General features: G+C 64.4%; 213 protein-coding genes, 2 tRNA genes and 1 pseudogene (2 of these 216 running past the window's edge). 68 read left to right on the forward strand and 148 right to left on the reverse strand.

Features of this window, described 5'->3' with window-relative positions; genetic code table 11:
- The 17 genes from queC to FW760_RS11660 all read right to left on the reverse strand — a co-directional run.
- Positions 1–94, reverse strand: partial view of a 7-cyano-7-deazaguanine synthase QueC gene (gene queC / locus FW760_RS11580; RefSeq protein ID WP_058541509.1) — the start only. Its footprint begins 581 nt before the window's first position; the window shows 94 of its 675 coding nt (coding positions 1–94); it begins with the start codon at positions 92–94; its stop codon lies beyond the left edge, outside the window.
- Positions 95–109: 15 nt separating this feature from the next.
- Positions 110–757 (reverse strand): 7-carboxy-7-deazaguanine synthase QueE, encoded by a 648-nt coding sequence (gene queE / locus FW760_RS11585; protein WP_043864236.1) that lies wholly within the window; start codon positions 755–757, stop codon positions 110–112.
- A 158-nt stretch (positions 758–915) separates the two neighbouring features.
- A complete protein-coding gene (gene ybgF / locus FW760_RS11590) occupies positions 916–1,728 on the reverse strand; it encodes a tol-pal system protein YbgF (RefSeq protein ID WP_446443792.1) in 813 nt (270 codons plus the stop codon).
- Positions 1,729–1,734: 6 nt separating this feature from the next.
- Positions 1,735–2,232 (reverse strand): peptidoglycan-associated lipoprotein Pal, encoded by a 498-nt coding sequence (pal, locus tag FW760_RS11595; protein WP_042121796.1) that lies wholly within the window; start codon positions 2,230–2,232, stop codon positions 1,735–1,737.
- 52 nt (positions 2,233–2,284) lie between these two features.
- Positions 2,285–3,535 carry a Tol-Pal system beta propeller repeat protein TolB gene (tolB, locus tag FW760_RS11600; RefSeq protein WP_213085823.1) on the reverse strand — a complete coding sequence of 417 codons (1,251 nt, stop codon included), beginning with the start codon at positions 3,533–3,535 and terminating at the stop codon, positions 2,285–2,287.
- A 47-nt stretch (positions 3,536–3,582) separates the two neighbouring features.
- A complete protein-coding gene (gene tolA, locus FW760_RS11605; protein ID WP_043864239.1) occupies positions 3,583–4,668 on the reverse strand; it encodes a cell envelope integrity protein TolA in 1,086 nt (361 codons plus the stop codon).
- Positions 4,668–5,120 (reverse strand): protein TolR, encoded by a 453-nt coding sequence (gene tolR / locus FW760_RS11610; RefSeq protein WP_043864240.1) that lies wholly within the window; start codon positions 5,118–5,120, stop codon positions 4,668–4,670. The genes tolA and tolR overlap by 1 nt, the downstream gene beginning before the upstream one ends.
- A gap of 14 nt (positions 5,121–5,134) precedes the next feature.
- Positions 5,135–5,830: a protein TolQ gene (gene tolQ, locus FW760_RS11615; RefSeq protein ID WP_043864241.1), complete on the reverse strand. Its 696-nt coding sequence runs from the start codon at positions 5,828–5,830 to the stop codon at positions 5,135–5,137.
- A gap of 2 nt (positions 5,831–5,832) precedes the next feature.
- A complete protein-coding gene (gene ybgC, locus FW760_RS11620) occupies positions 5,833–6,288 on the reverse strand; it encodes a tol-pal system-associated acyl-CoA thioesterase (RefSeq protein WP_043864242.1) in 456 nt (151 codons plus the stop codon).
- Positions 6,289–6,413: 125 nt separating this feature from the next.
- On the reverse strand, positions 6,414–7,469 hold the full coding sequence (gene ruvB / locus FW760_RS11625) for a Holliday junction branch migration DNA helicase RuvB (protein WP_043864243.1): 1,056 nt from the start codon (positions 7,467–7,469) through the stop codon (positions 6,414–6,416).
- Positions 7,470–8,078, reverse strand: a complete 609-nt coding sequence (gene ruvA, locus FW760_RS11630; RefSeq protein ID WP_043864300.1) for a Holliday junction branch migration protein RuvA — start codon at positions 8,076–8,078, stop codon at positions 7,470–7,472.
- A gap of 108 nt (positions 8,079–8,186) precedes the next feature.
- Entirely contained in the window at positions 8,187–8,711 is a 525-nt protein-coding gene (gene ruvC / locus FW760_RS11635) for a crossover junction endodeoxyribonuclease RuvC (RefSeq protein WP_043864244.1), read from the reverse strand.
- A 116-nt stretch (positions 8,712–8,827) separates the two neighbouring features.
- Positions 8,828–9,574, reverse strand: a complete 747-nt coding sequence (locus FW760_RS11640) for a YebC/PmpR family DNA-binding transcriptional regulator (protein WP_043864245.1) — start codon at positions 9,572–9,574, stop codon at positions 8,828–8,830.
- 121 nt (positions 9,575–9,695) lie between these two features.
- Positions 9,696–11,471, reverse strand: coding sequence for an aspartate--tRNA ligase (aspS, locus tag FW760_RS11645; RefSeq protein ID WP_043864301.1), 1,776 nt, complete (start codon positions 11,469–11,471; stop codon positions 9,696–9,698).
- Positions 11,472–11,567: 96 nt separating this feature from the next.
- The gene (locus tag FW760_RS11650) at positions 11,568–11,789 is read right to left on the reverse strand and encodes an FmdB family zinc ribbon protein (RefSeq protein ID WP_043864246.1); all 222 of its coding nucleotides are present in this window, start codon (positions 11,787–11,789) and stop codon (positions 11,568–11,570) included.
- 110 nt (positions 11,790–11,899) lie between these two features.
- Positions 11,900–12,229: a ribbon-helix-helix domain-containing protein gene (locus tag FW760_RS11655; RefSeq protein ID WP_054914974.1), complete on the reverse strand. Its 330-nt coding sequence runs from the start codon at positions 12,227–12,229 to the stop codon at positions 11,900–11,902.
- Positions 12,230–12,504: 275 nt separating this feature from the next.
- Positions 12,505–12,975 carry a Dps family protein gene (locus FW760_RS11660; protein WP_043864248.1) on the reverse strand — a complete coding sequence of 157 codons (471 nt, stop codon included), beginning with the start codon at positions 12,973–12,975 and terminating at the stop codon, positions 12,505–12,507.
- 303 nt (positions 12,976–13,278) lie between these two features.
- Here FW760_RS11660 and FW760_RS11665 point away from each other — a divergent pair, with 303 nt between their 5' ends.
- Positions 13,279–13,866, forward strand: a complete 588-nt coding sequence (locus FW760_RS11665) for a cold-shock protein (RefSeq protein ID WP_043864302.1) — start codon at positions 13,279–13,281, stop codon at positions 13,864–13,866.
- Positions 13,867–13,988: 122 nt separating this feature from the next.
- On the opposite strand, the gene FW760_RS11670 is transcribed toward FW760_RS11665, so the two are convergent.
- Both FW760_RS11670 and FW760_RS11675 read right to left on the reverse strand, forming a co-directional pair.
- Positions 13,989–14,195, reverse strand: a complete 207-nt coding sequence (locus tag FW760_RS11670; protein WP_043864249.1) for a SlyX family protein — start codon at positions 14,193–14,195, stop codon at positions 13,989–13,991.
- A gap of 3 nt (positions 14,196–14,198) precedes the next feature.
- On the reverse strand, positions 14,199–14,624 hold the full coding sequence (locus FW760_RS11675) for an HIT domain-containing protein (protein WP_078480040.1): 426 nt from the start codon (positions 14,622–14,624) through the stop codon (positions 14,199–14,201).
- A 771-nt stretch (positions 14,625–15,395) separates the two neighbouring features.
- On the opposite strand from FW760_RS11675, the gene FW760_RS11680 reads away from it, so the two are divergent.
- The 3 genes from FW760_RS11680 to FW760_RS11690 all read left to right on the forward strand — a co-directional run bounded on the left by FW760_RS11680 (position 15,396) and on the right by FW760_RS11690 (position 19,520).
- Positions 15,396–16,670, forward strand: a complete 1,275-nt coding sequence (locus FW760_RS11680; RefSeq protein WP_043864251.1) for an OprD family porin — start codon at positions 15,396–15,398, stop codon at positions 16,668–16,670.
- Positions 16,671–16,836: 166 nt separating this feature from the next.
- On the forward strand, positions 16,837–18,552 hold the full coding sequence (locus FW760_RS11685; protein ID WP_043864252.1) for a proline--tRNA ligase: 1,716 nt from the start codon (positions 16,837–16,839) through the stop codon (positions 18,550–18,552).
- A gap of 20 nt (positions 18,553–18,572) precedes the next feature.
- Complete coding sequence (locus tag FW760_RS11690) at positions 18,573–19,520, forward strand: lipoprotein (protein ID WP_043864253.1); 948 nt, start codon at positions 18,573–18,575, stop codon at positions 19,518–19,520.
- 45 nt (positions 19,521–19,565) lie between these two features.
- On the opposite strand, the gene dinB is transcribed toward FW760_RS11690, so the two are convergent.
- Complete coding sequence (gene dinB, locus FW760_RS11695; RefSeq protein WP_043864254.1) at positions 19,566–20,630, reverse strand: DNA polymerase IV; 1,065 nt, start codon at positions 20,628–20,630, stop codon at positions 19,566–19,568.
- Between the two features lie 220 nt (positions 20,631–20,850).
- Here dinB and FW760_RS11700 point away from each other — a divergent pair.
- The 4 genes from FW760_RS11700 (at position 20,851) to FW760_RS11715 (ending at position 25,295) form a co-directional block, all read left to right on the forward strand.
- Positions 20,851–20,927 (forward strand) — tRNA-Met (locus FW760_RS11700).
- Positions 20,928–21,059: 132 nt separating this feature from the next.
- A tRNA-Met gene (locus FW760_RS11705) sits at positions 21,060–21,136 on the forward strand.
- Between the two features lie 224 nt (positions 21,137–21,360).
- On the forward strand, positions 21,361–24,003 hold the full coding sequence (gene mprF, locus FW760_RS11710) for a bifunctional lysylphosphatidylglycerol flippase/synthetase MprF (protein ID WP_058541507.1): 2,643 nt from the start codon (positions 21,361–21,363) through the stop codon (positions 24,001–24,003).
- Positions 24,003–25,295 (forward strand): virulence factor family protein, encoded by a 1,293-nt coding sequence (locus FW760_RS11715; protein WP_043864256.1) that lies wholly within the window; start codon positions 24,003–24,005, stop codon positions 25,293–25,295. Before mprF ends, FW760_RS11715 begins: the two co-directional genes overlap by 1 nt.
- 74 nt (positions 25,296–25,369) lie before the next feature.
- Here the strand turns inward: FW760_RS11715 and FW760_RS11720 are convergent, their stop codons facing one another.
- A complete protein-coding gene (locus tag FW760_RS11720) occupies positions 25,370–27,268 on the reverse strand; it encodes a potassium transporter Kup (protein WP_058541506.1) in 1,899 nt (632 codons plus the stop codon).
- A gap of 267 nt (positions 27,269–27,535) precedes the next feature.
- Here FW760_RS11720 and rimO point away from each other — a divergent pair, with 267 nt between their 5' ends.
- The 5 genes from rimO to tsaA all read left to right on the forward strand — a co-directional run bounded on the left by rimO (position 27,536) and on the right by tsaA (position 31,477).
- Positions 27,536–28,873, forward strand: a complete 1,338-nt coding sequence (gene rimO, locus FW760_RS11725; RefSeq protein ID WP_058541505.1) for a 30S ribosomal protein S12 methylthiotransferase RimO — start codon at positions 27,536–27,538, stop codon at positions 28,871–28,873.
- Positions 28,874–28,962: 89 nt separating this feature from the next.
- Positions 28,963–29,430: an acetyltransferase gene (locus FW760_RS11730; RefSeq protein WP_116053099.1), complete on the forward strand. Its 468-nt coding sequence runs from the start codon at positions 28,963–28,965 to the stop codon at positions 29,428–29,430.
- Positions 29,431–29,560: 130 nt separating this feature from the next.
- Positions 29,561–30,271, forward strand: a complete 711-nt coding sequence (locus FW760_RS11735) for an rRNA pseudouridine synthase (RefSeq protein ID WP_058541555.1) — start codon at positions 29,561–29,563, stop codon at positions 30,269–30,271.
- 41 nt (positions 30,272–30,312) lie between these two features.
- Positions 30,313–30,774 (forward strand): DUF1456 family protein, encoded by a 462-nt coding sequence (locus tag FW760_RS11740; protein WP_043864260.1) that lies wholly within the window; start codon positions 30,313–30,315, stop codon positions 30,772–30,774.
- 7 nt (positions 30,775–30,781) lie between these two features.
- On the forward strand, positions 30,782–31,477 hold the full coding sequence (gene tsaA / locus FW760_RS11745) for a tRNA (N6-threonylcarbamoyladenosine(37)-N6)-methyltransferase TrmO (RefSeq protein ID WP_116053096.1): 696 nt from the start codon (positions 30,782–30,784) through the stop codon (positions 31,475–31,477).
- Positions 31,478–31,588: 111 nt separating this feature from the next.
- Here tsaA and fpr read toward each other — a convergent pair whose 3' ends face one another.
- On the reverse strand, positions 31,589–32,368 hold the full coding sequence (fpr, locus tag FW760_RS11750) for a ferredoxin-NADP reductase (RefSeq protein ID WP_043864261.1): 780 nt from the start codon (positions 32,366–32,368) through the stop codon (positions 31,589–31,591).
- A 121-nt stretch (positions 32,369–32,489) separates the two neighbouring features.
- Here fpr and FW760_RS11755 point away from each other — a divergent pair, with 121 nt between their 5' ends.
- Positions 32,490–33,416 (forward strand): LysR family transcriptional regulator, encoded by a 927-nt coding sequence (locus FW760_RS11755; protein WP_043864262.1) that lies wholly within the window; start codon positions 32,490–32,492, stop codon positions 33,414–33,416.
- On the opposite strand, the gene FW760_RS11760 is transcribed toward FW760_RS11755, so the two are convergent.
- The 3 genes from FW760_RS11760 to FW760_RS11770 all read right to left on the reverse strand — a co-directional run bounded on the left by FW760_RS11760 (position 33,413) and on the right by FW760_RS11770 (position 35,478).
- Positions 33,413–33,775 (reverse strand): diacylglycerol kinase, encoded by a 363-nt coding sequence (locus tag FW760_RS11760; RefSeq protein WP_054914977.1) that lies wholly within the window; start codon positions 33,773–33,775, stop codon positions 33,413–33,415. The genes FW760_RS11755 and FW760_RS11760 overlap by 4 nt on opposite strands.
- A gap of 77 nt (positions 33,776–33,852) precedes the next feature.
- Positions 33,853–34,503, reverse strand: coding sequence for a response regulator transcription factor ErdR (gene erdR, locus FW760_RS11765; protein WP_043864264.1), 651 nt, complete (start codon positions 34,501–34,503; stop codon positions 33,853–33,855).
- 264 nt (positions 34,504–34,767) lie between these two features.
- Positions 34,768–35,478, reverse strand: a complete 711-nt coding sequence (locus FW760_RS11770) for a tRNA-uridine aminocarboxypropyltransferase (protein WP_043864265.1) — start codon at positions 35,476–35,478, stop codon at positions 34,768–34,770.
- A 246-nt stretch (positions 35,479–35,724) separates the two neighbouring features.
- Between FW760_RS11770 and FW760_RS11775 the strand changes: the two genes are divergently transcribed.
- Together FW760_RS11775 and FW760_RS11780 are read left to right on the forward strand one after the other, a co-directional pair.
- A complete protein-coding gene (locus FW760_RS11775; protein ID WP_043864266.1) occupies positions 35,725–36,144 on the forward strand; it encodes a quorum-sensing-regulated virulence factor family protein in 420 nt (139 codons plus the stop codon).
- A gap of 345 nt (positions 36,145–36,489) precedes the next feature.
- A complete protein-coding gene (locus tag FW760_RS11780; RefSeq protein WP_043864267.1) occupies positions 36,490–37,608 on the forward strand; it encodes an LOG family protein in 1,119 nt (372 codons plus the stop codon).
- Positions 37,609–37,661: 53 nt separating this feature from the next.
- Here FW760_RS11780 and recX read toward each other — a convergent pair whose 3' ends face one another.
- The 24 genes from recX to FW760_RS11900 all read right to left on the reverse strand — a co-directional run bounded on the left by recX (position 37,662) and on the right by FW760_RS11900 (position 55,381).
- Complete coding sequence (gene recX / locus FW760_RS11785) at positions 37,662–38,129, reverse strand: recombination regulator RecX (RefSeq protein ID WP_116053094.1); 468 nt, start codon at positions 38,127–38,129, stop codon at positions 37,662–37,664.
- 14 nt (positions 38,130–38,143) lie between these two features.
- Positions 38,144–39,226 carry a recombinase RecA gene (gene recA, locus FW760_RS11790; protein ID WP_043864269.1) on the reverse strand — a complete coding sequence of 361 codons (1,083 nt, stop codon included), beginning with the start codon at positions 39,224–39,226 and terminating at the stop codon, positions 38,144–38,146.
- A 106-nt stretch (positions 39,227–39,332) separates the two neighbouring features.
- Positions 39,333–39,815 (reverse strand): CinA family protein, encoded by a 483-nt coding sequence (locus FW760_RS11795; RefSeq protein ID WP_116053091.1) that lies wholly within the window; start codon positions 39,813–39,815, stop codon positions 39,333–39,335.
- A gap of 59 nt (positions 39,816–39,874) precedes the next feature.
- The gene (locus tag FW760_RS11800) at positions 39,875–40,369 is read right to left on the reverse strand and encodes a lysis system i-spanin subunit Rz (protein ID WP_116053089.1); all 495 of its coding nucleotides are present in this window, start codon (positions 40,367–40,369) and stop codon (positions 39,875–39,877) included.
- Complete coding sequence (locus FW760_RS11805) at positions 40,366–40,917, reverse strand: glycoside hydrolase family 19 protein (RefSeq protein ID WP_054914982.1); 552 nt, start codon at positions 40,915–40,917, stop codon at positions 40,366–40,368. The genes FW760_RS11800 and FW760_RS11805 overlap by 4 nt, the downstream gene beginning before the upstream one ends.
- Before the next feature lie 26 nt (positions 40,918–40,943).
- Complete coding sequence (locus FW760_RS11810) at positions 40,944–41,987, reverse strand: phage late control D family protein (protein WP_116053086.1); 1,044 nt, start codon at positions 41,985–41,987, stop codon at positions 40,944–40,946.
- A 63-nt stretch (positions 41,988–42,050) separates the two neighbouring features.
- Positions 42,051–42,257: a tail protein X gene (locus tag FW760_RS11815; RefSeq protein WP_078480052.1), complete on the reverse strand. Its 207-nt coding sequence runs from the start codon at positions 42,255–42,257 to the stop codon at positions 42,051–42,053.
- The gene (locus FW760_RS11820; RefSeq protein WP_116053083.1) at positions 42,232–43,077 is read right to left on the reverse strand and encodes a phage tail protein; all 846 of its coding nucleotides are present in this window, start codon (positions 43,075–43,077) and stop codon (positions 42,232–42,234) included. Before FW760_RS11820 ends, FW760_RS11815 begins: the two co-directional genes overlap by 26 nt.
- Before the next feature lie 9 nt (positions 43,078–43,086).
- Complete coding sequence (locus FW760_RS11825; protein WP_116053081.1) at positions 43,087–44,469, reverse strand: hypothetical protein; 1,383 nt, start codon at positions 44,467–44,469, stop codon at positions 43,087–43,089.
- A gap of 140 nt (positions 44,470–44,609) precedes the next feature.
- The gene (locus FW760_RS11830) at positions 44,610–44,909 is read right to left on the reverse strand and encodes a phage tail assembly protein (protein WP_043864277.1); all 300 of its coding nucleotides are present in this window, start codon (positions 44,907–44,909) and stop codon (positions 44,610–44,612) included.
- 9 nt (positions 44,910–44,918) lie between these two features.
- Positions 44,919–45,428, reverse strand: coding sequence for a phage major tail tube protein (locus FW760_RS11835; protein ID WP_043864278.1), 510 nt, complete (start codon positions 45,426–45,428; stop codon positions 44,919–44,921).
- A 12-nt stretch (positions 45,429–45,440) separates the two neighbouring features.
- Entirely contained in the window at positions 45,441–46,607 is a 1,167-nt protein-coding gene (locus FW760_RS11840; protein ID WP_043864279.1) for a phage tail sheath subtilisin-like domain-containing protein, read from the reverse strand.
- 109 nt (positions 46,608–46,716) lie between these two features.
- Positions 46,717–47,049: a hypothetical protein gene (locus FW760_RS11845; RefSeq protein ID WP_088514470.1), complete on the reverse strand. Its 333-nt coding sequence runs from the start codon at positions 47,047–47,049 to the stop codon at positions 46,717–46,719.
- Positions 47,050–47,059: 10 nt separating this feature from the next.
- On the reverse strand, positions 47,060–47,251 hold the full coding sequence (locus tag FW760_RS11850; protein ID WP_411269346.1) for a Com family DNA-binding transcriptional regulator: 192 nt from the start codon (positions 47,249–47,251) through the stop codon (positions 47,060–47,062).
- A gap of 61 nt (positions 47,252–47,312) precedes the next feature.
- Entirely contained in the window at positions 47,313–47,705 is a 393-nt protein-coding gene (locus FW760_RS11855; RefSeq protein ID WP_082405719.1) for a phage tail assembly chaperone, read from the reverse strand.
- A 1-nt stretch (position 47,706) separates the two neighbouring features.
- On the reverse strand, positions 47,707–49,605 hold the full coding sequence (locus tag FW760_RS11860) for a phage tail protein (protein WP_353229224.1): 1,899 nt from the start codon (positions 49,603–49,605) through the stop codon (positions 47,707–47,709).
- Positions 49,605–50,207, reverse strand: a complete 603-nt coding sequence (locus FW760_RS11865) for a phage tail protein I (protein ID WP_054914988.1) — start codon at positions 50,205–50,207, stop codon at positions 49,605–49,607. Before FW760_RS11865 ends, FW760_RS11860 begins: the two co-directional genes overlap by 1 nt.
- Position 50,208: 1 nt before the next feature.
- Entirely contained in the window at positions 50,209–51,090 is an 882-nt protein-coding gene (locus FW760_RS11870) for a baseplate assembly protein (RefSeq protein ID WP_116053076.1), read from the reverse strand.
- Positions 51,087–51,413, reverse strand: a complete 327-nt coding sequence (locus FW760_RS11875; protein WP_043864285.1) for a GPW/gp25 family protein — start codon at positions 51,411–51,413, stop codon at positions 51,087–51,089. Before FW760_RS11875 ends, FW760_RS11870 begins: the two co-directional genes overlap by 4 nt.
- Positions 51,414–51,493: 80 nt before the next feature.
- On the reverse strand, positions 51,494–52,054 hold the full coding sequence (locus FW760_RS11880; protein WP_043864286.1) for a phage baseplate assembly protein V: 561 nt from the start codon (positions 52,052–52,054) through the stop codon (positions 51,494–51,496).
- On the reverse strand, positions 52,051–52,569 hold the full coding sequence (locus FW760_RS11885; RefSeq protein ID WP_116053073.1) for a hypothetical protein: 519 nt from the start codon (positions 52,567–52,569) through the stop codon (positions 52,051–52,053). The genes FW760_RS11880 and FW760_RS11885 overlap by 4 nt, the downstream gene beginning before the upstream one ends.
- A gap of 73 nt (positions 52,570–52,642) precedes the next feature.
- Entirely contained in the window at positions 52,643–53,644 is a 1,002-nt protein-coding gene (locus FW760_RS11890) for a hypothetical protein (protein WP_446443793.1), read from the reverse strand.
- Between the two features lie 76 nt (positions 53,645–53,720).
- Entirely contained in the window at positions 53,721–54,104 is a 384-nt protein-coding gene (locus tag FW760_RS11895; RefSeq protein ID WP_116053069.1) for a phage holin family protein, read from the reverse strand.
- Between the two features lie 542 nt (positions 54,105–54,646).
- A complete protein-coding gene (locus FW760_RS11900; protein ID WP_078480062.1) occupies positions 54,647–55,381 on the reverse strand; it encodes a LexA family transcriptional regulator in 735 nt (244 codons plus the stop codon).
- 169 nt (positions 55,382–55,550) lie between these two features.
- Between FW760_RS11900 and mutS the strand changes: the two genes are divergently transcribed.
- Entirely contained in the window at positions 55,551–58,118 is a 2,568-nt protein-coding gene (gene mutS, locus FW760_RS11905) for a DNA mismatch repair protein MutS (protein WP_054914991.1), read from the forward strand.
- Between the two features lie 139 nt (positions 58,119–58,257).
- Complete coding sequence (gene fdxA, locus FW760_RS11910) at positions 58,258–58,581, forward strand: ferredoxin FdxA (protein ID WP_043863281.1); 324 nt, start codon at positions 58,258–58,260, stop codon at positions 58,579–58,581.
- A 536-nt stretch (positions 58,582–59,117) separates the two neighbouring features.
- On the opposite strand, the gene rpoS is transcribed toward fdxA, so the two are convergent.
- The 8 genes from rpoS to FW760_RS11950 form a co-directional block, all read right to left on the reverse strand.
- On the reverse strand, positions 59,118–60,125 hold the full coding sequence (rpoS, locus tag FW760_RS11915; RefSeq protein ID WP_054914992.1) for an RNA polymerase sigma factor RpoS: 1,008 nt from the start codon (positions 60,123–60,125) through the stop codon (positions 59,118–59,120).
- 108 nt (positions 60,126–60,233) lie between these two features.
- Positions 60,234–61,094, reverse strand: a complete 861-nt coding sequence (locus FW760_RS11920) for a peptidoglycan DD-metalloendopeptidase family protein (protein WP_043863279.1) — start codon at positions 61,092–61,094, stop codon at positions 60,234–60,236.
- A gap of 173 nt (positions 61,095–61,267) precedes the next feature.
- Positions 61,268–61,945 (reverse strand): protein-L-isoaspartate(D-aspartate) O-methyltransferase, encoded by a 678-nt coding sequence (locus FW760_RS11925; protein WP_162484879.1) that lies wholly within the window; start codon positions 61,943–61,945, stop codon positions 61,268–61,270.
- Positions 61,945–62,694 carry a 5'/3'-nucleotidase SurE gene (gene surE / locus FW760_RS11930; protein ID WP_116053067.1) on the reverse strand — a complete coding sequence of 250 codons (750 nt, stop codon included), beginning with the start codon at positions 62,692–62,694 and terminating at the stop codon, positions 61,945–61,947. Before surE ends, FW760_RS11925 begins: the two co-directional genes overlap by 1 nt.
- A complete protein-coding gene (truD, locus tag FW760_RS11935; RefSeq protein WP_043863277.1) occupies positions 62,682–63,740 on the reverse strand; it encodes a tRNA pseudouridine(13) synthase TruD in 1,059 nt (352 codons plus the stop codon). The genes surE and truD overlap by 13 nt, the downstream gene beginning before the upstream one ends.
- Positions 63,737–64,210, reverse strand: a complete 474-nt coding sequence (ispF, locus tag FW760_RS11940) for a 2-C-methyl-D-erythritol 2,4-cyclodiphosphate synthase (RefSeq protein ID WP_043863276.1) — start codon at positions 64,208–64,210, stop codon at positions 63,737–63,739. Before ispF ends, truD begins: the two co-directional genes overlap by 4 nt.
- 76 nt (positions 64,211–64,286) lie before the next feature.
- Positions 64,287–65,135, reverse strand: coding sequence for an S-formylglutathione hydrolase (fghA, locus tag FW760_RS11945; RefSeq protein ID WP_043863275.1), 849 nt, complete (start codon positions 65,133–65,135; stop codon positions 64,287–64,289).
- An 8-nt stretch (positions 65,136–65,143) separates the two neighbouring features.
- Entirely contained in the window at positions 65,144–66,256 is a 1,113-nt protein-coding gene (locus FW760_RS11950; protein WP_043863274.1) for an S-(hydroxymethyl)glutathione dehydrogenase/class III alcohol dehydrogenase, read from the reverse strand.
- A 104-nt stretch (positions 66,257–66,360) separates the two neighbouring features.
- On the opposite strand from FW760_RS11950, the gene FW760_RS11955 reads away from it, so the two are divergent.
- A complete protein-coding gene (locus tag FW760_RS11955) occupies positions 66,361–67,257 on the forward strand; it encodes a LysR substrate-binding domain-containing protein (protein ID WP_054914995.1) in 897 nt (298 codons plus the stop codon).
- Positions 67,258–67,351: 94 nt separating this feature from the next.
- On the opposite strand, the gene ispD is transcribed toward FW760_RS11955, so the two are convergent.
- From ispD to rpsB, 23 genes are all read right to left on the reverse strand, one after another.
- On the reverse strand, positions 67,352–68,062 hold the full coding sequence (ispD, locus tag FW760_RS11960) for a 2-C-methyl-D-erythritol 4-phosphate cytidylyltransferase (RefSeq protein WP_043863272.1): 711 nt from the start codon (positions 68,060–68,062) through the stop codon (positions 67,352–67,354).
- Positions 68,059–68,337 carry a cell division protein FtsB gene (gene ftsB, locus FW760_RS11965; RefSeq protein WP_043863271.1) on the reverse strand — a complete coding sequence of 93 codons (279 nt, stop codon included), beginning with the start codon at positions 68,335–68,337 and terminating at the stop codon, positions 68,059–68,061. Before ftsB ends, ispD begins: the two co-directional genes overlap by 4 nt.
- A 160-nt stretch (positions 68,338–68,497) precedes the next feature.
- Complete coding sequence (eno, locus tag FW760_RS11970) at positions 68,498–69,787, reverse strand: phosphopyruvate hydratase (RefSeq protein WP_043863270.1); 1,290 nt, start codon at positions 69,785–69,787, stop codon at positions 68,498–68,500.
- A gap of 155 nt (positions 69,788–69,942) precedes the next feature.
- Entirely contained in the window at positions 69,943–70,788 is an 846-nt protein-coding gene (kdsA, locus tag FW760_RS11975; protein ID WP_043863269.1) for a 3-deoxy-8-phosphooctulonate synthase, read from the reverse strand.
- Between the two features lie 3 nt (positions 70,789–70,791).
- Positions 70,792–72,420 (reverse strand): CTP synthase, encoded by a 1,629-nt coding sequence (locus FW760_RS11980; RefSeq protein ID WP_043863268.1) that lies wholly within the window; start codon positions 72,418–72,420, stop codon positions 70,792–70,794.
- Positions 72,421–72,691: 271 nt separating this feature from the next.
- Entirely contained in the window at positions 72,692–73,975 is a 1,284-nt protein-coding gene (gene tilS / locus FW760_RS11985) for a tRNA lysidine(34) synthetase TilS (RefSeq protein ID WP_116053066.1), read from the reverse strand.
- A gap of 63 nt (positions 73,976–74,038) precedes the next feature.
- Positions 74,039–74,986: an acetyl-CoA carboxylase carboxyltransferase subunit alpha gene (locus FW760_RS11990; RefSeq protein WP_043863266.1), complete on the reverse strand. Its 948-nt coding sequence runs from the start codon at positions 74,984–74,986 to the stop codon at positions 74,039–74,041.
- A gap of 106 nt (positions 74,987–75,092) precedes the next feature.
- Entirely contained in the window at positions 75,093–78,614 is a 3,522-nt protein-coding gene (gene dnaE / locus FW760_RS11995; protein ID WP_058541490.1) for a DNA polymerase III subunit alpha, read from the reverse strand.
- 102 nt (positions 78,615–78,716) lie between these two features.
- Positions 78,717–79,346, reverse strand: a complete 630-nt coding sequence (rnhB, locus tag FW760_RS12000) for a ribonuclease HII (RefSeq protein WP_054914999.1) — start codon at positions 79,344–79,346, stop codon at positions 78,717–78,719.
- Positions 79,347–80,474 (reverse strand): lipid-A-disaccharide synthase, encoded by a 1,128-nt coding sequence (lpxB, locus tag FW760_RS12005; protein WP_104571828.1) that lies wholly within the window; start codon positions 80,472–80,474, stop codon positions 79,347–79,349.
- A 1-nt stretch (position 80,475) separates the two neighbouring features.
- A complete protein-coding gene (gene lpxA / locus FW760_RS12010; RefSeq protein WP_088514540.1) occupies positions 80,476–81,252 on the reverse strand; it encodes an acyl-ACP--UDP-N-acetylglucosamine O-acyltransferase in 777 nt (258 codons plus the stop codon).
- Positions 81,249–81,689 carry a 3-hydroxyacyl-ACP dehydratase FabZ gene (gene fabZ / locus FW760_RS12015; RefSeq protein WP_038613986.1) on the reverse strand — a complete coding sequence of 147 codons (441 nt, stop codon included), beginning with the start codon at positions 81,687–81,689 and terminating at the stop codon, positions 81,249–81,251. The genes lpxA and fabZ overlap by 4 nt, the downstream gene beginning before the upstream one ends.
- A gap of 112 nt (positions 81,690–81,801) precedes the next feature.
- Positions 81,802–82,857: a UDP-3-O-(3-hydroxymyristoyl)glucosamine N-acyltransferase gene (gene lpxD / locus FW760_RS12020; protein ID WP_043863261.1), complete on the reverse strand. Its 1,056-nt coding sequence runs from the start codon at positions 82,855–82,857 to the stop codon at positions 81,802–81,804.
- A 2-nt stretch (positions 82,858–82,859) separates the two neighbouring features.
- Positions 82,860–83,363 (reverse strand): OmpH family outer membrane protein, encoded by a 504-nt coding sequence (locus FW760_RS12025; protein WP_043863260.1) that lies wholly within the window; start codon positions 83,361–83,363, stop codon positions 82,860–82,862.
- A 45-nt stretch (positions 83,364–83,408) separates the two neighbouring features.
- Positions 83,409–85,757, reverse strand: a complete 2,349-nt coding sequence (gene bamA / locus FW760_RS12030; protein ID WP_043863259.1) for an outer membrane protein assembly factor BamA — start codon at positions 85,755–85,757, stop codon at positions 83,409–83,411.
- Between the two features lie 74 nt (positions 85,758–85,831).
- Positions 85,832–87,184, reverse strand: a complete 1,353-nt coding sequence (rseP, locus tag FW760_RS12035) for an RIP metalloprotease RseP (RefSeq protein ID WP_116053064.1) — start codon at positions 87,182–87,184, stop codon at positions 85,832–85,834.
- A 57-nt stretch (positions 87,185–87,241) separates the two neighbouring features.
- Positions 87,242–88,432, reverse strand: coding sequence for a 1-deoxy-D-xylulose-5-phosphate reductoisomerase (gene ispC, locus FW760_RS12040; RefSeq protein ID WP_116053061.1), 1,191 nt, complete (start codon positions 88,430–88,432; stop codon positions 87,242–87,244).
- On the reverse strand, positions 88,429–89,244 hold the full coding sequence (locus FW760_RS12045; protein ID WP_054915002.1) for a phosphatidate cytidylyltransferase: 816 nt from the start codon (positions 89,242–89,244) through the stop codon (positions 88,429–88,431). The genes ispC and FW760_RS12045 overlap by 4 nt, the downstream gene beginning before the upstream one ends.
- Positions 89,244–89,999, reverse strand: a complete 756-nt coding sequence (gene uppS, locus FW760_RS12050; protein ID WP_043863255.1) for a polyprenyl diphosphate synthase — start codon at positions 89,997–89,999, stop codon at positions 89,244–89,246. Before uppS ends, FW760_RS12045 begins: the two co-directional genes overlap by 1 nt.
- Before the next feature lie 18 nt (positions 90,000–90,017).
- Positions 90,018–90,575, reverse strand: a complete 558-nt coding sequence (gene frr / locus FW760_RS12055) for a ribosome recycling factor (protein ID WP_043863254.1) — start codon at positions 90,573–90,575, stop codon at positions 90,018–90,020.
- Positions 90,572–91,315 carry a UMP kinase gene (gene pyrH / locus FW760_RS12060; RefSeq protein ID WP_038614006.1) on the reverse strand — a complete coding sequence of 248 codons (744 nt, stop codon included), beginning with the start codon at positions 91,313–91,315 and terminating at the stop codon, positions 90,572–90,574. The genes frr and pyrH overlap by 4 nt, the downstream gene beginning before the upstream one ends.
- A gap of 182 nt (positions 91,316–91,497) precedes the next feature.
- The gene (gene tsf / locus FW760_RS12065; RefSeq protein ID WP_043863253.1) at positions 91,498–92,361 is read right to left on the reverse strand and encodes a translation elongation factor Ts; all 864 of its coding nucleotides are present in this window, start codon (positions 92,359–92,361) and stop codon (positions 91,498–91,500) included.
- A gap of 193 nt (positions 92,362–92,554) precedes the next feature.
- A complete protein-coding gene (gene rpsB, locus FW760_RS12070; protein WP_043863252.1) occupies positions 92,555–93,295 on the reverse strand; it encodes a 30S ribosomal protein S2 in 741 nt (246 codons plus the stop codon).
- A 345-nt stretch (positions 93,296–93,640) separates the two neighbouring features.
- Between rpsB and map the strand changes: the two genes are divergently transcribed.
- The 4 genes from map to FW760_RS12090 all read left to right on the forward strand — a co-directional run bounded on the left by map (position 93,641) and on the right by FW760_RS12090 (position 99,201).
- Complete coding sequence (map, locus tag FW760_RS12075; protein WP_043863251.1) at positions 93,641–94,423, forward strand: type I methionyl aminopeptidase; 783 nt, start codon at positions 93,641–93,643, stop codon at positions 94,421–94,423.
- A 20-nt stretch (positions 94,424–94,443) separates the two neighbouring features.
- Positions 94,444–97,146, forward strand: coding sequence for a [protein-PII] uridylyltransferase (locus tag FW760_RS12080; RefSeq protein WP_043863250.1), 2,703 nt, complete (start codon positions 94,444–94,446; stop codon positions 97,144–97,146).
- Positions 97,147–97,169: 23 nt separating this feature from the next.
- Positions 97,170–98,363 (forward strand): succinyldiaminopimelate transaminase, encoded by a 1,194-nt coding sequence (gene dapC, locus FW760_RS12085; RefSeq protein WP_043863249.1) that lies wholly within the window; start codon positions 97,170–97,172, stop codon positions 98,361–98,363.
- A 94-nt stretch (positions 98,364–98,457) separates the two neighbouring features.
- Positions 98,458–99,201 (forward strand): M12 family metallopeptidase, encoded by a 744-nt coding sequence (locus tag FW760_RS12090; RefSeq protein ID WP_116053058.1) that lies wholly within the window; start codon positions 98,458–98,460, stop codon positions 99,199–99,201.
- A gap of 109 nt (positions 99,202–99,310) precedes the next feature.
- Here FW760_RS12090 and FW760_RS12095 read toward each other — a convergent pair whose 3' ends face one another.
- Complete coding sequence (locus FW760_RS12095) at positions 99,311–100,957, reverse strand: Na+/H+ antiporter (RefSeq protein ID WP_043863248.1); 1,647 nt, start codon at positions 100,955–100,957, stop codon at positions 99,311–99,313.
- Positions 100,958–101,115: 158 nt separating this feature from the next.
- Here FW760_RS12095 and pncA point away from each other — a divergent pair, with 158 nt between their 5' ends.
- The 5 genes from pncA to FW760_RS12120 all read left to right on the forward strand — a co-directional run bounded on the left by pncA (position 101,116) and on the right by FW760_RS12120 (position 104,962).
- The gene (pncA, locus tag FW760_RS12100; RefSeq protein WP_116053055.1) at positions 101,116–101,805 is read left to right on the forward strand and encodes a bifunctional nicotinamidase/pyrazinamidase; all 690 of its coding nucleotides are present in this window, start codon (positions 101,116–101,118) and stop codon (positions 101,803–101,805) included.
- A gap of 68 nt (positions 101,806–101,873) precedes the next feature.
- Positions 101,874–102,221, forward strand: coding sequence for an ArsC family reductase (locus FW760_RS12105; RefSeq protein ID WP_043863246.1), 348 nt, complete (start codon positions 101,874–101,876; stop codon positions 102,219–102,221).
- Positions 102,222–102,260: 39 nt separating this feature from the next.
- Complete coding sequence (gene dapD, locus FW760_RS12110; protein ID WP_043863245.1) at positions 102,261–103,295, forward strand: 2,3,4,5-tetrahydropyridine-2,6-dicarboxylate N-succinyltransferase; 1,035 nt, start codon at positions 102,261–102,263, stop codon at positions 103,293–103,295.
- 54 nt (positions 103,296–103,349) lie between these two features.
- The gene (locus FW760_RS12115; protein ID WP_054915006.1) at positions 103,350–104,555 is read left to right on the forward strand and encodes a cysteine desulfurase; all 1,206 of its coding nucleotides are present in this window, start codon (positions 103,350–103,352) and stop codon (positions 104,553–104,555) included.
- Complete coding sequence (locus FW760_RS12120) at positions 104,552–104,962, forward strand: SufE family protein (RefSeq protein WP_446443794.1); 411 nt, start codon at positions 104,552–104,554, stop codon at positions 104,960–104,962. Before FW760_RS12115 ends, FW760_RS12120 begins: the two co-directional genes overlap by 4 nt.
- On the opposite strand, the gene tcdA is transcribed toward FW760_RS12120, so the two are convergent.
- Positions 104,941–105,765: a tRNA cyclic N6-threonylcarbamoyladenosine(37) synthase TcdA gene (tcdA, locus tag FW760_RS12125; protein ID WP_058541484.1), complete on the reverse strand. Its 825-nt coding sequence runs from the start codon at positions 105,763–105,765 to the stop codon at positions 104,941–104,943. The two genes, FW760_RS12120 and tcdA, sit on opposite strands and share 22 nt — an antisense overlap.
- 289 nt (positions 105,766–106,054) lie before the next feature.
- Between tcdA and FW760_RS12130 the strand changes: the two genes are divergently transcribed.
- The 4 genes from FW760_RS12130 to FW760_RS12145 all read left to right on the forward strand — a co-directional run bounded on the left by FW760_RS12130 (position 106,055) and on the right by FW760_RS12145 (position 111,184).
- Positions 106,055–108,646, forward strand: coding sequence for a glycosyltransferase (locus tag FW760_RS12130; protein WP_043863241.1), 2,592 nt, complete (start codon positions 106,055–106,057; stop codon positions 108,644–108,646).
- Positions 108,647–108,823: 177 nt separating this feature from the next.
- Positions 108,824–109,975: a succinyl-diaminopimelate desuccinylase gene (gene dapE / locus FW760_RS12135; protein WP_043863240.1), complete on the forward strand. Its 1,152-nt coding sequence runs from the start codon at positions 108,824–108,826 to the stop codon at positions 109,973–109,975.
- Entirely contained in the window at positions 109,975–110,787 is an 813-nt protein-coding gene (locus FW760_RS12140) for a putative RNA methyltransferase (protein WP_054915009.1), read from the forward strand. Before dapE ends, FW760_RS12140 begins: the two co-directional genes overlap by 1 nt.
- A gap of 19 nt (positions 110,788–110,806) precedes the next feature.
- On the forward strand, positions 110,807–111,184 hold the full coding sequence (locus FW760_RS12145; protein ID WP_043863238.1) for a hypothetical protein: 378 nt from the start codon (positions 110,807–110,809) through the stop codon (positions 111,182–111,184).
- Between the two features lie 108 nt (positions 111,185–111,292).
- On the opposite strand, the gene FW760_RS12150 is transcribed toward FW760_RS12145, so the two are convergent.
- Positions 111,293–111,502: a cold-shock protein gene (locus FW760_RS12150; protein ID WP_038996759.1), complete on the reverse strand. Its 210-nt coding sequence runs from the start codon at positions 111,500–111,502 to the stop codon at positions 111,293–111,295.
- Between the two features lie 222 nt (positions 111,503–111,724).
- Between FW760_RS12150 and plsB the strand changes: the two genes are divergently transcribed.
- The 3 genes from plsB to FW760_RS12165 are packed head-to-tail and all read left to right on the forward strand — an operon-like array spanning position 111,725 to position 115,354.
- Positions 111,725–114,220 (forward strand): glycerol-3-phosphate 1-O-acyltransferase PlsB, encoded by a 2,496-nt coding sequence (gene plsB / locus FW760_RS12155; protein WP_446443795.1) that lies wholly within the window; start codon positions 111,725–111,727, stop codon positions 114,218–114,220.
- 13 nt (positions 114,221–114,233) lie between these two features.
- Entirely contained in the window at positions 114,234–114,632 is a 399-nt protein-coding gene (locus tag FW760_RS12160; RefSeq protein ID WP_043863236.1) for a YbaY family lipoprotein, read from the forward strand.
- A gap of 32 nt (positions 114,633–114,664) precedes the next feature.
- Positions 114,665–115,354 (forward strand): DUF4197 domain-containing protein, encoded by a 690-nt coding sequence (locus tag FW760_RS12165; RefSeq protein WP_043863235.1) that lies wholly within the window; start codon positions 114,665–114,667, stop codon positions 115,352–115,354.
- Between the two features lie 78 nt (positions 115,355–115,432).
- Here the strand turns inward: FW760_RS12165 and FW760_RS12170 are convergent, their stop codons facing one another.
- Together FW760_RS12170 and FW760_RS12175 are read right to left on the reverse strand one after the other, a co-directional pair.
- Positions 115,433–118,498: an efflux RND transporter permease subunit gene (locus FW760_RS12170; protein ID WP_043863234.1), complete on the reverse strand. Its 3,066-nt coding sequence runs from the start codon at positions 118,496–118,498 to the stop codon at positions 115,433–115,435.
- Positions 118,499–118,504: 6 nt separating this feature from the next.
- Positions 118,505–119,605 (reverse strand): efflux RND transporter periplasmic adaptor subunit, encoded by a 1,101-nt coding sequence (locus tag FW760_RS12175; RefSeq protein WP_446443796.1) that lies wholly within the window; start codon positions 119,603–119,605, stop codon positions 118,505–118,507.
- Between the two features lie 280 nt (positions 119,606–119,885).
- Between FW760_RS12175 and FW760_RS12180 the strand changes: the two genes are divergently transcribed.
- On the forward strand, positions 119,886–120,512 hold the full coding sequence (locus tag FW760_RS12180; protein WP_446443797.1) for a TetR/AcrR family transcriptional regulator: 627 nt from the start codon (positions 119,886–119,888) through the stop codon (positions 120,510–120,512).
- Here the strand turns inward: FW760_RS12180 and FW760_RS12185 are convergent, their stop codons facing one another.
- Positions 120,513–121,292, reverse strand: coding sequence for a class I SAM-dependent methyltransferase (locus FW760_RS12185; RefSeq protein WP_274096536.1), 780 nt, complete (start codon positions 121,290–121,292; stop codon positions 120,513–120,515).
- 99 nt (positions 121,293–121,391) lie between these two features.
- On the opposite strand from FW760_RS12185, the gene FW760_RS12190 reads away from it, so the two are divergent.
- On the forward strand, positions 121,392–122,012 hold the full coding sequence (locus FW760_RS12190; RefSeq protein WP_043863230.1) for a hypothetical protein: 621 nt from the start codon (positions 121,392–121,394) through the stop codon (positions 122,010–122,012).
- On the opposite strand, the gene FW760_RS12195 is transcribed toward FW760_RS12190, so the two are convergent.
- From FW760_RS12195 to ppc, 7 genes are all read right to left on the reverse strand, one after another.
- Positions 122,009–122,698: an extensin-like domain-containing protein gene (locus tag FW760_RS12195; protein WP_058541477.1), complete on the reverse strand. Its 690-nt coding sequence runs from the start codon at positions 122,696–122,698 to the stop codon at positions 122,009–122,011. The genes FW760_RS12190 and FW760_RS12195 overlap by 4 nt on opposite strands.
- A gap of 6 nt (positions 122,699–122,704) precedes the next feature.
- Positions 122,705–123,535, reverse strand: coding sequence for an isocitrate lyase/PEP mutase family protein (locus FW760_RS12200; RefSeq protein ID WP_446443798.1), 831 nt, complete (start codon positions 123,533–123,535; stop codon positions 122,705–122,707).
- A gap of 33 nt (positions 123,536–123,568) precedes the next feature.
- Positions 123,569–124,432, reverse strand: a complete 864-nt coding sequence (locus FW760_RS12205; protein ID WP_213607016.1) for a DUF72 domain-containing protein — start codon at positions 124,430–124,432, stop codon at positions 123,569–123,571.
- 3 nt (positions 124,433–124,435) lie between these two features.
- Positions 124,436–124,729 (reverse strand): hypothetical protein, encoded by a 294-nt coding sequence (locus FW760_RS12210; RefSeq protein ID WP_043863226.1) that lies wholly within the window; start codon positions 124,727–124,729, stop codon positions 124,436–124,438.
- Positions 124,730–124,856: 127 nt separating this feature from the next.
- Positions 124,857–125,531, reverse strand: coding sequence for a tRNA (adenosine(37)-N6)-threonylcarbamoyltransferase complex dimerization subunit type 1 TsaB (tsaB, locus tag FW760_RS12215; protein WP_043863225.1), 675 nt, complete (start codon positions 125,529–125,531; stop codon positions 124,857–124,859).
- 88 nt (positions 125,532–125,619) lie between these two features.
- Positions 125,620–126,270 (reverse strand): adenylate kinase, encoded by a 651-nt coding sequence (adk, locus tag FW760_RS12220; protein WP_043863224.1) that lies wholly within the window; start codon positions 126,268–126,270, stop codon positions 125,620–125,622.
- Between the two features lie 267 nt (positions 126,271–126,537).
- Positions 126,538–129,165: a phosphoenolpyruvate carboxylase gene (ppc, locus tag FW760_RS12225; protein WP_043863223.1), complete on the reverse strand. Its 2,628-nt coding sequence runs from the start codon at positions 129,163–129,165 to the stop codon at positions 126,538–126,540.
- 144 nt (positions 129,166–129,309) lie between these two features.
- Between ppc and FW760_RS12230 the strand changes: the two genes are divergently transcribed.
- From FW760_RS12230 to FW760_RS12245, 4 genes are all read left to right on the forward strand, one after another.
- A complete protein-coding gene (locus tag FW760_RS12230; protein ID WP_043863222.1) occupies positions 129,310–129,654 on the forward strand; it encodes a hypothetical protein in 345 nt (114 codons plus the stop codon).
- Positions 129,655–130,027: 373 nt separating this feature from the next.
- A complete protein-coding gene (locus FW760_RS12235) occupies positions 130,028–130,441 on the forward strand; it encodes a DUF4398 domain-containing protein (protein ID WP_043863221.1) in 414 nt (137 codons plus the stop codon).
- Between the two features lie 52 nt (positions 130,442–130,493).
- On the forward strand, positions 130,494–131,282 hold the full coding sequence (locus FW760_RS12240) for an OmpA family protein (RefSeq protein ID WP_043863220.1): 789 nt from the start codon (positions 130,494–130,496) through the stop codon (positions 131,280–131,282).
- 138 nt (positions 131,283–131,420) lie between these two features.
- Positions 131,421–135,998: an NEL-type E3 ubiquitin ligase domain-containing protein gene (locus FW760_RS12245; RefSeq protein WP_446443799.1), complete on the forward strand. Its 4,578-nt coding sequence runs from the start codon at positions 131,421–131,423 to the stop codon at positions 135,996–135,998.
- A 48-nt stretch (positions 135,999–136,046) separates the two neighbouring features.
- On the opposite strand, the gene FW760_RS12250 is transcribed toward FW760_RS12245, so the two are convergent.
- The 15 genes and pseudogenes from FW760_RS12250 to FW760_RS12320 all read right to left on the reverse strand — a co-directional run bounded on the left by FW760_RS12250 (position 136,047) and on the right by FW760_RS12320 (position 152,090).
- Entirely contained in the window at positions 136,047–136,376 is a 330-nt protein-coding gene (locus FW760_RS12250; RefSeq protein WP_043863218.1) for a hypothetical protein, read from the reverse strand.
- Positions 136,373–137,290 carry an alpha/beta hydrolase gene (locus FW760_RS12255; RefSeq protein WP_446443800.1) on the reverse strand — a complete coding sequence of 306 codons (918 nt, stop codon included), beginning with the start codon at positions 137,288–137,290 and terminating at the stop codon, positions 136,373–136,375. Before FW760_RS12255 ends, FW760_RS12250 begins: the two co-directional genes overlap by 4 nt.
- Positions 137,262–138,539, reverse strand: coding sequence for a flavohemoglobin expression-modulating QEGLA motif protein (locus FW760_RS12260; RefSeq protein ID WP_043863216.1), 1,278 nt, complete (start codon positions 138,537–138,539; stop codon positions 137,262–137,264). The genes FW760_RS12255 and FW760_RS12260 overlap by 29 nt, the downstream gene beginning before the upstream one ends.
- A 24-nt stretch (positions 138,540–138,563) precedes the next feature.
- On the reverse strand, positions 138,564–139,109 hold the full coding sequence (locus FW760_RS12265) for a hypothetical protein (protein ID WP_446443801.1): 546 nt from the start codon (positions 139,107–139,109) through the stop codon (positions 138,564–138,566).
- 27 nt (positions 139,110–139,136) lie between these two features.
- Positions 139,137–139,841 (reverse strand): TetR/AcrR family transcriptional regulator, encoded by a 705-nt coding sequence (locus FW760_RS12270; RefSeq protein ID WP_043863214.1) that lies wholly within the window; start codon positions 139,839–139,841, stop codon positions 139,137–139,139.
- A 100-nt stretch (positions 139,842–139,941) separates the two neighbouring features.
- Positions 139,942–141,444, reverse strand: coding sequence for a lysine--tRNA ligase (lysS, locus tag FW760_RS12275; protein WP_043863213.1), 1,503 nt, complete (start codon positions 141,442–141,444; stop codon positions 139,942–139,944).
- Positions 141,445–141,515: 71 nt separating this feature from the next.
- Positions 141,516–142,611, reverse strand: a protein-coding gene (gene prfB / locus FW760_RS12280; RefSeq protein WP_100633065.1) for a peptide chain release factor 2 whose coding sequence is annotated in 2 segments (ribosomal slippage) — positions 141,516–142,538 and positions 142,540–142,611 — 1,095 coding nt in all. Because the reading frame shifts where the segments join, the coding sequence is not laid out codon by codon here.
- 138 nt (positions 142,612–142,749) lie between these two features.
- Positions 142,750–143,791: pseudogene (locus tag FW760_RS12285) on the reverse strand (diguanylate cyclase); the annotation flags it as partial.
- Between the two features lie 48 nt (positions 143,792–143,839).
- Complete coding sequence (cheB, locus tag FW760_RS12290; RefSeq protein ID WP_043863210.1) at positions 143,840–144,853, reverse strand: chemotaxis response regulator protein-glutamate methylesterase; 1,014 nt, start codon at positions 144,851–144,853, stop codon at positions 143,840–143,842.
- The gene (locus FW760_RS12295; RefSeq protein WP_100633064.1) at positions 144,850–147,165 is read right to left on the reverse strand and encodes a hybrid sensor histidine kinase/response regulator; all 2,316 of its coding nucleotides are present in this window, start codon (positions 147,163–147,165) and stop codon (positions 144,850–144,852) included. Before FW760_RS12295 ends, cheB begins: the two co-directional genes overlap by 4 nt.
- On the reverse strand, positions 147,162–147,830 hold the full coding sequence (locus FW760_RS12300) for a chemotaxis protein CheW (protein WP_196932095.1): 669 nt from the start codon (positions 147,828–147,830) through the stop codon (positions 147,162–147,164). Before FW760_RS12300 ends, FW760_RS12295 begins: the two co-directional genes overlap by 4 nt.
- Positions 147,827–149,092 (reverse strand): CheR family methyltransferase, encoded by a 1,266-nt coding sequence (locus tag FW760_RS12305; protein ID WP_446443802.1) that lies wholly within the window; start codon positions 149,090–149,092, stop codon positions 147,827–147,829. Before FW760_RS12305 ends, FW760_RS12300 begins: the two co-directional genes overlap by 4 nt.
- On the reverse strand, positions 149,089–149,604 hold the full coding sequence (locus FW760_RS12310; protein WP_043863206.1) for a chemotaxis protein CheW: 516 nt from the start codon (positions 149,602–149,604) through the stop codon (positions 149,089–149,091). Before FW760_RS12310 ends, FW760_RS12305 begins: the two co-directional genes overlap by 4 nt.
- 7 nt (positions 149,605–149,611) lie before the next feature.
- The gene (locus FW760_RS12315; RefSeq protein ID WP_213086040.1) at positions 149,612–151,189 is read right to left on the reverse strand and encodes a methyl-accepting chemotaxis protein; all 1,578 of its coding nucleotides are present in this window, start codon (positions 151,187–151,189) and stop codon (positions 149,612–149,614) included.
- 181 nt (positions 151,190–151,370) lie between these two features.
- Entirely contained in the window at positions 151,371–152,090 is a 720-nt protein-coding gene (locus tag FW760_RS12320) for a tellurite resistance TerB family protein (RefSeq protein WP_054915019.1), read from the reverse strand.
- A 175-nt stretch (positions 152,091–152,265) separates the two neighbouring features.
- On the opposite strand from FW760_RS12320, the gene ydcS reads away from it, so the two are divergent.
- The 5 genes from ydcS to FW760_RS12345 all read left to right on the forward strand — a co-directional run bounded on the left by ydcS (position 152,266) and on the right by FW760_RS12345 (position 157,723).
- Positions 152,266–153,417: a putative ABC transporter substrate-binding protein YdcS gene (gene ydcS, locus FW760_RS12325; protein WP_253086888.1), complete on the forward strand. Its 1,152-nt coding sequence runs from the start codon at positions 152,266–152,268 to the stop codon at positions 153,415–153,417.
- Positions 153,418–153,527: 110 nt separating this feature from the next.
- Complete coding sequence (locus tag FW760_RS12330) at positions 153,528–154,568, forward strand: ABC transporter ATP-binding protein (RefSeq protein ID WP_446443803.1); 1,041 nt, start codon at positions 153,528–153,530, stop codon at positions 154,566–154,568.
- Between the two features lies 1 nt (position 154,569).
- On the forward strand, positions 154,570–155,475 hold the full coding sequence (locus FW760_RS12335; RefSeq protein ID WP_446443804.1) for an ABC transporter permease: 906 nt from the start codon (positions 154,570–154,572) through the stop codon (positions 155,473–155,475).
- Positions 155,465–156,274, forward strand: a complete 810-nt coding sequence (locus FW760_RS12340) for an ABC transporter permease (protein WP_043863200.1) — start codon at positions 155,465–155,467, stop codon at positions 156,272–156,274. Before FW760_RS12335 ends, FW760_RS12340 begins: the two co-directional genes overlap by 11 nt.
- Before the next feature lie 24 nt (positions 156,275–156,298).
- A complete protein-coding gene (locus tag FW760_RS12345; RefSeq protein WP_258662239.1) occupies positions 156,299–157,723 on the forward strand; it encodes a gamma-aminobutyraldehyde dehydrogenase in 1,425 nt (474 codons plus the stop codon).
- Between the two features lie 65 nt (positions 157,724–157,788).
- On the opposite strand, the gene FW760_RS12350 is transcribed toward FW760_RS12345, so the two are convergent.
- The 3 genes from FW760_RS12350 to FW760_RS12360 all read right to left on the reverse strand — a co-directional run bounded on the left by FW760_RS12350 (position 157,789) and on the right by FW760_RS12360 (position 161,300).
- Complete coding sequence (locus FW760_RS12350) at positions 157,789–158,895, reverse strand: NADH:flavin oxidoreductase/NADH oxidase (RefSeq protein WP_043863198.1); 1,107 nt, start codon at positions 158,893–158,895, stop codon at positions 157,789–157,791.
- Between the two features lie 107 nt (positions 158,896–159,002).
- Positions 159,003–160,712, reverse strand: a complete 1,710-nt coding sequence (recJ, locus tag FW760_RS12355) for a single-stranded-DNA-specific exonuclease RecJ (protein WP_088514561.1) — start codon at positions 160,710–160,712, stop codon at positions 159,003–159,005.
- A gap of 45 nt (positions 160,713–160,757) precedes the next feature.
- Positions 160,758–161,300, reverse strand: coding sequence for a YaeQ family protein (locus FW760_RS12360; protein WP_054915026.1), 543 nt, complete (start codon positions 161,298–161,300; stop codon positions 160,758–160,760).
- Positions 161,301–161,453: 153 nt separating this feature from the next.
- Here FW760_RS12360 and FW760_RS12365 point away from each other — a divergent pair, with 153 nt between their 5' ends.
- On the forward strand, positions 161,454–162,653 hold the full coding sequence (locus FW760_RS12365; RefSeq protein ID WP_043863195.1) for a CaiB/BaiF CoA transferase family protein: 1,200 nt from the start codon (positions 161,454–161,456) through the stop codon (positions 162,651–162,653).
- 8 nt (positions 162,654–162,661) lie between these two features.
- Positions 162,662–163,519, forward strand: a complete 858-nt coding sequence (locus tag FW760_RS12370) for a TIGR02285 family protein (protein ID WP_043863194.1) — start codon at positions 162,662–162,664, stop codon at positions 163,517–163,519.
- Positions 163,520–163,690: 171 nt separating this feature from the next.
- Here FW760_RS12370 and FW760_RS12375 read toward each other — a convergent pair whose 3' ends face one another.
- The 6 genes from FW760_RS12375 to xerD all read right to left on the reverse strand — a co-directional run bounded on the left by FW760_RS12375 (position 163,691) and on the right by xerD (position 169,330).
- Positions 163,691–163,978 (reverse strand): DUF3509 domain-containing protein, encoded by a 288-nt coding sequence (locus FW760_RS12375; protein ID WP_054915027.1) that lies wholly within the window; start codon positions 163,976–163,978, stop codon positions 163,691–163,693.
- A 117-nt stretch (positions 163,979–164,095) separates the two neighbouring features.
- Positions 164,096–164,494, reverse strand: a complete 399-nt coding sequence (locus FW760_RS12380; RefSeq protein WP_052504291.1) for a response regulator — start codon at positions 164,492–164,494, stop codon at positions 164,096–164,098.
- A 227-nt stretch (positions 164,495–164,721) separates the two neighbouring features.
- Positions 164,722–166,131 carry a threonine synthase gene (gene thrC, locus FW760_RS12385; protein ID WP_043863192.1) on the reverse strand — a complete coding sequence of 470 codons (1,410 nt, stop codon included), beginning with the start codon at positions 166,129–166,131 and terminating at the stop codon, positions 164,722–164,724.
- Positions 166,132–166,158: 27 nt separating this feature from the next.
- Positions 166,159–167,463 (reverse strand): homoserine dehydrogenase, encoded by a 1,305-nt coding sequence (locus FW760_RS12390; protein WP_043863191.1) that lies wholly within the window; start codon positions 167,461–167,463, stop codon positions 166,159–166,161.
- 81 nt (positions 167,464–167,544) lie between these two features.
- The gene (dsbC, locus tag FW760_RS12395; RefSeq protein WP_043863190.1) at positions 167,545–168,282 is read right to left on the reverse strand and encodes a bifunctional protein-disulfide isomerase/oxidoreductase DsbC; all 738 of its coding nucleotides are present in this window, start codon (positions 168,280–168,282) and stop codon (positions 167,545–167,547) included.
- A gap of 151 nt (positions 168,283–168,433) precedes the next feature.
- Positions 168,434–169,330, reverse strand: coding sequence for a site-specific tyrosine recombinase XerD (gene xerD / locus FW760_RS12400; protein ID WP_054915031.1), 897 nt, complete (start codon positions 169,328–169,330; stop codon positions 168,434–168,436).
- A gap of 68 nt (positions 169,331–169,398) precedes the next feature.
- Here xerD and FW760_RS12405 point away from each other — a divergent pair, with 68 nt between their 5' ends.
- A complete protein-coding gene (locus FW760_RS12405; protein ID WP_446443805.1) occupies positions 169,399–171,201 on the forward strand; it encodes a cation:proton antiporter in 1,803 nt (600 codons plus the stop codon).
- Positions 171,202–171,222: 21 nt separating this feature from the next.
- On the opposite strand, the gene FW760_RS12410 is transcribed toward FW760_RS12405, so the two are convergent.
- From FW760_RS12410 to ffh, 6 genes are all read right to left on the reverse strand, one after another.
- Positions 171,223–171,630, reverse strand: coding sequence for an acyl-CoA thioesterase (locus FW760_RS12410; RefSeq protein ID WP_043863187.1), 408 nt, complete (start codon positions 171,628–171,630; stop codon positions 171,223–171,225).
- A 96-nt stretch (positions 171,631–171,726) separates the two neighbouring features.
- Positions 171,727–172,077, reverse strand: coding sequence for a 50S ribosomal protein L19 (gene rplS, locus FW760_RS12415; RefSeq protein ID WP_043863186.1), 351 nt, complete (start codon positions 172,075–172,077; stop codon positions 171,727–171,729).
- 42 nt (positions 172,078–172,119) lie between these two features.
- Entirely contained in the window at positions 172,120–172,872 is a 753-nt protein-coding gene (gene trmD / locus FW760_RS12420) for a tRNA (guanosine(37)-N1)-methyltransferase TrmD (protein WP_043863185.1), read from the reverse strand.
- Between the two features lie 3 nt (positions 172,873–172,875).
- Positions 172,876–173,412, reverse strand: coding sequence for a ribosome maturation factor RimM (gene rimM, locus FW760_RS12425; protein WP_043863184.1), 537 nt, complete (start codon positions 173,410–173,412; stop codon positions 172,876–172,878).
- A 5-nt stretch (positions 173,413–173,417) separates the two neighbouring features.
- Entirely contained in the window at positions 173,418–173,669 is a 252-nt protein-coding gene (gene rpsP, locus FW760_RS12430; protein WP_028942918.1) for a 30S ribosomal protein S16, read from the reverse strand.
- A gap of 238 nt (positions 173,670–173,907) precedes the next feature.
- On the reverse strand, positions 173,908–175,284 hold the full coding sequence (gene ffh / locus FW760_RS12435; RefSeq protein ID WP_043863183.1) for a signal recognition particle protein: 1,377 nt from the start codon (positions 175,282–175,284) through the stop codon (positions 173,908–173,910).
- A gap of 196 nt (positions 175,285–175,480) precedes the next feature.
- Between ffh and FW760_RS12440 the strand changes: the two genes are divergently transcribed.
- From FW760_RS12440 to FW760_RS12450, 3 genes are all read left to right on the forward strand, one after another.
- Positions 175,481–176,293: a cytochrome C assembly family protein gene (locus FW760_RS12440; RefSeq protein WP_043863182.1), complete on the forward strand. Its 813-nt coding sequence runs from the start codon at positions 175,481–175,483 to the stop codon at positions 176,291–176,293.
- A 10-nt stretch (positions 176,294–176,303) separates the two neighbouring features.
- On the forward strand, positions 176,304–177,503 hold the full coding sequence (locus FW760_RS12445; RefSeq protein WP_088514564.1) for a transporter associated domain-containing protein: 1,200 nt from the start codon (positions 176,304–176,306) through the stop codon (positions 177,501–177,503).
- Between the two features lie 73 nt (positions 177,504–177,576).
- Positions 177,577–178,887, forward strand: a complete 1,311-nt coding sequence (locus tag FW760_RS12450) for an MFS transporter (protein ID WP_043863180.1) — start codon at positions 177,577–177,579, stop codon at positions 178,885–178,887.
- A gap of 101 nt (positions 178,888–178,988) precedes the next feature.
- On the opposite strand, the gene purT is transcribed toward FW760_RS12450, so the two are convergent.
- From purT to FW760_RS12475, 5 genes are all read right to left on the reverse strand, one after another.
- Positions 178,989–180,170: a formate-dependent phosphoribosylglycinamide formyltransferase gene (gene purT / locus FW760_RS12455; protein ID WP_446443806.1), complete on the reverse strand. Its 1,182-nt coding sequence runs from the start codon at positions 180,168–180,170 to the stop codon at positions 178,989–178,991.
- Between the two features lie 71 nt (positions 180,171–180,241).
- Positions 180,242–180,709 carry a VUT family protein gene (locus FW760_RS12460; RefSeq protein WP_043863178.1) on the reverse strand — a complete coding sequence of 156 codons (468 nt, stop codon included), beginning with the start codon at positions 180,707–180,709 and terminating at the stop codon, positions 180,242–180,244.
- 62 nt (positions 180,710–180,771) lie between these two features.
- Positions 180,772–180,984, reverse strand: a complete 213-nt coding sequence (locus FW760_RS12465; protein ID WP_043863177.1) for a DUF1289 domain-containing protein — start codon at positions 180,982–180,984, stop codon at positions 180,772–180,774.
- Entirely contained in the window at positions 180,984–181,508 is a 525-nt protein-coding gene (locus FW760_RS12470; RefSeq protein ID WP_054915036.1) for a gamma carbonic anhydrase family protein, read from the reverse strand. The genes FW760_RS12465 and FW760_RS12470 overlap by 1 nt, the downstream gene beginning before the upstream one ends.
- A gap of 40 nt (positions 181,509–181,548) precedes the next feature.
- Positions 181,549–182,148, reverse strand: a complete 600-nt coding sequence (locus tag FW760_RS12475) for a CoA pyrophosphatase (RefSeq protein WP_043863175.1) — start codon at positions 182,146–182,148, stop codon at positions 181,549–181,551.
- Between the two features lie 131 nt (positions 182,149–182,279).
- Here FW760_RS12475 and FW760_RS12480 point away from each other — a divergent pair, with 131 nt between their 5' ends.
- From FW760_RS12480 to FW760_RS12490, 3 genes are all read left to right on the forward strand, one after another.
- Positions 182,280–182,828 (forward strand): NUDIX hydrolase, encoded by a 549-nt coding sequence (locus tag FW760_RS12480; RefSeq protein WP_446443807.1) that lies wholly within the window; start codon positions 182,280–182,282, stop codon positions 182,826–182,828.
- Between the two features lie 34 nt (positions 182,829–182,862).
- Positions 182,863–183,420, forward strand: a complete 558-nt coding sequence (locus FW760_RS12485; protein ID WP_054915039.1) for a L,D-transpeptidase family protein — start codon at positions 182,863–182,865, stop codon at positions 183,418–183,420.
- A gap of 123 nt (positions 183,421–183,543) precedes the next feature.
- Positions 183,544–185,583: a PhoX family protein gene (locus FW760_RS12490; RefSeq protein ID WP_446443808.1), complete on the forward strand. Its 2,040-nt coding sequence runs from the start codon at positions 183,544–183,546 to the stop codon at positions 185,581–185,583.
- A gap of 46 nt (positions 185,584–185,629) precedes the next feature.
- On the opposite strand, the gene FW760_RS12495 is transcribed toward FW760_RS12490, so the two are convergent.
- Positions 185,630–185,941 (reverse strand): Nif3-like dinuclear metal center hexameric protein, encoded by a 312-nt coding sequence (locus tag FW760_RS12495; protein ID WP_054915053.1) that lies wholly within the window; start codon positions 185,939–185,941, stop codon positions 185,630–185,632.
- Positions 185,942–185,943: 2 nt separating this feature from the next.
- Positions 185,944–189,843 carry a phosphoribosylformylglycinamidine synthase gene (gene purL, locus FW760_RS12500; protein WP_043860639.1) on the reverse strand — a complete coding sequence of 1,300 codons (3,900 nt, stop codon included), beginning with the start codon at positions 189,841–189,843 and terminating at the stop codon, positions 185,944–185,946.
- 236 nt (positions 189,844–190,079) lie between these two features.
- Here purL and mltF point away from each other — a divergent pair, with 236 nt between their 5' ends.
- A complete protein-coding gene (gene mltF, locus FW760_RS12505) occupies positions 190,080–191,540 on the forward strand; it encodes a membrane-bound lytic murein transglycosylase MltF (protein ID WP_043860640.1) in 1,461 nt (486 codons plus the stop codon).
- Positions 191,541–191,624: 84 nt separating this feature from the next.
- Here mltF and tadA read toward each other — a convergent pair whose 3' ends face one another.
- Positions 191,625–192,107 carry a tRNA adenosine(34) deaminase TadA gene (tadA, locus tag FW760_RS12510; RefSeq protein ID WP_054915054.1) on the reverse strand — a complete coding sequence of 161 codons (483 nt, stop codon included), beginning with the start codon at positions 192,105–192,107 and terminating at the stop codon, positions 191,625–191,627.
- Positions 192,107–193,489: a multicopper oxidase family protein gene (locus FW760_RS12515; protein ID WP_043860642.1), complete on the reverse strand. Its 1,383-nt coding sequence runs from the start codon at positions 193,487–193,489 to the stop codon at positions 192,107–192,109. The genes tadA and FW760_RS12515 overlap by 1 nt, the downstream gene beginning before the upstream one ends.
- 215 nt (positions 193,490–193,704) lie before the next feature.
- Between FW760_RS12515 and FW760_RS12520 the strand changes: the two genes are divergently transcribed.
- From FW760_RS12520 to FW760_RS12530, 3 genes are all read left to right on the forward strand, one after another.
- Positions 193,705–194,433 carry a dermonecrotic toxin domain-containing protein gene (locus FW760_RS12520; RefSeq protein WP_446443809.1) on the forward strand — a complete coding sequence of 243 codons (729 nt, stop codon included), beginning with the start codon at positions 193,705–193,707 and terminating at the stop codon, positions 194,431–194,433.
- 1 nt (position 194,434) lies between these two features.
- Positions 194,435–196,606 (forward strand): membrane-targeted effector domain-containing toxin, encoded by a 2,172-nt coding sequence (locus FW760_RS12525; protein WP_446443810.1) that lies wholly within the window; start codon positions 194,435–194,437, stop codon positions 196,604–196,606.
- A gap of 131 nt (positions 196,607–196,737) precedes the next feature.
- Positions 196,738–199,668 carry a dermonecrotic toxin domain-containing protein gene (locus tag FW760_RS12530; RefSeq protein ID WP_446443811.1) on the forward strand — a complete coding sequence of 977 codons (2,931 nt, stop codon included), beginning with the start codon at positions 196,738–196,740 and terminating at the stop codon, positions 199,666–199,668.
- Between the two features lie 95 nt (positions 199,669–199,763).
- On the opposite strand, the gene FW760_RS12535 is transcribed toward FW760_RS12530, so the two are convergent.
- The 5 genes from FW760_RS12535 to FW760_RS12555 all read right to left on the reverse strand — a co-directional run bounded on the left by FW760_RS12535 (position 199,764) and on the right by FW760_RS12555 (position 206,486).
- Entirely contained in the window at positions 199,764–201,188 is a 1,425-nt protein-coding gene (locus tag FW760_RS12535) for a gamma-aminobutyraldehyde dehydrogenase (RefSeq protein WP_054915058.1), read from the reverse strand.
- A 122-nt stretch (positions 201,189–201,310) separates the two neighbouring features.
- Complete coding sequence (locus FW760_RS12540) at positions 201,311–202,642, reverse strand: APC family permease (protein ID WP_043860646.1); 1,332 nt, start codon at positions 202,640–202,642, stop codon at positions 201,311–201,313.
- 10 nt (positions 202,643–202,652) lie between these two features.
- Positions 202,653–203,810, reverse strand: coding sequence for an iron-containing alcohol dehydrogenase (locus tag FW760_RS12545; protein ID WP_043860647.1), 1,158 nt, complete (start codon positions 203,808–203,810; stop codon positions 202,653–202,655).
- Positions 203,811–204,079: 269 nt separating this feature from the next.
- Positions 204,080–205,537 (reverse strand): gamma-aminobutyraldehyde dehydrogenase, encoded by a 1,458-nt coding sequence (locus FW760_RS12550; RefSeq protein ID WP_446443812.1) that lies wholly within the window; start codon positions 205,535–205,537, stop codon positions 204,080–204,082.
- 34 nt (positions 205,538–205,571) lie between these two features.
- Positions 205,572–206,486 (reverse strand): LysR family transcriptional regulator, encoded by a 915-nt coding sequence (locus tag FW760_RS12555; protein WP_058541552.1) that lies wholly within the window; start codon positions 206,484–206,486, stop codon positions 205,572–205,574.
- A 198-nt stretch (positions 206,487–206,684) separates the two neighbouring features.
- On the opposite strand from FW760_RS12555, the gene FW760_RS12560 reads away from it, so the two are divergent.
- Positions 206,685–207,233, forward strand: a complete 549-nt coding sequence (locus FW760_RS12560; RefSeq protein WP_100633051.1) for an NAD(P)H-dependent oxidoreductase — start codon at positions 206,685–206,687, stop codon at positions 207,231–207,233.
- Between the two features lie 2 nt (positions 207,234–207,235).
- On the opposite strand, the gene FW760_RS12565 is transcribed toward FW760_RS12560, so the two are convergent.
- From FW760_RS12565 to FW760_RS12595, 7 genes are all read right to left on the reverse strand, one after another.
- On the reverse strand, positions 207,236–207,589 hold the full coding sequence (locus tag FW760_RS12565; protein WP_043860650.1) for a winged helix-turn-helix transcriptional regulator: 354 nt from the start codon (positions 207,587–207,589) through the stop codon (positions 207,236–207,238).
- Positions 207,590–207,693: 104 nt separating this feature from the next.
- Positions 207,694–208,092: a heme-binding protein gene (locus FW760_RS12570; RefSeq protein ID WP_116052997.1), complete on the reverse strand. Its 399-nt coding sequence runs from the start codon at positions 208,090–208,092 to the stop codon at positions 207,694–207,696.
- A gap of 81 nt (positions 208,093–208,173) precedes the next feature.
- Positions 208,174–208,902, reverse strand: a complete 729-nt coding sequence (locus FW760_RS12575; RefSeq protein WP_054915062.1) for an amino acid ABC transporter ATP-binding protein — start codon at positions 208,900–208,902, stop codon at positions 208,174–208,176.
- Complete coding sequence (locus FW760_RS12580; RefSeq protein ID WP_054915063.1) at positions 208,899–209,561, reverse strand: amino acid ABC transporter permease; 663 nt, start codon at positions 209,559–209,561, stop codon at positions 208,899–208,901. The genes FW760_RS12575 and FW760_RS12580 overlap by 4 nt, the downstream gene beginning before the upstream one ends.
- Positions 209,562–209,613: 52 nt before the next feature.
- A complete protein-coding gene (locus FW760_RS12585; RefSeq protein ID WP_054915064.1) occupies positions 209,614–210,378 on the reverse strand; it encodes an ABC transporter substrate-binding protein in 765 nt (254 codons plus the stop codon).
- A 31-nt stretch (positions 210,379–210,409) separates the two neighbouring features.
- Entirely contained in the window at positions 210,410–210,766 is a 357-nt protein-coding gene (locus FW760_RS12590) for a RidA family protein (protein WP_058541450.1), read from the reverse strand.
- Positions 210,767–210,791: 25 nt separating this feature from the next.
- On the reverse strand, positions 210,792–212,048 hold the full coding sequence (locus FW760_RS12595) for an FAD-dependent oxidoreductase (RefSeq protein ID WP_116052995.1): 1,257 nt from the start codon (positions 212,046–212,048) through the stop codon (positions 210,792–210,794).
- A 233-nt stretch (positions 212,049–212,281) separates the two neighbouring features.
- On the opposite strand from FW760_RS12595, the gene FW760_RS12600 reads away from it, so the two are divergent.
- The gene (locus tag FW760_RS12600) at positions 212,282–213,121 is read left to right on the forward strand and encodes an IclR family transcriptional regulator (protein WP_116052992.1); all 840 of its coding nucleotides are present in this window, start codon (positions 212,282–212,284) and stop codon (positions 213,119–213,121) included.
- Between the two features lie 105 nt (positions 213,122–213,226).
- Here the strand turns inward: FW760_RS12600 and guaA are convergent, their stop codons facing one another.
- From guaA to FW760_RS12620, 4 genes are all read right to left on the reverse strand, one after another.
- Entirely contained in the window at positions 213,227–214,804 is a 1,578-nt protein-coding gene (gene guaA, locus FW760_RS12605) for a glutamine-hydrolyzing GMP synthase (RefSeq protein ID WP_043860651.1), read from the reverse strand.
- A 79-nt stretch (positions 214,805–214,883) separates the two neighbouring features.
- Positions 214,884–216,353, reverse strand: coding sequence for an IMP dehydrogenase (guaB, locus tag FW760_RS12610; RefSeq protein WP_043860652.1), 1,470 nt, complete (start codon positions 216,351–216,353; stop codon positions 214,884–214,886).
- An 84-nt stretch (positions 216,354–216,437) separates the two neighbouring features.
- Complete coding sequence (locus FW760_RS12615; RefSeq protein ID WP_353229607.1) at positions 216,438–216,995, reverse strand: sugar ABC transporter ATPase; 558 nt, start codon at positions 216,993–216,995, stop codon at positions 216,438–216,440.
- A gap of 17 nt (positions 216,996–217,012) precedes the next feature.
- Complete coding sequence (locus tag FW760_RS12620; RefSeq protein ID WP_370408961.1) at positions 217,013–217,795, reverse strand: sulfite exporter TauE/SafE family protein; 783 nt, start codon at positions 217,793–217,795, stop codon at positions 217,013–217,015.
- A 112-nt stretch (positions 217,796–217,907) separates the two neighbouring features.
- Between FW760_RS12620 and FW760_RS12625 the strand changes: the two genes are divergently transcribed.
- The 7 genes from FW760_RS12625 to FW760_RS12655 all read left to right on the forward strand — a co-directional run.
- A complete protein-coding gene (locus tag FW760_RS12625; protein WP_088514574.1) occupies positions 217,908–218,789 on the forward strand; it encodes a LysR family transcriptional regulator in 882 nt (293 codons plus the stop codon).
- Positions 218,790–218,856: 67 nt separating this feature from the next.
- Positions 218,857–220,236 carry an exodeoxyribonuclease VII large subunit gene (xseA, locus tag FW760_RS12630; protein WP_054915069.1) on the forward strand — a complete coding sequence of 460 codons (1,380 nt, stop codon included), beginning with the start codon at positions 218,857–218,859 and terminating at the stop codon, positions 220,234–220,236.
- A gap of 3 nt (positions 220,237–220,239) precedes the next feature.
- Positions 220,240–221,064 (forward strand): M23 family metallopeptidase, encoded by an 825-nt coding sequence (locus FW760_RS12635; RefSeq protein ID WP_116052986.1) that lies wholly within the window; start codon positions 220,240–220,242, stop codon positions 221,062–221,064.
- Positions 221,065–221,374: 310 nt separating this feature from the next.
- Positions 221,375–223,048, forward strand: a complete 1,674-nt coding sequence (gene leuA, locus FW760_RS12640) for a 2-isopropylmalate synthase (protein ID WP_043860402.1) — start codon at positions 221,375–221,377, stop codon at positions 223,046–223,048.
- A gap of 146 nt (positions 223,049–223,194) precedes the next feature.
- Entirely contained in the window at positions 223,195–224,334 is a 1,140-nt protein-coding gene (locus FW760_RS12645) for a hypothetical protein (protein WP_043860401.1), read from the forward strand.
- A complete protein-coding gene (locus FW760_RS12650; RefSeq protein ID WP_116052983.1) occupies positions 224,334–225,770 on the forward strand; it encodes a DUF6384 family protein in 1,437 nt (478 codons plus the stop codon). Before FW760_RS12645 ends, FW760_RS12650 begins: the two co-directional genes overlap by 1 nt.
- A gap of 4 nt (positions 225,771–225,774) precedes the next feature.
- On the forward strand, positions 225,775–225,899 hold the start of the coding sequence (locus tag FW760_RS12655; protein ID WP_054915073.1) for a hypothetical protein. 1,246 nt of this gene lie beyond the right edge of the window; 125 of the gene's 1,371 nt are visible here — the first part of the coding sequence; its start codon is at positions 225,775–225,777; the stop codon falls past the right edge of the window.

The raw sequence follows: 225,899 nt of genomic DNA on the forward strand, positions 1-225,899 counted from the left end.
TATAGCAGCTGTAGCCTTCGGCCTTGGCCATCGCGACCACCGTGGCCGAGTCCAGGCCACCAGACAGCAGGATTACCGCACGTTTCTCAGTCATGACATCACTCCCCAATCAGCGTCCCGGCTCGTCGTTCCACAATTGCTTGTGCAACTGCAGTTGAAAACGAACCGGCAAATTATCGGCCACGATCCAGTCGGCCAGGTCGCTGGCCTTGACCTGATGGTGGCTCGGCGAAAACAGCACCTCCCCGGCACGCTTCTCCAGACCATACTGGATCAGCTTGGATACCGCCCAGTCATAGTCTTCACGGGAACAGATGACGAACTTGACCTGATCGTTCGGGGTCAGCAGCTCGATATTCTCGTAGAGGTTGCGGTGCATCTCTTCGGAGCCCGGCGTCTTGAGGTCCACCACCCGGCTGACGCGCTGGTCGACCTTCGAGATGTCCAGTGCTCCGCTGGTTTCCAGCGACACCTCATAGCCGGCGTCGCACAATTGCTTGAGCAAGGGGATGGCGTTGGGTTGGGCCAATGGCTCACCGCCAGTGACGCACACGTAACGCGGGCGAAAACCAGCCACCTGCTCGAGAATCGAGTCGAGGCTGCGCACGGTGCCACCACTGAAGGCATAGGCACTGTCACAATACTGGCAACGCAAAGGGCAGCCGGTGAGACGTACAAATACCGTGGGCAGCCCAGCGGTACGCGTTTCACCCTGCAACGAGTAAAAAACTTCGGTAATTCGTAATGTGTCTTGCATAGTCGCCACGGGCGTAACAGCTAAACAGGCTGTCCGCCTCCGTCAGGCACTGCAGCGAACCCGGCATCGCGTAGTTCGCAGCAGCGTGTGTCAATAAAAGGGCATCGATTCTAACGAAAAAACCCGCGACTAGCGCGGGTTTCTTCCAGGCGGGCAGTTCAGAGCTTCTGCAGGTCGCGCTGGGCCAACTGTGCGGCGGAGGTACCCGGGTACTGGGTGACCACCTGCTGCAGAATACCCTTGACCCGGTCGGTGTGACCCAGGCGGCGCTCGACATCGGCCAGCTTGTACAGCGAGTCCGGCACCTTGCTGTGCTTCGGATACAGCTGGCTGACCTTGGCAAACGCCTGGCCAGCGCCCTGCAGGTCGCCCTTGGCAAGATTCACTTCACCCAGCCAGTACTGGGCATTGCCGGCGTACTGACTGTTGGGGTACTTGCGCAGGAAGGCATTGAATGCCTGGCTGGCCTTGTCGAAATCCTTGGCCTTGATCAGGTCGAAAGCAGCGTCGTAATAGAGCTTTTCTTTCGCCGGGTCGCCAGGTTCGCTATTGGCCGCAGAGGCGGTGGCCGCGCCTGCAGCGGCACCGGCGGCTACATCACCACCGGTGGAAGAATTCTCGGGAGTTGCAGCGGGTGCACCGCCGGCTCCGATACGCCGATCCAGGTCCTGGTAACGCTCCAGGCCTTCCTGTTTCAGGCGGGCTACATCGTTTTGCAGTTCTTCGATCACGCCTTGCTGACGCGAAATCTGATCCTGCATCTGCTGCAATTGCATGAACAGCTGACCCTGCGCCGAGGCAGGGGCCGAAACCCCTCCCCCGGCGTAGGCGCCGCTCGTACCATAACCCGCTGGCGGATAACTGCTTGCGCCGTTATAGCCAGCGTTGTCATCAACAACAGGAACCTCGGCCCAGGCCACGAGTGGCAGGGCGAGAGCCAGGACGGTTACAGCACGGCGGCACGTTCGCATATCGAATTACTTACGCAGTTCGACGCGACGGTTCTGAGCCCAGGATTGCTCGTCGTTACCGGTAGCAACTGGACGCTCTTCGCCGTAGGAAACCAGTTCCAGTTGGGCTGGGGAAACGCCTTGCAGTACCAGGTAGCGCTGTACGGCTTTAGCACGACGCTCGCCCAGGGCCATGTTGTATTCGCGAGTACCACGCTCGTCGGTGTTGCCTTCCAGGACGACGCGAGCGCCATTGCCTTTCAGGTCTTTGGCGTGAACGTCCAGAGCGCGCATGGCTTCTGGCTTCAGGTCCGAGCTGTCGTATTCGAAGTAGAAGGTGGTGATTGCGCGCAGAGCGGCTTCTTCGCTCAGGGAACCGTCAACAGCACCGGTGTTAGCGCCGTAACCAGCGTTTGGATCAACAGCGCCTTCACCAGCGTTGTCGCCGCCCTTGGAGGAGCAACCTACAGCTACAGCCATGGCCAGAGCCAGCGCAGCAAACTTACCAAACTTCAGCATTTCCATCGTGAAACTCCTAATGAACCCCAATGTGTTAAGTGTTACGTAAAGCGCCGCGTCAGTTCAGGTAAGGGGACCAGGACGGTTCTCTGACTTCGCCTTGAGCGGTAGGAAGCGGGAGCCTCACGCGTCCGTTGAGAGAGACGAGCATCAAGACTCCCCGGCCCTGCTGGCGGGTGGCGTAGATTAGCATGGTGCCGTTGGGCGCAACAGTGGGTGACTCATCAAGACTTGTTTCAGAGAGGATTTTTACACTTCCTCGCTGCAAATCCTGCGCGGCCACCTTGAAGTTGGTGAAACCTTGCTGGCGATGAATCATTACCAGGGTCTTTTCATCCGCCGACAGTTTAGGGTTGGCGTTGTAGTTACCCACGAAAGTTACACGCTCGGCACCACCACCCGAAACGTTGGTTTTGTAGATCTGCGGCTTGCCGCCACGATCCGACGTGAAATAGATGGTCGAACCATCCTTGCCCCAGAACGGCTCGGTGTTGATACCCGGGCCGGCCGTGACACGCGACATCTGGCGCGAAGCCATGTTCATCACATAGATGTCAGGGTTGCCGTCCTTGGACAGCACGAACGCCAGGCGCGAACCATCGGGCGACCAGGCTGGTGCACCGTTGAGGCCTTCGAAGTTGGTGATCTGCTCACGACGGCCAGTGTCGATGTGCTGTACGAAGATACGCGGACGACGCTGTTCGAACGACACATAGGCAATGCGCTTGCCGTCTGGCGCGAAGCGCGGCGACAGGATCGGCTCGCGCGACTGCAGCAGGGTCACGGCGCGGGCGCCGTCGTAGTCCGAACGCTGCAACGTGTAACGAGTGTTGTCCTTGGAGAAGCGTTCGGCGGTGACGTACAGCATGCGCGTGGAGAACGCACCCTTGATGCCGGTGAGCTTCTCGAACGACTGGTCGGCAATGTAGTGCGACATGTCACGCAGCTGGTCGGTAGTGCCCGAGACGCTGCCGGTCAGCACTTGCTGCTCGGTGGCGACGTTGAACAGCGCATATTGCACCTGCAGGCGACCGCCCGCTGGCACGATGCTGCCTACCATCACGTACTGGGCGCCCAGGGCCTTCCAGTCGCGGAAGATGACTTCGCTGGCCTGGCTAGGCTGGCTGATCATGTTCTGGCGCGGAATCGGCGCGTAGTAGCCGGAGTTGCGCAGGTCATTGCCAATGATATCGGCCATGTCCTCGGGCAGCACACTGCCACCCTGCAGGGCGAACGGCACGACCGCGATCGGCGTGGCACGGTCACTGCCGCTGGTGACCAGGATGTTCTTTTCTTCTGCAACGGCCATCCCTGCTGCGCAGCAGAGAACGACCAGCAGTCCTCTAAGAAGGTTAATCACAAGGCTAGATCCTCAGGTGTGAATGTCATCTTGAATGAACGATAGGGATTGAATTCGCTCGGTTTCAAGCCCTGCATTTCGGTCAGGCGGCCAATGTTCTTGACCGCTGCTACCGCAGAAGCATCGAACGGACCATCACCACTGGAGCGTGCAACGCTCACCGTGGTCACGGTGCCATCGGGCAACATGCCAATCTGCAGGACCACCGTCATGTTCTTGCGTGCAGAAGGTGGGCGCGCCCAGCCTTCGGCTGCGCGGGCACGTATCAGGTCGTCGAAGTCGCCGGCCACCTGGTCACCCTGCTCGTCGGCCAGCGCCTGCTGCCGTTCGGTGGAGTCGGACAACAGCTCGGCCAGGGCCTGGGCTTTCTTGTCTTCCGCCGCCTTGCGCGCCGCTTCTGCTGACTTCTTCTTGGCCGCATCGGCTGCGGCTTTCTTCTTGGCATCCTCGGCGGCCTTTTTCTTGGCCTCTTCGGCTGCCGCTTTTTTCTTCGCATCCTCGGCTGCCTTTTTCTTGGCATCCTCGGCGGCTTTCTTCTTGGCGTCTTCAGCGGCCTGCTTCTTGGCCTCTTCTGCTGCCTGTTTCTTGGCCTCTTCCTCGGCTTTCTTCTTGGCGAGGTCGGCCTGCTGTTTCTCTTCGACCTTCTTGGCTTCCTCGGCTTTCTTGGCCGCGTCCGCTTTTTTGGCCTCGTCGGCTTTCTTGGCCTCGTCGGCCTTCTTGGCTTCGGCCGCCTCGCGGGCTTCTTCGGCCTTTTGAGCCGCCTCTTCTTTCTTTTGTTCCGCAGCCTTCACCGCTTCCTGCTTCTGCTGCTCGACCTTCTTCTGTTCCATCTGCTCGACTTCGGTCTGGCGCGCAGCGGTTTTCTTCGCTTCACCCGCAATCTTCTGATTGGTCTGGGTGGTGGCCTGACTTTTGGACTTCAGCTGGTACAGGGTCGCCTGGACAATAGGCTTGGCCGGCGGCAGTTCCGGGGTCATGGCAAAGCTGACGAACAGCATGCCGAACACCAGAACGTGCAGCGCGATGGCCCAGACGCTGGGCCAGAAATAGCTTTCCGAGGCGGATGGCTCTCGCTGTTGCATCAGGGCGCCTCGGTAATCAGGCCAACGTTACCGACACCGGCCTTCTGCAACCCGCCCATGGCGCCCATCACCGCGCCATAGTCGACGGCCTTGTCGCCACGGATGAACACCTGGGTCTGTTTGCCCTGGTCACGTCCGGCCGCGATGATCTTGGTCACCGCGTCGGTCATTTGCGGCAAGGTCATGGCCTTGTCCATCTGCTTTTCGGTGTCGACTTCGCTGCCAAGGTTCCAGAAATAGGTCTTGTCGGCCTTGATCGAAATGGTAAGGATCTGGACGTTGTTGTCCTGCGGCAAGGCTTCGCTGGAAACCTTGGGCAGGTCGACCTTCACGCCCTGGTTGAGCATCGGTGCGGTCACCATGAAGATGACCAGCAGTACCAACATCACATCGATGTAGGGCACCACGTTCATCTCCGCGACCGGCTTGCGTTTGTGTCGAACTCGAGCCATGGGCTTTTACCTGATCACTCTTCGCTGGTGTGCACTTTACGGTGCAGGATGGCCTGGAACTCGTCGGCGAACGTGTAGTAGCGGCCGATCAAGACTTCACTGCGTGCAGCGAAACGGTTGTAGGCAATAACTGCCGGGATTGCGGCGAACAGGCCGATCGCGGTGGCGATCAGTGCCTCGGCGATACCCGGAGCCACAGTGGCCAGGGTCGCCTGCTGGGCCGAAGCCAGGCCGCGGAAGGAGTTCATGATGCCCCATACGGTACCGAACAGACCGATGTACGGGCTGGTGGAACCGACGGTGGCGAGGAACGGCAGGCTCTGTTCGAGCTTCTCTTCTTCACGCGAGATGGCCACGCGCATGGCCCGGCCAACGCCTTCCATCACGGCGTCAGGGTCGACACCCGGTTGCTGGCGCAGGCGCGAGAACTCCTTGAAGCCGGCACGGAAGACCTGCTCCACACCCGAGTCCGGGTCCGGGTTGCTGCCGGCCTGGCGGTACAGCTTGGACAGGTCGATACCCGACCAGAAGCGCTCCTCGAAGCTTTCCAGCGCACGACGACCGGCACGCAGCATGGTGCTGCGCTGAAAAATCATGATCCACGAGGTCACCGATGCGGCCACCAGAATCAGCATGACCAGCTGCACCACGATGCTGGCATTACTGACCAGGCTCCACATGGAGGTATGGTCGACGACGTTAGCTTCCACGCTTAATCTCCTGCAATTGTTTGGTTACCCGCACCATCCGCCGCCACAAAGGCTGCACGCAGCTCGGAAGGAATGGCCCGGGGTTTGAACGTATCGGCGCGCACACAGGCCACCAGGAACTGCCCCTCGCAGAGCAGCGTTGCATCACGCTCGCGCCAGACCTGCTGCACGAAGCGCAGGCTGGCACGATTCAATTCAAGCACTTGTGCGGTGACCCGCAATTCATCGTCCAGGCGGGCCGGCGCGTGGTAGCGCGCCTCGCTGGAATGAACGACGAACAAGGTGTTCTGTTCTGCCATCGCAGACTGGGCAAAGCCCAGCTCGCGCAACCGCTCGGTGCGGGCACGCTCCATGAATTTCAGATAATTGACGTAATACACCACGCCGCCCGCATCGGTGTCCTCGTAATAGACGCGACAGCGATGTGCGAACGACTCAACCCCATTTTGCGCGCGCATACTCTAGTGCTAACTCCTCAGCTTGCCAATCCGCCCCACCAACTGTTTTTAACGGATTATGTCGTATTGCCAGCGCGACTCATGCGTGTCCGCCGATAGGACCACGAAAACGCCGGATAAGTCTGTCATTCATCGGCCAGGTCGGAAAAACCCTCGCCGTTGACCGACTCGCCCATGCGGCCCGGAATGTTCAGGCCAAAGTGCAGGTAGGCGTGCCGGGTCACCACGCGCCCACGGGGTGTGCGCATGATGTAGCCCTGCTGGATCAGGTAGGGCTCCAGCACGTCCTCGATGGTGTGACGTTCTTCGCTGATCGCCGCTGCCAGGCTGTCAACACCCACCGGGCCACCGTCGAACTTCTCGATCATGGTCAGCAGCAGGCGCCGGTCCTGGTGATCGAAACCACGCTCGTCCACGTCCAGCAGGTTCAGCGCCAGGTCGGCGATGGCCTTGGTGATGTCACCTTTGCCACGCACCTCGGCGTAGTCGCGTACACGACGCAGCAGGCGGTTGGCGATACGCGGGGTGCCACGGGCGCGCCGGGCGATCTCGAAGGCGCCCTCGTCCTCGATCGGCAGGCCAAGAATCCCGCCCGAGCGGCTGACGATGGTGGCCAGGTCTGCGGTGTTGTAGAACTCCAGGCGCTGCACGATACCGAAACGGTCGCGCAGCGGATTGGTCAGCATGCCGGCGCGGGTGGTTGCCCCGACCAGGGTGAACGGCGGCAAATCGAGCTTGATCGAACGTGCGGCCGGCCCCTCGCCGATCATGATGTCCAGCTGGAAGTCTTCCATGGCCGGGTACAGCACTTCCTCGACGATCGGCGAAAGCCGGTGAATCTCGTCGATGAACAGTACATCGTGGGGTTCCAGGTTGGTCAGCAGCGCCGCCAGATCGCCCGGGCGCTCGAGGATCGGCCCGGAGGTGCTCTTGATCGAAACGCCCATCTCCTGCGCGATGATGTTGGCCAGGGTGGTCTTGCCCAGGCCCGGCGGGCCGAAGATCAGCGTATGGTCCAGCGACTCGCTGCGCCCACGTGCCGCCTGGATGAACAGCGCCATCTGCTCGCGCACCACTGGCTGCCCGATGTACTCGTCCAGGCGCAATGGCCGGATCGCCCGGTCCTGGACCTCTTCGCGGTCGCGCCCGGTAGCGGCTATGAGTCGGTCGGCTTCGATCACTTAAATCATCCCCTTGAGACTGCGCCGGATCAGCTCTTCGCTGCTCAGGCCCTTGGCATCGATGGCCGCCACGGCGCGGCTGGCTTCCTGCGGCTTGTAGCCCAGCGAGATCAGCGCGCTGACCGCATCGGTTTCGGCAGTGGAGGCACTTGCCACCGGCTGCGGGCCGTCGGACACCAAGGTAAACAGGCTTGGCGCGGTTTCCCAGGCCTTGAAGCGGTCCTTGAGTTCGACCAGCAGGCGCTCGGCGGTCTTCTTGCCCACCCCCGGCACCTTGACCAGCGCCGAGGTGTCCTGGGCCTGCACGCAGCGTATCAGGTCGTCGACCTCCAGGCCCGACATCAATGCCAGGGCCAGCTTGGGCCCTACGCCGTTGAGGCGGATCAGCTCGCGGAACAGCTCGCGCTCGCGCTTTTCGTGAAAGCCATACAGCAGGTGCGCGTCTTCACGTACCACCAGGTGGGTGTGCAGCGTCACTGCCTCGCCAACCTTGGGTAGGCGATACAGGGTGGTCATCGGCACCTCGAGCTCGTAGCCCAGGCCGTTGACATCGACAATCAGGTGCGGCGGCTGCTTTTCAGCCAGGGTACCGCGCAAACGTCCAATCACGTTCAGGTCCTTTATCCAGGGCGCCGGGGCGATCAAGCCCGCCATCAGCCGCCATGATTGCAAGCCGGCGGTGGCCGGCAAGCGAAATTGTGTTAACCGATGATGCTATCAGAGCCTTAGGCGGCCACTGCGGCTGCGTGCAGCGCCCAGCCCGTGCGGCACCAGGCTGGAACGGGTATGGGCATGGCACAGGGCGATGGCCAGGGCATCGGAGGCGTCTATCTGCGGCTTCTGGGTGAGCTTGAGCAGGTGCATGACCATCATCTGCACCTGTTCCTTGTTGGCCCCGCCGGTACCGGCGACCGCCTGCTTGACCTGGGTGGCACTGTACTCGGCGATCTCCAGGCCCTCTTCGACCCCGGCGACGATGGCGGCGCCGCGCGCCTGGCCGAGCTTGAGCGCCGAGTCGGCGTTGCGCGCCATGAACACCCGCTCGATACCCATGGTGACCGGCCCGTGCAACTGGATGATTTCGCGCACGCTGCGGTATACCACCTGCAGGCGCTCGGGCAGCTCGCCGCTGCCGGTACGGATGCAACCGGAGGCCACGTACTCGCACCCGCGCGCCGTGTGGCGCACCACACCATAGCCGGTAATCCGCGAGCCGGGGTCAATACCAAGAATCAGAGTCATATCGCCTGCGCAACCAGTGGCGCACCGGGGCGCCATTAAAAAGACAGAAGCCGGACCCGTCACGGGCACAAGGTGCCTGCGGACGAATCCGGCCTCGAGTACGCCAGAACTGAACCTTAGCCGAGTTGTTCCATGACTTCGTCAGGAATTTCGGCGTTGGAATACACATTCTGCACATCGTCCAGGTCTTCAAGCATGTCGATCAGCTTGAGCACCTTCTGTGCACCCTCCAGGTCGAGTTCGGCGCTGGTGGTCGGCTGCATGACGATTTCCGCATCCGCAGCCTTGAAGCCGGCAGCCTCCAGGGCAGTACGCACCGCGTAGAAGCTGGCAAACGAGGTGAACACGTCGAACGAGCCATCTTCGTTGCTGACCACGTCGTCGGCATCGGCCTCCATCGCCGCTTCCATCAGCGCGTCTTCATCGACACCGGCGGCAAAGCTGATCTGCCCCTTGCGCTCGAACAGATAGGCCACCGAGCCATCGGTGCCCAGGTTGCCACCGCACTTGCTGAAGGCATGGCGCACGGCCGCGGCGGTGCGGTTGCGGTTGTCGGTCATGGCCTCGACCATGATCGCCACGCCGCCCGGGCCGTAGCCTTCGTAGCTGAGCTCTTCGACATTGTCGGCTTCGGTTGCGCCTGCACCACGGGCCACGGCGCGATCGATGATGTCGCGGCTCATGTTCGCGCCCAAGGCCTTGTCCAGCGCCAGGCGCAGGCGCGGGTTGGAATTCGGGTCGCCACCGCCCTGCTTGGCGGCGACGGTCAGCTCACGAATCCACTTGGTGAAGATCTTGCCTCTCTTGGCATCCTGGCGCTCTTTGCGGTGCTTGATGTTCGCCCACTTGGAATGACCCGCCATAACTGACTCCAGAAATCCTTGAAACAAAACCACGCCCCCGCCCGGAAAAACCTGGCGTGGGCAATCAATTCGGTATGCCGTAACGCAAAGGCGCATCCAAGTGGATGCGCCCCGGGCCCGCTTACTCAGCCTTGGGCTGTTCGCGCAGACGGATGTGCAGCTCACGCAGTGCCTTGGCATCGACCAGGCCTGGGGCCTGGGTCATGACGCACGCAGCGCTCTGGGTTTTCGGGAAGGCGATCACTTCACGAATCGACTGGGCGCCGGTCATCAGCATCACCAGGCGATCCAGACCGAAGGCCAGGCCACCGTGCGGCGGTGCACCGAACTTCAGCGCGTCGAGCAGGAAGCCGAACTTCTCTTCCTGTTCCGCCGCCTCGATGCCCAACAGGCGGAACACGGCCTGCTGCATCTCTTTGCGGTGGATACGGATCGAACCGCCACCCAGCTCGGTGCCGTTGAGCACCATGTCATAGGCACGCGACAGCGCGGTGGCCGGGTTGGCCTCCAGCTCTTCAGGGGAGCATTTTGGCGCGGTGAACGGGTGGTGCAGCGCCGTGAAGCTGCCGTCGTCGTTCTCTTCGAACATCGGGAAGTCGACAACCCACATCGGTGCCCATTCGCAGGTCAGCAGGTTGAAGTCGTTGCCGACCTTGATGCGCAGCGCGCCCAGGGCTTCGCTGACGATCTTGGACTTGTCGGCACCGAAGAACACGATGTCGCCATCGACCGCGCCCACGCGATCGAGGATCACGTTCAGGTTGGCCTCGGGGATGTTCTTGACGATTGGCGACTGCAGGCCCTCGACGCCCTTGGCGCGCTCGTTGACCTTGATGTACGCCAGGCCCTTGGCACCGTAGATGCCGACGAACTTGGTGTACTCGTCGATACGGCTGCGCGGCATGCTCGCCCCGCCCGGTACACGCAGTGCGGCAACGCGGCATTTCGGGTCGTTGGCCGGGCCGCTGAACACCTTGAAGTCGACCGCTTGCAGCTGGTCGGCCACATCCACCAGTTCCAGCGGGTTGCGCAGGTCAGGCTTGTCCGAACCGTAGCGGCGCATGGCCTCTTCGAAGGTCATGTGCGGGAATTCGCCGAACTCCAGGTCGAGGACTTCCTTGAACAGTTTGCGGATCATGCTTTCGGTCAGGCCCATGATCTCGGTCTCGTCCAGGAAGCTGGTCTCGATGTCGATCTGGGTGAATTCCGGCTGGCGGTCGGCGCGCAGGTCTTCGTCGCGGAAGCACTTGGCGATCTGGTAGTAGCGATCGAAACCGGCCACCATCAGCAGTTGCTTGAACAGCTGCGGCGATTGCGGCAGGGCAAAGAAGCTGCCGGCGTGGGTACGGCTTGGCACCAGGTAGTCACGCGCGCCTTCCGGGGTAGCGCGGGTCAGGATCGGCGTCTCGACGTCGAGGAAGCCGTTTTCGTCGAGGAAGCGACGGATGCTGGTGGTGATGCGCGAGCGCAGACGCAGCTTCTCGGCCATCTCCGGACGACGCAGGTCGATGAAGCGATAGCGCAGGCGGGTCTCTTCACCCACGTCGGAGTACTCGTTGAGCGGGAACGGCGGGGTTTCCGCTTCGTTCAGCACTTCGAGCTCGTAGCCCAGCACTTCGATGGCGCCCGAGGCCATGTTGGCGTTGACTGCGCCTGCAGGGCGCGGACGCACCTTGCCGGTGATTTTCACCACGTACTCGCTGCGCACGCGGTCGGCGGCGGCAAAGCTTTCTGCGCGGTCCGGGTCGAACACGACCTGAGCCATGCCTTCGCGATCACGGATGTCGAGGAAGATCACCCCGCCGTGGTCGCGACGACGATGGACCCAGCCGCAAAGGGTAATTTCCTGACCTTCCAGGCTCTCGTTCAGTTGGCCGCAATAGTGGCTGCGCATCATGATGGTGGTTTCGCTTCTCGTCATTCGTGAATTCGGGTGTGGACCTTGCCGGCCCCAGGGGGCCCATAGTGCAAGACCCTGGCAGTACAGTTCAACTCAGTCGGCCTTGTCGGCGCCCGCCAGGTTCTTTTTGGTGCCGGTCTTGAAGTCGGTTTCATACCAGCCGGTGCCGCCCAGGCGGAAGCCCGGGGCAGAAATCAGCTTCTTCAGGGCAGGTGCCTGGCAGGCCGGGCAATCGGTCAGCGGCGCTGCGCTGATCTTCTGCAGAACTTCCATCTGGTGGCTGCAGGAACCGCATTGATAGTCGTACAGGGGCATTGGCGTATCTCGTTGACCACTGCGCGGGCCGCGCCACGCAGCAAAAAGCGGGATTATATATGGTTAACCGGGGCTGTGCAGCCCGCCCGCCGTGCCAGCGCACGAATGGTTCAGGGCTTGGCGCCGCCCCCCAGCACGTAGACCACGCAGATCACCCGCACCAGGCCGCTGAAATTCTTGACGCCGCCGTGGCGAAGGTGGACTTCGCGGTCCACATGGGACAGCACCGCATTGACCGTACACCGGTTGGCGGCGGCAATGCGCTCGAGGATTTTCCAGTAGACCTCTTCCAGGCGCAAGCAGGTGGCGAAGCCGTTGAGTCGCACCGAACGCGACAGCGGGCGCGCCAGGCCCATATTGAAATCTGCCTGAAAAGGATCACCAGGGGCCATACGAAGTTGCTCGGCGGTGCATGCACGTTCATTCACGACTCGCGACATATTCATCCCACGCATTGACTGACAGGAAGTTCATCACCTGGATACTTGCTATCCAGGTACCTGCCTATGAAGCGCTGTTCATCGTATTGCAACCAGCAGACCGCGAGCCTGCGCAGCGTAGGAATAACCTTTTAGTTGAGTTCATGTACCACACCTGCTGAAACTGTTCCACGCCGGCCGCAGCACGCAGGAAGTACCCATTAAAAAAGCCCGATTCCTCTAAAGAAAAATCGGGCTTGCGTCTTTCAACAGGCGCCTTTACAGGCGCCGAACACTCACTTGGCCAACAGCGAGCGCAGCATCCAGGCAGTCTTTTCATGGGCCTGCATGCGCTGGGTCAACAGGTCGGCGGTCGGCTCGTCGCTGACCTTGTCCAGCAACGGGAACAGGCTGCGCGCGGTCCGCACCACGGCTTCCTGGCCATCGACCAGTTGCTTGATCATCTCTTCAGCCGCCGGAACACCTGGCTCCTCCTTGATCGAGGACAACTTGGCGTAGGTGGAATAAGTACCCGGCGCCGGGAAGCCCAGTGCACGAATTCGCTCGGCGATGGCATCGACTGCCAGGGCCAGTTCGTTGTACTGGCCTTCGAACATCAAGTGCAGTGTATTGAACATCGGCCCGGTCACGTTCCAGTGGAAGTTATGGGTCTTCAAGTACAGTACATATGTATCCGATAACAGATGCGACAAGCCGTCAACAATGGACTTGCGATCTTCTTCACTGATACCAATATCAATTGCCATGTACATTTCCTTCCTGTGATGTCAGTTCAACATGCTGGAAGCACTGTACCAAGAGTTGCGCGTGCCTGCAGCTCCGATTGCCGGTCTGGCGTGCGACACAGGGCTGCAGCCGCGCGGCCCGTTTGGCCCGCTGATTTGAGAAGCACCCGGCTTTGCTGTTAAATAGGCACTGTGCCGTCATTGCGCATTTTTTGTGCAATGGCGCATAGGCTGCAGCCACGCTTTGGCGCCTCATCGGTAACCGCGCACCGTGGGTTCAGCTCTTCCTGTGATATGCCTGAATAAAATGTGAGCCAAACCACCATGTTCAAGATCGTTCACCTGTTGACGGGCGCAGCTGCCTTGCTGCTGTCCCTGATTCCTAGCCTGAGGGGCGAAGCTGTCCCTTTCCTGCAACAACCCGATGCCATCTACCTGGCGCTGTTCGGGCTGCTCAACCTGATCCTGGTGCCTGTGCTGCCAATGCACTACCGCGGCGCGCGCCAGTACCTGCAACACACTGCCAGCGCGCTGCTGGTGCTTGCAGTGGTATTGCAAGCGGTCACTGTGCTGCTGCGCCCGGAGCTGGGCAATGTCGCGGCCATGGTCTGCGCCCTGCTGGCCGTGCTGCTGCATCTGGTGGCGGGCCTGGCCAAGGTTGGCCGTGCGCGCAGCCAGGCACCTGCCTACGACATGAGCAACCGCGACACGGGCACCGTGAAGTGGTTCAACACGTCCAAGGGCTTTGGATTCATTTCGCGGGATTCCGGCGATGACATCTTCGTGCACTTCCGGGCCATTCGTGGCGAGGGTCACCGGGTGCTGGTGGAGGGTCAGCGTGTGGAGTTTTCGGTGATGAACCGGGACAAGGGCCTGCAGGCCGAGGATGTGATTGCGGCACCGCGTCGCTGATCCTCGCGTGAAGAACCGCGACGGCCACTCGGCCGATCGCGGTTTTTTTACGCCTACTCACCCGCCCTGTTCTGCTGTCGATCTGCACTGAGCCTTTAGGCCCGCTGCGCGGGGCGCATGCATCAATAGTGCGGGGGCGGCGCTTCTTCCTCGTTGGACTCGTACTGCCCCACCATCTCCTCATAACGCTTGAGCAGCGCGCCCATCTGCAGCTGCAGCCGCTCAACCACCCGCTGCTGCTCCACCAGCACATCGTTCAGCGCCAGCAGCGTATCGTCCTGAAATGCCAGACGACTCTCCAACTCGGTTACCCGTGCTTCCAGGGTCATGATTCAAGCCTCGATCGGTTGAAGATAATCACCAAGCTCACGCTCGACGATGCGGCGCACATGAGCCAGCGCCTCGGCTGTATAAACCAGCGCCGGCACGCGCCCCCACACCGGGCCAGGCCATGCCACATCGCTCTGGCGTCGCACGATCACATGCATGTGCAACTGGCTCACGACGTTGCCCAGGGTCGCGACATTCATCTTGTCGGCATCGAACAGCCCGTCGAGCAACTTGGCCAGCAACGTGGTCTCTTGCCAGAGTTGCTGCTGCGCCTCTTCATCAAGTTCGAATACTTCGCTGACAGCAGGACGCCGCGGCACCAGAATGAACCACGGATAGTTAGCATCCTTACTAAGTAACAAGCGACAAAGAGGAAAGTCCCCCAACGCAATCGTGTCTTGTTGCAAACGTGAATCAAGAGCAAACACAGAACAATCTCCTCGCACCTTTCAATCCCGATACCTGCACCCGGCAGGTGATTGACGCAAGGATACTCCCGATTGGAGTCACAGGCATGAGTACATGGCGCTCCTTCCCGGGGCAGGCAGACCACACTGCACGCAGGAGGTCCGCTCACGCCGGTAACAAAACGCTACTTTTCGCACCAAAATAGCGCCTCGCGAACACAATCAGCACCGCCTCCTACCGAAAACTACTCACTTGTCCTACAAGCCGGTAACGTTTTGACTTCAAAGTCGATTTTTTGCTTATTCCGCGACGGCATCGACCCTCAAACCAAAAGATCTGTACACCCCCGGTTTTCGGGCACCACGCGCCCTTCGGCCGACGAAATGTGAAAATTTCATCAACACACAGCGCAATTGAGCACGCTTGTTGCATTCATCTCTGCCCAACGTCGGCATGGCGCCTGCATAAGCAAGCCAAGTGCGACAAATAACAACAGCTGCAAGGGCAACCAGGGAGTTTTGGCATCAAAGGCTTGGCGTGATTGCGCTGCCTTTGCTGCTCTGCGAAACAGCGCTGTAGTTGAACGCACCGGTCATGCCGGGGCGTAATTTGCGACAGGGATTTAACCGTTTGCGACGGGACCATAAAGTTAATGAAAGGTTCCTTTCGCAAGTATCGCCAACGACAGTCAGCGTGATATACATTTCGCCGACTCAAAAAAGAAAGAGCCGCCCCATAAAAAAACCAGGGGGCAAGGCCGTAATCTTCCAAAACCAAAGGAGCAAATCACGATGCGCGTGATGAAGTGGAGCATAATCGCCCTGGCCGTAGCGGCAGGCACCTCGCAGCTGGCCATGGCGTCTTCTCAGGATGAATCCAAGGGGTTTGTAGAAGACAGCAGCTTGAACGTCAAACTTCGCAACCTGTACTTCAGCCGTGACTACCGCAACGTCCCCAACACCGAGCAGAGCCGCGCTGCAGAGTGGGGCCAAGGCTTCATCGGCACCTTCGAGTCGGGCTTCACCCAAGGCACCATCGGCGTCGGCGTCGACGCAATCGGCATGCTGGGTCTGAAACTGGACGGCGGCAAGGGCACTGCCGGCACCGGCCTGTTCCCGACCGGCTCCGACGAACGCTCGCAGGACGACTACTCCAAAGGCGGCGCAGCCATCAAGTTCCGGATTTCCGACACCGTCCTGAAAGTGGGTGACCAGTTCACCTCGCTGCCAGTGCTGGCCACCGACGACAGCCGCTTGCTGCCTGAAATGGCCCAGGGCGCGTTGATCACCAGCAACGAAATCAAGGGGCTGACGCTCAACGCCGGTCGCTTCACCAGCATCACCGCACAAGACCAGACCAACCGTGACGGCGGCATCCACCTGACCAAGGCCGACGTACTGGGCGGCACCTACGCGTTCAGCGACGAGCTCAGCACCAGCCTCTACTACTCCAAGGTCGAAGACTACTGGCGCAAATACTACGCCAACGTGAACTGGAGCCTGCCGATCAACGACGAGCAGGGCCTGGTGTTCGACTTCAACTTCTACAACACCAAGAGCACCGGCGCCGCGCTGGAAAAAGCCTACGACGGCGACAAGATCGACAGCCGTGCATTCAGCCTGTCCGCCGCCTACACCATCGGCGCGCACACCTTCACCCTGGCGCACCAGCGCATCAGCGGCGACGGCGGCTACGCCTACGGCGTCGACGGCGGCGGTACCGTGTTCCTGGCCAACTCGGTGGCACGTTCGGACTTCAACTCCGAAGACGAGAAATCCTGGCAGGCTCGCTACGACATCAACATGGCCACCTTCGGCGTACCGGGCCTGAGCTTCATGACCCGCTACATCCGTGGTACCGATGCCAACGTTTCCTCCGGCAACAACGGCAAAGAGTGGGAACGCGACATCGAAGCCAAGTACGTACTGCAGGAAGGCCCGGCCAAAGACCTGAGCTTCCGCGTTCGCCAGGCCACCTACCGCTCCAGCGATGCGGTGTACAACAACTCGTCGCCTTCGATCGACGAACTGCGCCTGATCGTCGAGTACCCGCTGAGCATCCTGTAAGCCTTCCGGCTCACGGACCCCAGCTCGAAAAAGCCCGGCCCTGCCGGGCTTTTTCTTTTGTGTTGATGCACTTGGCGCAGTTTCCCGCGCCACCATCCTATACGTCACCGAATCGCCCCCGTACAATGCGGGGTCATTTCAGTTAAGCAACCGACAACGGCCTACCATGCGCACCAGTCAATATTTGCTCGCCACACAGAAAGAAACCCCTTCCGACGCGGTCGTCATCAGCCACCAGCTCATGCTGCGTGCCGGCATGATCCGCAAGCTCGCATCCGGCCTTTATACCTGGCTGCCGATGGGCCTTCGCGTGATGCGCAAGGTCGAAGCCGTGGTACGCGAGGAAATGAACGCCGCAGGCGCCCTGGAAGTGCTGATGCCGGCCATTCAGCCCGCTGAACTGTGGCAGGAGTCCGGCCGCTGGGAGCAGTACGGCCCCGAGCTGCTGCGCCTGAAGGACCGTCATGGTCGCGAGTTCTGCGTGGGGCCTACCCACGAAGAGGTCATCACCGACCTCGCGCGCAACGAGCTGAGCAGCTATAAACAGCTGCCACTGAACATGTACCAGATCCAGACCAAGTTCCGCGACGAGATCCGTCCGCGCTTCGGCCTGATGCGCGGTCGCGAGTTCATCATGAAGGATGCCTACTCCTTCCATGCCGACCAGGCGTCCCTGCAGCAAACCTACGACCGCATGCACCAGGCGTACTGCAATGTGTTCACCCGCCTGGGCCTGGATTTCCGCCCCGTGCAGGCCGACACCGGCTCGATCGGTGGCAGCTGGTCCCACGAATTCCACGTGCTGGCCGAGTCCGGTGAAGACGACGTGATCTTCAGCGACAGCTCCGACTACGCCGCCAACATCGAGAAGGCCGAAGCAATCCCGCGGGAAACCGTGCGCCCTGCCCCCACCGAGGAGCTGCGCCTGGTCGATACCCCGGACGCGAAAACCATCGCCGCCCTGGTCGAAAACTACGGCGTGCCGATCGAGCGCACCGTCAAGACCCTGATCGTGCATGCCGCCGAAGAAGGCAAGCTGATTGCCCTGATCGTCCGTGGCGACCACGAACTCAACGAAATCAAGGCTGCCAACCTGCCACAGGTGGCCAGCCCGCTGGTGATGGCCAGCGACGCCGAACTGCGCGACGCCATCGGCGCCGGCGCCGGCTCCCTGGGCCCGCTGAACCTGCCGCTGCCGTGCATCATCGACCGTTCCGTGGCCTTCATGAGCGACTTCGGCATCGGTGCCAACATCGACGACAAGCACTACTTCGGCGTGAACTGGGAGCGCGACCTGCCCGTACCGGAAATCGCCGACCTGCGCAACGTGGTAGCCGGCGACCCGAGCCCGGACGGCAAGGGTACGCTGATGATCAAGCGCGGCATCGAAGTCGGGCACATCTTCCAGCTGGGCACCAAGTACAGCGAAGCACTCAAGTGCCAGGTGCTGGGCGAGAACGGCAAGCCGGTGACCCTGGCCATGGGCTGCTACGGCATTGGTGTTTCGCGCGTGGTCGCCGCTGCCATCGAGCAGAACTACGACGACAAGGGCATCATCTGGAGCGATAGCCTCGCGCCATTCCAGATCGCCCTGGTACCGCTGCGCTACGAAACCGCTGAAGTGCGCGAAGCCACCGACAAGCTCTACGCCGAGCTGACAGCCGCCGGTTTCGAAGTGCTGCTGGACGACCGTGACAAGAAAACCAGCCCGGGGATCAAGTTCGCCGACATGGAACTGATCGGCATCCCGCACCGCATCGTGGTCAGCGACCGGGGCCTGGCCGAAGGCAACCTGGAATACAAGTACCGCAAGGACAGCGAGGCCCAGGCCTTGCCCGTGGCCGAGGTGCTGTCGTTCCTGCAAGCCCGTATTCGTCGCTGATAGCCAACACAAGAGTAGCCATGTTCAAGCGAATCACCTTCGGAGGCGCCGCCCTGTGCGGCGCCGTGCTGCTCAGCGGCTGCGCCAACCAGATGTCCCAGCGCAGCGAGCATGAGGAGCGGATCGAGCGCAAGCTGCTCGAGCACAGCCTGCAGATCGATGTCGGAGAGCCCAAGGTACTCGAGCTGCCGCAACGGCGCGTGCGCGTTCACGAACAGAAGAACTTCGAAGTCACCGAATTCGAAGTGACCCGTCGTTATGATCGCTACACGCCCTACCAACCCTGGCGCGAAATCTACGAGATCCCGCTGGGCGCAGTGGCCGTGGTTGCCGGTATCGGCGCCAATGTGGTCAACGTGTTCGCACTGGGCAACCTGCCCGACAGCGTGACCCATGACTGGCTCAGCTATGGCGTGGCCGGGCTCAACCCGTTCATGAACGTGCAGTCCAACGGCCGCGCACAACAGAACCTGGCCAGTATCAGCGAAGTGCAGAAGGACAAACGCCAGGAGTACACCAGCCTGCCGTGGGGCGAACGCCCGGTCGAGGTCAAGGCTGGCAAGCTCACCCACGAGCTGACCACCGACCGCAATGGTGTGTTGCGCCTGAACCTGCTCGACAGCCCGTTCACCGAACAGAACCTGACCCAGGTGGGCACCTTGCACCTGGCCGTGGCCGATGAAGAAAACAACGTGCGTGCCGACGCCAGCCTGCTGCTCAGCCCAACGCTGCGCGGCAAACTGGTCGAAGCCCATGAGCTGATCTACGACGACCTTGAAGACGACGAGGTGAGCGAGTGGGTGCACCGGGTCAAGCGCTTGTCCGAACTCGGCCTGGAAGAGGAAGCCAGCGAGCTGGAACAGAGCCTGATCGAGCTGACCCGCAATGATCCGGAGCTGCAACAGGAGTTTCTCAAGGCGCTGACCAGGGATGCCGGCCGCCTGGTGGCAGACCCCGGCGCGAAGTAGCTCCAGCCCCATGAACGCCAGGCATCGACCACGATGCCTGGCGTTTCACTCGGGCGTGAACAGCTCCAGCTGAACATGCGCCCCGCGCAAGTCGTGCAACCGCACGCCAATTCCCAGCAACCTGACCGGCTTGGCGCCGCGCGCGAAAGCCTGGCTGAGCAGTTGCCGGTAGCTTTCAAGATCACGCCCCGCCCCCGCCTGCTCCAGGGTGGTCTGGGTGAAGTCATGGAACTTGACCTTGACGAACGGCTTGCCCGGCCGGTAACTGTCGTCGATCCGGGCCATGCGACCGCCCAGCGATTCCAGCAGTTCAGGCAGTTTTTCAAGGCAGCTGGCCAGGTCCGGCAGGTCGCTGTCGTAGGTGTTCTCAACGCTCACCGACTGGCGCCGGCTGTCGTTGTGCACCACCCGCTCGTCAATGCCGCGCGCCAGCCCGTAAAGACGCTCGCCGAAACTGCCGAACTCGCGGACCAGGGCCAGGCGGTCCCACTCGCGCAGATCCTTGCAATCGACAATGCCCAGGCGCCCCAGCTTGTCAGCCGTGACCTTGCCAACCCCATGCAGCTTGGTCACTGGCAAGCAGGCGACGAAGTCTTGCACCTGTGCCGGGGTAATCACGAACAAGCCGTTGGGTTTGCGCCAGTCACTGGCAATCTTGGCCAGGAACTTGTTGGGCGCCACCCCCGCCGATACCGTGATGTGCAGGCGCTGGGACACCCGCCGGCGAATGTCGTCGGCAATGCGCGTGGCACTGCCGGAAAACTTCGGGCTGTCGGATACGTCCAGATAGGCTTCATCCAGCGACAATGGCTCGATCAGCTCGGTGTACTCGCGGAAGATGTTGTGAATCTCCCGCGAGGCTTCCTTATAGGCATCCATGCGCGGCTTGACGATGGTCAGGTCGGGGCACAGCTTCAACGCGTGGTGCGACGACATCGCAGAGCGTACGCCAAAGGCCCGCGCTTCGTAGTTGCAGGTAGCAATCACCCCGCGCCGGTCGGCCGAGCCACCCACGGCCAGAGGCTTGCCGGCCAGCCGCGGGTCGTCGCGCATCTCGATGGCTGCGTAGAAACAGTCGCAATCGATGTGGATGATCTTGCGTTGGGACATGGATGACCGTTAACACCGTTGATTCGTACGCGCAGTATCTCACTCGTCACCACCGGCTGCACCCTGCACCCTGCACCCGTCACCCCGGGCAAATGCCCTGCAGCCCCCGCCTTAGCGCGCCCGCAGCCAGATCACAAACGCTAAGCAATTGAACAAAAAAGGATTTCTGGATTTTAGCGGTTGACACGTTCTGAGATATCTGTAGAATCCACTCCACAGACGCGGGATGGAGCAGTCTGGTAGCTCGTCGGGCTCATAACCCGAAGGTCGTCGGTTCAAATCCGGCTCCCGCAACCATACATCAGAGAAGGCCACTTGAAAAAGTGGCCTTTTTTGTTGGGCGCTGTTTGGCCCATAGCAGGTTTTTGTTGTAAATCAACAATTAAGCATTGACAGCATCTCCATACGCTGTAGAATCCGCCCCACAGACGCGGGATGGAGCAGTCTGGTAGCTCGTCGGGCTCATAACCCGAAGGTCGTCGGTTCAAATCCGGCTCCCGCAACCAAACAACAGAAAAGGCCACTTTGAAAAAAGTGGCCTTTTTTGCGTCTGGCGAAAAATACCTTCCCCTCCTCTCCATGCCCTTGCGGCAGCATGAAACTTCTTTAACTATCCTGATGGGCGCGGATCGGCATGATCGCGAGTAAGATTCAGACATTATTTTTCCATAGGGATTGGTAACTTGGTCGGATACATCGTCCAGTCGCGCGCAATCCAAAAAGGTGATTGATGCGCCCACAAACGCCCGAAGCAGAAACCCCCGTTAGCGCCGCCCAGCCCATCGCCCCGCATCGCCTGCGCTGGCTGGAACTGCTCAGCCGGTATCGTCAGCCGATCGGCCTGGCGGTCACCCTGCTACTGTTCGGCATCGCCCTGATTGCCTGTCGCCATCTGCTCAGCGAGCTGGATATCTATGCCCTGCACGACTCGCTGCTGAGTGTGCCCAAGCCCGCCCTGGCCGGTGCACTGCTGGCCACGGTCGCAGGCTTTGTCATCCTGCTGGGCTATGAATGGTCAGCCAGCCGTTATGCCGGGGTCCGGCTGCCTTCAGCCACCCTGGCCATGGGCGGCTTCTGTGCATTCGCCATCGGCAACGCGATCGGGTTGTCGCTGCTGTCCGGCGGCTCGGTGCGTTACCGGTTGTACGCCCGCCACGGCATAGGCGGTGCCGAAGTGGCCCGCATGACGCTGTTTGCCAGCCTGTCGCTGGGCTGCGCGCTGCCGCCGCTGGCAGCGCTGGCCACCCTGAGCAACCTGCCCGCCGCGGCCATGGCGCTGCGCACGCCGGCCCCGGTACTGGCAGCCATCGCCGTCGCGGTACTGGGCCTGAGCATGGCCCTGGCCTACGGGCTGTACCGGCGTCGACTGCCGGAACAGCCGCTGGCCGACAACCTGCTGGTACGCATACGCCGACGCACACTGCGCCTGCCGGGCGCGCGCCTGACCTTGCTGCAGCTGCTGATCACCGCACTGGACGTGGCCGCCGCCGCCACGGTGCTGTACCTGCTGCTGCCCGAGGCTCCGCCCTTCGGTGCGTTCCTGCTGGTGTACCTGCTGGCCCTGGCTGCCGGTGTGCTCAGCCACGTGCCCGGCGGGGTCGGGGTCTTTGAGGCCATCCTGCTGGCCGCCTTCGCCGACCAGCTGGGGGCTGCGCCACTTGCCGCTGCGCTGCTGCTGTACCGCCTGATCTATGTCGTGCTGCCGCTGCTGGTGGCCTGCGTGGTCCTGCTGGCCAGTGAAGCCAAGCGCTTTCTGTTCGCGCGCCAGGCCATGAAGGTGGCCTCCGGGCTTGCCGCACCGGTACTGGCGATTCTGGTGTTCCTGTCGGGCGTGGTGCTGTTGTTCTCCGGGGCCACGCCCGAAATCGACACGCGCCTGGAGCACCTGGGTTTCCTGGTGCCGCACCGCTTGATCGATGCCTCGCACTTCGGCGCCAGCCTGATCGGCGTGCTGTGCCTGCTGCTGGCCCAGGGCCTGCGGCGGCGCCTGTCGGCAGCCTGGATACTCACCACCGTGCTGCTGCTGGTCGGCGCCCTGCTGTCGCTGCTCAAGGGCTTCGACTGGGAAGAGGCCAGCCTGCTGACGCTTACCGCCTGCCTGCTGGCAGTGTTCCGCGGTTCATTCTACCGGCCCAGTCGACTGCTCGAGCTGCCCTTCTCGCCGGTCTACGTGGTGGCCAGTGCCTGTGTGATCGGCGCGTCGGTGTGGCTGCTGCTGTTCGCCTACCAGGACGTGCCCTACAGCCACCAGCTGTGGTGGCAGTTCACCCTGGACGCCGATGCCCCGCGCGGGCTGCGCTCATTGCTCGGTAGCGCGGTACTGCTGGTGATCGTTGCACTGACCTGGCTGCTGCGTACCGCACGCCCGACCATCCACCTGCCTACAGGTGACGAGCTGCAACGGGCCAACCGCATCCTGCAGAGCTCCGACCAGCCCGATGGCGGCCTGGCGCTGACCGGCGACAAGGCGTTGCTGTTCCACCCTCAGGATGACGCCTTCCTGATGTACGCCCGCCGCGGGCGCAGCCTGGTGGCGCTGTACGACCCGATCGGCCCGGCCCAGCGCCGCGCCGAGATGATCTGGCAGTTTCGCGACCTGTGCGATATCCATCACGCTCGACCGGTGTTCTACCAGGTGCGTGCCGAGAACCTGCCCTTCTATATGGACATCGGCCTGACCGCGATCAAGCTGGGCGAAGAGGCCCGCGTGGACCTGCTGCGCTTCGACCTCGACGCCAAGGGCAAGGAGATGAAAGACCTGCGCTATACCTGGAACCGCGGCGGGCGCGACGGCCTGAGCCTGGAGATCCACGAGCCCGGGCAAGCCCCGCTCGAGGAATTGAAGGTGATTTCCGATGCCTGGCTCGAAGGCAAGAACGTGCGCGAAAAAGGCTTTTCGCTGGGCCGCTTCAGCGCAGAGTACCTGCAGCACTTCCGCATCGCGCTGATTCGCTTCCAGGGCCAGCCGGTGGCCTTTGCCAACCTGCTCGAAACCCACAGCCGCGAGCTGGCCAGCCTGGACCTGATGCGCGCGCACCCGCAAGCACCAAAGCTGACCATGGAGTTTCTGATGATCGGCCTGATCCAACACTACAAGACGCATGGATATGCGCGCTTCAGCCTCGGCATGGTGCCGTTGTCCGGGCTGCAGCCGCGTCGCGGCGCACCTCTGACCCAGCGCCTGGGCTCGATGGTGTTCCAGCGCGGCGAGCAACTGTACAACTTCCAGGGCCTGCGCCGCTTCAAAGACAAGTTCCAGCCTGACTGGGAACCCCGTTACATGGCCGTACCCGCCGGGCTCGATCCCCTGGTGGCCCTGGCCGATACCGCCGCCCTGATTGCAGGCGGCCTGACCGGATTGGTGAAACGCTGATGATTCGACGCTACTGGCTTCATGTACTGGCCGCCCTGGTGCTGGCCCTGCTCGCGGCGGCCCTGGGCTTCTGGCTGTGGGCCCGCCCTGCCCCGCAACCGCACCTTGAACATTTGACCCTGGCCGATGGCAGCAGCCTGGTGCGGGTTACCCCAAGCACGCGAGGCAAGGACCTGGTGGCCGTGGCCGTGCCGCAGGACCAGGCCCTGAGCGACAAGCAACTGATCGACCTGAGCCAGAGTGCCCGCGCCCAGCTGGTACAGGTGATCCTGCCGCCGAGCGACTGCAACCTGCAGCAGCAGGCGCTGCAGCAGGCCTTGCAACAGTTGCAGGGCACGCCGACGCTGGTTGCCGGCATCGGCCCGGGAGCCGGGCTGGCCTGGAGCTGGCTGGCCGGGCAGACCAACGACAAGGCCCAGGCCATCTCCGTGGGGTTCAGCATCGAGCAGCCCGGCTGCAGCGCCGCGCTGCCCAAGTCGGCCGCCCATGGTCACTGGAACGTGGCCTGGAACGACAACCCGGATGACGCCAGCGCCGCCTTCGTGCGCGACCAGGCCAATGCACAGACCAGCATCAGCGATTACGACATCCACCTGCCCCAGGTGCTCAAGGCCCAACTGACCCAGGCCCTGCTGGGCGTGGATGGCAATGCACTGAGCATTCCGGTGGTGGAAGTGCCGGCCGGCCAGACCACCGACACCGTGACGCTGTTCCTGTCCGGCGATGGCGGCTGGCGCGACCTTGACCGCGACGTGGCGGGCGAGATGGCCAAGCTGGGCTACCCGGTGGTGGGCATCGATACCCTGCGCTACTACTGGCAGCACAAGACACCGGAGCAGAGCGCAGTCGACCTGTCCGAGCTGATGCAGCACTACCGCCAGAAGTGGGGCACCAAACGCTTCGTACTGACCGGCTATTCATTCGGTGCCGACGTGCTGCCGGCGATCTACAACCGCTTGCCACCCGAAGACCAGAAGCGCATCGATGCGGTGATTCTGCTGGCGTTCGCGCGCAGTGGCAGTTTCGAGATCGAGGTCGAGGGCTGGCTGGGCAATGCCGGCAAAGAGGCGCCAACCGGGCCTGAGATGGCCAGGATGCCGCCGAGCAAGGTGCTGTGCATCTATGGTGAAGAAGAGGCCGATGAAAGCGGCTGCACCGACCATACCGCCGTGGGTGAGCGCGTGAAGCTGCCCGGCGGGCACCACTTCGACGAAAACTACCCGGCCCTGGCCAAGCGCCTGATCAGCGAGATCGAAACGCGCCAGGGGAAGTCCAGCGTCGCTGAACAGTAGAAGCCTCGCCGGCAAGGCCGGCTCCTGCAACGGATCGCATCCTGCAGGAGCCGCCTTGGCGGCGAAAGCTCCCGCTAGATCTCCACCTGCGTACCCAGCTCGATCACCCGGTTCAATGGCAGGTTGAAGAACCTCAGGTTGCCGTTGGCATTCTTCAGCAGGAAGGCAAACAGCACCCCACGCCAGCGCGACATGCCCACCAGCTTGGATGCGATCACCGTCTCGCGGCTGAGGAAGTAGGTGGTGCGCATGGGGCTGAAATCCAGCTCGTCCAGGTGACACAGCTTCAACGCCGCCGGCACGTCCGGCTCGTCCATGAAGCCGAAATGCAGGATCACCCGGTAGAACCCCTCGCCATACCCCTCCACCTCGAAACGCCGCTGTGGCGGTACCCGCGGTGAATCCTCGTTGACCACGGTGAGCAACACCACCTGGCGGTGCAGCACCTGGTTGTGCAGCATGTTGTGCAGCAGCGCATGGGGCACCGCGTCCGAACGCGCGGTCAGAAACACCGCCGTACCTTCCACACGGTGCGGCGGCTGCACGCGGATGCTGGCGATGAACACCGGCAATGGCAACGCGCCCTCATCCAGGCGCTCCACCAGGATCTGCTTGCCGCGCTTCCAGGTGGTCATCAGGATGAACAGCGCAATCCCTGCCAGCACCGGAAATGCCCCACCCTGCAGCACCTTGGGCACGTTGGCGGCAAAGAACAGCCCGTCGACGAACAGAAAGCCCAGCAGTACCGGTACCGCCAGCAGCGGTGGCCACTTCCACAGCAGCAACATCACCGCCGACACCAGGATGGTGGTGATCAGCATGGTCCCGGTTACCGCAACGCCATAGGCCGACGCCAGCGCGCCGGAGGACTCGAAGCCCAGCACCAGCAGGATCACCCCGACCATCAGCGACCAGTTGACCGCCCCGATGTAGATCTGCCCCTGCTCGTCGCTGGAGGTGTGCTGGATCTGCATGCGCGGCACATAACCAAGCTGGATGGCCTGGCGGGTGAGGGAGAAGGCCCCGGAAATCACCGCCTGGGAAGCGATCACGGTGGCCAGGGTGGCCAGCCCGACCAGCGGCACCAGCGCCCAGCCGGGGGCCAGCAGGTAGAACGGGTTGCGTGCCGCTTCGGGGTTCTCCAGCAGCAATGCGCCCTGACCGAAATAGTTGAGCACCAGCGCCGGCAGCACCAGCGCGAACCAGGCCCGCGCGATCGGCTTGCGGCCAAAATGCCCCATGTCGGCGTACAAGGCCTCGGCCCCGGTCAGCGCCAGCACCACGGCGCCCAGAATCGCCACGCCCATGCCGGGGTGGACGATGAAGAAGCGCACGGCCCAGATCGGGTTGAGCGCCTGCAGCACTTCGGGGCGCTGGATGATGCCGTGCACGCCCAGGGCCGCCAGCACCACGAACCAGGCCACCATCACCGGCCCGAACAGAATGCCGATGCGCGCGGTACCGTGCTTCTGGATCAGAAACAGCGCCACCAGCACGACCAGCGCCACCGGTATCACCCAGTGATCGATGCCATCGAACGCCAGTTGCATGCCTTCGACCGCCGACAGCACCGAAATCGCCGGGGTGATCATGCTGTCGCCATAGAACAGCGCCGCACCGAACAAGCCGAACACCACCAGCAGCGCACGCAACCTGGGATAAGGTGCAGCCGCTCGTCGGGCCAGCGCGGTCAGGGCCATGATGCCACCCTCCCCCTGGTTGTCCGCGCGCAGGATGAACAGCACGTACTTGATCGACACCACCCAGATCAGCGACCACAGGATCAACGCCAGGATGCCCAGCACACCATCATGGTTGACCGGCACCCCATAGCCGCCGGAGAAGACTTCCTTGAGGGTATACAAGGGGCTGGTACCGATATCGCCGTATACCACCCCGACTGCCGCCACCAGCAGGCTCAGCGGCTTTGCCGCCGTATGCCCGGCATTGGCCTGACTGCTTGCCTGAACCATCAACCACTCCCGCAACCAAGACCCAGAGGCCGGCGAAATTCGCGCCAGGCGCTATCATTTTTGCAACCCGTCGCAGCGTGCCGAACGCAGCGCTGAACGACGCGGGAGCGATGGCGCGAAGCATAGCGCAGCGTTCGTCGCATTTCTGCTAGTCAAGCGCGTTGTGCCTCGCTAGAATTGCGCACTTTTTGATCAGAGGCGCCCCAAAGCGCCCGTCAGGGCTGCCACCTTCGCGTGCCAAGCAGCCCCTCTACACCGAGGTTAACCATGTCCACCACCGCCACGCCCACCACGCCAAAGGTCGGCTTCGTTTCCCTGGGTTGCCCCAAAGCCCTGGTCGATTCCGAGCGCATCCTGACCCAGCTGCGCATGGAAGGCTATGAAGTCGTGCCCACCTACGAGGATGCCGACGTGGTGGTGGTCAACACCTGTGGCTTCATCGACTCGGCCAAGGCCGAATCGCTGGAAGTGATCGGCGAGGCCATCAAGGAAAACGGCAAGGTCATCGTTACCGGCTGCATGGGTGTCGACGCCAACAACATTCGCGACGTGCACCCCAGCGTGTTGTCGGTGTCCGGGCCGCAGCAGTACGAGCAGGTGGTCAACGCCGTGCACGAAGTGGTGCCACCACGTCAGGACCACAATCCGCTGATCGATCTGGTGCCGCCCCAGGGTGTCAAGTTGACCCCGCGTCACTACGCCTACCTGAAGATTTCCGAAGGCTGCAACCACACCTGCAGCTTCTGCATCATTCCGTCGATGCGTGGCAAGCTGGTCAGCCGCCCGGTGGGCGAGGTGCTGAGCGAGGCCGAGCGCCTGGTCAAGGCCGGCGTCAAGGAGCTGCTGGTGATCTCCCAGGACACCAGCGCCTACGGCGTCGACGTCAAGTACAAGACCGACTTCTGGAACGGCCGGCCGGTCAAGACGCGCATGCTCGAGCTGTGCGAAGCGCTCAGCAGCCTGGGCGTGTGGGTGCGCCTGCACTATGTGTACCCGTACCCGAACGTCGATGACGTGATCCCGCTGATGGCCGCCGGCAAGCTGCTGCCGTACCTGGACATCCCGTTCCAGCACGCCAGCCCCAAGGTGCTCAAGTCGATGAAGCGCCCTGCCTTCGAAGACAAGACCCTGGCACGCATCAAGAAATGGCGCGAACAGTGCCCGGAGCTGATCATCCGCTCCACCTTCATCGTCGGCTTCCCCGGCGAGACCGAGGAAGACTTCCAGTACCTGCTCGACTGGCTCACCGAAGCCCAGCTCGACCGCGTCGGCTGCTTCCAGTACTCGCCCGTCGAAGGCGCACCGGCCAACGACCTGGACCTGCCCGTGGTTCCTGATGACGTCAAGCAGGACCGCTGGGATCGCTTCATGGCCCACCAGCAGGCCATCAGCAGCGCACGCCTGCAACTGCGCATCGGCAAGCGCATCGAAGTGCTGATCGACGAAGTGGAGGAGCAGGGCTCGGTGGGCCGCAGCTTCTTCGACGCCCCGGAGATCGACGGCAATGTGTTCATCGACGGCGACCACGGCTTCAAGCCGGGGGACAAGGTCTGGTGCGTCGTCACCGATGCCGACGAATACGACCTGTGGGCCGAGCCTGTCTGACGCTTTGCGGCCTGGAAAAGCCCTGCCATCATGGCGGGGCTTTTTATTGGACTATCGTGTCCAGTACGGACACCCCAGGAGACCCTGCGATGCGCGCGCATTTCACCGTGCAAACCCCTAGCCCCCACGACTACCCTCGCCTGCTGCAGGTATGGGAAGCCTCGGTACGTGCCACCCACGATTTTCTCCCCGACAGCTACATCGTGCTGCTGCGTGAACTGGTGCCCAAGTACCTGGATGCAGTGATGCTGATCTGCTGCAAGGACAGCCAGCAACGCATCACCGGCTTTGCCGGTGTAGCGGCCGGGCGTGTCGAAATGCTGTTCGTCGACCCGCAGTATCGCGGTCAGGGCATCGGCAAGCAGTTGCTGCGGCATGCCATCAATGAGCTGAACGCCGATGAGCTCGACGTCAACGAGCAGAATCCCCAGGCCATCGGCTTCTATGCCAGCCAAGGCTTCGAAATCATCGGGCGCTCGGAAAAGGACGGCATGGGCAAACCCTACCCCCTGCTTCACCTCAGGCTAGGTCGTACACAGTCTGCGAGCACGGGCTGAAGGACGCTGTAAGGCCGATCCGAAAATCATCCCCTCACGGCATTAATAGCCGCCCGGCACGAATGTAGCCGGGCCTTCGCCCGCCCGGGCGGTTACAATGGGCGCCTTTCCCTGTGCCACGGCCGCCGTCATGTCTGAACCCATTCGTCTTTCCAAACGCCTTATCGAACTGGTCGGCTGCTCCCGACGGGAGGCCGAACTCTATATCGAAGGCGGTTGGGTGACCGTTGACGGCAACGTCGTCGACGAGCCACAGCTCAAGGTCGACGGCCAGGTCGTCGCCCTGCTGCCGGGCGCCAAGGCCGAAGCCCTGGAACCGGTAACCCTGCTGCTGCACCAGGCCGCCGACCAGGAAAGCGAAAGCGCTCGCCTGAGCATGACCCCGGCCACCTTGTCCGAGGCCCACGCCGAAGGGCATCGCCCGCTCAAGGGCCACTTTGCCCGGCTGACCTGCGTCGCCGAGCTGCAACAGGGCGCCAGCGGCCTGCAGGTGTACAGCCAGGACTGGCGTGCCGTGCGCAAGGTCACCTCGGACCTGGCCAAGCTGGAGCAGGAGTATGTGGTCGAGGTCAGCGGCGAGATGGTTGCCCATGGCCTCGAACGCCTTAACCGCGGTTTCACCTGGAAGGGCCAGGAACTGCCCCGCATCAAGGCCAGCTGGCAGAACGAGACGCGCCTGCGCATGGTGCTGAAAAACCCGGCGCCGGGGCTGATCGAGCTGCTGTGCCGCAGTGTCGGTGTCAGCGTGGTCAGCATGCGCCGTATCCGCCTGGGCGGCGTGGCCATGAGCAAGCTGCCGCTGGGCCAGTGGCGCTACCTGTCCAGCAAAGAAAAATTCTAGGCCTCGCCACTCGGGCGTTGCCACTTGATCAGGATTGTCCAATGATTCACAACGATGTGCTGCGCAGCCTGCGCTACATGCTGGATATCAGCGATGCCAAACTGGCAGAGATCACCCGCATCAACGGTTTTGACGTCAGCGATGCCGACATTGCCAGCTACCTGAAAAAAGACGAGGAAGAAGGCTTCGTGCGCTGCCCGGACGAGGTCATCGCGCATTTTCTCGATGGCCTGGTGGTGTTCAAGCGTGGTCGTGACGAGAGCCGCCCGCCTCTGCCGGTCGAACTGCCGGTCACCAACAACATCATCCTGAAAAAACTGCGGGTGGCCTTCGAGCTCAAGGAAGACGACCTGCATGCCATTCTCAAGGCGGCGGATTTTTCGGTATCCAAGCCTGAACTCAGCGCCCTGTTCCGCAAGGTCGGCAACAGCAACTACCGCCCCTGTGGCGACCAGTTGCTGCGCAACTTCCTCAAGGGCCTGACCCTGCGAGTGCGTGGCTGATTCGATCATGGCCTACAGTGTCGAGCCGGTCGGCTACGTGCGCTCCTGCTTCAAGGAGAAGTTCGCCATCCCGCGCCAGCCGCAGCTGGCTCCGGCTGCGCGCGGGGTGCTGGAGCTGGTATCGCCTTTCGATCAGGGGGAAGCGGTTGCCGGGCTAGAGCAGGTCAGCCACGTGTGGCTGCTGTTCCTGTTTCATCAGGCCCTGGAAGAGAAGCCGCGCCTGAAGGTGCGCCCGCCGCGCCTGGGCGGCAACACGTCGATGGGCGTGTTCGCCACCCGCGCCACCCACCGGCCAAACGGCATCGGGCAGTCGGTGGTGAAGCTGGAGGGCGTCGAGGCCGGGCGACTGCTGCTGTCGGGCGTCGACCTGCTGGACGGCACGCCGGTCATCGATATCAAGCCCTATGTACCCTATGCCGACAGCGTAGCCGGGGCGGTCAATCACATGGCCAGCGCCCCGCCTGCGCCGATCACGGTGCAATGGAGCGACTCGGCACTGCAGCAGGCCCATGCGCATGCGCTGCGTCTCGCAGAGCCGTTGGTGGAGCTGATAGAACAATGCCTGGCACAGGATCCACGCCCGGCCTATCAGGTGCCCCCGGTCGAGCGCGTGTACGGGGTCAGGTTCTGGGATGTGCAGGTACGCTGGCACTACCCTCAGCTGGATACGATCCGGGTGCTGGAGGTGGTGCGCGAGGCGTAGGGCCGGCGCCCGCAAGGTCGCAGGAACGCCGCGCCGGCGAATGCCGCACCACAAATCCAGGGCAAAAAAAAACGCAGACCACGGTCTGCGTTTTTTACTGGTACTGCCTGCTTACTTCTCGACGAACGCACGCTCGATCAGATAGTCACCTGGCTCGCGCATGCGCGCGGAGACTTTCAGGCCGAAGCTGTTCAGGACTTCGCTGGTTTCATCCAGCATGCTCGGGCTACCGCAGATCATCGCACGATCGTCCTGCGGGTTGATCGGCGGCAGGCCGATGTCGCTGAACAGTTTGCCGCTGCGCATCAGGTCAGTCAGGCGTCCCTGGTTCTCGAACGGCTCGCGGGTGACGGTGGGGTAGTAGATCAGTTTTTCACGCAGCGCCTCACCGAAGAACTCGTTCTGCGGCAGGTGCTCGGTAATGAACTCGCGATAGGCCACTTCGTTGACGTAGCGCACACCGTGGACCAGGATCACTTTCTCGAAGCGCTCGTAGGTTTCCGGGTCCTGGATGACGCTCATGAACGGTGCCAGGCCAGTGCCGGTGCTCAGCAGGTACAGGTGCTTGCCCGGGTTCAGGTCATCCAGCACCAGGGTGCCGGTAGGCTTCTTGCTGATGATGATCTCGTCGCCTTCCTTCAGGTGCTGCAACTGCGAGGTCAGCGGGCCGTCCGGCACCTTGATGCTGAAGAACTCCAGATGCTCTTCCCAGTTAGGGCTGGCGATCGAATAGGCGCGCATGAGCGGGCGGCCGTTAGGCTGTTGCAGGCCGATCATCACGAACTGACCGTTCTCGAAGCGCAGGCCCGGGTCGCGGGTGCACTTGAAGCTGAACAGGGTGTCGTTCCAGTGATGAACACTGAGGACACGTTCGTGGTTCATGTTGCTCATGTACGGGGGCTCCTGAAAAATAACGCAGCGCTGACCGTGAGCGCGATTGCGCGATAGTTTAGTGCGAGCGACAATATCTGTTAAATGAATTATCAAGATATGTCTTATCGGTTATATAGATATGCGATTTACACTGCGTCAACTTCAGGTCTTCGTGGCCGTCGCGCAACACCAGAGCGTCTCCCGTGCGGCCGGGATACTGGCGCTGTCGCAGTCGGCTGCGAGCACCTCCATCACCGAGCTTGAACGGCAATCCAGCTGTCAGCTGTTCGATCGTGCCGGCAAGCGCCTGAGCCTCAATGCACTGGGGCACCAGTTACTGCCCCAGGCCGTGGCCCTGCTCGACCAGGCCAAGGAAATCGAGGACCTGCTCAACGGCAAGTCCGGCTTCGGCTCTCTGGCAGTGGGCGCCACACTGACCATCGGCAACTACCTGGCCACCTTGCTGATCGGCAGCTTCATGCAGGTTCACCCGGAAAGCCAGGTCAAGCTGCATGTACAGAACACCGCCCATATCGTGCATCAGGTCGCGCACTATGAAATTGATCTGGGTCTTATAGAAGGCGATTGCAACCACCCCGACCTGGAGGTTCAGCCCTGGGTCGAGGACGAACTGGTGGTGTTCTGCGCGCCGCAGCACCCCTTGGCACTCAAGGGTCGTGCCAGCCTTGAGGAACTGACCCATGAAGCCTGGATTCTGCGCGAGCAGGGTTCAGGCACGCGCCTGACCTTTGACCAGGCGATGCGCCACCATCGCTCGACACTCAACATCCGCCTGGAGCTGGAACATACCGAAGCGATCAAGCGCGCGGTGGAATCAGGGCTCGGGATCGGCTGCATTTCACGTCTGGCGCTGCGCGATGCGTTTCGTCGCGGCAGCCTGGTGGCGGTGGAAACCCCCGACCTGGACCTGGCGCGGCAGTTCTACTTCATCTGGCACAAGCAGAAGTACCAGACCTCGGCGATGCGCGAGTTTCTGGAGTTGTGCCGCAACTTTACCGCCGGGGTACGACGCAGCGACGAAATCGTGCTGCCGCACATTGCCTAGAGCAGAATCACCGCCCACACCACCGCCACGATGCTCAACGCCACGAACTGGGCAGCACTGCCCATGTCCTTGGCGTTCTTGGACAACGGGTGGCGGTCCAGGGAAATACGATCGATCGCGGCTTCCACGGCAGAGTTGAGCAGCTCGACGATCAGCCCCAGCAGGCACACCGCGATCAGGATCGCGCGTTCGGCACGGCTTACATCCAGCCAGAAGGCGACCGGGATCAGCACCACGTTGAGCAGCACCAACTGACGAAACGCCGCTTCGCCGGTAAAGGCGGCGCGCAGGCCGTCGAACGAATAGCCGGCGGCGTTGAACACTCGTTTAAGGCCGGTCTGGCCCTTGAAAGGCGACATAGAAAGCCACTTGAACCCAATGAGGAGCGATGCAGGCTAGTGCACGCCGAGTCAAAAAAGCGTGAAGGCCAGTGGCCTTAACTCGTTGAAACCGATTCCAATTGTTGCAGCAACAACGCGGCCTGGGTGCGCGTACGCACGCCCAGCTTGCGGAAGATCGCGGTGACGTGGGCCTTGATCGTGGCCTCCGACACACTCAGCTCATAGGCAATCTGCTTGTTCAGCAAGCCTTCGCACACCATGGTCAACACGCGGAATTGCTGTGGGGTAAGGCTGGCCAGGCCCTCGCTGGCGGCCTTGGCTTCAGCGGACACATCGATCTTCTCGAAGGCTTGCGGCGGCCACCAGACATCGCCATCGAGCACTTTCTTGACCGCATCCTGAATCTGCTCCAGCGGGCTGGATTTTGGGATAAAGCCACTGGCACCGAATTCTCGGGACTTTACCACCACGGCCGCCTCTTCCTGGGCCGAGACCATCACCACCGGGATTTGCGGATACTGACCGCGCAGCAGCACCAGCCCCGAGAAACCATAGGCACCGGGCATGTTCAGGTCCAGCAGCACCAGGTCCCAGTCGTTTTTCTCGGCCAGGCGGGTTTCCAGTTCGGCGATGCTTGCCACCTCAACCAGTCGAACGTCCGGACCAAGGCCCAGGGTAACGGCCTGGCGCAGCGCACTGCGAAACAGCGGGTGGTCATCGGCAATCAGGATTTCGTATGTGGCCATCGATCTAATGATCCTGTTCTGTGCAGGCGCAGCCAGCGTGGGGGCGCCTGGCGGGGCAGCTCAAGGGCATCGGGCGGCAGTGCCGGAAGCCAAAAAGGCACGTCGGGGCCAGGAAAACAGCATTCAAGCCTTCGTCGTGCCCGAATCGGCGCCAAGGATGCCGAGCCCGGACCGGGTGGTCAAGTTCAAAGCCCGGTGGTTGTCTCGTAGCCCATGGCGCCAGTGCACACATTATGAAGCAAAGTGGCGTACTTGCCCCTTGAACTATAGGAAGGGCCGCAGTTTTTGGTGCACGGCATCGTCTTCATCCAGCACAAGCCTGTTCTTGGCGCCCAGATAATGGGTGCTGAATACGTCCAGATAGGCATCCAGTGCCTGCGAGGCCTGCTGATCATCGGCCAGTTCCAGACACATGGCTGCCACTTCAGCGGTACAGAAATGGTCGTCGCGCCGCGAGCGGCGCAATGTGTAGCGCGAGATCTGTTCAGGCTGCAGATTGAGCACCGGGAACCGTTCCAGATACGGGCTTTTGCGAAACATCTTGCGGGCTTCGGGCCACGTGGCATCCAGCAGAATGAACAGCGGGCGCTTGCCCGACGCTGGGGCGACGCTGCTGACCACTCGCTCCGGCGCCACGAACTCACCCGGGAAAACGATGTAGGGCTGCCACTGTGGATCATCGAGCAACGCTTGCAACTGTGCATCCACCGCCTTGCGTTCCCAGGCAAACGCCGTGGTGTCACCGATCACGTCGGCAATCAGCCAGCCCGTGTTCGTAGGCTTGAGTGGTTCGGTGTCATGCATGAGCAGGCAAATGCCCGAGTGCGCCTGCACCCGCGGGCGCCAGGCACACAGACAGTACTCGGGGATTACCCGGCAGCCGGGACAGCGTGGCGCACGCGAGCCGCGCGCGACGAAGGGTTTGACACTGCGCGCCAGGCGCTCGGCGCGCAGGCGCGAGACGGCATGGCTCATGACAGGGCGCAACGGTGGCAATGGGGATGGCAATAAAGGCAGGGCACGACGCAGGCTCAGCGAGACTAAAACCCCGGCAGTTTACCAGAGCCCGCCTCCACTGGCCGTATTTGCCGTGCAGCGTTGCGCGCTACTCCCTTATAATCTCCAGCCTGTACAGACCTGCCAGTACTGCCATCGCGCCTGTGACGGAACACTGCGCGCAATGACCGGTCAAATCGCCAGTTATCGAACCAGGAGAGATTCATGCTGCGTTTCATTGCCCCATCCTTGAGCCTGTTGCTTGCCCTGCCGTTGGGCGCGCATGCCGTCTCCAAGCAAGAGTACGCCCTGAACCAGAAGCTTCAAGAAGTCGCCAAGGAAAGCAGCGTGGGTACCCCTCGGGCAATCAACGAAGACATCCTCGATCAGGGCTACACTGTCGAAGGCAACCAGTTGATCAACCACCTCAGCGTTCGCGCCGGCCATGCACAAAAAATGCAGCAAAACCCGGAAGTCATGCGCGGCCAACTGGGAGACAGCGTGTGCCGTAACACCGGCTTTCGCCAGTTGATGGACCGCGGTGCCGTGCTGACCTACCGTTTCACCGAGTACAAGACCAACCGCCCGGTGATCGACCAGTCGTTCAACAAGGCCAGTTGCGTTTCCGGGCAGAAGAAGAAGTAACCAGCGTTCTCTGTTGCGCCGCTGCTCGCCATCGGCGCGCAGCTCAGCGATCAAGGCCTGAATGTGACGCGTACTCTACGCACAGTCACCACAGGCCTTGCCACTTCAGGCCCCGGTTGTTGGCCTGTACTGCGCAGTTTGGGCCCGGCTTGTCCGCCCGGCTCCCACCTGAACATCACGCACAGCCCATTGCCTGCCGCGTCCTCGCGAGCCCACGATCGACACCGGCATAACCCTGCGACAAGGTCTAGATTTATAGCCAGGACCTTTCACTTTGCGGACAAGCAGAGGGGCCTGACCGATGTGCGGCCAGGCCGAAGGTTTTGCTGCAAAAGGAGAAGTTGAATGCCGTACCAGACCAACGAATTGCTAGCCAACCATTTCAAGAACAATGCAATCGACCTGACCCACCTCGAACAACAGCTCAACCTGGTCGCCCCCAACAGCCCCAACCTGCCACTGTACCGGGACATGATGCTGACCGTGTTGCGCATGGCGCACGATGACAGCGACCGCTGGAGCGCCAAGATCACCCTGCAGGCACTGCGCGAACTCGACCACGCCTTCCGTGTGCTGCACCAGTACAAGGGGCGACGCAAGGTCACCGTGTTCGGCTCGGCACGCACCCCGGTCGAACACCCCATGTATGCCCTGGCCCGCGAGCTCGGTGCGACCCTGGCGCGCTCGGACCTGATGGTGATCACCGGGGCCGGGGGCGGCATCATGGCTGCGGCTCACGAAGGCGCAGGCGTCGACAACTGCCTGGGCTTCAACATCACCCTGCCCTTCGAGCAGCACGCCAATGCCACGGTGGATGGAACGGACAAGTTGCTGCCGTTCCACTTCTTTTTCATTCGCAAGCTGTTCTTCGTCAAGGAAGCTGACGCGCTGGTACTGTGCCCGGGTGGTTTCGGCACCCTGGACGAGGCCCTGGAAGTGCTGACCCTGATCCAGACCGGCAAGAGTCCGCTGGTACCGGTGGTACTGCTCGACTCACCGGGGGGGACCTTCTGGCAGGATGCACTGGACTTCATTACCCGCCAGCTCGAAGGCAATCGCTACATCCTGCCGAACGATCTGAAGCTGGTGCGCCTGGTGAACAACGCCGACGATGCGGTAGCGGAAATCAACCAGTTCTACAGCAACTACCACTCCAGCCGCTGGCTGAAGAACCAGTTCGTGATTCGCACACACCACCCGCTCAGCGAAGCGGCCCTGCTCGACATCCAGCAGTCCTTCGCCGACCTGCGCCTGAGTGGCGACTTCCATCAGCACGCCTATGCAGGCGAGGAGCATGACGAGGCACAGTTCAGCCACTTGTCACGCCTGGCTTTTGCCTTCAATGGACGCGATCAGGGCCGCCTGAGAGAGCTGGTGGACTTCATCAACCGCTCGGAAAACTGGGCAAAGCCTCAGCACAATGAAGCCCCCCAACGGGCACGTGAACCCCTCAAGGTCACCTGAACAGCCACACCGTGAACATGCCTGGCCTACCCCCTTTCGGGGTCGGCCATCGCTCAATCGTCCAGGCTGCGACCACTCAGCACACGACCGACCATCTCCATGGAAAAACCACGGTAGACCAGAAAACGGGTTTGCTGTGCGCGACTGCGCGGATCGGAGGGCAGTTGCCCGGAAAACTTGCGTTGCCATACATCGATCAGCAGGCTTTGCCAGTCGATGCCGCACTCACGCAAGGCCTGTTCGATATCACTACGCTGCAAACCGCGCTGACTGAGCTCTTCACGGATACGCGCAGGGCCATAGCCCGAACGGGAGCGGTAACTGATGAAACTTTCGAGATAGCGTGCTTCGCTGAGCAGGCCCTCTTCCGTCAGACGGTCGAGTTCCTGGTCGATCAATTCGGGCTCAGCGCCGCGCTGACGCAACTTGCGCGTCAGCTCGACACGACCATGCTCGCGTCGCGCGAGCAGGTCCATAGCTGTCCGCCTTACGGCGACGGGGGTATCGAGTACGACGGACATGGTCTATCTGCAAATCAGAAGTTGGCGTCGGCGTCAGCGTCGACCAGATCATCTTCAGGTTCTGCAGCAGCCGTTTTACCAGCAGCCGCAGCAGCTGCAGCTTCAACACCACCGGTCAGCAGCTTGTCGCGGATCTGCTTCTCGAGGGTCGCGGCGATTTCCGGGTTCTCTGCCAGGAACTTGGCGGAGTTGGCTTTACCCTGACCGATCTTGCTGCCCTGGTAGCTGTACCAGGCACCGGCTTTTTCGAGGAAGCCGTGCAGCACGCCCAGGTCGATGATCTCACCGTTGCGGTAGATGCCCTTGCCATACAGAATCTGGAACTCGGCCTGGCGGAACGGCGGCGCCACCTTGTTCTTGACGATCTTGACGCGGGTTTCGCTGCCGACCACTTCGTCGCCTTCCTTCACCGCGCCGGTACGGCGGATGTCCAGACGTACCGAAGCGTAGAACTTCAGCGCGTTACCACCTGTGGTGGTTTCCGGGCTGCCGAACATCACGCCGATTTTCATGCGGATCTGGTTGATGAAGATCACCAGGCAGTTGGCGTTCTTGATGTTGCCGGTAATCTTGCGCAGTGCCTGGGACATCAGGCGAGCCTGCAGGCCCACGTGCATGTCGCCCATTTCGCCTTCGATCTCGGCCTTGGGTACCAGGGCCGCCACGGAGTCGACGATGATCACGTCGACAGCGTTGGAGCGCACCAGCATGTCGGTGATTTCCAGGGCCTGCTCACCGGTGTCCGGCTGCGAGACCAGCAGGTCGTCGACATTGACGCCCAGCTTGCCGGCGTACTCGGGGTCGAGGGCGTGCTCGGCGTCGACGAATGCGCAGGTGGCGCCGGCTTTTTGTGCCTGGGCGATCACCGACAGGGTCAGCGTGGTCTTACCCGACGACTCAGGACCGTAGATTTCGACGATACGGCCCTTTGGCAGGCCGCCGATGCCCAGAGCAATGTCCAGACCCAGCGAGCCGGTCGAGATTGCCGGAATCGCCTGGCGATCGTGATCGCCCATGCGCATGACCGCGCCTTTACCGAATTGACGTTCGATCTGACCCAGGGCCGCAGCCAAGGCACGCTTCTTGTTGTCGTCCATTGAAGTCCTCACGTAATCATCGATAGGGCCTGACGGCCACAACACCTGTATAAGTAGCCAGTATTATTCCACAGGGTTTTCTTTCCGCCTACCCCCGATTTGCGATTTACTCTGCGCCAAGCTGTAACAAGCCCTCTAGGGCGGCGATTACCGTTTGTCGGCGCACCGCATCGCGGTCGCCATCGAAGTGCCGGCGCTCGCTGGCCACATGCGCACCGTCGCCCCAGGCCAGCCATACAGTGCCCACCGGTTTGGCCGGCGAGCCGCCATCGGGCCCTGCCACACCGCTGACCGCCACGGCAAAGCGTGCCCCGCTGGCAGCCTGGGCGCCGCGCACCATGGCCTCGACCACTTCCTGGCTGACCGCACCAACCTGCTGGAACAGTGCCTGGTCTACCCCCAGCTGGCGAGTCTTCTGGGCGTTGGAGTAGGTCACGTAGCCCGCTTCGAACCAGGCCGAACTGCCAGGAATACGCGTGATGGCCTCGGCGATACCGCCGCCGGTGCAGGACTCGGCCGTGGTGACTTGGGCATTGTAACGGCGCAGGTGTTCCCCCAGCCGGGCAGAAAGTGCGGTGATCGGGTCCATGGCGGGCTCCTTGAAGGTCTGGCGCCTACCCTACACCAGCTATCGGCGTGGCTGAACACTCAAGGTGTGAGCGCGCGTATGTAACCCTGGCAGGCGCGCAGGGCGATCAGTCCGGCGTCACCGGCATCGGTGATGGCGATAATTCGTCGAGCATGCGCCGGGTCAAGTCGGGCGCGTGGGGCGCCATGATCCAGGCTGCCGGCGCCGGGGGCGGCAGGCAGGTCGGGGGTGGCGTCGCGGTCGAGAAGGACCGACAACCGCAGATCAGCAGTAGCCAGCCGATCACGCAAGCGTGCCTGAGCCTGTTGTGCATCGAGAAGCTCCTGATAATGGGTGTTGTCGTTCAAATCCAGCTGGCGCTCCAGCACATGGCGTTGCTGGCGTTCGCCCTTCAGCTCGGCGGCAGCACGCTCGGCCAGTTGCTGGCGTTCGAATGCCCAGGCCTGTTGCTGCTGCGCCAGCTGGCGGCCCAGGCGCCAGCCCTGGACCTGCCAGGTCAATGCGCAGGCCAGCACCACCAGGCTCAGCAGCACGCCGGCGTGCAAGCGGTTCAACACAGCACCTCGCGGGCGCGGGCCCAGAGTTTGAGGCGATCCTCCAGGCCATTGAGGCCACCGTTGATATGCCGCGTGATGCGGTTGAACTCACCGCGGTCGGCCAGCGCGTTAAGCCCGCGCGAGTGCCAGAACCAGGCAGCCGACTCGGCGGCCCAACGCGGTTGCTCGAGCAACTGCGGCAACTCCAGCAGACGCTCGTCGCCAAACAGCGCCATGCTGCAGGCGCGGTAGTTGTTGCGCCCTGTAACCTGGATCAGCCCCCGGCCGCAGTACCGCTGACCGTCGCCGTCCGCCTCCGGCGTGTTGCCCAGGCGCAGGGCCAGGGCGCCGGTGTCGTAACGGGACAGGTAGCGATCGCTGCCCAGCTCCTTCACGTAACGCAGGTGGCCCGACTCGTGGCCGATCTGCGCGAGGAAGGCAGCAATGCGCCGGGGGTTGTCGATTTCCCAACGGGCCATGGCAGTGTTCAGGGCGGGTACAAAAATGCCGGCATTGGCGCCGGCACCGGGAAGAATCTGCATCAAGTTCTGCTGAGTGATGACCATCATCATTCTCCAAAATGCATAGGGGTTTAGGCCTGTCCGGCCTTGAGCGAACGACCGGCATTACCCGGCCCGCCCTTGGCCCTGGCCTTGCCTTGCTTGCCGCCATTGCACTCGACCGTGGTGCTCCACCCGGACGCGCTGAACACCTGCTCGATCGACTCGATCAGGTACTCGCCATCGAGGCCGGGCTTGAAGCCCTGGGCATCGAGGGTGCGTTCGACGAACAGGTCGGTGCGGCCCGGCATTTCCAGGCGCAGGCTGGCGGTGCTGCGGTTGAGCGCCGCCAGGCGGGCCTTGGCGGCCTGCTCGGCAGCGCTACGGTTGGGGTACAGGTGGCGGTCGGTGTGCACAGGCGACAGGCCGTCGGGCGCGTCGTCGTTGGGCAGGTCGACCACGCTCTGCTGGCCGCTCTTGCTGTCCAGATGACGGGTTTGCACGGCCTTGTGGGTGCCTTTGTCGGTCATGCGAAACTGCCAGCTGCGCACGTCGCCACGGCTGATTCTGACGTTACCAAGGGCCTTGCCGCTGGCGCTCTTGCCGGCCTGGCGCGGCATCACCAGCAGCGCGCCGTTCGCTACCTTGGCGGTGCAGTCGAACAGGCGCCCCAGACGGGTGATGAAGTTGAAGTCCGACTCGTTGAACTGGTCAATGCGCGGTATGCGCAGCGTCACCGGGCACGCTGGCTGCCAGCCATTGCGCGCGGCGATGTCGCGCACGATCTGCTGCAGGGTGACGTTCTCCCAGCTGCCGCTGCGGGTGGTCTTGCCGCTGCCGCGCATGTCGCTGGCCTTGCCTCGGATCACGATGCTGTCAGGCGGCCCGGACAGCTCCACCTCATCCACGGCGTAGCGCCCCAGGCGGGTCAATGCCTGGCCGGCGTAGCCCAGATGCACCTCGATGAAGGCACCGCGTGCCGGCAATGCCACCTCGCCGTCGCGATCGTCGATACGCAGTTCGAACTCGTCCGAGTCCATGCCCGGCTTGTCGGTGGTACGCAGCGACAGCAGGCGATCATTGATCAGCGCGGTGATGTCCTTGCCATCGGCCACGATGCGAAACACAGGTTGCATGGTTGCTGCTCCAGAAGGGCCTGCCCGCGCACGCAGCGCTGGCAGGCAGGGGGGCGCGCCAGCTCAGTCCCATAACTGCACCAGGGCCTGGCGGGCGGGCGTCAACGCGGGCAGCCTGATGAGCACCCCGGCACCAAACGGCTGCGCCTGGTCGGCCAGGCCCTGGTTGGCATCGAGTACCGCTTCGACGCTGCCGTTGAGGTGCCCGTAGTAGTGCTGGCAGAGGCTGTCGAGCAGATCGCCGTCAGAGGTTCTGCAGATCGTCGCCATAGCTCACGAACTCCAATGAAAAGCCTTGTTTGCGAGGAATGCCGCCAGCCACCAGGCTGCTCTGGTCCTCCTCGATGCTGGTCAGGCACCAGTTGCCCAGTACCTCGCCGTAGCCGGTGGTCAGGCTCAGTGGCTGCAATTGCCGACCGATGCTGCGCAGCGCCTGCAACTGGCCGAGCCCGCTTTTGGCACCGGGAAAGATCGTGCCCTTGAGGGTGATGCGCTCTTCGCCCAGCCCCACCGCCTGCTGCGCCGGGTGGCGGCTCAGGCGCTCCTGGCCCGCCCAGCGAAAGCCGCTCTGGCGACGCAGTTCATCGAAGGTCGCGGTGTCGAGGTTGAAGTAGTAAGGCTGCGCCTGCGCCTGCAACGACTGCAGAATGAGCAGGTGCGGGAACGGCTTGACCACCTCGGCTGCCGGCGTGACCGACGGCGCGAAACTGCCGGTGGGCAGCAACGTGCCCAGCGGCGGGCTGATGCGACCCGCCACCTTGTTGATGGCTGCGGCAGCCTTGGCCGCCTTCTGCTCGAAGATGACGATGCGCTCCTGCACCAGCGCGACCTTGGCCACGGCGCGGCTGTAACGGCCCAGCACCTTGTCGACGCCCCGCTGCGCCCGGTTGATGGCGCGCATCGTGCGTTGCAGCCTGGCGCCGATCAGCGGCCCGACGTAGGGGATGTCCTCGAGCGCGGCAGCGGCTTCGGCGATATCGCTGATGGCGCCGGTCATGGGCTCCAGCATCTCGTCGGCACTGCGCCGGCCCGCCTCCCCCGCTGCGATCAGCGCCCGCAGGGCCGAGTGCAACTGGTCCATGTAGGTCATGGCAGCTCCTTATACAAATGTGGGGTCGGCCAGTTGCCGCATCGAAGCCTGACGGGTCAGTTCGAGGAACTGACGTCGAATGATGGGCTCGATGTTCATCGCCAACTGGTCCGGGTCGGTGACACTGCCCTGCACGGTGATGGGCATGTTCGGGGCGAAGGTGATCTGTTGGGCAATCGGCTGCGGCGCAGGGCTGATCGAAGGTGGCGCAGGCGGCAACGACAGAATTGTCATGGGCTCGCCAGCGCCGGGATTCATCGAACGAGCGACATCGCCCAGCGACTTGGACAAGTGAGTGGGTTCGCCAGCAGGAGGCTTGGCAGCATCGTCGTCTGCAAACCACTTCTTGGCTAACGAGGAGCCCCACTCGCTGAACACAATACCCCCGATTACCGAACCGATCGCAGGACCGATGACAGGAACGAAAGCGCCCAGTGCAGCCCCGGCCAGTGCGCCACCAAAACCGCCCACTGCCCCACCATATCCCTCGGCCTTCTGCTCGGTGGTTTCTGCAGTGAGGAAGGTCTTGCCGAACTTGTAGATGGCCTCGACGGCTGCGGGCGCTCGAGCGGCCTTGATCGCCGGAACAGCCTTGCCGAGGTAACCTTTGATGCTTTCCCAGCGCCCAACCGGAGCAGATGAAGGTCGGCGCCTGGAGGGGCTGTTCTTTCTTCCCCCTCTACCCCTTCTCGAAGTTATCGCGCCGCAGCAAAAGTCCTGGGCATTGACGACAAACACGCGTTGCGGCGCCCTTGCGCCTTTGGGAGCGTCGCCACCCAGCACGCCAGCCTTCCGTAGCCCTGCCCTGAAATCACTGGCAACAGCGATGATACCTATGGGCTGCGGCCCCTTTGCCGGGGGCCCGGTATCATCGCTCCCCGCCATCCTACTGCTGAGCGGGTCGGATACTCGACCCGCCGCAGGTGTCCCATCGGTTGGCAGAGATGCAGGCGCTGCAGTCTCCAGTGAAGCAGCCGCAGCTGCCCCTGCGGGTGCCTGCGGTGCCGCTTGCGATCTGATGTTTACGGATACCCTGGCGGGCTTCGATTGCGAAAGCCGGCGCGCAACATCGGCGACCTGGAAACTGATCACCTGCAAGTGCCCGTCGATGCTCTTCAACAATGTCAGCCTGTGCCGGGAGCCCTGTGTTTCAGCAGCCTGTACGGCGCCCCCGGTCTTTGCTTGAGTTCTCGCGCCTGGTGGGTCACCAGGAGCGCTGTCGAGCATCCCGTTGCCCAGCGTCTCGAGCCCGAGCGGGTACAGGTCGCCCTTGCCTTCGCTGCTCAATTGCCTGAGTTGCCGGATCCGCGCCTCAAGCAGCTTGAATGATGCGCCGATCGTCGAACTGACCGAGGCGCCGATAACCAGTTTCAACGCTAACGCGTTTGCCATACGGTCCCCCTGTGCGTGCAAAACCGGCTCACTCCGTGAGCCACCAGACCATGTCGTTGAACGACATGGTCATGATCTCGGTGGCAGAAAAATTCAGCTCACGGGCAAGCCGCCTGGCGGCCACCTTCTGAAGGGAGGGGTCAAAGCTCGTCGTCTTGCACCAGGCGAAAATAGCCCGCCTGCAGGCGGCCATAGTCCTTGAGCGCGAGGCCCTCCAGGTCCTTGATGCCCACCTCGGCGAGGGAGGCGAACAGGTTCAGCTCACGCTGCTCGTCGTCGCCGCTGCCGGCCGACTGAGCCGCACGAATGTCGCGTACCGTAGGCGAGCGCAACGACAGGCTGTCGACCTTGATGCCATTGGCTTCGCTCGGCCGGGTCAGCGCCACCACCACGCCGTCGGCGCTCAGCTTCATCCAGCTGGGGATCTTTGCTTGGGTCATGAGAAGTCCTTACAGGCCCAGGGCCGAACGTTGTGCCGCGAGCTGGTCGACGCCGTCGATCACGCGCTTCATGCCGATGGGGTCGATCTCGTAGATCAGGCGTCCGCCGACTTCCAGCTTGTAGTAGGTGACGGCGACGGTGTGCTTGACCTCGGCCTTGTCACCGGCCTTCCAATCGCCCATGTCGACTTCCTTGAGCGCGCCGCGCAGGGTCACGATCACCGGGGTGACAGCGCCCTTGAGGCCCTTGAAGGCACCGCGGAAGGTGCCGTTGAACGCAGAACCATCGGCCAGGCCGAAGAACTTCAGCGACTCACGGCGCACGCCGGTAGTGGTGAAGCCGGCTTCCTGCTTCTCCATGCCCATGTCCATCTCGATGGGCATGTCCATGCCGCCCACCCGGTGCTCTTCCATTTTCAGGGTGAGCTTGGGCAGGGTCAGGCTGGTGACATCGCCCTGGAAGCTGGTGCCATCGACGAACAGGTTCAGGTTCGCCAGGGTTTCGGGAATCATTGCCATTGCTAGTGCTCCTTAAGCTGCGTTATCGAGAACTTCGGTCAGCCACTGGTTGGTGACCTCGACGCGGAAGTTGGGGTTTTCGGCCGGTGGTACGTCGGTGAAGCGGATGTTCCAGTACACCTTGCCCTGCTCCAGCTGGCTGGCACTGTTGAGTTCCGGGTCGGCGAACACTTCGAAGTTGATGATCGCGCCCTGGGCCTTGAGGTCGCGCATGAACGCCTGCAGGCCTTCGGTCACGTCCTTGACGTAGGTGGCGGTGATCGAGCGGTCGACTGCCCATTTGTGCCCGTAGAGAATCGCGTCCATCACGATGTCCATGGTGCGCACGCGGGTAACGAAGGCCCACTTCGGGTCGCTGCTCAGGGTGCGGTTGCCCCACAGGCGATAGCCGTCATCGCGGATGATGGTGGTGATGTTGGCGTTGTTGAGCAGGTTGGCGCGGCAGGTCTCGTCGCCATCGAGGAACTCGATGGGGCGGGTGGTGCCGGTGATGCCGACGAACTCCTTGTTCGAGGGCGAGGCCCAGAAGCCGTACTCGTTGTCGGTCCAGGCGAACAGGCCGGCGACCCAGGCCGAGGCCGCTGCATCGACGGTGGCGCTGGTGGTGGTGTCCCAGTACTGCACGCCCGGGTCGACCAGGAAGGCGCGCTTGGCGCCGAAGTTTTCGGCGTAGGCCAGGGCGGCCTCGTCGGTGGTGGCCGGGCCGTCGATGATGGCCAGGCCGCGCAGCTTGTCGGCCAGGGCCACCAGGGCGGTGGCGACGGCTTGTGTTGCGCTGTGCTTTGGAGTGACCAGCAGGCGCGGCTGGGCGTTGAAACGGCTCTTGCCGTCGAGCAGCGCTTGCAGGCCGGTACGCTTGCCGTCGGCCAGCACGCTGCCGATGATGGCCGAGGTCTGCTCGGCGGCGTCGGCCACCTTGGCCACGCCGCAGGCGACGATGACCGCCTTGGCGCGCTGGTAGATGGCCTGGCAGGCACGGGTGATGGCCGCGTCGGCGCCGAAGGCGGCGATGGCTTCACGCTCGCTGGTGATCAGCACCAGGTCGTTGAACTTGGCGCTGGCGGTCGGGCCTTCGGTGAAGGTGTCCACCAGGCCGATGATCGAGGACGACGGCAACGCGATGGTGCGTGCGCCGGTGTCGACGTTGGTGACGGTGACGCCGTGAAAGAAACCACTCATGGGTAAACTCCGGGTATGAAAAAGGCCCTGCAATGCAGGGCCTTGTAAGGTTGGATCGGCAACTATCGGGGCGAACCGCCCGTTGCAGGTACAGGTGCGGTGGCCAAAATCAGGCGAGGAAGTCCCAGGTCAGCGAGATCGCGGCGACAGAGTTGTTCGAGACGGTCCACAGCCCGTAGCCAGCAGGGATAAGCAGTGGGTAGGGTTGGGTGTACTGCCAGTTGTTGCTACTGGCTACTCCGCCCATGATAGCGTGCACCGTCATGTCACCCAGACGAGCAGGTGCCTTGGGACCGCTGTACAGGTTGATGATGCCGCCGCCGGTGCAAATGGTGGCGGTGCGCAGATAGACGCCTTCCTTGTTTTCTTCCGGGCTGAAGACTTGAGTCACCGTGGTCGGGTGAGCGTTGAAGAAATGCTTGCCTACTTTTACTGGTTCCATGATTTGTTACCTATCGAGTCGAATGCTGGGTAGCGGAACATTCCGCGTTCATGTCGCTCACAGGCGATGGTTCGAGGCTCGTGGCCTTCATATGATTCAACGTTCCGCAGCGGGAACATTTGATCTGGAGTTCTGTGAACTCGCCCATACGGGCAAGCAGTCGTTTGCATCTGCCGCATCTGCAATCTTTCAACATCTGCAAAGCCTTGTGATTTTCTGCTGAAGGGTCTTGAAGAATGAAAAAGCCCCGACAGTGCGGGGCTTCAGGGGGTGATGCTCTCCAACCAGAGCGGCGGTACCGGCCGGTGCTCAGAAACTGGGAACAGCTCCGACTGGGGCCAGTCGCGCAGGGCCTGGCGGTACTGCAGCAGATCGGCGAACTGCCCCGCCTGCAGCGTCGTGGTCAACTGCATGTCTTGTTCGTCGCGGTGTCGATTTACCAGCCATTCAGTACCGCTAACCTGGGCATCCCGCCATTCACGCTCAGCGGCGATCCGGTCGCCCTCGGGCGCAGGCTCAAAGCCCTTGTCTCCCAGCCGGAAACCCGGAACAACATCGGCCGCGCACGGCAGCCAATTAAGTGCGGGATGGAACCGGCCAACCGGGTCAATTGGGGTCACCTCGATAACCTTGTCGCCTACAACCAATGCCCACATATCACGCCACCTCGATCAGCACTTCACCCGGTGCACCCGCGCCAGAGCCCCGTGCGCCTGACGTTCCTGCACCACCTACACCACCACCACCAGGGCCGACGCCGGGATCACCGACTTGCCAATTGAAAGCCTTACTGCACCCGCCATGGCCGCCACCGTGTCCAAGAGAGGACGCCGTGCCACAACCAGACGCTGATACCGGGTACACGATTTGACCTGTTGTGCTGCCGGTAATCCCGCCACTGGGCGATGAACCACCGCTGCCGCCGGTCGAGCTGATCAGCTCACCGAACGACGAAGCCCCGCCAGCCCCACCGGCAAGCGAGGCGCCGGCAGGACGGGCAGCACCGCCGGCCCCGACGGTAACGGTTACCGATACGACGCCGCTCAGATCCAGCACCGATGAGCCCATGCCACCCCCGCCGCCACCACCACCGGCTACGCCATTACCTTCTACGTGCCCGCCGCCACCACCGCCGGCGGTCACCTTCACCCGAGCCCGGCGACGCCCCGAACGAAACAGTGGCGGCACCGTGTAAGTAAAAATTCCAGGGGTCGAGTACTTCGTGATCACCGTTTCGATACTTGGCGGCAACTGGGCCTGCCCAACACACCACCATCGGCCTACCGAATCGTTACGCAGGCAGAGGTAATCCCCGGCAAACAGCAGCTCGGTGGAGGCCTGGCCGGAGGTCGATCCCGTGGTATCGAGCAAAATCTTGTCCGTGCCACTGGCCGCAATTACCAGGGCGTTGGTCGTCAGGTCGACACGGCGCAGGATCACGTCCATCACACCCAGGGCGGGGGTAACCGCCGGCAAAGTAATCGTGCGCGTGCCAGCACTGGCATCGAGCAGCACCAGCCCCCGGTGCGAGCTGGTCAAGGTCTTGTCGATGCTGAAGCTGTACACACCAGCAGACCCGGCCTTCTGCTCCAGAAGAGCATCGATCTGCGCCATCGTGTACGCATCGGTGATGTCGTAGCCGGCCAATGTGGTTGGATTGGTCGCGGCAATGACACGGCCGTAGGCATCCACCTTGACGCTGCGATAGGTACCGGCGGCGACCCCGCTGCGCCCGAAGGCCATTTCGAAGGCCAGCGCAGTGACGCCCAGGGTAATGGGTGCATCCGTGGTCAGTTGCCAGGCGCTGTCACCGTTGGCCGCGCCCCGCTCCACCAGCACCAGCAGGCCGGGCGTGACCTTGGCGCTGCTGTCCGCATCCGGGCAACGTGTCCACGCTCCACTGGCAACCAGATACAGGCCGTTGTCCTTGGCAGCGGCCTGATTCTTCACCAGCACGCGCGCGCCCGCCTGTAGCGCAACACCATCCATCGTCTGCAACCCGCTCAAGGTGACCGCGGCGGTGGTCGCAGCCAGCACCGAGTGCTTGAAGTCGCGCTTGGCCAGTTCCTCGGTCACGAACTCGCGGGTCGCCAGCACTACACCCGGATCGATCTTGAGTTGCACATTGCTGGCGCTGCTGACCACCAGGTTCATGCGCACCACCTGGGTACGGCCCGAGCCCTGGTTGAGCAGCGGCTTGTAGGTAGGCGCACAGTTGGCCACCGCCACCAGGTCGCCGTCGGCGTCGTACAGCCCCACCTCGCGAATCCAGCGACCACCGATCTCGGCCGGAATCACCTGCTCGGCGACGATGACCGCACTGTCCTTTTCGTCGACCTTGAGCTGGTTCAGCGGCGCCCGCCGCCACTCGTTGAGCAGGCTGGTCCAGCTCGCGTCGGGCATTGGCAGCGGCGGGTTGTCCAGCCCTGCCGGACTGGCGTCACCGACGGCCATGTGTGTGATTTTCCAAGGAATGCCCAGGGCATCCGCATTGGCCTGTTTCGCGGCCCCCACCTTGGTCAGGATCGCGTAGAACTGGGAGTTCTGATCAACCATTAGTAAATGTCCAGATAGTCAATGGTGTGTTCTCGCCCACCACGCCCGATGGCCCCCATGACCGTGAGGTCGGCCGGCGCAGGCGGGTAGATGTCAAGTTCGTCGCCGTCTTGCAGCGCGGCGCCGAGGTAAAGCGACCCGGCGGTTTCCAGGCTGATGACCAGGCCGCTCAGGTGTCGGCTGACGGGCCTGGCGTCGTCGATCAGCCAGGTCAGTTCCTGGTACGTCTGTTCGCTGATCCCCGCCTCGGACACGCCGATCTTCAGCGCGAACGTGCCGGGCACCGCCGGGGGCGTGGCCTTGAACCACTCGATCACTTCGATCAAATAACCAAACGGCTCCACCACGCGGCGCAATGCGCCGATCGTGCCCTTGTGGGCATGCACGTAGAACGAGGAGCGAATCACCGAGCGCTTGATCGCCTCAGGCCAGGTGTCGTCCCAACGGTCCACCGACCAGGCCCAGGCCAGCTGGTACAACAGGTTCGCCGGGCAGGTATCGGGGTTGTACAGGGTGCGCAGGGTGACCTTGAGGTCTTCGCTGGAGGCCGCCTCGACGGCCCGTTCCAGCGGCGTGCTGTTGAGCGGCAGGAGGCTGTGCATGTCAGCCCCCCCGCGTCAGTTCGAACCCGGTGCACCAGGCCGCCTGCGCCTTGCTCGGTCGGATGTCGGTCCAGTTGCGCAGCTCCACCCGGCTCACACCGGCGATGTGCAGTTGCGCATCGATGGCCGAGCGCGAGACCTCCACGCCAAGACGTCGTCGGGGGTTGACCCAGGCCTGCAGGCGCCGCTGGCACTCGGCCAGGGTCGCTTCGTTCTCCGGCCCCGTCCCGGCCATGTAGAGCACGGCATCGATGCGATAAGGAATCACCTCGGCACTGCGCACTTCCAGGCGGTCCGCCACCGGGCGTACATCGTCGTCGTTGAGGTAGGCGGCCACTTCGGCCAGCAACTGCGCACTGGCGATGCCGTTCTCCTCCAGGCTCAGCACCGTCACCTCCACCACTGCCGGTGACGGGCTTTCTGCAGAGGCATCGGCCACCTGCCCCGAGGCATTGCGTGCATGCAGGATGTAGCTGTTGCGCGGGCCGGCGGTGGTCAGGCCCTCGTACACCAGTTGCACCCGCTCGCGCAGTGCATCGTCTTCCTCAAGCACTTCGAGGGTCGGTGGCACACTGTTCGCGTCTTCGGCCTGTACCACCAGCCGCTTGAGCTGCACGTTGGCTGCCAGCTGGTCCAGGTCGCTGCCCTGGGCATAGGCCAGCAGCAGCGCCTTGGCGGCATCGTTGAGCCGCGCCCGATTGAGCAGCTTGCGGTACGCGCCCACCTCCAGCAGTTTGGTCACCGGGTCGCTTTCCAGCAGCGCGTCCCAGTTCTCGCCCATGTGCGACCGAAAGGCCGCCAGGTCATCCTGGAAGATGTCCTCGAAGTCGAGGTCTTCCAGCACCTGCGGCGCGGGCAGCGCCGACAGTTCCACGTTGCTCATGCCGTTATCTCCAGCAGTTGGCTGTCACCCAGGTACTGCCCGCTCAGCTGCAGGCTGATCTGCCCGCCCACTACCGCCACCACGCGCACCCGCTGCAATTTCAGGCGTGGTTCCCAGCGGGTCAGGGCGCGGGCGACCTCGGCCTGCACCGCACTCTTCCAGCCCTCGTTGACTGGCAGGTCGACGAAACGGCGCAGCTTGCTGCCGTAGTCGGGGCGCATGCGCCGGCTGCCCAGCGGGGTGGTGAGGATGTCTTCGATGGACTGGCGCAGGTGCCCGATGCCGGACAGCGTCTGCCCGCCGTGGCGGCTCATGCCGATCATCGCGGTACCTCCCTGGCCTGAATGCATTCACTAGCCATGTTGTCTCCAGGCATAAAAAAGCCCGCGTCGGCGGGCGGGGTTCAGTGCTTGTGATTGGCGGTGTTGCCGCCGGTGTCGATGATCTTGCCGGCCCCCAGAATGTCACCGGTCACGCGCAGGCCACCGTTGATGCTCACCTCACCGGTCAGGGCAATGTTGGCGGCGTTCAGGGTGATTGCGTTGTCGGTGACCAGCAGCGAGCTGCCGGCCACCTTGAGGCTGACGGTGCCACCGGGCAGCTCGATGCTGTAGCTGCGGGCCTGCCAGTCGTAGACCAGCGAGCCACCGTCATCGAAGCGCCATACCTCGACGTGCTCGCGGTTGTCGGGTGGCGCGCCGGCATTGCCGTACAGGCCCGGTACGAAGGTACCCTGCGCCGGCTCACCGCTGGGGCTGAGCAGTGCGCCCTGCTCGTTCAGGCTCGGCGCACGCCAGTGGCGGGCCTTGCCTGCCGCGTGGCTGTGCCAGCGCACCCAGGCGCTGGTCCAGCCGGCGCCATCGGAGACCCGTACCCGCGCTGCTGCCAGGTCGATGCCGACCACCCGACATGGAATGACCAACGCCGCCAGCATTCGGTCATGCATGGAGCTGGCGTAACTCATGCCATGTCCTCCGGTGCCTGGTAGCTGTCCTTGTGCGCGGGCCCTGTGTCCGGGCTGAAGGCGAACAGTAGCGAACCGGGTGGCTGGTCTGGCCAGGGCCACTGCAGGTCGCCAAGGTAAACGGGCTGCTGCCATTGCACCCGCCATTCCAGGGTGCCGGGTATTTCGGCAGGTATGGCCGTCTGCGCCTTCACATTGAGGGTCGCCGCGACGAAATCCACGCCCCAGAACTGCTTGTGCAGCACAAGCGTTGATTTCGCCGCCAATGTGGCGGCTTGCAGGGCGGCGTGTTGCTGCTGTGCATCCACCAGGATGCGTGCCTCGAAACGCGCCAGGATGCAAAAGCGTCCATCGCCGGGGTCAACGCTTGCCTCCATAGCGGTGATGGTGTGACACAGTGCCGGTTGCGGAGTGTGCTCGTTGACTGCGCTGAACGCTTCAACCGTCGCGAAATCAGGTACACCCGCCTGGAATGTTGCGGTAATGGCCTGGCTCAATAGCTTGAGTTCGTTCACAAGCCCTCCTTTCGTGTCTTCTTCGGCAAGCCGCCCACTGCGGTTGCAGCGGGCGTTGCGTTCACTGCGGCGACTACGGCTCGAACCAGCCGGTCGGCGCAATCCGGCCCTCGGAGCGCTTGGCTGCCAGCGTGCCGGCATTCTTGAAGTTGAAGGTCTGCGGGTACAGGAACGCCAGCGATACGCCACCGAACACGAAGCTGCGCGAGCCGCTGTTGTCCTTCAGGTCGTAGTTGGTACGTACATCGTGGTTTCCGCTGTCGGGCGAGAAGTACTCGGCGTAGTCACCGGTGGCAGAGGTGCTCATGACGCACCTGGAGTCCATTCGAACGCCGGTAGCCAAGGGTGCGATATACCCGGAGCAGTCCATCAAGGTGCCGACAGGGCCTGGACTTGCACCGGGCGTTTCAGGTCGTAGCAGGTAAATGCCTCTGGACACCACCTCGGTGCCGGTGTCGTAGATGTTGCGCACCTCATGGGTGTCCAGATAGAACGACGCCAGGTAGCAGAAATGTGCGAACCCGGGGGGCGCGGGCAACAAAAATGCGCCGAAGGACAGCGCCCCTATGTTGTTGAGCGTAAGGGTGGTTGCAGTGTTAGCGACGACGGTCGCTACCCGGCCGGACCACTGCCCGCCCTCACTGATGACCAGGCACTGCACACCGGCAAGATTGTTGTCGGCCATCCAGTCGTAGCTTTTTTCAGCGATATCGTGGGTACCCTCGCCGGCCTTGTTCAGCGTGATCACGTTGCCGCTGATACTGCCCACGCGCAGGAACGGCATGGTTTTCACCACGGCACTGGCGTCACCTTCATTGGCACAGGCAAAGGCGGCGTACCAGCTCTCTTTGCAGTTGCTGCGTTCGGCACCGAGACCGGCTGGCGCCACGCTGGCGACCTTGTCAGCCATCGCGAAGGTCGGAACCATGCCCCGTGTGTATTGGCCGCGAAAGCGAAAACCGCCCATCGCAACAAAACTCCTGCTCAGCCTGACCGACGTGGCAGAGCCGTAGATCACCGCGTCGCGCGGCCCCTGGGCCAGGGTTAGGCCGACATTGCCGGCATTCTCGTACAAGCGGGTGTTATCAGACATAGGTTTCTCCGGACATGAAAAAGCCGCTGCAAGCGGCTTTCGATAGTGTTTGCGACGATCATTGCTCCTGGTCGCGCTCACGCAGGTCGCACTGCAGTGGCGCATCCGATGCCAGGGGCGGCACGCCCTGTGCCACACCCAGCCGCTTCGCAGCCCAGCGCTCGTAAAGCCCGATGGCCACGTCGGCGCCCGCCATGGCGGTCAGGCAACCAAAGGCTGCGGCGCTCCAGATCGACAGCCCGCTGGCATACAGCAGCATCACGGTCGATACGCCGCAGACCATGCAGGCCCCGGAGCGCAGCAGCAGTCGCCTGAACAGGCCCCAGCCGCGGGCGCCCTCCTTGTCTGCGCGCCACATCTCGCCAGACAGACCGCCCAGCAATGCCAGGACGATCACCAGCCAGATCGGCATTTCCAGCAACGTCTGTTGCTCGTTTGTCATGCTCGTGCTCCCTTGTTGAACAGCCGATCACTCGGCATTCCAAAAAGCCCGGTCGCCCAGGCTTTTCAGTAATGCGTTGTCGGACCGCCGGCCACTGCTGGTGCGCCGTGCGATCCCGCCTCAAATTGTTCCTCCGACCGCGGCCGCCTGCCCGCCGGATAACTGCTTACGGTGCTTTACGCTGCACACCCGGGTCAGTTGCCAACCCTCTGAACAGTTCAGGCCTGTTCATCGCTGCCTTTGCCACTGCCGGTGTCTGACCGGCTTGAGACAAAGGTTATGCATCAATGCATATGCAGTCAATGCATTTTTGGAAATATTTATGCACGCAGTTTTGCACTAACGCATGAAAGCCTTGCCCTGCTTGCGCTGCAGTGCTGTCTTGAGGGGTAGATTTTTTGCAGGAACCGGCCTTGCCGGTGAAGGATTCGGTGGGATTGCCGCAAATATTTGGTGCGATCATTCGCCGGCAAGGCCGTCCCCTGCAGGCATTTGCAGGCACAAAAAAACCCGCCGAGGCGGGTTTGATGTAGCGTCAGAACCTAGCGGGCGTACATGCCCCACCAGAACACATGCCCGAGGATGCTGATCTGCTCCTCCTGCATCTGCTGGAAGGTGTAGTCCTCGTCCGGGTGCTCGTCGCGGTTGAAGCTGCGCAGGCGGATACCCGTGGGCAGGCGATACAGCTGTTTCACGCGCAACTGGCCATTGTGGTTGATGGCATACAGGTCGCCGTCGACAATGTCGCCGATGCCGCTCTTGCCCGCATTCACCCCCACCGTGGCGCCATCACGCAGCACCGGCAGCATGCTGTTGCCGCGCACCGTCACGCACTTGGCCTGGTCGAACTGCACGCCGTTGTGACGCAGGCTGCGCTTGCCGAAGCGCAGGCTGGCCTTCTCGCTTTCCTCGATGACGAATCGTCCTGATCCTGCTGCCAACTCGACCTCACGAAGAAACGGAATGGACACTTCGTCGTCCTCGACGGGGGTGTCGTCATCCCACAGGCTGATGTCCTGCAGCTGCACGTCGGCGCGCGGCGCGTTCGCCGGGCGGGTATCGCCCAGGTCGGCACGGCCGCGCAACTGATCGGTGCTCACGCCGAAGTACTCGGCGATCTTCGACACATGCTTGTCGGAAGGATCGACGATCTTCTCGCTGAGAATCCGCGACAGGGTGGATTGGGGCACGCCGGTGCGACGGTGAAGCTCCGTGGGGGAGATCCCGTGGCGGTCGAGCAATGCTCTCAAGACGGTAGCTACGTTGCGTTTTTGCATAACGTGCATAGTAACCATCTCGTGCACAAATGCAAATTCAAATATGCATTAACACAATGCCAGGGGCAAAAGGTCGCTGCGCAGCGTTAGGCCCGGCAACGGGGAAAAAATCCCTGTACCATTGCCCGCTGCCTTTGGTCTAAACGACACTGCGAGCCAAGTTTCTGTAATGAGCGATCTTTCCGCACACACCCCGATGATGCAGCAGTACTGGAAGCTGAAGAACCAGCACCCGGACCAGCTGATGTTCTACCGCATGGGCGATTTCTACGAGATCTTCTACGAAGACGCGAAGAAGGCCGCCAAACTGCTGGATATCACCCTGACCGCCCGCGGGCAGTCGGCGGGCCAGTCGATCCCCATGTGCGGTATCCCCTACCACGCCGCCGAAGGCTACCTGGCCAAGCTGGTGAAGCTGGGCGAATCGGTGGTGATCTGCGAGCAGATCGGCGACCCGGCCACCAGCAAGGGCCCGGTGGAACGCCAGGTGGTGCGCATTATCACCCCAGGCACGGTCAGCGACGAAGCCCTGCTCGACGAGCGCCGCGACAACCTGATCGCCGCCGTACTGGGTGACGAACGCCTGTTCGGCCTGGCCGTGCTGGATATCACCAGCGGCAACTTCACCGTGCAGGAGTTCAAGGGCTGGGAAAACCTGCTGGCCGAGCTCGAGCGGGTCAACCCCGTGGAGCTGCTGATCCCCGACGACTGGCCCCAGGGCCTGCCCGCCGAGAAGCGCCGTGGCTCGCGCCGCCGCGCACCATGGGACTTCGACCGTGACTCGGCGCGCAAGAGCCTGTGCCAGCAGTTCGCAACCCAGGACCTCAAGGGCTTCGGCTGCGAGAAGCTGACCCTGGCCATCGGCGCCGCCGGCTGCCTGCTCGCCTACGCCAAGGAAACCCAGCGCACCGCCCTGCCGCACCTGCGCAGCCTCAAGCACGAGCGGCTGGACGACACCGTGGTGCTCGACGGCGCCAGCCGGCGCAACCTGGAGCTGGACGTCAACCTGGCCGGGGGCCGCGACAACACCCTGCAATCGGTGATCGACCGCTGTCAGACCGCCATGGGCAGCCGCCTGCTGACCCGCTGGCTGAACCGGCCGCTGCGTGACCTGAAGGTGCTGCAGGCCCGCCAGAGCTCGATTCGCTGCCTGCTCGACGGCTACCGCTTCGAGAAGCTGCAACCGCAACTGAAGGACATCGGCGATATCGAGCGGATTCTCGCCCGTATCGGCCTGCGCAATGCTCGCCCACGGGACCTGGCGCGCCTGCGCGACGCGCTTGGCGCGCTGCCTGAACTGCAGAACGCCATGGCCGAGCTGGAGGCACCGCACCTGGCGCGCCTGGCGGCCATCGCCGGTACCTACCCGGAACTGGCCGACCTGCTGCAGAAGGCGATCATCGACAACCCGCCTGCGGTGATCCGTGATGGCGGCGTGCTCAAGGTCGGCTATGACGCCGAGCTCGACGACCTGCTGTCGATGAGCGAGAACGCCGGGCAGTTCCTGATCGACCTCGAAGCCCGCGAAAAGGCCCGCACGGGCCTTGCCAACCTCAAGGTCGGCTACAACCGCGTGCATGGCTACTTCATCGAGCTGCCGAGCAAGCAGGCCGAACAGGCGCCGGCCGACTACATCCGCCGCCAGACCCTCAAGGGCGCCGAGCGCTTCATCACCCCAGAGCTCAAGACGTTCGAAGACAAGGCGCTGTCGGCCAAGAGCCGCGCCCTGGCGCGCGAGAAGATGCTCTACGATGCGTTGCTCGAAACCCTGATCGGCCACCTGGCCCCGCTGCAGGACACCGCCGCGGCGCTGGCCGAACTGGATGTGGTCAGCAACCTGGCCGAGCGTGCGCTGAACCTTGACCTCAACTGCCCGACATTCGTCGACGAACCGTGCATGCGCATCAGTCAGGGTCGCCACCCGGTGGTCGAGCAGGTGTTGACCACGCCGTTCGTGGCCAACGACCTGGGCCTGGACGACAACACGCGCATGCTGGTGATCACCGGCCCGAACATGGGTGGTAAGTCCACCTATATGCGCCAGACCGCACTGATCGTGCTGCTGGCGCATATCGGCAGCTTCGTGCCGGCCGCCAGCTGCGAGCTGTCGCTGGTGGACCGCATCTTCACCCGTATCGGTTCCAGCGACGACCTGGCCGGTGGGCGCTCTACCTTCATGGTGGAGATGAGCGAAACCGCCAACATCCTGCACAACGCCACCGAACGCAGCCTGGTGCTGATGGACGAAGTGGGCCGCGGCACCAGTACCTTCGACGGCCTCTCGCTGGCCTGGGCCGCCGCCGAGCGCCTGGCCCAGCTGCGCGCCTACACGCTGTTCGCCACGCACTACTTCGAACTGACCGTGCTGCCCGAAAGCGAGCCGCTGGTGGCCAACGTGCACCTGAACGCTACCGAGCACAACGAACGCATCGTGTTCCTGCACCATGTGCTGCCAGGGCCTGCCAGCCAGAGCTACGGCCTGGCAGTGGCACAACTGGCAGGCGTGCCGGCACCGGTGATCCAGCGAGCCCGCGAGCACCTGGGCCGCCTGGAAACCAACAGCCTGCCCCACGAAACCGCGCCAGCAAGCCCGGGAGCGCCCAGCACGCCGCACCAGAGCGACCTGTTCGCCAGCCTGCCGCATCCGGTGATCGAGAAGATCGGCAAGCTCGACGTGGACAACCTGACGCCACGCCAAGCTATCGAAATGCTCTATACACTAAAGACTCTGTTATAACGCCCCATCGCACAAACTGATAGAATCCCGCGCGGTTCGGCGGGGCAGCGAGTTATTAGCCTGGCTCGCTGCCGACCTACCGAACCGAGCGGCCCTGTCTGGAAGGGAACGCTGCCGTCGCCTGAGGAGAAAATTAGAAATGACCTTCGTCGTCACCGACAACTGCATCAAGTGCAAGTACACCGACTGTGTAGAAGTCTGTCCGGTGGACTGCTTCTACGAAGGCCCGAACTTCCTGGTCATTCACCCGGATGAGTGCATCGACTGTGCACTGTGCGAGCCTGAGTGCCCCGCCGTTGCGATCTTCTCGGAAGATGAAGTGCCGGCCGGCATGGAAAACTTCATCGAGCTCAACGCCGAGCTGGCCGAAATCTGGCCGAACATCACCGAGAAGAAGGATTCGATGCCAGACGCTGCAGAGTGGGATGGCAAGCCGGGCAAGATTGCAGATCTGGAGCGTTGATCGACGCCGGATCAATGAAAAAGGCCCTTCGGGGCCTTTTTTTATGTTCGCTGCAGGGCCGGCCACTTTTTCGCAGGCAAAAAAAAGGGGCGGTATGACCCGCCCACATTTTTTTCCGTAGTCCCTGTATTCCCTATCATCATCCTGATGAATCGCATCCCGCGATGTCCTTGGCGCTCATCCTTGAGAACCTGTGTCAGTCCGTAGACACAGTTCAGATACTATCCCCTGCAGCCGGCAGAGCAACTGGTAAAAGCTCTCAAAAAAAGTCTGGAAGGTGACGCCACCTCACAATAAACTCTTTCAATATCAATTAGTTAGATAAAATACCACGTCAAAACCGACTGGAATTTACACCCGCTTGATGTAAAGGCTTACGGATCTTGTAAGCGATAACCTACAAATCCAATAACAATACGCAACCGGGAAAGGTTGCCGCCCTGGTATCGGTGTTTCTGCGCGTGTCTGAGCGCTTAAGACAGCCACGAACAAAAACGCCTCGACTGGGTCGAGGCGCCTTTTCACAGCCGTCGCAGTTACTGGAACAGCGACTCGCTGGACAGACCGTTCTTCTCCAGGATCTCCCGCAGCCGCTTGAGGCCCTCCACCTGGATCTGACGTACCCGCTCCCGGGTAAGACCAATCTCCAGGCCGACATCCTCCAGGGTGCTGCTCTCATGCCCGCGCAGGCCAAAGCGGCGAATCACCACCTCACGCTGCTTGTCGGTCAGTTCGCTCAGCCACAGGTCGATGCTCTGGGACAGGTCGTCGTCCTGCAACAGCTCGCAGGGGTCGGTCGGACGATCGTCCGTGAGGGTATCGAGCAGGGTCTTGTCCGAGTCCGGGCCCAGTGAAACGTCCACCGAAGACACGCGCTCGTTCAGGCCGAGCATGCGCTTGACCTCGCCTACGGGTTTTTCCAGCAGGTTGGCGATCTCTTCCGGTGACGGCTCGTGATCGAGTTTCTGGGTCAGCTCGCGTGCTGCACGCAGGTAGACGTTCAGTTCCTTGACCACATGGATCGGCAGGCGAATGGTGCGCGTCTGGTTCATGATGGCGCGTTCGATGGTCTGCCGGATCCACCAGGTGGCGTAGGTCGAGAAACGGAACCCACGCTCGGGGTCGAACTTCTCGACTGCGCGAATCAGGCCCAGGTTGCCCTCTTCGATCAGGTCGAGCAGCGATAGCCCGCGGTTGACGTAGCGGCGCGCAATCTTCACCACCAGGCGCAGGTTGCTTTCGATCATGCGTTTGCGCCCGGCAGGGTCGCCACTTTGCGACAGACGCGCAAAATGAACTTCTTCTTCCGGGGAAAGCAGGGGCGAAAAGCCGATTTCGTTGAGGTAGAGCTGAGTTGCATCAAGTGCTCGAGTGTAATCGATGTACTTGTGCTGTTTGAGCGGTGAGCCTTGTTTGGCCCGGGTCCGAACCGGAGATACAGCAGGTTCGTCTGACACCACATCCGTTTCCAAAACGATGCCGGTTTCCATAAGGAGCACCTCATCGTCGATGTCAAACTCCGGCACTTCTTTACTGAGAGCCATTGTTATAGTCCTTTGCTGAGTTCGAACTCAGACTCAAGCGGCGCCTTTATCCTTGGCAACGCTGAGCCTGTCCCCACTACGCGAAGGAACAGGCCGGGTACATGCTTATCAACGACGTGGCAGGAATTGCAACGGATCTACAGGTTTGCCCTGGCGGCGAATCTCGAAGTGAAGCTTCACCCGGTCGGTGCCCGTGGACCCCATTTCGGCAATTGTCTGCCCAACCTTGACCTGCTGTCCCTCCCGAACCAACAGCCTGCGGTTGTGACCGTAGGCACTGACGTAGGTATCGCTGTGCTTGATGATTACCAGTTCACCGTAGCCCCGCAAGCCACTTCCGGCGTACACAACGGAACCATCCGACGCAGCAAAAACAGGCTGTCCCAAATCACCGGCGATATCAATGCCTTTATTCAAACTACCGTTTGAAGCGAATTTTCCAATCAGCACACCGTTGGCCGGCCATGCCCAGCCACCGGCCGAACGCTCCGAAGCCGGCACCTGGACAGGGGTGGTGGCGACGACGGGCGGCGCGCTGGTACCGCCTGGAGACGTGGTTTTTGCCGGTGCCGGGGTACCTGCCGGACGACGGGTGACCGTGGTCTTGCTGGAGGGCGAGGTGGAGGTGACGACCCGCGAGCCGCTGCTGGTAGCCGTGCCGGAGCCGAAGCGGATCGCCTGGCCGGGCCGGATGGTATAAGGCGCCGGGATACCGTTGCGCGCAGCGAGCTCCTTGTAGTCCCAGCCGTAGCGAAAGGCAATCGAGAACAGCGTATCGCCCGGGCGAACCACGTACTGCCCCGTAGTGACCACCGGGCGCTTGGGCGCGGCGCTGTTGCGGTCGACCACCCGCACGCTGCTCGAAGATGAACTGGAACACCCTGAAACCAGGGTTCCCAAGGCGAGTGCAATCACCAGAAGCTTTAAGCTCGATAGACCCATGCGCTGCCGAATGACTGTGTGACTCACCCGCCGCTCCCTTATGTGGTGACCGATGTAGGAATGCAATATTGTTGCAATTATAACCGAGCGCACAGGCAATGCAGATCAACTGCTTGCCAGGTTGTGCGATCGTTCAAGAAACCGCACGCCCCATAGACCCGGCAATGCACCGGGAATTCGACGCCCGCGAAAAAATCGACTCAGCTCAATGTGCCATTGAGCAACGGCACGAAGCGTACGTCGCACAGTTTGCGCCGCGAGAAGCCCTGTTCTTCGCGCACGATCAACAGCAATTGCTGTGTCTCGCCACTGGCGCCCACCGGTATCACCATGCGCCCGCCCGGTGCCAGCTGGTCGAGCAAGGCCTGGGGCACTTCGGGTGCGCCGGCGGTGACGATGATGCCATTGTAGGGGGCCAGTGCCGGCCATCCCTCGAAACCGTCGCCCCAGCGGAACACCTGGTTGCGCAGGTTCAACTCGACCAGCCGTTCCTTGGCGCGGTCCTGCAGGGGTTTGATGCGCTCTACCGAGAACACCCGCTCCACCAGCCTGGACAGCACTGCTGTCTGGTAGCCAGACCCGGTGCCGATCTCCAGCACCTTGTCCAGCGGACCGTCCTCCAGCAGCACCTCGCTCATGTACGCGACCATGAACGGCTGCGAGATGGTCTGGTTGTTGCCGATGGGCAGGGCGGTATCTTCATACGCACGGTGCGACAGCGCCTCGTCGACGAACATGTGCCGCGGGATGTTGCGCAAGGCCTCTAGCACCCGCTGGTCCTTGATGCCTTCCTCGATCAAACGCTGGATCAGCCGTTCACGGGTTCGCTGCGAAGTAAAACCGATACCATGGCGCATCAGATCCTCCGGCTCTCGCATCAGAGCAGCCCCTCCAGCCAACCCTCGAGACGGTCGAAGGCATCGTTGAAGGTGCGGTCAAGCTGTAGCGGGGTGATCGAGACATAGCCCTGCATCACCGCGTGAAAATCGGTACCCGGGCCGCCATCCTCGGCGTCGCCGGCCACCGCGATCCAGTAGCCTTCCTTGCCGCGCGGGTTGACCACCTTGGTCGGCGCCGCCGCACGTGCACGATGCCCCAGGCGTGTCAGCTGGATGCCACGGATGTGCTCCAGCGGCAGGTTGGGAATGTTCACATTGAGTACGGTGCGCGGTGGCAGCTCAAGGCTTTCATGCGCCTCGACCAGCTTGCGCGCGAAATAGGCGGCAGTGGGCAGGTTGTCCGGCAGGCGCGAGAGCAGCGAGAAGGCAAACGAGGTGCCCCCCAGGAATCGACCTTCCAGCGCCGCGGCGACCGTGCCCGAGTACAGCACGTCATCGCCCAGGTTGGCGCCCAGGTTGATACCCGAGACGACCATGTCCGGCGGATGCTCCAGCAGCCCGTTCAGGCCCAGGTGCACGCAATCGGTCGGTGTGCCGTTGAGGCTGATGTAGCCGTTGGCCAGGGTCTGCGGATGCAGCGGGCGGTCGAGCGTCAGCGAACTGCTGGCGCCGCTCTTGTCCTGGTCCGGGGCAATCACCACGCACTCGGCATAATCCGCCAGCGCAGCATGCAGCGCGGCGAGACCGGGTGCGGTGACCCCGTCGTCGTTCGAAATCAGAATACGCATGGGCTGTCCGTCTGCCCTGCCGGCACCAGATCGACGAGTTCGCGCACCACCACGGTGGCGAAGCATCCGGCCGGAAGGACGAATTCCAGTTGCAGGATATCAGGCTCGGGATAATGCCACGTCAAGCCGCCAATGGGCAGCCGCAGAATGCGCCGTTCCTGTTTGAGGTTGGCATTGCCCAGCCATTGGCACAGGGCTGCCTCCTGTTCGGCCACGCGTTGCTCGATCGCACCGCCTGCCCCACTGGTGGCCGGCAGGCCCTCGCCCCACAGCGGCCCGGTAGGGTGCAGGTCGAGTATTGCCAGGCGCGGATCGCTGCACTCGGCCTCGCCCGCCGCGAAAAAGCTGCGGCTGTCGGTGAACGCCAGCAGGTCGCCGACCTGAGCCTGTTGCCAGCTGCCATCGGCAACCCGCTCGGCCAGCACCCGGTTGAACAGGTAGCTGCGTGCGCTGGACAGCAGCCGCGAGCGCACATTGCGCTGCTCGGGCAGGGCCTTGCGCTCGGCCCACTGGCGCGCATCGTGCACGTTGCCGCCCGCAAAGCCGAAGCGCTGGCTGCCGAAGTAGTTGGGCACGCCTTGTATGCGCAATTGCTCGAGGCGCGCGTCCAGGGCCTGGTGATCGGCGCTGAGCGCTGTGAGGCGCAGGGTGAAGCCGTTGGCCGAGTGCGCGCCACGCTGGAGTTTGCGCGAGTGGCGGGTGTGTCTGAGGATGCTCAGGGTTTCGTTTTCAGCCGCGCTCAGGTCAGGGTCGGCCTTGCCCGGCAGGTGCAGGCTGAACCATTGGCGAGTCAGCGCCTGACGGTCCTTGAGGCCGGCATAGCTCACGGTGCGCAGCGGTACGCCGGCGGCGCGGGCCAGGCGGCGGGCGGCCTCCTCGGTATTGAGGTCGCGTTTCTCGACCCACAGCCACAAGTGCTCGCCTTCACCCGACAGGGGAATGTCGAGCACTTCATCGACCTGGAAATCTTCGGCCGTGGCCTTGAGGATGGCGCTGCCCAGCGCCGGCCCGGCTGCCTGCGGGCCGAGCAGTTCGAGTTCGGTCATGCGCGCAGCAACAACGCGACGGCGTGAACGGCGATGCCTTCTTCACGGCCGGTGAAGCCGAGCTTCTCTTCGGTGGTGGCCTTGACGTTGACCTGGTCGAGCTCGACCTGCAGGTCCTGGGCGATCAGGGTACGCATGGTTTCGATGTGCGCGGCCATCCGGGGTGCCTGGGCCACGATGGTGGCGTCGACGTTGCCCACCTTCCAGCCCTTGGCATGGATGATCGACAGGATGTGGCGCAGCAGCACGCGGCTGTCGGCGCCCTTGAACTGCGGGTCGGTATCGGGGAAATGCTTGCCGATGTCACCCAGCGCGGCGGCGCCCAGCAGTGCATCGCTCAGCGCGTGCAGCAGCACATCGCCGTCGGAATGGGCCAGCAGGCCGAACTTGTGCGCAATGCGCACCCCACCCAAGGTGATGAAATCGCCTTCCGCGAAGCGGTGCACATCGTAGCCGTGGCCAATACGCATAAAAAAACGCCCTGATTGAGTCAGGGCGTGATTCTACCTGCTTTGCCGGGGGTTTGGCTTATTTGTAGGACTAGCCCTACGCCCGCCCCAATGCCGCCGCATGGTGGCGCAGGTGGTCATCGATGAAGCTGGCGATGAAGTAGTAGCTGTGGTCGTAGCCAGGCTGCAGGCGCAACGTCAGCGGGTAGCCAGCCGCCTGCGCGGCCTGGGCCAGCACTTCGGGCTTGAGCTGGGTTTGCAGGAAGTCGTCGCGATCGCCCTGGTCGACCAGCAGCGGCAGCGTTTCCTGCGCCTGCGCGATCAGCACGCTGGCATCCCATTCGCGCCAGCGTGAACGCTCCTCGCCCAGGTAGCGACTGAACGCCTTCTGGCCCCAGGGGCAGTCCATCGGGTTGCCGATGGGCGAGAACGCCGACACCGACACATAGCGCCCGGGGTTGCGCAAGGCGCACACCAGCGCGCCGTGCCCACCCATGGAGTGACCGCTGATGCTGCGCGCAGCGGAGGCCGGGAAATGCGCCTCCACCAGTGCCGGCAGCTCATCCACCACATAGTCGTGCATGCGGTAGTGCTCGGCCCACGGCTGTTCGGTGGCATTGAGGTAGAACCCCGCGCCCAGGCCGAAGTCCCAGGCGCCGTCCGGGTCGTCCGGTACCTGTGGCCCGCGCGGGCTGGTGTCCGGCGCCACGATGATCAGGCCGAGCTCGGCGGCAAGCTTGTGCGCGCCGGCCTTCTGCATGAAGTTCTCGTCGGTGCAGGTCAGCCCGCTCAGCCAGTACAGCACCGGCAGCTTGCCGCCCTGCTCCGCCTGCGGCGGCAGGTACACGGCAAACACCATGTCGCACCCCAGCACGCTGGAGCGGTGCCGGTAGCGCTTGTGCCAGCCGCCGAAGCTCTTCTGGCAGGAGATGTTTTCCAGGCTCATGGCAGACCTCAGAAGTGGATGACGCTGCGGATGCTCTTGCCTTCATGCATCAGGTCGAAGGCCTTGTTGATGTCTTCCAGGCCCATGGTGTGGGTAATGAAGGTGTCCAGCGGGATCTCGCCCTGTTCGGCCATGTCCACATAGCTTGGCAGCTCGGTGCGACCACGCACGCCACCGAATGCCGAGCCGCGCCAGACGCGGCCGGTGACCAGCTGGAACGGACGCGTTGCGATCTCCTGGCCGGCACCGGCGACGCCGATGATCACCGACTCGCCCCAGCCCTTGTGGCAGCACTCCAGGGCCGCACGCATCAGTTGCACGTTGCCGATGCACTCGAACGAGAAGTCCACGCCGCCATCGGTCAGGTCCACGATCACTTCCTGGATCGGGCGATCGTAGTCCTTGGGGTTGATGCAGTCGGTGGCACCCAGCTGGCGTGCGATCTCGAACTTGGCCGGGTTGATGTCGATGGCGATGATGCGGCTGGCCTTGGCCTTGACCGCACCGATCACGGCCGACAGGCCGATGCCGCCCAGGCCGAAGATGGCCACGGTGTCACCCGGCTTGACCTTGGCGGTATTGAGTACCGCACCGATACCGGTGGTCACGCCGCAACCAAGCAGGCACACCTTCTCCAGCGGTGCCTCTTTCTGGATCTTGGCCACGGAAATTTCCGGCAGCACGGTGTATTCGGAAAAGGTCGAGGTGCCCATGTAGTGGAACAGCGGCTGACCCTTGTAGGCAAAACGGGTGGTGCCGTCGGGCATCAGGCCCTTGCCCTGGGTCGCGCGGATGGCCTGGCACAGGTTGGTCTTGCCCGACTTGCAGAACTTGCACTGGCGACATTCCGGGGTGTAGAGCGGGATCACGTGATCGCCCACCGCCACCGAGGTCACGCCCTCACCGATGGCCTCGACGATGGCGCCGCCTTCATGGCCCAGGATGGACGGGAAGATGCCTTCCGGGTCGGCGCCCGACAGCGTGTAGGCGTCGGTGTGGCAGACGCCGCTGGCGACCACGCGCAACAGCACTTCGCCGGCCTTGGGCATGGCCACGTCGACTTCGACGATCTCCAGCGGTTTCTTGGCTTCGAAGGCAACGGCAGCACGGGACTTGATCATCAAGGTTCTCCACAGGTTTCAGTTCAGGTGTGAAGTGTAATTCATCGTCTTTTGATTAATAATCGAGCCAAACACAAAACATTATTGCCATGCAGGGATAATCGATGAACAGCCGCTGGGAAGGGATCGACGAATTCGTCGCGGTGGCCGAATCGGGCCAGTTCACCGCAGCAGCCGAGCGCCTGGGGGTATCGTCGTCGCACGTGAGCCGTGCGGTGGCGCGCCTGGAAGATCGCCTGCAGACGCGCCTTTTGTACCGCAGCACGCGCAAGGTGACCTTGAGTGAGGCCGGGCAGACCTTTCTTCAGCACTGCCAGCGCCTGCAGGATGGCCGCGAAGAGGCCCTGCGCGCCATAGGCGACCTGACCAGCGAGCCCAAGGGGCTGCTGCGCATGACCTGTGCGGTGGCCTATGGCGAGCGCTTCATCGTGCCGCTGGTCACCCGCTTCATGGCGCAGTACCCGCAGTTGCGGGTGGACATCGAGCTGACCAACCGCACCCTCGACCTGCTGCACGAAGGCATGGACATGGCGATTCGCCTGGGTCGGTTGCAGGAGTCACGCCTGGTGGCGGCACGCCTGGCCCCACGGCGCATGTACCTGTGCGCCTCGCCAGCGTACCTGGAGCGCTATGGGCGGCCCCACAGCGTGTCGGAGCTGGCGCGGCACAACTGCCTGATCGGCAGCACGGATATCTGGGCCTTGCAGCAGGAGGGCCGGGAAATCAGTCAGCGGGTGCAGGGCAACTGGCGCTGCAACAGCGGGCAGGCGGTGCTGGATGCGGCGCTGCAGGGGATGGGGCTGTGCCAGTTGCCGGACTACTACGTGCTGGAGCATCTGGGCAGTGGCGCGTTGGTGTCGCTGCTTGAAGCGCATCAGCCGCCGAATACGGCGGTGTGGGCGTTGTACCCGCAACAGCGGCACCTGTCGCCGAAGGTGCGCAAGCTGGTGGATTATCTACGGGAGAAGTTGGGACAGCTGCCTGAGTACCGCAGCGTGTAGAAAACGTCGCGGGCTCCCACAGGCAGTTCACCAGCCCTTGAACGTACTGCAGTCCCTTGTGGGGGCTGGCTTGCCAGCGAATGGGCCACCGCGGTCAATTGCCGCGATTGGCCCAGCGCTGTCTCAGCCACTCCAGGTCTTCCGGCCGCGTCACCTTGATATTGTCGTTGCGCCCTTCGACCAGGCGCGGCGCCTGCCCCGACCATTCGATGGCCGACGCCTCGTCGGTGATCGCCACGTCCGCCACCAGGCTGTCTGCCAGCGCACGGTGCAATGCCCCCAGGCGGAACATCTGCGGGGTGTACGCCTGCCACACCGTGCTGCGGTCGATGGTGGCGCTTACCCGCCCGTTGGCATCGGCACGCTTGAGCGTGTCGCGCGCCGGCACCGCCAGCAGCCCGCCCACCGGGTCATTCGCCAGCTCGCCCAGCAGGCGGTCAAGGTCGTCGCGCGCCAGGTTCGGCCGCGCCGCATCGTGCACCAGCACCCAGTCGTTGTCGGCCGCGCCCTGGGCGTGCAGCAGCAGCAAGGCATTGAGCACCGAATCGGCACGCTCGCGCCCACCTGCCGCACGCTGGATGCGCGTATCGCTGGCGCAGGCCAGGCCCGGCCAGTAAGGGTCGTCGGCAGCAATGCTGACCACCACGCCCTTGAGGCATGGATGGTCGAGAAAACAGTCGAGGCTATGCTCGAGAATCGTCCGCCCGCCCAGTTGCAGGTACTGCTTGGGACGGTCGGCCGCCATGCGGGCACCAACACCCGCGGCAGGAATCACTGCCCAGAAGGCAGGCAGGAACGCCGTCATTGGGCCAACTGGTAGAGGGTTTCACCCTCCTTGACCATACCCAGCTCATGACGAGCGCGTTCTTCGACGGTTTCCATACCTTTCTTCAACTCCAGCACTTCGGCATCAAGCACGCGATTACGCTCCAGCAGACGCTCGTTTTCAGCGTGCTGGTCGGCGATCTGCTGCTTGAGGTCGGCAACCTGGGCCAGGCTGCCGTTGCCCACCCACAGACGGTACTGCAGGCCACCCAGCAACAGGAGCAAGACGAGGAACAACCAATAGGGACTACGCATCAGGGTATCCACTGGAAAAAGGCCGCCCGTGCACAAGGGGCTGATGGCACGAAGCCTGACCGAAGCCAGGCTTTGTGGGGAAAGCACTTGCTGCACAGGGTTGCTGAAAGATTAGCTGCGTCTTTCAGCCTCACACTGCGGCCTTTTTACCATCTCTGGCTTAGCCGCGAAACTCGCCGCGACCACGGTACACAGCCTTGCTGCCCAGTTGCTCTTCGATACGCAGCAATTGGTTGTACTTGGAGACGCGGTCGGAGCGGCACAGCGAACCGGTCTTGATCTGGCCGGCAGCGGTACCCACGGCCAGGTCGGCAATGGTCGAATCTTCGGTTTCGCCCGAACGGTGCGAGATCACCGCGGTGTAACCGGCGGCCTTGGCCATCTGGATGGCTTCCAGGGTTTCGGTCAGGGTGCCGATCTGGTTGAACTTGATCAGGATCGAGTTGGCGATCTTCTTGTCGATGCCTTCCTTCAGGATCTTGGTGTTGGTCACGAACAGGTCGTCACCGACCAGTTGCACCTTGTCGCCGATCTTGTCGGTCAGGATCTTCCAGCCAGCCCAGTCGGACTCGTCCAGGCCGTCTTCGATCGAGATGATCGGGAAACGCTCGGTCAGGCCCTTGAGGTAGTCGGCAAAACCGGCTGCGTCGAACGACTTGCCTTCACCGGACAGGTTGTACTTGCCGTCCTCGTAGAACTCGCTGGCCGCACAGTCCAGCGCCAGGGTCACGTCGGTGCCCAGGGTGTAGCCGGCGTTGGCGATGGCTTCGGCGATGGCCGACAGCGCGTCTTCGTTGGAAGCCAGGTTAGGTGCGAAACCACCCTCGTCACCCACGGCGGTGTTCAGGCCACGGGCCTTCAGTACTGCCTTGAGGTGGTGGAAGATCTCGGTGCCCATGCGCAGCGCGTCGGAGAAGGTCTTGGCGCCGACCGGCTGCACCATGAACTCCTGGATGTCGACGTTGTTGTCGGCGTGCTCGCCGCCGTTGATGATGTTCATCATCGGGACCGGCATCGAGTACTGGCCAGGGGTGCCATTGAGGTTTGCGATGTGCGCGTACAGCGGCAGGTCCTGGTCCTGTGCAGCGGCCTTGGCGGCAGCCAGGGACACGGCGAGGATGGCGTTGGCGCCCAGGTTGCCTTTGTTTTCAGTACCGTCGAGCTTGATCATCGCCAGGTCGAGCGCTTTCTGCTCGACCGGGTCCTTGCCCAGCAGCAGGTCGCGGATCGGGCCGTTGATGTTGGCGACGGCCTTCAGTACGCCCTTGCCCATGTAACGGCTCTTGTCGCCATCACGCAGCTCCAGCGCTTCGCGCGAGCCAGTGGAAGCACCCGACGGCGCACAGGCGCTGCCGATGATGCCGTTGTCGAGCAGTACGTCCGCTTCGACGGTAGGGTTACCGCGCGAATCGAGAACTTCACGACCTTTGATGTCGACGATTTTTGCCATTGTTGTAAGCACTCCAGAATTGACGAAAACAACGCAGCTGAGAAAAAAACCGGGTCCGTCACAGGCGGTCGGCGCACGGGCAGGCCTGACGAGGACAAGCCCCTGACCCGGGGGTCAGGGGATGAACGGGCGGTACTTTACCGGAGAATCGAGGTTTACGCGGTTTCTACCGTCGGAAAACTCTTGACCAGTTCGTCCAGTTGCTTGAGCTGGGCCAGGAATGGCTCCAGTTTGTCCAGGCGCAGGGCGCACGGGCCGTCGCACTTGGCATTGTCAGGGTCCGGGTGGGCCTCGAGGAACAGGCCCGCCAGCCCCTGACTGAGGCCGGCCTTGGCCAGGTCGGTGACCTGGGCACGGCGGCCACCTGCGGAATCGGCGCGACCACCCGGCATCTGCAGGGCATGGGTCACGTCGAAGAACACCGGGTACTCGAACTGCTTCATGATGCCGAAGCCGAGCATGTCCACCACCAGGTTGTTGTAGCCGAAGCTCGAACCACGCTCGCAGAGGATCAGTTGGTCGTTGCCGGCCTCTTCGCACTTGCTCAGGATGTGCTTCATCTCCTGGGGTGCGAGGAACTGCGCCTTCTTGATGTTGATCACCGCGCCGGTTTTGGCCATCGCGACCACCAGGTCGGTCTGGCGCGACAGGAAGGCCGGCAGCTGGATGATGTCGCACACGTCAGCCACGGCCTGCGCCTGGTGCGGCTCGTGCACGTCGGTGATCACCGGCACGTTGAAGGTGCGCTTGATCTCTTCGAAGATCTTCATCCCCTCTTCCAGGCCAGGGCCGCGGTAGGAGTTGATCGACGAACGGTTGGCCTTGTCGAAGCTGGCCTTGAACACGTAGGGGATACCGAGCTTCTCGGTAACCCGCACGTACTCTTCGCAGACCTTCAGGGCCAGGTCACGGGATTCCAGCACGTTCATGCCGCCGAACAGGACGAACGGCTTGTCGTTGGCGATCTCGATGTTACCGACGCGAATGATCTTCTGGGTCATGGATCAGGCCTTGTTCTTTTGAGCCAATGCAGCTTTGACGAAGCCGCTGAACAGCGGGTGGCCGTCACGCGGGGTAGAGGTGAACTCCGGGTGGAACTGGCAGGCCACGAACCACGGATGGTCCTTGGACTCGACCACTTCGACCAGTGCGCCGTCGCCGGAACGACCCGAGACCACCAGGCCCGCCTCGATCAGTTGCGGCAGCAGGTTGTTGTTGACCTCGTAGCGGTGACGGTGACGCTCGACGATCACGTCCTTGGCGTAGCAGTCGTGCACCTTGGAGCCGCTTTGCAGCTGGCACTCCTGGGCGCCCAGACGCATGGTGCCGCCAAGGTCCGAGGCTTCGGTACGGGTCTCGACCGCGCCGGTGGCATCTTCCCACTCGGTGATCAGGCCCACCACCGGGTGACCGCTGGCGCGGTCGAACTCGGTGGAGTTGGCGTCCTTCCAGCCCATCACGTTGCGGGCGAATTCGATGACCGCCACCTGCATGCCCAGGCAGATACCCAGGTAAGGCACCTTGTTCTCGCGAGCGTATTGAACGGCAGTGATCTTGCCTTCCACGCCGCGCAGGCCGAAACCGCCCGGTACCAGGATGGCGTCCACGCCTTCGAGCAGGCCGGTGCCCTGGTTCTCGATGTCTTCGGAGTCGATGTAGCGCAGGTTGACCTTGGTGCGGTTGCTGATGCCGGCATGGCTCATCGCTTCGATCAGCGACTTGTAGGCATCGAGCAGCTCCATGTACTTGCCGACCATGGCGATGGTGACTTCGTGCTCGGGGTTGAGCTTGGCATCGACCACCGCGTCCCACTCGGACAGGTCGGCGCTGCCGCACTGCAGGCCGAAACGCTCGACGACGAAGTCGTCCAGGCCCTGGGAGTGCAGGATGCCCGGGATCTTGTAGATGGTGTCGGCGTCTTCCAGCGCGATCACCGCACGTTCTTCAACGTTGGTGAACTGCGCGATCTTGCGGCGCGACGAGCTGTCGATCGGGTGATCGGAACGGCACACCAGCACGTCCGGCTGCAGGCCGATGGAGCGCAGCTCCTTGACCGAGTGCTGGGTAGGCTTGGTCTTGGTCTCGCCGGCGGTGGCGATGTACGGCACCAGGGTCAGGTGCATCAGCATCGCGCGCTTGGCGCCCACTTCGAAGCGCAACTGGCGGATGGCCTCGAGGAACGGTTGCGACTCGATGTCACCCACGGTACCGCCGATCTCGACCATGGCCACGTCGGCATCGCCGGCGCCCTTGATGATGCGGCGCTTGATTTCGTCGGTGATGTGCGGGATCACCTGGATGGTGGCACCCAGGTAGTCACCACGGCGCTCCTTGCGCAGCACGTGCTCGTACACGCGGCCGGTGGTGAAGTTGTTGTTCTGGGTCATGGTCGTGCGGATGAACCGCTCGTAGTGGCCCAGGTCCAGGTCGGTCTCGGCGCCGTCGTGGGTGACGAACACTTCACCGTGCTGGAACGGGCTCATGGTGCCCGGGTCGACGTTGATGTACGGGTCCAGCTTGAGCATGGTGACCTTGAGCCCCCGCGCCTCCAGGATGGCCGCCAATGAAGCCGAGGCAATGCCTTTCCCCAATGAAGAAACAACACCGCCCGTGACGAATATGTAGCGCGTCATGAAAAACCCTAGAAGTCTGCGTTAAAGCGGTCAGTGCCGCCGGGGAAAGCGAAGGAAGGCCGAAGCCCCCGATCACCTGCGTCAATCACAGTGCATCTTAAAAAACTGCCGCGCCTGGTCAGACCGGGGGTTGAAAACCCGGTAAGGAGCTCGCTAAACATTTTTAGAATCGCCCAGCAAAAAACTGCTTGGTAATCGGCAACTGCCGTGATTCAGATGAAGTCACAGAAGTTGTATCAAGAAGGGAGCGTAGTCTACCGGAATGTCCCTTTCATCTCAAACCTTGCGCGCTTGTCGGTACGCACCAGTGCAGTTGCCCGTCGGCAAGCCCCAGCCCCGGCAGGTTGGCCACCGCCAGCAACTGCCCGTCGCGGTACAGCAGCGGCACGCGCTGGCGGGCGAACAAGGGTAGCTGGCGCTCGTTGAGCAACCGCTTGAGGTCGCGATGGCCCCGGCCCTCGACCGCCATCCTCTCGCCGCCCTGCCGATAGCGCACCTGCAGTGGGCCCTGCGGCAACCTGCCGCTGAGTGTCAACTGGCCATTGCCGGGCAGTGCAAGCGGCTGGCGCGGGTCGAGCCAAGGCCCCGGCTGCGCCGGCGGCGTGAGCCAGTGCGCATCCAGCCAGTAGATACGCAGGCCACTGCGGTGCAGCTCGCCATCGGCCAGGCGCCATACAGGACGCCCTTCGCCGCCGGCATCGCGCACGTCTTCCCAACCCGACCAGTGGCGGGTGTCCGGCAGGCGCGTGCGCGCCGCCAGCCAGTACTGCAGGGCGTTGCGCTGGCGTGCCGGGGACAGTTGGCGCAGCACCTCCAGATCCAGCGACGGGCAGCCCAACCAGGCGAAGGCATCAGGGGTCGAGGCTTGTGCGAGGTCCTGCTGCGCCACTTCATCGAGCAGGCCCTGCGCCTCGGCCAGGTGCGCGGCGCTGCGCGCCAGGCTGCGCGACGCCTGGGGCCAGCGTCGGGTCAGCGCCGGCAGAACCTGGTGGCGCAGGTAGTTGCGCGAGAACTGGGTGTCATCGTTGCTGGGGTCTTCTATCCAGTGCAGGCCATGCGCGGTGGCGTAGGCCAGCAGTTCATCACGCGGGGTATCCAGCAAGGGTCGCAGCAGGCTGCCCTGCCCCAGCGCCCGCTGCGCCGGCATCCCCGACAGGCCACGCAGGCCGGCCCCGCGCAACAGCCGAAACAGCAGCGTCTCGGCCTGGTCGTCGCGGTGCTGGCCGGTCAGCAGCAGTTCGCCCGGGCGCAGGGCCTGGGCGAAGGCTGCATAGCGCGCGTCCCGGGCGCCCTGCTCCAGGCTGGCGCCTGGGGCGACGTGCACATGGATGATGTCCAGCGGTACGCCCAGGCTGTCGCACAGGCGCTGGCAGTGGGCCGGCCACGCATCGGCAGCGGCTTGCAGACCGTGGTGGACATGGAGGGCACGAAGGGGCGCAGCCGGCTGTTGGGCCAGCAGGTGCAGCAGGACGGTGGAGTCGAGGCCGCCAGAGAGGGCGATGCACCAGCCGGTAGCTTGGTGCCAGGGGGACAGGGTGTTGCGCAGGTCGATCATCGGTGGCCCTTCGCCGGCAAAGCCGGCTCCTACAGAAGCGAAAGGGCCACCGATGAGTTCAGATCAGAGCCCGTAGCTCATCAGGCGATCATAACGGCGCTTGAGCAGCGCGTCGTTGTCGAACGCCTTGAGCATGTCCAACTGCTCGATCAGCGAAGCGCGGATGTTGGCCGAGGCTGCCGCCGGGTCACGGTGTGCGCCGCCCAGTGGTTCGCCGATCACCTTGTCAACGATACCCAGGCCCTTGAGGCGCTCGGCCGTGATGCCCATCGCTTCGGCTGCGTCAGCAGCCTTCTCGGCAGTCTTCCACAGGATCGAGGCGCAGCCTTCCGGCGAAATCACCGCGTAGGTGGAGTACTGCAGCATGTTCAGCTGGTCGCAAACGCCGATGGCCAGTGCACCGCCCGAACCGCCTTCGCCGATCACGGTGGCGATGATCGGCGTTTTCAGGCGAGCCATCACGCGCAGGTTCCAGGCAATCGCTTCGCTCTGGTTGCGCTCTTCGGCGTCGATGCCGGGGTAGGCGCCCGGGGTGTCGATGAAGGTCAGGATCGGCATCTTGAAGCGTTCGGCCATTTCCATCAGGCGGCACGCCTTGCGGTAGCCTTCAGGGCGTGGCATGCCGAAGTTGCGGCGTACCTTCTCGCGCACTTCACGGCCTTTCTGATGACCGATCACCATCACCGGCTGGTCGTCCAGGCGGGCTATGCCACCAACGATCGCGGCGTCGTCGGAGAAGTGGCGGTCGCCATGCAGCTCGTCGAACTCGGTGAAGATGTGGTCGATGTAGTCCAGGGTGTACGGACGACGCGGGTGACGCGCCAGGCGCGCGATCTGCCAGCTGGTCAGGTTGCCGAAAATGCTCTCGGTCAGCGTGCTGCTCTTGTCTTGCAGACGGGCGATTTCATCGCCGATGTTCAGCGAGTTGTCATTGCCGACCAGGCGCAGCTCTTCGATCTTGGCTTGCAGGTCAGCAATCGGCTGTTCGAAATCCAGAAAATTCGGGTTCATAGGCATCCGTCTTGGGTCGACGGCCAGGCGGCCGGCCGGTTGATCCGTTTGGCGCCCTACCTTAAGGGATCAGGCGCATTCAGGTCGAGATTAAAAATTCATCAATTCATCGATATTGCAGGAAGACGTTCTCACGCCCGAACTGGTCACGCAGGGCCTGAATCAGTCCGTCCGCGGGGTCGATGCGCCAACCTTCGCCAAACTGCAGCAGGGCGCGCGCATCGTTGCCGGTGTATTCCATGCTGATCGGGCACGCGCCGCGATGGCGCTTGAACAGCTCGCCCAGCCACGCCAGGCGGTCGCCCTTGAGGGCGTCGGCATGGATCTTCAGGCGCAGGCTTTCGGCCAGGTTGGTACGTGCATCTTCCATGCTCATCACGCGCTTGACCCGCAGGCGCAGGCCACCGGAGAAGTCGTCATTGCTGACCTCCCCTTCGACCACCACCATCGCGTCGGTCTGCAGCAACGGCTGCGCGGCCATGAACGCATCGGCAAACAGCGACGCCTCGATGCGCCCGGATCGGTCGTCGAGGGTCACGAAGCCCATCTTGTCGCCCTTCTTGTTCTTCATCACGCGCAGCGCAATGATCATGCCGGCCACGGTCTGGGTATCGCGGGCCGGCTTGAGGTCGATGATGCGCTGACGGGCGAAACGGCGGATCTCGCCTTCGTACTCGTCGATCGGGTGGCCGGTCAGGTACAGGCCCAGGGTGTCCTTCTCGCCGCGCAGGCGTTCCTTGAGGGTCAGCTCGCGGGCGTTACGGTGGTTGGCATAGACGTCGGCGTCGGCCTCCACGAACAACCCGCCGAACAGGTCCGAGTGCCCGCTGTCGTGGGTGCGTGCGGTCTGTTCGGCCGACTTGATCGCCTCTTCCATCGCCCCCAGCAGCACCGCGCGGTTACGGTCGATGTTGGCCTGGTAGGCCTTGATTTCGTCGTGGAAGAACGGCCCCAGGCGATCCAGTGCACCGCTGCGGATCAATGCATCGAGGGTGCGCTTGTTGATGCGCTTGAGGTCGACCCGCTCGCAGAAGTCGAACAGGTCCTTGAACGGCCCGCTGCTGCGCGCCTCGACGATCGCGTCGACAGGGCCCTCGCCCACGCCCTTGATCGCGCCCAGGCCATACACGATGCGGCCGTCGTCGTTGACCGTGAACTTGAAGTCGGAGGTGTTCACATCCGGTGCATCGAGGCGCAGCTTCATGCTGCGCACTTCCTCGATCAGGGTCACCACCTTGTCGGTGTTGTGCATATCCGCCGACAGTACCGCAGCCATGAACGCGGCCGGGTGATGGGTCTTGAGCCAGGCGGTCTGGTACGACACCAGGCCGTAGGCGGCGGAGTGGGACTTGTTGAAACCGTAACCGGCGAACTTTTCCACCAGGTCGAAGATGTTGCCCGCCAGGTCCGGGTCGATGTTGTTGGTGGCGCAGCCTTCGATGAAACCGCCACGCTGCTTGGCCATTTCCTCGGGCTTCTTCTTGCCCATCGCCCGGCGCAGCATGTCCGCACCGCCGAGGGTGTAGCCGGCCATCACCTGGGCGATCTGCATCACCTGTTCCTGGTACAGGATGATGCCGTAGGTCGGCGCCAGTACCGGCTTGAGGCCTTCGTACTGGTAGTCGGAGTGCGGGTAGGCCAGCTCGGCGCGGCCGTGCTTGCGGTTGATGAAGTCGTCCACCATGCCCGATTGCAGCGGGCCCGGGCGGAACAGTGCCACCAGTGCGATAAGGTCTTCCAGGCAGTCGGGCTTGAGCTTCTTGATCAGCTCCTTCATGCCGCGCGACTCGAGCTGGAATACCGCAGTGGTCTCGGCCTTCTGCAGCAGGTCGTAGGTCTTCTTGTCGTCCAGCGGGATGAAGTCGATGTTCAGGTCCGGCAGGCCGGCCTTGGCCTGCTCGCGGTTGATCGTCTCCATCGCCCACTTGATGATAGTCAGGGTACGCAGGCCGAGGAAGTCGAACTTCACCAGGCCGGCCGCCTCCACGTCATCCTTGTCGAACTGGGTTACCAGGCCGCCGCCCTCTTCGTCACAGGCAATCGGCGAGAAGTCGGTGAGTTTGGTCGGCGCGATGACCACGCCACCGGCGTGCTTGCCGGTGCCCCGGGTAACGCCCTCGAGCTTGAGGGCCATGTCCCAGATTTCCTTGGCATCCTCGTCGGTCTTGAGGAAGTCGCGCAGCATTTCCTCCTGCTCGTAGGCCTTCTCCAGGGTCATGCCGACTTCGAACGGAATCATCTTCGACAGGCGGTCGGCCAGGCCGTAGGACTTGCCCTGCACCCGCGCCACGTCACGCACCACCGCCTTGGCCGCCATGGTGCCGAAGGTGATGATCTGGCTCACCGCATTGCGCCCGTAGGCGTCGGCCACGTACTCGATCACGCGGTCGCGACCGTCCATGCAGAAGTCGACGTCGAAGTCGGGCATCGAGACCCGTTCAGGATTGAGGAAACGTTCGAACAGCAGGTCGTAGGCCAGCGGGTCGAGGTCGGTGATCTTCAGCACGTAGGCCACCAGCGAGCCGGCACCCGACCCCCGGCCCGGACCTACCGGCACGCCGTTGTTCTTGGCCCACTTGATGAAGTCCATAACGATCAGGAAGTAACCGGGGAAGCCCATCTGAATGATGATGTCCAGCTCGAACTTCAGCCGGTCGAGGTAGACCTGGCGCTTCTCTTCATAGTTGGGCGTGGTGTCCTTGGGCCATAGCACCGCCAGGCGCTCTTCCAGGCCTTCATGGGACACATGGCGCAGGTATTCGTCGATGCCCATGCCGTTGGGCGTGGGGAAGTCGGGCAGGAAGTGCTTGCCCAGCTGCACCTCGATGTTGCAGCGCTTGGCGATCTCGACCGTGTTGGCCAGGGCGTCGGGCAGGTCGCTGAACAGCTCGGCCATTTCTTCCGGGCTTTTCAGGTACTGCTGGTCGCTGTAGTTGCGCGAACGCCGCGGATCGTCCAGGGCACGGCCTTCGCCGATGCACACACGGGTTTCGTGGGCGTCGTAGTCGGTCTGCTTGATGAAGCGCACGTCGTTGGTGGCCACCAGCGGCGCGCCCAGGCGGTCGGCAAGGGCCACGGCGGCGTGCAGATACTCTTCGTCGCCGCTGCGGTTGGTGCGCTGCACCTCGACATAGAAGCGATCGGGGAACATCGCCATCCAGTCGCGCAGCAGGGCCTCGGCTTCCTGCGGGTTGTTGCCCAGCAGTGCCATGCCGATATCGCCTTCCCTGGCCGCCGACAAGGCGATCAGACCCTCGCTGGCCGGGGCGATCCACTCGCGCTCGATGACCACCACGCCATTGCGCTGGCCGTCCATCCAGCCACGGGAGATCAGCTCGGTGAGGTTGCGGTAGCCCTTGGCGTTCATCGCCAACAGGCAGATGCGCGACAGCGGCAGGTCGGGGTCGGCGTTGGACAGCCACAGGTCGGCCCCACAGATCGGCTTGATCCCGCTGCCCATGGCGGTCTTGTAGAACTTGACCAGCGAGCACATGTTGCTCTGGTCGGTGACGGCCACCGCCGGCATGTTCATCCCGGCCAGGGCCTTGACCAGCGGCTTGATCCGCACCAGGCCATCGACCAGCGAGAATTCGGTGTGCAGGCGAAGATGAACGAAAGAAGCCGACATGATGATCCTATAGCAGCACAAAACAACAAGGCCCGGATTGTACCGGGCCTCGATCAAAACTACAGCCTGCGCGGGAGTGGTCAGGCTGAACGGGGGTTGCCTCTACACCGGCAACAGGCCGTTGGCCTGCAGGCCACGGGCCTCGAATGCAGCCCGTACCGGGGCGAACGAGCGCCGGTGAATCGGCGTGGGGCCAAGCCGGGCCAGAGCTTCAAGGTGCAGCGGGGTCGGGTAGCCCTTGTGCCCGCCGATGCCGTAGCCAGGGTAGATCAGCTCGAAGGCAGCCATTTCCCGGTCACGGGTCACCTTGGCCAGGATAGAGGCCGCAGCGATGGCCGGCACCTGGCTGTCACCCTTGACCACCGGCGCCGATGGCACGTTGAGCTTGGGGCAACGGTTGCCATCGATCAGTGCCAGCTTGGGCGTGATGTGCAGGCCTTCGACCGCGCGCTGCATGGCCAGCATGGTGGCATGCAGAATGTTCAGCTGGTCGATCTCGTCGACCTCGGCGCGGGCGATGTGAAAGCTCAGGGCCTTCTCGCAGATCTCGTCGAAGAGCTTTTCGCGGCGCGCCTCGGTGAGTTTTTTCGAATCGTTCAGGCCCAGGATCGGCCGGCTCGGGTCGAGGATCACGGCAGCGGTCACCACCGCGCCACACAGCGGGCCGCGGCCGACTTCGTCAACCCCGGCGACCAGGTCTTCGACCAGGTTGAAATCCAGTCCGATTTGCATTTATCGATGTTCCAGCAAGGCCAGTACCGCGTCGGCTGCCTGGTTGGAGGCATCGCGGCGCAGGGTACGGTGAATCTGATCGAAGCTCTCGGTCTGCTGCTCGCCACCATTCACCAGTGGTGCCAGGGTCTGCGCCAGGGCCTCGCTGGTGGCGGCCTCCTGCAGCAGTTCGGGCACCAGCAGGCGCTGGGCCAGCAGGTTGGGCAGCGATACATAAGGGCTTTTGACCAGGCGCTTGAGAATCCAGTAGGTCACCGGGGCCACGCGGTACGCCACCACCATGGGTCGCTTGAACAACAGCGCCTCCAGGGTAGCGGTGCCCGAGGCGATCAATACCGCATCGCAGGCCGCCAGGGCCTGGTGCGACTGGCCGTCGAGAAGGGTCAGTGGCAGGTCGCGGCCTTCGAGCATCTGTTCGAGCTGGGCACGGCGCACCGGGTTGGCGCAGGGCGAGACGAAGCGCACCCCCGGCACCAGCTCGCGAAGCCGCTGTGCGGTATCCAGAAACAGTGCACCCAGGCGCCCTACTTCGCCGCCACGGCTGCCTGGCATCAGGGCCACCAAGGGTCCGTCGGGCAGGCCCAGCGCTTCACGCGCTGCAGTGCGGTCGGCCTGCAGCGGGATGGTATCGGCCAGCGGGTGGCCGACGAAACGCACCGGCACGCCCTGCTCTTCATAGAACCGCGCCTCGAACGGAAACAGCGTGAGCATCAGGTCGCAGCCTTCGCGGATCTTCAGCACACGCTTCTGCCGCCAGGCCCAAACAGAAGGGCTGACGTAGTGCACGGTCTTGATGCCGGCCTGGCGCAGTTTCAGTTCGATGTTGAGGGTGAAGTCGGGGGCATCGATACCGATGAACACGTCCGGCTTCTGCTCGATCAGCGTCTGGATCAGCAGCTTGCGGCGCTTGAGCAGCTCGCGCAGGCGACCCAGCACTTCGACCAGGCCCATGACGGCCAGGCGCTCCATGGGAAAGTAGGAACTCAGCCCCTCGGCTTCCATCAATGGGCCGCCGACGCCGATAAAGCGTACCTGCGGATGGCGGGCCTTGAGTGCACGCATCAGGCCGGCGCCAAGAATATCGCCGCTGGCTTCGCCTGCCACCAGCGCTACACAGAGTGGCGCCATGTCAGCGGGTGATGCCGCGGGCGGAGTTCTGGATCGACTTGACGAACAGGTCGACCTCGGGGAACTGCTGGGCGGGCTCGGCCAGTTCGGCGATGGCCTGGTCGACCGTCAGGTTCTGGCGATACACCACCTTGTAGGCGCGGCGCAGGGCATGGATAGCTTCATCGCTGAAACCGCGACGGCGCATGCCTTCGAAGTTCATGCTGCGCGCCTCGGCCGGGTTGCCGAACACGGTGACGAAGGCCGGCACATCCTTGCCGATGGCGGTACCCATGCCGGAAAAGCTGTGGGCGCCGATATGGCAGAACTGGTGCACCAGGGTAAACCCGGACAGTATCGCCCAGTCGCCCACATGCACATGCCCGGCCAGCGCGGTGTTGTTGACCAGGATGCAGTGGTTGCCGATCACGCTGTCGTGCCCGATATGGGCATAGGCCATGACCAGGTTGTGATCACCCAGGGTGGTTTCGCTACGGTCCTGCACGGTGCCACGGTGAATGGTCACGCCTTCGCGGATCACGTTGTGGTCGCCGATCACCAGGCGCGTCGGTTCACCCTTGTACTTGAGGTCAGGGGTGTCTTCGCCGACAGAGGAGAACTGGTAGATGCGGTTGTGCTTGCCGATGCGGGTCGGCCCTTTGAGAATCACATGCGGACCAATCACGGTCCCTTCCCCGATCTCGACCCCGGCACCGACGATCGACCATGGGCCGACCTCGACGCCGTCGGCAATCTTTGCCGATGGATCGATGATTGCCCGAGGGTCAATCAAACTCATAGTTTGCGTTCCGCGCAGATGATCTCGGCCGAGCATACCGGCTTGCCGTCCACCGACGCCTGGCACTCGAACTTCCAGATCTGGCGCTTGCAGCTGATGAACTTGGCTTCGAGGATCAGTTGATCACCCGGCAGCACCGGCTGGCGAAAGCGCAACTTGTCGGAACCGACGAAGTAGTACAGGGTACCGTCCGCGGGTTTGACGTCCAGCATCTTGAAACCGAGGATGCCGGCTGCCTGGGCCATCGCTTCGATGATCAGCACGCCGGGCATGATCGGGTGCGCCGGGAAGTGACCGTTGAAGAAAGGCTCGTTGATGCTGACATTCTTGTAGGCACGAATGCGCTGGGCCTCTACGTCCAAGTCCACCACCCGGTCCACCAGCAGGAACGGGTAACGGTGAGGCAAATATTCGCGAATCTCGTTGATGTCCATCATTTCGGGGGGAAGCCTGTAGTAAAGATAGGGAGCGCGCACGTTCGAGCGGCGCTCCTTTAGCAAATCAAGGAGCGCAGTCTAGCGGCTGGGCGCTCTTGATCAGGAAATGGTATCAGCCTTCTGATGAAGCTTTGTCGCCCGAGGTCACGGCCTCGAGTCGCTTTTCCACTTGTTGAAGACGTTTGGCCATCTCATCCAGCTGGCGAATGCGCGCGGCACTCTTGCGCCACTCACCCAGCGGCTGCATGGCCGTACCGGACGAATAGGCACCTGGCTCGGTGATGGAACGGGTGACCATGGTCATCCCGGAGACGAACACCCCATCACACACATCAATATGCCCGACCATGCCGACACCGCCGGCGATGGTGCAATGCTTGCCGATCTTGGTGCTGCCGGAAATACCGACACACGCGGCCATTGCCGTGTGGTCGCCGACCTGTACGTTATGGGCGATCTGGATCTGGTTGTCGAGTTTCACGCCATTGCCGATACGGGTATCGGCCAGTGCACCGCGGTCGATGGCGGTGTTCACGCCGATCTCGACATCGTCGCCGATGCTCACGCCGCCGATCTGGGCAATCTTCTGCCATACGCCCTTTTCATTGGCGAAACCGAAACCTTCACCCCCCAGCACGGCGCCGGACTGGATCACCACACGCTTGCCGATATGCACATCGTGGTACAGCGTGACGCGCGGGGCCAGCCAGCCGCCTTCGCCGATCACGCTGCGCGCACCGATGAAGCAGTGGGCACCGATGGTCACGCCAGGGCCGATCTGCACCCCGCTCTCGATCACTGCACAGGCACCGATGCTGGCGCTGGCATCGACCTGTGCGTCTGCAGCCACCACGGCGCTGGGATGAACTCCCGCCACAGCCCTGGGCTTTGGATCGAACAGGTGGGAAACACGTGCGTAGGCCAGGTAGGGATCTGCAACGATCAGCGCGTGACCGGCAAAGCCCTCGGCATCGGCAGCCTTGAGCAGGACCGCAGCGGCCTTGCTCTCAGGCAGGAATTTGCGGTACTGCGGGTTGGCCAGGAAACTCAGTTGTCCCGGGCCAGCCTCGTGCAGGGTCGCAAGGCCAGTGATGTCGAGCTCCGCCGGGCCACTGAGGGTGGCCCCGAGGAACTCGGCCAGCTGGCCGAGTTTCATGGTCGCAGTCATGTTCAACGGGACTGGTTCATGCGCTCGATGACCTGGCGGGTGATGTCGTACTGAGGCTTGACATCAATGACCGCGCCACGCTCGAGTACCAGGTCGAAAGCACCCTTCTTGATCACTTCCTCCACTGCGCCGTCGAGCTTGGGCTTGAGCTGCTTGAGCATCTCGCGGTCGGCAACGGCCTTGGCTTCGTTCAGCTCCTTGGACTGGAACTGGAAGTCACGGGCCTTCTGCTTGAATTCAAGCTCCAGACGCTCGCGCTCGCCCTGGGCCATCTTGTCGCCACCCTTGACCAGACGGTCCTGGATGCCCTTGGCGCTGCTTTCCAGGTTTTTCAGCTTGGTCAGTTGCGGGCCGAATTTCTTCTCCGCATCGACCGCGTACTTCTTGGCCGCGTCCGATTCCAGCAGCGCCATCTGATAGTTCAGGACGGCAATTTTCATCTCGGCAAATGCCGGGGTCGCGATCAGGGTCGCAGCCAGTACAGCCAGTTGAGTCAACTTACGCACGATGCACTCCTACAGAATCCGTTGTCGTTTACGCGGGGCAGACCCTTAGAAGGTCTGGCCCAGAGAGAATTGGAACACCTGGGTATCGGCATCGTCCGGCTTCTTGACCGGCATCGCCAGGCTGAAGCTCAACGGGCCCAGTGCAGTAATCCAGGTCACGCCCAGGCCGACCGAGCTGGCCAGGCCGCTGAGGCCGACCTTCTCGCAATCCGGCTTGGAGCCGCAGTTGGTGTCGAACACGTTACCCACGTCCCAGAAAACCGAGGTGCGCAGCGAACGCTGGTCCTTGACGAACGGCAGTGGGAACAGCAGTTCCACGCCGCCCTGCACCAGCACGTTGCCGCCGAACGGCAGTGGATCCTGGTCCGGGTCACGCGCAGTGCCAGGGTTGTTGCCTTTACTCGGGGTACTGCGCGGGCCCAGGCTGCTGTCCTTGAAGCCACGCACGGAGTTGAAGCCACCGGCGTAGTAGTTCTCGTAGAACGGCAGGCCCGAGGTGCCGCCGAAGCCGTCGCCGTAGCCCAGCTCGGTGTGCAGACGCAGGGTGTAGTCGTTGTTGATCGGCTTGAACAGCTGGCCACGGTAGTCAAGCTTGAAGAACGACAGGTCGCTGCCCGGGGTGGTCGCCTCGAGCACCAGGCTCTGGGAGTGACCACGGGTAGCCAGCACGCCCTTGTTCAGGGTGGACTCCGACCAGCCGGCCGATGCCTTGAAGTTCAGGTAGTTGTCGCCTTCCTTTTTGACGAAATCGAAGATCTCGTCAACGGTGTAGCGACCGGTCTTGATCTTGTCCTGCTGGGCGGTGAGGCCGAAGGTCAGGCGCGAAGTCTCGCTGATCGGGTAGCCGACGCTGACGCCCGCACCCAGGCTGTCCACCGCATAGCTGGCCACGTCGACGTCGAGGTCGTCGTAGTCGGTGGTGCGGTAGAAGGCGTTGTAGCCAAGGCTCACGCCATCGGCAGTCCAGTAGGGGTCCACGAAGCCGAAGTTGTAGCGGCTCTGGTATTCGGAACGGGTCAGGCCGATGGAGACCTTGTTACCGGTACCCAGGAAGTTGTTCTGGCTGATCGAACCACCCAGGATCAGGCCGGCGCTCTGCGCGAAACCGACGCTGGCGGTGATCGAACCCGATGCCTGCTCTTCGACGCTGTAGTTCACGTCGACCTGGTCGTCGGTGCCCGGTACGGCCGGGGTCTCGACGTTGGCTTCCTTGAAGAAGCCCAGGCGCTCGAGGCGGGTCTTGGACTGGTCGATCAGGTAGGTCGATGCCCAGCCACCTTCCATCTGGCGCATCTCGCGGCGCAGCACTTCGTCCTCGGACTTGGTGTTGCCACGGAAGTTGATGCGGTTGACGTAGGCACGCTTGCCCGGGTCGACGACGAAGGTGATGTCGACGGTGTGGTCGTCATCGTGAGGCTGCGGCACGCCGTTGACGTTGGCGAAGGTATAGCCTTCGTTGCCCAGGCGGCGGGTGATCAGCTCGGAGGTGGTGGTCATCACCTTGCGCGAGAACACCTGGCCAGGCTGCACCAGCATCAGTGCCTTGACCTGGTCTTCCGGCACCTTCAGGTCGCCGGACAGCTTGACGTCACGAACGGTGTACTTCTCGCCCTCGTTGACGTTCACGGTGATGTAGACGTGCTTCTTGTCCGGGGTGATCGACACCTGGGTGGAGGCGATGTCCATGTTGATGTAGCCGCGGTCCAGGTAGTAGGAACGCAGGCGCTCGAGGTCACCGGACAGTTTTTCGCGGGCATACTTGTCGTCGTTCTTGAAGAACGACAGCCAGTTGGTGGTCTTGAGTTCGAACAGGCTGGCCAGCTCGTCGTCGCTGAACTTGGTGTTGCCCACCACGTTGATGTGCTGGATGGCAGCGACGGTGCCTTCGTTGATCTTTATTTTCAGACCTACGCGGTTGCGCGGCTGCGGCACCACCTCGGCGTCGACCTCGGCCGAGTAGCGGCCCTGGGCCACGTACTGGCGCTGCAGCTCGTTGCGCACACCTTCGAGGGTGGCACGCTGGAAGATTTCACCTTCGGCCAGACCCGACTGCTTCAGACCCTTCATCAGGTCTTCGGTGCTGATGGCCTTGTTGCCTTCGATCTCGATGCTCGAGACGGAAGGACGCTCGACCACGGTGATGATCAGGACGTTGCCGTCGCGACCCAGTTGGATGTCCTGGAAGAAGCCGGTCTTGAACAGCGCACGGGTGGAATCCACCAGGCGCCGATCATCGGCCTCGTCCCCAACGTTCAATGGCAAGGCGCCGAACACGCTGCCCGCGGAAACCCGCTGCAGACCATTGACACGAATATCGGAGATGGTGAAGGACTCGGCGTGAACTTCAGCGATCATCAGTACGGCGAGAACCGCAGTTAGCAGCAGACGTTTCATGAAGTCCTTTCTTATTCCAACTGGCAATAAACGACCCACCGCGGGACGCGACAGGTTCGCAATTGAGCGAAGCGTTACAGTCGACCCAAATCGTTGATCAGGGCAAGCAACATCACCCCGACTACCAAACTGATACCGATCTGGACCCCCCAACCTTGCACCCGATCCGAAAGCGGACGACCACGCGCCCATTCGATCAGGTAAAACAGCAAATGCCCCCCATCCAGTACAGGAATGGGCAGCAAATTAAGAACCCCCAGGCTAATGCTCAGGTAGGCGAGGAAATTCAGGAAATCCCCAACGCCGGACTGGGCCGAAGCGCCCGCCACTTTAGCAATGGTTATCGGTCCGCTCAAGTTTTTTACCGAGAGCTCGCCGAACAGCATTTTCTTCAGCGAATCGAGGGTCAGCACGCTCATGTTCCAGGCGCGCGAAACACCCTCGCCCAGGCCCTGCAGCGGGCCATAACTGACCTCGCGCAACATGGCCGCAGGCCACTCCACCGGCGCCACGCCCGCCCCCAGGTAACCACTGGCATTCTGGCCTTCGCCACGGCTGGCGAGGGTTACCGGCAACTCCAGCGTCGCCCCGTCACGCGCCACGCTCAGCACGATGCGGCTGCCGGCACGGCCGCGCACGGTGTCCACCACCTGCTGCCAATCGTCAAGCGCCTTGCCATCGAGTGCCAGCAGGCGGTCGCCGGTTTTCAGACCGGCGGCCTGGGCCGGCCCCTTGGGATCAAGTTCGGCCAGCACCGGCACCAGCGCCGGGCGCCATGGGCGGATGCCCAGGGAGCGGATCGGGTCGGGCTCGTCGGCACCCTTGAGCCAGGCATCGAGCTTGAGCACATGGCTGCTGTCGGTGCTGGCACCCTCTTCACGCACGCTGACCTGCAGCGCACCGCTTTCACCCAGCCGGCGCACCAGCTGCAGGTTGACCGCTGCCCAGCCGTTGGTCGGCTTGCCGTCGACCGCGACGATCTCCTGGCCGGCGCTAAGGCCTGCGGCGGCCGCCAGGCTGCCAGCCTCGACCGCGCCGATGACCGGCCGCGCCTGCTGGCTGCCAAGCATGGCCAATGCCCAGAAGAACACGATGGCCAGCAGAAAGTTGGCGATGGGGCCGGCCGCGACGATAGCGATGCGCTGGCGCACGCTCTTGCAGTTGAACGATTGCTCCAACTGGTCGACAGGCACTTCGCCTTCGCGCTCGTCGAGCATCTTCACGTAGCCGCCCAGGGGAATGGCGGCCACCACGAACTCGGTGCCATGGCGGTCATGCCAGCGTACCAGCGGCATGCCGAACCCTACGGAAAACCGCAAAACCTTGACGCCGCAGCGCCGCGCCACCCAGAAGTGACCGAACTCGTGAAAGGTGACCAGCACGCCCAATGCGACCAGGGTGCCGATAATCATGTAGAGCGCACTCATGTCTTTCTCCGAATAGCGTTCAGCGGGAGCGGGCGCAACCCGTGGCGACGTCGCACCTCAGACCCCGTGACGATCCAACCAGTGCCCGGCCAGGCTGCGTGCACGCTGGTCGGCTGCAAACACCGCCTCCAGCGTCGGCACGGCAACGACCGCTTCCTGGTTGAGCACGTGCTCGATGATACTCGGGATCTGCGGGAAGCGGATGCGCCGCTGAAGAAATGCCTCGACGGCCACTTCATTGGCCGCATTGAGCATCGCAGGGGCACTGTTGCCGGCGTCCGCCGCTTCACGCGCCAGGCGCAGACACGGAAAGCGCTGCTCGTCCGGCGCCTGGAAATCCAGGCGGGCAACGGCGAACAGGTCCAGCGGCGCCACACCCGAGTCGATGCGCTGCGGCCAGGCCAGGGCGCTGGCGATCGGCGTGCGCATGTCGGGGTTGCCCAACTGTGCCAGCACCGAACCATCGACGTAGTCGACCAGCGAGTGAATCACGCTTTGCGGGTGGACCACCACCTCGACCTGGGCAGGCCTGGCATCGAACAGCCAGCACGCCTCGATCAGCTCCAGGCCCTTGTTCATCATGCTGGCCGAGTCGACGGAGATCTTGCGCCCCATGGACCAGTTCGGGTGCGCACAGGCCTGCTCCGGGGTGACGTGCTCCAGCTCGGCCTGCGGCGTTTCACGAAACGGACCACCGGAGGCGGTCAGCAGGATGCGCCGCACACCCACCTGGGCCAGGCCGCGGGCATAGTCCCCAGGCAGGCACTGGAAGATCGCGTTGTGCTCGCTGTCGATCGGCAGCAGTACCGCACCACTGCGCTGCACGGCCTGCATGAACAGGGCGCCGGACATCACCAGCGCCTCCTTGTTGGCCAGCAGCACCTTCTTGCCCGCCTCCACTGCGGCCAGGGTCGGACGCAGCCCCGCCGCACCGACGATGGCCGCCATCACCGCATCCACCTGCGGGTCGGCCGCCACCTGGCACAGGCCCTGCTCGCCCACCAGCACCTCGGTACTCGACCCCGCAGCACGCAGGTCGGCCTGCAACTGCTGCGCGGCCTCATCGCCCGGCACCACGGCATACACCGGAGCATGGCGCAGGCACAGGGCCAGCAGCTCGCCCAGACGCGAATAGCCGCTCAGGGCATAGGCCTGGTAGCGCTCGGGGTGACGGGCAATCACGTCCAGTGTGCTCAAGCCAATGGAACCTGTGGCGCCCAGCACCGTGATCCGTTGCGGGCGGCTCACAGCGCGCCCCAGTTGGCGGCCCACAGCAGCACGGCAAATAGCGGGATGGCAGCCGTGAGGCTGTCGATGCGATCCAGTACCCCACCATGCCCCGGCAGCAGGTTGCTGCTGTCCTTGATTCCGGAACGGCGCTTGAACATGCTTTCGGTCAGGTCGCCGACCACCGACACCAATACCACGACGGCGGCACCGAACAGACCGAGGATCAGCTCGCCGGCGCTCCACTCGCGGGTCACGCCCACCACCGCCGTGATCACCAGGCTCAGCGCCAGGCCACCGTAGACACCTTCCCAGCTCTTGCCGGGGCTGACCTGCGGCGCCAGCTTGCGCTTGCCAAAGGCCCGGCCCGAGAAGTAGGCGCCGATATCGGCACCCCATACCAGGACCATCACCGCCATGATCAGCCAGTTGCCCAGGGGCCAGTGCTTGATCAGCACCAGGCCTTGCCAGGCCGGCAACAGCACCAGCAGGCCGATCAGCAGGCGGCAGGCCACACTGGCCCACAGCTCGCTGGTACGCGGGTAGGTCAGCACCAGCCAGGTGGCCAGCGCCCACCACAGCACCGAAACGCCCAGCACCCAGGGTGCCAGCTCCGGCATCAGGTGCAGCAGCATCAGCAGGCCGGCGACCACCACGGCATAGGCAACGCGCAGGCCCTGGGCGATCAGCCCGGCCAGGCGGGCCCATTCCCAGGCCCCGAGGGTGACCACCAGGCCGATGAACAAGGCAAAGTTCGCCCCGTCGAGCAGGAAAAACCCGCACAGGGCAATCGGCAACAGAATCAGCGCAGTGATGATGCGTTGTTTAAGCATTAAGCACGGGCTCCAGCCTCGACCTGCTCGCTGGTTTTACCGAAGCGGCGCTGGCGCGAAGCGAAATCGGCCAATGCAGTGCGCATGGCCTCGTGTTTGAAGTCCGGCCAGAACAGGTCGGAGAAATACAGCTCGGCGTACGCCAGCTGCCACAGCAGGAAGTTGCTGATGCGGTGCTCGCCACCGGTGCGGATGCACAGGTCGGGCAACGGCAGATCGCCTGTCGCCAGGCACGGCTGCAGCAACTCGGGGGTGATGTCTTCCGGGCGCAGATGCCCGGCCTGCACTTCACGCGCCAGGCGCTGGGCGGCCTGGGCGATATCCCACTGACCACCGTAGTTGGCGGCGATCTGCAGGATGAAGCGATTGCTGCCTGCGGTCAGCGCCTCGGCCTCGCGCATGGCGGCCTGCAACTCAGGGTGAAAGCGCGAGCGATCACCGATGATGCGCAGGCTGATGTTGTTCTCGTTGAGCCGCCTGGCCTCGCGGCGCAGCGCCGAGAAGAACAGCTCCATCAGCGCACCGACCTCGTCGGCCGGGCGCTGCCAGTTCTCGCTGGAGAACGCGAACAGGGTCAGGACCTCGACCTTGGCCTCGGCGCACACCTCGATGACCGCGCGCACCGCATCCACGCCTGCCTTGTGCCCGGCAACGCCGGGCAACAGGCGCTTCTTCGCCCAGCGATTATTTCCATCCATGATGATCGCGACATGGCGCGGCACCGATGGAGGCACACCCTGCTTGGTCTTTTCCATTGAAAAAAGTCCCGGCCCTTAAACGGCCATCAGGTCCTTTTCTTTCTCTTCGGTGGCCTTGGTGATCTGGGCCTCGGTATCTTTGGTCAGCTTGTCGATATCAGCGATGGCGCGACGCTCTTCGTCTTCACTGATTTCCTTGTCCTTGACCAGCTTCTTCAGCTCACCCAGAGCATCGCGGCGAATGTTGCGCACAGCAACACGCGCGTCTTCGGCCGCACTGCGCGCCTGCTTGGTGAAGCCCTTGCGGGTTTCTTCGGTCAGGGCTGGCATGCTGATCAGCAGCAGCTCACCCAGGTTGGTCGGATTGAGATTCAAGCCGGCGCTCTGGATGGCCTTGTCGACGGCAGCGAGCATGTTGCGCTCGAACGCCACCACCTGCAGGGTGCGCGAATCTTTCACGGTGACGTTGGCCACGCCGCTGATCGGGGTGTCGGTACCGTAGTAAGGCACCATCACGCTTGCCAGGATGCTGGGGTGTGCCTTGCCGGTACGAATCTGGCCGAACGCATAAGCCAGAGACTCCAGGGATTTCTGCATACGCGCTTGGGCGTCTTTCTTGATTTCGTTGATCATTTTTGAACTTCCTCGATCAGGGTCCCTTCAGCGCCACCATGCACGATGTTCAGCAGGGCGCCAGGCTTGTTCATGTTGAAGACGCGCAACGGCATCTTGTGGTCTCGGCACAGACAGATAGCTGTCAGGTCCATCACGCCCAGCTTGCGATCCAGCACTTCATCGTAGGTAAGATGATCGAACTTCTCGGCATGCGGGTCTTTGAATGGGTCTGCAGTGTATACACCATCGACCTTGGTTGCCTTCAATACCACGTCGGCATCGATTTCGATGGCGCGCAGGCAGGCGGCGGAGTCGGTGGTGAAGAACGGGTTGCCGGTACCGGCCGCGAAAATTACCACTTCTTTCGAGTTCAGGTGGCGCATGGCCTTGCGGCGATCGTAGTGATCGGTCACGCCTACCATGGAGATCGCCGACATGACGATGGCGGTGATGTTGGCGCGCTCCAGCGCATCGCGCATGGCCAGCGCATTCATTACCGTGGCCAGCATGCCCATGTGGTCGCCGGTAACGCGATCCATGCCCGCTGCGCTGAGCGCCGCGCCACGGAACAGGTTGCCGCCACCGATCACCAGGCCGACCTGCACACCGATACCGACCAGCTGGCCGACTTCCAGCGCCATGCGATCCAGCACCTTGGGGTCGATGCCGAACTCTTCCGAGCCCATCAGGGCCTCGCCGCTAAGCTTGAGTAGAATGCGTTTATAGCGAGCTTGATAACCACTGCCCTGCTGAGCCATTGCGAATCTCTCCTGCGGCGTTTTGAAAAAAAATCTGGGCGGGCTGTTTTCAGCCTGCTAACTGTAGCGTGGCGCAGCGACTGCGCCAGCGAAAGGGCGGCGTTGTAAACCGCCCCCGCTTTGACAAAGAGGCTGCGCGCGTGAGCGGGCAGCCTCTTTGGGGCGACAGAGGTGACTCTGTCTTACTGCTTGGCAGCAGCCAGCTGTGCAGCAACTTCTTCAGCGAAGTTGTCGACTGGCTTCTCGATGCCTTCGCCTACCTTGAAGTAGGTGAAGGAAACGATTTCGGCACCGGCTTTCTTGGCCAGCTCGCCGACCTTGATTTCCGGGTTCATGACGAAGGCTTGCTCGACCAGGCTGGCTTCGGCCAGGAACTTCGAGATACGGCCTTTGACCATGTTCTCGACGATGTTCTCAGGCTTGCCTTTGATCTTCTCTTCGTTCAGCTGCAGGAACACGGCTTTTTCGCGCTCGATCGCTTCAGCCGAAACTTCCGACGGCAGCAGGAACTCAGGGTTGCTTGCCGCCACGTGCATGGCGATCTCTTTGGCCAGTTGGACGTCGCCGCCCTTCAGGACCACTGCAACACCGATCTTGTTGCCGTGCAGGTAGGTACCGACAACGTCACCTTCAACGCGCACCAGGCGACGGATGTTGACGTTTTCGCCAACCTTGGCCACCAGGGCTTCACGAGCAGCTTCACGCGCAGCGATCAGCGGCGCAGCGTCGGTCAGTTTTTCAGCGAAGGCTTGCTCGACGCTTTCGGCGACGAAGGCCTTGAAGTCGTCTTGCAGGGCCAGGAAGTCGGTCTGCGAGTTCACTTCCAGCAGGACAGCGGACTTGTCGTCGGCCTTGATGGCGATGGCGCCTTCAGCGGCAACGTTGCCAGCTTTCTTGGCTGCCTTGATGGCACCCGAAGCACGCATGTCGTCAATGGCTTTTTCGATGTCGCCGCCAGCCTTTTCCAGGGCTTTCTTGCAATCCATCATGCCTTCGCCGGTACGCTCGCGCAGTTCTTTTACCAGCGCTGCAGTAATTGCTGCCATTTCAAATTCCTCTTGGATAGGTTTTCAACCATTCCACCCGATACCTGACGGGCGTTCAATTCTGGAAATCCACTGCCAGAGCACATGCAGTTCGCAATGATGCAACGGCGACGCTGACAAGAGGATTTCAAGGTGGCAAAAAGGGGGCCAAGCCCCCTTTTTGCGTGCCGAGTCGACGCTAAGCGTCAGCTACTCAGGCTTCGGCAGCCGGTGCAGCTGCTTCTTCTGCGAACACTTCGGTGCCGCCGGCAACGTTGTTGCGACCACGGATAACGGCGTCAGCCATCGAACCCATGTACAGCTGGATGGCGCGAATGGCGTCATCGTTGCCTGGGATGATGTAGTCAACGCCTTCCGGGCTGCTGTTGGTATCGACAACGCCGATGACCGGGATACCCAGCTTGTTGGCTTCGGTGATAGCGATGCGCTCGTGGTCAACGTCGATCACGAACAGGGCATCAGGCAGGCCGCCCATGTCCTTGATACCACCCAGGCTGCGGTCCAGTTTTTCCAGATCGCGGGTGCGCATCAGCGCTTCTTTCTTGGTCAGCTTGGTGAAGGTACCATCTTCGGCCTGGGTTTCCAGGTCGCGCAGACGCTTGATCGAAGCACGGATGGTCTTGTAGTTGGTCAGCATGCCGCCCAACCAGCGGTGATCGACGTACGGCGAACCGCAACGTGCTGCTTCTTCAGCAACGATCTTGCCAGCGGAACGCTTGGTGCCGACGAACAGAATCTTGTTTTTGCCCTGGGCCAGGCGCTCTACGAAGGTCAGTGCCTCGTTGAACATCGGCAGGGTTTTTTCAAGGTTGATGATGTGGATCTTGTTGCGCGCGCCGAAAATGTACTTGCCCATTTTCGGATTCCAGTAACGGGTTTGGTGACCGAAGTGCACACCGGCCTTCAGCATATCGCGCATGTTGACTTGGGACATGATAGTTCCTTGATAAGTCGGGTTGGGCCTCCACGTATCCCAATGACCAACCCCGAAACCGAAGTCAGGGGCACCCAGGCCATCGTGTCGACACGTGTGTGGGTTTGAGCAGACGGGGCTATCCCCGAAAGCGGCGCATTTTATACCACACAAGTGAGCCGAGCGAAACCGAAAAAACAGACGACACCCGAGGGTTGCACCCGCCCTGCTCACGCAGCGACCGATGCAATCAACATAAATAGTAGGCAATGCCCCGCAGCCCAGGCCCCAGCCCGCCGCCTCGCTCTGTTAGAATCACGCCTTTCCCGTTTCATTTGCGCCTGCGCGCGCCGTAGAGAGCCTGCAATGACCGTCACTATCAAAACCGCCGAAGACATCGAAAAGATGCGCGTCGCCGGCCGCCTGGCCGCCGAAGTCCTGGAGATGATCGAAGAACACGTCAAGCCCGGTGTCACCACCGAGGAACTCGACCGCCTGTGCCACGACTACATCGTCAACGTGCAGCAGGCCATCCCCGCGCCCCTGAACTACAAGGGCTTCCCCAAGTCGATCTGCACCTCGGTCAACCACGTGGTATGCCACGGGATCCCGGGCGACAAGCCGCTCAAGGATGGCGACACGCTGAACATCGACGTGACCGTGATCAAGGACGGCTACCACGGCGACACCAGCCGCATGTTCCACGTCGGCACCGTGCCGGTATGGGCCGAGCGCCTGTCCCAGGTCACCCAGGAGTGCATGTACAAGGCCATCGAGCTGGTCAAGCCGGGCTGCCGCCTGGGCGACATCGGCGAAGTGATCCAGAAGCACGCCGAAAAGAACGGCTTCTCGGTGGTGCGCGAGTTCTGCGGCCACGGCATCGGCAAGGTGTTCCATGAAGAGCCGCAGATCCTGCATTACGGCCGCGCCGGTACCGGCATGGAACTCAAGGAAGGCATGACCTTCACCATCGAGCCGATGATCAACCAGGGCAAGGCCGACACCAAGGTGCTGGGCGACGGCTGGACCGCCATCACCAAGGACCGCAAGCTCTCGGCGCAGTGGGAACACACCCTGGTGGTCACCGCCACCGGCTACGAGATCTTCACCCTGCGCAAGGACGACACGATCCCGCGCACTTCGGCCTGACCCTCACAGGAACGTCATCGATGCCCCAGGTGGACCCCGAGCTGTTCGACCGCGGCCAGTTCCAGGCGGAACTGGCCCTCAAGGCCAGCCCCATAGCGGCCTTCAAGAAAGCCATCCGCCAGGCCGGCGAGGTGCTCGACGGGCGCTTTCGCAGCGGCCGCGAGATCCGCCGACTGATCGAGGACCGCGCCTGGTTCGTCGACAACATCCTGCAACAGGCATGGAACCAGTTCAGCTGGAGCGAAGCCGCCGACATCGCCCTGATCGCCACCGGCGGCTACGGGCGCGGCGAGCTGCACCCCTACTCCGACATCGACCTGCTGATCCTGCTCGATGACGCCGACCACGAGGTGTTTCGCGACTCGATCGAGCGCTTTCTCACCCTGCTCTGGGACATCGGCCTGGAAGTCGGCCAGAGCGTGCGCTCGGTGGACGAATGCGCCGAACAGGCGCGCGCCGACCTCACGGTGGTCACCAACCTGATGGAAAGCCGCACCATCTGCGGCCCCGAACACCTGCGCCAGCGCATGCTCGAGGTCACCAGCACGGCGCACATGTGGCCGAGCAAGGAATTCTTCCTGGCCAAGCGCGCCGAGCAGAAGGCGCGCCACCACAAGTACAACGACACCGAGTACAACCTGGAACCCAACGTCAAGGGCTCCCCCGGTGGCCTGCGCGACATCCAGACCGTGCTCTGGGTAGCGCGCCGCCAGTACGGCACGCTCAACCTGCATGCGCTGGCCGGCGAAGGCTTCCTGCTGGAGAGCGAGAACAACCTGCTGGCCTCGTCCCAGGAGTTTCTGTGGAAGGTGCGCTACGCCCTGCACATGCTCGCCGGGCGCGCCGAAGACCGCCTGCTGTTCGACCACCAGCGCAGCATCGCCGCGTTGCTGGGCTTTACCGACGACAACCCCAAGCGCGCCATCGAACAGTTCATGCAGCAGTACTACCGGGTGGTGATGAGCATCGCCGAGCTCAGCGACCTGATCATCCAGCACTTCGAGGAAGTCATCCTCGCCGATGACAGCGCCAGCAGCACCCAGCCGCTGAACCCGCGCTTCCAGCTGCATGACGGCTACATCGAGGCGGTGCGCAGCAACGTGTTCAAGCGCACCCCGTTCGCCATGCTCGAGATCTTCGTGCTGATGGCTCAGCACCCCGAAATCAAGGGCGTGCGTGCCGACACCATCCGCCTGCTGCGCGAGCACCGGCACCTGATCGACGACGAGTTCCGCAACGATATCCGCAACACCAGCCTGTTCATCGAGCTGTTCAAGTGCGAGATCGGCATCCACCGCAACCTGCGCCGCATGAACCGCTACGGCATCCTGGGGCGCTACCTGCCCGAGTTCGGCCTGATCGTGGGGCAGATGCAGCACGATCTGTTCCACATCTATACGGTCGATGCGCACACCCTGAACCTGATCAAGCACCTGCGCAAACTGCAGTACACCCCCGTGTCCGAGAAATTCCCGCTGGCCAGCAAGCTCATGGGGCGCCTGCCCAAGCCCGAGTTGATCTACCTCGCCGGCCTGTACCACGACATCGGCAAGGGGCGTCAGGGCGACCATTCCGAGATCGGTGCGGTGGACGCCCAGGCATTCTGCAGCCGCCACCAGCTGCCCGCCTGGGACAGCCGGTTGATCGTGTGGCTGGTGCAGAACCACCTGGTGATGTCGACCACTGCCCAGCGCAAGGACCTCTCCGACCCGCAGGTGATCCACGACTTCGCCCAGCTGGTCGGCGACCTGGTGCACCTGGACTACCTCTATGTGCTCACCGTGGCCGACATCAACGCCACCAACCCGAGCCTGTGGAACTCCTGGCGCGCCAGCCTGCTGCGCCAGCTCTACACCGAAACCAAGCGGGCCCTGCGCCGCGGCCTGGAAAACCCGCTGGAACGCGAAGAGCAGATCCGCCAGACCCAGAGCGCAGCTCTGGACATCCTGGTACGCGAAGGCACCGACCCGGACGACGTCGAACAACTGTGGTCGCAACTGGGCGATGACTACTTCCTGCGCCACACCGCCGCGGACGTGGCCTGGCACTCCGATGCGATCCTGCAGCAGCCGGCCGACGGCGGCCCGCTGGTGCTGATCAAGGAGACCACCCAGCGCGAGTTCGAGGGCGGTACGCAGATTTTCATCTATGCCCCCGACCAGCACGACTTCTTCGCCGTGACCGTGGCCGCGATGGACCAGCTCAACCTGAACATCCACGACGCACGCATCATCACCTCCAGCAGCCAGTTCACCCTCGACACCTACATCGTGCTCGACAACGACGGCGGCTCGATCGGCGACAACCCGCAGCGCGTCAAGGAAATCCGTGAAGGCCTCACCGAAGCCCTGCGCAACCCCGACGACTACCCCACCATCATCCAGCGTCGGGTACCGCGCCAGCTCAAGCACTTCACCTTCGCGCCCCAGGTGACCATCCTCAACGATGCCCAGCGCCCGGTGACCATCCTCGAGCTCAGCGCCCCGGACCGCCCGGGCCTGCTGGCACGCATCGGCAAGATCTTCCTGGAGTTCGACCTGTCGCTGCAGAACGCCAAGATCGCCACCCTGGGCGAGCGGGTGGAAGACGTGTTCTTCATTACCGACGCCGACAACCAGCCGCTGTCCGACCCTGAACTGTGCCGCCGCCTGCAGGCCGAGATCGTCGAGCAGTTGCGCGTCGACCAGGCCACCGGCGTCGAGATGACCCGCCTCACCCTTTGACCGATTGACGAGACCCAGCGCCAATGAACAACGCTTTGAACCAGCTTCAGCCCTACCCGTTCGAGAAACTGCGTGCCCTGCTCGATGGCGTGACGCCGGCCGCAGACAAGCGCGCCATCGCCCTGTCGATCGGCGAGCCCAAGCACGCCTCGCCGGCATTCGTGGCCAAGGCGCTGGCCGACAACCTCGACAAGATGGCGGTGTACCCCACCACCCTGGGCCTGCCCGCGCTACGCGAAAGCATCGTGCACTGGTGCGAGCGCCGCTTCGGTGTACCGGCCGGCTGGCTGAGTGCCGCACAGCACGTGCTGCCCGTCAACGGCACCCGCGAGGCGCTGTTCGCCTTCACCCAGGCGGTGGTCAGCCGTGGTGAGGACGCGCTGATCGTCAGCCCCAACCCGTTCTACCAGATCTACGAAGGTGCCGCGTTGCTCGCCGGCGCCCAGCCGCACTACCTGCCGTGCCTGGACAGCAACGGCTTCAACCCGGACTTCGACGCGGTGCCAGCCGAGATCTGGCAGCGTTGCCAGATCCTGTTCCTGTGCTCGCCAGGCAACCCGACTGGCGCACTGGTGCCGCTGGACACCCTGAAAAAACTCATCGCACTGGCCGACGAGCACGACTTCGTGATTGCCGCCGACGAGTGCTACAGCGAGCTGTACTTCGACGAGCAGGCCCCGCCACCCGGCCTGCTCAGCGCCTGCGTGGAACTTGGCCGCAGCGACTTCAAGCGCTGCGTGGTGTTCCACAGCCTGTCCAAGCGCTCCAACCTGCCAGGCCTGCGTTCGGGCTTCGTGGCCGGCGATGCCGAGATTCTCAAGGCCTTTTTGCTCTACCGCACCTATCACGGTTGCGCGATGCCGGTACAGACCCAGCTGGCGAGCATCGCCGCCTGGAACGACGAGGCGCATGTCCTGGAGAACCGCGACCTGTATCGCGAGAAGTTCGACGCCGTGCTGCAGGTGCTGGCCCCGGTAATGGATGTACAGAAGCCCGACGGCGGTTTCTACCTGTGGCCGAAGGTCCCCGGCGATGACGCGCAGTTCTGCCGCGACCTGTTCGAACAGCAGCACGTGACCGTGGTGCCGGGCTCGTACCTGTCTCGCGAGGTGGAGGGATTCAATCCGGGGGCCGGACGCGTGCGCCTGGCGCTGGTGGCCCCGCTTGCCGAATGTGTCGAGGCGGCCCAGCGCATCCGCGCATTCGTCGAAGGCTGAGCCGGTACGCCTGGTCGGCCGACCGATAGATAAGTAACGCCCAAAGCCCGGTCGGCCCGCCAATCATGGAGCTCCACTCAACAGGAGCTCCAGCATGGACATACCAACCTTGTGCAAGGTCACCCAGGTGGCCGATCAGCAGCAATCCTACGAAACAGCTTTGAAAGAAAACCCGCTCAACGCCCCGCAGCCCTCGCGCTCGGGTCGTCAGAAACGCGGCGTTGCCTACCACAGCCGCCTGTGGGCGCCGGGCCGCACCCTGCTCATCGCCTTCGCGGCCGACATACCGGAACAGACGCAACAGAGCATCTTCGAGGTTGCCTGCCAATGGCTGGCGTACGCCAACCTCAAGTTCCAGCGCACCGCCGACTGGGCCGAAGCACAGATCAGGATCGAGATGAAGCCAAGCGGCACGGGGATCAACCATTCACTGGTCGGGACCGACGCCTTGCTCCGCGAAGACAGCACCATGACCCTCAGCGACTGGCCTGGCGATGAGCAGTTCCAGCGCAGCGTGCTGCATGAGTTCGGGCACGCGCTGGGCCTGGACCATGAACATCAGCACCCGGATGCGGACATCCAGTGGAACCTGGCCAAGCTGCTGGAATACGCCGAACAGGTCGGCATGCCCATGGAAGAGATTGCTGAAAACTTCCTGAACAGGATCGAGCGCACGCAGGCATTGCACAACGCCTACGACCCGGGTTCGGTCATGCACTACCCGATTCCGGCCACCTTCACCCTGAACAATGTGGCCTTCACCGGCTCGGCGCAGCTCAGTGACGGCGACAAGGCGCTGGCGGGCAAGGCCTACCCCTTCACCCCGGTACACCCGTGAAGTGCACCCCGCCCAGCCCGGCAGCGAGCGGGACCTGGGCGCCAGCGTGCGCCTGACCTGTCCGCGCGACTGCCCCCCAGCGCGGGGCCGCCATGCGACCCCGAGCACTTCACTTGACCGGCCCCAGGTTGGCCTCGCTCATGTCCAGCTCACCCAGCACCTGGCGTACCACGTCATCACCGATCTGGTGCTGGCGGTGCAGGCTGTACAGCTCCAGGCGCTGCGCCCGCAGCGCCCGCAGGCGCAGGCGTCGCTCCAGCTGATCCATCTGCGCGGCCAGCGCCTGGGCCTCGGCACTGTCGTTGAACACGTCCAGTTGCTGCCGGTACTCGGCCATCAGGCGCGCCTTCAACTCGGCGGCCAGTGCGGCCTGGGAGGCATCCTGGGGCGCGCCGGGCTCCACCAGTTCCTCGGCCTCCAACGCATGGATCGCCGCCTCGGCGGTGCGCCGCCAGGCCTCGCGTGCCTCCTGGCGCAGGGTATCGTCGGGGCTCTTCTCCACCCCGCGCAGCAGCAACGGCAAGGCAATGCAGGCCGATACCAGCGATAGCAGAATCACCCCTGCGGCAATGAAGATCAGCAGGTCGCGTTCGGGGAACGCCTTGCCCGCGCCGATCAGCAGCGGCACCGACATCACGCCCGCCAGGGTCACCGCCCCGCGCACGCCGCCCACGGTCAGCAGCCAGCACGAACGCGCGTTGGGCACCAGCACCAGGTCTTCCTTGCCGCGCCAGCGCCGGATCACCCCGATCAGGCGCCAGATGCTCTGCACCCAGATGAACCGCAGCGCCAGCAACACCAGGAAGATCGCCACCACATCCAGGCAGCGGTACAGCAGGGTTGGCCACAGCGATGCCTCATGACTGGTCACCGCCTTGGCGATATCGGGCAGTTGCAGGCCCAGCAGCAGGAAGATCAGGCCGTTGAAGGCGAACTCCAGCAGCGACCACACACTGCGGTTGAGCAGGCGCGTGCTGGTCTGGCGCGGCAGCAGGTCAAGCCAGCTCTGCATCATGCCCGCCGCCACCGCCGAGAGAATGCCCGAGGCACCCAGGCGCTCGGCCAGCACATAGGCGGCGAACGGCAGCAACAGCATGAACACCACGTGGGTGGCCGGGTCGTCCCAGCCGCGCGCGATCATCCACACCCGCAGGCGCCCCACCAACCAGCTCAGCGCCACGCCGATGGCCAGGCCACCCACGGCCACCAGCACGAAGGTCACACTGGCCTCGGCCAGCGAGAACACCCCGGTGATCGCCGCCACCAGCGCAAACTTGAACGTCACCAGGCCCGAGGCATCGTTCATCAGCGCCTCACCCTGCAGCATGTGCATCAACGGGGTGGGCAGGCGATCCTGGCTGATTGCCGACACCGCCACCGCGTCGGTGGGCGACAGCACAGCGGCCAGGGCAAAGGCCACCGGCAGCGGTATGCTCGGCAGGATCCAGTGGATGAAATAGCCGGCCCCCACCACCGTGAACAGCACCAGCCCCACCGCCAGGGTCAGGATCGGCCCGCGCAGGCGCCAGAACTCGCGCTTGGGCATGCGCCAGCCATCGGAGAACAGCAACGGGGGCAAGAACAGGAACAGAAACAGCTCAGGGTCCAGGGCCACGTGCAGGCCCAGGGTCGGCCAGGCCAGCAGCGCACCGGCACCAATCTGCACCAGCGGCAGTGGCAGCGGGATCAATCGCCCCACCAGTTTCGAGACACTGACCAGCATCAGCAGGATGAGAACGGTATAGGCTGACTGCATACGGCGTGTTTTTCCTGTTCAGTTTCAAATACGCTCAACGGCCAGGGTTATGCCATTGAAACAACATGTTACCGGGATCTGCATGAACACAACCGCTCCACCTAAGTCGCAGACCCGCCGGCAATCTGTAACACAATGCTACAAAAGAGGAGCCTCGCATGATCACCCCCGCGTCGACCCTATTGACCCACGACAGCCCCAACCGTGCGCTGCTGGTCATCGATGTGCAAAACGATTTCATCCCCGGCGGCGCCCTGGCGGTGCCCGGTGGCGACGAGATCGTGCCGCTGGTCAACCAGCTCGGCCGCCAGTTCGAGCGCGTGGTGCTGGCCCAGGACTGGCACCCGGCCGGGCACGCCTCGTTCGCCTCGAGCCACCCGGGCAAGAATCCGTTCGAGGTCATCGAACTGTCATACGGGCCGCAGACACTCTGGCCCGACCACTGCATTCAAGGGAGCCCCGGCGCACAGTTTCACCCGGACCTGAACATCGCCCACGCACAGCTGATCGTGCGCAAGGGCGGCAACCGCCAGGTCGACAGCTACTCGGCGTTCACCGAAGCCGACCAGACCACCCCCACCGGCCTGGCCGGCAACCTGCGCGAGCGCGGCATCGACACGCTGTTCCTGTGCGGCCTGGCCCTGGACTTCTGCGTGGCCTGGACGGCACTGCACGCACGCCGCGAAGGGTTCGCCACCTATGTGGTGCTGGACGCCTGCCGCGCCATCGATACCGCAGGCTCCTGCGCGGCGGCGATGGCACAGATGCAGGCTGCCGGGGTGCAGTTCATTCAGGCGCGGCAACTGGGCGGCGCCAGCCGTGGCGCCCTGCCCGATGTTGTCGCATAATCCAGCCCACCCATTCTTCGAGGAGTTTCGGGGCGGCTGCGGGAACGCCCGCGCGCCCTTAACGTTCAATGGCTTATATTCTCTTCGGCATCAAAGCCTGTGACACGATGAAGAAAGCCCGTACCTGGCTTGAAGAACACCACATCCAGTACGACTTTCACGACTACAAGACCCAGGGTATAGACCGGGACCACCTGAACCGCTGGTGCGACGAGCACGGCTGGCAGGTGGTACTCAACCGCGCAGGCACCACCTTCCGCAAGCTCGATGACGCGCAGAAGGCCGACCTCGACCAGGCCAAGGCCGTCGAGCTGATGCTGGCACAACCCTCGATGATCAAGCGCCCGGTGCTCGACCTGGGCGGCAAGACCCTGGTCGGTTTCAAACCGGACCTGTACGCGGCAGCCCTGCGCTGAACCGCGACGCCTTCACTCAATTTCGCAAGAGGTAACCGCATGTCCACTTCACTGTTCAGCCTGGCCTTCGGCGTCGGCACTCAAAACCGTCAAGGCGCCTGGCTGGAAGTCTTCTACGCACAGCCACTGCTCGCCCCGAGCGCCGAGCTGGTCGCAGCCGTCGCCCCGATCCTGGGCTATGAAGGCGGCAACCAGGCCATCGCGTTCAGCAACGCCCAGGCCGCGCAACTGGCTGAAGCCGTCAAGGGCGTCGACGCCGCCCAGGCTGCACTGCTGACCCGCCTGGCCGAAAGCAACAAGCCGCTGGTGGCCACGCTGCTGGCCGAAGACGCCACCCTGAGCTCCACCCCTGAGGCCTACCTCAAGCTGCACCTGCTGTCGCACCGCCTGGTCAAGCCCCACGGCCTGAGCCTGGCCGGCATCTTCCCGCTGCTGCCGAACGTGGCCTGGACCAGCCAGGGCGCCATCGACCTGGCCGAACTGGCCGAGCAGCAACTCGAAGCCCGCCTCAAGGGCGAGCTGCTGGAAGTGTTCTCGGTCGACAAGTTCCCGAAAATGACCGACTACGTGGTGCCGAGCGGCGTGCGTATCGCCGACAGCGCCCGCGTGCGCCTGGGTGCCTATATCGGCGAAGGCACCACCATCATGCACGAAGGCTTCGTCAACTTTAACGCCGGCACCGAAGGCCCGGGCATGATCGAAGGCCGCGTTTCGGCGGGCGTGTTCGTCGGCAAGGGTTCGGACCTGGGCGGCGGCTGCTCCACCATGGGCACCCTGTCGGGCGGCGGCAACATCGTCATCAAGGTCGGCGAAGGCTGCCTGATCGGCGCCAACGCCGGTATCGGCATCCCGCTGGGCGACCGCAACACCGTCGAAGCCGGCCTGTACATCACCGCCGGCACCAAGGTGAACCTGCTCGACGAGAACAACGAGCTGGTCAAGGTGGTCAAGGCCCGCGACCTGGCTGGCCAGACCGACCTGCTGTTCCGCCGCAATTCGCTAAACGGCGCGGTCGAGTGCAAGACCCACAAGTCGGCCATCGAGCTGAACGAAGCGCTGCACGCCCACAACTAAGTGGTACGATCGGGTCTGGCCCTCTGCCAGACCCGATATCAGGCCCTACACATCATGTTCCAGCCCTCTCCCTGGCGCGCAGACTTCCCTGCCATCGCCGCCCTGCAACGCCAGCACCAGACCTACCTGGACAGCGCTGCCACCACGCAGAAACCCCAGCACCTGCTCGACGCCCTGAGCCACTACTACACCCAGGGTGCGGCCAACGTGCACAGGGCCCAGCACCTGCCCGGCGCACTTGCCACCCAGGCCTTCGAGGCCAGCCGCGAAAAAGTCGCCGCCTGGCTCAATGCCGCCGATGCGCAGCAGATCGTGTTCACCCATGGCGCCACCTCGGCGCTCAACCTGCTGGCCTATGGCCTGGAATGGCGCCTGGAGGCGGGCGACGAGATCGCCGTCAGCGCCCTGGAGCACCACGCCAACCTGCTGCCCTGGCAGCAGTTGGCCCAGCGCCGCGGCCTCAGGCTGGTGATCCTGCCGCTCGACGCCAACGGGCATATCGACCTGGAGGCGGCCCTGCAACTGATCGGCCCGCGTACCCGCGTGCTGGCGGTGAGCCAGTTGTCGAATGTGCTCGGCACCTGGCAGCCGCTGCAACCGTTGCTCGACCACGCCCGCGCCCAGGGCGCCCTCAGCGTGGTCGATGGCGCCCAGGGCGTGGTGCACGGGCGTCACGATGTACAGCAACTGGGCTGCGACTTCTATGTGTTTTCCAGTCACAAGCTGTATGGCCCGGACGGCCTTGGCGTGCTCTATGGGCGCCGCGAGGCGTTGGGCCTGCTGCGTCACTGGCAGTTCGGCGGCGAGATGGTGCAACTGGCCGGCTACCAGCAGTCGAGCTTTCGCCCCGCCCCGCTGGGTTTCGAGGCCGGCACGCCGCCGATCGCCAGCGTGATCGGGCTGGGTGCCAGCCTGGATTACCTGGCCAGCCTCGACGCTACCAGCGTGGTCGAACATGAAGCCGCCCTGCACCGCCATCTGCTGCGCGGCCTCAACGATCGTGAAGGGGTGCGGATACTGGGCGCGCCGCAACTGGCCCTGGCCAGCTTCGTGGTCGAGGGCGTGCACAATGCCGACCTTGCGCACCTGCTGACCGAACAGGGCATCGCCGTGCGCGCCGGCCATCACTGCGCCATGCCGCTGGTCAACAGCCTGGGCCTGGACGGCGCGATCCGCGTGTCGCTGGCGCTGTACAACGATTCCCACGACCTGGAGCGCTTCTTCAGCGCCCTGGACCAGGCCCTGGAGCTGCTGCGATGAGCCTGCCCGACGCCGCCCGCGAGGCGCTGGATGTATTCGAACAGGCTGCCGGCTGGGAGCAGCGCGCCCGCCTGCTGATGCAATGGGGCGAGCGCCTGGCCCCCCTGGACGCGACGCAGCAGTGCGAGGCCAACCGCGTGCACGGTTGCGAAAGTCAGGTGTGGCTGGTGGCCGAACAAACCGACGGTCGCTGGCACTTCAAGGCCGCCAGCGATGCGCGGCTGCTGCGCGGCCTGCTGGCGCTGCTGCTGGTGCGGGCCGAAGGCTTGACCGGCAGCCAGCTGCAGCAGCTGGACCTGCCCGCCTGGTTCACCGCCCTGGGCCTTGGCCGACAGCTCTCGCCGTCCCGCAGCAACGGCCTGAACGCCGTGCTGCAGCGCATGGCTCAGCTCGCCGCCGGCGCCTGAGCCGCTACGCGATCGGCCGGGCGGCGCTTGCCACCCACCAGTTTCTCCACGGCCTTGCTGGCAGCGACCATGCCGAAGGTCGCCGTCACCATCATCACCGCGCCGAAACCGCCCGAGCAGTCGAGCTTGACCCCGTCCCCGACGAAGCTCTTCTGCAGGCAGATACCGCCATCGGGCAGCGGATAGCGCAACTGCTCGGTGGAGAACACGCACGGCACCCCGTAGTTGCGGCTCACGTTGCGCGAAAACCCGTGGTCGCGGCGCAGCGTCGAACGCACCTTGGAGGCCAGCGGGTCGTTGACCGTGCGGTTGAGATCGGCCACCTGGATCTGCGTGGGGTCGAGCTGCCCGCCCGCACCGCCGGTGCAGATCACCTGGATCTTGCGCCGCTTGCACCAGGCAATCAGCGCAGCCTTGGCCATCACGCTGTCGATGCAGTCGATCACGCAGTCGATATGATCGGTGATGGTCTGGGCCAGGTTGTCGCGGGTGACGAAGTCCACCACCGCGTGCACCTTGCAGTCCGGGTTGATTGCGCGCAGGCGCTCGGCCATCACCTCGACCTTGGGCTTGCCCACGTTGCCCTGCAGCGCATGCAACTGGCGATTGGTGTTGCTCACGCACACGTCATCCAGGTCGAACAGCGAAATTTCGCCAACGCCGCTGCGGGCCATGGCCTCGGCCGCCCACGAGCCGACACCGCCGATGCCGACGATCGCCACATGCGCCTCGCGCAGGCGTTGCAAGCCCTGCTGGCCATACAACCGGGCAACACCGGCAAAGCGTGGATCTTCTGTACTCATGGCCCAACCCTGAAAAAACCGGCGCGCATTATAGGCCCCACAACGCAGGATGACAGCCCGCAACCGACGCACTGATTGCCATGAATTGGTAAACCTGGCGCCAACCCTGCTTTAATGACCGGTGCAAACCCTGCTTTGGACGGCCATTGTACGGGCTTCAGAACTTCAGCATCTGAGGAAAATCCAAGCGCTACATGCACCCGTTTCCTATACCACGCTACCTGCCTGGTGCGTAGGATCCGTGCCCGCCGGCGCTTGCCCGTTCCACTTTTCGGAACCCGAAATATCTATGTCATCGCGTAAATTTGGTATCAACCTGGTGGTCGTCATGGCGATTGCCGCGCTATTCACCGGGTTCTGGGCACTGATCAACCGCCCGGTGTCCGCCCCCGACTGGCCGGAGCAGATCTCCGGCTTCTCGTATTCGCCTTTTCGCCTGGGCGAAAGCCCGCAAAAGGGCCAGTACCCGACCGAAGCCGAGCTGCGCGAAGACCTCGAGCAACTGAGCAAGCTGACCGACAGCATCCGCATCTATACGGTGGAAGGCACCCAGGCGCTGATCCCGCGTCTGGCCGAAGAGTTCGGCCTGCGCGTGACCCTGGGTGTGTGGATCAGCCCCGACCTGGAACGCAACGAGCGCGAAATCGAGACCGCCATCCAGTTGGCCAACACCTCGCGCAGCGTGGTGCGGGTGATGGTCGGCAACGAGGCGCTGTTTCGCGAAGAGGTCACCCCCCAGGCCCTGATGGACTACATGGACCGCGTGCGCGCCGCAGTGAAGGTGCCGGTCACCACCAGCGAACAGTGGCACATCTGGAAGGAAAACCCCGAGCTTGCCGGGCACGCCGACCTGATCGCCGCGCACATCCTGCCCTACTGGGAATTCATCCCGGTGAGCCAGGCCGAGCAGTTCGTGCTCGACCGCGCCCGCGAGCTCAAGCAACTGTTCCCGCGCAAGCCGCTGCTGCTGTCCGAGGTCGGCTGGCCCAGCAATGGCCGCATGCGCGGCGGTGCCGACGCCACCCAGGCGGATCAGGCCATCTACCTGCGCAGCCTGGTCAACCTGCTCAACCGCCAGGGCTACAACTACTTCGTGATCGAAGCCTACGACCAGCCCTGGAAAGCCAGTGACGAAGGTTCGGTGGGCGCCTACTGGGGCGTGTTCAATGCCGCGCGCCAGCAGAAATTCAACTTCGAGGGCCCGGTGGTGGCCATTCCGCAGTGGCGCGTGCTGGCCGTGGGCTCGGTGGTGCTGGCGATGCTGTCGCTGACCCTGCTGCTGATCGACGGTTCGGCGCTGCGCCAGCGCGGGCGCACCTTCCTGACCTTCATCGCGTTCCTGTGCGGCTCGGTGCTGGTATGGATCGGCTATGACTACAGCCAGCAGTACAGCACCTGGTTCAGCCTCACCGTGGGTTTCCTGCTGGCGCTCGGCGCGCTGGGGGTGTTCATCGTGCTGCTGACCGAGGCCCATGAACTGGCCGAGGCGGTATGGACGCACAAGCGCCGCCGGCTGTTCCTGCCGGTGGAGGCCGACAGCGCCTATCGGCCCAAGGTGTCGGTGCATGTGCCGTGCTACAACGAGCCCCCGGAGATGGTCAAGCAGACCCTCGATGCCCTCGCGGCGCTGGACTACCCGGACTTCGAAGTGCTGATCATCGACAACAACACCAAGGACCCGGCCGTGTGGGAGCCGCTCAAGGCCCACTGCGAGCTGCTGGGCGAGCGCTTCAAGTTCTTCCATGTGGCACCGCTGGCCGGCTTCAAGGGTGGCGCCCTGAACTACCTGATCCCGCACACCGCCAAGGACGCCGAAGTGATCGCGGTGATCGACTCGGACTATTGTGTCGACCGCAACTGGCTCAAGCACATGGTGCCGCACTTTGCCGACCCCAAGATCGCCGTGGTGCAATCGCCGCAGGACTACCGCGACCAGAACGAAAGCACCTTCAAGAAGCTCTGCTACGCCGAGTACAAGGGCTTCTTCCATATCGGCATGGTCACCCGCAACGACCGTGACGCAATCATCCAGCACGGCACCATGACCATGACCCGGCGCTCGGTGCTCGAAGAGCTCGGCTGGGCCGACTGGTGCATCTGCGAAGATGCAGAACTGGGCCTGCGCGTGTTCGAGAAGGGTTACTCGGCAGCCTATTCCCACGAGAGCTACGGCAAGGGCCTGATGCCCGACACCTTCATCGACTTCAAGAAGCAGCGCTTTCGCTGGGCCTACGGCGCGATCCAGATCATCAAGCGCCACACCTCCAGCCTGCTGCGCGGCAAGGACACCCAGCTGACCCGCGGCCAGCGCTACCACTTCCTGGCCGGCTGGCTGCCGTGGATCGCCGACGGCATGAACATCTTCTTCACCGTGGGTGCGCTGCTGTGGTCGGCGGCCATGATCATCGTGCCGCAGCGGGTCGACCCGCCGCTGCTGATCTTCGCGATCCCGCCGCTGGCGCTGTTCGTGTTCAAGGTGGGCAAGATCGTGTTCCTGTACCGCCGCGCGGTAGGGGTCAACCTCAAGGACGCGTTCTCGGCGGCGCTGGCGGGGCTGGCGTTGTCGCACACCATTGCCAAGGCGGTACTGTACGGGTTCTTCACCAGCAGCATTCCGTTCTTCCGCACGCCGAAGAACGCCGACAGCCACGGGCTGCTGGTGGCACTGGCAGAGGCCCGCGAGGAGCTGTTCATCATGCTGCTGCTGTGGGGCGCGGCGCTGGGCATCTACCTGGTGCAGGGCCTGCCGAGCAACGACATGCGCTTCTGGGTGACCATGCTGCTGGTGCAATCGCTGCCGTACCTGGCGGCGCTGATCATGGCCATGCTGTCGTCGCTGCCCAAGCCCGCGGATGTCACGCAGCCCGCACCTGCCGCCTGATAAACCGCCATCGCGGGTCAAGCCCGCTCCCACAGGGATTGCGCAGTACCTTGTGGGAGCGGGCTTGACCCGCGATAGGCCCGCACAGACAGCACAGATCCACAGTCCCTTCCCCGCACTTTTGCTATAAGATAACGCCCCTTCTTTTTGCCCCAGCCTTGCACCCCGGAGTCCTTCATGACGGCCCCAGCCGACCTCTCGCCTACCCTTGAACTGGCCTGCGACCTGATCCGTCGTCCCTCGGTGACCCCGCTGGACTTCGACTGCCAGAAACAGATGATGCAGCGCCTGGGCGATGCCGGCTTCATGCTCGAACCGATGCGCATCGAAGACGTCGACAATTTCTGGGCCACCCACGGCAGCGACGACGGCCCGGTACTGTGCTTCGCCGGCCACACCGACGTGGTGCCCACCGGCCCGGTGCAGGCCTGGGCCAACGACCCGTTCGACGCCCTGATCGACGCCGACGGCATGCTCTGCGGGCGCGGCGCGGCCGACATGAAGGGCAGCCTGGCCGCCATGATCGTGGCCACCGAGCGCTTCGTCGCCGACTACCCGAACCACAAGGGCAAGGTCGCCTACCTGATCACCAGCGACGAGGAAGGCCCGGCCCATCACGGCACCAAGGCCGTGGTCGAACGCCTGGCGGCGCGCAACGAACGCCTGGACTGGTGCATCGTCGGCGAGCCGTCGAGCACCACCCTGGTCGGTGACGTGGTCAAGAACGGCCGTCGCGGCTCGCTTGGCGCCAGGCTCACCGTGCGTGGCGTGCAGGGCCACGTGGCCTACCCGCACCTGGCGAAGAACCCGATCCACCTGGCCGCCCCGGCCTTGGCCGAACTGGCCGCCGAGCACTGGGACGAGGGCAACGATTTCTTTCCCCCCACCAGCTTCCAGATCTCCAACCTCAACTCGGGGACCGGCGCCACCAACGTGGTGCCAGGCGAGCTGACCGCACTGTTCAACTTCCGCTTCTCCACCGAGTCGACCGTCGAAGGGCTGCAGGCCCGCGTGGCGGCGATCCTCGACAAGCACGGCCTGGACTGGCAGGTGGACTGGGCGCTGTCGGGCCTGCCGTTCCTCACCGAACCGGGCGACCTGCTCGACGCGGTGTCGGCCAGCATCAAGGCCGTGACCGGCCGCGACACCCAGGCCTCCACCAGCGGCGGCACCTCCGACGGGCGCTTCATCGCCACCCTGGGCACCCAGGTGGTCGAACTGGGCCCGGTCAACGCCACCATTCACCAGGTCAACGAGCGGGTCCTGGCCAGCGACCTGGACGTGCTGACCGAGATCTACTACCAGACCCTGACCCGGTTGCTCGTCTGATGCTCATCTGCCCCATCTGCAGCGCCGCGCTCGGCGCCCTGGACAACGGTGTCGGCTGCCCTGCCGGGCACCGCTTCGACCGGGCGCGCCAGGGCTACCTGAACCTGTTGCCGGTGCAGCACAAGAACAGCCGTGACCCTGGCGACAACCAGGCCATGGTCGAGGCACGTCGCGACTTCCTCAATGCCGGGCACTACGCCCCGGTGGCACGGCGCCTGGCCGAGCTTGCGGCCGAGCGCGCCCCCGCGCGCTGGCTGGACATCGGTTGCGGCGAAGGCTACTACACCGCGCAGCTGGCCGACGCCCTGCCCCAGGCCGACGGCTATGCCCTGGACATCTCCCGCGAGGCGGTCAAGCGTGCGTGCCGGCGCAACCCGGCACTCACCTGGCTGGTGGCGAGCATGGCCCGGGTGCCACTGGCCGATGCCAGCTGCCAGTTCCTGGCCAGCGTGTTCAGCCCGCTGGACTGGCAGGAAGCCAGGCGCCTGCTCAGCCCCGGCGGCGGCCTGATGCGCGTCGGCCCCACCCGCGGCCACCTGATGGAGCTGCGCGAACGGCTGTACGATGAAGTGCGCGACTATGCCGACGACAAGCACCTGGCCCTGGTGCCCGAGGGCATGCACCACGCCCACGGCGAAGTGCTGGAGTTTCGCCTGAGCCTGGCGGCCCCGGCCGACCGCGCCAACCTGCTGGCCATGACCCCCCATGGCTGGCGCGCCAGCGCAGAAAGACGCGCGGCCGTCATCGATCACCCCGAGCCCTTAGAGGTGACGGTATCGATGCGTTACGATTACTTTGTGCGCCAAGACTGAGCCGCACCCGGAGAGCCCCATGCGCCAACCCGATATCGAGATTTACCTGAAGGACGCCGACGTCGATCACAAGCAGATCGCCGCCTGGCTGGGCCAGGCCCTCGGCCCGTGCAGCGACTGGCAGCAGAAGGGCCAGACCTACAAGTGCAAGGCCGGTAACGTACCTGTTACCTGGCTGCCCAAGGCTGTGGGCAAATGGAACAGCCTGTACCTGGAAAGCGACCAGACCCCGTGGGAGGACGACATCGCCTGCGCCCGCGCCGCATTCGCCGCACTCAATGTTGAAGTACGGTGCGCGCCGGGTAGCTGGGTGGAAGAGGAAGGTGAAGAAGACGCCGACCGCTGGATCCGCATCAGCGCCGATGGCGAGGAAGAGATCACCTGGCGTACCAGTTGAGCCGTTGACCGGCTTTGCTTAGGCGCCAGCCTTGCTGGCGAAGCCCGGCATCGCCGGGCCAAGGGGCTGCTGCGCAGCCCATCGCCAGCAAGGCTGGCGCCTGCCGCTTTACAGCCCCACTACGTCTTCGGCCTGCAGGCCTTTCTGGCCCTGGGTCAGGTTGTACTCGACCTGTTGCCCTTCCAGCAGGGTGCGATGCCCTTCACCGCGGATCGCGCGGTAATGCACGAACACATCCGCACCGCCCTCACGCTGAATGAAGCCATATCCCTTGGCGTCATTGAACCACTTCACACTTCCAGTCTCACGAGACGACATCTGAACTACTCCGGATTTTTATTTTGGAATCGCCTTGTCGGCAGGGCCTCACCAGGCCCCACCTACGCCGCTTGCGGATTTGTCCTGCAAGTGGCGGACCGACTATAACGCAGCCATTCAACAATTTTCATGACCGGGGCGCTTTTTGCTGAACTTGCGCGGATACGGCACACTAACCTACTGAGCATCTGCTCGAATCCCATTACCCAGGGCACCTACCGAATGACCCGTTCCCCCTTGCGCCGCCTGATCTTCGGCGCCCTGCGCCGACTGCTGTACCTGTGGGTGCGCTCCGAAACCATCAACCAGTCATCCTTCTCGCTGAACCTGGACCGCAGCCGTCCGGTGTTCTACGTGCTGCAATCACCCGCGCTCACCGATCTGGCCGTGCTCGACCGCGAATGCACCAAAGCCGGGCTTCCGCGCCCGGTGCTGCCCGTGGCGGTAGGCCCGATGATGGAACCGGCGGCGTTCTTCTACCTGACCCCCGAACCCGACTGGCTGGGCCGCCACGACAAGCGCGGCGCACCGCCGACGCTGACGCGCCTGGTCAACCTGGTCAGCCAGCACGCCGAACAGGACGCGCAGATCATTCCGGTCAGCGTGTTCTGGGGCCAGTCGCCGGCCAGCGAATCGAGCCCGTGGAAGCTGCTGTTCGCCGACAGCTGGGCCGTCACCGGGCGCCTGCGCCGGCTGCTCACCGTGCTGATCCTGGGGCGCAAGACCCGCGTGCAGTTTTCCGCGCCGATCCATCTGCGTGAGCTGGTCGAGCACAACAAGGGCCACGAACGCACCGTGCGCATGGCCCAGCGCCTGCTGCGGGTGCATTTTCGCAACCTCAAGACCGCCGTCATCGGCCCCGACATCTCGCACCGGCGCAACCTGGTCAAGGGCCTGATCCACGACCCGCTGGTACGCCAGGCCATCAGCGACGAGGCCCAGCGCGAGAACATCCCGCTGGCCAAGGCCGAGGCTCAGGCCCTGCGTTATGGCAACGAGATCGCCTCGGACTACACCTATACCGCCATCCGCTTCCTCGAAGTGGTGCTGAGCTGGTTCTGGAACAAGATCTACGACGGCATCAAGGTCAACCATATCGAACAGGTGCAAGGCATCGCGCCGGGGCACGAGGTGATCTACGTGCCCTGCCACCGCAGCCACATCGACTACCTGCTGCTGTCGTACCTGCTGTTTCGCAACGGCCTGACGCCGCCGCACATCGCCGCCGGCATCAACCTCAACATGCCGGTGATCGGCAGCCTGCTGCGCCGCGGCGGTGCGTTCTTCATGCGCCGCACCTTCAAGGGCAACCCGCTGTACACCGCGGTGTTCAACGAGTACCTGCACACCCTGTTCACCAAGGGCTTCCCGGTGGAGTACTTCGTCGAGGGCGGGCGCTCGCGCACCGGGCGCATGCTGCAGCCCAAGACCGGCATGCTGGCGATCACCCTGCGCAGTTTTCTGCGCTCCTCGCGCACCCCGATCGTGTTCGTGCCGGTGTACATCGGCTACGAGCGCGTGCTCGAAGGCCGCACCTACCTGGGCGAGCTGCGCGGGGCGAGCAAGAAGAAGGAATCGATCTTCGACATCTTCAAGGTCATCGGCGCGCTCAAGCAGCGCTTCGGCCAGGTGGCCGTGAACTTCGGCGAGCCGATCCGCCTGGCCAGCTTCCTCGACCAGCAGCAACCGGGCTGGCGCGAACAGGACCACAGCCCGCAGTTCCGCCCGGCCTGGCTCAACGAAACCACCTCGCGCCTGGGCGAGAAGGTCGCGCAGCACCTGAACGAGGCCGCCGCGATCAACCCGGTCAACCTGGTGGCCCTGGCGCTGCTGTCCACCAGCCGCCTGGCCCTGGACGAACGCGCCCTGGCGCGGGTACTGGACCTGTACCTGGCGCTGCTGCGCCAGGTGCCCTACTCGGCCCATACCACCCTGCCCGAAGGCGACGGCCTGGCGCTGATCGGCCACGTGCGCGGCATGGACCTGCTGGCCGAGCAGCAGGACGCGCTGGGGCGCATCCTGTACCTGGATGAAAACAACGCGGTACTGATGACCTACTACCGCAACAACGTACTGCACATCTTCGCCCTGCCGGCGCTGCTGGCAAGCTTCTTCCAGAGTAGCTCGCGCATCAGCCGCGAACTGATCGGCCGCTACACCCACGCGCTGTACCCGTATCTGCAGTCGGAGCTGTTCATCCGCTGGGATGCCCAGGAGCTCGACGGGGTGATCGACCAGTGGCTGGAGGCATTCGTCGAACAGGGCCTGCTGCGTTTCGAGAACGGCGTGTACCTGCGCCCGGCCCCGAGTTCGCGCCAGTTCGTGCTGCTGACCCTGCTGGCGCGGGCCATCACCCAGACCCTGCAGCGCTTCTACATGGCCACCGCGCTGCTGCTCAACAGCGGCCAGCACACCCTCAGCGCCGAAGAGCTGGAAGACCTGTGCGTGGTCATGGCCCAGCGCCTGTCGATCCTGCATGGCCTGAACGCCCCGGAATTCTTCGACAAGAGCCTGTTCCGCCACTTCATCCAGACCCAGATCGAACAGGGCGTGCTGCGCCCGGATGCGGCGGGCAAGCTCGGCTACCATGAAAAACTCAGCGAGCTGGCCGAAGGCGCCGCCAAGCGCGTGCTGTCGGCCGAGGTGCGCCTGTCGATCCGCCAGGTGGCCTTGCAGCGCAGCGACGAAACCAACGAACACACCGAGCAACAAGTCTGAACAGGAGTACACGATGAAGAAATTGACCCTGGCTGTGCTGGGCAGCCTGCTGGCCGCCTGCAGCAGCACCCCGTCACCCTCCAAGGCCAGCCTGGACGGCGAGGTGTTCTACCTGCAGCGCATCGCCCTGCCACCGGCAGCCACCCTGAGCGTCAGCCTGCAGGACGTGTCGCTGGCCGATGCGCCAGCCGTCACCCTGGCCAACCAGAGCGGCCCGGTAAAAGGCCAGGTGCCCCTGCCGTTTCACCTGAGCTACGACCCGGCACAGGTCAAGCCGGGCCACCGCTATGCCGTGAGCGCGCGCATCGAGCTGGACGGCAAGCTGCTGTTCATCAACACCGAACACCACGGCGTGCAGCTGGACGGTAGCGACGCCCAGCCTGTACGAATCAAGGTCGACGCCGTTCGCTGATCCCCTTTTTGCCTTTGGATAAGGATGCTGCCATGTTCCGCCCTGCTCTTACCTTTACCGGCCTGTGTGCCGGCCTGCTGTTGTCGGCCAGTGCGCTGGCGCTGTCACTCGGCGACCTGTCGCAGAAGGACGCCACCGGCGGCCTCAAGGATGCCCTGACCCAGGGTGCGCAGATTGCCGTCAAGCAACTGGGCACCCCAGGCGGCTTCAGCAACAACCCGGACGTGCGCATCGAGCTGCCGGGCAACCTGGGCAAGGCTGCCAAGGCCATGAAGAAATTCGGCATGGGCGCCGAGGTGGACCAGCTCGAAGCCAGCATGAACAAGGCGGCCGAGGCGGCAGTACCGCAGGCCCAGGCGTTGCTGGTGGATGCGGTCAAGAAGATGAGCGTGGCCGATGCCAAGGGTATTCTCAGCGGTGGCAACGATTCGGCCACCCAGTACCTGAACAAGACCAGCCGCGAGCAGATCCGTGCCAAGTTCCTGCCCATCGTCAAGCAGGCCACCGACCAGGTCGGCCTGGCCAAGCAGTACAACAGCTTTGCCGGGCAGGCCTCGTCGCTGGGCCTGCTGGACAGCAAGAACGCCAACGTCGAGGGTTATGTGACCGAACAGGCGCTGGATGGCCTGTTCGAGATGATCGGCAAGCAGGAAGCGACGATCCGCCAGAACCCGGCGGCCGCGGCTACCAGCCTGGCCAAGAAGGTCTTCGGCGCCCTCTAGGGCCCTTCGCCGGCAAGGCCGGCTCCTACAGGATGCGCAGTGCCCCCGTAGGAGCCGGCCTTGCCGGCGAACGCCTTCTCAGGGCTTGCGCACCTTGAACCACGCCGCATACAGCGCCGGCAGGAACAGCAGCGTCAACGCCGTGGCCACGATCAGCCCGCCCATGATCGCCACCGCCATCGGCCCGAAGAACACGCTGCGCGACAGCGGAATCATCGCCAGCACCGCCGCCAGCGCGGTCAGCACGATCGGCCGGAAGCGCCGCACCGTGGCCTCGATGATCGCCTGCCAACGGTCCAGCCCGGCCGCGATGTCCTGCTCGATCTGGTCCACCAGAATCACCGAGTTGCGCATGATCATCCCCGACAGCGCAATGGTGCCCAGCATCGCCACGAAGCCGAACGGCTGGCGGAACACCATCAGGAACAGCACCACCCCGATCAGCCCCAATGGCGCGGTGAGGAACACCATCACCGTGCGCGAGAAGCTGCGCAACTGCACCATCAGCAAGCTCAACACCACCACGATGAACAGTGGCACCCCGGCATTCACCGAGTTCTGCCCGCGGGTCGAATCCTCCACCGTACCGCCCACTTCCAACAGGTAGCCATCCGGCAGCTCGGCACGCACCGGCTCCAGGGTCGGCAGTATCTGCTTGACCAGGGTCGCCGGCTGCTCCTTGCCATAGATGTCGGCACGTACCGTCACCGTCGGCAGGCGATTACGGTGCCAGATGATGCCTTCCTCGAAGCCGTACTCCAGCGTCGCCACCTGCGACAGCGCAACGCTGCGCCCATTCTCGGTGGGCACCGCCAGGCTCGACAGGTTGGTCAGCTCGGTGCGCTCCTGGCGCGTGCCGCGCAGCAGGATCTCGATCAGCTCGTTGTCTTCGCGGAACTGGCTGACCGACGAACCGGTCAGCGAGCTTTGCAGGAACTTGGCCAGGTGCGCGGTGCTGATCCCCAGGGCCCGGGCACGGTCCTGGTCGATACTCAGGTAGATCACCTTGCTCGGCTCTTCCCAGTCCAGGTGCACGTTCACCACATGCGGGTTCTCGCGCACCCGGGCCGCCACCTTGCGCGCCAATGCACGCACCTCCTCGATGTGCTCGCCGGTGACCCGGAACTGCACCGGATAGCCCACGGGCGGGCCGTTTTCCAGGCGCGTGACCCGCGAACGCAGGTCCGGGAACTGCTCGTTCAGGGTCTCGATCAGCCAGCTGCGCAGCGCCTCGCGCTCCTCGATGGTCTTGGCCAGCACCACGAACTGGGCGAAGCTGGTCGCCGGCAACTGCTGGTCCAGGGGCAGGTAGAAGCGCGGCGAGCCGGTGCCCACGTAGGCCACATAGTTGTCGATGCCGGCGCGCTCCTTGAGCAGGGCCTCCAGGCGCGTGACCTGCTCGGCGGTGTTGCTCAGCGAGGCGCCCTCGGCCAGCTTCAGGTCGACCATCAGCTCCAGCCGTCCGGAGGCCGGGAAGAACTGCTGGGGCACGAAGCGAAACGACAGCACGCTGAGCACGAACAGGCCCAGGGTCGCCACGATCACGGTCTTGCGGTGCGCCACGCACCAGCCCACCAGCCGCCGTACACGCTGGTAGAACGGCGTGCCATAGGGGTCGGTGGCGCCATCGGTGGTGCCGTGCTTGGCCGCGTGCAGCTTGGCCAGGTCTGGCAGCAGCCGCTCGCCCAGGTACGGCACGAACACCACGGCGGCGATCCACGAGGCAATCAGGGCAATGGTCACCACCTGGAAGATCGAGCGGGTGTACTCGCCCGTGCCCGACTGCGCCGTGGCAATCGGCAGAAAGCCCGCCGCGGTGATCAGGGTGCCGGTGAGCATCGGGAAGGCGGTGCTGGTCCAGGCGTAGCTGGCGGCCTTGAAGCGATCGAAGCCCTGCTCCATCTTGATCGCCATCATCTCCACCGCAATGATCGCGTCATCCACCAACAGCCCCAGCGCCAGCACCAGCGCCCCCAGGGAAATCTTGTGCAGGCCGATCCCGAGGTAATACATCGCGGCAAACGTCATCGCCAGCACCAGCGGAATCGCCAGCGCCACCACCAGGCCGGTGCGCATGCCCAGCGAGAAGAAGCTCACCAGCAGCACGATGGCCAGTGCTTCCACCAGCACCTGCACGAACTCGCCTACCCCGGTTTTCACGGCGGCCGGCTGGTCGGACACCTTGCGCAGCTGCATGCCGGCCGGCAGATTGGCCGAGATACGGGCAAACTCGACCTCAAGGGCCTTGCCCAGCACCAGGATGTCACCACCGGCCTTCATCGATACCGCCAGGCCGATGGCGTCTTCGCCCATGAAGCGCATGCGTGGCGCGGGCGGATCGTTGAAACCGCGGCGCACATCGGCCACATCGCTGATACGGAAGGTGCGCTCGCCCACCCGAATGGGGAACTGCTCGATCTGCTCCACCGTCTCGAAACGCCCGCTCACGCGCAGTTGCAGGCGCTCGCTGGGAGTTTCGAAAAAGCCTGCGGTGGTCACCGCATTCTGTTCCTCCAGCGCCTGCTGCACAGCTTCAAGCGGCAGGCCCAGGGTCGCCAGCTTGAGGTTCGACAGCTCGATCCAGATCTTCTCGTCCTGCAGGCCGAGCAGCTCGACCTTGCCCACATCCTTTACCCGTTGCAGCTGGATCTGCACGCGGTCGGCGTAGTCCTTGAGCACCGCGTAGTCGAAGCCTTCACCGGTCAGTGCATAGATATTGCCGAAGGTGGTGCCGAACTCGTCGTTGAAGAACGGCCCCTGGATACCCGGCGGCAAGGTGTGGCGAATGTCCGCGACCTTCTTGCGGATCTGGTACCACAGCTCGGGAACATCCTTGGAATGCATCGAGTCGCGGGCCATGAAAGTGACCTGGGACTCACCAGGGCGCGAGAACGAGACGATCTTCTCGTACTCGCCTGTCTCCATCAGCTTCTTCTCGATGCGTTCGGTGACCTGGCGCGAGACTTCCTCGGCGCTCGCCCCCGGCCAGTTGGTCTTGATCACCATGGCCTTGAAGGTGAACGGCGGGTCTTCGCTCTGGCCCAGCTTGGTATACGAAAGCGTGCCGACCAGGGCCAGCAGCACCATCAGGAACAGCACGATCTGGCGATTGCGCAGCGCCCAGGCGGAAAGGTTGAAACCCATCGGGACTTACTCCTTGGCCGCCAGATTCACCACGCGATTGGACCGGTCCACCGGTCGTATCTGCTGCCCCTCGTGCAGCACATGGCCGCCAGCCGCCACCACCCAATCGGTGGGCTTGAGGCCTTCGAGCACCGGCACGCTGGCCTGGCCGTAGGCGCCAACCCGCACCACGGTGCGCGTGAGCGTATTGTCAGGCTCCACCCGCCACACGTAGGTCTGGCCGTTCTCGGCGCTCAGGGCCGACAGCGGCACCGCCAGCGGCACCTTCTCGGCGTGCTGGATGAACACCCGTGCGCTCTGCCCCAGTTCTGCGGGCACCTTGCCGGCCGCGAACGCGATGCGCGCAGCGAAGGTACGTGACCGCGGGTCGGCGGCCGGCGACAGCTCGCGGATGCGACCCTCGAAGCGCGTATCCGGTTGCGACCACAGCTCCACCGACACCGGCTGGCCGACCTTGAAGCGCGCGAAGTTCTGCTCCGGCAGGCTGATCAGCACCTCGCGCTCGCCATCGGCGGCCAGGGTGAACACGGTCTGCCCGGCAGCCACCACCTGGCCCACCTCGACCTGACGCTTGGCTACCACCCCGTCCTGTGGCGCGCGCAGCACCGAATAGCCGGCCTGGTTGCCGGCCACATCGAATTCGGCGCGCACCTGGTTGGCTCGCGCCAGGCCTGCGCGGTACAGGTTTTCGGCGTTGTCGAACTGCGAGCGGCTGACCATCTGGCGTTCCAGCAGGGTCTGGTAGCGGTCGCGCTCGGCCTTGACCAGGCTCAGGTTAGCCTGGGCCGCTGCCATCTGCGCGCGGCTGGCCTCCAGCTGCAGGCGCACGTCCTGCGGGTCGAGCTCGGCCAATGGCTGGTCGGCCTTGACCCGCTGGCCCTCCTCCACCAGGCGCTTGCTGACCTTGCCGGGAATACGAAACGCCAACTCCGGCTCGAGCCGGGCGCGCACTTCGCCGGGGTAGCTGTCGACCGCCGCCGTGGACAGCTGCGGCTGCACCACCATGGCCGGGCGCAGGGTGCTTGGCGGGGGACTCTCCTGCCCGCAGCCGCTCAGCAGCAAGGCAAGGGTAAGCGGGAATGCAAGGGGCAAGGCATGGCGCAACATGATCGAGAACCTTCCGTGAGTAGCGCATCTAATATTTATACCGGCGGGTATAGTAAATCAGCGCAACGGCGCCGGGAAGCGATTGTCGGACAGAAATTTCAGGGTCGTCGCACGCACCGAACTGACACCTGGACCTGCCGCTTGGGCCCTCCGTGGAGCCGAAAAAGCCACCTCCACCCGCCATCAGTGGCGCTGATAGGCGTTCAAAGCGCAGATTGCAGCCCCCAGGTGGCGACCACGGTGTACCCTGTACCCCTTAACGAACCTGTACGTGTCATTCATGCCAAACGAAACCAACGGCCCCGGCCGGCCCAAGGACCTCGCCAAGCGCCAGGCCATCCTCGAGGCGGCCAAAGCCCTGTTTCTCACCCACGGTTACGCCAACACCAGCATGGATGCGGTCGCGAATGCGGCAGGGGTTTCGAAACTGACGGTCTACAGCCACTTCAACGACAAGGAGACACTGTTCTCCTCGGCGATCGTGGCCACCTGCACGGCCCAGTTGCCCGAACTGTTCTTCGAACTGACCGAAGGCACGTCGGTGGAGCAGGTCCTGCTGAACATCGGGCGCGGCTTCCAGGCGCTGATCAACAGCGATCAATCGGTCAAGCTCAGCCGCCTGATCATGGCCCTGGGCACCCAGGACCCCAAGCTCAGCCAGATCTTCTTCGAAGCCGGCCCGTTGCGCGTGCTGCGCGAGATGGAAGCACTGCTGCAGCGCGTCGACCAGCATGGCCTGCTGCGTATCGAGCAGCCGGCCAGGGCGGCCGAGCACTTCTTCTGCCTGCTCAAGGGGGCGCCGAACTATCGCCTGCTGCTCGGCTACTCCCCGGCGCTGGACGCCGAGGCTGCCGAGGCACATGTGCAGGACGTGGTGGCGGTGTTTTTGCGGGCCTACCGCCCCTAGTCAGGGCTTGAGGGCTTTCTTGGGGTAGATGTCGTAGCGGCTCGACTTGCCTTCCAGGCTATGGCTGGGCTTGGGCCCGTCGATGATCGGCGCCTTGCGCGGGCGCTTGACCACCACCCGGTGGCTGGCCAGGGCCAGGGCGGCCTCCAGCAGTGCCGGGGCATCCAGGTCATCGCCCACCAGCGGGCGGAATACGCGCATCTCCTTTTTCACCAGGGCGCTCTTGTCGCGGTGCGGGAACATCGGATCGAGGTAGATCACCTGCGGCGGTTCGCCCTGCCAGTCGCGCATGCGCTCGATGGAGTTGCCTGCCAGCAGTTGCATGCGGGCCACGATGGGGCCTACCTCGGCATCCGCTGCCGCACGCGCCAGGCCATCCTCGAGCAGCGCCGCCACCAGCGGCTGGCGCTCGATCAGTTGCATCTGGCAGCCCAGGCTGGCCAGCACGAAGGCGTCCTTGCCCAGCCCTGCCGTGGCATCCAGCACCCGTGGGCGCACGCCCTGGGCGATGCCGACCGCCTTGGCGATCATCTGCCCGCTGCCCCCGCCGAACACCCGACGATGGGCCGCCGCGCCCTCGACGAAATCCACCCGCACCGGGCCCGGTGCCTGGGGGCCCAACTGCTGGATCTGCAGGCCGGTCTCGCCCACCTGCACGGCAAAGGCCGCCGATGCATCCTGCAGCGGCAAGCCCAGGCGCACCGCCCAGTGCTCGGCCTGTGCCTGATACTCGGCAGCCAACGCCTCGACCCGGATACCGCCGTCCGCCAGTTCCTCCACCGCTCACCTTCCCCACACAAAAAAATTAAATGATTGCCGGCCTGTGCCGATAACCGCAGTAATCGCTATTTTGCCAGACCCGGACAGCCTTCGACTGCCATGTCAGACATTCTTCAGCTCCCTTCCGGTTATTTGTCGCCCGTCGGCGATTTTGCCCGGCACAACACCCAGACCCTCGGCGGCGTCAGCCACCTGTGGCAGGACTTCTTTGCCCAGGCGTTGGCAGAGCAGCAGGGTGAAGGTGCGCAGGAAGGTCAGTTGGCGGTCCCCGAGGTCGACACCGTCACCGGCGAACCGATTGCCGGCAGCCAGACCCTGGCGCAGATCCACAGCCAGCGCCTGTGCGACGTGCACGACACCATCGTCGCCCCGCCCGAGCCGCTGTTCCTGCCGATTGCCGAATTCGAACTGGACCTGCTGGACAAGCCTGCGCCGCCATTCAGCGCGCTGGAACTGGTGGAGCAGCAGCGCCAGCTGGACATCAGCAACAACTGGGTGCGCCCGGTGGTGATGAGCCAGGGTCATCCGCTGCCGCAGCCAGGCCCGGCGCCGCAACCCTACCCGCTGCACCTGCCGATCGCGGAGCTGGAAGCCAGCCTGCTCGACCCGGCGCCGGAGCCGTTCGACCAGGCCACGCTGCTCAAGCAGCAGTCGGAGCTGGAGTTCGACCTCAGCTGGGCCCGTCCGGTGGTACTGAACAACGTGCGCATCGCCGCCTAACGGCAGATCTGCCAGAAGCCCATATCCAGGTGGAAGTGGTTGCGGTGGGCAGCGTTGTAGTCAGGCCCCAGCACCGTGTTGAAACTGTCGCAGCCGCCAGCCTGCACCTCGCGTAGAAACTTCGCCTTCACCCCCTCACCCGGCCAGTCGCGCAGCACCTCGATGCGCTGCCCATCGGCCAGCCTGAACCCGGCGATGTCGAGCGCATTGGCGCTGGCATGCTGGCTGCGCCGCCCTTCCTTGCGCCCGTACACATTGCGACAGGCAAAACTGCCCAGGTGATCGACCTGCACCACCGCCTGGCCGAATGCACGCTGCGCGGCCGGTTGCAGGCCGTGGCGCTCGAACAGCGCGAAGGCCACCGCCACTGGGCAACTGGCCAGAAAACTGCTGCTCAGGCGCACGCCCGAGCCCTGCACCCGCACCACGTTGTGCAGCGGGCAGGCCACATCTGGCGCGCTGTCGGCCTGCTTGCTGTAGCGCAGCGTCGAGGTGGCCAGGGCCTGTTCGCAAAGCCTGGGGTCATCCTGCAGGCGGCTCAGCTTGTAGGGGGTCAGCAGGTTCGGGGGCGCCTTGACGTCCAGCACCGCCCACGGGTTCCAGGCAGCCGGCAGGCGCCAGCCCTGTTGCCAGGCCACCAGCCCCGCCGCCATCGCTATCACCAGGAAAATGCCCACTCCCCGCATGGACGATCAGCGCCTGAACAACTGGTTGAGCTGGTCGAACGGCAGCGCCTGTTCGGCATAGTCGAAGCGGCCCTGCTGCTGGATCCGTTCGGCGGCGTGGAAGAATGCGCCGTAGGCCGCACGCGCCAGCGACGAGCCGACGCTGATGCGCTTGACCCCGAGCGCCTGCAGGTCGCTTACGCTCAGGCCCACCCCGCTCAGCCCCATCAGCACGTTTACCGGCCTGGGCGCCACGGCCTGCACCACCTGGCGAATCTCCTCGGCGCTGCGCAAGCCCGGCGCGTACAGCACATCGGCACCGGCCTCGGCAAAGGCCTGCAGGCGCTTGATGGTGTCGTCCAGGTCCAGGCGCCCGTGCAGCAGGTTTTCGGCGCGGGCACACAGGGTGAACGGGAACTCCAGGCTGCGCGCCGCCGCAACGGCTGCCTCGACGCGCTCCACTGCCTGATGAAAGCCATAGATCGGCTCTTGCGGGTTGCCGCTGGCATCCTCGATGGAGCCGCCTACAAGCCCCACACCGGCGGCCTGCAGGATGGCCTCGGCGCAGCCCTTGGGCGTATCGCTGAAGCCGTTCTCGAGGTCTGCAGCCACCGGCAGAGCGGTGGCATCGACGATGCTGCGCGCGTTGCCCAGGGTTTCCTCCAGGCTCATGGCGCCTTCGGCATCGGGGCGCCCCAGCGAGAACGCCAGGCCGGCGCTGGTGGTGGCCAGCGCCTCGAAGCCGAGGCTGGCCAGCAGCTTGGCCGAGCCTGCATCCCAGGGGTTGGGGATGACAAAGGCGCCATCACGTTCATGCAGCGCCTTGAAGGCTTCGGCACGCAGGGTTTGCACATCCATGATCACGACTCCAGAGCAGGCGGTACGGGGCGGTCAGAGCAGGCCAAGCTGCTCGGCTGCGGGCGCCCTGTGCAGTTCAGGCAAGGCCGGCAAGCCGGGCAGGCGCTCCATCAGGCCCTGATGAAAACGCTGCGCCAGCGCGGCTGCCAGGCGGTTGTCGGCAGTATGCAGGAAAACGTACGGGGTGCGCCCCTCCTCGATCCAGGCCGCGACCTTGTCCAGCCACGGCAGCAGAAACGGCTCGTTGGCCGCCAGTTCCGGGTGGCCGATGAAGCGCACCTGCGGGCTCTGGCTGAAGGCGGCAGGGCGTGGCGGCACCCGCGGTTTCTTGGACTGGGCATGCAGCACGCCCGGATCGCGCGAGGTGCAACTGAACAGGGCACGCGGGTCCAGGCAGATGCGTTCGACGCCGCGATCGAGCAACAGCCGATTGAGCAGACGTTCCTCCTCCCCCTTGGCGAAGAAGGCCTTGTTGCGCACCTCCACCGCCAGCGGCACGTCCACCTCGTCGATAAATGCCACCAGCTCGCCCAGGCGTGCTGGACCGAAGCTGGCAGGCAGCTGCAACCAGTAGGGCGCCACACGGGCGCCCAGCGGCTTGAGCAGGTTGATGAAGGTGTGCGCGGCCACGCATTGCTGACGCAGGTCGTCTGCATGACTGATGTCGCCGGGGAACTTGGCGGTGAAGCGAAAGTGCGCGGGCATGATCTGCGCCCAGCGTTCCAGGGTGGCGGGCGCGGGGCGCGCATAGAAGGTGGTGTTGCCCTCCACCGCATTGAACACCTGGCAGTAGAGGCCAAGAAAGTCGCTGGGTCTGGCCTCGGCGGGGTACAGGTACTCGCGCCAGGCGTTTTCACTCCAGGACGGGCAACCGAGAAAGTAAGGTAAAGGCGTCATGCCTCAAATGTACAGGTCCAACCCCAGCACTTCCATCTCCCAGTCCACGAAGCCGGCAGTGGTCAGGTAGCTGGCCAGGGCCTGGGCGGTGCGCTTGTTGCGCGCCCGCGGGAAGATCATGTCCTGCTGGCGCACCGGCAGGCCGCTGCGGCTGGCGCCGCCTGCAGCACCTGATGGCGACGGCTGCGCCTCGAACTCGCCCGGCAGGTCTTCGTCCACGTCCTCTTCGCGCACCGGCGGCTTGCGCAGCGGGCGCTTGATCGGATAGGACTGGGAAGAGAAGCCGTCGACACGCATGAACGATTACTCAGGAGCAATGATGGCAATTTAGCGGCACCTGAGAGACTTCGCAAATGCCCGACTGATAACTGGACCACATATCGAGCAAAAGGTTTATGCGCAACGGCGATAGACGACCAGCGGTTTACCGCGCCTTGGGCGTGGCCACCTTGTCGCGCAGGTACACCGGTTGGGCGAGATCGGGCGCAATACCTTCGCCCCGGTCCCAGGCGAACCGCGCCAGGGTCAGCAGGTCGAGGGCGTGGGGCAGCATGCCGGCGTCCTGGCCACTGACGGCCACCGGCAGGCGCTCGGCGTAGCCCCAGCCGGTACCGGCACCGAACCAGTCGCCGGCCGCGCCCGGCGGCAAGCTGACCTGTTCGGGGGCCAGCACCGCCTCGCTGCCCAGCAGGCGCATTTCGCCGGCCTGCTGCTGGTAGCAGCCCCAGTACACCTCGTCCATGCGCGCATCGATCGCCGCCGCCACCTGCTCGGCACCGTGCTCGCGCAACGCGCGCTGGGCCAGCAGCGCCAGGTTGGACACCGGCAGCACCGGGCGCTCGAGGGCGAACGCCAGGCCCTGCACCACGCCGATGGCGATGCGCACCCCGGTAAAGGCGCCGGGGCCGCGGCCGAAGGCAATCGCATCGACGGCCGACAGGGCGATGCCCGCTTCGGCCAGCATCGTCTGGATCATCGGCAGCAGCTTCTGCGCGTGCAGGCGCGGGATCACCTCATAGTGGCTGAGCACCTTGCCGTCATGCAGCAGGGCAACGGAGCAGGCTTCAGTGGCGGTATCCAGGGCCAGCAAGGTGGTCATCGGGGGTTCCAGGGGGCAAGAAAAAAGAACGGCATTATAAACAATAACGGCCCGCAAGCGGGCCGTTGTGTGCACATCCGAGCGGTGATCAGCTCAGAGCGGCCAGCACCTTGGCGGTGATGGCATCGACCGAGCCCACGCCTTCGATGTGGCTGTACTTGGGCTTGCCACCGTTGGCAGCCGACAGCTTCTGGTAGAAGTCCACCAGCGGCTTGGTCTGCTCGTGGTAGACCGACAGGCGATGACGCACGGTTTCTTCGGTGTCGTCCTTGCGCTGGATCAGCGGCTCGCCGGTCTCGTCGTCCTTGCCTTCAACCTTCGGCGGGTTGTAGACCACGTGGTACACGCGACCCGAACCTTCGTGCACGCGGCGGCCGGCGATACGCTGGACGATCTCTTCGTCGGCAACGGCGATCTCGACCACGGCATCCAGCTCGACGCCGGCGCTCACCAGGGCTTCAGCCTGGGGAATGGTGCGCGGAAAACCGTCGAACAGGAAACCCTTGGCGCAGTCGGCCTGAGCGATGCGGTCCTTGACCAGGTTGATGATCAGCTCGTCGGACACCAGCTTGCCGGCATCCATGATCGCCTTGGCTTCCAGACCCAGCGGGGTGCCGGCCTTGACCGCGGCACGCAGCATGTCGCCGGTGGAAATCTGGGGAATACCGAACTTCTCGGTGATGAACTTTGCCTGAGTACCTTTACCGGCCCCGGGAGCTCCCAGCAGAATTACGCGCATCTTGTGCTCCTCAATTTTTTATAAGCAAATCAATGGATTCGCCACTCAGGGCCAATCCCAAGAATCGGGTGATGACCGCAAATCGGTCAAAAGGCTGCTCAAGATACACAGCGCACCCGGACCACACAAGCGGTCGAAAGTCGGAAAAAAATACTGCGTGAGGCCCGTTCGTGCCCGGGTTGCGCCCGGCGCAACCGGGGGCGAAACCGCTTCGCCCGGGTGCTCGGGGCGCGCGCCGGGCACTGGCGCGCCACCCCTGCCCCGCCCTCAACCGGTGTTGCGCAGACCTGCCGCAATACCCGCCACAGTCACCAGCAGCGCCTGTTCCAAGGGGCTGTCCAGAGCGGCTTCGCGTGCGCGCGAGCGTGCCAGCAGCTCGGCCTGCAATAGATGCAGTGGGTCCAGATAGGTGTTGCGCAGGCGGATGAATTCGAGGGTGTCAGGGCTGTGCGCCAGTAGCACCGGCTGCCCCGTGAGACCCAGCACCACCTGGCACGCCTGCGACAATAGGTCGCGCAGATGGGCACCCAAAGGTCGCAGTTGCGGTTGCACCAGACGTTCGTCGTAGAAGCGCGCGATGTCGGCGTCGGCCTTGGCCAGCACCATCTCGAGCATGTCGATGCGGGTGCGGAAGAACGGCCACTGTTCGCGCATCTCGGCCAGCAGTTCGCCCTGGCCACGGGCCAGCGCGTTGTTCAGCGCCGCCTCCCAGCCCAGCCAGGCGGGCAGCATCAGGCGCGTCTGGGTCCAGCCGAAGATCCACGGGATCGCCCGCAGGCTCTCGATGCCGCCCGCGCGCCGCTTGGCCGGGCGACTGCCCAGTGGCAGGCGGCCGAGTTCCTGTTCCGGGGTGGACTGACGGAAGTACTCGACGAACTCGGGGTTGTCGCGCACCACGCCACGGTAGGCCTTCACGCCGTCGGCGGCCAGCTGGTCCATCAGTTCGCGCCAGGCCGGTTGCGGCGGCGGTGGCGGCAGCAGGGTCGCCTCCAGCACCGCAGCCAGGTACAGGTTGAGGTTCTGCTCGGCGATGTCCGGCAGGCCGAACTTGAAGCGGATCATCTCGCCCTGCTCGGTGGTACGGAAGCGCCCCGCCACCGAGCCCGGCGGCTGCGACAGGATCGCCGCATGCGCCGGGCCGCCACCACGCCCCACGGTGCCGCCGCGACCGTGGAACAGCAGCAGTTCGACCTGTTCTTCACGGCAGATGCGCACCAGGGTTTCCTGGGCACGATACTGCGCCCAGGCCGCCGCGGTGGTGCCGGCATCCTTGGCCGAATCGGAATAGCCGATCATCACCTCCTGCGGCCCGTGCAGGCTGGCGCGATAGCCCGGCAGGCCGAGCAGGCGTTCCATCACCGGGCCGGCGTTGTCCAGGTCGGCCAGGGTTTCGAACAGCGGCACCACGCGCATCGGCCGGCGCACGCCGGCTTCCTTGAGCAGCAGTTGCACAGCCAGCACGTCGGAAGCGGCGCCGGCCATCGAGATCACGTAGGAGCCCAGCGAAGCGGCAGGTGCGGCGGCCACCTCGCGGCAGGTGGCGAGCACCTCGGCGGTATCGGCCTGGGGCTTGAAGTCGCCAGGCAGCAGCGGCCGGCGGTTGCTCAGCTCCTGCTGCAGGAAACGGATACGCGCGTCTTCATCCCAGTCGGCGTAGCGCCCCAGGCCCAGGTACTCGGTGATCTCGCTGAGTGCGTCGGCGTGCCGGGCGGCGTCCTGGCGCACGTCCAGGCGCACCAGAAACAGCCCGAAGGTAACGGCCCTGCGCAGGCAGTCGAGCAGCGGGCCATCGGCGATCACGCCCATGCCGCACGCGTGCAGCGATTCGAAGCACAGCAGCAGCGGCTCGAACAGGTCGCGGTTGTCGTGCAGCACCTCGGCGGGGGCCGGCTGCGGGCTGGCCAGCGAGCTCTGGGCCCAGGCCCGCGTCACCCGCAGGCGATCACGCAGTTGCTTGAGCAGGGTGCGGTAAGGCTCGGCCGAATCACCGACCTTGGCACGCAACGCCTCGCTGGCCTGCTGCATCGAAAGTTCGGCGGCCAACGAATCGATGTCGCGCAAAAACAGGTCGGCGGCCATCCAGCGCGCCAGCAGCAGTACTTCGCGGGTGACCTTGGCAGTGACATTGGGGTTGCCGTCACGGTCGCCGCCCATCCACGAGGCGAAGCGGATCGGCGCAGCCTCCAGCGGCAGGCGCAGGCCGGTGGCCTCGTGCAGCGCCTTGTCAGCCTTGCGCAGGTGATGCGGGATGGCGTGCCAGAGCGAGTGCTCGATCACCGCGAAGCCCCATTTGGCTTCGTCCACCGGGGTCGGCCGGGTACGGCGGATCTCTTCGGTGTGCCAGGCCTCGGCGATCAGCCGTTGCAGACGCTGGCGCACCTGGTCGCGTTCGGCGGGGGTCAGGTCGCGGTGGTCCTGGGCGGCCAGTTGCGCGGCGATGGCGTCGTACTTCTGGATCAGCGTACGGCGCGCGACTTCGGTCGGGTGGGCGGTCAGCACCAGTTCGATGCTGAGCTTGCCCAACTGGCGAGCCAGGGCGTCGTCGCTGTGCCCGGCGGCCTTGAGCCGGGCCAGCAGCTCGGGCAGCACGCGCGACTCGAACGGCGCGGGCTGGTCGGCATCACGACGGCGAATCAGCTGGTACTGCTCGGCGATGTTGGCCAGGTTGAGGAACTGGTTGAAGGCCCGCGCCACCGGCAGCAGTTCGTCTTCGGCAAGGTCGTTCAGGGTCGAACTCAGCTGCTCGGCACTGCCGCTGCGGTCGGCCTTGGCGCTGCGACGTATGTCTTCGATCTTCTGCAGAAAGGCTTCGCCGTACTGCTCGCGCACGGTGTCGCCCAACAACTCGCCCAACAGGTGAACATCTTCTCGCAAGCGCACATCGATATCGGTCATCAGCCTTGCCTCCGCATCCTGGGAAAACAGCTCTGGGTCCAGAGTGCCCCGTCGAGGTTGGGCTTTCAAGCCGGGTGGGCGATGCAACCAAACTATGTGCGGTGGCGATGCTCTAACGAACACATCCACCTGTGGGAGGCCACCATGAAGATCCGTGATTTAGCCGAGCATTGGGAACACAGCGCCAAGGGCCCGTTGAGCGCCACCGGCCACGTCCTGCACCTGGACGTCGAAGCGGCGGCGCGCCTGGCGGCGCTGAGCGAAATGTACCCCAAGCGCCGGCCCGAAGAGTTGCTGGGCGAATTGCTCGGCGCGGCGCTGGAGGAGCTTGAGGCGAGCTTTCCGTATGTGAAGGGCCAGCAGGTGATCGCCACCGACGAGGAAGACAATCCGCTCTACGAAGACGTCGGCCCCACCCCTCGGTTTCTGGCGTTGTCACGCCGTTACCTGCGCGACATGAGTGAGCGCAAGGACGGGCCGGCGCACTAGTGATCCGCTGGCCGACTGCGGGCTGCGCTGTGGAGCGCCACAGCCCGCAGGCCTCTGCAACGGGCCGTGCAGCCGCCTCGAGAACCCCGCATTCAAGGCCCTTTGATGGCCCGAACCACAAACCCCGTCTATACCCATACAGGCACGCGTACTACGCACGCGCTGCAAAGTTCCCCCGAAAACCTACTGACCGATCAGTCAGATAAAAACACGATAAGGCGAGACTTTTTTCTGAACTATTCAAAAAACGCTTCGGTCACAGCCAATAGCCATTACGGCAAAACCCCTAAGCTACGGGCATATCGTGTTCCCCAGGCTGACGGGCCATGCCGATGGATTGTTACGGAATTCGTTGTTCATCAGGAGTGATCCAATGGAGTTGACCACCATGAAGACCCGCACCGAAAAAACCTCCTTCACCCAACTGCGCGGGCTCAAGCTGGCTGCGCTGGCATTGGGCAGCAGCCTGGTTCTGGCCGGCTGCGCAGGCAATCCGCCAACCGAGCAGTACGCCGTAACGCAGTCAGCGGTGAACTCCGCCGTCAGCGCGGGCGGTACCGAGTTCGCGGCGGTGGAAATGAAGGCGGCTCAGGACAAGCTCAAACAAGCTGAAATCGCCATGCATGACAAGAAGTACGACGAGGCCAAGCGCCTGGCCGAACAGGCCGAATGGGACGCTCGCGTCGCCGAGCGCAAAGCCCAGGCGGCCAAGGCCGAAAAAGCGGTGCAGGACGCCAACCAGGGCGTGCAGGACCTGCGTGAGGAAGGCATGCGCAGCGTGCAGTAAGCCGCTCGCCTCACCGACCCATGCATTCGTAATCGATAAAGGATGACCCACTATGCGTAAACACGTGATGATCCCCGCCCTTCTGGCCTTGAGCGTTGGTCTGGCTGCCTGCTCCACGCCGCCTAACCCGAACCTGGAATCCGCCCGCACCAACTTCTCCGCCCTGCAGAGCAATCCGCAGGCGAGCAAGGTCGCGGCGCTGGAAACCAAGGACGCGCAAGACTGGCTGAACAAGGCCGACCAGGCCTACATGAACAAGGAAGACGAGAAGAAAGTCGACCAGCTCGCCTACCTGACCAACCAGCGCGTGGAAGTGGCCAAGCAGACCATCGCCCTGCGTGACGCCGAAAACAACCTGAAAAGCGCTGCCGCCAAACGCGCCCAGGCTCGCCTGGATGCCCGTGATGCGCAAATCAAGCAGTTGCAGAACAGCCTCAACGCCAAGCAGACCGAACGCGGCACCCTGGTGACCTTCGGCGACGTGCTGTTCGACTTCGACAAGGCCAACCTGAAAAGCAGCGCCCTGCCGAACATCACCACCCTGGCGCAGTTCCTTCAGGAAAACCCTGACCGCAAGGTGATCGTCGAGGGCTACACCGACAGCAAGGGCTCTGCCAGCTACAACCAGTCGCTGTCCGAGCGTCGCGCCAACGCGGTTCGCACCGCACTGGTACGTGCCGGCGTAGACCCATCGCGCATCGTGGCCCAGGGCTACGGCAAGGAATTCCCAGTGGCTGACAACTCCAGCAACTCGGGCCGTGCGCAGAACCGTCGCGTGGAGGTCACCATCTCCAACGACAACCAGCCGGTAGCGCCACGCTCGGTAAGCAAAGCCTACTGACAGGCTGAGCAACCCGCAGAATCCCGCCTGTCACAGGGCGGGATTTTTTTTGCCTGCCCCTTGCGCAAATAACTACCACCGCCACCTGCCGGGCGTCTGGATCAATGCCACATTCCCCCACCACAAGGACTGTGCACCATGCCCACTTCCAACACCGACGCGCGGGTGCGTCAATTCGATACCCTGTTCTCGCCGCTTGAAACCCAGGAGCAACCGGCCTGGCTGCAGCAGGCCAGCCCCGAGCAACGACGCCAGCTGCACCAGTACCAGGTACTGGGCCGGCTGGCCCGACGGCGGGCAACGCAGGCATTCGCGCAGGTTCAGAGCCTGTACACCTACAACCTTCTGGACCTGTCTGCAAAGGACTTCGCCACCGTCACCGCACAGGTGTTCCATCGCGTGCAGCAGCGCAGGAGCCTGGACGAGGTCTACCTGACCTACCTGCAGGCCATGCTCCAGCGCCGTACGCTGCTTGACGCCAAGCAGGATGCCTACCTGGCGACCCTGCGCGAGGAATACAGCATCGCGCACATCCGGGGCCACCTGGGCAGGCAAGGCAGGCAACTGCTCGAGTGGATCATCGGCGCCTATCCGGACGGTTCGGTGGAGTTCCCGCAACAGGGCCCGTACTTCGGCCCGGATGTAACGGTGTGCGCATCGCTCAGGCTGTTCGACGACCTGCTGGTGCCCGGCATCCTTCTGCTCGGCCCGCCGGTGGACGATGCCCCGTGCGTCGCGTACATGCCGGGCCACCCGCAGCACCCGCTGAAGCAGTACCCCTCGCGCACGCACTTCTTTTCCAACCTGCGTGGCGCGCTGGCGAGCACCGCCTTCCAGCAGTACTTTCTGCGCTTCATCCCCCTGCGTCACCAGCAGCGGGTGGTGAGCAGCTGGCAGGCCAGCGACGCGATGCTGGACCTGCCGATGGACACCAGCGCCCTGGACCAGGGGCTGCGCTGGTTCGTGCAGAAGCACATGATCGAGCGCCTGCTCGACGATGCGCGCCTGCTGATCCCGACCACACCGCAGCAGGCCGACAGCCTGAACACCCTGTGCACCCCGTTCGCCAGCGCTCTCGAAGCGCATCTGCTGATCGGCGCCGGCGCGGGCCTGTGCTGCACCGAGGAAGACGAAGGCCAGGCACCTTCGCAGTGGGTCACACCGCTGCGTGTGATCAAGCCGGCACCCGCCGACTATCGGCGCTGGCTACCCGACCTGAGCAGTTACCGCCTTGACGCCGCCAGCTCCCCGACCGGGCAACCGGATGCCATGGGGCTCTACACCCAGGGCGCGCACAAGGCGATCATGATCAACCAGGCGTTCTACCGGGTGGAGCAGGCCCCCGAGGGCCACTGGCAGATACGCCACCCCACCGACAAGAATGCCTACTGCCCGCCTCTGTACCACAACGGTGCCGGAGCCTGGCACCATCGCCACGAGCAGCCCCAGCGCTGGGAACGCCTGTCGCTGCTGCGTCGTATGGGGCCGCTCGCGGCCGGCTTCGACGATGCGCGCCTGCTGGAGCTGGGGCGCGTCAGCGGGGCTGACAATTCCAGCCTGCGCCAGATGTACCTGCGCGACCGACCCGCGCCCGCGCTGCTGGCGCATGTGCTGCAGCGGGCACGCATTCAGGACCAGGTAGCGCGCAGCATGGTCCTGATCGCCCAGGGGCTGGCGGTACCCGAAATCGATGATGTGCCCCAGCTGCAGGCCTTCTACCGGGCCGTGGCCGTCTATCTGGGCAAGGAACCGGCATCGAGGCGAACCCGTCGCAGCGGCGATTCGACCCCTACCCCCGGCGACACCGCCACCCCCTGCACCACTGGCTGCAACCCGCCGCCGGCCGACCTGTACGATGCCTGGTCACCACGGCTCAATCGGGCGATCGCCTTGCACCGCTTCGAACTGGCACAACTGGATACCGATCATGCGGTGCTGGAGCTCCAGCAACGCTATCCGAACCTGCCACTGAGTGTCGCGCAACGACTGCTGGACGAAAACCGCCAGCGCATCTATGCCTCGCTGCAGGCGACCCCGCCGCTGCCCCTGCCTCTGGACGTGGCCGAGCAGGCGCGTGCCCTCGACCATGACGCGCGCCTGAGCAATGCCCTGGAGGGCTTTACCCAGCCGGCCTCGATCAACCAGGACACCTTCATCCTGGCCGTGCGCCTGCTCGAACACCTGGACCACTGGCCGGCCGGTACCGCGCTGCTGCTGCGCAGTGGCGCACGGTTCGGCACCCCGCTTGCAGCGCTGGGCCAGACCGACGTCGATACCACCTCGGTGTACCTGGATGAAGACGAGGGCTGGCACGCAATCAGCGCGACCCAGGTGCTGCTGGCCCAGGACACCAGCGAGTTCGGGTTCTACCGCGCATTGCTGCATGCACTGGGCGAGTCGCGCAGCGCCCGCCTGGGCTTCGGACTCAACGAGCCGCAGCGCCTGCACCAGCGCCTGATGGAGATGGCGCTGGCGCGCCCCACCCGCGCCCGCCTGCTGCTGGGCCTGCCGGTGCAAAGAAGCTGGTTGACCACCACCGCCAATGCCCCGGCCCAACGCAGCCCCAGTCGTGGCGAGCAGAACATGTTCAACCGCGAACCACTGCATACCCGCCTCGAACGCCTGATCAGCCACCATCGGCTGCCCATTGCGCGCCGCTACGTCAATGCCTACATCGCCCACCTGCTCAGCCAGAACCAGCCCATCGGCGCGCACGTGACGCAGCTGGAACAGGAGCGCCTGCAACTCGATGGCAGCCTGGACCGGTGGGTCGAGCAAAGTGCCGATGCCACTGCCCGCGCCGAGCGCACAGAGGTGGCGCAGCAGCTGGTGCGGGCCTGGGAATGCCGCATTCTTCGCCGGCGGGACGAGGTTCGCATCGACAGCCAGCAGGCGTTGCCACCGTTGTCGGTGACGTTGCCGGCAGTGGTGGCGCTGAGGGTCCTGGATACACCGCGCATCGACGGCCTGGCAGCTTTCGTGCAGCGCTTTCCGAACCTGCACAGGCTGGAACTGGTCAACCTGCCCCTGACCGAGCTGCCGCAAGGTCTGGAGAACCTGCACCGGCTCAGCCACCTGAACCTGTCACGTACCCGGCTGACCCCGACCCGCCTGGCCGAACTGGGCACCCTGAGCGGCTTGCAGACCCTGATCCTGAATGACATCGACGTGCCCGACTTCAGCTGGACGGCCCAGCACATGACCCGTCTGCTGACCCGCGACTCGCTGCGCATTCTGACCCTGCAGGGCTCGAGCGCGCGCTTCGAACAGGGCGTTTTCGCCGCACTGCAGCAGGCAACGCACCTGCACACCCTGAACCTGGCGCAGAACCTCATCAGCTTGAGCGAACAGGACATCATCGATCTGGGTGGCCTGCAGCGCCTGGTCAGCCTCGACCTGTCCGCCAACCCGCTTTCACGCATGCCGGACGTGACCCGCCTGCAGGCCCTGGAAGAGCTCGACCTGTCGTACCTGGCCTCGCCCATCGACCAGTGGCCCACGGGCCTTGAGCGACTGCCCCGGGTGCACAGCGCCGACCTGCGCGGGCTGGCCATTGCCAGCGTGCCCGAAGGGGCCGGCCTTGTACGCGGCCTGCGCATGGCATACGAGTACCTGCCCGAATCACAGCGCCAGCGGTTCGAGGACGACATGATCGCCACGGGCAACACGCTGCAGGACTCCGATGCATCCAGCGCCAGCTCCGACTCGCAGGGCTCCACCGACGTCGAACCGGCCTCGGTGCGCCACGCCACGGCACTGCGCGACGCACCGCGCCTGTTCGAAGGCATGTCCGCTGACGATCAGGCACGGGCCCGGCAATTGCTCGAAGACAACGGCTCGGCGGTGATCGAGTTCTTCGCCTTGCTGCTGCGCCAGGACCGTCTGCACGCCTTGCCGCCAAGGCACACGGCAATGCGCACGCGAATCCAGGCATTGATCCGGGGTGCTTTCGGCCAGGACCTGCGCAGAACCCTGTATGAGGTGGCGCTCGAGGCGGTGAGTTGCATTGACCGCGATGCAGTGGTGTTCTCGCAACTGGAAAACCTGCTGCACGCCGACCTGGCGCTGGCGAGCGTGGGCGATGCGGCAGCCGAGGGCGAACTGATCGACATGGCGATCAGCCATTGGCGCGCACTGCGCCTGCGCGAGCATGTCAGCGCCAACCTGCCGGGCTGGGAACGGCTAGGGCACCAGATCGACTACAGCGAAATCGAACTGCACTTCAGGATCGCGTTGACCACGCGCCTGGGGCTGCGCGACCAGCCGGCCACCCAGGCCTTCACCGGCTACACCCGCTGGGTTACCCCGGCCATGCTCGATGAAGCCTGCGAGGCCGTGTTGCGCTCCCAGATGAGCCAGTTGCCCGACTACCTCTATGGGCAGGCCTACTGGCAGCGCTACCTGGATTTTGCCGCGTCACCGCAACTGGAGCAGGTCAACCGCTGGCGGGATCGAATCAGCGAATACCTGGACGCCGTCAGCAACGAAGAACTGCCGCCGCCCTTGAGCGAGGATGAACAGGCGCGCCTGCGCGACATCCTGCACCTGAGTGGTCGGCTGGGCCTGCACGAAGCGCTGCCGGACATGCTGTCGCTCAACAGCAGCGAATACCGCGCGGCCTACCAGGCCTTGATGAAACGGGTCGAACAGGCCCGCATGGAACTGACCAGGACCATTCTGCGCGAGCCGCGCCCGGGCCCTTCGTCACGTAGCTGACGCGTGCCCGGTACGCCGCAGGTGTTCACGCGGCGTACCGGGTACCGCTTACTGCTGGACCTGCTGGGGCGTCTCCTGCCCCATGCAGCGCACCGCCTGCTTGCGGTTGTCCACCAGCACGCCGGTCAGGCCCTTCTGTTCGGTGTCGAACAGCACCAGCACGCCATCGATGCACTGCGCCACCTGCGCCGCCGGCTTGAGCGAGATCTTGTAGTCCTCCCCCGGCACCGTCTTGAGCATGGTGTAGTCGGCCAGCAACAGTGCATCCTGGGGCTTGGCGAAATGCAGGTAGCCGTAGTACCAGAGCACGCCCACCGTACCGATGATGCTGCAGATACCGGTAATGATCAGCGGGATGGCGTTGCGTTCTTCACTCATTGCGACTTCTCGTCAGGGTAATTGGGGACTTCGGCCAAGCGCCGCAGCCCGTTGAAATGCTCGGGGTCATCCAGAAAACGCAGCATCACCTGGCGCCAGGTCTTGTCGGCGAAGGTCTGCACATGCCCGCCACGGGTCAGTTGCAGAACCCGCGGTGGCGGCGCGGCGCGGTACAGCGCCAGGCCGTTGGCCAACGGCACGATCGGGTCGTCGATGCTGTGGAAGAACAGCTTGGGCGGCGAGCTCAACTGGTCGATCGACCCGATGGCGCTGTCGCCATCGGGTACCAGCCACGACAACGGCACCTGGAACGGCCAGGTCAGCCAGGAAGTGCTCAGGGCAAACTGGCCCACCTTGCGGTAGCTGGCCGGCACCCCGTCGAACACCAGGGCCTTGAAGCGCTGGCGCTGCTCGGGATGCTGCGCCAGGTAGTGAATGCCCATCGCCCCGCCCAGGCTCTGCCCCAGCAGCACCAGCGGCTTGCCCTGCACTTCGGGGGCCTGCTGCAGCCAGTCCAGCGCCGCGGCGATGTCCTGGTACACCGCCGGCAGGGTCGGTTCGCCCTGGGACACCCCGTACCCCCGGTAGTCCACCAGCAGCACCTGGTAGCCCTGCTCGGGCAGCCACCAGCTGGCGCCCAGATGCCAGGCCAGGTTGCCGCCATTGCCATGCAGGTGCAGTACCGTGCCCTTGACCGGCACCCCGGCCTTGGCCGGCAACCACCAGCCGTGCAGACGCGTGCCGTCCTCGGTGGTCAGGCTCACGTCGCGGTAGGCCAGCCCGGCCTTCTCGGGCGTGAACGGCAGGCCACGCTCGGGGTAGAACAACAGTGAACTGCAGCCGGCCAGGCTCAGCAGCGCGGCCAGCAGGCCGACCCGCCAGTGCTCAGAGAATGTTTGAATAATCGGCTTCAATCCGGTCCAGGCTCAGGTGGTTGAGGAAGTTGGAAAAACACATCCAGGCCGACAGCGCGTTCAGGTCGCGGAACTGCTCGGGCAGGTACTTGGGTGGCTCCACCAGGCCTTCATCGACCAGTTGGCGCAGGGTGCGCATGTCTTCCAGGGTGGTCTTGCCGCAGAACAGCAACGGAATCTGCTCCAGCTTGCCCTTGCGCACGGCCAACTGAATGTAGTTGTAAACCATGATGAAGCCCTTGAGGTAGGACAAGTCCTTGGTGAATGGCAGGCCATTGGGCACCGAGCCGCGGAACACGCGGCTGGCATTGCCATAGCTTTCGGCCATTTCAAACCCCTGGGCACGGAAGAACTCGTACACCTGCATGAAGTCCGCCCCCTCCTCGACCATGTGGATGGCGCGGGTGCGGTTGGTGAGCTTGCGCAGGCGGCTGGGGTAGGAGGCAAAGGCGATCACTTCCATCAGGATCGCCAGGCCTTCCTGGGTCACCGTCGACGAGGGCGGGCCCTTGGCCAGGAAGGTGCAGATCGGCTGGTTGAGGCCGTTGAGCGTGGTGCCCACGTGCACCAGCCCTTCATGCACCTCCAGCGCGCGCACGTCGCGGCTGTTGAACATCGCGTCGCTGCGGATCTTGATATAGTCGGCGCCCGCCGCCGCGTCGGCGACGATACCGTCGGACTCGAACACGCGGATGGTTTCCTCGGCCTCGCCGAACACCTTGTTCAGGCGGCCCTGGAGCAGCTCCACGGCCTGCTTGGCGGTGAGGTCCTTGGGTTCGTCCTTGAGGTCGCCGCGCCCGTCGATGTTGTTCAGGTAGTCCGAGAGCATCAGGCCCAGGTCGGCCAGGGTCGGGTCGCCGGCATGGAAGGCGTCGGAGGCGGCGCCGTAAAGCTCCTGGGAAATCAGGCCGAAGTCTTCGGTGCCGCGCGCCTCGAGCATGCGCACCACCATGCGGTATTCCTTGCACATGCGCCGCATGATCTGCCCGACCGGGTTGAACTGGCCGAGCTGGCGGGTGATGTCGCGCTCGATGTTCTGGAACTCGAGCTTCACCGCGCTGGAGTCGAACGACAAGGGCCTGCCCTGGTAGTAGGCGCGGTCCACGGCCGGCATTTCCCGGCCCTTGGCCTTGAGGAAACCCTGGCGAATGCTGTCGTCCCATTTCACCGCATCGAGTACGCGAATGGGGGTTTGCGCCAGGACAATGCGATCAGACAGGGTGCGTATCGTCTGCTGGTACTCGTCCACCCGAAACTCCTTGTGTTGGCCAGCCTACTTGCCGGCCCGCTGAAAACGTGCGACTTCGATGAACAGGTCGGAGTTGGCCGGGTCGTCCAGGTAGGCCAGCACCCGCGCCGCCGGGCTGTCGATAAGCACGCCCTGGCCGTTTTCCTCCGGTATCTCGATGGCGCGACCGCTCAGTTCCTTGTTCTTCAGGGCCTGGTTGATCTGCTCGACATCCAGGTTGTAGATCACCAGTTGCTTGTTGTCGATCACCTCGAAGCCGCCGATCAGGAAGTTGCCCCCCATACGCTTGGGCACGCCGGCCGAGAGGTACCAGCGGTTGCCATGGCGGGCCACGGTGAAGGCGTAGGTTTCAGGCTTCTTGCCCTTGGCGGTGGCCACCGCCTTGTAGGCGTTGTCGCCCCTGCGGCTGATCTGCAACGTCAGCGGCTCGCCCCAGGCGTCCTTGCTGGTCCATTTGCCGAGCAGGGCCTTGGGCGCCGGCTGGTTGGTCGGGATCGGCTCGTTGAACGTCACCAGGCAACCACTCAACAGCACAAACGACAGGGCCAACAGCACACGCCAGGCTTTCATCCGATACTCCTTGAATTAGGTAGAGCCTCAGGCCGATGCCAGCACCAGATGCAGGTATCGGGTAAGGATAGCGAGCATCTGCGCTTCGGCCTGGGGTTGTGCAGCATCGAGCAGGCCCTGATATTCCATCTGCTCGATGATGGCCGTCAACACTATGGCATCTTGCTGTGGCTGGCGCGAACCCACCACCTGCAACAGCTGGCAGGTGCCGCGCAGCAGGATCTGCGCATGCAGGCGCACCAGTTCGGCCAGCCGCGGGCACAGCAGCGCTTCCTGGCGAAACGCCTGCTCGGCCATCAGGAAGTCGCGGCGGTTGTGCAACTGGCGCTGCACGTACTCGGCGCCCATCTTCGCCACTTCGTCGGCCAGCTGCGCGCGGGCGCCGGGGCTGCCGTCGCCCTTGGCAATCAGTTGGCGCAACAGCACCTCGGTGTTTTCCCACAGCTTGGCCATGTAGGCCGCGCTGCGTTCGACATACTGGGCGAAGGTGTCGGTGAGCAGGTCTTCGATGTCCTTGAAATAATAGGTGGTGGCCGACAGCGGCACACCGGCCTCGGCGGCCACCGCACGGTGGCGCACGCCGCGCACGCCATCACGCACGATGATGCGCATGGCCGCGTCGAGGATCTGCTGACGGCGCTGCTCGCTGCCCTGGCGGCTGGCCTTGCGCCCCTGGTACTGAACACTTTCGGCTACCGCTGTGGCCACACCAGCAGCACCTTGTTGAGCCATTGCAGTCGTCACTGGGGTCTACCTCGTTGAATGCTGACTGATCGATCAGCTTGTCGCAGACATGAAAAAGCCGCCCCTAGAGGCGGCTTGTTCAAGACACTCAGGCCTGCGGGCGCATGTGCGGGAACAGGATCACGTCGCGGATCGACGGCGAGTTGGTCAGCAGCATCACCAGGCGGTCGATACCGATGCCCTCACCGGCAGTGGGCGGCATGCCGTACTCCAGGGCGCGCACGAAGTCGGCATCGTAGTGCATGGCCTCGTCGTCGCCGGCGTCCTTGTCGGCCACCTGGGCCATGAAGCGCTCGGCCTGGTCCTCGGCATCGTTGAGCTCGGAGTAGGCGTTGGCGATCTCGCGGCCGCCGATGAACAGTTCGAAGCGGTCGGTGACGTTCGGGTTCTGGTCATTGCGACGGGCCAGCGGCGACACTTCGAACGGGTACTGGGTGATGAAGTGCGGCTGCTCCAGCTTGTGCTCGACCAGCTCTTCGAAAATCATCACCTGCAGCTTGCCCAGGCCTTCGAAGCCCAGCACCTTGGCGCCGGCCTGCTTGGCGATGGCGCGGGCCTTGTCGATGTCGTTGAGGTCGTCGGCGGTCAGCTCGGGGTTGTACTTGAGGATCGAGTCGAACACCGACAGGCGCACGAACGGCTCGCCGAAGTGGAACACCTTGTCGCCGTACGGCACGTCGGTGCTGCCCAGCACCAGCTGCGCCAGCTCGCGGAACAGCTCTTCGGTGAGGTCCATGTTGTCTTCGTAGTCGGCGTAGGCCTGGTAGAACTCGAGCATGGTGAACTCGGGGTTGTGCCGGGTCGAGACGCCTTCGTTACGGAAGTTGCGGTTGATCTCGAAGACCTTCTCGAAACCACCGACCACCAGACGCTTGAGGTACAGCTCCGGCGCGATGCGCAGGAACATCGGCATGTCCAGCGCGTTGTGGTGGGTTTCGAACGGCTTGGCCGCAGCGCCACCGGGGATGGTCTGCAGCATCGGCGTTTCCACTTCCAGGAAGTCGCGCTGGATGAGGAAGTTGCGAATATGGTTGATGACCTGCGAGCGCACACGGAAGGTGTGGCGGGTTTCCTCGTTGACCATCAGGTCGACGTAGCGCTGGCGATAGCGCTGCTCGGTGTCGGTCAGGCCGTGGTGCTTGTCCGGCAGCGGGCGCAGCGACTTGGTCAGCAGGCGCACGTTGGTCATCTCGACGTACAGGTCGCCCTTGCCCGAACGGGCCAGGGTGCCTTCGGCGCTGATGATGTCGCCCAGGTCCCAGGTCTTGACCGCTGCCAGGGTTTCCTCGGGCAGGGTCTTGCGGTTGACGTAGACCTGGATGCGCCCGGTCATGTCCTGAATCACCATGAACGAGCCACGGTTGAGCATGATGCGACCGGCAACCTTGACCGGGATCGCTGCAGCTTCCAGCTCTTCCTTGGTCTTGTCGACATACTGTTTCTGCAGGTCGTTGCAGTAGCTGTCACGGCGGAAGTCGTTGGGGAAGGCGTTGCCCTTGGCGCGCTCTGCGGCAAGCTTTTCCTTGCGCAGGGCAATCAGGGTGTTTTCTTCCTGTTGCAGGTCTTGCGGGTCGAGTTTGAGGTCGCTCATGTGGTCACATTTTCCATCAGGGGTTCATTGCCCCCGCCCGCAGGCGAGGGTCTTGTAGCGGGTCGCGAAACTTACAGCCCCTGCTTGAGGCTGGCTTCCAGGTACTCGTCGATATCGCCGTCGAGCACCTTGTCGCAGTCGCTGCGTTCGACGTTGGTGCGCAGATCCTTGATCCGCGAGGCGTCGAGCACGTACGAACGGATCTGGTGACCCCAGCCGATGTCCGACTTGCTGTCTTCCAGGGCCTGCGACGCGGCGTTGCGCTTCTGCATCTCCAGCTCGTACAACTTGGCCCGCAGCATCTTCATGGCGGTGTCCTTGTTGGCGTGCTGGGAACGTTCGTTCTGGCAGCTGACCACGGTGTTGGTCGGCACGTGGGTGATACGCACCGCCGAGTCGGTGGTGTTCACGTGCTGGCCGCCGGCACCCGAGGAGCGGTAGGTGTCGATACGCAGGTCGGACGGGTTGATCTCGATTTCGACCTTGTCGTCGATCTCGGGGGACACGAACACCGCCGAGAACGAAGTATGGCGGCGTGCGCCGGAGTCGAACGGGCTCTTGCGCACCAGACGGTGCACACCGATCTCGGTGCGCAGCCAGCCAAAGGCGTACTCGCCCTTGATGTGCACGGTGGCGCCCTTGATGCCGGCCACGTCGCCTTCGGACAGTTCCATGATGGTGGCGTCAAAACCACGCTTGGACGCCCAGCGCAGGTACATGCGCAGCAGGATGTTGGCCCAGTCCTGGGCCTCGGTGCCGCCGGAACCGGCCTGGATGTCCAGGTAGGCGTTGTTCATGTCCATCTCGCCGCTGAACATGCGACGGAATTCGAGCTGGGCCAGGGAGTCTTCCAGGCCCTGGAGCACTTCGACGACGTCATTGACGGCGCCTTCGTCGTTCTCCTCGACGGCCATGTCGAGCAGCTCGCGGGCGTCGACCAGGCCGCCGGACAGTTCGTCCAGGGTGTCGACGATCTGCGCCAGCATGGCGCGTTCGCGGCCCAGTTCCTGGGCGTACTCGGGCTTGTTCCAGACGTTCGGGTCTTCGAGCTCGCGGTTGACTTCGATCAGGCGGTCATGCTTGTGATCGTAGTCAAAGATACCCCCGAATGGATTCGGAGCGCTCGGTCAGGTCCTTGATGGTGTTCAGGATCGGTTGGATTTCCATGGGCGGGCAGCTCTCGTGCGTATTCTGTGAAAAGCCGGAGAGTATAAACGAGTCTGCAGGTGCGCGGCAGCCCGTCGGGCGGCCTTTGGAGAAGCCGGCGCCTGATCGCGTCAAGCCGCCCCACAAGGGCAGCACGATGCCCGTGGGAGCGGGCTTGACCCGCGATGGCGGTCTGTCAGGCCACCCCGACCTGGTTGCGCCCGCCATTCTTGGCCTGGTACAGGCCCTTGTCCGCCGCCGAGATCAACTGTCGGCAATGGCTGCCGACTGCCGGCGTGTGGGTGGCCAGGCCGATGCTGATGGTCAGCACGCTGCCCGCCTGCGGCATGTTGTGCGAGATGGCCAGGCCCACCACGGTCTGGCGCAGCTTCTCGGCCACCAGCCGCGCCCCGCCCGGCGAAGTGTTGGGCAGCACCAGGGCGAATTCCTCGCCACCGTAGCGTGCCGGCAGGTCGCTGGGGCGGCTGCACGAGGCACGAATCGCCTCGGCCACCTGGCGCAGCGCCTCGTCCCCGGCCAGGTGGCCGAACGAGTCGTTGAAGGCCTTGAAATAGTCGACGTCGATCATCAGCAACGACAGCTGCGACTGGTCACGCATGGCCCGGCGCCATTCCAGTTCCAGGTACTCGTCGAAATGCCGGCGGTTGGACAGCCCCGTCAGGCCGTCGGAGTTCATCAGCCGCTGCAGCACCAGGTTGGTGTCCAGCAACTGCTGCTGGCTGACCCGCAGCGCCCGGTAGGCTTCGTCACGCTGCAGCAGGGTGAGGTAGGAGCGCGAGTGGTACAGGATGCGCGCGACCAGCTCGATGTTGTCGGGCAGCTTGACCAGGTAGTCGTTGGCCCCGGCGGCGAACGCGGCGCTCTTGACCAGCGCGTCTTCCTTGGACGACAGCACGATGATCGGGATGTCCTGGGTGGCCGGATTGCTGCGGTACTCGCGCACCAGGCTCAGGCCATCAAGGCCGGGCATGACCAGGTCCTGCAGGATCACCGTGGGCTTGATCCGGATCGCCTGCGCGACGGCCTGATGCGGGTCGGCGCAGAAGTGAAAGTCGATGTTGGCCTCGTTGGCCAGGCCGCGACGCACGGCTTCGCCGATCATCGCCTGGTCGTCGACCAGCAGCACCATCGCCGAGTTTTCATTGGTGGTCGGGAACCCCACGAGCGGTAGATCATTCATGCGCGCCCTGCTCCCTGGCGAACGACCGGTTTGGTTCATTACACATCGTCATTTCGAAAAAATCTCCATCAGGCGCGGCGCAATGCGCTCCAGCGCACGTATCTCGACGGCGGCATCGATGGCCGCAGCCGCCTTGGGCATGCCGTAGACCGCACTGCTCTGCTGGTCCTGGGCGATGGTCAGAAAGCCCTGCTCGCGCATCAGCTTGAGCCCCTGTGCGCCATCGCGGCCCATGCCGGTCAGCAGTACGCCCACCGCATCGCCCTGCCAGAAGCGCGCCACGCTCTCGAAGAACACATCGATCGAAGGGCGGTAGATCGCGTTGACCGGTTCGGCGGTGTAGGCCAGGGTGCCGTCCTTCAACAGACGGATATGGTGGTTGGTGCCGGCCAGCAGCACCTGCCCGGGCTGGGGTGCTTCGCCCTCGCGGGCCAGGCGTACCGGCAGGCCGGAGGCGCTGCTCAGCCACTCGGCCATGCCGGCGGCGAACACCTGGTCGACGTGCTGGACCAGCACGATGGCCGCGTTGAAATCCTGCTCCAGGCTCTTGAGCAGCACCTCAAGCGCCGCCGGGCCACCGGCCGAGGAACCGATCGCCACCAGGCGCTGGCGTTGTGCGCCCTGGCGTTGCGGGGCTGCCACTGCCCGCACGCGGTTGCTGCCGTGCTGGCCGATCAGCCAGCTGATATTGAGGATCTTGCGCAACAGCGGCGCGGCCGCCTCACGCGGGTTGCCGGCGCCTACCGCCGGGGTGTCGACCACGTCCAGGGCGCCGTGGCCCATGGCCTCGAACACGCGGTGCACGTTCTGCTGGCGGTCGACCGTGACGATGACGATGGCGCAAGGGGTCCGGGCCATGATCTGGCGCGTGGCCTCCACACCGTCCATGACCGGCATGATCAGGTCCATCAGGATCAGGTCGGGGGTGTGCTCGGCGCAGCGCTGCACCGCCTCGGCGCCATTGCCGGCCACCCAGATCACCTCGTGCTGCGGCTCGAACGCCAATGCCCGGCGCAGGGCTTCCACGGCCAGGGGCATGTCGTTGACGATGGCGATCTTCATCCCTGGGCTCCCCCGATAAGCTCCACCACGGCTTCCAGCAAGGCATCATCATGAAAACTGGCCTTGGCCAAATAGTAGTCGGCCCCGGCGTCCAGTCCACGACGACGATCTTCCTCGCGGTCCTTGTACGACACCACCATCACCGGCAACGACTGCAACCGGCTGTCGCGGCGCAGCAGGGTGACCAGTTCGATGCCGTCCATGCGCGGCATGTCGATGTCGGTGATCAGCAGGTCGAAATCCTCGCTGCGCAAGGCGTTCCAGCCGTCCATGCCGTCCACCGCGACGGCCACTTCGTAACCGCGGTTGGTCAGCAGCTTGCGCTGCAACTCGCGCACGGTCAACGAGTCATCCACCACCAGCACGCGCTTGCGCGTCGCTTCGCGGGCGGCGCGCTGGCCGCGCTCGATACGTTCCAGGCGGCCGGTGCTGAGCAGCTTCTCGACCGAGCGCAGCAGGTCCTCGACGTCCACGATCAGCACCACCGAGCCGTCATCGAGCAGGGCCCCGGCCGAGATGTCCTGCACCTTGCCCAGCCGCGCATCCAGCGGCATCACCACCAGCACGCGCTCGCCGATCAGACGCTCGACGGCCACGCCATACAGGGTGTCGCGCTCACGGATGACCACCACCTTGATGGCCTGTTCCGCCGCCTGGCTGGGCGGCCGGTTGAGCAACTGGGAGGCAGCCACCAGGCCGATGTGCCGGCCTTCATGCCAGAAATGCTGGCGCCCCTCGATCTGCACGATGGCCTCGGCGGGCAGGTCCAGGGTGCGTTCGATATGCGCCAGCGGGAAGGCGTAGGCCTCGCCCCCCACCTCGACCACCAGGCTACGCACCACCGACAGGGTCAGCGGCACCTCCAGGTGAAAGCGGCTGCCCTGCCCGCTGTGCTGGCTGAGGTCGATGAAGCCGCGCAACTGGCGCACGCTGTGCTGCACCGCATCGAGCCCCACGCCGCGCCCGGAAACCTCGGTGACCTTGTCGCGCAGGCTGAACCCCGGCAGGAACAGGAACGTCAGCAGTTCGGCTTCGCTCATCTGCGCCACGGTGTCGGCCGGCGACAACTGGCGCTCGACGATGCTGTGGCGCAGGCGTTGCAGGTCGACGCCGCCACCGTCATCGCTCAGTTCCAGTACCAGCAGGCCGGCCTGGTGCGAGGCGCGCAGGCGGATCAGGCCCTCGGCCGGCTTGCCTGCCAGCAGGCGTTGCTCGGGCAGTTCGATACCGTGGTCCACGGCGTTGCGCAGAAGGTGGGTGAGCGGCGCCTCGAGTTTTTCCAGCACGTCACGGTCGACCTGGGTCTTTTCGCCCTCGATCTCCAGGCGCACCTGCTTGCCCAGCGACCGCCCCAGGTCGCGAACCATGCGGCTCTGCCCGTTGAGCACGTCGGCGAACGGGCGCATGCGGCAGGCCAGCGCGGTGTCGTACAGCAGTTGCGCGCGCTGGCTGGCCTGCCAGCCGAACTCGTCCAGGTCGGCGGCCTGCTGCTGCAGCATCTCGCGGGTTTCGCCGAGCAGGCGCTGGGCCTGCGCCAGCGCTTCCTGCACCTCCGGTCGCTGGCCGCCGGTGTCCAGCTCGGCCTTGAGCGTATCGAGGGCGCGAATGCTCTGGCCGTGCATGCGCTTGAGGCGCTGCAGGGTGGCCAGGTAGGGCTTCAGGCGCTGGGTTTCGACCAGCGACTTGCTGGACAGGTCGAGCAGGCTGTTCAGGCGCTCGGCCGTGACCCGCAGCACCCGCTCGCCGCCTTCGCTGCGCTTGCCCGGCGCAAGGGCCACGGGCTCGGCAGGCGCCTCCGGTTGCGCGAGCGCCTCAGGCTCGGGCGCCGGGGGCACCGGCTGCGGCGCAGCCGGTGCGGGTTCAGGACTCTGCGTCGGCTCGGGCGCGTCGCCGGTTGCCGGCCCCGTCGCCATCAGCGCACTGGCCGGATCGAGCAGCACGGCCATCTGCACCACGAAGGCCTGGACCGCCGCCTCGGTGGCCGCACCGCCCAGGGTGGCGATGCGCATCAGCAGGTCGGTGCCCTGCAGCAGCGCATCGATGTGCTCGGGGCGCAGGCGCAGGCGGCCTTCCTGGGCCTCGACCAGGCAGTCTTCCATCACGTGGGCAACGCTGACCCCGGCGTCGATCCCCACGATGCGCGCCGCGCCCTTGAGCGAGTGGGCGGCGCGCATGCAGGCCTCGAGCTGGTCACCCTGGGTAGGGTTGCGTTCCAGGGCCAGCAGGCCGGCGCTGAGCACCTGGGTCTGCGCCTCGGCCTCCAGGCTGAACAGCTCGAGCAGCGAAGCGTCGCGCATTTGCTCTGGGGTCATGACAGGCTCCGGTTCACGGCAGACAACAGCTGTTCTTCATCCAGCACCCGCACGCTGCGACCGCGCCACTGCAATACCGCTTCGGTGAAGCGTGCATCGGTGGCGGTGTCGCTGGCCGGCTGCCCGGGGTCGAGGGCATGGATACCGTCCACTTCGTCCACCGGCAGCACCACGGCGCCGCCGCTGGCACCCAGGATCAGCATGCGCGGCATGACCCGCGCCGACACCGCCACCGGGCTGCCGGGCTCGAGCCCCAGCAGGTCGCCCAGCGACAGGCACGGCACCAGCGCACCGCGCACATTGGCCACCCCCTGCAGCACCCGCGAGCGCTGGTGCGGCAAGGAGTGCACCGGCTGCAGCGGCGCCACCTCGACCAGGCAGCGGGTCGCCAGGGCCAGCCATTCCTCGCCCAGGCGAAACAGCAACAGCGAGCGCCCGACACTCACCGGTGCCTGCACATGCGTCTGCGCATGGGCGTCCTGGGCCAGCGCATAGCGGTCCAGCAGGCGCGTGGCCGCTGCCGCGTACACCTGGCAGTTGCGACAGTGAATATGCTCGGCCAGCAACGGGCAGCTCTTGTCGCCGTGCACACCGATACGGTTCCAGCAATCGTCGATGGCCTCGACCGTGGCGGCCATCACGCCCAGCTCTGCATGGCCGCTCATCGTTCAGGCTCCCGCTCGCTGCGCTCTCGGCGCGCCGCACGCTCCTGCAGGCGCCGGGCGCCCACCTCATCGCCCTGGGACGCCAGCAGCGCCGCCAGGTGCGCCAGGGCCTCGGGGTGCTGGGGTTGCAGGTACAGCACCTTGCGGTAGTGGCTCACGGCCTGGGCCGCATCGCCGGCGGTATCGCTGAGCAGGCCCAGCCAGTAATACACCTGCGCATCCGGTGCATGCTGCTGCAGGTAGCGTTCGCAGGCCGCGCGTGCCTCGTCGCTGCGGCCCTCGTTGGCCAGCGTGGCGATCTGCGCCAGCAGCTGTTCGGCGCCGGGCTTGCCGGCGGCTGGGGGCGCAACCCGGGCAGGCTGCGGTGCCGGGGCTGGCGCACGGCGCGCCAACGGCGCAGGCGCCCGCCGTGGACTGGGTGCAGGCATCGGGGGCGGCGGCGAAAGCACTGGGGGCGGCTCCTGCGGGATATGCCGTACATAGGCGAACGACTGCGCGATACCCAGCGGGCGCATGCCCATGCGTGCCAGCAGGCTGCCTTCGGCCGGGCCGATGAACAATACGCCGTCTTCATGGGTGAGGCTTTTCAGTACGTCGAACACCCGTTGCTGGGTGGGTACATCGAAATAGATCAGCAGGTTGCGGCAGAAGACGAAGTCGTAGCTGCCCCTGCGGGTGCGCAGCGCCGGGTCGAGCACGTTGCCCACCTGCAGCTCGACCTGCTGGCGAACCCGCTCGTCGAGGCGATGGCCCTGCTCCACCTCGCTGAAGTGGCTCTGGCGGAAGGCGATGTCACTGCCGCGAAAGGAGTTGCGGCCATACACCGCCTGTTCGGCGCGGGCGATCGAGTTGGGGCTGATGTCGATGCCGTCGACGCGAAACCCGGGGCCGGCAATACCGGCATCGAGCAGGGCCATGGCAATCGAATAGGGCTCTTCACCGGTCGAACACGGCAGGCTGAGCACCCGCAGCGGCCGGGTGCCATTGAGCTCGGCCAGGCGCCTGAGGGCAAGCCCGGCCAACGCGCTGAACGACTCGGGATAACGGAAGAACCAGGTTTCAGGCACGATCACCGCTTCGATCAGCGCCTGCTGCTCCGGGGTCGACTGCTGCAGGCGCACCCAGTAGTCGTCCAGGTCGCGGGCCTGCAGGGCAGCACAGCGCTGGCGCAGGGCCCGCTCGACCATCGGCGCGCCAACCGAGGCGACATCCAGGCCGATACGCTCCTGCAAGAAACGAAAGAACCGCTGCTCGTCGCTCATGGCTGCACCTCCACGGGCGGGTACAGCAAGGCGCGGGCCTGGTCGGTCAGCAGGTCCTGGACGCTGATGCGTTGCATCAGGCCCTGGGCATCTTCGCGCACCGGCCCCAGGTAGGGGGCCTGGTGGTTGTCGACGCCATAGGGGCGAAACTCGTCGGGGTGGCAACGCAGGGTGTCGCTGGCCTGCTGCAGGATCAGGCCCAGCAACTGCGGCTCGGCCTGCGCCTGGCCCCGGTAGTGCACCAGCACCAGCCGGGTGCTGGTACGCAGCGGCGCCGGGGTGCCGAACCCCAGGTCGCCCACGTCGATCACCGGTACCAGCGCACCGCGATGCGCCAGCACCCCCGCCACCCAGCGCGGGGTGTGGGCGATGGGCTTGAGTGGCAGGCGCGGCAGCACCTCCACTACCTCATGGGTGTCCAGGGCAAAGCGCTGCTCGCCGATACGAAATACCAGGAACAGGCGCCCTGGCGTAGGCACCGAAGTGTCGCGGCGTGACTGAAGGTCGCTCATCGGGGCTTCAGACTTTGAACCGCGACACACCACCACGAAGGCCGACCGCTACCTGGCTCAGCTCGTCGATGGCGAAACTGGCCTGGCGCAGCGACTCCACGGTCTGGCTGCTGGCATCGCCCAGCTGCGCCAGTGCATGGTTGATCTGCTCGGCACCGGTGGCCTGGGCCTGCATGCCTTCGTTGACCATCAGCACCCGTGGCGCCAGCGCCTGCACCTGGTGGATGATCTGGGTCAGTTGCTCGCCCACCTGCTGCACCTCGGCCATGCCGCGACGCACTTCCTCGGAAAACTTGTCCATGCCCATCACCCCGGCCGACACCGCCGACTGGATCTCGCGCACCATCTGTTCGATATCGTAGGTGGCCACGGCGGTCTGGTCGGCCAGGCGACGCACCTCGGTGGCCACCACGGCAAAGCCGCGGCCATATTCGCCGGCCTTCTCGGCCTCGATGGCGGCGTTGAGCGACAGCAGGTTGGTCTGGTCGGCGACCTTGACGATGGTGACCACCACCTGGTTGATGTTGCCGGCCTTCTCGTTGAGGATCGCCAGCTTGTTGTTGACCAGGTCGGCCGCGCCCATCACCTGGTGCATGGTCTCTTCCATGCGCGCCAGGCCCTGCTGGCCGGAGCCGGCCAGTACCGAAGCCTGGTCGGCGGCGCTGGTGACCTCGGTCATGGTGCGCACCAGGTCCCGGGAGGTGGCGGCGATTTCCCGCGAGGTGGCACCGATTTCGGTGGTGGTGGCGGCCGTTTCGGTGGCGGTGGCCTGCTGCTGCTTGGAGGTGGCGGCAATCTCGGTCACCGAGGTGGTGACCTGCACCGACGAGCGCTGGGCCTGGGACACCAGCGTGGTCAGCTCGCTCATCATTTCGTTGAAGCCGGTTTCCACCGCACCGAATTCATCCTTGCGGTCCAGGCTCAGGCGCACGCTGAGGTCACCGCCGCGCAGCTTGTCCAGCGCCCGCACGATCAGTTGCATGGGGCCGGTGATGGCGCGCATCAGCATCAGGCCGCAGATGCCGGCTGCAATGATCGCCAGCACCAGCGAGATCATCATGCTGACCTTGGCCGTGGTCACCGCGCTGACGATGGCACCGGTGGCCTGCTCGGCCGACACCCGGTTGCCTTCGATCACCGTGTTCAGGTGCTTGCGGCCCTCGTTCCAGGCCGGGGTCATGCTGTCCTGCAGCAGGCGCTGGGCCTCGGCGTAGTTCTTCTGCCGGTAGGCCTCCAGCACGCTGTCGAGCAGCTTCAGGTAGCCCTGCTCCAGGCGCACGAACTCCTCGTAGCTGGACTGGTCTTCGGAGGACTGGATGGTCTTCTGGTAATCGGCCATGTTCTGCTTGAGGCGATCCTCGAAGCTCTTGTACAGCTCGGCGTCGGCATTGGTCAGCTCGCGATGGTTGCTCAGGCCGAGCAACTGCTGGGTGTTGACGTAGCTGTCGACCCAGGCGCTGCGGATCATCGAGCTGTAGTACACGCCAGGGATGCTGTCCGAACGCACCGCCTCCTCACTGGACTCGATCGCCACCAGGCGCGAGTAGGCAGCGACCACCATCAACAGCATGATGGCAATGATCATGGCGAAGCTCGCCAGGATGCGTTGGCGCAATGTCCAGTTCTTCACAGTCAGCCCTCAAGGATTCTACGCGAGCAGAAAAATGCGCAGATTATAGCCCACGCACCTTATCTGCACGCGCTCTGGATCAAGACGGCTCGGGCAAAATGGCCTGCGCGATGGCCATATGCCCGCATTTGCTGACTCAGGCCTGGCGAACCTGTTTTTCCAGCTCGGCCTTGAGGGCCGGGTCGAGCTTGAGCTGCTTGGCCAGCTCGTCGAGGTAGGCGCGCTCCATGAAGTGTTCCTCGTCCACCAGCATGACGCTGGCGATGTACATCTCGGCCGCCATTTCCGGCGTTGTGGCGGCGCGGGCGACGTCGGCCGGGTCCAGCGGTCGGTTGAGTTCGGCATGCAGCCACTGTTGCAGCTCGTGGTCGTTGTCGAGCTTGACGAACTCCCCTTCGATCAGCGCCTTCTCGCGCTCGTCGACATGCCCGTCGGCCTTGGCCGCAGCCACCAGCGCCTTGAGGATGGCCTGGCTGTGCAATTCGACCTGGGCGGCAGGCAGGCGGTCGAGGGTCTGCGGTTCGCGCTGCGGCGCACTGCCCTGCTGGGCCTGCCAGTTGCCGTAGGCCTTGTAGGCCAGCACACCGAGGGCGGCCAGGCCACCATAGGTGAGCGCCTTGCCCCCCAGGCTGCGCGCCTTCTTGTTGCCCAGCAGCAGGCCCATCGCGCCCGCCGCCAGCGCACCACCGCCGGCACCGGAGAGCAGCCCGCCCAGGCCACCGCCACCGGCGCCGCCGAGCAACCCACCCAGCCCGCCACTGCCCCCTGGCTTGGCGCTGGCACCTTTGCCGGCCTGGTTCTGCAGCAGCTCCTGGCCGGACTTTAGCAACTGGTCGAGCAAACCTCGGGTGTTCATCTGAACGTCCTCAACAAGGAAATGAAACGCCAGAGTAAAGCCTGACCTGCGTCGTCACGCTGCGCATTTGCTTCTGGATGTTGCATTCGCGGGAACGCACTACGCTAGTAGGGAATGCACCGCTGCAGCACCGTCATCACTGCCCCTGCACAATTCCAATAAAAGAGGGAACATCATGCTTGTGCACACCACCGCATTGCTTGGCGCCCTGGGCGCCGGGATCCTCGCAAGCGCCAGCCTGCAGGCCGCCGAGCCGCTCAAGGCCGTGGGTGCCGGCGAAGGGCAACTGGACATCGTGGCCTGGCCCGGCTACATCGAGCGCGGCGAGAGCGACAAGGCCTACGACTGGGTCAGCGGTTTCGAGCAGGACACCGGCTGCAAGGTGAGCGTCAAGACTGCCGCCACCTCCGACGAGATGGTCAGCCTGATGACCAAGGGCGGCTACGACCTGGTGACCGCGTCGGGCGATGCCTCGCTGCGCCTGATTGCCGGCAAGCGTGTGCAGGCGATCAACACCGACCTGATCCCCAACTGGAAGCACCTCGACCCGCGCCTGAAGGACGGCCCCTGGTACGTGGTCGACGCCAAGGTCTACGGCACGCCGTACCAGTGGGGGCCGAACGTGCTGCTGTACAACACCGAGGTGTTCAAGCAGGCGCCCACCAGTTGGGGCGTGGTGTTCGAGCCGCAGGACCTGCCGGACGGCAAGCCGAACAAGGGCCGTGTGCAGGCCTATGACGGGCCGATCTACATCGCCGATGCGGCGCTGTACCTGAAGACGGCCAAGCCGGAACTGGGCATCGACAACCCCTACGAGCTCAACGAAACCCAGTACAAGGCGGTGCTCGACCTGTTGCGCCAGCAACGCCCCCTGATTCACCGCTACTGGCATGACGCAACCGTGCAGATGAGCGACGTCAAGAACGAAGGTGTGGCGGCTTCAAGCTCCTGGGGCTACATGGTCAACGGGCTCAAGGCCGACAAGCAGCCGGTGGCCTCGACCATCCCCAGGGAGGGCGCCACCGGCTGGGCCGATACCACCATGCTGCACGCCGAGGCCAAGCACCCCAATTGCGCCTACAAATGGATGGACTGGTCGCTGCAGCCCAAGGTGCAGGGCGACGTGGCGGCGTGGTTCGGCTCGTTGCCGGTGGTGCCGGCGGCGTGTTCGGGCAGTGAACTGCTGGGGGCCGACGGGTGCAAGGCCAACGGTTTCGACCTGTTCGACAAGATCGCGTTCTGGCGCACGCCGCAGGCGCAAGGGGGCAAGTTCGTGCCCTATAGCCGCTGGACCCAGGACTACATCGCGATCATGGGCGGCCGTTAGGGCCTCTTCGCCGTCAAGGCCGGCCCCTGCAGGCGACTCGCACACCTGAAGGGGCCGGCCTTGACGGCAAAGCGAACGCACCGCCCTCGCAGAACCGTGGAGTACCCCGCATGCCCCCAGCCGTACAGTTCACCCAAGTGTCCCGCCTGTTCGGCGAGGTCAAGGCCGTCGACCGGGTCTGCATCGACATCGAAGACGGCGAGTTCTTCTCCATGCTCGGCCCTTCGGGCTCGGGCAAGACCACCTGCCTGCGCCTGATCGCCGGGTTCGAACAACCCAGCCACGGCTCGATTCGCATCCACGGCGTGGAAGCCGCTGGCCTGCCGCCCTACCAGCGCGACGTCAACACGGTCTTCCAGGACTACGCGCTGTTCCCGCACATGAACGTGCGCGACAACGTGGCCTACGGGCTCAAGGTCAAGGGCGTGGCCAAGGCCCAGCGCCATGCCCGCGCCGAAGAGGCCCTGGGCATGGTGGCCCTGGCCGGCTACGGCGAGCGCAAGCCGGTGCAGTTGTCCGGCGGGCAGCGCCAGCGCGTGGCCCTGGCCCGCGCGCTGGTCAATCGTCCCCGGGTACTGCTGCTGGACGAGCCCCTCGGCGCGCTGGACCTCAAGCTGCGCGAGCAGATGCAGGGCGAGCTGAAGAAGCTCCAGCGCCAGCTGGGCATCACCTTCATTTTCGTCACCCACGACCAGACCGAGGCGCTGTCGATGTCCGACCGCGTGGCGGTGTTCAACCGCGGGCGCATCGAACAGGTCGACACGCCGCGCAACCTCTACATGCAACCGGCCACCCCCTTCGTTGCCGAGTTCGTCGGCACTTCCAACGTGCTGCGCGGCGAGCTGGCCCAACACCTGGTGGCCAGCCCGCAGCCGTTCTCGATCCGCCCGGAACACATTCACCTGAGCGCGTCGGCCATCCCGGGCGACGTCCTCCAGCTCAGCGGCGTGCTGCACGATATCCAGTACCAGGGCAGCACCACCCGTTACGAACTGCAGCTGGACAACGGCCAGTTGCTGGCGGTGAGCCAGGCCAACAGCCAGTGGCATGCCGACGCCGCCCCCTGGCAGCCCGGCCAGCGCCTGCACGCCCACTGGCCGCGCGAGGCCATGACCGCGCTGCGCGAAACCGTGCTCGACGAGGGCCGCTGAGATGATACGGCGCCTGGCCACCCTGCTCTACCGTCGCCCCAACCTGTACCTGGCGATGCTGTTGATACCGCCGCTGATCTGGTTCGGCGCGATCTACCTGGGCTCGCTGCTGGCGCTGCTGTGGCAAGGTTTCTACACCTTCGACGACTTCACCATGGCGGTGACGCCCGAGCTGACCCTGGCCAACTTTGCCGCGCTGCTGCAGCCATCCAACTTCGACATCATCCTGCGTACCCTGGGCATGGCGGTGGCGGTGTCGATCGCCAGCGCGGTGCTGGCGTTTCCCATCGCCTACTACATGGCCCGCTACACCCGCGGCAGCACCAAGGCGTTCTTCTACATCGCGGTGATGATGCCGATGTGGGCCAGCTACATCGTCAAGGCCTATGCCTGGACCCTGCTGCTGGCCAAGGGCGGGGTGGCCCAGTGGTTCGTCCAGCAGCTGAACCTGGAGCCACTGCTGCAATGGCTGCTCGGCATTCCCGGGGTGGGCGGCAGCACCCTGTCGACCTCGCACCTGGGGCGCTTTATGGTGTTCGTGTACATCTGGCTGCCGTTCATGATCCTGCCGATCCAGGCCGCGCTGGAGCGCCTGCCGCCCTCGCTGCTGCACGCCTCGGCCGACCTTGGCGCACGCCCGCACCAGACGTTCGTGCAGGTGACCCTGCCGCTGGCGGTGCCGGGCATCGCCGCCGGCTCCATCTTCACCTTCTCGCTGACCCTGGGCGATTTCATCGTGCCGCAGCTGGTGGGCCCGCCCGGCTACTTCATCGGCAGCATGGTGTACGCCCAGCAAGGCGCCATCGGCAACATGCCGATGGCCGCCGCCTTCACCCTGGTGCCGATCATGCTGATCGCCGTGTACCTGACCCTCGTCAAACGCCTGGGAGCCTTCGATGCACTCTGATAACGCCTCGCCGGGGCTGCGCCTGGCCGCCTGGGGCGGGCTGCTGTTCCTGCACTTTCCGATCCTGATCATCGTGCTGTACGCCTTCAATACCGAAGACGCGGCCTTCAGCTTTCCGCCCCGGGGCCTGACCCTCAAGTGGTTCGGCGTGGCGTTTTCGCGCCCCGACGTGCTCGAGTCGATCAAGCTGTCGCTGCAGGTGGCGTGCCTGGCCACGCTGATCGCCCTGGTGCTTGGCACCCTGGCCGCCGCGGCCCTGTACCGGCGCAGCTTCTTCGGCAAGGAGAGCCTGTCGCTGATGCTGATCCTGCCCATCGCCCTGCCCGGCATCATCACCGGCATCGCCCTGCTGTCGGCGTTCAAGACCCTGGGCATCGAGCCCGGGATTTTCACCATCGTGGTGGGCCACGCCACCTTCTGCGTGGTGATCGTCTACAACAACGTCATCGCGCGTCTGCGGCGCACCTCGCAGAACCAGATCGAGGCGTCGATGGACCTGGGCGCCGACGGCTGGCAGACCTTTCGCTACATCGTGCTGCCCAATCTGGGGTCGGCCCTGCTGGCGGGCGGCATGCTGGCGTTCGCGCTGTCGTTCGACGAAATCATCGTGACCACCTTCACCGCCGGCCACGAACGCACCCTGCCGATCTGGCTGCTCAACCAGCTCAGCCGCCCGCGCGACGTGCCGGTGACCAACGTGGTGGCCATGCTGGTGATGCTGGTGACCATGCTGCCGATTCTGGGCGCCTACTACCTGACCCGTGGCGCCGAGAACGTGACCGGCAGCGACGGCAAATGACCTGAACCAGGAGGATCGAACACCATGCAAACCCGACTGCTGATCAACGGCCAGCTCGTCGCCGGCGAAGGCCCGGCCCACAGCGTGCTCAACCCCGCGCTGGGCAGCGTGCTGGTGGACATCAACGAGGCCAGCGAAGCCCAGGTGGATGCGGCGGTGCGCGCCGCCGACCATGCCTTCGACGGCTGGTCGCAGACCGCACCGAAAGACCGCGCCGCACTGCTGCTCAAGCTGGCCGACCTGATAGACGCCCATGCCGGGGAGCTGGCCAGGCTGGAATCGGACAACTGCGGCAAGCCCTACCCGGCCGCGCTGAACGACGAACTGCCGGCAATCGCCGACGTGTTCCGCTTCTTTGCCGGGGCCAGCCGCTGTCTGGGCGGCTCGGCGGCGGGCGAGTACCTGGCGGGGCACACTTCGATGGTGCGCCGCGACCCGCTGGGTGTGGTGGCGTCCATCGCGCCGTGGAACTACCCGCTGATGATGCTGGCATGGAAGATCGCCCCGGCCCTGGCGGCCGGCAACACCGTGGTGCTCAAGCCTTCGGAACAGACCCCGCTGACCGCCCTGCGCCTGGGCGAACTGGCGGCCGAGCTGTTTCCGGCCGGGGTGCTCAACATCCTGTTCGGCAAGGGCCAGAGCGTAGGTATGCCCCTGGTCACCCACCCCAAGGTGCGCATGGTGTCGTTGACCGGCTCGATCGCCACCGGCAGCCAGATCATCACCGGCACCGCCGACAGCGTGAAACGCCTGCACATGGAACTGGGCGGCAAGGCCCCGGTGATCATCTTCGACGATGCCGACATCGACGCTGCGGTGGAAGGCATTCGCACCTTCGGCTTCTACAATGCCGGGCAGGACTGCACCGCGGCCTGCCGGATCTATGCCCAGGCCGGCATCTACGACACCTTCGTGAACAAGCTCGGCGAGGCAGTGGCCAGCCTCCGGCACGGGTTGCAGGACGACCCGGACACCGAACTCGGGCCGCTGATCAGTGCCGCACACCGCGACCGGGTGGCAGCGCTGGTGGAGCGCGCCGTGGCCCAGCCGCATATTCGCCTGGTCACCGGCGGCAAGGCGGTGACGGGCGACGGGTTCTTCTTCGAGCCGACGGTGCTGGCCGACGCCCAGCAGGATGACGAGATCGTGCGCCGCGAGGTATTCGGGCCGGTGGTGTCGGTGACCCGCTTCGAAGACGAAGCGCAGGCGCTGGCCTGGGCCAACGATTCGGACTACGGCCTGGCCTCGTCACTGTGGACCGCCGATGTCGGCCGCGCCCACCGGGTGTCCGCCCGGTTGCAGTACGGCTGCACCTGGGTCAACACGCACTTCATGCTGGTCAGCGAAATGCCCCACGGCGGGCAGAAGCTGTCGGGCTACGGCAAGGACATGTCGATGTATGGGCTGGAGGACTACACCTGCGTGCGGCATGTGATGTTCAGGCATTGAGGCCCACGGCGCAGGCAGGCGGTACCTGCGCAGGAGGGCCGCTCGGCGGCCCTTTGGCATAGCCTTCAATCGCGCAGGTCGGACTCGTGGATCGGCTGGTCGCGGTGGGTCGCACGCTGGTACTGCGCCGGCCATATGGCCTTCTGCCCGCCCAGGTCATCGTCGGCATGCAGCGGCCAGTACGGGTCGCGCAGCAGCTCGCGGGCCAGCAGGATGATGTCGGCCTGGCCGGTGCGCAGAATGTGCTCGGCCTGGGCCGGCTCGGTGATCATGCCCACCGTGCCGGTGGCGATCCCCGATTCCTTGCGCACCCGCTCGGCAAAGCGTGTCTGATAGCCAGGCCCGGTGGGAATCTCGGCATTCATCGAGGTGCCGCCCGACGACACGTCGATCAGGTCGGCGCCCAGGGCCTTGAGGCGCTTGGCCAGCTCGACGGTTTCATCCGGGTTCCAGCCATCCTCCACCCAGTCGGTGGCCGATACCCGCACGAACAGCGGCAACTCCGACGGCCACACCTCGCGCACCGCCTCGGTCACCTGCAGGGTCAGGCGAATGCGGTTCTCGAACGAGCTGCCGTACTGGTCGCGACGCTGGTTGCTCAATGGCGAGAGAAACTGGTGCAGCAGGTAGCCATGGGCGGCATGCACCTCCACAACCTTGAAGCCGGCCACCAGTGCACGCCGGGCGGCCTCGACAAAGGCCTGGATCACCTCGTGGATCTGCCCTTCGCTCAATTCGGTGGGCGCCGTGTGCTGCGGGTCGAAAGCGATTTTCGACGGCCCCACCGGCACCCAGCCACCGTCCTCGGGCTTGACGCTGCCGTGCTTGCCCAGCCACGGCCGATGCGTGCTGGCCTTGCGCCCGGCGTGCGCCAGCTGAATGCCGGGCACCACGCCCTGGGCTGTGATGAAGCGGGTGATGCGTTGCAGGGGGGCGATCTGTTCGTCGCACCACAGGCCCAGGTCCTGGGCGGTGATGCGGCCCTCGGCCGTGACGGCGGTGGCTTCCGTGAAGATCAACCCGGCACCGCCGACCGCGCGGCTGCCCAGGTGGACCAGGTGCCAGTCGTTGGCCAGGCCGTCGACGCTCGAATACTGGCACATCGGCGAGACCGCAATGCGGTTGGGCAGCGTCAGTTGACGCAGGGTATAGGGCTCAAGCAGCAGGCTCATGGGGCACCTCTCCAGTCTCCGAATGGTGGACCGGACCGAGCGCCTTGGCTTCCCCGCGGCTCAGTGCCGGTCTCTGAGAGACTAGACCAGTTTGCCCACCCAGGGGTTCAGCGCGGCTCGATGTGGGCGATCATCAACTGCACCGTCTCGTTGCCGCGAAACTCGTTGACGTCCAGCTTGTAGGCCAGCTCCACCCAGCGCACGGTGGGGTTGGGCCATACCTCGCGGTCGATGCCGAAGGCGATACCGTCGAGGGTCACCGAACCGCATTCGCTCTTGAGCACCACCTTCAGGTGACGCTCGCCCACCACCCGCTGCTGCACCAGCTGGAACACGCCATGAAACAGCGGCTCGGGAAAATGCTGCCCCCACGGCCCGGCGTTGCGCAGGGCGCGGGCCAGCTCCAGGTGGAACTCCTCGACCGCCAGGCTGCCGTCGGACAGCAGCCGGCCGGTGAGGTCGTCCTCCTGCAACTGGCGGCGGACTTCTTCGTCGAACGCCTGGGCGAACGCCGGGAAGTTCTCGGCCGGCAGCGACAGCCCCGCCGCCATGGCGTGCCCGCCGAACTTGCTGATCAGCTCCGGGTTGGCCGCCGCCACGGCGTCCAGCGCATCGCGAATGTGAAAGCCCGGCACCGAGCGCGCAGAGCCCTTGAGCATGCCGTCGCCGGCATCGGCAAAGGCGATAGTCGGGCGGTGATAACGTTCTTTCAGACGCGAGGCCAGAATGCCGATCACGCCCTGGTGCCAGTCAGCCTCGTACAGGCACAGGCCGAACGGCATCGACTCCAGCGGCAGGTCCTTGAGCTGGGCCAGCGCCTCGCGCTGCATGCCCTGCTCGATGGACTTGCGGTCCTGGTTCAGTTCGTCCAGCTGCACCGCCATCTCGCGAGCCAGGGTCGGGTCGTCGCTGAGCAGGCATTCGATGCCCAGGCTCATGTCGTCCAGGCGCCCGGCAGCATTGAGCCGCGGGCCCAGGATGAAGCCCAGGTCGGTGGAGGTGATGCGCGCCGCTTCGCGCCGGGCCACCTCGAGAATCGCCTTGAGCCCCGGGCGCGCACGACCGGCACGGATGCGCTCCAGGCCCTGGTGCACGAGGATGCGGTTGTTGGCGTCCAGCGGTACCACGTCGGCCACGCTGCCCAGCGCCACCAGGTCGAGCAGCTCGCCGATGTTCGGCTGCGGGCGGTCGTCGTAGCGGCCCAGGCTGCGCAGGCGCGCACGCAGCGCCATCAATACGTAGAAGATCACCCCGACCCCGGCCAGTGCCTTGCTCGGAAACTCGCAGCCCGGCTGGTTGGGGTTGACGATTGCATCGGCCGCCGGCAGCGCATGGCCTGGCAAGTGGTGGTCGGTGACCAGCACCTTCAGGCCGGCCGCCTTGGCCGCCGCCACGCCTTCGACGCTGGAGATGCCGTTGTCCACGGTGATCAGCAGCTGCGGCGTGCGCTGCAGTGCCACCTCGACGATTTCCGGGGTCAGCCCGTAACCGTATTCGAAACGGTTGGGCACCAGGTAGTCGACGTGCGCGGCGCCCAGCAGGCGCAGGCCCAGCACGCCCACGGTGCTGGCCGTGGCACCGTCGGCGTCGAAGTCGCCGACGATCAGGATGCGCTGGCGCTGGTCCAGTGCCTCCACCAGCAGGTCTACCGCCGCGTCGATACCCTTGAGCTGCTGATAGGGCAGCAGGCGTGCCAGGCTCTTGTCCAGCTCGACGGCGCTCTGTACGCCACGGGCGGCGTACAGGCGGGTCAGCAGGGGCGGCAGGTCGCCAAGAAACGGCAGGGTGGACGGCAGTGAACGCGGTTCGATACGCATGGAGTGATCAAGGCTTCTCTGGTTTGAAAAAGGTCGGCGGGCGGATCAGCCGCGCTCGCCCAGCAGCCATTGCAGCTGGACTTCGTGCTGGCCGCGGTCGTCGGTGACGAACACCGTGCCTTCGCTGATCATCACATCCCACTTGATGGCGCGTGGCATGTCCTTGGCCAGGACCTCCAGCACCTCTTGCGGCACGGCGGCGATGTTGAGGTTCTTCAGGTTCTTGACCGCCGGGATCACCTTGGTTTCCCATACCCGCAGGCTGCCGTAGGCCAGCAGGCTGGTGCGCTCGGTGCGGCGCGAGCACCAGGTCAGGCGGTCGGCATCGGGCTGGCCGACTTCGATCCAGTGCAGCACCCGGTCATCCAGGCTTTTTTCCCACAGCGCCGGCTCGTCGACGTCCGACAGGCCGCGACCGAACGACAGCTGCTCGTTGTACCAGAGGGCATAGGCCAGCAGGCGCACGGCCATGCGCTCTTCGGTTTCCGAAGGGTGGCGGGCGATGGTCTGCTTGACGCTTTCGTACACGCCGCGGTCGAGATCGGTGAGGTTCAGTTCAAACTTGTAGGTGGTGGACGGCTGGGCCATGGACGGGCTTCTGGTAACAGGAAAAGTCGCCCAGTCTAACCGATGCGCTGGCAATCAACGAACCGAACCGTACAATCTGCGGCCAACAGCAGTATCTGCCGCTGCCGCCCTGTGATAAAAACTAGCGCTCTGCCCTGCTGCCACGGAAGCCCCATGTCGTTGCCCACCAAACCGCTTGCCGGCCTCAAAGTCATCGAACTCGGCACCCTGATCGCCGGCCCCTTCGCCTCGCGCATCTGCGCCGAATTCGGCGCCCAGGTGGTCAAGGTCGAATCGCCCGATGGCGGCGACCCGCTGCGCAAATGGCGCAAGCTGTACGAGGGCACCTCGCTGTGGTGGTTCGTGCAGGCGCGCAACAAGCAGTCGCTCACGCTCAACCTCAAGCACCCCGAAGGCCTGGCCATTCTCAAGCAGCTGCTGGGCGAGGCCGACATCCTGATCGAGAACTTCCGCCCCGGCGTGCTGGAAAAGCTCGGCCTGGGCTGGGAGGTACTGCACGCGCTGAACCCGAAGCTGGTGATGGTACGCCTGTCCGGCTTCGGCCAGACCGGGCCGATGAAAGACCAGCCCGGCTTCGGCGCGGTCGGCGAGTCGATGGGCGGGCTGCGCTACATCACAGGTTTCGAGGACCGCCCGCCGGTACGCACCGGCATTTCCATCGGCGACTCGATTGCCGCGCTGTGGGGCGTGATCGGCGCACTGATGGCGCTGCGTCATCGCGAGGTCAACGGGGGCCAGGGCCAGGTGGTCGACGTGGCCCTGTACGAGGCCATCTTCGCGATGATGGAGAGCATGGTGCCGGAGTTCGACGTGTTCGGCTTCATCCGCGAGCGCACCGGCAACATCATGCCGGGCATCACCCCCTCCTCCATCCATACCAGCGCCGATGGCAAGCATGTGCAGATCGGCGCCAATGGCGATGCGATCTTCAAACGCTTCATGCAGGCCATCGGGCGCGACGACCTGGCCGCCGACCCGGCGCTGGCCAGCAATGACGGGCGCGACCTGCGCCGCGACGAGCTGTATGCGGTGATCGACCGCTGGGCCCGCAGCGTGCCGCTGGACACCCTGATGCAGGTGCTCAACCAGGCCCAGGTGCCGGCCAGCCGCATCTATTCGGCCGAGGACATGTTCAGCGACCCACAGTTTCTCGCCCGCGAGATGTTCCTCCAGGCCAGGCTGCCCGACGGCAAGCCGTTCAAGATGCCGGGCATCGTGCCCAAGCTGTCGGACACCCCAGGCTCCAGCGAATGGGTGGGGCCGGCGCTGGGCGAGCACACCGCGCAGTTGCTGGGCGAGCTGGGCTATGACGCGGCGCAGATCGCCCATCTTCGCGAACAGGGCGCGGTCTGAGTCGCGCCATGTGCTGCAACCTGCACGGCGCACTGCTGGCTGTGCTGCTGAGCCTGCTGCCTGCCTCGAGCTGGGCCAAGGAAACCCTCACCTGGCTGTTGCGCGACCTGCCGCCGCTGACCGTGTTCGAGGGCCCCAAAACCGGCCAGGGCGCCATGGACCAGCTGCTGCCGCTGCTCATTGCGCAGATGCCCGAGTACCAGCACAGCATCGTGCGGGTCAACCGCGCGCGCGGCATGCAGATGCTCCAGGAGCCCTCCTTCACCTGCGACCCCACGCTGCTGCGAACCCCGGAGCGCGAGCGCTTCGTGAAGTTCTCGATACCGGCGCTGGCTGCGCAGAGCAACATGGTGATTGCCCGCCAGAGTGACCAGGCAAGCCTTGCGCCGTACCTGCACGATGGCGAAATCGACCTGGACGCCCTGCTGGCAAGCAACACGCACAAGCTCGGTGTCGTCGGCCAGCGCAGCTACAGCCCCGCCGTGGACGCGATACTGGCCAACGCCCCGCCCGCCACCATCAGCCGCCATTACGGCAACGATGCGGTGGGCAGCCTGCTGCAGATGCAGCAGCTGGGGCGCCTGAACCTGCTGCTGGCCTACTGGCCGGAAGTGCGCTACATGAACGAAAAGCAGCCGCAGCCCCAGGCCCTGACGTACTTTCCGATCAAGGGCGTGGCACGCTACCAGCTGACCTACGTGGGTTGCTCCGACACCCCGCTGGGCCGCGAGGCCATCAGCCACCTCGACCAGTTGCTGCGCAACCTGCGCCTGCAGACCCTGGCACCGCTGTATGCACAATGGCTAGAGCCCGACCAGCGCAAGACCTACCTCGATGCGGCGCGCGAGCTGCTGAGCCAGCACTGACCCCGGCACGCGCTTTTACGCAGGCAAAAAGAAACCCCGAGCGGTGGGGAGGCCGTCGGGGTTAAACGAGGGCTGCTTGGAGCCTCGCACGAACAGCCTGGCGGCATCGGAGCAAAATGCCGTTCAACTGTCCTTAAGCTGTCTGAGTACCTGTCTGGACAAAGGTTCCCGTCACGCCGCAACGATTTGCGCGCGGCCCTGGCGGGCATGTTTGAGGGCTGCGATCACGCAGGGTTGCAGGCGTCCTTCGTGGATGCGCAGGTCACGTTGGATACCGTCCACCAGGTCGATGAGCAGGCGCTGGTCATGCAGCTGGCTGGCCTTGACACTGCGCTGCAGCACGGTGTCGCCGGCAGGGTCGACCAGCTGCAGGTCGAAGTCGGCACTGGCATGCCGGGAGGTCAGCGTGACCTGATAGGGCGTCAATGCTTCACTTAGCAACAAGCTGATATTGTCCATCCATTCACCGTTCACGTTGTTGTTGAAGGGGGTCTTTCACTGACCCTCGGCACAGGCTGAAAGTTCTGCCGCGGCGCGCTGCACGTTCATCGAGCATGCCCGGTGCACATGACAGATTCATGCCACGGGCCCGGCCTCCGGGTGTTGCAGCAGCAACGGGTGCAACTGGCTGGGGCTGGCTGGCGCGGGGGTGCTGCCCAGCACCCGCAGGCCCGACAGCTCGATCAGTTCGACAACCCCCTGGAGCACGCTGCGCCTGGCGCCACTGAGGACAATCAGGGCACTGGCGAGGCCGTGCAGCGCCAGGTGCTCGATGAAGCCCATGCCATCGTGCTCGGGCGACAGCGGGTCACAGATGACGATATCCACCGGCCCCCGTCGTTCGAGCACACCGTGCGCCTGGAGGGTCGTTTCAGCCACGCGCACGTCGTAGATGCCCAGGCCATTGAGCATCTGGTGCAGGTTCATCAGCCGATAGGCATGGGGCTCCAGAAGCAGAACCTTGAGTGAGCGCATGGGCGACTCCGGATTGGACGGGCGCCCACTCTAGGAAAGCCCGCGCGGGCGTCCCATAGGAAAAATCCGAAACCAGGGGGCGGCAACGTCCTCGTGTCGCCACGGTATCGACGCGTCGCGTCGGTTCGCCAGCAAGCCAGGTTCCTGCCGTGGCATGGCGGGCCGCGCAACAAAAAGCCCCGGGGCTTGCGCACCGGGGCCTGGTTCAACGCTGCATACCGCTGCCGTCAGAGCGGCTTGCCACGGTTGCCGTGCTGGCTGACGAAGGCCTGCACCGCTTTCAGGTCGTTGGGCAGTACCGTGCATTTCTCCTCGCGGGAGAACAGGTCGGTCAGGTGCGCCGGCAGCTCCAGGGCCTTGCCCACGCCCGCCTTCTCCACCGCCTCGGGGAACTTGACCGGGTGCGCGGTACCCAGCACCACCATCGGCGTGTCCAGGCTGCGACGGCACTCGCGGCCGGCCTTGACGCCAATCGCGGTGTGCGGGTCGAGCACTTCGCCGGTTTGCGCGAACACGTCGGCGATGGTCTCGCAGGTTTGCGCATCATCCACCGCCAGCGAATCGAACAGCTTGCGCGCCTCGGTCCAGCGGTCTTGCTCGACGCTGAAGCCGCCACCCTGCTTGAAGGTCTCCATCAGGCCGGCAATCTCGGCGCCGTTGCGACCGTGCAGGTCGAACAGCAGGCGCTCGAAGTTCGACGACACCATGATGTCCATCGACGGCGACAGGGTGGCGTGCAGGGTTTCCTTGACGTACTGGTTGCCGCTCATGAAGCGGTGCAGGATGTCGTTGCGGTTGGTTGCCACGATCAGCTGGCTGATCGGCAGGCCCATGTTGCGCGCCAGGTAGCCGGCGAAGATGTCGCCGAAGTTGCCGGTAGGCACCGAGAACGCCACCGAACGCGCCGGGCCACCCAACTGCAGGGCGGCGTGGAAGTAGTACACGATCTGGGCCATGATCCGCGCCCAGTTGATCGAGTTCACGGCCACCAGGCGGGTGCCCTTGAGGAAGCCCTGGTCGGCGAAGCTGGCCTTGACCATCTCCTGGCAGTCGTCGAAGTTGCCTTCGATGGCGATGTTGTGGATGTTCTCGCCGAAGATGGTGGTCATCTGGCGACGCTGAACTTCCGACACACGCTGGTGCGGGTGCAGAATGAAGATGTCGACGTTGTCGCAACGCCGACAGCCTTCGATGGCAGCCGAACCGGTGTCACCGCTGGTGGCACCGATGATCACCACGCGCTCGCCGCGCTTGGCCAGCACGTGATCGAGCAGGCGGCCGAGCAGTTGCAGGGCGAAGTCCTTGAACGCCAGGGTCGGGCCGTGGAACAGCTCCAGCACCCACTCGTTGCTGTTCAGCTGACGCAGCGGGGCAACCGCGGCGTGAGCGAACTCGCCGTAGGTTTCTTCGAGGATCTTCTTGAAGTCGGCATCGGCAATGGAGCCGGTGACGAACGGGCGCATCACCCGGAAGGCCAGCTCGTGGTACGGCAGGCCGGCCCACGAGGCGATTTCTTCCTGGGTGAAGCGCGGCAGGTTTTCCGGCACGTACAGGCCGCCATCGCTGGCCAGGCCGGCCAGCAGGACATCTTCAAAATTCAGGGCCGGTGCCTTGCCGCGGGTACTGATGTAACGCATGACCTATTCCTCTAACTCAAAGACGGCTCAGTTCAGTTGTTCGACGCGGATGCGCACAACGCTGCCAACCACATCCTGCAAGGCTTCCAGGGCGGTGATCGCGTCGTCCATGCGCTGCTCGAGCACGCTGTGGGTGAGCAGGATCATCGGCACCAGGCCATCGTGCTCCTCGACTTCCTTCTGCATGATCGACTCGATATTGATGCCGCGCTCGGACAGGATGCTCGCCACCTGGGCCAGCACGCCCGGACGATCCTTGGCCTGGATGCGCAGGTAGTAGGCGCTCTCGCAGGCTTCGATCGGCAGGATCGGGTGAGCCGACAGCGAGTCGGGCTGGAAGGCCAGGTGCGGCACGCGGTTTTCCGGGTCGCTGGTCATGGCACGGACCACGTCGACCAGGTCGGCGATCACCGACGAGGCGGTCGGTTCCATGCCGGCGCCGGCGCCGTAGAACAGGGTGGAGCCTGCGGCGTCACCGTTGACCATCACCGCGTTCATCACGCCGTTGACATTGGCGATCAGGCGGTCGGCCGGAATCAGCGTCGGGTGCACGCGCAGTTCGATGCCATTGGCCGTGCTGCGGGCCACGCCCAGGTGCTTGATGCGGTAGCCCAGCGCTTCGGCGTAGTTCACGTCGGCCGTGGTCAGCTGGGTGATGCCTTCGGTGTAGGCCTTGTCGAACTGCAGCGGGATACCGAAAGCGATGGACGCCAGGATGGTGAGCTTGTGCGCGGCGTCGATGCCCTCGACGTCGAACGTCGGGTCGGCCTCGGCATAGCCCAGCGCCTGGGCTTCGGCCAGCACGTCGGGGAAGGTGCGGCCCTTCTCGCGCATTTCGGTGAGGATGAAGTTGCCGGTGCCGTTGATGATACCGGCCACCCAGTTGATGCGGTTGGCCGACAGGCCTTCGCGGATCGCCTTGATCACCGGGATACCGCCGGCCACGGCCGCTTCGAAGGCGACGATGACGCCCTTCTCGCGCGCCCTGGCGAAGATCTCGTTGCCGTGCACGGCAATCAGCGCCTTGTTGGCGGTGACCACGTGCTTGCCGTTCTCGATGGCCTTGAGCACCAGCTCGCGGGCAATGGTGTAGCCGCCAATCAGTTCAATGACGATATCGATCTCGGGGTTGCTCGCGACCTCGAACACATCAGCGGTAATGGGGGTACCGGTAATCTGGCAGTTCGGGTTTGGCGTACGCATGGCGATTTGTGCCACTTCGATTCCACGCCCGGCGCGGCGGGCAATCTCCTCGGCGTTACGCTGAAGTACATTGAAGGTACCGCCACCGACGGTCCCCAACCCACAGATGCCTACTTTGACCGGTTTCACTGTGAACTCCCCATTGAACGACCGGCCATGCGCCGGTCGAAAAAACAGCCGTCTCCCCATGGTGACGGCTCACTGATTGAATTACTTGCTTGCGGTCAATGCCAGCTTGGCCACTTGCGGGGCCGGCTGATAACCCGGGATCACCTGACCGTCCTCGAGCACGATGGCCGGCGTGCCATTGACGCCGATCGACTGCCCCATCTGGAACTGCTTGCTGACCGGGTTCTCGCACTTGGCGGCCTTGATTTCCTTGCCGTCGACCATCTTGTCCATGGCCGCCTTGCGGTCGGTGGAACACCATACCGCCTGCAGCTGCTGGTCACCCGACGAGCCCAGGCCCTGGCGCGGGAAGGCCACGTAGCGCACCTCGATGCCGCGCTTGTTCAGCTCGGGCACTTCGGCATGCAGCTTGTGGCAGTACGGGCAGGTGGTGTCGGTGAACACGGTGATGTGCGACTTGGTTTCGCCCTTGGCAGGGTAAACCACCATTTCGGAAGCCGGAATCGCATTGATGGTCTTGGCGATGGCCACGCGCTCGGCCTTTTCGGTCAGGTTGACCGGCTTGCCGTCCTGGATCTGGAACAGATAGCCCTGTACCAGGAACTGGCCGTCGGCGCTGGCGTACAGCACACGGCCGCCCTTGAGCTTGACCTCGTACAGGCCGTTGACCGGGCTGGCAGCGATGCTGTCGACCGGTATTTCCGACTCCAGCGACTGCAGCGACTTTCGAATCGCCTGCTCGGCATCGTTGGCCGCAGCCACGGCGAAGGAACTGGCCAGCGCCAGGGCGGCGGCGGCTAAAATCTGGGTCACGCGCATGAAAACTCCTGAAGGCGGACAGGGGGCCGAAAGCGGAACAGGCGTACCGAAAAACGGCCGCGATCCAGGGCCCGGGTGTAAACCGCGAAAGCGTACCACATTCGCCGCCCTGCATTGACTGCTGGCGACGCATGCAATGTGCGATCAGCGCTCAGCCGCGAGGGTGATGACGGGCATGCAGTTCCTGCAGGCGGGCGCGGGCCACATGGGTGTAGATCTGGGTGGTCGACAGGTCGCTGTGGCCCAGCAGCATCTGCACCACGCGCAGGTCGGCGCCGTGGTTGAGCAGGTGGGTGGCGAAGGCATGGCGCAGGGTGTGCGGCGACAGCGCCTTGCCGATCCCGGCCACCTGGGCCTGGTGCTTGATGCGGTGCCAGAAGGTCTGGCGGGTCATCTGCTCGCCACGCTGGCTGGGGAACAGGACATCGCTGGGGCGGCCGTTGAGCAGTTCGACGCGGCCGTCGCGCAGGTAACGTTCTACCCACACCACCGCCTCCTCCCCCATCGGCACCAGGCGCTCCTTGCTGCCCTTGCCCATCACCCGCAGCACGCCCTGGCGCAGGTTGACCTGATCGAGGGTCAGGCTCACCAGCTCGGTGACGCGCAGCCCGCAGGCATACAGCACCTCGAGCATGGCGCGGTCGCGCTGGCCGATGGCCTCGCCAAGGTCGGGAGCCTTCAACAGGGCCTCCACATCGGCCTCGGACAGCGACTTGGGCAACGGCTTGCCCAGTTGCGGCATGTCGACCTGCAGGGTCGGGTCGAGGGCGATCAGCTTCTCGCGCAGCAGGTAGCGGTAGAAGCCACGCGCGCCCGACAGGAACCGCGCCGTGGAACGGGGCTTGTAGCCCTGGTCGAGGCGCCATGCCAAGTGGTCCAGGATCAGCTCGCGACCGGCATCGGGCAACGCCATGCCCCGCTCCTGGAGCCAGCCGTTGAACAGGGCCAGGTCGCTGCGGTAGGACGCTCGGGTGTTGTCGGAAAGCCCCTTCTCCAGCCACAGGGCGTCGAGGAACTGGTCGATCAGCGGGTGGTCGATGGCGGGCATGAAGACTCGGTGGTAGGCCGTAAAAATACCGCTAGTCTTCCATAACACCGCCGGCATAGGGAGCCCGAATGAACGAACAAGAGATATTGCTGGCATTCGGCGGGATCGGTGTCGCGGCCCTGGGCTGCCAGTGGCTGGCCTGGCGGCTGAAGCTGCCGGCGATCCTGTTCCTGCTGCTCAGCGGCATAATGGCCGGGCCGATCCTGGGTTGGCTCGACCCGCAGGAAATGTTCGGCCCGCTGCTGATGCCGCTGGTGTCGCTGGCGGTGGCGCTGATCCTGTTCGAGGGCAGCCTGACCCTGCACCTGTCGCAATGGCGCGAGATCGGCACGGTGGTGCGGCGCATGGTGACCCTCGGCGCGCTGTCCACCTGGGTGGTGATCAGCGCGGCCACCCACTGGCTGCTAGGGTTCGACTGGCTGCTGGCGATCCTGTTCGGCACCCTGACCCTGGTCACCGGGCCGACCGTGGTCGTGCCGATGCTGCGGGTGGTACGGCCCAAGGCGGCGGTGGCCAACATCCTGCGCTGGGAAGGCATCGTCATCGACCCGATCGGCGCCCTGCTGGCGGTGGTGGTGTACAGCTTCATCATTGCCAGCGCCGCTGGCGACGGCCTGAGCCAGAGCCTGCTGACGTTCGCCGGGGTGATCCTGTGCGGCAGCGCCTTCGGCGTGGCCGGTGGCTGGCTGCTGGGCCAGGTGATCCGCCATCAATGGCTGCCCGAGTACCTGCACAACCTGGCCTCGCTGGCAGCGGTGCTGGGGATCTTCATCGCCTCCAACCAGGTGATGCACGAGTCGGGGCTGCTGGCGGTGACCCTGATGGGCATGTGGCTGGCCAACATGAAGGGCGTGGATGTGCGCCAGATCCTGCACTTCAAGGAGAACCTCAGCGTGCTGCTGATCTCCGGCCTGTTCATTCTGCTGGCGGCGCGCCTGGACCTGAATGCCCTGCTCGGCCTGGGCCCTGCGGTGCTGGCCCTGCTGCTGGTGATTCAGCTGATTGCGCGGCCGCTGAACGTGGCGCTGTCGACCTGGGGCTCGCAGCTCAACTGGCGCGAGCGTGCGCTGCTGGCCTGGATCGCCCCGCGCGGCATCGTGGCCGCGGCAGTGTCGGCGATTTTCGCGATACGCCTGGACGAGGCCGGGCACGCGGGGGCCTTGCTGCTGGTGCCGCTGACGTTCGCGGTGATCATCGGTACGGTGGTGCTGCAAAGCGCCACGGCGCGGCCGCTGGCGCGCCTGCTCAAGGTGGCCGAGCCTGCCCCCAGCGGGTTTCTGATCGTGGGCGCCAACGCGCCGGCCAGGGCCCTGGGCACGGCCTTGCAACAACTGGGCAGCCGGGTGCTGCTGGCCGATTCGAGCTGGGAGAACATTCGCGCGGCGCGCATGGAGGGGTTGCCGACCTATTTCGGTCACCCGGCCTCGCAGCATGCAGATGCGCACCTGGACCTTGTAGGCCTGGGGCACCTGCTGGGGCTGTCGCCGGCGGGCGAGCTCAACACCCTGGCATGCACGCGCTTTCGACATGATTTCGGGCATCAGCGTCTGTTCGTGCTGGCCAGCGGGCTGGAGCGCCAGCGCAGCGACAAGCACCGCGCCAGTGACGAACATCGCGGGCGCCTGTTTGGCAGCCAGGCGTTGACCTATGTGCAACTGGCCAACCTGTTCAACCAGGGCGCCGAGCTGTACACCACGCACCTGACCGAGGCGTTTGGCTGGGCGGACTACCAGGCGTTGCATGGCGATCGCGCGACCTTGCTGTTTGCCCGCGATGCCAGTGGCTGGGTGTATGTGGTAGGACCGGATACGGCGCTGAAGCCGGGGCCTGGGTGGACGCTGGTGGCGCTGGTCCAGCCGCAGGCAGGTTGATCGCGCGGGCTTGTTGGCCGTTCAGAAGCCGGGCAACACCGGCACCGGCCGCTTGTCTTCGTCGATGGCGACGAAGCTGAACAACCCGTGAATCGCCTTCTCGCGACTGTCGCAGCTCATGCTTTCGACAAACACCTCCACCTCGACCTTCAGGCTGGTGGTACCCACCTTCACCACCGTCCCCACCAGTTCCACGATCGAGCCGGCGGCAATCGGGTGCTTGAAGTCGATGCGGTCGGTCGACACCGTCACCAGCGGCAAGCGGCAGAAGCGCGTGGCGGCAATGAACGACACCTCGTCCATCCACGCCAGCGCGGTGCCGCCGAACAGGGTGTTGTGATGGTTGGTGGTCGAGGGGAACACCGCCTTGGTCACGCGGGTCACCGACAACTGGGTACGGCGCTGGATCTCTTGCTCTCTACTGTTCATGACATCTCTGAAACACGAATGACGGACAACAAAAAAGCAGCCCGAAGGCTGCTTTCTTTTCGCATGGCGGTCCCGTGCCCGCCGGTCAAACTAGCCTCAGGCCAGTTTTTCCTTGATGCGAGCGGCTTTGCCGGACAGGTCGCGCAGGTAGTACAGCTTGGCTTTACGCACGTCACCACGACGTTTCACGGCCAGGCTGTCGATCTGCGGGCTGTAGGTCTGGAAAGTACGCTCTACGCCAACACCGTTGGAGATTTTACGAACAGTGAAAGCACTGTTCACACCACGGTTACGCTTGGCGATAACAACACCTTCGAACGCCTGCAGACGCGAACGGTCGCCTTCCTTCACTTTCACCTGAACGACAACAGTGTCGCCTGGGGCAAAGGTCGGGATCTCTTTGGTCATCTGCTCGGCTTCGAGTTGCAGAATGATTTTGTTGGTCATGCTGTGCTCCTAAGATAGGTCGTCAGACCCACCATCGATACGTTAACTATCGTCCCGCTCTCGGAGATACTCCTCGAGCAGCTTCTTCTCTTCTCCAGAAAGTGAGCGACTTTCCAGAAGATCGACGCGTCGTTCATAGGTCCGCCCAAGGGACTGCTGTAAACGCCAGCGCCGGATGTGTGCATGGTTGCCACTGAGCAACACGTCGGGAACACGCTGATCCGCATACACCTCCGGTCGGGTGTAGTGCGGGCAATCGAGCAGACCATCGGTGAAGGAGTCTTCCTCCGCCGAGTCCGCATGCCCTAAAGCTCCGGGCAGCAGCCGCGTAACCGCATCGATCAGGACCATCGCCGGCAGCTCGCCGCCAGACAGTACATAGTCGCCAATCGACCACTCTTCATCGACATGAGCCTGAATGAACCGCTCGTCAATGCCTTCATAACGACCTGCGATGAGAATCAACGACTCTGCATTCGCCAGTTCGCGTACCGCCGACTGATTCAGCTGACGGCCTTGTGGCGACAGGTAGATCACCTTCGCCGCTTCCCCTGCCTGCTGCCTGGCCTGAACCAGCGCATCTTCCAGGGGCTTGATCTTCATCACCATGCCCGGACCACCGCCAAACGGCCGATCATCCACGGTGTGGTGGCGATCTGTGGTGTAGTCCCGCGGATTGTGGCAGGTCAGTTGCAACAACCCCTGCTTCACCGCGCGGCTGGTAATGCCGTACTCACTGATGGCCGAGAACATCTCGGGGAACAACGTAATGACTTCGACACGAAGGCTCGCCATCGTCTAGAAGTCCGCGTCCCATTCCACCCTCATTTCGCCTGCAGCCAGGTCGACCTTCAACACGCACTGCCCGGTATAGGGCAACAGGCGTTCACGATCATCCAGGCTGCCCACGCAGGGCTTGACCACCATTACATCGTTCGCGCCGGTCTCCAACAGGTGATCAACCGTGCCGAACAGCTGTTCGTCCTGGTTGATGACTTTCAGACCTACCAACTGGTACCAGTAGTACTCGTCTTCGGTCAGGTCGGGCAAAAGGCTACGCGAGATGCAAATCTCGTAACCGCTCAGAAGACGGGCTTCATCGCGATCGTCGAGGCCTTTGAGCTTGGCAACCAGATCCTTTTGAGTGGATCGGCCGCTGACCAGCTCGACCTGCTTGACCACACCTTCGCGCCGGAGCGTCCAGTTGCGGTAATCCAACAGGTTTTCAATCGGATCGGTAAAGGAAAAGACCTTCACCTCGCCGCGAACGCCGTGAACCGAAAAAATCTTGCCAACAACGATCAGGTCGTCAGCTTTTTCTGGCGTCGCGCTCATACTATTCAGGCAGCAGCCTTAGCAGCATCTTTCAGCAGTTTTGCAACGCGCTCGGATGGCTGTGCGCCAACGCTCAGCCAGTGAGCAACGCGATCCTGCTTAACGGACAGGCGAACTTCCTGGCCACGAGCGATAGGGTTGAAGAAACCAACCTGCTCGATGTGCGAACCGGTAACCGGGTTACGCGAGTCGGTCACGGTCAGGGTGTAGAATGGGCGCTTTTTGGAGCCGCCACGGGCAAGACGGATGGTTAGCATAGAACATCGTTCCTGTAGTCGGTGCTGCAAATCATAATGCACAGCGGGCACACGGGTGCCCGAAAGGCCGCATATTCTCAAGGAATACACGGACTTTTGCAAATGCCTTTTAACGGCGAGCGACAAGCCGCCGTGCTGATCTGCGAATGAGCCGCTTCTGTATATAGAAGGCGGCACGGGTCCCGCCAGCGGCGGGGTTCCGGTCGGTGCCCCACGGGAGGCACCGGCCTGAATGTGGTTACAGCTTGGGCATGCCGCCGCCAGGCAGCATGCCGCCAAGGCCGCGCATCATCTTCGACATGCCGCCCTTGGTGGAAAACTTCTTCATCATCTTCTGCATCTGCTTGTGCTGCTTGATCAAGCGGCCGATGTCCTGCACCTGGGTGCCCGAGCCCATGGCGATGCGGCGCTTGCGCGAACCGCTGATCAGCTCGGGGTCGCGGCGCTCGGCCGGGGTCATGGAGTTGATGATCGCCTCCATCTGCTTGAACTGCTTCTCTGCCGCGCCCTGGGCATTGCCCATCTGCGACAGGTTGACGCCGCCGATGCTCGGCATCTTGTCCATCAGGCCGCTCAGGCCGCCCATGTTCTTCATCTGCTGCAGCTGGTCGCGGAAGTCCTCGAGATCGAAGCCCTTGCCCTTCTTCAGCTTCTTGGCCAGCTTGTCGGCCTTTTCCTTGTCCAGGGTCTGCTCGGCCTGCTCGATCAGGCTGAGCACGTCGCCCATGCCCAGGATCCGCGAGGCAATGCGGTCCGGGTGGAACGGTTCGAGCGCTTCGCTCTTCTCGCCCATGCCGATGAACTTGATCGGCTTGCCGGTGATCGCGCGTACCGACAGCGCGGCGCCGCCACGGGCATCACCGTCGACCTTGGTCAGGATCACGCCGGTCAGCGGCAGCGCCTCGCCAAACGCCTTGGCAGTGTTGGCGGCGTCCTGGCCGGTCATGGCATCGACCACGAACAGGGTCTCGATCGGCTTGACCGCAGCGTGCAGCTGCTTGATCTCGCCCATCATCTCGGCATCGATGTGCAGACGCCCGGCGGTGTCGACGATGACAACGTCGATGAACTTGAGCTTGGCTTCGCGAATCGCCGCCTCGGCGATGGCCACCGGTTTCTGGGTGATGTCCGACGGGAAGAAGGTCACGCCGATGTCGTTGGCCAGGGTTTCGAGCTGCTTGATGGCCGCCGGACGGTACACGTCGGCCGACACCACCATCACGCTCTTCTTCTTGCGCTCCTTGAGAAAGCGCGCCAGCTTGCCGGCGGTGGTGGTCTTGCCCGCACCCTGCAGGCCGGCCATCAGCACAACGGCAGGCGGCGCGCTGTTGAGCGCGAGGTCTTCGTTGGCCGCGCCCATCAGCTCTTCGAGTTCGGCCTGGACGATCTTCACGAACGCCTGGCCAGGCGTCAGGCTGCGCGACACCTCGGTGCCGACCGCGCGTTCCTTGACCTTGTTGACGAAATCCTTGACCACCGGCAGGGCGACGTCGGCCTCGAGCAACGCCATGCGCACTTCGCGCAGGGTGTCTTTAATATTGTCCTCGGTGAGCTTGGCTTTACCGGTGACATGGCGCAGCGTCTGTGACAGACGGTCGGTCAGGTTTTCAAACATGGGGATCCTTTCAGGCTCTGTAGAACCGAGGTTTATCAGCTGCCCCTGGCGCATTCGGCCAGCCTTGGGCAAGGGCAGGCCGGCGATTATAGCGAAGACTCGCGCACGCGCACACCATGGCGTCGGCCACCAGTCTTCCTTGGCAGGCGCGTTGTATGCCAAACTCAGGGCCTTTCGGGCTTGCCTAACAGGACTTATGCTCCCCTTGTCACCCAGCTTGCTACCCAATCTGATCGCCGCCTGCCTGTACGCCGCCGCGATTTTCTATCAAGGCACCCGCCTGGCCCGAGGCACCAAGGCCGACAAGCGGCTGCTCGGAATGCTCGGCGCCTTCGCCGTGGTCGCTCAGGGCACCGCGTTGTGCTGGCAGCTGCTCACGCCGCTGGGCCTGAGCCTGGACTTCTTCAGCGCCGCCAGCCTGATCGCCACCGCAGTGATTGCCCTGACCCTGGTCGCCACCCTGCGCATCCCGGTGGAGAACCTGTTGCTGCTGCTGTTCCCGCTGGGCCTGCTGACCGCGCTGATGGCGCAGTTCGCGCCCTCGGGCACGGTGCCGCTGGTCAACGAGGAGCCCGGCATCCTGGCGCATATCCTGCTGTCGATCCTGGCCTACGGGCTGTTCACCATCGCGGTGTTCCAGGCCTTGCTGCTGCTGGTGCAGGATTACCAGCTCAAGCACAAGCACCCCTCGGGCCTGATCCGCAACTTCCCGCCGCTGCAGACCATGGAGAGCCTGCTGTTCGGCTTCCTGTGGGCCGGCTGGGCGCTGCTGTCGCTGTCGCTGATCTCCGGCTGGCTGTTCCTGGACAACCTGTTCGCCCAGCACCTGGTGCACAAGACCCTGCTCGCCTGCGTGGCCTGGATCGTCTTCGGCGTCCTGCTGTGGGGCCGCACCCGCCTGGGCTGGCGCGGTCACAAGGCGATCCGCTGGACCCTGGCCGGTTTCTGCCTGCTGATGCTGGCGTATTTCGGCAGCAAGCTGGTACGCGAATTCATTCTGCATATCTGACAGGCGACCTATGAACACTCTGCCGTTAGGCCCACAGGTCGCGGTACTGGCACTGACCCTGGTGTGGTCGGCGCTGTTCAGCGCAGTGGATGCCGCCCAGCAGCAACAGGGCGGCACCCGCCGCAATGGCCCCAGAAGCGAACGTGCACTGATGCTGGGCGCCACCCTGGGCAAGCTGCTGGTGTTCGCCCTGGCCTCGCTGCTGGGCTTTGCCCATGCCGGCGAGCGCGGCTTCTGGCTGGCCTGCGCGGCAGCGGCACTGGCCGTGCTGGTGCTCACCGACTACCTCCCCCGCCAGCTGGCCCGACGCTACCCCGACGCCCTGCTGGGCCTGGGCGAGAGCCTGCTCAAGGTGCCGCTCATGCTGCTGCAGCCACTGGCCTGGCTGCTCGATGGCGTTGCACGCCTGTTGCTGCGCCCCTTCGCGGGCAAGGTCACGGCTGTCACCCAGCATGACAATCGCCACGACACCCCCGGCGCCTCCGGTGCGCCGGACGAGGAACATGCCCAGCACAGGAGCGACCTGCTCGGCAGCCTTCAGGCGCTGGACAAGGTGACGGTCAACGACATCCTGGTGCCGCGCAACGATGTCGACGGGATCAACCTCGACGAGCCGATCGAAAAGATCATCGAGCAACTGATCGTCAGCCGTCACACCCGCCTGCCGGTGTTCCACAGTGATATCAACCAGGTCGAGGCGATCCTCAACACGCGCCAGATCAGCCACCTGCTGCCCAAGGCCGAGCTGACCCTGGCCAACCTGCTGGCGGCGTGCTACGAGCCATACTTCGTGCCCGAAAGCACCCCGCTGCAGCTGCAGCTGCTGAACTTTCACAAACAGCAGCGGCGCCTGGGCGTGGTGGTGGACGAATATGGCGAAGTGCAGGGCATCGTCACCCTGGAAGACATTCTTGAAGAGATCGTGGGCGAGTTCGAGGAAGAGCACAGCCTGGACAACCCGCACATTCACCCGCAGCCCGATGGGCGCTACGTGATCGAGGGCAACATTTCGATCCGCGAGCTCAACCGCAGCCTGGGCTGGCACCTGCCCAGCGACGGCCCGAAAACCCTGAACGGCCTGGTGACCGAGGCGCTGGAAAGCATCCCCGCCAGCGCGGTGTGCCTGAAAATGGGCCGTTATCGCATGGAAATCCTCGAAACCGAGGACAATTGCGCCAGCCGCATACTGGTCTGGACCGTTTCCCGCTAGCTATACTCGAGCCCGCCGGCGCTTGCCCGCGGCAGGTGCCGGAGCCTTCGCAGCACTCGACAGGGAAACGTTCATGACGACCAGCAGCACCTATAACAACAACGATGAAACCGCAGCGCCCCCAGTCAACTCGCCCGCCCGGGTAGCCACGGCCAGCTTCATCGGCACCGCCATCGAGTTCTACGACTTCTACGTATACGCCACGGCAGCGGCCCTGGTGATCGGCCCGGTGTTCTTCCCGCAGACCTCGGGCACCGCGCAGATGCTCTCGGCCTTCCTCACCTTCGGCATCGCGTTTCTGGCGCGCCCGCTGGGTTCGGCGCTGTTCGGCCATTTTGGCGACCGCATCGGTCGCAAGTCGACGCTGGTGGCCTCGCTGCTGCTGATGGGCATCTGCACCACGCTGATCGGCGTGCTGCCGGGTTACGACAGCATTGGCGCCTGGGCACCGATCCTGCTGTGCCTGCTGCGCTTCGGCCAGGGCCTGGGGCTGGGCGGCGAATGGGGCGGTGCAGCGCTGCTGGCCACCGAGAACGCGCCCAAGGGCAAGCGGGCGTGGTTCGGCATGTTCCCGCAGCTGGGCCCTTCGATCGGCTTTCTGGCGGCCAACGGCCTGTTCCTGACCCTGGCCATGACCCTTTCCGACGAGCAGTTCCGCAGCTGGGGCTGGCGCATTCCGTTCCTGCTCAGCGCCGCGCTGGTGATCGTGGGGCTGTATGTGCGGCTCAAGCTCGAGGAGTCGCCGGTGTTCGCCAAGGCCGTGGCGCGCCACGAGCGGGTGAAGATGCCGGTGGTCGAGCTGTTCGCACAGTACTGGGCGCCCACCCTGCTGGGCGCGGCGGCGATGGTGGTGTGCTACGCGCTGTTCTACATCTCGACGGTGTTCTCGCTGAGCTACGGGGTATCGACCCTTGGCTACAGCCGCGAGACCTTTCTGGCACTGCTGTGCTTTGCGGTGGTGTTCATGGCCCTGGCCACGCCGCTGTCGGCCTGGCTGAGCGACCGGTACGGACGCAAGCCGGTGCTGATCGTGGGTGGGGTGCTGGCCATCCTGTCGGGGTTCACCATGGAGCCGCTGCTGACGTCGGGGTCGACCGCGGGCGTGGCGCTGTTTCTGGCCATCGAACTGTTTCTGATGGGGGTGACGTTCGCGCCGATGGGGGCGCTGCTGCCTGAGCTGTTCCCCACGCACGTGCGCTATACCGGGGCCTCGGCGGCGTACAACCTGGGCGGGATCGTCGGAGCCTCGGCGGCGCCGTTCTTTGCACAGAAGCTGGTGGCCATGGGCGGCCTGAGCTGGGTGGGCGGGTATGTGTCGGCGGCAGCAGTACTGAGCCTGATTGCAGTGCTGTGCCTGAAAGAGACCCGGCATACGGAACTCTGAAGACAGGCTGCTGCGCAGCTATCGCGGGTCAGGCCCGCTCCCACAGGCATCATCACTGTTTATGTGGGAGCGGGCCTGACCCGCGATGACGTACTAAAGCCTTACAGCTCTACGCTGACTGCCTGCGAAGCCCGGGTCGCCTTGGCCCGCGCGGCTTCGATCGACTCGTCACGCGCCAGGCACACGCCCATGCGCCGCTGGCCATTCACCTCTGGCTTGCCGAACAGGCGCAGCGCCGTGTCCGGCTCGCTCAGCGCCGCGCCGAGGTTGGCGAAGGCGGTCTGCTGCGAAGTGCCTTCCACCAGAATCACTGCCGAAGCCGACGGCCCGAACTGGCGAATCAGCGGAATCGGCAGGCCCAAGATCGCCCGCGCATGCAGCGCGAACTGCGAAAGGTCCTGGGAAATCAGGGTCACCAGGCCAGTGTCGTGCGGGCGCGGCGAGACTTCGCTGAACCACACCTGGTCGCCCTTGACGAACAGCTCCACGCCGAACATGCCGCGACCACCCAGGGCCTCGGTCACCGCACGCGCCACGCGCTCGGACTCGGCCAGCGCCTTGGGGCTCATCGCCTGCGGCTGCCACGACTCCTGATAATCGCCCTTCTCCTGGCGATGCCCGACCGACGCGCAGAAGGTGGTGCCGCCCACATGGCGCACGGTGAGCAGGGTGATCTCGTACTCGAAGTCGATGAAGCCCTCGATGATGACCCGGCCCTTGCCGGCACGCCCGCCTTCCTGGGCATAGTCCCACGCAGCCTGCACGTCATCGACGCCCTTGAGCAGGCTCTGGCCCTTGCCCGACGAGCTCATCACCGGCTTGACCACACACGGGAAGCCGAGGTCTTCGACGGCCTTGCGGTAGTCTTCGAAGGTGTCGGCAAAGTGGTAAGGCGAGGTTGGCAGGTCCAGCTCCTCGGCGGCCAGGCGGCGGATGCCCTCGCGGTTCATGGTCAGCTGCGCGGCGCGTGCGGTCGGCACCACGGTAAAGCCTTCGGCTTCCAGCTCAACCAGGGTGGCGGTGGCGATGGCTTCGATTTCCGGCACGATGTAGTGCGGCTGCTCGGCCTCGATCACTGCGCGCAGGGCGGCGCCATCGAGCATGTTGATCACGTGGCTGCGGTGCGCCACCTGCATGGCCGGGGCATCGGCGTAACGGTCCACGGCAATCACTTCAACGCCCAGGCGTTGCAGCTCGATCACCACTTCCTTGCCCAGTTCGCCACAGCCACACAGCAGTACTCGGGTCGCGGTCGGCGACAAGGGGGTTCCGATACGGGTCATCTCAGGTCCTCAGAGGGAAGGAATCCAGGGCCGCCCCAGCACGGTGCAACCCGGTGAAAAGAAGCGCCATTTTACATGGCGCAGGCGTTCTTGCGTGCGCGCCAGGCCATCGCCAGCCACACCACCGTCACCCCGGCGAACTTGGAGCCCAGCGCTGTACCGACCACGGCCGGGGTCAGTGCGCCGATCATGCCGAAGAAGATGAAGGTATCCAGCGGGATGCTCAGCGCCGAGCTGAGCCACAGGCGGTCATGCAACGGGCGCTTGGTGATGCTGAACACCAGCCAGTCGATCAGCTCCGATACCGCGAACGCGGTGGCGCTGGCCAGGGCAATGGCAGGCTCGGAGGTGATATAGGACAGCACCAGGGCGCCAAGCATGGCCAGCAGGGCGCCGTGGCCGAAGCGGGTCTGCACCATGTCGCGCAGGATGAACACCAGCCCGCCCCAGGCGGACCAGATGACGTCCAGGTGCGGGGCACTGGAGAACGCGTAGTTGATCAGCACCACGCTGGCGATGTAAGCAATCAGAAAGAACATAGAAACACCGGTTGGCAAGCCGTACAGGGTACTTGAGTGCCCCCGCACGGCCAAGCCCGGGATCAGCCGGCGGCCTTGCCCACCGTCATCACCAGGCCCGCCGCCACGGCGCGCTCATGGCACAGCACCAGCACCTGGCGCCGTTCGTCGTTGGCCATGCGGCCCCAGCGCGTGATCTCGCTGGCGGTGCGCTGGCAGCCGGTGCAGATATCCTGCTCGTCCAGCGCGCAGATATGCACGCAAGGCGAGGCCACCGGTCGTTCAGGGCTGCTCATCAGTCCTCCTGAGGTACAAGGTCACGGGCATAGCGCTGGGCGTTGTGCACATAGTGGGCAGCGCTGGCCTCGAGCAGTTGCTGCTGCGCCGGGGTCAGTTCGCGCACCACCTTGCCCGGCGAGCCGACCACCAGCGAACCATCGGGAATCTCGCGCCCCTCGGGCACCAGCGCATTGGCGCCGATGATGCAGTGCTTGCCGATGCGCGCACCATTGAGGATCACCGCGCCGATGCCCACCAGGCTGTAGTCGCCGACCGTGCAGCCATGCAGCATGGCGTTGTGGCCGACCGTCACGCCCTTGCCCAGGGTCAGTGGCCAGCCCATGTCGGTGTGCATCACCGTACCGTCCTGCACGTTGCTGTTCTCGCCGATGTCGATCAGCTCGTTGTCGCCGCGCAGCACCGCGCCGAACCAGACGTTGGCCCCCGCCTGCAGGCGTACCTTGCCGATCAGCGTGGCGGTGGGCGCTACCCAGCTCTGTGGGTGGGTTTCGACGCGCAGGTCGCCCAGACGGTATTTCATGCGTGGTTCCTCACGGTGGGAAGGCGGCGGGTTGGCCCGCTCATCTTGTAGGGGTGCGCTCAGGCGGATGGTGCAGGCTGATGCGCGCATCGTAAAGCAGGTTGACCAGCTCGACGATCATGATCGCCGACAGGCCCCAGATCTTGTACTCGCCGAAACGGTAGCTGGGCACGTACCAGCTGCGGCCCTGGTAGTCGATGCGGTGGGTATGGTCGCGCGGGTCCTGGCGGAAGAACTCCAGCGGCACGCTGAACACCGCGGCAATCTCGGCATCGTTGGCGCGGTACTCGACATAGTCGGGAATCAGCCCGACAAACGGCGTGACCTTCAGCCCGTGCAACGAAACCAGCGGGCTCAGCGGGCCGATGACTTCGACCAGCCCGGGCGGCAGGCCGATTTCCTCCTCGGCCTCGCGCAGCGCGGTGAACACCAGGTCCGGGTCTTCGGGGTCTCGCCGCCCGCCGGGGAAGGCCACTTCGCCGCCATGGGTCGAGAGCCCCTTGGCGCGCAGGGTCAGCACCAGTTCGGGCGACTCGCTGCGGGTGATGGGCAATAACACGGCAGCCTCGGGGAACCGACGATCGGTCTCCAGGGTGCCCGGCGTGTGACTGCTCATTCGGCGAAGTAACTCGTCCAGCATGGTCTCTCTCGTTCTGTCGGGTCTCTGCATGATGCACCAAAGGCGCAGCCCGCCCAAGCCCCCGCGACAATCGCGCTTGCGGGCCTGCGCGCACTGGCGCGAAGATAGGCGCAGCCACCAGGAAGATAAGCATGAATTACTGCAGTGCGTGCGGCAAACCGGTCACTCATCGCATCCCCGACGGCGACAACCGCCTGCGTCATGTCTGCGATCATTGCCATACCATCCATTACCAGAACCCCAACATCGTCGCCGGCGTGCTGCCCAGCCATGGCAGCCAGGTGCTGCTGTGCCGACGCGCCATCGAGCCGCGACGTGGCTACTGGACCCTGCCGGCCGGCTTCATGGAAAACGGCGAGACCATGGAACACGCCGCCCGCCGCGAGGCCGACGAGGAAGCCTGCGCGCGCCTGGGGCCGATGGCCCTGTACCAGCTGTTCGACCTGCCGCACATCAACCAGGTGCATGTGTTCTACCGCGCCGAGCTGGCCGACCTGGCATTTGCGGTGGGCGTCGAGAGCCTGGAAGTGCGCATGTTCGAGGAAAGCGAGATCCCCTGGGACGAGCTGGCTTTCAGGACCGTGAGTCGTGCCCTAGAATGCTACTATCTCGACCGCCAGGGGCAGCATTACCCGGTACGCACCGAATGCCTGTCCCCGCGGGTCGAACCGCTCACTTGAACCCATACGTCGCCACTTTCAGGGATACCGTTTCATGCGCTGGTTGCTTGCCCTCTTCTGCCTCGGTGTGGCGTCGGTGTCCCAGGCGGCGTTTACCGAAACCATTGTGCGAAAACCGCTTGGCCAGGTGACGCCCTCGACCCCGGCGCCCACCCCCTCCGGCGCCCCGTTGATCGACAAGGTGCTGGTGATCAAGTCCGAACGCCGCCTGCAACTGATGAGCGGCGACACCTCGATGAAGAGCTACCGCATCTCGCTGGGCAAGCAGCCCACCGGTGCCAAGCTGCGCGAGGGCGACAAGCGCACGCCCGAGGGGTTGTACTGGCTCGACTGGCGCAAGGTGTCCGACCGTTACAACCTGGCCATCCACGTCTCCTACCCCAATGTCAGCGACTCGGCCCGTGCCCGCCGCGAAGGGGTGAAGCCGGGCAGCATGATCATGATCCACGGCACACCGGACAGTGCGGACTACCCCGAGGCGCTGTTCCACACCCTGGACTGGACCGAAGGCTGCATCGCCATGACCAACCGCGACATGCGCGAAGTGTGGAACCTGGTCAGCGACGGCACGCTGATCGAGATTCGGCCCTGACCCCTGCCCCGGATCAACAGCCGGCCGCAGTGCCGGCTGTCATCAAAGCGCCCCTAAATCGTCATATTCGCCTTCTAAAGTGCCGGTCTGCATGACGCCACTTCTGCTGAAGGATATGAAGCAATGAGTCGAGACACCGGCGACAACCTGGACCGCAACGCCAGTGGCAACCTGCCGATGACGTCCGTACTGGACATGTATCTGAGCCGCCGCAGCGTGGTGCGCGGCAGCCTGGGCGCAGCCATCGCGATGATTGCCGGTGCAGGCCTAGGTGGCTGTTTCGACAGCTACGCCGCGGACAAAGCCGCCGCCCCTACCGCCTCGTCGCCGCTGGCGCTCGGTTTCGACTCGATCCCCGGCTCGCGCACCGATGCCTGCACAGTGGCCGCCGGCTACAGCGCCTATGTGCTGGCACCATGGGGTACCCCGTTGAACAGCGCCGCTAAACCCTGGCAGGCCGACGGCAGCAACAGCGCCGAAGACCAGGCAAACGCCATGGGCATGCACCACGACGGCATGCATTTCTTCCCCATCGGTGGCAGCTCCGACGACGGTCTGCTGGCAATCAACTTCGAATACATCGATGCCCAGGCCCTGCATTCTGCCGGCCCCACCCTGGACGCTACCGGCAAGCGGCCGCCCGAGGAGGTGCGCAAGGAGATCAACGCCCACGGCGCCGGCGTCGTGCGCCTGAACAAGCGCGGCGGGCGCTGGCAGGTGGTCGACAACGATCCGCTCAACCGCCGCTTCACCAGCGCCAGCGTGATGGACCTGGCCGGCCCGCTGCGCGGCACCGATCACGTCAAGACCGCGTTCTCCAGAAACGGCACGCAGTCGCGCGGCACCAACAACAACTGCGGTAACGGCCACACCCCATGGGGCACCTACCTGACCTGCGAGGAGAACTGGCCAGGTATCTTCATCAATACGACCACTGCGCTGCCGGCCGATCAGCAGCGCCTGGGCGTCAGCACCGGGACAAGCCTGTACAAGTGGGAAACCGCCGCCGGCGCAGCGGACGAAGTGGACGACGAATTCGCCCGCTTCGACATCACCCCACGCGGTACGTCGGCCACCGACGACTATCGCAATGAAGCCAGCACGTTTGGCTACATCGTCGAAATCGACCCGTATGACGCCAGTCGCCGCGCGGTCAAACGCACCGCCCTGGGACGTTTTCGCCACGAGGGCTGCTGCCCCGGCCTGGCGGTGGCAGGCCAACCGGTGGTGTTCTACATGGGTGACGACTCGAACAACGAATACCTCTACAAATTCGTCTCCAGCGCGCCCTGGGACCCGGCCGATGCCACCCCGCACGACCGCCTGGCCATCGGCGCCAAGTACATGGACCAGGGCAAGCTGTACGTGGCGCGCTTCGATGCCGACGGCAGCGGCCAGTGGCTGCTACTCGATGCTGCCTCGCCCACCATCGATGGCAAGACCCTTGGCGCCCTCTACGGCGACCTGCCGGGCATCATCCTCAATACCCGTGGCGCAGCCGATGCATTGGGCGCCACGCCGATGGACCGCCCGGAGTGGACCACGGTCAACCCGCTCAACGGCGACGCCTACCTGAGCCTGACCAACAACAGCCTGCGCACCCCGACCAGCGTCGACCAGGCCAACCCGCGGGGGCCTAACAAGCACGGTCACATCATCCGCTGGCACGACGGCACGGATCAGCTGAGCTTCACTTGGGACATCTTCGTGTTCGGCGCCAATGCCGCGGCCAGCGCCGACATCAACCGCTCCGGCCTGACCGAACACAACCAGTTCGCCAGCCCCGACGGCATGAGTTTCGATAGCCGCGGTATCCTCTGGTTCGAGACCGACAACAGCGAACCGAGCGTGAGCGACTACACCAACGACCAGGTGCTTGCCGTGATCCCGGACCTGTTGCTCGATGCCCAGGGCAAGCGCAGCCCGATCAACGCGGACAACGCCCTGAACCTGCGTCGCTTCTTCGTGGGGCCCAATGGGTGTGAGGTGACAGGGATTGCGTTCACTCCGGACAACCGCTCGATGTTCGTCAACATCCAGCACCCGGCCAACTGGCCCAGCACCGATGTAGCGACCACGGCAACGCCGGCCGGCAGCAAGGTGCGACCACGTGCGGCGACGGTGGTGATTCAGCGCAATGATGGGGGGGAGATAGGCGTCTGAGCAGCAGGGGACTGCTCGAAGGGAGGTGGGGCATGCCCCACGACCCTCAGAAATCAGCGAGCTGCCAGACCTCGTAGGCCGGGGTCTCGTAGGGGTGGCTCGCCTTCAGGGCCGCGACTACCGGCCCCACCAGCGCATCGTCCACCACCAGCTCGACCCGCCACTCCTCGACCTGCTCGACCACCCCGCTCTGCCCGATGAACGGCTGGCTGCCGCTCAACGGACGGAACTGGCCCTGGCCCAGCACCTGCCACGCACAGCTGTCGTAGGCGCCGATGCGTCCGCCACCGGCGGCGAACACAGCGGCCTTGACCTGCTCCACATGGCTGGGCGGCACGAAGAAGGCGAGTTTGAACACCCTCAGTTCACCCAGGCCCGCGCGTTGCGGAACATGCGCATCCAGGCGGCGTCTTCGTTCCAGTCATCCGGGCGCCACGAGTTCTGCACCGCACGGAATACCCGCTCAGGGTGCGGCATCATGATGGTAACGCGCCCGTCGCGGCTGGTCAGGCCGGTGATCCCGCGCGGCGAACCGTTCGGGTTGGCCGGGTAGGTCTCGGTGACCTTGCCGTGGTTGTCGACGAAACGCAGGGCCACGCAACCGGACAGGTCGGCTTCCAGCAGTGCCTCTTCGCTGGCGAACTCGGCATGCCCTTCACCGTGCGCAATGGCGATCGGCATGCGCGAACCGGCCATGCCCTGCAGGAAGATCGAGTTGGACTCCTGCACCTGGACCATCGCCACGCGCGCCTCGAACTGCTCGGAGCGGTTACGCACGAAGTGCGGCCAGAACTCGCTGCCCGGGATCAGCTCGTGCAGGTTGGACATCATCTGGCAACCGTTGCACACACCCAGGGTGAAGCTGTCGCTACGCTCGAAGAAGCCCTGGAAGGCGTCGCGGGCGCGGCTGTTGAACAGCGCCGACTTGGCCCAGCCTTCACCGGCACCCAGCACGTCACCGTAGGAGAAGCCGCCGCAGGCAACCATGCCCTTGAACTCGTTCAGGTCGACGCGACCGGCGAGGATATCGCTCATGTGCACGTCGATGGCGTTGAAGCCGGCACGGTCGAACGCCGCAGCCATTTCCACCTGGCCGTTGACGCCCTGCTCGCGCAGTACCGCCACCTGTGGGCGAATGCCCTTCTTGATGTAAGGCGCCGCGATGTCGTGGTTGACGTCGAAGCCCAGCTTGACGCTCAGGCCCGGGTTGTCTTCCTCGAGCAGGCCGTCGAACTCCTGGTCGGCGCAGTCGGCGTTGTCGCGCAGGCGCTGGATCTGGTAGCTGGTCTCGGCCCACTGGCGCTGCAGCAGGCGGCGGTCGCCGGTGAACAGCACTTCGCCGTTCAGGCTGATGGCCACGTCGGCACAATTGACCGGCTTGCCGATCACCGCCACGCAGTCTTCGCCAAGGCCAGCGGCGCTGAACTGGGCCAGCACGTCCGGGGTGGCGTCCTGGCGCACCTGGATCACCGCACCCAGCTCTTCGTTGAAGAGGATGGCCGCGACTTTCTCGCGCTTGCCGGTCAGGGTGTCCAGTTCCAGGTTCAGCCCGCAATGGCCGGCGAAGGCCATTTCCAGCGCGGTGGCCAGCAGGCCGCCGTCGGAGCGGTCGTGGTAGGCCAGCAGGTGACCGTCGGCGTTCAGGCCCTGGATCACCGCGAAGAACGCCTTGAGGTCTTCGGCGTCGTCGACGTCCGGTGCCTGGCTGGCGAGCTTGCCGTGGGTCTGGGCCAGGATCGAGGCGCCCATGCGGTTCTGGCCGCGACCCAGGTCGATCAGGATCAGGTCGGTTTCGCCCTTGTCCATGCGCAGTTGCGGGGTCAGGGTCTTGCGGATGTCGGTAACCGGGGCAAAGCCGGTCACGATCAGCGACATCGGCGAGGTCACGGTCTTCTCGCGACCTTCATCTTCCCAGCGGGTCTTCATGGACATCGAGTCCTTGCCCACCGGAATGGTCAGGCCCAGCTCGGGGCACAGTTCCATGCCCACGGCCTTGACCGCGTCGTACAGGCGCGCGTCTTCACCGGGGTGGCCGGCAGCCGACATCCAGTTGGCCGACAGCTTGATGTCGGACAGCTTGCCGATGCGCGAGGCCGCCATGTTGGTCAGGGTCTCGCCGATCGCCATGCGCCCGGACGCCTGGGCGTCGAGCAGGGCCAGCGGGGTGCGCTCGCCCATGGCCATGGCTTCGCCGGTGTACACGTCGAAGCTGGTGGCGGTGACGGCCACGTCGGCCACCGGGACCTGCCATGGACCGACCATCTGGTCGCGGGCGACCAGGCCGGTGATGGTGCGGTCACCGATGGTGATCAGGAAGTTCTTGCTGGCCACGGCCGGGTGGCGCAGCACGCGCTGTACCGAGTCGGCGAGGTCCAGGGTGCTCGGGTCGAAATCGTCGCCCAGCTCGGCTTCGCGGCTGACCGAACGGTGCATGCGCGGGGCCTTGCCCAGCAGCACTTCCAGCGGCATGTCCACCGGGCTGTTGCCGAAGTGGCTGTCGGTGACGGTCAGTTGCGGTTCGGCAGTGGCTTCGCCGACCACCGCGAACGGGCAGCGCTCGCGTTCGCAGATGGCGGTGAAACGCTCCAGGTCCTTGGCGTCGACCGCCAGCACGTAGCGTTCCTGGGACTCGTTGCTCCAGATTTCCAGCGGCGCCATGCCCGGCTCGTCGTTGGGCACATTGCGCAGCTCGAAACGACCGCCACGGCCGCCGTCGTTGACCAGCTCGGGGAAGGCGTTGGACAGGCCGCCCGCGCCGACGTCATGGATGAACGCGATGGGGTTGGCATCGCCCAGCTGCCAGCAGCGGTCGATGACCTCCTGGCAGCGGCGTTCCATTTCAGGGTTCTCGCGCTGTACCGAGGCGAAATCGAGGTCGGCAGAGCTGGCGCCTGTGGCCATCGACGAGGCAGCACCGCCACCCAGGCCGATCAGCATGGCCGGGCCGCCGAGCACGATCAGCTTGGCGCCGACGGTGATCTCGCCCTTCTGCACATGGCCTTCGCGGATGTTGCCCATGCCGCCGGCGAGCATGATCGGCTTGTGGTAGCCGCGCACTTCTTCGCCGTGGGGGGTGTTGATCGACTGCTCGAAGGTACGGAAGTAACCGGTCAGTGCCGGGCGCCCGAATTCATTGTTGAACGCCGCGCCGCCCAGCGGGCCTTCGATCATGATGTCCAGCGCGGTGACGATGCGCTCCGGCTTGCCGTAGGGCTTTTCCCAAGGCTGTTCGAAGCCGGGGATCTGCAGGTTGGACACGGTGAAGCCGGTGAGGCCGGCCTTGGGCTTGGCGCCGCGACCGGTGGCACCTTCGTCGCGGATCTCGCCGCCGGAACCGGTGGAGGCCCCCGGGAACGGCGCGATGGCGGTCGGGTGGTTGTGGGTCTCGACCTTCATCAGGATGTGCACCGGCTCCTGCACCGCGCCGTACTGGCGGGTTTCAGGGTTCGGGAAGAAGCGCCCGGCGGTGGAACCGACGATCACCGAGGCGTTGTCCTTGTAAGCGGACAGCACGCCTTCGCTGTGCATCTGGTAGGTGTTCTTGATCATGCCGAACAGGCTTTTTTCCTGGCTCTGGCCGTCGATATCCCAACTGGCGTTGAAGATCTTGTGGCGGCAGTGCTCGGAGTTGGCCTGGGCGAACATCATCAGTTCGATGTCGTGCGGGTTGCGCTTGAGGCCCTGGAAGCTGGTGACCAGGTAGTCGATCTCGTCTTCGGCCAGGGCCAGGCCCAGCTCGACGTTGGCTTTTTCCAGCGCGGCGCGGCCACCGCCGAGGATGTCGACGGCGGTCAGCGGCTTGGGTTCGGCATGGCTGAACAGGCCGGCGGCCTCTTCGAGCCTGCCCAGCACGATCTGGGTCATGCGGTCGTGCAGCAGCTCGGCGACGGCGGCCACATCGGCCTCGCTCAGTTCACCGCCGACATAGAAGGCAGTACCACGCTCCAGGCGCTTGACGTTCTCCAGGCCGCAGTTGTGGGCGATGTCGCTGGCCTTGCTCGACCAGGGCGAGATGGTGCCGAAACGCGGCATGACCAGGAACAGGCGACCGCTGGGCTCCTGTACCGGCACGCTCGGGCCGTACTTGAGCAGGCGCGCGAGCACATGCTGTTGGTCGGCACTCAGCTCGCCGTCAACCTCGGCGAAATGGGCGAATTCAGCGTACAAACCACTAACAGCGGGGACTTTCTGGCTCAGTTGCTCGAGTAATTTACCGTGGCGAAAGGCAGAAAGGGCAGGAGCGCCGCGCAGGATCAACATCGTCGGGACAGCCTCAGGAAGGGGGTGTGCTTAGAGGCCGTGCATTCTAGCCTAAACCGCCGCCGACGGCACCCGAAACGCTGCATCGGCGACAGGCCGAATGTCGGCAAGCCGACAAGAGTGCTTCACGAGATGACAAAAACCCGTCCCGACGCGGTTTTATCGGGCTGTGCTAGCAGACAAGCCGGATGTTGTCGAGATATGGCGCGGCAGGTCCTTTGCGTATACTGCACCCTATGTTTGCCCAGACTGCTTTGCGCCAGCGTTGTGCCAAATGGCTCATCGCAACCGGACTCTTCCTGATGCTCGGTGCCTGTGTTGAAAAACCCAGCACCCTGGAGCGTGTCAAGGAGGACGGCGTGCTGCGCGTGATCACCCGCAACAGCCCGGCCACCTACTTCCAGGACCGCAACGGCGAAACCGGCTTCGAGTACGAGCTGGTCCAGCGCTTTGCCGACGACCTGGGCGTGAAGCTGCAGATCGAGACCGCCGACAACCTCGACGACCTGTTCAACCAGCTCGGCCAGCCGAACGGCCCGGTGCTGGCGGCAGCGGGCCTGGTAAGCAGCGAGCAGCGCAAGCAGCAGGTACGTTTTTCTCACCCGTATCTCGAAGTCACCCCGCAGATCATCTACCGCAACGGCAAGCCCCGCCCCACCGACGCCGGCGACCTGGTCGGCAAGCGCATTCTGGTACTCAAGGGCAGCAGCCATGCCGAACAGCTGGCAGAGCTGAAAAAACAGTACCCGGCCCTGCAATATGAAGAATCCGACCAGGTCGAGGTGGTCGACCTGCTGCGCATGGTCGACGAGGGCCAGATCGACCTGACCCTGGTCGACTCCAACGAAGTGGCGATGAACCAGGTGTACTTCCCCAACGTGCGGGTCGCCTTCGACCTGGGCGACGGGCGCGACCAGCGCTGGGCGGTGGCGGCCGGCGAAGACAACAGCCTGCTCAACGAAATCAACGAATTCATCGACAAGGTGCACAAGAACGGCACCCTGCAACGGCTCAAGGACCGCTACTACGGCCACGTGGACGTGCTCGGCTATGTCGGCGCCTACACCTTCGCCCAGCACCTGCAGCAGCGCCTGCCGCGCTACGAGAACCACTTCAAGACCTCGGCCAAGAAGGAACAGGTGGACTGGCGCCTGCTGGCGGCGATCGGTTACCAGGAGTCGATGTGGCAGGCCGAGGTCACCTCCAAGACCGGCGTGCGCGGGCTGATGATGCTGACCCAGCGCACCGCCCAGGCCATGGGCGTGTCCAACCGGCTCGACCCGCGCCAGAGCATCGAGGGCGGGGCCAAGTACTTCATGCATGTGAAGAAGGAGCTCGATGACGACATCGAGGAGCCGGACCGCACCTGGTTTGCCCTGGCCGCCTACAACGTGGGCAGCGGCCACCTGGACGATGCACGCAAGCTGGCCAAGCGCGAGGGGCTGAACCCGAACAAGTGGCTGGACGTGAAGAAGATGCTGCCGCGCCTGTCGCAGAAGCAGTGGTACAGCAAGACCCGCTACGGCTATGCCCGTGGCGGCGAGCCGGTGCATTTCGTGGCCAACATCCGGCGCTACTACGACATCCTGACCTGGGTGACCCAGCCGCAGTTGGAGGGCAGCCAGGTGGCCGAAGGCAACCTGCATGTGCCGGGGGTCAACAAGACCAAGCCGGCCGACGCTTCGCCGCCGCTCTAGTTTGCAGCGCCTGTATCGCGGGCCAAGCCCGCTCCCGCAACAACGGGGGAGCGGGCTTGACCCGCGATGGGCACACCACGGTTATCAGGCCTTGGCCCGCCGAGCCCTGAAGAACTCGGTCAGAATCGCCCCGCACTCCTCGGCCAGCACCCCGCCCTCGAACAGCACCCGGTGGTTCAGAAACCCCTGGGTAAAGAATTGCCCCTGGCTCTGCACGATCCCTGCCTTGGGCTCCAGGGCCCCGAACACCACGCGGTTGACCCGCGAATGCACGATCAGCCCGGCGCACATGCTGCACGGCTCCAGCGTCACATACAGCGTGCTGCCCGGCAGCCGGTAGTTGCTGGCCGCCTGCGCCGCCGCGCGAATGGCCACCATTTCGGCGTGCGCGCTGGGGTCGCTGCCGCTGATCGGGCAGTTGAAGCCCTGCCCGATCACCTCGCCGTGCTGCACCAGCACCGCGCCCACCGGCACCTCGCCCAACGCCGCCCCCTGCGCCGCCAGCTCCAGCGCCAGGCGCATGAAGTGCTGGTCGCGGCTGCGATCGATGATCTGCGGCTGACGCATCACGCCACCTCGATGGCGGCCATCAGGCCGGTTTCCATGTGATCGATCACGTGGCAATGGAACATCCAGGTGCCGGGGTTATCCGCCACCAGCGCCACCTGCGCCCGCTCGTTCTTGCCCAGCAGGTAGGTGTCGGTGAAGTACTGCTCCGGGATCTTGTGGCGATTGGAGCTGAGCACCTTGAAACTCATGCCGTGCAGGTGGATCGGGTGCTGGTACTGGGTCATGTTCTTGAGCTCGAAGATGTAGCTCTTGCCCTTCTTCAAGGTGGCAATCGGCCGGTCGGAACAGGTCTTGTCGGTGATGTCCCAGGCCTGCCCGTTGATCTGCCACAGGCTTGGCGGCTTGCCGTTCTCGGTATTGACCGACACCGAGCCTACCCACTCGAAATTGAAGTTGATCTTCTCGGCGTTGGCCAGGTCCGGCTCGGCGATGGGGTTGGCCGGCAGCGCCGGTGGCCAGTCGCCCGGTGCCTCGCTGCTGGCCACCGAACGCAGGGTGCCCAGGCGCACCGAGCCGTCGCGCAGCGACAGCTCCTCACCGGCTGCCGGCATGCGGATGGCCAGGCAGATGCGCATGCCGGGGCCCAGCCAGTAGTCCTTGCCCAATGGGCGCGGGGTGATCGGGTTGCCATCCAGCGCATAGATGCGCGCCTCGAAGTCGCCCTTGAGGTTGATGCGGTAGGTCAGGGTGTTGTCCAGGTTCAGCAGGCGCACCCGCACGATCTGCCCGGCGGGCATTTCCACCACCGCGTCGGGCTGCCCGTTGATGGTGATCAGGCGCCCTGCGGTACCGCCACGGGCCGCTTCGCGCGGCACGCTGAACTCGACGAAGTTGCCCTGCTCGTCCACGTGCCAGTTCTTCAGGCTCAGGGTGCGCTCGTGCTTGAAACCGGTGGGCTCGCGCTCCTCCACGATCAGCGGGCCGACCAGGCCGCGGCCCAGCTCTTCGCTGCTGTTGACGTGGGGGTGGTACCAGAAGCTGCCGGCATCCGGCACGCGGAACTTGTAGTCGAAGTACTCGCCCGGCAGCACCGGCAGCTGCGACACGTAGGGCACGCCGTCCATTTCCAGCGGCAGGCGGATACCGTGCCAGTGGATGGTGGTGGCCACCGGCAGGTGGTTGATGAACCGCACCCGCAGCCACTGCCCCTGGCGCACCCGTAGCTCGGTACCCGGCGCGGACGGGCCGAACGCCCAGGCCTGGGTGGTGTGTCCGGCCACCAGCTCGACGTCCAGCGGCGCGGCGATCAGTTCATAGTCATGCCCGGCCTGCTCGTCCTCGACCTTGCCCATCCAGTAACGTGCGGCGCCCCCGGCGCCCAGGCCAACCACCACCAGGCCAGTCAGCCCCTTGAGCATTTGTCGACGGGTAAAGGACATCGGAACAGGCACCTCGTATCGCGAAAACAGCCTGCCAGCCATGACCGGGCTGGCGGTAAGGGCGAATACGATACACCTGCATTTGCGAAACTTTAAGTGAAGAGTTGCCCCGGCAGCGGCACACGATGCCGCACCCACCCGCGCAGCACTATCTACCGCACCTGCCCGCTGGAGCCAGCCCATCCTGCCATGGCCCAGACCAAGGAAGGATCGCCATGCCCCAGCCCCCCAACCCACAACGCGCGCAGCTTCAGGACATTGCGCGCCAGCTCGTCGTCAACTGCCCGGACATGCGCCAGATGGCCCGTGAGGTGGCCGTCGACGCCCTGAAGAAGTTCGCCCGCAGCAGCCTCGATCCGGACACCGTGTACCTGCACCGTTTCAAGGCGGCCCAGTCCAACCCCAGAAGCTTCAGCGGCTGGGAACACCGTGAGCTGCCCTACCAGTCGCTGACGTTGCCGCAACTGGTGATGCAGCGCTTCGACGCCAGCGACCAGGACAACGCCGACCTGCTCGGCTACCGCACCGGCTTCTACCGCGAAGGCGCGCATGCCGGGGTGTTCGACGAACGCAACGAAGTCCCCATGGCACCGGCCGATGTGCTGCGCTACTTCTGGCAGATCGACTTCAGCTCGGTCTTCAGGCAGAAGATGCAGGCGTTCTGGGCCGACAGTGCAGAGGCGTTTCGCAGCATGGCCAAGGCCAACTTCCTGAGCAAGGTGGTGGAAGCCTGCAAACACGCAGACCTGCCCGAACAGCGCAAACGCTACCGCCTGCTGGCCCGGGCACTGGCCGGCGTCACCGACTGGCCGCCCACCCTCGAACAACTGCAGCAAACGCATGTTCCCGACCAGGGGGTGCGCCTGCATGCCTTCGACATCGGCGGCTACGTCGCCAGCGACATGCTGCGTGCCGTGCTGCCCGATGGCTACCAGGTGCTGTAACATGCCCGGCGAGGTCACGGCCCTGCACCTGTTTGCCAACCCTGCGCAGCTTTACTGGTGGGTGCTGCAGAACACCAATGCCGCAGATAACCGCGCGCGCCTGATGGCCCACTTCGCGTTGTCCAGCCATGCCGAAAACCCCGCCGGGGTCGGGCTCGAGCATCTGATCGACCTGCTGTTCTCCAACTGGGCCGGCAGCGCACACGATGCCATCAACCTGCTGGACAAGCCGGTCGAGCAGGATGCATTCAGCTACCTGCGCGATGCGGCGCGACAGCGCATGAGCGACGACGCGCACTTCGCCCTGCGCTCCAACGCCGACCTGCGCAAACAGATGTGGGTGGCGGACCTGCGTGCCTTTACCCGGTTCGCCGGGGCAATGGCCGCCTTCGACTGGCCGGTTGCACTGGCTGCCGTGGGCGCAGGGCTTGGCGAGACCGGCCTGTCCATCGACGAGGCGATCAACGGCCACACCACTGCCGAGCGCCAGGCGGGCGTCATCGGCGCCGTACTGGCCTCCATCGACACGCTGTTCAACGCGACGCTGCTCGGCGAGGAGACCGGTGAAGCGATACGGGTCGACGGCGAGGTGCCCGCCGTCGCCGAGCCCTATGTGGAGGCCGAGGACGAACCCCTTGCCACTGCCGAGGATATTGACGCCCAGGTGCCCGCCCCCCTGCGACCGACACCGGCTTCCCAGCGCCTGGCCACCTTCGAGACCAATGCCCTGCTCGATGGTGAAAAACCCGGGGTTGGCAAGATGCAGGGCATCTACTCGCTGGCCGACGGTTTCTATGTAGCGATCGGCGATTTCGCCTACCAGGTGCGGTACGTGGGCGAGCTCAAGAGCTGGGTGGTGATCGACCCGAACGCGCCCTTTTCGTTCTACCGCAACGTGCCCATCCGGCTCACTGCGCAACAGCAGTGGGAGCCCGTCGCACAGGGCCGCCTTCTGGGGGGTACACCGCGCTTTCGCCTCAAACTGTGGGGTCGCAGCGACTACGCGCCACCCCCTGCCGAACGTATCCCCACGCCCTACGAGTTGCTCCCACGCCAGCAGGCACAGCTGCGTTCGGTGGATGACGAACAGCTCAGCGGCATTACCTACCGGGCCAATCAGCCACACCTGGAACAAGCCTGCGACCTGTTTCGCACACTGCGCAGCAAGCTGCTGAACGACGCCAGGGAGTACCTGAGCACGGTGGAGCTGCCGCCACGCCCGCAACTGCCGCTGTTCGAAAGCAACCCGGCGCCCAAGCAGATCCTGCGTGGTTGCTACTCCCGCTGCGACGGCGTGGTGATCGGCGAATGCCACGCACACCTGGGCAGCAAACGCTTTCTGATCGACAACATGGCGCAACTGCGCAAGCAGAAGGTCAAGGTGCTGTACCTGGAGCATCTGCTGACGGACTTTCACCAGGCCGACCTCGATGCGTTCAACCGCACAGGCAACATGAGCCAGCACCTGCGCGACTATGTGGCCGAACTGGACCGAAGCCAGGCCACCGACAGCAGCGGACGCTATACCTTCCAGCAGGTGATGCTCACCGCACAGGCCAACCAGGTCCGCCTCCAGGCCATCGACTGCATGGCCAGCTATCGTCAGGCCTGGCTGGCCACCCCGCCGGGCCCGATCCGCCAACAGATGATGAACTTCTTTGCCCATCGGGTCATTGCAGCAGACCAGGCCCTGCACCCCAGCAGGTGGATCGCCTTCGTGGGCAACACCCACACCAATACGTTTGACGGCGTGCCAGGGCTTGCCGAGCTGCAGGGCGCCATCGGCCTGCGCATCGAAGACATCGAGTGCGGGCTGCCTGTGCGATTCGGCGTGGACCCCGGTATCCAACCCGACCAGGCGGCCAACCTGGCGGCGGTCAAATGCGACCTGCTGCTGCAGGTGCCCATTGCTCCCGCACACGGCGTGGCACGCACCCTGGAAGAAAAGCTGCGCGCTGTCGGCTCCTTCAGTTTCACCCAGGTGGAGGGGACCTTGCAGATGATCCACCGCAGCAAGGACCTGACGCTGCACTACACCCCCATCCAACGAGACGGCACGTTCTACTACATCGATCGGGCGAGCTGGCCACGCGTGGACAAGCGCCGCATGCCAAGCCTGGCGCAACTGTCGACCCTGGTGACATCCAACGGGCTGACCTTCGTGCCACTGTAACGGCGCCGCCCAGCTTTGCTTGCTGCCTGGACGGCCCGGGCTGGCTGGGCGGCCCGCACTACTTACTTACCGCACGCTGCTCGCCGCCCCCGGCCAAGCTGGCCCCTCGCCCCTGACACGGAAGTATCGCCATGCCCCTGACCGCCCAACAGACCCACGACCACGAACAGCTGCAGAACCTGGCCCGACAACTGGTCAAGCATTGCCCCGACATGCGCCAGATGGCCCGCGAAATCGCCAGCCATATCCTGAAGAAACACACCCGCAGCACGCTGGACCCGGACGCGGTGTACCTGCACCGGTTCAACACCGCGCATAGCAGCCCGCGCACCTTCAGCGGCTGGGAACACCTCGGCCCGCCCAGCGAATCGCTGACACTGCCGCAACTGGTGATGCAGCGGTTCGATGTCAACGACCAGGACAACGCCGACCTGCTCGGCTACCGCACCGGCTTCTACAGCCGCGGGCCGGGCACCGGCCTGTTCGATGAGCGCGATGAAGTGCCGATGGCCCCGCGCGAGGTACTCGACGAGCTGTGGAAGGTCGACTTCTGCAGCGCCTTCCACCAGGACCTGACCCGCTTCTGGGCCCGTCATTCGGACAACTTCCGCACCCTGGCCAAGGCCAACTTCCTGAGCAAGGTGCTCGAAACCTGCGCGCACCAGACCGACCCCGCCCGCCTGGCACGCTTGCGGCGGGTGGCCACTGCCCTGGCCGGTGACGCCAGCTGGCCGCCCTCGCTGAGCCAGTTGCAACAACAGGCCAGGCCGGTGGCGGGGGTGCGCCTGTGCACCTTCGACATCGGCGGCCATGTGGCCACCGATATCCTGCGAGTGGAACTCGACGACGGTTACCAGTTGCTCTACATCCCGGGCGAGGTCGACGCCCTGCACCTGTTCGCCAACCACAGCGAGCTGTACTGGTGGGTGCTGCACAACACCAATGCGGCGCAGAACCGCGCACGCTTCATGACCCACTTCGCCCTTGCGGACCGCGGCGAAAAAGCCAGCGCGGTGGGGCTCGAGCACCTGATCGACGTGCTGTTCAACAACTGGGGCGGCAACGGTCACGACGCACTCAACCAGTCGAACACGACCGTGCATGGCGACGGGTTCACCCACCTGCGCGATGCAGCGCGTCAGCGCATGATCGACGATGCGAACTTCTCGCTGCGCTCCAACGCCGACCTGCGCAAGCAACTGTGGATCGGCTACCTCAAGGCCTTCGGCACCTTCGCCAGTGCCATGGCCGCGGTCGACTGGCCGGTAGCGCTGGCTGCCGTGGGCGCCGGGCTGGCCGAAACCGGCCTGAACATCGATCAGGCGGTCAACGGGCACACCACTGCCCAACGCAAGGCCGGCGTGATCGGCGCCGTGCTGGCGGCCATCAACACGCTGTTCAATGCCACCCTGCTCGCAGGCCCGGCCGTCACCGGTGAAATCGCCGAGATCGAACCCAGCCTGGACGCGGGCACGCAGACTGCACCCGTCGAGCCCGAACACACGCCAATGGCCACCCCGGCGGAACTCGCCGAGTGGGCACCTGCGCCGCTGATACCGGCCGAGCGCTCGCAACTGCTGGCCCCGTTCGAAACCAACGTGCTGCTGGACGGGCACGCCACCGGCAGCGGCAAATTCCAGGGTATCTACACCCTGGACGATGGCTTCTATGCCCAGATAGACGGGTTCCCCTATCACGTGCGCTACATCGGCGAGCTGCGTTCATGGGCGGTGGTCGACCCGCAAAACCCCTACTCGTTCTACCGCAACGTGCCCATTGGCCTGAACGACGAAGGCGTATGGCAACCGCTGGAGCAGGGTCTTAAAGGCGGGGCGCCACGCTTTCGCCTCAAGCTCTGGGGCCAGGCCCAGGTACCCGCGCCCGGCCCGGAACGCGTGCCCACCCCCTATGAAGTCGACAAGGCGCTGCAGCCCGAATTGCTCAAGGCCTCCAACGGTGGCGAGGAGTCGAACCTGAGCGGGCGCACGTTCTCCCCCAACAACCCCGCCCGCGAACAGGCCTACGCGCAATTTCGCACCTTGCGCGACCTGCTGGTCGACGACGCCGAAGCGTTTTTCAGCACCGCAAGCCTGCCGCAGCGGCCACCGCTGCCAACATTGGCTGCCGATGCCAGCGCCAGGCAGATCATTCGCAGCGTGTACGAAAACAGCGAGGGCCTGGTGGTCGGCGAAGCCCATTCACAACTGGGCAGCAAGCAGTTTCTGATCGAGAACATGGCCCTGCTCAAGCAGCAGAAGGTGCGGGTGCTGTACATGGAGCACCTGATGACCGACTTCCAGCAGGCCGACCTGGACCTGTTCAACCAGACCGGGCAGATGCCCCAGGCACTCAAGACCTACGTGACCGATCTGGACCGCGGCTGGCACACCGACCCCGCCCAGCGCTACACCTTCATGCAGGTGCTCAGGAGCGCGCAGAAACAGGGCATCCGGATACAGGCCATCGATTGCATGGCCAGTTACCGCCAGGCATGGATGGGCCCCCGACCACCCGCGATTCGCCAGAAGATGATGAACTTCTTCGCCCACCGCGTGATCGCTGCCGACCAGGCTACCCATGGCGCCGGCAAATGGGTTGCACTGATGGGCAACACCCACGCCAACACCTTCGAGAGCGTGCCCGGGGTCAGCGAACTGCAAGGTGTGATCGGTGTGCGCGTCGAGGACATCGAAATCGGCAGCAGCGCAAGCGTCGGCCGCGACCCGGGGCTTTACGCAGTGGACGACGGTATCCGCGAAACCCGCGTGCAGGGCGACCTGCGCCTGCAGGTGCCGATTGCCCAGCCGCCCTCGGCCTCGGGCACGCTGGAAAGCCGGCTGGCCAAACCGGGGGCGTTCGGCTTCAAGGACATCGACGGCAAGATGACCCTGATACACCGCAGCAAGGACCTGGCGCTGCACTACACGCCCATCGCAAGGGACGGTGAGTTCATCTATATCGAACGCGCCAGCTGGCCATGGCTGGACAAGCGACGCCTGCCGGACCTGTCGGAAATGGCCTTCCAGCTGTCCCGGTACGGCTTGAAGTACGTGCCGCTGTGACGCCAGGCAGGCGGCGATGAAAAAAGGGCAAGGCCGCCTGGCCTTGCCCTTGCTTTCGCCTCGCGGCAACCGGGCCGCTAGGCCTGGTGCGTCAACTAGTGCTTGAACATCACATGGCGCACGGTGGTGTAGTCCTCCAGGCCATACATCGACATGTCCTTGCCATAGCCGGAGAGCTTGGCGCCGCCGTGGGGCATTTCGCTGACCAGCATGAAGTGCGTGTTGACCCAGGTGCAGCCGTATTGCAGGCGTGCGGCCAAACGGTGGGCGCGGCCCACGTCGCGGGTCCACACCGAGGAGGCCAGGCCGTAGTCCGAATCGTTGGCCCACGCCAGGGCCTGGGCCTCGTCGTCGAAGGCGGTGACCGTGACTACCGGGCCGAAGATCTCATGGCGCACCACCTCGTCGTCCTGCCGGGCGCCGGCAAGTACGGTCGGCTCGAAGAAGAACCCTGGCCCGGCGACACGCTGGCCACCGGTCACCACCTCGATGTGCGACTGCTCGCGGGCGCGCTGCACAAAGCCTTCCACGCGCTCCAGATGCTGCTGGGTGATCAGCGGCCCGAGCTCGGTGTCAGGGTCGTCCTGCAGGCCGTAGCGGATGCTGGCCACCGCCTCGCCGAGCTTCTTCACGAACGCCGCGTACACGCCCTTCTGCACATACAGGCGGCAGGCGGCGGTGCAGTCCTGGCCGGCATTGTAGAAGCCGAAGCTGCGCACGCCTTCGACCACGGCATCGATATCGGCATCATCGAACACGATCACCGGGGCCTTGCCGCCCAGCTCCATGTGCATGCGTTTCACGCTGTCGGCGGTGCCGGCGATGATGCGGCTGCCCGTGGCCACCGAGCCGGTCAACGACACCATGCGCACCTTGGGGTGCCCGGTCAGGGGCTTGCCGACACTCGGGCCGCGGCCGAAGACCACGTTCACCACGCCTGCCGGGAAAATCTCCGCCATCAATTGCGCCAGCTTGAGGGTGGTCAGCGGCGTCTGCTCGGACGGCTTGAGCACCACGGTATTGCCTGCGGCCAGGGCCGGCCCGAGCTTCCAGGCGGCCATCATCAGCGGGTAGTTCCACGGTGCGATGGAGGCCACCACGCCCACCGGGTCGCGGCGGATCATCGAGGTGTGCCCTTCCAGGTACTCGCCGGCGGCACTGCCTTGCAGGCAGCGGCTGGCACCGGCAAAGAAGCGGAACACGTCGGCCACGCCCGGCAGCTCGTCGTTGAGCGCCGCCGCGTAGGGCTTGCCGCAGTTGTCCGCTTCCAGGCGCGCCAGCTCCGGGGCGTGGGCGTCGATCGCATCGGCCAGTTTGAGCAGCAGCAGCGAACGGTCCTTGGGGGTGGTCTGCGACCAGCTGTCGAACGCCGCATCCGCAGCGCACACCGCGGCATCGACCTGGGCCAGGCTGGCCTCGGGGATCTCCACCAGCGTGGCCCCCAGGGACGGGTTGAGCACCGCCAGGGTTTCGCCTTCACCGGCGATGAGTTGTCCATTGATCAGCAGGCAGGTTTGCATGGGTTCTCCTGTGCGGCGAGGTTGGCCGCCGCCATAAAAAAGTCGCAAGCGCCCCGTGCCCGCAGCCGGGCTGCGCACAGGGGGAGCATTACAGGGGGGGCAGGCGCCGGGCGCCCGCAGGTTCAGAGTGCGGCTTCAGGCACTGCCGTGCTGAACAGCCGGGTGCGCCAGGCCAGGTACACCAGCCCCAGCAGCACCCAGCAACAGCCGAGAATCAGCGCGTCGGCATCCAGGCTGATCAACATCCAGCCCGAGGTGAAGGCGCCGGCCAGGGGGAAGATCACCCCGCGGACCACGCCGGCCTTGTCGCCGATGCTGCGGTCGAAGGTCAGTTTCAGTGCGCACAGGTTGACCGAGGTGAAGGCCAGGAAGGCGCCGAAGTTGACCAGCGAAGTAGCCGTGGCGATGGTCAGGCCGAACCCGACGAAACCGAAGGCCCCGCACAGGGCGATGTTGAACACCGGGGTCCTGTAGCGCGGGTGCAGCACGCCGAACAGCTTCTGCGGCAGCTGGTTGTCGCGGCCCAGGGCATACAGCAGACGCCCCACGCTGGCCTGGAACGACAAGCCGGCGGCGAAGTGGGCAATGATGATGCCGGTGAGTACCACGCCGAAGAACAGGTCGCCACCGATGGTCTTGGCGATTTCGAAGGCCGCGCCGTCGATGTTCTCGAACAGGCCCGCCGGGTGCGCCAGGTACATGAAGTACGAAGAGCCCACGTACAGGCTGCCGCCGATCAGGGCCACCAGCAGGATGGCACGTGGGATGGTGCGCTCGGGCTCGACGGTTTCTTCGCTCAGGGTCGACAGCGCGTCGAAGCCCAGGAACGAATAGGCGGCGATCGCGGCCCCGGCCATGGTGGCCGAGAACGGCACGTCTGCATTGAAGAACGGCTTGACCGAGAGCAGACCGCCCGGGCCGTTGATGGCCGACACGTAGTGCCAGCACAGCGCGATGAACACCGCGATGATGGTCAGCTGGATCAGCATCAGGATGATGTTGAAGCGGTTGGCGACCTGGATGCCCAGGATGTTGAGCAAGGTGGTGGAAACGATGAAGCCGGTGATCCAGCACCACTGCGGTACATCCGGGAACGCCAGGCTCAGGTAGCTGGCCCCCAGCAGCCAGATCAGCATCGGGATGAAGAAGTAGTCCAGCAGCGCGGCCCAGCCGACCATGAAGCCGATGCCGGGGTTGAACACCTTGCGGGTGTAGGTGTAGGCGGAACCGGCCGCCGGGAAGATCCGCACCAGGCGCCCGTAGCTCAGGGCGGTGAAGATCACGCCGATGGAGGCCACCACATAGGACAGCGCCACGGTGTTCTGGCTGGCCTGGGCGATCACGCCATAGGTGCCGAACACGATCAGCGGGGCGATGAAGGCCAGGCCGAACAACAGCACGGACACCGGCCCGAGGGTCCGGCGCAGGTGCGCGGAGGAAGTCGATGCGCTCATGGTTAGGGCCTCAGGCTGCGTAGGTGTAGGCGGCGCGGATCACGTCGAGGTAGCTCTCGACTGACATCTCCTTGGCGTTGCTCGCATCGGAAATGTTGCTCTTGGACTTCTCTGCGATGGCCAGGAAGTCCTCCTCGCGCACCCCGGCCACATCGGCAAAACGCGGAATACCCAGCTCGCGGTTCATGCGGAACAACTGCTCCACGCCCGCTTCGGCGGCAGCGCTGGCGCCAAGATTGGGGTCGATGCCCAGGGCATAGGCGACATCGGCATGGCGGCGCAGGTCGGCGTCGCGGTTATGGCTGAAAACGAACGGCAGGAAGATCGCGTTGCCCACCCCGTGCGGGGTGTCGTACATGCCGCCGATGGCTTCGGAGATGCAGTGCACGCTGGCGATGTCGGCATTGCCGAAGGCCATGCCGGCAATCAGGCTGGCGATCAGCATCTGTTCGCGGGCCTCGCGGTTGTCCGGCTCCTGCACGGCGGGCTTGAGGTACTGCGCGATCAGGCGAATGGCATGCAGGGCCAGGCCGTCGCTGATCGGGTTGGCCGGCTTGCCGGTGTAGGCCTCGATGGCGTGGGTCAGCGCGTCCATGCCGGTGGCGGCGGCGATGTGCGGCGGCAGCGTGGCGGTGATGTCCGAGTCGAGCAGCGCCAGAACCGGGCCGATGCGGTAGTCCAGGATGCTCATCTTGAACTGGCGGCGGGTGTCGGTGATCACCGAGAAGAACGTGACCTCGCTGCCGGTGCCTGCGGTGGTCGGGATCGCCACGATTGGCAGCACCGGGCCCTTGAGGGTGAAGGCACCTTCGTAGTCCTCGACCTTGCCGTCGTGGGTCAGCAGTACGCTGATCGCCTTGGCCGCGTCCATCGCACTGCCGCCACCCACTGCCAGCACGCCGTCGATGCCCTTGCCGCGATACAGCTCGGCGGCGCGGTTGACGTCTTCGCTGCGCGGGTTGGGCTTGACGTCGACGATCTCGTCATAACGCACGCCGGCCTTGTCCAGGCTGGTATAGATGCTGTCGAGCAGGCCGGCGTTCTTCACGCCCGGGTCGGTGACCAGCAGCACGTGGCGCAGGCCCAGGTCGGTCAGGTGCTCGCCGGTACGCTGGCGCAGGCCAGGTTCCATGACGATCTTGGTAGGTAACAGAAACTGGAATTGCATCGGTAGGTTCCTCTCGCACTGGGGCGCACTTGCAATGTTGTAGTTATGGCAGACGAGTCAGAGGGGCCGCCTGGGCGGTGGGTGTCTGGTTATTGTTGTGGCGGTAGCCGATCGCCGAAGCCGATGGACCGCTTGTCCAGGCGCTGCACGGTGGGCACAGGCCGGTATGGGGCCAGACACTAAGACACGGGTAGCGGATCGACAATTACTAAAAACTCAAGGGAGCATTCGATTAAATCGAATGCTCCCCGTGCACCGGGGGTAGCGGCCTACAGGTGCTGCCCGTGGCGCGCCATGATGTGCCGCACCACGCTGTAGTCCTGCAGCGAGTCGCTGGACAGGTCCTTGCCGTAGCCCGAGCGCTTGAGCCCGCCGTGGGGCATTTCGCTGACCAGCATGAAATGGCTGTTGATCCAGGTGCAGCCGTACTGCAGGCGCGCCGCCACCTGCATGGCCTTGTCCAGGTTCTGGGTCCATACCGACGAGGCCAGGCCGTATTCGGAGTCGTTGGCCCAGTCCACGGCCTGGGCCAGCTCGTCGAAACGGGTCACGGTGACCACCGGGCCGAACACCTCGCGCTGGACGATCTCGTCGGTTTGCCGGCAGCCTGCCAGCAGTGTCGGCTGGTAGTAGAACCCGGGCCCGGCATGCATCGCCGCACCCGTGACGCACTCCACGTGCGGCTGGCTGAGGGCGCGCTCGACGAAGCTGGACACCCGGTCGCGCTGGCGCGTGCTGATCAGCGGGCCGATCTCGTTGTCGGCATCGTGCGCGCCGGCATAGCGAATGCTGCTGACCGCAGCCCCGAGTTCGGCCACCAGCCGGTCGTGGATGCCGGCCTGGGCGTAGACCCGGCACGCCGAGGTACAGTCCTGCCCGGCGTTGTAGTAGCCATAGGCACGCACGCCCTCGACCACCGCCTGCAGGTCGGCATCGTCGCAGACGATCACCGGGGCCTTGCCGCCCAGTTCCAGGTGGGTGCGCTTGAGGGTTTTGGCCGCTGTGGAGAGGATCTTCTGCCCGGTGACGATATCGCCGGTCAGCGAGACCATGCGTACCTTGGGGTGGCCGACCAGGTGAGCGCCGACGTTCTCGCCACCGCCGCAGATGATGTTGATCACCCCGCGCGGCAGGATCCGCGCCAGCACCGGCGCCAGGGCCAGGATCGACAGCGGGGTGTGTTCGGACGGCTTGAACACCAGGGTGTTGCCTGCGGCCAGGGCCGGCGCGATCTTCCAGGCGGCCATCATGATCGGGTAGTTCCACGGCGCGATCGATGCCACCACCCCGATCGGGTCGCGGCGCACCATGCTGGTGTAGCCGGGTACGTATTCGCCACTGAGCTGACCGGTCTGGCAGCGCACCGCGCCGGCGAAGAAGCGGAACACATCGACGGTGGCGCTCAGATCATCCTTGCGCGCCAGGTGCAGCGGCTTGCCGCAGTTCAGCGCTTCGAGCCGGGCGAAGGCGTCGGCGTGCTGCTCGATGGTACTGGCGATCTCCAGCAGCAGGTTGGAGCGCTGCTGCGGCGTGGTGCGGGCCCAACCGGCGAACGCGCGGTGGGCGGCCAGGATCGCGGCCTCGGTCTGCTCGGCGCTGGCTTCGGCGATAGGGGTCAGCACCTGGCCGGTGGCCGGGTTGAGGATCGGCTCGACGACGCCCTCGCCTGCGACTAGTTCGCCATCGATCAGGAGTGCGGTGGACAACGGGGTCTGCGCGACTGGCATGTGCAGGGTTCCTTCTTGTGGTGTGGCCATGCGGCTAAAGGGATGACTTGCGCCCGCCGTGGGGCTGCTCGCGGGCGACCGTCAGAAACGGGTCGACCAGCGCCGGGCGCGCCGTGCCGCGGCGCCAGGCCAGGCCCACGTCGAGGGTCTGGGTCAGGTCGGCAATCGGGCGGGCCTCGATGATGTCGCCTTCCAGCGACCACGGGCGGTAGGTCATGTCAGGCTGTATCGACACCCCCAGGCCCGCTGCCACCAGGCTGCGCACCGCCTCGGTCGAGGCCGTGCGCAGGGTGATGCGCGGCTGCAGCCCGGCCTGCGCCCACTGGCGCTGGGCGGTGTGGTCCATCTCATCGACGTTCAGCTGGATCAGCGACTCCCGGGCCACGTCGCCCAGGTTGATGCTGTCGTGTTCGAGCAACGGGTGCTGGGCCGGTAGCCACAGCCGGTAGGGCGAGTGGGTCAGCACCTCCGATTGCAGGGCGTGACGGTCTTCGAGGTTGGAGAGTATCAGCACGCCCACATCGATTTCGCCGCTGACCAGCAGGTGCTCGATGTACGGTCGCTCGTCTTCCATCACGCGGATTTCGACGTTGGGGTAGGCACGCTGGAAGCGCGTGAGCAGGTCGGCCAGGTAGTAACCCGCCACCAGGCTGGTCACCCCCACCACCAGCTGGCCGGCGACCTGGTCGGTGCTCTGCTGCAGGCTGCGCTTGGCGTTGTCCACCGTGGCCAGGATCAGGTGCGCCTGGCGCAGGAACTGATGGCCCTGGTGGGTCAGGTGCATGCCCTTGGCGTGGCGATTGAACAGGCTCACGCCGATTTCCTGTTCCAGCTGCTGGATGGCCAGGGTCAGGGTGGACTGGGAGATGTACACCGCCTGGGCCGCAGCCGAGATCGAACCGGTCTCGGCCACGGCAATGAAGTGGCGGATCTGACGCAGAGTCATCATGGGCATTACCCGGTACGTTGTTTTTATAGATGCAGGCGAGTGTATATCTTTTTTATCGATGGCTTGCTGAAAACCGCCGCGCCTGCGGTTCAACGTGAAACCGCGTGGCCGGCCCCGGGTGGTTACAAAAAGGTGCGTACTTGTGGGGATCTGGCGCCCGCCCTAGATTGCCCGCCTCAATCAATGGAGTCCCGAGCCATGCGCACCCTGATCATTCTCGCCCACCCCAACCTGGAAAAATCCGTGGTCAACCAGGCCTGGTTGAAAGCCCTTGAAGCCAGCGACATGAACGTCACCCTGCACCGCCTGTACGAGGTGTATCCCCAGGGCGGCGCGCTGGACGTGGAAGCCGAGCAGGCACTGGTTCGCGCCCATGACAGCATCGTGTGGCAGTTCCCGTTCTACTGGTTCAGCACCCCGCCGCTGCTCAAGCAATGGCAGGACGAAGTGCTCACCCACGACTTTGCCTACGGCCACGGCGAAGGGCAGCGCCAACTGGCGGGCAAACGCATTGGCATGGCGATTTCTGCCGGCATCAGGCAAGACGATTACAGGGCCGGCGGGCGTTACAGCTACAGCCTGGACGAACTGCTGCGCCCGCTGGAAGTCACCCTCCGCTACATCGAAGCACTGCCGGTACGCCCGTGGGTGTTCTATGGTGCCGAGTACGCCATCGACCCGGCGGAGCTGGAGGCCAACGCCGAAGGTTACCTGGATTACCTGCGCCAATTTGCCCAGGCAGCCTGAGTTCAGCCTTCGGCAGGCGCCGGCGGTGTCTCGGTGGCCAGCGCATTACCTGAATGCAGGGCACCCCACTGGCACATCGCATCGATGATCGGCTGCAAGGTGCGGCCGTGCTCGGTCACCCGATACAGCACCTTGGGCACCTTGCCAGGGAAGGCTTCGCGCTCGACCAGCAGATCGCCCTGCAACTCCTTGAGTTGCTCGGTGAGCACCTTCGACGACAAGGGGCGCATCAGGCGCAGCAGCTCGCCTGTGCGCTTGGGGCCTTCCATCAGGTGGCACAAGATGGAGCACTTCCAGCGCCCGCCGATGGCCTCGATGGTAGCGTCGATGGGAAAGTTGAACACGCGGTTGACCATGACCGGTTTCTCCTGGCTGGGGCGCAAAGGCGTGCAGGATAGCAAGCGCACCTGCGGCCGGGGCAACTTGAGGCTAATCGACGCCTGGATACACCGCCAACGGATCACAGCGCTGCGACGCCCGCCTTGGCGACCTGCGCATCCTGCTGCGCCTTGACTCCGGACACCCCCACTGCACCGACCACCTGGCCGTCGACGATGATCGGCACACCGCCTTCGAGCGGCGTGATCAACGGGGCACCAACAAACGCCGTGCGCCCACCGTTGACCATGTCTTCGTAGCCTTTGGTCTCGCGCCGCCCCAGCGCCGCGCTCCGGGCCTTTTCCGATGCGATGTAGGCACCGATCGGAGCGCACCCGTCAAGGCGCGCAAGCGCGAGCGGATGGCCACCGTCATCGACGACCGCGATGGCGACCTCCCAATCGTTCTGTTGAGCCTGCACGCAGGCGGCGTCCAGGATCCGGCGAACATCTGTGTGGCTCAGTACGGCTTTGTGCTGCATGTCTGGATTCTCGTCTGGTCATGTTGAGGCCGCCACGCACCTGATGCGCGATGCCCGAAAATGCTTGAGCTACGCCCGCGATCAGGAATGGGATACCCGGCGCAGGAAGTCCTTCATGCGCTCGTTGGTCGGGTTGCTCAGGATCTGCGCCGATGGCCCTTCGGCGACGATCGAGCCGCCTTCAAGGAACAGCGTGCGGGTCGACACGGCGCGTGCGAAGCCCATCTCGTGGGTCACCACCACCATGGTCATGCCTTCCTGGGCCAGGCTCTTCATGACGGCCAGGACCTCACCGACCAGCTCGGGGTCGAGCGCCGAGGTGGGCTCATCGAACAGCATGGCCCTGGGTTCCATGGCAAGTGCCCTGGCAATCGCCACGCGCTGCTGCTGGCCGCCGGAAAGCTGCGGCGGATAGGCGTTGTACTTCGCGGCCAGGCCGACACGGTCGAGCAGTTCCTTGCCACGCTTGCGGGCCTTGTCGACGGGTTCACCCTTTACGTACACCGGGCCCTCGATCACGTTTTCCAGGACGGTGCGATGGGGGAAAAGGTTGAACCGCTGAAACACCATACCCACCGAGCGACAGATCTGGCGGATGTTCCCGGAGCTGGCGTCGACCGTGACGCCGTCAATGCTGATCACGCCGCCGTCGTAGCGCTCCAGGCCATTGATGCAACGCAGCACCGTGGACTTGCCCGAGCCCGAAGGGCCGATCAGGCAAACCACTTCGCCCTGGCGGATCTCTGCACTGATGCCATGGAGCACCTGGTGCGGACCAAACGACTTGGTGATGTTGTCGATGCGGATCATCGGGCACTCCTTTTGTATTTGCGTTCGAGCCAGCCGGCCAACCCCATCAGAGGCAGGCTCAGGCACAGGTACATCAGGGCAACCAGGGTGAAGATGTTGGCGTTGTTGAACGATGCTGCCGCGATCAGCTTGCCCTGCATCGACAGCTCGACCACGGTGATGATCGAGGCCTGGGAGGAGTCCTTGAGCAGCATGATCATGTTGTTGCTGTATGGCGGCAGCGCGATCTTCAACGCCTGGGGCAGGATCACCCGGCGCATGGTCATTGCGCGGCTCATGCCGATGGAGTGCGCCGCCTCGTTCTGACCGGGGTCGATGGCCTGGATACCCGAGCGAAACACCTCGGCCATGTAGGCGGAATAGGCAAGCCCGAGCCCCATGGCACCGGCCTGGAACGCACTCATGTCCACGCCCATTTCCGGCAACACGAAGTACAGGTAGAACAGAATGACGATGATCGGGATGCCGCGAATGGCATTGGTCAGGTAGCGCGAGCCTTCGGCCAGCCAGCGCACGCTGCTGACCCGCAACAGCGCCCAGAACAACCCCAGCAAGGTACTGATGAGCAGCGCGCACAGGGTGATGCCGATCGTTGTCCAGGCACCTTCCATCAGTATCGGAAAGTACTCGACTGCCTGGCTGAAAAAACCTTCGAACATAGGATTGCATCCTCACATGCGGGCACCGTCGGGCGGTGGCCGTGATCACGAATCAGAGTTTCTTGACGTTCCATTTGGTGAGGATCGCGTCGAGCGTACCGTCGGCCTTGAGCTTGGCTACACCGCCATTGATTCGGGCGAGCAGCTCGCTGTTGCCTTTGCGCACCGCCACGCCGATCGCGATACGGATCTGCTTCTGGTAGTCATCGGCAACGCGCAGCTTGCTGGAGCCGGACTGCTGCACGGTGTAGAGCATCACCGGGCCATCGCCTACGGCAACATCGATACGCCCCAGGGCCACCTCGCGAATCATGTCGGACATGCTGTCGTACATCCGCAGCTCCTTGATGCCCTGCTGGGCTTTCATCGGTTCCACCGACACGGTGCCAGTCTGCACGCCGACCTTCTTGCCGGCGAAGTCGGCGCTGCTGTGGTACGCCGTCGTGTCCTGGCTGTTGGCAATCACCTCCTCGCTGTAGGCGAACAGTTCGTCGGAGAAGTCGACCACCTGGGCGCGCTGGGCATTCATGGCGAAAGCAGAGCTGATCATGTCTATCTTGTCCGTCTGCAACGACGGCACCAGGCCACCGAAGGGGATCGGACGCAGCTCGGGCGTGAAACCAAGCTCCTTGCCCAGCGCCTGGGTGATATCGATCATCACGCCCCGAAGCGTGTTGGTCCTGGTGTCCAGGAAGTTGAAGGGCACCGCAGTGGGTGTGGCGCCGACGCGCAGTGTGTCCTGGGCCTGGGCAGTGCCCAGCAGGACGGGAAGAGTCAGTGCCGCACAGGTGGTCAGTTTGATCAATCGGGTGAGCATGGGACGTCTCCTGTTGTTCGCAGAGTGAAGGTCACACAGCTGCGGTAACGATGATTTCCACGAGCATGTCGGGGGCCCCCAGCAGGGCCTGGCAAGTGGCGCGGGTGGGCGCGCAGCCATGCGGTACCCACGCATCCCAGGCCTCGTTCATGCCCTGGAAGTCGGTGGCGATGTCCTTGAGCCAGATCTGCGCAGTGAGCAGTCGGGTGCTGTCACTGCCGACAGAAGCGAGCAACGCGTCGATGCGCTTGAGAATCTCGGTCGTCTGGGCCTTGATATCGCCACTTCGCTCGGCGGCGACAACCCCGGCAAGGTAGGCGGTGCCCGCATGCACGACAATGCGGCTCATGCGGGCGTTGGTCTGGTGGCGCGTGATGGCGTTGTTCATGGTCATCTCCTGGGGTGTGAGTAGGTCAGAAACGGCTGATCGAAAAGGGCAACAAGTCGCGTTGGGCATCGACAGACCCTGACATGGCCAGAGCCAGCAAGCGCCCCGTGCCCGCCGACCCGGTCAACCCGAGGTGGCCGTGGCCGAACGCGCACCACAGGCCCGTGTGCCCGGGAAGTTCGCCAATCACCGGAAGCGAATCGGGGAGACACGGACGGTGGCCCATCCACTCGGTGGCAGCACGAATGTCCAGGCCTGGAAGCCCTGCCTTGGCGTGAGCGGCGAGCAACTGCGCGCGAGGGCTGCTTGGCGCTCGCTGCAGGCCGCCGAACTCGACGGTGCCGGCAACCCGCAGCCCTTGCTGCATGGGCGTCATGAACACCTTGCGGTCTGCGAGAACCACGATGCGCTGAAGCTCCACGCCGCCGTGGGGAAAACGCAGGTGGTAGCCGCGTTGTGTTTCCAGCGGAACCTTCACCCCCAGCGGGCGCAGCAGTTGAGCAGACCAGGCGCCTGCAGCGACAACCACCTGCACCGCACAGTAGTCCCCGGACTGGGCGCCAACGCGCCAGCCACTGGTATCCCGTGCCAGGCGTTGCACACGATCGCGGATGAACCTCACGCCGCGCGTCTTCAGATGCTCTGCAATGACTGTGGCGTAGCGCTGCGGCTCCCGGACCCACAGCTGATCGGGCAGGTAGTAGCCGGTTTGATAGATCGGCCCGAGCGCAGGCTCCAGCGCTCGGATCTCTTCGCCCGTGACATGCCGGGCGTCGAGCCCATGCTGTTTTTTCAGGGCCCAGCCGGCGTTGTCTTTCTCCAGGCTGGCCTGATCGGGGTAAAGGTGCAGTTGACCCGTTTCCGCGATCAGTTCACGGCAGCCAGTCTTGGCGGCGATGGCCTTGTGCTGGGTTGTCGCATCCCCCAGCAATGCATGCAGGGCCTGGGCAATCTGCGCAACCCTGGCCGGTCGCGAGGCGGCAACAAAGCGCACCATCCACGGCGCCACCGTGAGCAGGTAACTGGCGGGAAGGTACAACGGCCCCGTGGGGTCGAGCAGCATGCGCGGCGCCTGCTTCAACACGCCGGGCATGGCCAGGGGGGCCACGGCACCGGAGGCAATCGAGCCGGCGTTGCCGGACGAGCACTCCGCCCCCGGAGCACCGGGATCGATGACGGTTACCGAAACGCCCGTCGCAAGCAGATGGTAGGCGGTACACAGGCCGACTATTCCGGCGCCGATGACGATCGCTTCGGGTTTGCGAGCTTGAGTAGTGGGCATCTTGTACAGGGCTCTTGATGGATGAGTCCCCGAGAGGATGCAGAGCCTGTACCGAATCTGATATCAATGTATCGCACAGCAATACGAGCAAACTCGAGTGTGATATTTCACAACGGTATGAGCGGTTAGACTTGCTTCGTCAGGCAGCCCCCTCGGCGGGCCATTTTTCACCGTTACGCCCCAATTCAGTGCTCGGCACGCCACTGCTGCACCACGTTGGTCTGGAGAGTTTCATGGAGCCAAACGAGTCCCCCCTGTTTGTCCAGGCCCTGGCCACCGGCCTCGGCGTCCTCGATGCATTCACGGCCGAACGGCCGACGATGAACCTGAAAGAAATTTCAGAAGCTGCGGGTGTTACCAAAAGTGCGGCTCAGCGCTTCACTCATACCCTGGTCACATTGGGCCTGTTACGAAAGGACGCAGCGTCCAAGCGCTACTCGCTGTCGCCTCGCACCCTGGATACCGGCTACCGCTACCTACAGGCGCACGTGCTGCTGGAGCGAGCCAACCCTTACCTGCTGGACCTGAACCGCCAGACCGGCGAGACGGTCAACCTGGCCGAACGCGATGGGCACGAGATGGTGTACATCGGGCGATTCCCCAGCCCGCATCGCGCCGTTGTGCACATGCCCGTCGGTAGGCGACTGCCGATCTTCTGCTCGTCGGCAGGCCGCGCCTTTCTCTCGGCGCTGCCCGATGAGCAGATCAGGCACATTCTCACCGGTGTGGATCGGCCCAGATTCACACCGCACACGATTACCGACGTCGAAACGCTAACGAGCATCATCGCCAAGGTTCGGGAGACTGGCTTCGCCTACAGCATCGAGGAGTTCTACCTCAGCGACCTGGCCTTTGCCGTGCCGGTGTACAACATTCGTGGCGAGGCGGTGGCGGCGGTGAACCTGTCGGTGTCGACGGCCTACTGGAGCTTCGAGCGAGCGGTTGCGGAGCTTGTGCCGAAGCTGATCCACACCGCCAGGATGATCTCCACGACGCCGCCTACCTTCCGTGCGATGGAGCCGTTCCAGATCGGCTATGGCAAGGTGCGGGATGTTCCTTATGCCAAGCCGTGAATGAAGCGCATGGTGCAGATGCCGCCAGCCAGAAAGCCAAAAGCCCGCTATTAGGCGGGCTTTTGGCTTTCTGGCTGGCGGGTGCCGGTCAGTTCAGGGCGTGCATCATTCCCACTCGATCGTCGCAGGCGGCTTGCTCGATACGTCGTAGGTGACGCGCGAGATGCCTTCGATCTCGTTGATGATGCGGCCGCTAACGGTTTCCAGCAGTTCGTATGGCAGGTGCGCCCAACGCGCGGTCATGAAGTCGATGGTCTCGACCGCACGCAGCGCCACCACCCAGGCGTAACGACGGCCGTCACCGACCACGCCCACCGATTTCACCGGCTGGAATACCACGAAGGCCTGGCTGACCTTGTGGTACCAGTCGGCCTTGCGCAGCTCTTCGATGAAGATGTGGTCGGCACGACGCAGCAGGTCGGCGTATTCCTTCTTCACTTCACCCAGGATGCGCACACCCAGGCCCGGACCCGGGAACGGGTGACGGTAGACCATGTCGTACGGCAGGCCCAGCTCCAGGCCCAGACGACGGACTTCGTCCTTGAACAGTTCGCGCAGCGGCTCGACCAGCTTGAGGTTCATTTCCTCCGGCAGGCCACCGACGTTGTGGTGCGACTTGATCACGTGGGCCTTGCCGCTCTTGGCACCGGCCGACTCGATCACGTCGGGGTAGATGGTGCCCTGGGCCAGGTACTTGATGTTGTGCAGCTTGTTCGACTCGGCATCGAACACGTCGATGAAGGTACGACCAATGATCTTGCGCTTCTTCTCGGGGTCCGCTTCGCCGGCCAGGTTGTTCAGGAACTGGTCCTCGGCGTTGGCACGGATCACCTTGACGCCCATGTTCTCGGCGAACATGGCCATCACCTGCTCGCCTTCGTGCAGGCGCAGCAGACCGTTGTCGACGAACACGCAGGTCAGCTGGTCACCGATGGCCTTGTGCAGCAGCGCCGCAACCACAGAGGAGTCCACGCCGCCGGACAGGCCCAGCAGCACGTTGTCGGTGCCGACCTGGGCGCGCACCTGGGCAATTGCGTCTTCGGCGATCTTCGACGGGGTCCACAGTGCTTCGCAGCCGCAGATATCGAGGATGAAGCGCGACAGGATGCGACCGCCCTGCTTGGTGTGGGTCACTTCCGGGTGGAACTGCACGCCGTAGTAGCCGCGATCATCGTTGAACATGCCGGCGATCGGGCAGCTTGGGGTGCTGGCCAGGATGTGGAAGTCTTCCGGGATGCGGGTGACCTTGTCACCGTGGCTCATCCACACGTCCAGGCCGAATACGCCGTCAGCGTCGACGTGGTCTTCGATGCCGTCGAGCAGGCGGCTCTTGCCGACCACATCGACACGGGCGTAGCCGAACTCGCGCAGCTCGGAACCTTCAACCTTGCCGCCCAGTTGCTCGGCCATGGTCTGCATGCCGTAGCAGATACCGAATACCGGTACGCCCAGGTCCCATACGGCCTGTGGCGCGCGCGGGCTGTCGGCTTCGTGCACCGACTCGGGGCCGCCGGCGAGAATGATCCCGCGGGGGGCGAATTCGCGAATCGCCTCGTCGTCCATGTCGAACGGGTGCAGTTCGCAGTACACGCCGATTTCGCGCACGCGGCGGGCGATCAGCTGGGTGTACTGGGAACCGAAGTCGAGGATCAGGATACGGTGAGCGTGAATGTCGAGGGCCATGACTCAATCTCGTCAGTGGTAATCGGAAACGACGCGGGGCTGTCGTGAACAGCCCCGCTTACAGGTATTGCCAGGAGCATCAACCTACGCGGTAGTTTGGCGCTTCCTTGGTGATCTGCACGTCATGCACGTGGGACTCGGCCATGCCGGCACCGGTGATGCGCACGAACTCGGGCTTGGTACGCATTTCTTCGATGTTGGCGCTGCCGGTGTAACCCATCGAGGAACGCAGGCCGCCCATCAGCTGGTGGATGATCGCGGTCAGGGTGCCCTTGTACGGCACGCGACCTTCGATACCTTCCGGTACCAGCTTCTCGGCACCGGCCGAGGAGTCCTGGAAGTAGCGGTCCGAGGAACCCTGGGCCTGGGACATCGCACCCAGCGAGCCCATGCCGCGGTAGGCCTTGTAGGAACGACCCTGAAACAGCTCGATCTCGCCCGGGGCCTCTTCGGTACCGGCGAACATCGAACCCATCATCACGGCGCTGGCGCCGGCGACGATGGCCTTGGACAGGTCACCGGAGAAGCGGATGCCACCGTCGGCGATCAGCGGTACGCCGGTGCCTTCCAGCGCGGCAGCCACATTGGCGATGGCGCTGATCTGCGGCACGCCGACGCCGGCGACGATACGGGTGGTGCAGATCGAGCCAGGGCCGATACCGACCTTGACCGCGTCGGCGCCGGCTTCGGCCAGGGCCTTGGCGGCTGCGCCGGTGGCGATGTTGCCGCCGATCACCTGCACGTCGGGGAAGTTCTGCTTGACCCAGCGCACGCGGTCGATAACGCCCTTGGAGTGGCCGTGGGCGGTGTCGACCACCACCACGTCGACGCCGGCAGCAACCAGTGCGGTCACACGGTCGCCGGTGTCCTTGCCGGTACCCACTGCAGCACCGACGCGCAGGCGACCCTGGTCGTCCTTGCTGGCCAGCGGGTAGGCCTTGGCTTTCTCGATGTCGTTGACGGTCATCATGCCCTTGAGGGCGAACTTGTCGTCGACGATCAGTACGCGCTCGATGCGGTGCTTGTGCAGCAGCTCGCGGGCCTCGTTCTTGTCGGCGCCTTCGCTGACCGTGACCAGACGCTCTTTGGGCGTCATCACTTCACGCACGGTGGCGTCGAGGCGGTTTTCGAAGCGCACGTCACGGGAGGTGACGATGCCGACCAGGTCGCCGTTGTGCAGCACCGGCACGCCGGAGATGTTGTGCAGGCGGGTCAGTTCGAACAGGTCGCGTACGGTGGCGTCGGCCTCGATGGTGATCGGGTCCTTGACCACGCCGGCCTCGAACTTCTTGACCTTGCGCACTTCGGCAGCCTGCTGCTCGATGGTCATGTTCTTGTGGATGATGCCGATGCCGCCTTCCTGGGCCATGGCAATGGCCAGACGGGCTTCGGTCACGGTGTCCATGGCGGCGGAAACCAGTGGAATATTCAGCTCGATGCCACGGGTCAAACGGGTCTTGAGACTGACTTCGTTAGGTAGCACCTCGGAGTAACCGGGTACTAGGAGAATGTCGTCGAAGGTCAGGGCTTCTTGGCTGATACGCAGCATCGCGGGGGCTCCCGGGCGGGAAAATGGAAGCGCGCCATTATACTCATGCGCGCCGTGTGACTCAATGTAAAGATGGGCCTTCGGTCAGTTGTCTTGCAGCTTTACCTGCACCACTGCCACCGGCTGGTCGAGCCAGTCGGCAAAGGCATCGATGAAAGACGGCTTGAAACCGGCCTCGCCCCAGTTGTTGAAGATGAACCCCAGGTTGGAAAAGGCACAGGGCTGCAGGTAAAGGAAGCCGTTGATGTCGTCTTCATGGCCGCAGCGCGGGCAGGTGAAGTTGTCGCTGATGCCGGGCATCCACTCTTCCAGGCTGGCGAACAGCTCCACCCCCACTTCCCGGCGGCACTCGGCGCAGCCGGCTTCTTCGAGAAAGCCTTCGGTGGGCGTATAGATGCAGCGCTTGTAGATGACTTCCAGGCCATTGATGGGCTGGCCGTACGGTAGCAGCTGCGGCCGCTCGACCACCTTGCGCGCACCCTCGGCGATGGCATAGCCCATGCGGTTGCCGGTGCGCCCGCAGGTGCTGAGCTGTTCCTCGATCACCTTCTCGCGTACCAGCCAGCGCAGGATCGCGCGGGCGCGCGGCTCGTGCACCGGCACGGTGGAGATCTTGGGGACGATGATGCTCTGGAATGTCATGAAGGCGGCCGAACAGGTTAAAGGTGCCAGTTTACCTCACTCAGGTAGCGCGCGATCAGCGCGATGCCGCTGGCCAGCACCAGCCAGGTGACCAGCCGCACGAAGGTTTCGCGGGACATCTTCAGGGTCAGCCGGCGCCCCACCCACAGGCCGGCGAACATCATCGGCAGCAGGCACAGGGCAAGCAGCAGCAACGGCAGGTCGGCGTACACCCCGGCAATCAGGAACAGGCTCAGGCGCACCACGGTGCTGCAACTGATCAGCGCGCTCTGGGTCGCGCGCACCTGCTCCTTGGCGTCGAGCCGGGCATTGAGGTAGATGGCATAGAGGAAGCCGCCGCTGCCGAACAGCGCACCGAACAGGCCGCCGGTGATGCCCATCGGCACCGACCAGCCGGCATTCAGGCGCGCCGGCTTGACCTTCACCGCCAGGCTGTAGAGCGCATAGGCGCTGATGAACAGGCCCATCAGCAACAGCAACAGGTCGGACTTGAGGTTGAGCAGGAACACCACGCCCAGGGTGCAGCCGATGGCCATGCACGGCAGCAGGCGCAGCAGTTCGCCGCGCACCACGGCCTTGCGCGCCGGCAGCCAGTTGCCGAAGGCGGCGACGAAGTCCAGCAGCACCAGCAACGGGATGATGCGCGACAGCGGCATGAAGTTGATCAGGACCGGCCCGGCGACCAGCGCGGTGCCGAAGCCGGCGATGCCGAACACGATGTAGGCGACGCCGATGCCAAGCAGTATCGGCAGCCATTGGAGCGCAGTGAAAGGGAGCGAGTCGAGCAGTGTGGAGAGCATGGTGTATGCCTGAGTCGTGAGTGAGGCAGCGTTCAGACGAACTTTAGCCATTGGCCAGCCATGCCGACTAATATGCAATTGCGCCATCAGCCATCTCGAAAAGGCATCCCTCATGATCTCCACCCGACAGTTACGCTACTTCGTCGAGATTGCCGAGTCCGGCAGTTTCAGTGCTGCCGCCGAGCGCCTGTTTGTCGCGCAGTCGGCGCTGAGCCGGCAGATAAAGGAGCTGGAGAGTCAGCTGGCCACCCCGCTGTTCGAACGCACCGCCCGCCAGCCGCGCCTGACCGCAGCGGGCCTGGCGTTTCTGCCGCGGGCCCGCAACCTGCTGGGCGAGCTGGAAAAGGCCTGCCGCCTGGCCACCGAAATCGGTCAGGGCCTGCGCGGCAGCCTGCGCCTGAGCCATTCGAGCACGGTGCCGCTGACCGGCGCGCTGCTGGATCGGCTCACGGGCTACCTGCAGCACAACCCCGGCGTGTCGATGGACATCGCGCAGCTATCTTCCGAGGCGCAACTGGAGGAACTGGCCGAAGGTCGCCTGGAGTTCGGCCTGCTGCGCCTGCCGGTGCTGCGCCAGCACGAAGGGCTGTGCGTGCAGCCGCTGTTCGACGAACCGCTGCTGCTGGCGGTGGCCGCAGACCACCCGCTGGCCGATGAGCCCAGCGTGTACCTGGCGCAGTTACGCGACGAGGCGTTCATTTCCATCCCCCACCGCCAGCGCGGTGGCTTGAGCTACCTGTCGGCCGAGCTGTGCATGCGTGAAGGGTTCTTCCCTCGGGCTGCGCGGGTGGTGTCGCGCAAGACCACGCAGTTGCAGTTGATCCAGGCCGGGTTCGGGGTGGCCTTGCTGCCACGGTGCATGCGCGATATCGCGCCAGCGACGCTGCGCTTCGTGCCGCTGGCCGACGCGGGGTGCGTGAGTACGGTGGCGCTGGCCTATCGACGTGATGCCGGGCCGTTGGTGCATCAGTTTGTGGAGCACATGCAGGGCTGAGCCGGCAAGCAGCGCCGCCACCTGCCGGGACTGCAAAGACCGCACGATTCCCTTTATGATGCCCCGCATGATCAAAGACCCTTTCGAAAGACTCGGCCTGGACCGCGAGGTCCTTACCGTCAGCCAGCTCAACGGCCGCGCCCGCGTGCTGCTCGAGGACGTGTTCAGCAACATCTGGGTCGAGGGCGAAATCTCCAACCTCGCCCGGCCCGCCTCCGGCCACGTCTACTTCACCCTCAAGGACAGCGGCGCCCAGGTGCGCTGTGCACTGTTTCGCAACAACGCCGCCCGCGTGCGCCAGGCATTGCGCGACGGCCTGGCGGTCAAGGTGCGTGGCAAGGTCTCGCTGTTCGAGGGGCGCGGCGACTATCAGCTGATCCTCGACACCGTCGAACCGGCCGGTGACGGCGCCCTGCGCCTGGCCTTCGACGCGCTCAAGGAAAAGCTCGGCAACGAGGGCCTGTTCAGCAGTGAACGCAAGCGCGCCCTGCCCGCCCACCCGCAGCGTATCGGCATCGTCAGCTCGCCCACTGGCGCGGTGATCCGCGACATCATCAGCGTGTTCCGCCGCCGCGCCCCGCAGGTGGAGCTGACCCTGATACCCACCGCCGTGCAGGGCCGCGAAGCCATCAACCAGATCGTGCGGGCCCTGCAACGCGCCGATGCGCAAGGCTTCGACGCGCTGATCCTGGCCCGTGGCGGCGGCTCGCTGGAAGACCTCTGGTGCTTCAACGAAGAAGCCGTGGCCCGTGCCATCGCCGCCTGCGTCACGCCCATCGTCAGCGCCGTGGGGCATGAAACCGACGTGTCGATCAGCGACTTCGTCGCCGACGTGCGCGCCCCCACCCCTTCGGCCGCCGCCGAACTGCTGGCCCCCGACAGCAGCGACCTGGGCCGACGCCTGGAAAGCCTGCAACGCCGCCTGCTGCTGCGCATCCAGAACCGCCTGGCCCATGACCGGCTGCGCCTGGACAGCCTGGCGCGGCGTCTGCGCCACCCCGGCGAACGCCTGCGCCAGCAGGCCCAGCGCCTCGACGACCTGGACATGCGCCTGCGCCGCGCCTTCGAGCAGCGCCTGAACCAGCGCCGCGAACGCCTGGCACGCCTGGATACCCGCTTGGCCGCGCAGCACCCCGGGCGTGCCCTGGCGCTGCTCAAGCAACGCCTGGACAACCTCGCCGAGCGCCTGCCGCGAGCCATGCGCCAGACCCTCGCCACCCGCCGCCAGCACCTGCAGGTGCAGGTGCAGACACTGCAGGTGGTCAGCCCGCTGGCCACCCTCAGCCGTGGCTACAGCATCCTGCTCGACGAGCGCGGCCAGGCCATCCGCAGCGCCGCGCAGACCCGCAACGGCCAGCGCCTGACCGCCCGCCTGGGCGAAGGCGAGCTGCAGGTGCGGGTCGAAGACAACCACCTGACCCCGGTCACGCTCTCTCTACTGGACTGACTCATGCCCCGACTGTTTGCCCCGCTGCTCGTCCTCTGCCTGGCCTTCGCCGGCACCGCCCAGGCCAGCTACATCACCCGCCAGTTGAACAAGCCGGTGCCCGGCGGCGTCGCGGTGGTCGACCTCGGCCCCGCCGCCCAGGCCCCTCAGGCACGCTTCGACGGCAAGCCGGTGCTGGTGGTACGCGAGCAGGACACCTGGCTGGCCATTGTCGGCCTGCCGCTGACCCAGAAGCCCGGCACCGCCAGCCTGACCCAGGGCGAGCGCACCCTGAGCTTCACGGTCGCCAGCAAGAAGTACCCCGAGCAGCGCATCACTCTGAAGAACCAGCGCCAGGTCAACCCCAACCCGGCCGACCTCAAGCGCATCGACGCCGAACTGGCCGAGCAGCTCAAGGCCTACCGCAGCTTCAGCCCCAACCTGCCGAGCAACCTGCTCCTCGACAAGCCGGTCAACGGCCCGCTGTCGAGCAAGTTCGGCGTGCGTCGCTTCTTCAACGGCGAGGAACGCAACCCGCATGCCGGCCTGGACTTCGCCGTGCCCGCCGGTACCCCGATCAAGACCCCGGCCAACGGCAAGGTGATCCTGATCGGCAACTACTTCTTCAACGGCAACACCGTGTTCGTCGACCACGGCCAGGGCTTCATCAGCATGTTCTGCCATATGTCGAAGATCGACGTGAAACCCGGCCAGCAACTGAGCCGTGGCGCCATCGTCGGACGTGTGGGCTCCACTGGCCGCGCCACCGGGCCGCACATGCACTGGAACGTCAGCCTGAACGACGCACGGGTCGATCCGGCGATCTTCATCGGGGCCTTCCAGCCTTGATCAGCATCTTGCGCCAATCAAAAAGACCGCGCAACTGGCGCGGTCTTTTTGATTGGTCGGCGCTATAAAATCACGACATTCTTCAGTTTTTAAGCATTCCTCTCAATTTTTTTGCAGTGCTTGCCATCGTTCACCCCACTGGTTAGGGTTGAACCCATGAAAACCACGCACACCCTCATCCTGCTTCGCCAACATCGCAGCCTTTGCCTGGTCAGTGCCCGACTACCAAGCTGAATCGCGTCGCCTCGCCCATTCATCACTTGTACGTTCGGCGGGCCCCTTTCAAGGCCGCACAATAAGGATTGCTTTCATGACCATGCTCAAAGACCCTTCGAAAAAATACCGTGCCTTCGCTCAGGTAAACCTGCCTGACCGCACCTGGCCCTCGAAGACCATCACGGCCGCGCCGATCTGGTGCAGCTCGGACCTTCGCGACGGCAACCAGTCGCTGATCGAGCCGATGGATGCGGTCAAGAAGCTGCGCTTCTGGAAGACCCTGGTCAGCGTGGGCGTGAAAGAAATCGAGGCCTCCTTTCCATCGGCCTCGCAAACCGACTTCGACTTCGTGCGCACCCTGATCGAAGACGGCCACATCCCGGACGACACCACCATCCAGGTGCTGACCCAGGCCCGTGAAGACCTGATCGCACGTACCTTCGAATCGCTGCGCGGGGCCAAGAAGGCCATCGTGCACCTGTACAACGCCACCTGCCCGGCATTCCGCCGCATTGTCTTCAACCAGGACAAGCAGGGCGTCAAGGACATCGCAGTGAACGCGGCCAAGCTGTTCGTCAAGTACGCCGCCCAGCAGCCGGAAACCCACTGGACGTTCCAGTACTCGCCAGAGACCTTCAGCGCTACCGAACTGGAGTTCGCCAAGGAAGTCTGCGACGCGGTGATCGAGGTGTGGAACCCGACCCCCGAACACAAGGTGATCCTCAACCTGCCAGCCACCGTGGAAGTTTCCACCCCGAACATCTATGCCGACCAGATCGAGTGGTTCGGGCGCAACGTGTCGCGCCGTGACAGCGTGATCATCAGCCTGCACACCCACAACGACCGTGGCACTGGCGTGGCTGCCACCGAGCTGGGCCTGATGGCCGGCGCCGACCGTGTCGAAGGCTGCCTGTTCGGCAACGGCGAGCGTACCGGCAACGTCGACCTGGTGACCCTGGCCCTGAACCTCTACACCCAGGGCGTGGACCCGGAGCTGGACTTTTCCGACATCGACGGCGTGCGCAAGGTGGTCGAAGAGTGCAACCAGATCCCGGTGCACCCGCGTCACCCGTATGTAGGCGACCTGGTGCACACCGCGTTCTCCGGCTCGCACCAGGATGCGATCCGCAAGGGCTTCACCCAGCAGAAAGAAGACACCCTGTGGGAAGTACCGTACCTGCCGATCGACCCGGCCGACATCGGCCGCAGCTACGAGGCGGTGATCCGCGTCAACAGCCAGTCGGGCAAGGGTGGCATCACCTACCTGCTCGAACAGGAATACGGCATCAGCCTGCCGCGTCGCATGCAGATCGAGTTCAGCCAGGTGGTACAGGGCGAGACCGACCGCCTGGGCCTGGAAATGACCGCCCAGCAGATCTACAAGCTGTTGCAGAGCGAGTATCTGCAAGCCAACGCCCCGTATGCGCTGGTCAGCCATCGCCTGCAGGAAGAGAACGGCCACAGCGCCGTGGAAGTGGAAGTGGCCGGTGAAGGCGAAACCACCCTGCACTGGCGTGGCAAGGGCAACGGCGCCCTCGAGGCCCTGGTGGCCGGCCTGCCGGTAGCCGTGGAAATCATGGACTACAACGAGCACGCCATCGGTGCCGGTACCCACGCCAAGGCGGCGGCCTACATCGAACTGCGCGTGGCTGGTGGTCGTCCGGTGCACGGCGTGGGTATCGATGAAAACATCACCACCGCCAGCTTCAAGGCGCTGTTCAGCGCACTGAACCGCTCGCTGAGCCAGCAGGCTGCTAAGGCGGCGTAAACGCCAACTGACCCGCTGCTGCATGCAATGCCCGCCTCTGATACGGAGGCGGGCATTTTTTTTGGTTGTGCGAAAGCCTGCGGGGCGCTGGCGTGCTCGGTATACTGCCGGCCTCATTATTTTTGCCACACCTGTAAGGACACTCAATGAGCCACTACCTGGAACGGGCACTCACCAGCCTGCGCACCATCGGCATCAACTTCATCCAGCCCGTTCAGGATGCCCCGGTTCTGGTACTGCTGGACCGCGTGGCCCACTACGACACCACCAAGGTCACCTCCATCGCCACCGTGCTGCAGCAGGCCACCAGCTTCAACAGCATGGTGCGCGAGCAGATCGAAGGCATGGACATCTCCACGCGCTTCATGGACATCACGCAGAGCTTCACCTCCATCCGCGAGGACGCCGCCGCCATGGCCGGCTGGATGGATGACGGGCGCCTGGACGCGATGGAAAAGATCAAGCTGACCTGGATGAACGTGCGTCGCGGCTCCATCCCCAGCCGCTTTGCCGATATCCGCGAAAACTACCTGAAGGTGTGCAAGTCGGCCAACGACCAGATCGCCCGCGAGAGCGTGATCCTGGAGTCGTACATGGACTTTCGCATGGCCATGAAAGCCGCCGAGGTGGAAGCCCAGCAGGTGCTGGCCATCGCTGGCGAGGCCCTGCAGCAGCGCACCCTGGCCCTGAACGAGGCCAACGCCCGGGTCGCCGACGCCGAAAGCGCCGAGCCCGCCGCACGCGCCGCGCTGGAACTGGGCCGTGATGAAGCCGTGCGCGCCCTGCAGGACGAAGACAAGCGCTACCAGATCATCAAGGACATCGCCGATGACCTGAAGGTCGGCTACAACACCGCCGAAATGGTCTTTGCACGCATCAATCAGGTGCACGTGATCAAGGAGCGTCAATACCAGCGCATGGTGTCGTTCTTTTCCACCAACGAAGTGGTACTCACCGGGCTTGCCGTGTCGTTCACCGCCAACAGCGGCCTGGCCGAAGCCACCCACACCCTCAATGCCACCACCGACGGCATCAGCCAGGGCCTGGAGTCGCTGGGCAGCACCGGCAACCAGCAGCTCGAAGCCGCGGTCAAGGCCAGCTACGGCTCGACCATCAAGGTCGACTCGGTGCGCGCCCTGGCTGACGCCACGCTGTCGTTCCAGACCGACATGAAGCAGATGGCCGACACCTACCGCGCAGAGTCGAGCAACGCCGCCCGGGATATCGCCGAAGCCGTCGAAGAGGCCAAGCGCAAGTTCGCCGCCCTGCTGACCAAGGCCGCCTGATGAGCAGTGTTCCTCTGTCCGAACAGCTGGGCGCGATGGCGGTGGTCGACCAACTGCGCCATCAGCAGATGCAGGTGCAGGAGCACCTGAACCTGCCGCAGCGCCGCGCTGAAGTCGCCGAGCGTATCCGCACCTACTACCAGGCCCAGGGCATCGCCTATGACGATGCACTGATCGAACAGGGTGTGCGGGCGTTCTTCGCCCGGCGCCTGGCCTTCGAGGCGCCCGAACAGACCGCACTGCAACGCCTGACCACGCGCCTGCTGCTCAACCGCAGGAAGCTCATGCGCATCCTGCAACTGATCGTCGTCGCGCTGCTGGCCGTACAGTGCACCCGGGTGGTGAACGACACCGCCAAGACCTCCAAGGTGCAGGACAACGTCCGTACGGCCGAGTATCGCAGCAGCGATCTGAGCGCCGACCTTGCGCAGCACCAGTCGCGCTTCGATGCGCTGCAGCAAGCCGTCGCGCAACAGCCCGAGCCCGCGGTCACGCGCCTGCTGGGGCCGCTTGCCGAGCGGCTGACGCAGGTTCAGACACTGCTGACGCACCGACCGTGGCCGCAACTGATCGACAGCGACAACCGCGACAGCGTGCAGCAGGACCTCGATACCTACGAACGCAACACCCAGTCGGCGCGCGCGCAACTGAGGCAGGCCGACAAGGGCCTGAACGACGTCCAGGCCATTATCGATGCCCGCAGCCGCCTGCAGGCCGTACTGCACAACCCGGCGTTCACCGCAGGCGCCAAGCGTTTCGGGGTGATGGCGCAGCAGGCCCGGGTGGCCGACCAGGCCATCGGCAACGCCGACACCCAGGGCATCGAGGTGGTCGACCGTGAAGTCGGTGAGCTCGAAAGCCAGCTCGATCGCATTCAGCAAGTCCAGCCGCTGATCCGGCGCCTGGACGAAATCGAGCAGCAGTTGCCCGCCCTGCGCCTGCCGCCGAACGACCTGCGGGTGGTGCGTGCCCAGGCCGCCCAGGTCGACAAGGCCATCGACGCCCTGCAGGCACGCCAGGCCAGCGACCACCTGTCGACGCTTGACAGCCTGCTGGTGTTCGCCCGTCAGGCACTGGAGCTGCGGGTGGTGGACCGCTACGGCATCAAGTCGGGGGTCGAGCGCTGCTATGACCAGGCGCTGTGCAACCAGGGCGGTGACTCCCTGCAGGGCAAGAGCTGGTACCTGGTGGTCGAGGCCGTGGACGCCGCCGGCAACCCGATCAGCGTGCCGGTCACCAGTTCGGAAACCGGCGAATCGCGCTGGGCGTCCTACTTTGGTGTGCGGGTCAGCCAGGCCGAGTACCTCAAGGTCAAGGAAGACAAACTCAGCGACGGCCACATCGACGACCTCGCCATGGGCAGCAAGCCTGCCAACATGCTGAGCCTGAAATTCAACCAACGTGTCGCCAAACCCGACATGATCCTGGACTGGTGATGACATGAGACCCAGCAAGCTCATCGGTATCGTCGCCGACAATGCACGCAGTTTCGAGCACGTGCTGCGCGACGCAGAACAACAACTGGCCAGTGCCACCGAGCGCCAGATGGCGCTCGAACAGGACAT

The sequence above is a fragment of the Pseudomonas sp. 1176_21 genome (assembly GCF_052850635.1).

What these genes read in the sequence shown, in the direction of transcription:
- FW760_RS12650 (WP_116052983.1), top strand. Translation starts at nt 224,334, where the DNA reads ATGAGCAGTGTTCCTCTGTCCGAACAGCTGGGCGCGATGGCGGTGGTC.
- bamA (WP_043863259.1), bottom strand. Translation starts at nt 85,757, where the DNA reads ATGAAACGTCTGCTGCTAACTGCGGTTCTCGCCGTACTGATGATCGCT.
- FW760_RS12450 (WP_043863180.1), top strand. Translation starts at nt 177,577, where the DNA reads ATGACGACCAGCAGCACCTATAACAACAACGATGAAACCGCAGCGCCC.
- FW760_RS11980 (WP_043863268.1), bottom strand. Translation starts at nt 72,420, where the DNA reads ATGACGCGCTACATATTCGTCACGGGCGGTGTTGTTTCTTCATTGGGG.
- FW760_RS12250 (WP_043863218.1), bottom strand. Translation starts at nt 136,376, where the DNA reads ATGAGTGAAGAACGCAACGCCATCCCGCTGATCATTACCGGTATCTGC.
- FW760_RS11760 (WP_054914977.1), bottom strand. Translation starts at nt 33,775, where the DNA reads ATGTCGCCTTTCAAGGGCCAGACCGGCCTTAAACGAGTGTTCAACGCC.
- FW760_RS12205 (WP_213607016.1), bottom strand. Translation starts at nt 124,432, where the DNA reads ATGACGCCTTTACCTTACTTTCTCGGTTGCCCGTCCTGGAGTGAAAAC.
- FW760_RS11815 (WP_078480052.1), bottom strand. Translation starts at nt 42,257, where the DNA reads ATGGCGACGATCTGCAGAACCTCTGACGGCGATCTGCTCGACAGCCTC.
- FW760_RS12095 (WP_043863248.1), bottom strand. Translation starts at nt 100,957, where the DNA reads ATGCAGTCAGCCTATACCGTTCTCATCCTGCTGATGCTGGTCAGTGTC.
- FW760_RS12230 (WP_043863222.1), top strand. Translation starts at nt 129,310, where the DNA reads ATGAAGATCCGTGATTTAGCCGAGCATTGGGAACACAGCGCCAAGGGC.
- FW760_RS12090 (WP_116053058.1), top strand. Translation starts at nt 98,458, where the DNA reads ATGGACATACCAACCTTGTGCAAGGTCACCCAGGTGGCCGATCAGCAG.
- FW760_RS11810 (WP_116053086.1), bottom strand. Translation starts at nt 41,987, where the DNA reads ATGCAACCTGTGTTTCGCATCGTGGCCGATGGCAAGGACATCACCGCG.
- FW760_RS12375 (WP_054915027.1), bottom strand. Translation starts at nt 163,978, where the DNA reads ATGGACAATATCAGCTTGTTGCTAAGTGAAGCATTGACGCCCTATCAG.
- FW760_RS11730 (WP_116053099.1), top strand. Translation starts at nt 28,963, where the DNA reads ATGCGCGCGCATTTCACCGTGCAAACCCCTAGCCCCCACGACTACCCT.
- FW760_RS11775 (WP_043864266.1), top strand. Translation starts at nt 35,725, where the DNA reads ATGCTGCGTTTCATTGCCCCATCCTTGAGCCTGTTGCTTGCCCTGCCG.
- surE (WP_116053067.1), bottom strand. Translation starts at nt 62,694, where the DNA reads ATGCGTATTCTGATTTCGAACGACGACGGGGTCACCGCACCCGGTCTC.
- FW760_RS12245 (WP_446443799.1), top strand. Translation starts at nt 131,421, where the DNA reads ATGCCCACTTCCAACACCGACGCGCGGGTGCGTCAATTCGATACCCTG.
- FW760_RS12465 (WP_043863177.1), bottom strand. Translation starts at nt 180,984, where the DNA reads ATGAGCAGCCCTGAACGACCGGTGGCCTCGCCTTGCGTGCATATCTGC.
- recJ (WP_088514561.1), bottom strand. Translation starts at nt 160,712, where the DNA reads ATGCGTATCGAACCGCGTTCACTGCCGTCCACCCTGCCGTTTCTTGGC.
- FW760_RS12150 (WP_038996759.1), bottom strand. Translation starts at nt 111,502, where the DNA reads ATGTCGTCTCGTGAGACTGGAAGTGTGAAGTGGTTCAATGACGCCAAG.
- mutS (WP_054914991.1), top strand. Translation starts at nt 55,551, where the DNA reads ATGAGCGATCTTTCCGCACACACCCCGATGATGCAGCAGTACTGGAAG.
- fpr (WP_043864261.1), bottom strand. Translation starts at nt 32,368, where the DNA reads ATGAGCAACATGAACCACGAACGTGTCCTCAGTGTTCATCACTGGAAC.
- recA (WP_043864269.1), bottom strand. Translation starts at nt 39,226, where the DNA reads ATGGACGACAACAAGAAGCGTGCCTTGGCTGCGGCCCTGGGTCAGATC.
- FW760_RS11925 (WP_162484879.1), bottom strand. Translation starts at nt 61,945, where the DNA reads ATGCGAGAGCCGGAGGATCTGATGCGCCATGGTATCGGTTTTACTTCG.
- adk (WP_043863224.1), bottom strand. Translation starts at nt 126,270, where the DNA reads ATGCGCGTAATTCTGCTGGGAGCTCCCGGGGCCGGTAAAGGTACTCAG.
- FW760_RS12445 (WP_088514564.1), top strand. Translation starts at nt 176,304, where the DNA reads ATGAACACTCTGCCGTTAGGCCCACAGGTCGCGGTACTGGCACTGACC.
- FW760_RS12645 (WP_043860401.1), top strand. Translation starts at nt 223,195, where the DNA reads ATGAGCCACTACCTGGAACGGGCACTCACCAGCCTGCGCACCATCGGC.
- FW760_RS12615 (WP_353229607.1), bottom strand. Translation starts at nt 216,995, where the DNA reads ATGACATTCCAGAGCATCATCGTCCCCAAGATCTCCACCGTGCCGGTG.
- frr (WP_043863254.1), bottom strand. Translation starts at nt 90,575, where the DNA reads ATGATCAACGAAATCAAGAAAGACGCCCAAGCGCGTATGCAGAAATCC.
- FW760_RS12470 (WP_054915036.1), bottom strand. Translation starts at nt 181,508, where the DNA reads ATGAAATACCGTCTGGGCGACCTGCGCGTCGAAACCCACCCACAGAGC.
- FW760_RS12330 (WP_446443803.1), top strand. Translation starts at nt 153,528, where the DNA reads ATGCCCCCAGCCGTACAGTTCACCCAAGTGTCCCGCCTGTTCGGCGAG.
- truD (WP_043863277.1), bottom strand. Translation starts at nt 63,740, where the DNA reads ATGACCGAACTCGAACTGCTCGGCCCGCAGGCAGCCGGGCCGGCGCTG.
- FW760_RS12595 (WP_116052995.1), bottom strand. Translation starts at nt 212,048, where the DNA reads ATGCCCACTACTCAAGCTCGCAAACCCGAAGCGATCGTCATCGGCGCC.
- FW760_RS12140 (WP_054915009.1), top strand. Translation starts at nt 109,975, where the DNA reads ATGCTCATCTGCCCCATCTGCAGCGCCGCGCTCGGCGCCCTGGACAAC.
- pal (WP_042121796.1), bottom strand. Translation starts at nt 2,232, where the DNA reads ATGGAAATGCTGAAGTTTGGTAAGTTTGCTGCGCTGGCTCTGGCCATG.
- FW760_RS12335 (WP_446443804.1), top strand. Translation starts at nt 154,570, where the DNA reads ATGATACGGCGCCTGGCCACCCTGCTCTACCGTCGCCCCAACCTGTAC.
- uppS (WP_043863255.1), bottom strand. Translation starts at nt 89,999, where the DNA reads ATGGAAAAGACCAAGCAGGGTGTGCCTCCATCGGTGCCGCGCCATGTC.
- FW760_RS11735 (WP_058541555.1), top strand. Translation starts at nt 29,561, where the DNA reads ATGTCTGAACCCATTCGTCTTTCCAAACGCCTTATCGAACTGGTCGGC.
- FW760_RS11665 (WP_043864302.1), top strand. Translation starts at nt 13,279, where the DNA reads ATGTTCAAGATCGTTCACCTGTTGACGGGCGCAGCTGCCTTGCTGCTG.
- rnhB (WP_054914999.1), bottom strand. Translation starts at nt 79,346, where the DNA reads ATGCAAATCGGACTGGATTTCAACCTGGTCGAAGACCTGGTCGCCGGG.
- erdR (WP_043864264.1), bottom strand. Translation starts at nt 34,503, where the DNA reads ATGGCCACATACGAAATCCTGATTGCCGATGACCACCCGCTGTTTCGC.
- plsB (WP_446443795.1), top strand. Translation starts at nt 111,725, where the DNA reads ATGACCCGTTCCCCCTTGCGCCGCCTGATCTTCGGCGCCCTGCGCCGA.
- FW760_RS12520 (WP_446443809.1), top strand. Translation starts at nt 193,705, where the DNA reads ATGCCCCAGCCCCCCAACCCACAACGCGCGCAGCTTCAGGACATTGCG.
- FW760_RS12130 (WP_043863241.1), top strand. Translation starts at nt 106,055, where the DNA reads ATGTCATCGCGTAAATTTGGTATCAACCTGGTGGTCGTCATGGCGATT.
- FW760_RS12175 (WP_446443796.1), bottom strand. Translation starts at nt 119,605, where the DNA reads ATGTTGCGCCATGCCTTGCCCCTTGCATTCCCGCTTACCCTTGCCTTG.
- rpsB (WP_043863252.1), bottom strand. Translation starts at nt 93,295, where the DNA reads ATGTCCCAAGTCAACATGCGCGATATGCTGAAGGCCGGTGTGCACTTC.
- FW760_RS12555 (WP_058541552.1), bottom strand. Translation starts at nt 206,486, where the DNA reads ATGATGACTCTGCGTCAGATCCGCCACTTCATTGCCGTGGCCGAGACC.
- FW760_RS12200 (WP_446443798.1), bottom strand. Translation starts at nt 123,535, where the DNA reads ATGGATGTGCAAACCCTGCGTGCCGAAGCCTTCAAGGCGCTGCATGAA.
- FW760_RS12310 (WP_043863206.1), bottom strand. Translation starts at nt 149,604, where the DNA reads ATGAGCGACCTTCAGTCACGCCGCGACACTTCGGTGCCTACGCCAGGG.
- FW760_RS12490 (WP_446443808.1), top strand. Translation starts at nt 183,544, where the DNA reads ATGAGTCGAGACACCGGCGACAACCTGGACCGCAACGCCAGTGGCAAC.
- FW760_RS12625 (WP_088514574.1), top strand. Translation starts at nt 217,908, where the DNA reads ATGATCTCCACCCGACAGTTACGCTACTTCGTCGAGATTGCCGAGTCC.
- FW760_RS11840 (WP_043864279.1), bottom strand. Translation starts at nt 46,607, where the DNA reads ATGAGTGGTTTCTTTCACGGCGTCACCGTCACCAACGTCGACACCGGC.
- FW760_RS12270 (WP_043863214.1), bottom strand. Translation starts at nt 139,841, where the DNA reads ATGGCTCAACAAGGTGCTGCTGGTGTGGCCACAGCGGTAGCCGAAAGT.
- leuA (WP_043860402.1), top strand. Translation starts at nt 221,375, where the DNA reads ATGACCATGCTCAAAGACCCTTCGAAAAAATACCGTGCCTTCGCTCAG.
- FW760_RS11860 (WP_353229224.1), bottom strand. Translation starts at nt 49,605, where the DNA reads ATGGTTGATCAGAACTCCCAGTTCTACGCGATCCTGACCAAGGTGGGG.
- FW760_RS12515 (WP_043860642.1), bottom strand. Translation starts at nt 193,489, where the DNA reads ATGTCCTTTACCCGTCGACAAATGCTCAAGGGGCTGACTGGCCTGGTG.
- purL (WP_043860639.1), bottom strand. Translation starts at nt 189,843, where the DNA reads ATGTTGATCCTGCGCGGCGCTCCTGCCCTTTCTGCCTTTCGCCACGGT.
- tolB (WP_213085823.1), bottom strand. Translation starts at nt 3,535, where the DNA reads ATGGCCGTTGCAGAAGAAAAGAACATCCTGGTCACCAGCGGCAGTGAC.
- FW760_RS11835 (WP_043864278.1), bottom strand. Translation starts at nt 45,428, where the DNA reads ATGGCAATGATTCCCGAAACCCTGGCGAACCTGAACCTGTTCGTCGAT.
- guaA (WP_043860651.1), bottom strand. Translation starts at nt 214,804, where the DNA reads ATGGCCCTCGACATTCACGCTCACCGTATCCTGATCCTCGACTTCGGT.
- queE (WP_043864236.1), bottom strand. Translation starts at nt 757, where the DNA reads ATGCAAGACACATTACGAATTACCGAAGTTTTTTACTCGTTGCAGGGT.
- FW760_RS12265 (WP_446443801.1), bottom strand. Translation starts at nt 139,109, where the DNA reads ATGAAAGCCTGGCGTGTGCTGTTGGCCCTGTCGTTTGTGCTGTTGAGT.
- aspS (WP_043864301.1), bottom strand. Translation starts at nt 11,471, where the DNA reads ATGATGCGCAGCCACTATTGCGGCCAACTGAACGAGAGCCTGGAAGGT.
- FW760_RS12600 (WP_116052992.1), top strand. Translation starts at nt 212,282, where the DNA reads ATGGAGCCAAACGAGTCCCCCCTGTTTGTCCAGGCCCTGGCCACCGGC.
- FW760_RS11660 (WP_043864248.1), bottom strand. Translation starts at nt 12,975, where the DNA reads ATGGCAATTGATATTGGTATCAGTGAAGAAGATCGCAAGTCCATTGTT.
- trmD (WP_043863185.1), bottom strand. Translation starts at nt 172,872, where the DNA reads ATGGCGAGCCTTCGTGTCGAAGTCATTACGTTGTTCCCCGAGATGTTC.
- FW760_RS12340 (WP_043863200.1), top strand. Translation starts at nt 155,465, where the DNA reads ATGCACTCTGATAACGCCTCGCCGGGGCTGCGCCTGGCCGCCTGGGGC.
- pyrH (WP_038614006.1), bottom strand. Translation starts at nt 91,315, where the DNA reads ATGGCTCAGCAGGGCAGTGGTTATCAAGCTCGCTATAAACGCATTCTA.
- rplS (WP_043863186.1), bottom strand. Translation starts at nt 172,077, where the DNA reads ATGACCAACAAAATCATTCTGCAACTCGAAGCCGAGCAGATGACCAAA.
- ybgF (WP_446443792.1), bottom strand. Translation starts at nt 1,728, where the DNA reads ATGCGAACGTGCCGCCGTGCTGTAACCGTCCTGGCTCTCGCCCTGCCA.
- purT (WP_446443806.1), bottom strand. Translation starts at nt 180,170, where the DNA reads ATGACCCGTATCGGAACCCCCTTGTCGCCGACCGCGACCCGAGTACTG.
- rseP (WP_116053064.1), bottom strand. Translation starts at nt 87,184, where the DNA reads ATGAGTGCGCTCTACATGATTATCGGCACCCTGGTCGCATTGGGCGTG.
- FW760_RS12565 (WP_043860650.1), bottom strand. Translation starts at nt 207,589, where the DNA reads ATGGTCAACCGCGTGTTCAACTTTCCCATCGACGCTACCATCGAGGCC.
- FW760_RS12160 (WP_043863236.1), top strand. Translation starts at nt 114,234, where the DNA reads ATGAAGAAATTGACCCTGGCTGTGCTGGGCAGCCTGCTGGCCGCCTGC.
- FW760_RS12305 (WP_446443802.1), bottom strand. Translation starts at nt 149,092, where the DNA reads ATGAGCGACGAGCAGCGGTTCTTTCGTTTCTTGCAGGAGCGTATCGGC.
- FW760_RS12300 (WP_196932095.1), bottom strand. Translation starts at nt 147,830, where the DNA reads ATGAGCGGCCATGCAGAGCTGGGCGTGATGGCCGCCACGGTCGAGGCC.
- FW760_RS12350 (WP_043863198.1), bottom strand. Translation starts at nt 158,895, where the DNA reads ATGAGCCTGCTGCTTGAGCCCTATACCCTGCGTCAACTGACGCTGCCC.
- tilS (WP_116053066.1), bottom strand. Translation starts at nt 73,975, where the DNA reads ATGATCGACCTGCGCAACACCCTGTCCCCCTGGCACCAAGCTACCGGC.
- FW760_RS12460 (WP_043863178.1), bottom strand. Translation starts at nt 180,709, where the DNA reads ATGTTCTTTCTGATTGCTTACATCGCCAGCGTGGTGCTGATCAACTAC.
- FW760_RS12530 (WP_446443811.1), top strand. Translation starts at nt 196,738, where the DNA reads ATGCCCCTGACCGCCCAACAGACCCACGACCACGAACAGCTGCAGAAC.
- FW760_RS12345 (WP_258662239.1), top strand. Translation starts at nt 156,299, where the DNA reads ATGCAAACCCGACTGCTGATCAACGGCCAGCTCGTCGCCGGCGAAGGC.
- FW760_RS12620 (WP_370408961.1), bottom strand. Translation starts at nt 217,795, where the DNA reads ATGCTCTCCACACTGCTCGACTCGCTCCCTTTCACTGCGCTCCAATGG.
- ydcS (WP_253086888.1), top strand. Translation starts at nt 152,266, where the DNA reads ATGCTTGTGCACACCACCGCATTGCTTGGCGCCCTGGGCGCCGGGATC.
- FW760_RS12635 (WP_116052986.1), top strand. Translation starts at nt 220,240, where the DNA reads ATGCCCCGACTGTTTGCCCCGCTGCTCGTCCTCTGCCTGGCCTTCGCC.
- FW760_RS12195 (WP_058541477.1), bottom strand. Translation starts at nt 122,698, where the DNA reads ATGCGGGGAGTGGGCATTTTCCTGGTGATAGCGATGGCGGCGGGGCTG.
- FW760_RS12145 (WP_043863238.1), top strand. Translation starts at nt 110,807, where the DNA reads ATGCGCCAACCCGATATCGAGATTTACCTGAAGGACGCCGACGTCGAT.
- tsaB (WP_043863225.1), bottom strand. Translation starts at nt 125,531, where the DNA reads ATGACCACCTTGCTGGCCCTGGATACCGCCACTGAAGCCTGCTCCGTT.
- FW760_RS12365 (WP_043863195.1), top strand. Translation starts at nt 161,454, where the DNA reads ATGTCGTTGCCCACCAAACCGCTTGCCGGCCTCAAAGTCATCGAACTC.
- ybgC (WP_043864242.1), bottom strand. Translation starts at nt 6,288, where the DNA reads ATGCGCGCGCAAAATGGGGTTGAGTCGTTCGCACATCGCTGTCGCGTC.
- rpoS (WP_054914992.1), bottom strand. Translation starts at nt 60,125, where the DNA reads ATGGCTCTCAGTAAAGAAGTGCCGGAGTTTGACATCGACGATGAGGTG.
- FW760_RS12475 (WP_043863175.1), bottom strand. Translation starts at nt 182,148, where the DNA reads ATGCTGGACGAGTTACTTCGCCGAATGAGCAGTCACACGCCGGGCACC.
- FW760_RS12550 (WP_446443812.1), bottom strand. Translation starts at nt 205,537, where the DNA reads ATGCCAGTCGCGCAGACCCCGTTGTCCACCGCACTCCTGATCGATGGC.
- FW760_RS12170 (WP_043863234.1), bottom strand. Translation starts at nt 118,498, where the DNA reads ATGGGTTTCAACCTTTCCGCCTGGGCGCTGCGCAATCGCCAGATCGTG.
- FW760_RS11680 (WP_043864251.1), top strand. Translation starts at nt 15,396, where the DNA reads ATGCGCGTGATGAAGTGGAGCATAATCGCCCTGGCCGTAGCGGCAGGC.
- ruvC (WP_043864244.1), bottom strand. Translation starts at nt 8,711, where the DNA reads ATGACTCTGATTCTTGGTATTGACCCCGGCTCGCGGATTACCGGCTAT.
- FW760_RS12360 (WP_054915026.1), bottom strand. Translation starts at nt 161,300, where the DNA reads ATGGCCCAGCCGTCCACCACCTACAAGTTTGAACTGAACCTCACCGAT.
- tcdA (WP_058541484.1), bottom strand. Translation starts at nt 105,765, where the DNA reads ATGAGTACAGAAGATCCACGCTTTGCCGGTGTTGCCCGGTTGTATGGC.
- tolR (WP_043864240.1), bottom strand. Translation starts at nt 5,120, where the DNA reads ATGGCTCGAGTTCGACACAAACGCAAGCCGGTCGCGGAGATGAACGTG.
- FW760_RS12585 (WP_054915064.1), bottom strand. Translation starts at nt 210,378, where the DNA reads ATGCTCACCCGATTGATCAAACTGACCACCTGTGCGGCACTGACTCTT.
- FW760_RS11865 (WP_054914988.1), bottom strand. Translation starts at nt 50,207, where the DNA reads ATGCACAGCCTCCTGCCGCTCAACAGCACGCCGCTGGAACGGGCCGTC.
- thrC (WP_043863192.1), bottom strand. Translation starts at nt 166,131, where the DNA reads ATGCGTTACATCAGTACCCGCGGCAAGGCACCGGCCCTGAATTTTGAA.
- FW760_RS11670 (WP_043864249.1), bottom strand. Translation starts at nt 14,195, where the DNA reads ATGACCCTGGAAGCACGGGTAACCGAGTTGGAGAGTCGTCTGGCATTT.
- mprF (WP_058541507.1), top strand. Translation starts at nt 21,361, where the DNA reads ATGCGCCCACAAACGCCCGAAGCAGAAACCCCCGTTAGCGCCGCCCAG.
- guaB (WP_043860652.1), bottom strand. Translation starts at nt 216,353, where the DNA reads ATGCTGCGTATCAGCCAAGAAGCCCTGACCTTCGACGACATTCTCCTA.
- FW760_RS11990 (WP_043863266.1), bottom strand. Translation starts at nt 74,986, where the DNA reads ATGAACCCGAATTTTCTGGATTTCGAACAGCCGATTGCTGACCTGCAA.
- FW760_RS12535 (WP_054915058.1), bottom strand. Translation starts at nt 201,188, where the DNA reads ATGCAAACCTGCCTGCTGATCAATGGACAACTCATCGCCGGTGAAGGC.
- cheB (WP_043863210.1), bottom strand. Translation starts at nt 144,853, where the DNA reads ATGAAGATCGCCATCGTCAACGACATGCCCCTGGCCGTGGAAGCCCTG.
- FW760_RS11755 (WP_043864262.1), top strand. Translation starts at nt 32,490, where the DNA reads ATGCGATTTACACTGCGTCAACTTCAGGTCTTCGTGGCCGTCGCGCAA.
- lpxA (WP_088514540.1), bottom strand. Translation starts at nt 81,252, where the DNA reads ATGAGTTTGATTGACCCTCGGGCAATCATCGATCCATCGGCAAAGATT.
- FW760_RS12560 (WP_100633051.1), top strand. Translation starts at nt 206,685, where the DNA reads ATGCGCACCCTGATCATTCTCGCCCACCCCAACCTGGAAAAATCCGTG.
- recX (WP_116053094.1), bottom strand. Translation starts at nt 38,129, where the DNA reads ATGTCCGTCGTACTCGATACCCCCGTCGCCGTAAGGCGGACAGCTATG.
- ispF (WP_043863276.1), bottom strand. Translation starts at nt 64,210, where the DNA reads ATGCGTATTGGCCACGGCTACGATGTGCACCGCTTCGCGGAAGGCGAT.
- FW760_RS11650 (WP_043864246.1), bottom strand. Translation starts at nt 11,789, where the DNA reads ATGCCCCTGTACGACTATCAATGCGGTTCCTGCAGCCACCAGATGGAA.
- dsbC (WP_043863190.1), bottom strand. Translation starts at nt 168,282, where the DNA reads ATGCGCGTGACCCAGATTTTAGCCGCCGCCGCCCTGGCGCTGGCCAGT.
- fghA (WP_043863275.1), bottom strand. Translation starts at nt 65,135, where the DNA reads ATGAGCCTGGAAAACATCTCCTGCCAGAAGAGCTTCGGCGGCTGGCAC.
- tsaA (WP_116053096.1), top strand. Translation starts at nt 30,782, where the DNA reads ATGGCCTACAGTGTCGAGCCGGTCGGCTACGTGCGCTCCTGCTTCAAG.
- pncA (WP_116053055.1), top strand. Translation starts at nt 101,116, where the DNA reads ATGATCACCCCCGCGTCGACCCTATTGACCCACGACAGCCCCAACCGT.
- FW760_RS12440 (WP_043863182.1), top strand. Translation starts at nt 175,481, where the DNA reads ATGCTCCCCTTGTCACCCAGCTTGCTACCCAATCTGATCGCCGCCTGC.
- FW760_RS12180 (WP_446443797.1), top strand. Translation starts at nt 119,886, where the DNA reads ATGCCAAACGAAACCAACGGCCCCGGCCGGCCCAAGGACCTCGCCAAG.
- FW760_RS11820 (WP_116053083.1), bottom strand. Translation starts at nt 43,077, where the DNA reads ATGACCTACATGGACCAGTTGCACTCGGCCCTGCGGGCGCTGATCGCA.
- FW760_RS12545 (WP_043860647.1), bottom strand. Translation starts at nt 203,810, where the DNA reads ATGCAATTCCAGTTTCTGTTACCTACCAAGATCGTCATGGAACCTGGC.
- tolA (WP_043864239.1), bottom strand. Translation starts at nt 4,668, where the DNA reads ATGCAACAGCGAGAGCCATCCGCCTCGGAAAGCTATTTCTGGCCCAGC.
- ftsB (WP_043863271.1), bottom strand. Translation starts at nt 68,337, where the DNA reads ATGCGTAGTCCCTATTGGTTGTTCCTCGTCTTGCTCCTGTTGCTGGGT.
- FW760_RS12575 (WP_054915062.1), bottom strand. Translation starts at nt 208,902, where the DNA reads ATGATCCGCATCGACAACATCACCAAGTCGTTTGGTCCGCACCAGGTG.
- kdsA (WP_043863269.1), bottom strand. Translation starts at nt 70,788, where the DNA reads ATGACCCAGAAGATCATTCGCGTCGGTAACATCGAGATCGCCAACGAC.
- FW760_RS11895 (WP_116053069.1), bottom strand. Translation starts at nt 54,104, where the DNA reads ATGACAAACGAGCAACAGACGTTGCTGGAAATGCCGATCTGGCTGGTG.
- ffh (WP_043863183.1), bottom strand. Translation starts at nt 175,284, where the DNA reads ATGTTTGAAAACCTGACCGACCGTCTGTCACAGACGCTGCGCCATGTC.
- FW760_RS11770 (WP_043864265.1), bottom strand. Translation starts at nt 35,478, where the DNA reads ATGAGCCATGCCGTCTCGCGCCTGCGCGCCGAGCGCCTGGCGCGCAGT.
- FW760_RS11875 (WP_043864285.1), bottom strand. Translation starts at nt 51,413, where the DNA reads ATGATCGGCATGAGCCGCCACGGCGGGCAGACGCTGTCCGGCATCGGG.
- FW760_RS11870 (WP_116053076.1), bottom strand. Translation starts at nt 51,090, where the DNA reads ATGAGCAACGTGGAACTGTCGGCGCTGCCCGCGCCGCAGGTGCTGGAA.
- lpxD (WP_043863261.1), bottom strand. Translation starts at nt 82,857, where the DNA reads ATGACTGCGACCATGAAACTCGGCCAGCTGGCCGAGTTCCTCGGGGCC.
- FW760_RS12240 (WP_043863220.1), top strand. Translation starts at nt 130,494, where the DNA reads ATGCGTAAACACGTGATGATCCCCGCCCTTCTGGCCTTGAGCGTTGGT.
- FW760_RS11685 (WP_043864252.1), top strand. Translation starts at nt 16,837, where the DNA reads ATGCGCACCAGTCAATATTTGCTCGCCACACAGAAAGAAACCCCTTCC.
- tadA (WP_054915054.1), bottom strand. Translation starts at nt 192,107, where the DNA reads ATGCGTCAGCCGCAGATCATCGATCGCAGCCGCGACCAGCACTTCATG.
- FW760_RS11825 (WP_116053081.1), bottom strand. Translation starts at nt 44,469, where the DNA reads ATGGCAAACGCGTTAGCGTTGAAACTGGTTATCGGCGCCTCGGTCAGT.
- FW760_RS12045 (WP_054915002.1), bottom strand. Translation starts at nt 89,244, where the DNA reads ATGCTTAAACAACGCATCATCACTGCGCTGATTCTGTTGCCGATTGCC.
- FW760_RS12485 (WP_054915039.1), top strand. Translation starts at nt 182,863, where the DNA reads ATGCGCTGGTTGCTTGCCCTCTTCTGCCTCGGTGTGGCGTCGGTGTCC.
- FW760_RS12120 (WP_446443794.1), top strand. Translation starts at nt 104,552, where the DNA reads ATGAGCCTGCCCGACGCCGCCCGCGAGGCGCTGGATGTATTCGAACAG.
- rpsP (WP_028942918.1), bottom strand. Translation starts at nt 173,669, where the DNA reads ATGCTAACCATCCGTCTTGCCCGTGGCGGCTCCAAAAAGCGCCCATTC.
- FW760_RS12210 (WP_043863226.1), bottom strand. Translation starts at nt 124,729, where the DNA reads ATGCGTGTCGACGGCTTCTCTTCCCAGTCCTATCCGATCAAGCGCCCG.
- FW760_RS12105 (WP_043863246.1), top strand. Translation starts at nt 101,874, where the DNA reads ATGGCTTATATTCTCTTCGGCATCAAAGCCTGTGACACGATGAAGAAA.
- FW760_RS12190 (WP_043863230.1), top strand. Translation starts at nt 121,392, where the DNA reads ATGTCAGACATTCTTCAGCTCCCTTCCGGTTATTTGTCGCCCGTCGGC.
- FW760_RS11795 (WP_116053091.1), bottom strand. Translation starts at nt 39,815, where the DNA reads ATGGACCCGATCACCGCACTTTCTGCCCGGCTGGGGGAACACCTGCGC.
- FW760_RS12370 (WP_043863194.1), top strand. Translation starts at nt 162,662, where the DNA reads ATGTGCTGCAACCTGCACGGCGCACTGCTGGCTGTGCTGCTGAGCCTG.
- FW760_RS11780 (WP_043864267.1), top strand. Translation starts at nt 36,490, where the DNA reads ATGCCGTACCAGACCAACGAATTGCTAGCCAACCATTTCAAGAACAAT.
- FW760_RS12380 (WP_052504291.1), bottom strand. Translation starts at nt 164,494, where the DNA reads ATGCGCTCACTCAAGGTTCTGCTTCTGGAGCCCCATGCCTATCGGCTG.
- FW760_RS12590 (WP_058541450.1), bottom strand. Translation starts at nt 210,766, where the DNA reads ATGAACAACGCCATCACGCGCCACCAGACCAACGCCCGCATGAGCCGC.
- FW760_RS12080 (WP_043863250.1), top strand. Translation starts at nt 94,444, where the DNA reads ATGCCCCAGGTGGACCCCGAGCTGTTCGACCGCGGCCAGTTCCAGGCG.
- rimM (WP_043863184.1), bottom strand. Translation starts at nt 173,412, where the DNA reads ATGAGCGCGACGCCAGAAAAAGCTGACGACCTGATCGTTGTTGGCAAG.
- map (WP_043863251.1), top strand. Translation starts at nt 93,641, where the DNA reads ATGACCGTCACTATCAAAACCGCCGAAGACATCGAAAAGATGCGCGTC.
- FW760_RS12315 (WP_213086040.1), bottom strand. Translation starts at nt 151,189, where the DNA reads ATGATCATTGCCATCATGCTGTTGATGGTGGTCGCTGCCTACTCGCGC.
- xseA (WP_054915069.1), top strand. Translation starts at nt 218,857, where the DNA reads ATGATCAAAGACCCTTTCGAAAGACTCGGCCTGGACCGCGAGGTCCTT.
- FW760_RS12410 (WP_043863187.1), bottom strand. Translation starts at nt 171,630, where the DNA reads ATGAACAGTAGAGAGCAAGAGATCCAGCGCCGTACCCAGTTGTCGGTG.
- FW760_RS11830 (WP_043864277.1), bottom strand. Translation starts at nt 44,909, where the DNA reads ATGACCCAAGCAAAGATCCCCAGCTGGATGAAGCTGAGCGCCGACGGC.
- FW760_RS11640 (WP_043864245.1), bottom strand. Translation starts at nt 9,574, where the DNA reads ATGGCGGGTCATTCCAAGTGGGCGAACATCAAGCACCGCAAAGAGCGC.
- dapD (WP_043863245.1), top strand. Translation starts at nt 102,261, where the DNA reads ATGTCCACTTCACTGTTCAGCCTGGCCTTCGGCGTCGGCACTCAAAAC.
- FW760_RS12165 (WP_043863235.1), top strand. Translation starts at nt 114,665, where the DNA reads ATGTTCCGCCCTGCTCTTACCTTTACCGGCCTGTGTGCCGGCCTGCTG.
- FW760_RS12540 (WP_043860646.1), bottom strand. Translation starts at nt 202,642, where the DNA reads ATGAGCGCATCGACTTCCTCCGCGCACCTGCGCCGGACCCTCGGGCCG.
- FW760_RS11845 (WP_088514470.1), bottom strand. Translation starts at nt 47,049, where the DNA reads ATGGAACCAGTAAAAGTAGGCAAGCATTTCTTCAACGCTCACCCGACC.
- dapE (WP_043863240.1), top strand. Translation starts at nt 108,824, where the DNA reads ATGACGGCCCCAGCCGACCTCTCGCCTACCCTTGAACTGGCCTGCGAC.
- fabZ (WP_038613986.1), bottom strand. Translation starts at nt 81,689, where the DNA reads ATGATGGACATCAACGAGATTCGCGAATATTTGCCTCACCGTTACCCG.
- dinB (WP_043864254.1), bottom strand. Translation starts at nt 20,630, where the DNA reads ATGTCCCAACGCAAGATCATCCACATCGATTGCGACTGTTTCTACGCA.
- FW760_RS11900 (WP_078480062.1), bottom strand. Translation starts at nt 55,381, where the DNA reads ATGCAAAAACGCAACGTAGCTACCGTCTTGAGAGCATTGCTCGACCGC.
- ispD (WP_043863272.1), bottom strand. Translation starts at nt 68,062, where the DNA reads ATGACGGCGTTCCTGCCTGCCTTCTGGGCAGTGATTCCTGCCGCGGGT.
- FW760_RS11855 (WP_082405719.1), bottom strand. Translation starts at nt 47,705, where the DNA reads ATGTGGGCATTGGTTGTAGGCGACAAGGTTATCGAGGTGACCCCAATT.
- dnaE (WP_058541490.1), bottom strand. Translation starts at nt 78,614, where the DNA reads ATGTCGGCTTCTTTCGTTCATCTTCGCCTGCACACCGAATTCTCGCTG.
- dapC (WP_043863249.1), top strand. Translation starts at nt 97,170, where the DNA reads ATGAACAACGCTTTGAACCAGCTTCAGCCCTACCCGTTCGAGAAACTG.
- FW760_RS12580 (WP_054915063.1), bottom strand. Translation starts at nt 209,561, where the DNA reads ATGTTCGAAGGTTTTTTCAGCCAGGCAGTCGAGTACTTTCCGATACTG.
- FW760_RS11950 (WP_043863274.1), bottom strand. Translation starts at nt 66,256, where the DNA reads ATGATCAAGTCCCGTGCTGCCGTTGCCTTCGAAGCCAAGAAACCGCTG.
- FW760_RS12480 (WP_446443807.1), top strand. Translation starts at nt 182,280, where the DNA reads ATGAATTACTGCAGTGCGTGCGGCAAACCGGTCACTCATCGCATCCCC.
- FW760_RS12320 (WP_054915019.1), bottom strand. Translation starts at nt 152,090, where the DNA reads ATGAACACCCGAGGTTTGCTCGACCAGTTGCTAAAGTCCGGCCAGGAG.
- FW760_RS11880 (WP_043864286.1), bottom strand. Translation starts at nt 52,054, where the DNA reads ATGAGTTACGCCAGCTCCATGCATGACCGAATGCTGGCGGCGTTGGTC.
- FW760_RS12115 (WP_054915006.1), top strand. Translation starts at nt 103,350, where the DNA reads ATGTTCCAGCCCTCTCCCTGGCGCGCAGACTTCCCTGCCATCGCCGCC.
- FW760_RS11955 (WP_054914995.1), top strand. Translation starts at nt 66,361, where the DNA reads ATGAACAGCCGCTGGGAAGGGATCGACGAATTCGTCGCGGTGGCCGAA.
- mltF (WP_043860640.1), top strand. Translation starts at nt 190,080, where the DNA reads ATGTTTGCCCAGACTGCTTTGCGCCAGCGTTGTGCCAAATGGCTCATC.
- FW760_RS11740 (WP_043864260.1), top strand. Translation starts at nt 30,313, where the DNA reads ATGATTCACAACGATGTGCTGCGCAGCCTGCGCTACATGCTGGATATC.
- tsf (WP_043863253.1), bottom strand. Translation starts at nt 92,361, where the DNA reads ATGGCAGCAATTACTGCAGCGCTGGTAAAAGAACTGCGCGAGCGTACC.
- FW760_RS11715 (WP_043864256.1), top strand. Translation starts at nt 24,003, where the DNA reads ATGATTCGACGCTACTGGCTTCATGTACTGGCCGCCCTGGTGCTGGCC.
- xerD (WP_054915031.1), bottom strand. Translation starts at nt 169,330, where the DNA reads ATGCCCGCCATCGACCACCCGCTGATCGACCAGTTCCTCGACGCCCTG.
- FW760_RS11655 (WP_054914974.1), bottom strand. Translation starts at nt 12,229, where the DNA reads ATGTCGCGAGTCGTGAATGAACGTGCATGCACCGCCGAGCAACTTCGT.
- ppc (WP_043863223.1), bottom strand. Translation starts at nt 129,165, where the DNA reads ATGACCGATATCGATGTGCGCTTGCGAGAAGATGTTCACCTGTTGGGC.
- eno (WP_043863270.1), bottom strand. Translation starts at nt 69,787, where the DNA reads ATGGCAAAAATCGTCGACATCAAAGGTCGTGAAGTTCTCGATTCGCGC.
- FW760_RS11690 (WP_043864253.1), top strand. Translation starts at nt 18,573, where the DNA reads ATGTTCAAGCGAATCACCTTCGGAGGCGCCGCCCTGTGCGGCGCCGTG.
- rimO (WP_058541505.1), top strand. Translation starts at nt 27,536, where the DNA reads ATGTCCACCACCGCCACGCCCACCACGCCAAAGGTCGGCTTCGTTTCC.
- FW760_RS12405 (WP_446443805.1), top strand. Translation starts at nt 169,399, where the DNA reads ATGAACGAACAAGAGATATTGCTGGCATTCGGCGGGATCGGTGTCGCG.
- FW760_RS11805 (WP_054914982.1), bottom strand. Translation starts at nt 40,917, where the DNA reads ATGGTCATCACTCAGCAGAACTTGATGCAGATTCTTCCCGGTGCCGGC.
- lpxB (WP_104571828.1), bottom strand. Translation starts at nt 80,474, where the DNA reads ATGGCGCCACTCTGTGTAGCGCTGGTGGCAGGCGAAGCCAGCGGCGAT.
- FW760_RS12570 (WP_116052997.1), bottom strand. Translation starts at nt 208,092, where the DNA reads ATGCAGCACAAAGCCGTACTGAGCCACACAGATGTTCGCCGGATCCTG.
- fdxA (WP_043863281.1), top strand. Translation starts at nt 58,258, where the DNA reads ATGACCTTCGTCGTCACCGACAACTGCATCAAGTGCAAGTACACCGAC.
- FW760_RS12525 (WP_446443810.1), top strand. Translation starts at nt 194,435, where the DNA reads ATGCCCGGCGAGGTCACGGCCCTGCACCTGTTTGCCAACCCTGCGCAG.
- lysS (WP_043863213.1), bottom strand. Translation starts at nt 141,444, where the DNA reads ATGAGCGACCTCAAACTCGACCCGCAAGACCTGCAACAGGAAGAAAAC.
- FW760_RS12235 (WP_043863221.1), top strand. Translation starts at nt 130,028, where the DNA reads ATGGAGTTGACCACCATGAAGACCCGCACCGAAAAAACCTCCTTCACC.
- FW760_RS12295 (WP_100633064.1), bottom strand. Translation starts at nt 147,165, where the DNA reads ATGACCCCAGAGCAAATGCGCGACGCTTCGCTGCTCGAGCTGTTCAGC.
- FW760_RS11720 (WP_058541506.1), bottom strand. Translation starts at nt 27,268, where the DNA reads ATGGTTCAGGCAAGCAGTCAGGCCAATGCCGGGCATACGGCGGCAAAG.